General features: G+C 73.4%; 188 protein-coding genes, 3 tRNA genes, 1 pseudogene and 1 riboswitch (2 of these 193 cut by a window edge). Of the genes and pseudogenes, 124 read left to right on the top strand and 68 right to left on the bottom strand.

Annotated elements, in window-relative coordinates; all coding sequences use genetic code 11:
- From folE to mshA, 16 genes are all read left to right on the top strand, one after another.
- On the top strand, window positions 1-517 hold the 3' portion of the coding sequence (gene folE / locus ACIPWA_RS07500; RefSeq protein WP_056646542.1) for a GTP cyclohydrolase I FolE. 86 nt of this gene lie to the left of the window's left edge; 517 of the gene's 603 nt are visible here — the last part of the coding sequence; the start codon falls outside the window, past its left edge; its stop codon occupies window positions 515-517.
- Between the two features lie 82 nt (window positions 518-599).
- On the top strand, window positions 600-1,556 hold the full coding sequence (folP, locus tag ACIPWA_RS07495) for a dihydropteroate synthase (RefSeq protein WP_400289660.1): 957 nt from the start codon (window positions 600-602) through the stop codon (window positions 1,554-1,556).
- Window positions 1,553-4,375, top strand: a complete 2,823-nt coding sequence (gene folK / locus ACIPWA_RS07490; protein ID WP_400289218.1) for a 2-amino-4-hydroxy-6-hydroxymethyldihydropteridine diphosphokinase — start codon at window positions 1,553-1,555, stop codon at window positions 4,373-4,375. The genes folP and folK overlap by 4 nt, the downstream gene beginning before the upstream one ends.
- Window positions 4,375-4,884, top strand: a complete 510-nt coding sequence (locus ACIPWA_RS07485; protein ID WP_400289216.1) for a DUF3180 domain-containing protein — start codon at window positions 4,375-4,377, stop codon at window positions 4,882-4,884. Before folK ends, ACIPWA_RS07485 begins: the two co-directional genes overlap by 1 nt.
- Window positions 4,885-4,941: 57 nt before the next feature.
- On the top strand, window positions 4,942-5,478 hold the full coding sequence (locus tag ACIPWA_RS07480) for a PH domain-containing protein (protein ID WP_400289213.1): 537 nt from the start codon (window positions 4,942-4,944) through the stop codon (window positions 5,476-5,478).
- The gene (locus ACIPWA_RS07475) at window positions 5,475-7,100 is read left to right on the top strand and encodes a PH domain-containing protein (protein ID WP_400289211.1); all 1,626 of its coding nucleotides are present in this window, start codon (window positions 5,475-5,477) and stop codon (window positions 7,098-7,100) included. The genes ACIPWA_RS07480 and ACIPWA_RS07475 overlap by 4 nt, the downstream gene beginning before the upstream one ends.
- A 3-nt stretch (window positions 7,101-7,103) precedes the next feature.
- The gene (locus tag ACIPWA_RS07470; RefSeq protein ID WP_400289209.1) at window positions 7,104-8,075 is read left to right on the top strand and encodes a Rossmann-like and DUF2520 domain-containing protein; all 972 of its coding nucleotides are present in this window, start codon (window positions 7,104-7,106) and stop codon (window positions 8,073-8,075) included.
- Entirely contained in the window at window positions 8,075-9,100 is a 1,026-nt protein-coding gene (gene panC / locus ACIPWA_RS07465) for a pantoate--beta-alanine ligase (RefSeq protein WP_056645222.1), read from the top strand. Before ACIPWA_RS07470 ends, panC begins: the two co-directional genes overlap by 1 nt.
- A gap of 53 nt (window positions 9,101-9,153) precedes the next feature.
- Window positions 9,154-9,582, top strand: a complete 429-nt coding sequence (gene panD, locus ACIPWA_RS07460) for an aspartate 1-decarboxylase (RefSeq protein WP_354508332.1) — start codon at window positions 9,154-9,156, stop codon at window positions 9,580-9,582.
- 53 nt (window positions 9,583-9,635) lie between these two features.
- The gene (locus ACIPWA_RS07455) at window positions 9,636-11,318 is read left to right on the top strand and encodes an L-aspartate oxidase (RefSeq protein ID WP_056646547.1); all 1,683 of its coding nucleotides are present in this window, start codon (window positions 9,636-9,638) and stop codon (window positions 11,316-11,318) included.
- 49 nt (window positions 11,319-11,367) lie between these two features.
- On the top strand, window positions 11,368-12,279 hold the full coding sequence (gene nadC / locus ACIPWA_RS07450) for a carboxylating nicotinate-nucleotide diphosphorylase (RefSeq protein ID WP_400289207.1): 912 nt from the start codon (window positions 11,368-11,370) through the stop codon (window positions 12,277-12,279).
- Window positions 12,280-12,434: 155 nt separating this feature from the next.
- Complete coding sequence (gene lysS, locus ACIPWA_RS07445; RefSeq protein WP_056646549.1) at window positions 12,435-13,946, top strand: lysine--tRNA ligase; 1,512 nt, start codon at window positions 12,435-12,437, stop codon at window positions 13,944-13,946.
- An 80-nt stretch (window positions 13,947-14,026) separates the two neighbouring features.
- On the top strand, window positions 14,027-14,221 hold the full coding sequence (locus tag ACIPWA_RS07440) for a hypothetical protein (protein WP_068626860.1): 195 nt from the start codon (window positions 14,027-14,029) through the stop codon (window positions 14,219-14,221).
- A 91-nt stretch (window positions 14,222-14,312) separates the two neighbouring features.
- Window positions 14,313-14,648 (top strand): histone-like nucleoid-structuring protein Lsr2, encoded by a 336-nt coding sequence (locus tag ACIPWA_RS07435; protein ID WP_400289203.1) that lies wholly within the window; start codon window positions 14,313-14,315, stop codon window positions 14,646-14,648.
- 105 nt (window positions 14,649-14,753) lie between these two features.
- On the top strand, window positions 14,754-15,908 hold the full coding sequence (locus ACIPWA_RS07430; protein WP_400289201.1) for a lactonase family protein: 1,155 nt from the start codon (window positions 14,754-14,756) through the stop codon (window positions 15,906-15,908).
- Between the two features lie 29 nt (window positions 15,909-15,937).
- Window positions 15,938-17,173, top strand: coding sequence for a D-inositol-3-phosphate glycosyltransferase (mshA, locus tag ACIPWA_RS07425; protein ID WP_400289656.1), 1,236 nt, complete (start codon window positions 15,938-15,940; stop codon window positions 17,171-17,173).
- A gap of 109 nt (window positions 17,174-17,282) precedes the next feature.
- Here the strand turns inward: mshA and ACIPWA_RS07420 are convergent, their stop codons facing one another.
- On the bottom strand, window positions 17,283-17,720 hold the full coding sequence (locus tag ACIPWA_RS07420; protein ID WP_400289199.1) for a nitroreductase family deazaflavin-dependent oxidoreductase: 438 nt from the start codon (window positions 17,718-17,720) through the stop codon (window positions 17,283-17,285).
- 125 nt (window positions 17,721-17,845) lie between these two features.
- Between ACIPWA_RS07420 and ACIPWA_RS07415 the strand changes: the two genes are divergently transcribed.
- Window positions 17,846-18,583, top strand: coding sequence for a phosphoglyceromutase (locus tag ACIPWA_RS07415; protein ID WP_056646553.1), 738 nt, complete (start codon window positions 17,846-17,848; stop codon window positions 18,581-18,583).
- 176 nt (window positions 18,584-18,759) lie between these two features.
- Here the strand turns inward: ACIPWA_RS07415 and phoU are convergent, their stop codons facing one another.
- Window positions 18,760-19,428: a phosphate signaling complex protein PhoU gene (gene phoU, locus ACIPWA_RS07410; RefSeq protein ID WP_056645233.1), complete on the bottom strand. Its 669-nt coding sequence runs from the start codon at window positions 19,426-19,428 to the stop codon at window positions 18,760-18,762.
- Window positions 19,429-19,607: 179 nt separating this feature from the next.
- Between phoU and ACIPWA_RS07405 the strand changes: the two genes are divergently transcribed.
- The gene (locus tag ACIPWA_RS07405; RefSeq protein ID WP_400289196.1) at window positions 19,608-20,936 is read left to right on the top strand and encodes a sensor histidine kinase; all 1,329 of its coding nucleotides are present in this window, start codon (window positions 19,608-19,610) and stop codon (window positions 20,934-20,936) included.
- On the top strand, window positions 20,933-21,637 hold the full coding sequence (locus tag ACIPWA_RS07400; protein ID WP_056645236.1) for a response regulator transcription factor: 705 nt from the start codon (window positions 20,933-20,935) through the stop codon (window positions 21,635-21,637). The genes ACIPWA_RS07405 and ACIPWA_RS07400 overlap by 4 nt, the downstream gene beginning before the upstream one ends.
- Before the next feature lie 143 nt (window positions 21,638-21,780).
- Here ACIPWA_RS07400 and ACIPWA_RS07395 read toward each other — a convergent pair whose 3' ends face one another.
- A complete protein-coding gene (locus tag ACIPWA_RS07395; protein ID WP_400289192.1) occupies window positions 21,781-23,715 on the bottom strand; it encodes a BCCT family transporter in 1,935 nt (644 codons plus the stop codon).
- A 372-nt stretch (window positions 23,716-24,087) separates the two neighbouring features.
- Here ACIPWA_RS07395 and pstS point away from each other — a divergent pair, with 372 nt between their 5' ends.
- The 4 genes from pstS to pstB all read left to right on the top strand — a co-directional run bounded on the left by pstS (window position 24,088) and on the right by pstB (window position 28,226).
- Window positions 24,088-25,176 carry a phosphate ABC transporter substrate-binding protein PstS gene (pstS, locus tag ACIPWA_RS07390; RefSeq protein WP_056761374.1) on the top strand — a complete coding sequence of 363 codons (1,089 nt, stop codon included), beginning with the start codon at window positions 24,088-24,090 and terminating at the stop codon, window positions 25,174-25,176.
- Between the two features lie 133 nt (window positions 25,177-25,309).
- The gene (gene pstC, locus ACIPWA_RS07385) at window positions 25,310-26,293 is read left to right on the top strand and encodes a phosphate ABC transporter permease subunit PstC (protein WP_056645239.1); all 984 of its coding nucleotides are present in this window, start codon (window positions 25,310-25,312) and stop codon (window positions 26,291-26,293) included.
- The gene (pstA, locus tag ACIPWA_RS07380) at window positions 26,293-27,381 is read left to right on the top strand and encodes a phosphate ABC transporter permease PstA (RefSeq protein WP_056645240.1); all 1,089 of its coding nucleotides are present in this window, start codon (window positions 26,293-26,295) and stop codon (window positions 27,379-27,381) included. Before pstC ends, pstA begins: the two co-directional genes overlap by 1 nt.
- A 65-nt stretch (window positions 27,382-27,446) precedes the next feature.
- On the top strand, window positions 27,447-28,226 hold the full coding sequence (gene pstB / locus ACIPWA_RS07375; protein WP_056645242.1) for a phosphate ABC transporter ATP-binding protein PstB: 780 nt from the start codon (window positions 27,447-27,449) through the stop codon (window positions 28,224-28,226).
- A 131-nt stretch (window positions 28,227-28,357) separates the two neighbouring features.
- Here the strand turns inward: pstB and ACIPWA_RS07370 are convergent, their stop codons facing one another.
- Both ACIPWA_RS07370 and ACIPWA_RS07365 read right to left on the bottom strand, forming a co-directional pair.
- Window positions 28,358-28,879, bottom strand: coding sequence for a hypothetical protein (locus ACIPWA_RS07370; RefSeq protein ID WP_400289189.1), 522 nt, complete (start codon window positions 28,877-28,879; stop codon window positions 28,358-28,360).
- A 226-nt stretch (window positions 28,880-29,105) separates the two neighbouring features.
- Window positions 29,106-29,591 carry a hypothetical protein gene (locus tag ACIPWA_RS07365; RefSeq protein WP_400289187.1) on the bottom strand — a complete coding sequence of 162 codons (486 nt, stop codon included), beginning with the start codon at window positions 29,589-29,591 and terminating at the stop codon, window positions 29,106-29,108.
- A 380-nt stretch (window positions 29,592-29,971) separates the two neighbouring features.
- Here ACIPWA_RS07365 and ACIPWA_RS07360 point away from each other — a divergent pair, with 380 nt between their 5' ends.
- The 3 genes from ACIPWA_RS07360 to ispF all read left to right on the top strand — a co-directional run bounded on the left by ACIPWA_RS07360 (window position 29,972) and on the right by ispF (window position 31,888).
- Window positions 29,972-30,454 (top strand): CarD family transcriptional regulator, encoded by a 483-nt coding sequence (locus ACIPWA_RS07360; RefSeq protein WP_030144079.1) that lies wholly within the window; start codon window positions 29,972-29,974, stop codon window positions 30,452-30,454.
- A 187-nt stretch (window positions 30,455-30,641) separates the two neighbouring features.
- Window positions 30,642-31,379 (top strand): 2-C-methyl-D-erythritol 4-phosphate cytidylyltransferase, encoded by a 738-nt coding sequence (gene ispD, locus ACIPWA_RS07355; protein ID WP_056645248.1) that lies wholly within the window; start codon window positions 30,642-30,644, stop codon window positions 31,377-31,379.
- On the top strand, window positions 31,376-31,888 hold the full coding sequence (ispF, locus tag ACIPWA_RS07350) for a 2-C-methyl-D-erythritol 2,4-cyclodiphosphate synthase (protein ID WP_056760584.1): 513 nt from the start codon (window positions 31,376-31,378) through the stop codon (window positions 31,886-31,888). The genes ispD and ispF overlap by 4 nt, the downstream gene beginning before the upstream one ends.
- 96 nt (window positions 31,889-31,984) lie before the next feature.
- Here ispF and ACIPWA_RS07345 read toward each other — a convergent pair whose 3' ends face one another.
- From ACIPWA_RS07345 to ACIPWA_RS07330, 4 genes are all read right to left on the bottom strand, one after another.
- On the bottom strand, window positions 31,985-33,919 hold the full coding sequence (locus ACIPWA_RS07345; RefSeq protein WP_400289184.1) for a glycoside hydrolase family 127 protein: 1,935 nt from the start codon (window positions 33,917-33,919) through the stop codon (window positions 31,985-31,987).
- An 80-nt stretch (window positions 33,920-33,999) separates the two neighbouring features.
- Complete coding sequence (locus tag ACIPWA_RS07340; protein WP_082608407.1) at window positions 34,000-34,932, bottom strand: carbohydrate ABC transporter permease; 933 nt, start codon at window positions 34,930-34,932, stop codon at window positions 34,000-34,002.
- A gap of 11 nt (window positions 34,933-34,943) precedes the next feature.
- Entirely contained in the window at window positions 34,944-35,900 is a 957-nt protein-coding gene (locus ACIPWA_RS07335; RefSeq protein ID WP_235534067.1) for a carbohydrate ABC transporter permease, read from the bottom strand.
- 86 nt (window positions 35,901-35,986) lie between these two features.
- On the bottom strand, window positions 35,987-37,309 hold the full coding sequence (locus ACIPWA_RS07330) for an ABC transporter substrate-binding protein (protein WP_056645256.1): 1,323 nt from the start codon (window positions 37,307-37,309) through the stop codon (window positions 35,987-35,989).
- A 336-nt stretch (window positions 37,310-37,645) separates the two neighbouring features.
- Here ACIPWA_RS07330 and ACIPWA_RS07325 point away from each other — a divergent pair, with 336 nt between their 5' ends.
- Window positions 37,646-38,716 carry a LacI family DNA-binding transcriptional regulator gene (locus ACIPWA_RS07325; RefSeq protein ID WP_068626843.1) on the top strand — a complete coding sequence of 357 codons (1,071 nt, stop codon included), beginning with the start codon at window positions 37,646-37,648 and terminating at the stop codon, window positions 38,714-38,716.
- A gap of 13 nt (window positions 38,717-38,729) precedes the next feature.
- On the opposite strand, the gene ACIPWA_RS07320 is transcribed toward ACIPWA_RS07325, so the two are convergent.
- Complete coding sequence (locus ACIPWA_RS07320; protein ID WP_056645260.1) at window positions 38,730-39,308, bottom strand: hypothetical protein; 579 nt, start codon at window positions 39,306-39,308, stop codon at window positions 38,730-38,732.
- A gap of 185 nt (window positions 39,309-39,493) precedes the next feature.
- Between ACIPWA_RS07320 and ACIPWA_RS07315 the strand changes: the two genes are divergently transcribed.
- Window positions 39,494-40,132, top strand: coding sequence for a TetR/AcrR family transcriptional regulator (locus tag ACIPWA_RS07315; protein ID WP_056760579.1), 639 nt, complete (start codon window positions 39,494-39,496; stop codon window positions 40,130-40,132).
- Window positions 40,133-40,229: 97 nt separating this feature from the next.
- Here the strand turns inward: ACIPWA_RS07315 and ACIPWA_RS07310 are convergent, their stop codons facing one another.
- The gene (locus ACIPWA_RS07310) at window positions 40,230-41,633 is read right to left on the bottom strand and encodes a D-arabinono-1,4-lactone oxidase (protein ID WP_068626837.1); all 1,404 of its coding nucleotides are present in this window, start codon (window positions 41,631-41,633) and stop codon (window positions 40,230-40,232) included.
- A 36-nt stretch (window positions 41,634-41,669) separates the two neighbouring features.
- On the opposite strand from ACIPWA_RS07310, the gene ACIPWA_RS07305 reads away from it, so the two are divergent.
- The 5 genes from ACIPWA_RS07305 (at window position 41,670) to ACIPWA_RS07285 (ending at window position 47,107) form a co-directional block, all read left to right on the top strand.
- The gene (locus tag ACIPWA_RS07305) at window positions 41,670-43,010 is read left to right on the top strand and encodes a type III PLP-dependent enzyme domain-containing protein (RefSeq protein ID WP_400289179.1); all 1,341 of its coding nucleotides are present in this window, start codon (window positions 41,670-41,672) and stop codon (window positions 43,008-43,010) included.
- Window positions 43,011-43,099: 89 nt separating this feature from the next.
- Window positions 43,100-43,495, top strand: a complete 396-nt coding sequence (locus ACIPWA_RS07300; RefSeq protein ID WP_068708564.1) for a PPOX class F420-dependent oxidoreductase — start codon at window positions 43,100-43,102, stop codon at window positions 43,493-43,495.
- Between the two features lie 158 nt (window positions 43,496-43,653).
- Window positions 43,654-45,093: a cysteine--tRNA ligase gene (cysS, locus tag ACIPWA_RS07295; protein ID WP_068708562.1), complete on the top strand. Its 1,440-nt coding sequence runs from the start codon at window positions 43,654-43,656 to the stop codon at window positions 45,091-45,093.
- Window positions 45,094-45,191: 98 nt separating this feature from the next.
- On the top strand, window positions 45,192-46,214 hold the full coding sequence (rlmB, locus tag ACIPWA_RS07290) for a 23S rRNA (guanosine(2251)-2'-O)-methyltransferase RlmB (RefSeq protein WP_056645268.1): 1,023 nt from the start codon (window positions 45,192-45,194) through the stop codon (window positions 46,212-46,214).
- Between the two features lie 197 nt (window positions 46,215-46,411).
- On the top strand, window positions 46,412-47,107 hold the full coding sequence (locus tag ACIPWA_RS07285; RefSeq protein WP_056645270.1) for a YoaK family protein: 696 nt from the start codon (window positions 46,412-46,414) through the stop codon (window positions 47,105-47,107).
- Window positions 47,108-47,149: 42 nt separating this feature from the next.
- Here ACIPWA_RS07285 and ACIPWA_RS07280 read toward each other — a convergent pair whose 3' ends face one another.
- The 4 genes from ACIPWA_RS07280 to otsA all read right to left on the bottom strand — a co-directional run bounded on the left by ACIPWA_RS07280 (window position 47,150) and on the right by otsA (window position 52,363).
- On the bottom strand, window positions 47,150-48,391 hold the full coding sequence (locus ACIPWA_RS07280) for a DUF4032 domain-containing protein (RefSeq protein ID WP_056645273.1): 1,242 nt from the start codon (window positions 48,389-48,391) through the stop codon (window positions 47,150-47,152).
- A gap of 192 nt (window positions 48,392-48,583) precedes the next feature.
- Window positions 48,584-49,705 (bottom strand): ABC transporter ATP-binding protein, encoded by a 1,122-nt coding sequence (locus tag ACIPWA_RS07275; RefSeq protein WP_056645275.1) that lies wholly within the window; start codon window positions 49,703-49,705, stop codon window positions 48,584-48,586.
- 223 nt (window positions 49,706-49,928) lie between these two features.
- Complete coding sequence (locus ACIPWA_RS07270; RefSeq protein ID WP_400289174.1) at window positions 49,929-50,900, bottom strand: trehalose-phosphatase; 972 nt, start codon at window positions 50,898-50,900, stop codon at window positions 49,929-49,931.
- Window positions 50,897-52,363: an alpha,alpha-trehalose-phosphate synthase (UDP-forming) gene (otsA, locus tag ACIPWA_RS07265; RefSeq protein WP_068626829.1), complete on the bottom strand. Its 1,467-nt coding sequence runs from the start codon at window positions 52,361-52,363 to the stop codon at window positions 50,897-50,899. Before otsA ends, ACIPWA_RS07270 begins: the two co-directional genes overlap by 4 nt.
- A 120-nt stretch (window positions 52,364-52,483) precedes the next feature.
- Between otsA and ACIPWA_RS07260 the strand changes: the two genes are divergently transcribed.
- The 4 genes from ACIPWA_RS07260 to ACIPWA_RS07245 all read left to right on the top strand — a co-directional run bounded on the left by ACIPWA_RS07260 (window position 52,484) and on the right by ACIPWA_RS07245 (window position 56,499).
- Window positions 52,484-54,640: a protein kinase domain-containing protein gene (locus ACIPWA_RS07260; RefSeq protein ID WP_400289171.1), complete on the top strand. Its 2,157-nt coding sequence runs from the start codon at window positions 52,484-52,486 to the stop codon at window positions 54,638-54,640.
- A gap of 49 nt (window positions 54,641-54,689) precedes the next feature.
- Window positions 54,690-55,322, top strand: a complete 633-nt coding sequence (locus tag ACIPWA_RS07255) for a hypothetical protein (protein WP_400289169.1) — start codon at window positions 54,690-54,692, stop codon at window positions 55,320-55,322.
- 138 nt (window positions 55,323-55,460) lie between these two features.
- Window positions 55,461-56,306, top strand: coding sequence for a DsbA family protein (locus ACIPWA_RS07250; RefSeq protein ID WP_400289167.1), 846 nt, complete (start codon window positions 55,461-55,463; stop codon window positions 56,304-56,306).
- Between the two features lie 120 nt (window positions 56,307-56,426).
- Window positions 56,427-56,499: transfer RNA gene (locus tag ACIPWA_RS07245), tRNA-Thr, on the top strand.
- A 93-nt stretch (window positions 56,500-56,592) separates the two neighbouring features.
- Here ACIPWA_RS07245 and ACIPWA_RS07240 read toward each other — a convergent pair.
- Together ACIPWA_RS07240 and ACIPWA_RS07235 are read right to left on the bottom strand one after the other, a co-directional pair.
- A complete protein-coding gene (locus ACIPWA_RS07240) occupies window positions 56,593-57,414 on the bottom strand; it encodes an SGNH/GDSL hydrolase family protein (protein ID WP_056645288.1) in 822 nt (273 codons plus the stop codon).
- An 84-nt stretch (window positions 57,415-57,498) separates the two neighbouring features.
- Window positions 57,499-58,239: a uracil-DNA glycosylase gene (locus ACIPWA_RS07235; RefSeq protein WP_400289164.1), complete on the bottom strand. Its 741-nt coding sequence runs from the start codon at window positions 58,237-58,239 to the stop codon at window positions 57,499-57,501.
- 116 nt (window positions 58,240-58,355) lie between these two features.
- Between ACIPWA_RS07235 and ACIPWA_RS07230 the strand changes: the two genes are divergently transcribed.
- The 4 genes from ACIPWA_RS07230 to ACIPWA_RS07215 all read left to right on the top strand — a co-directional run bounded on the left by ACIPWA_RS07230 (window position 58,356) and on the right by ACIPWA_RS07215 (window position 61,244).
- A complete protein-coding gene (locus tag ACIPWA_RS07230) occupies window positions 58,356-58,676 on the top strand; it encodes a DUF3263 domain-containing protein (protein WP_400289161.1) in 321 nt (106 codons plus the stop codon).
- Between the two features lie 31 nt (window positions 58,677-58,707).
- Complete coding sequence (locus ACIPWA_RS07225) at window positions 58,708-59,361, top strand: LytR C-terminal domain-containing protein (protein ID WP_400289159.1); 654 nt, start codon at window positions 58,708-58,710, stop codon at window positions 59,359-59,361.
- A 183-nt stretch (window positions 59,362-59,544) separates the two neighbouring features.
- Entirely contained in the window at window positions 59,545-59,748 is a 204-nt protein-coding gene (locus ACIPWA_RS07220; RefSeq protein WP_056645298.1) for a cold-shock protein, read from the top strand.
- Window positions 59,749-59,753: 5 nt separating this feature from the next.
- A complete protein-coding gene (locus ACIPWA_RS07215) occupies window positions 59,754-61,244 on the top strand; it encodes a phytoene desaturase family protein (RefSeq protein WP_400289156.1) in 1,491 nt (496 codons plus the stop codon).
- A 58-nt stretch (window positions 61,245-61,302) separates the two neighbouring features.
- Here ACIPWA_RS07215 and ACIPWA_RS07210 read toward each other — a convergent pair whose 3' ends face one another.
- Entirely contained in the window at window positions 61,303-62,763 is a 1,461-nt protein-coding gene (locus ACIPWA_RS07210; RefSeq protein ID WP_400289154.1) for a glycoside hydrolase family 15 protein, read from the bottom strand.
- 236 nt (window positions 62,764-62,999) lie between these two features.
- Here ACIPWA_RS07210 and groL point away from each other — a divergent pair, with 236 nt between their 5' ends.
- From groL to ACIPWA_RS07080, 26 genes are all read left to right on the top strand, one after another.
- Window positions 63,000-64,634 (top strand): chaperonin GroEL, encoded by a 1,635-nt coding sequence (gene groL / locus ACIPWA_RS07205; protein ID WP_056645303.1) that lies wholly within the window; start codon window positions 63,000-63,002, stop codon window positions 64,632-64,634.
- Between the two features lie 394 nt (window positions 64,635-65,028).
- The gene (gene urtA / locus ACIPWA_RS07200; protein ID WP_400289151.1) at window positions 65,029-66,285 is read left to right on the top strand and encodes an urea ABC transporter substrate-binding protein; all 1,257 of its coding nucleotides are present in this window, start codon (window positions 65,029-65,031) and stop codon (window positions 66,283-66,285) included.
- A gap of 112 nt (window positions 66,286-66,397) precedes the next feature.
- Complete coding sequence (gene urtB / locus ACIPWA_RS07195; protein WP_400289149.1) at window positions 66,398-67,282, top strand: urea ABC transporter permease subunit UrtB; 885 nt, start codon at window positions 66,398-66,400, stop codon at window positions 67,280-67,282.
- Window positions 67,279-68,403: an urea ABC transporter permease subunit UrtC gene (gene urtC / locus ACIPWA_RS07190; RefSeq protein WP_400289147.1), complete on the top strand. Its 1,125-nt coding sequence runs from the start codon at window positions 67,279-67,281 to the stop codon at window positions 68,401-68,403. Before urtB ends, urtC begins: the two co-directional genes overlap by 4 nt.
- Complete coding sequence (gene urtD / locus ACIPWA_RS07185) at window positions 68,400-69,482, top strand: urea ABC transporter ATP-binding protein UrtD (protein WP_400289144.1); 1,083 nt, start codon at window positions 68,400-68,402, stop codon at window positions 69,480-69,482. The genes urtC and urtD overlap by 4 nt, the downstream gene beginning before the upstream one ends.
- Complete coding sequence (gene urtE, locus ACIPWA_RS07180) at window positions 69,482-70,174, top strand: urea ABC transporter ATP-binding subunit UrtE (RefSeq protein WP_400289142.1); 693 nt, start codon at window positions 69,482-69,484, stop codon at window positions 70,172-70,174. Before urtD ends, urtE begins: the two co-directional genes overlap by 1 nt.
- 52 nt (window positions 70,175-70,226) lie before the next feature.
- Window positions 70,227-70,928: a GntR family transcriptional regulator gene (locus tag ACIPWA_RS07175; protein ID WP_400289140.1), complete on the top strand. Its 702-nt coding sequence runs from the start codon at window positions 70,227-70,229 to the stop codon at window positions 70,926-70,928.
- Between the two features lie 186 nt (window positions 70,929-71,114).
- Entirely contained in the window at window positions 71,115-74,765 is a 3,651-nt protein-coding gene (gene uca, locus ACIPWA_RS07170) for an urea carboxylase (protein ID WP_400289138.1), read from the top strand.
- 81 nt (window positions 74,766-74,846) lie between these two features.
- Window positions 74,847-76,739 (top strand): allophanate hydrolase, encoded by a 1,893-nt coding sequence (gene atzF / locus ACIPWA_RS07165; protein ID WP_400289136.1) that lies wholly within the window; start codon window positions 74,847-74,849, stop codon window positions 76,737-76,739.
- 258 nt (window positions 76,740-76,997) lie between these two features.
- Window positions 76,998-77,657 (top strand): isochorismatase family protein, encoded by a 660-nt coding sequence (locus ACIPWA_RS07160; protein WP_068627583.1) that lies wholly within the window; start codon window positions 76,998-77,000, stop codon window positions 77,655-77,657.
- Window positions 77,654-78,487 carry an SDR family oxidoreductase gene (locus ACIPWA_RS07155; RefSeq protein WP_400289133.1) on the top strand — a complete coding sequence of 278 codons (834 nt, stop codon included), beginning with the start codon at window positions 77,654-77,656 and terminating at the stop codon, window positions 78,485-78,487. Before ACIPWA_RS07160 ends, ACIPWA_RS07155 begins: the two co-directional genes overlap by 4 nt.
- A 108-nt stretch (window positions 78,488-78,595) precedes the next feature.
- Window positions 78,596-79,912: an isochorismate synthase gene (locus ACIPWA_RS07150; RefSeq protein WP_400289131.1), complete on the top strand. Its 1,317-nt coding sequence runs from the start codon at window positions 78,596-78,598 to the stop codon at window positions 79,910-79,912.
- Window positions 79,909-81,672, top strand: a complete 1,764-nt coding sequence (locus ACIPWA_RS07145; protein ID WP_400289129.1) for a (2,3-dihydroxybenzoyl)adenylate synthase — start codon at window positions 79,909-79,911, stop codon at window positions 81,670-81,672. The genes ACIPWA_RS07150 and ACIPWA_RS07145 overlap by 4 nt, the downstream gene beginning before the upstream one ends.
- The gene (locus tag ACIPWA_RS07140) at window positions 81,669-83,174 is read left to right on the top strand and encodes a lysine N(6)-hydroxylase/L-ornithine N(5)-oxygenase family protein (RefSeq protein ID WP_400289127.1); all 1,506 of its coding nucleotides are present in this window, start codon (window positions 81,669-81,671) and stop codon (window positions 83,172-83,174) included. Before ACIPWA_RS07145 ends, ACIPWA_RS07140 begins: the two co-directional genes overlap by 4 nt.
- Complete coding sequence (locus ACIPWA_RS07135) at window positions 83,171-84,064, top strand: ABC transporter ATP-binding protein (RefSeq protein WP_400289124.1); 894 nt, start codon at window positions 83,171-83,173, stop codon at window positions 84,062-84,064. Before ACIPWA_RS07140 ends, ACIPWA_RS07135 begins: the two co-directional genes overlap by 4 nt.
- Window positions 84,061-84,321 (top strand): phosphopantetheine-binding protein, encoded by a 261-nt coding sequence (locus ACIPWA_RS07130; protein ID WP_400289121.1) that lies wholly within the window; start codon window positions 84,061-84,063, stop codon window positions 84,319-84,321. The genes ACIPWA_RS07135 and ACIPWA_RS07130 overlap by 4 nt, the downstream gene beginning before the upstream one ends.
- Before the next feature lie 71 nt (window positions 84,322-84,392).
- Window positions 84,393-85,421: an ABC transporter substrate-binding protein gene (locus ACIPWA_RS07125; protein ID WP_400289119.1), complete on the top strand. Its 1,029-nt coding sequence runs from the start codon at window positions 84,393-84,395 to the stop codon at window positions 85,419-85,421.
- Window positions 85,421-88,930, top strand: coding sequence for an amino acid adenylation domain-containing protein (locus tag ACIPWA_RS07120; protein ID WP_400289117.1), 3,510 nt, complete (start codon window positions 85,421-85,423; stop codon window positions 88,928-88,930). Before ACIPWA_RS07125 ends, ACIPWA_RS07120 begins: the two co-directional genes overlap by 1 nt.
- Window positions 88,927-97,890 carry a condensation domain-containing protein gene (locus tag ACIPWA_RS07115; protein ID WP_400289114.1) on the top strand — a complete coding sequence of 2,988 codons (8,964 nt, stop codon included), beginning with the start codon at window positions 88,927-88,929 and terminating at the stop codon, window positions 97,888-97,890. Before ACIPWA_RS07120 ends, ACIPWA_RS07115 begins: the two co-directional genes overlap by 4 nt.
- Entirely contained in the window at window positions 97,887-101,960 is a 4,074-nt protein-coding gene (locus ACIPWA_RS07110) for a non-ribosomal peptide synthetase (RefSeq protein ID WP_400289112.1), read from the top strand. The genes ACIPWA_RS07115 and ACIPWA_RS07110 overlap by 4 nt, the downstream gene beginning before the upstream one ends.
- Window positions 101,961-101,963: 3 nt before the next feature.
- Window positions 101,964-102,218: an MbtH family protein gene (locus ACIPWA_RS07105; RefSeq protein WP_400289110.1), complete on the top strand. Its 255-nt coding sequence runs from the start codon at window positions 101,964-101,966 to the stop codon at window positions 102,216-102,218.
- Entirely contained in the window at window positions 102,215-103,675 is a 1,461-nt protein-coding gene (locus ACIPWA_RS07100; protein WP_400289108.1) for an MFS transporter, read from the top strand. The genes ACIPWA_RS07105 and ACIPWA_RS07100 overlap by 4 nt, the downstream gene beginning before the upstream one ends.
- Window positions 103,672-104,628, top strand: a complete 957-nt coding sequence (locus tag ACIPWA_RS07095; RefSeq protein ID WP_400289107.1) for a siderophore-interacting protein — start codon at window positions 103,672-103,674, stop codon at window positions 104,626-104,628. The genes ACIPWA_RS07100 and ACIPWA_RS07095 overlap by 4 nt, the downstream gene beginning before the upstream one ends.
- Window positions 104,621-105,622 carry a thioesterase II family protein gene (locus ACIPWA_RS07090; RefSeq protein WP_400289105.1) on the top strand — a complete coding sequence of 334 codons (1,002 nt, stop codon included), beginning with the start codon at window positions 104,621-104,623 and terminating at the stop codon, window positions 105,620-105,622. The genes ACIPWA_RS07095 and ACIPWA_RS07090 overlap by 8 nt, the downstream gene beginning before the upstream one ends.
- Window positions 105,623-105,744: 122 nt before the next feature.
- Window positions 105,745-106,719: a FecCD family ABC transporter permease gene (locus ACIPWA_RS07085; RefSeq protein ID WP_400289103.1), complete on the top strand. Its 975-nt coding sequence runs from the start codon at window positions 105,745-105,747 to the stop codon at window positions 106,717-106,719.
- Between the two features lie 272 nt (window positions 106,720-106,991).
- Window positions 106,992-107,954 (top strand): FecCD family ABC transporter permease, encoded by a 963-nt coding sequence (locus ACIPWA_RS07080; RefSeq protein WP_400289102.1) that lies wholly within the window; start codon window positions 106,992-106,994, stop codon window positions 107,952-107,954.
- 2 nt (window positions 107,955-107,956) lie between these two features.
- On the opposite strand, the gene ACIPWA_RS07075 is transcribed toward ACIPWA_RS07080, so the two are convergent.
- The 6 genes from ACIPWA_RS07075 to ACIPWA_RS07050 all read right to left on the bottom strand — a co-directional run bounded on the left by ACIPWA_RS07075 (window position 107,957) and on the right by ACIPWA_RS07050 (window position 114,416).
- Window positions 107,957-108,793 carry a 4'-phosphopantetheinyl transferase family protein gene (locus tag ACIPWA_RS07075; protein WP_400289100.1) on the bottom strand — a complete coding sequence of 279 codons (837 nt, stop codon included), beginning with the start codon at window positions 108,791-108,793 and terminating at the stop codon, window positions 107,957-107,959.
- Between the two features lie 128 nt (window positions 108,794-108,921).
- Window positions 108,922-110,568 (bottom strand): outer membrane protein assembly factor BamB family protein, encoded by a 1,647-nt coding sequence (locus ACIPWA_RS07070; protein WP_400289098.1) that lies wholly within the window; start codon window positions 110,566-110,568, stop codon window positions 108,922-108,924.
- Between the two features lie 28 nt (window positions 110,569-110,596).
- Window positions 110,597-110,887 carry a WXG100 family type VII secretion target gene (locus ACIPWA_RS07065; RefSeq protein ID WP_056645360.1) on the bottom strand — a complete coding sequence of 97 codons (291 nt, stop codon included), beginning with the start codon at window positions 110,885-110,887 and terminating at the stop codon, window positions 110,597-110,599.
- A 219-nt stretch (window positions 110,888-111,106) separates the two neighbouring features.
- Window positions 111,107-111,844 carry an HD domain-containing protein gene (locus ACIPWA_RS07060; RefSeq protein WP_056645363.1) on the bottom strand — a complete coding sequence of 246 codons (738 nt, stop codon included), beginning with the start codon at window positions 111,842-111,844 and terminating at the stop codon, window positions 111,107-111,109.
- Window positions 111,845-111,906: 62 nt separating this feature from the next.
- Window positions 111,907-113,670, bottom strand: coding sequence for a sensor histidine kinase (locus ACIPWA_RS07055; RefSeq protein ID WP_400289095.1), 1,764 nt, complete (start codon window positions 113,668-113,670; stop codon window positions 111,907-111,909).
- Window positions 113,667-114,416: a response regulator transcription factor gene (locus tag ACIPWA_RS07050; protein WP_056645367.1), complete on the bottom strand. Its 750-nt coding sequence runs from the start codon at window positions 114,414-114,416 to the stop codon at window positions 113,667-113,669. Before ACIPWA_RS07050 ends, ACIPWA_RS07055 begins: the two co-directional genes overlap by 4 nt.
- A 140-nt stretch (window positions 114,417-114,556) precedes the next feature.
- On the opposite strand from ACIPWA_RS07050, the gene ACIPWA_RS07045 reads away from it, so the two are divergent.
- Window positions 114,557-115,762: a winged helix DNA-binding domain-containing protein gene (locus tag ACIPWA_RS07045; RefSeq protein WP_400289093.1), complete on the top strand. Its 1,206-nt coding sequence runs from the start codon at window positions 114,557-114,559 to the stop codon at window positions 115,760-115,762.
- Between the two features lie 117 nt (window positions 115,763-115,879).
- On the opposite strand, the gene ACIPWA_RS07040 is transcribed toward ACIPWA_RS07045, so the two are convergent.
- Complete coding sequence (locus tag ACIPWA_RS07040; protein ID WP_056645372.1) at window positions 115,880-116,488, bottom strand: NYN domain-containing protein; 609 nt, start codon at window positions 116,486-116,488, stop codon at window positions 115,880-115,882.
- A gap of 106 nt (window positions 116,489-116,594) precedes the next feature.
- Here ACIPWA_RS07040 and ACIPWA_RS07035 point away from each other — a divergent pair, with 106 nt between their 5' ends.
- Together ACIPWA_RS07035 and ACIPWA_RS07030 are read left to right on the top strand one after the other, a co-directional pair.
- The gene (locus ACIPWA_RS07035; protein ID WP_400289091.1) at window positions 116,595-117,353 is read left to right on the top strand and encodes a type 1 glutamine amidotransferase; all 759 of its coding nucleotides are present in this window, start codon (window positions 116,595-116,597) and stop codon (window positions 117,351-117,353) included.
- A gap of 78 nt (window positions 117,354-117,431) precedes the next feature.
- Window positions 117,432-117,731 (top strand): Dabb family protein, encoded by a 300-nt coding sequence (locus ACIPWA_RS07030; protein ID WP_056645375.1) that lies wholly within the window; start codon window positions 117,432-117,434, stop codon window positions 117,729-117,731.
- 178 nt (window positions 117,732-117,909) lie between these two features.
- Here the strand turns inward: ACIPWA_RS07030 and ACIPWA_RS07025 are convergent, their stop codons facing one another.
- Window positions 117,910-118,704: a PspA/IM30 family protein gene (locus tag ACIPWA_RS07025; protein ID WP_056645378.1), complete on the bottom strand. Its 795-nt coding sequence runs from the start codon at window positions 118,702-118,704 to the stop codon at window positions 117,910-117,912.
- A 99-nt stretch (window positions 118,705-118,803) separates the two neighbouring features.
- On the bottom strand, window positions 118,804-120,978 hold the full coding sequence (locus ACIPWA_RS07020; protein WP_400289088.1) for a TPM domain-containing protein: 2,175 nt from the start codon (window positions 120,976-120,978) through the stop codon (window positions 118,804-118,806).
- 231 nt (window positions 120,979-121,209) lie between these two features.
- Between ACIPWA_RS07020 and ACIPWA_RS07015 the strand changes: the two genes are divergently transcribed.
- A complete protein-coding gene (locus tag ACIPWA_RS07015; RefSeq protein ID WP_400289086.1) occupies window positions 121,210-121,938 on the top strand; it encodes a DUF5701 family protein in 729 nt (242 codons plus the stop codon).
- A gap of 31 nt (window positions 121,939-121,969) precedes the next feature.
- On the opposite strand, the gene ACIPWA_RS07010 is transcribed toward ACIPWA_RS07015, so the two are convergent.
- The 3 genes from ACIPWA_RS07010 to ACIPWA_RS07000 all read right to left on the bottom strand — a co-directional run bounded on the left by ACIPWA_RS07010 (window position 121,970) and on the right by ACIPWA_RS07000 (window position 127,308).
- The gene (locus ACIPWA_RS07010) at window positions 121,970-123,637 is read right to left on the bottom strand and encodes a DNA repair helicase XPB (RefSeq protein ID WP_056645383.1); all 1,668 of its coding nucleotides are present in this window, start codon (window positions 123,635-123,637) and stop codon (window positions 121,970-121,972) included.
- 47 nt (window positions 123,638-123,684) lie between these two features.
- The gene (locus ACIPWA_RS07005) at window positions 123,685-126,261 is read right to left on the bottom strand and encodes a helicase-associated domain-containing protein (RefSeq protein WP_400289084.1); all 2,577 of its coding nucleotides are present in this window, start codon (window positions 126,259-126,261) and stop codon (window positions 123,685-123,687) included.
- Between the two features lie 84 nt (window positions 126,262-126,345).
- On the bottom strand, window positions 126,346-127,308 hold the full coding sequence (locus ACIPWA_RS07000) for an alpha/beta fold hydrolase (protein WP_400289082.1): 963 nt from the start codon (window positions 127,306-127,308) through the stop codon (window positions 126,346-126,348).
- Between the two features lie 72 nt (window positions 127,309-127,380).
- Here ACIPWA_RS07000 and ACIPWA_RS06995 point away from each other — a divergent pair, with 72 nt between their 5' ends.
- Complete coding sequence (locus tag ACIPWA_RS06995; protein ID WP_056760518.1) at window positions 127,381-128,040, top strand: TetR/AcrR family transcriptional regulator; 660 nt, start codon at window positions 127,381-127,383, stop codon at window positions 128,038-128,040.
- A gap of 424 nt (window positions 128,041-128,464) precedes the next feature.
- Here ACIPWA_RS06995 and ACIPWA_RS06990 read toward each other — a convergent pair whose 3' ends face one another.
- On the bottom strand, window positions 128,465-130,456 hold the full coding sequence (locus ACIPWA_RS06990) for a DUF3352 domain-containing protein (RefSeq protein ID WP_400289080.1): 1,992 nt from the start codon (window positions 130,454-130,456) through the stop codon (window positions 128,465-128,467).
- 274 nt (window positions 130,457-130,730) lie between these two features.
- On the opposite strand from ACIPWA_RS06990, the gene ACIPWA_RS06985 reads away from it, so the two are divergent.
- The 4 genes from ACIPWA_RS06985 to ACIPWA_RS06970 are packed head-to-tail and all read left to right on the top strand — an operon-like array spanning window position 130,731 to window position 136,959.
- Window positions 130,731-131,114 (top strand): cold-shock protein, encoded by a 384-nt coding sequence (locus tag ACIPWA_RS06985; RefSeq protein WP_056645398.1) that lies wholly within the window; start codon window positions 130,731-130,733, stop codon window positions 131,112-131,114.
- A 1-nt stretch (window position 131,115) separates the two neighbouring features.
- The gene (locus ACIPWA_RS06980) at window positions 131,116-132,177 is read left to right on the top strand and encodes a DUF3027 domain-containing protein (protein ID WP_400289078.1); all 1,062 of its coding nucleotides are present in this window, start codon (window positions 131,116-131,118) and stop codon (window positions 132,175-132,177) included.
- Complete coding sequence (locus ACIPWA_RS06975; protein ID WP_400289077.1) at window positions 132,174-135,665, top strand: ATP-binding protein; 3,492 nt, start codon at window positions 132,174-132,176, stop codon at window positions 135,663-135,665. Before ACIPWA_RS06980 ends, ACIPWA_RS06975 begins: the two co-directional genes overlap by 4 nt.
- A gap of 19 nt (window positions 135,666-135,684) precedes the next feature.
- The gene (locus ACIPWA_RS06970; RefSeq protein ID WP_400289075.1) at window positions 135,685-136,959 is read left to right on the top strand and encodes an MFS transporter; all 1,275 of its coding nucleotides are present in this window, start codon (window positions 135,685-135,687) and stop codon (window positions 136,957-136,959) included.
- Window positions 136,960-136,984: 25 nt separating this feature from the next.
- On the opposite strand, the gene ACIPWA_RS06965 is transcribed toward ACIPWA_RS06970, so the two are convergent.
- Entirely contained in the window at window positions 136,985-138,094 is a 1,110-nt protein-coding gene (locus ACIPWA_RS06965; protein ID WP_400289073.1) for a fatty acid desaturase family protein, read from the bottom strand.
- A 151-nt stretch (window positions 138,095-138,245) separates the two neighbouring features.
- Window positions 138,246-138,494, bottom strand: a complete 249-nt coding sequence (locus ACIPWA_RS06960; RefSeq protein ID WP_068706768.1) for a DUF2530 domain-containing protein — start codon at window positions 138,492-138,494, stop codon at window positions 138,246-138,248.
- A 591-nt stretch (window positions 138,495-139,085) separates the two neighbouring features.
- Here ACIPWA_RS06960 and ACIPWA_RS06955 point away from each other — a divergent pair.
- Window positions 139,086-140,603 (top strand): sugar transferase, encoded by a 1,518-nt coding sequence (locus tag ACIPWA_RS06955; protein ID WP_400289071.1) that lies wholly within the window; start codon window positions 139,086-139,088, stop codon window positions 140,601-140,603.
- A gap of 84 nt (window positions 140,604-140,687) precedes the next feature.
- On the opposite strand, the gene rfbB is transcribed toward ACIPWA_RS06955, so the two are convergent.
- Window positions 140,688-141,683 carry a dTDP-glucose 4,6-dehydratase gene (rfbB, locus tag ACIPWA_RS06950; protein WP_400289069.1) on the bottom strand — a complete coding sequence of 332 codons (996 nt, stop codon included), beginning with the start codon at window positions 141,681-141,683 and terminating at the stop codon, window positions 140,688-140,690.
- Between the two features lie 28 nt (window positions 141,684-141,711).
- On the bottom strand, window positions 141,712-142,329 hold the full coding sequence (locus ACIPWA_RS06945) for a dTDP-4-dehydrorhamnose 3,5-epimerase family protein (RefSeq protein WP_400289067.1): 618 nt from the start codon (window positions 142,327-142,329) through the stop codon (window positions 141,712-141,714).
- A 138-nt stretch (window positions 142,330-142,467) separates the two neighbouring features.
- Between ACIPWA_RS06945 and rfbD the strand changes: the two genes are divergently transcribed.
- Entirely contained in the window at window positions 142,468-143,325 is an 858-nt protein-coding gene (gene rfbD / locus ACIPWA_RS06940; RefSeq protein ID WP_400289065.1) for a dTDP-4-dehydrorhamnose reductase, read from the top strand.
- A 23-nt stretch (window positions 143,326-143,348) separates the two neighbouring features.
- Here rfbD and rfbA read toward each other — a convergent pair whose 3' ends face one another.
- On the bottom strand, window positions 143,349-144,212 hold the full coding sequence (gene rfbA / locus ACIPWA_RS06935; RefSeq protein ID WP_400289064.1) for a glucose-1-phosphate thymidylyltransferase RfbA: 864 nt from the start codon (window positions 144,210-144,212) through the stop codon (window positions 143,349-143,351).
- A gap of 109 nt (window positions 144,213-144,321) precedes the next feature.
- On the opposite strand from rfbA, the gene ACIPWA_RS06930 reads away from it, so the two are divergent.
- The 4 genes from ACIPWA_RS06930 to ACIPWA_RS06915 all read left to right on the top strand — a co-directional run bounded on the left by ACIPWA_RS06930 (window position 144,322) and on the right by ACIPWA_RS06915 (window position 148,997).
- Window positions 144,322-145,791 (top strand): NCS2 family permease, encoded by a 1,470-nt coding sequence (locus ACIPWA_RS06930; RefSeq protein WP_400289063.1) that lies wholly within the window; start codon window positions 144,322-144,324, stop codon window positions 145,789-145,791.
- A gap of 16 nt (window positions 145,792-145,807) precedes the next feature.
- Window positions 145,808-147,091, top strand: a complete 1,284-nt coding sequence (gene manA, locus ACIPWA_RS06925) for a mannose-6-phosphate isomerase, class I (protein ID WP_400289062.1) — start codon at window positions 145,808-145,810, stop codon at window positions 147,089-147,091.
- Between the two features lie 98 nt (window positions 147,092-147,189).
- Window positions 147,190-147,657, top strand: a complete 468-nt coding sequence (locus ACIPWA_RS06920; protein WP_068626129.1) for a MarR family winged helix-turn-helix transcriptional regulator — start codon at window positions 147,190-147,192, stop codon at window positions 147,655-147,657.
- Window positions 147,654-148,997: an MFS transporter gene (locus ACIPWA_RS06915; protein ID WP_068626130.1), complete on the top strand. Its 1,344-nt coding sequence runs from the start codon at window positions 147,654-147,656 to the stop codon at window positions 148,995-148,997. The genes ACIPWA_RS06920 and ACIPWA_RS06915 overlap by 4 nt, the downstream gene beginning before the upstream one ends.
- A gap of 111 nt (window positions 148,998-149,108) precedes the next feature.
- Here ACIPWA_RS06915 and serC read toward each other — a convergent pair whose 3' ends face one another.
- Complete coding sequence (gene serC / locus ACIPWA_RS06910) at window positions 149,109-150,242, bottom strand: phosphoserine transaminase (RefSeq protein ID WP_400289060.1); 1,134 nt, start codon at window positions 150,240-150,242, stop codon at window positions 149,109-149,111.
- A gap of 132 nt (window positions 150,243-150,374) precedes the next feature.
- Between serC and ACIPWA_RS06905 the strand changes: the two genes are divergently transcribed.
- The 3 genes from ACIPWA_RS06905 to ACIPWA_RS06895 all read left to right on the top strand — a co-directional run bounded on the left by ACIPWA_RS06905 (window position 150,375) and on the right by ACIPWA_RS06895 (window position 153,503).
- On the top strand, window positions 150,375-151,091 hold the full coding sequence (locus ACIPWA_RS06905; protein ID WP_354510690.1) for an iron-dependent transcriptional repressor DtxR: 717 nt from the start codon (window positions 150,375-150,377) through the stop codon (window positions 151,089-151,091).
- A 220-nt stretch (window positions 151,092-151,311) separates the two neighbouring features.
- Window positions 151,312-151,501: riboswitch (cyclic di-AMP (ydaO/yuaA leader) on the top strand.
- Window positions 151,502-151,650: 149 nt separating this feature from the next.
- Window positions 151,651-152,289 carry a C40 family peptidase gene (locus ACIPWA_RS06900; protein WP_400289057.1) on the top strand — a complete coding sequence of 213 codons (639 nt, stop codon included), beginning with the start codon at window positions 151,651-151,653 and terminating at the stop codon, window positions 152,287-152,289.
- A 266-nt stretch (window positions 152,290-152,555) separates the two neighbouring features.
- Complete coding sequence (locus ACIPWA_RS06895) at window positions 152,556-153,503, top strand: universal stress protein (protein WP_056645459.1); 948 nt, start codon at window positions 152,556-152,558, stop codon at window positions 153,501-153,503.
- A gap of 83 nt (window positions 153,504-153,586) precedes the next feature.
- Here the strand turns inward: ACIPWA_RS06895 and ACIPWA_RS06890 are convergent, their stop codons facing one another.
- The 5 genes from ACIPWA_RS06890 to ACIPWA_RS06870 all read right to left on the bottom strand — a co-directional run bounded on the left by ACIPWA_RS06890 (window position 153,587) and on the right by ACIPWA_RS06870 (window position 159,211).
- On the bottom strand, window positions 153,587-154,429 hold the full coding sequence (locus ACIPWA_RS06890) for an ABC transporter permease (RefSeq protein ID WP_400289055.1): 843 nt from the start codon (window positions 154,427-154,429) through the stop codon (window positions 153,587-153,589).
- Complete coding sequence (locus ACIPWA_RS06885; protein ID WP_400289053.1) at window positions 154,429-155,436, bottom strand: ATP-binding cassette domain-containing protein; 1,008 nt, start codon at window positions 155,434-155,436, stop codon at window positions 154,429-154,431. The genes ACIPWA_RS06890 and ACIPWA_RS06885 overlap by 1 nt, the downstream gene beginning before the upstream one ends.
- A gap of 157 nt (window positions 155,437-155,593) precedes the next feature.
- Complete coding sequence (locus ACIPWA_RS06880; protein WP_400289051.1) at window positions 155,594-156,865, bottom strand: aspartate aminotransferase type Ic; 1,272 nt, start codon at window positions 156,863-156,865, stop codon at window positions 155,594-155,596.
- A 10-nt stretch (window positions 156,866-156,875) separates the two neighbouring features.
- Entirely contained in the window at window positions 156,876-158,108 is a 1,233-nt protein-coding gene (locus ACIPWA_RS06875; protein ID WP_400289654.1) for an aspartate aminotransferase family protein, read from the bottom strand.
- A 137-nt stretch (window positions 158,109-158,245) separates the two neighbouring features.
- Window positions 158,246-159,211 carry a dimethylarginine dimethylaminohydrolase family protein gene (locus ACIPWA_RS06870; RefSeq protein WP_400289048.1) on the bottom strand — a complete coding sequence of 322 codons (966 nt, stop codon included), beginning with the start codon at window positions 159,209-159,211 and terminating at the stop codon, window positions 158,246-158,248.
- 537 nt (window positions 159,212-159,748) lie between these two features.
- Between ACIPWA_RS06870 and ACIPWA_RS06865 the strand changes: the two genes are divergently transcribed.
- Both ACIPWA_RS06865 and ACIPWA_RS06860 read left to right on the top strand, forming a co-directional pair.
- Window positions 159,749-160,087 (top strand): hypothetical protein, encoded by a 339-nt coding sequence (locus ACIPWA_RS06865; protein WP_400289047.1) that lies wholly within the window; start codon window positions 159,749-159,751, stop codon window positions 160,085-160,087.
- Between the two features lie 11 nt (window positions 160,088-160,098).
- Window positions 160,099-160,542, top strand: a complete 444-nt coding sequence (locus ACIPWA_RS06860) for a PadR family transcriptional regulator (protein WP_068706591.1) — start codon at window positions 160,099-160,101, stop codon at window positions 160,540-160,542.
- A gap of 155 nt (window positions 160,543-160,697) precedes the next feature.
- Here the strand turns inward: ACIPWA_RS06860 and ACIPWA_RS06855 are convergent, their stop codons facing one another.
- The 5 genes from ACIPWA_RS06855 to ACIPWA_RS06835 all read right to left on the bottom strand — a co-directional run bounded on the left by ACIPWA_RS06855 (window position 160,698) and on the right by ACIPWA_RS06835 (window position 164,088).
- Entirely contained in the window at window positions 160,698-161,270 is a 573-nt protein-coding gene (locus ACIPWA_RS06855; RefSeq protein ID WP_400289043.1) for a hypothetical protein, read from the bottom strand.
- The gene (locus ACIPWA_RS06850) at window positions 161,267-162,286 is read right to left on the bottom strand and encodes a hypothetical protein (protein WP_068626139.1); all 1,020 of its coding nucleotides are present in this window, start codon (window positions 162,284-162,286) and stop codon (window positions 161,267-161,269) included. Before ACIPWA_RS06850 ends, ACIPWA_RS06855 begins: the two co-directional genes overlap by 4 nt.
- A gap of 64 nt (window positions 162,287-162,350) precedes the next feature.
- Window positions 162,351-162,830 (bottom strand): OsmC family protein, encoded by a 480-nt coding sequence (locus ACIPWA_RS06845; RefSeq protein ID WP_082608424.1) that lies wholly within the window; start codon window positions 162,828-162,830, stop codon window positions 162,351-162,353.
- A gap of 94 nt (window positions 162,831-162,924) precedes the next feature.
- Window positions 162,925-163,281, bottom strand: a complete 357-nt coding sequence (locus ACIPWA_RS06840) for a hypothetical protein (protein ID WP_400289041.1) — start codon at window positions 163,279-163,281, stop codon at window positions 162,925-162,927.
- A gap of 135 nt (window positions 163,282-163,416) precedes the next feature.
- Entirely contained in the window at window positions 163,417-164,088 is a 672-nt protein-coding gene (locus ACIPWA_RS06835) for an Abi family protein (RefSeq protein ID WP_400289039.1), read from the bottom strand.
- 214 nt (window positions 164,089-164,302) lie between these two features.
- Between ACIPWA_RS06835 and ACIPWA_RS06830 the strand changes: the two genes are divergently transcribed.
- The 3 genes from ACIPWA_RS06830 (at window position 164,303) to ACIPWA_RS06820 (ending at window position 167,326) form a co-directional block, all read left to right on the top strand.
- Window positions 164,303-165,142: a thymidylate synthase gene (locus ACIPWA_RS06830; RefSeq protein ID WP_400289037.1), complete on the top strand. Its 840-nt coding sequence runs from the start codon at window positions 164,303-164,305 to the stop codon at window positions 165,140-165,142.
- The gene (locus ACIPWA_RS06825; protein WP_400289035.1) at window positions 165,139-165,738 is read left to right on the top strand and encodes a dihydrofolate reductase; all 600 of its coding nucleotides are present in this window, start codon (window positions 165,139-165,141) and stop codon (window positions 165,736-165,738) included. Before ACIPWA_RS06830 ends, ACIPWA_RS06825 begins: the two co-directional genes overlap by 4 nt.
- Window positions 165,739-165,850: 112 nt before the next feature.
- Entirely contained in the window at window positions 165,851-167,326 is a 1,476-nt protein-coding gene (locus ACIPWA_RS06820; RefSeq protein WP_400289033.1) for an ATP-binding protein, read from the top strand.
- On the opposite strand, the gene ACIPWA_RS06815 is transcribed toward ACIPWA_RS06820, so the two are convergent.
- Window positions 167,323-168,744 (bottom strand): sensor histidine kinase, encoded by a 1,422-nt coding sequence (locus ACIPWA_RS06815; protein ID WP_400289031.1) that lies wholly within the window; start codon window positions 168,742-168,744, stop codon window positions 167,323-167,325. The genes ACIPWA_RS06820 and ACIPWA_RS06815 overlap by 4 nt on opposite strands.
- Window positions 168,741-169,397 (bottom strand): response regulator transcription factor, encoded by a 657-nt coding sequence (locus ACIPWA_RS06810; protein ID WP_056645481.1) that lies wholly within the window; start codon window positions 169,395-169,397, stop codon window positions 168,741-168,743. The genes ACIPWA_RS06815 and ACIPWA_RS06810 overlap by 4 nt, the downstream gene beginning before the upstream one ends.
- Before the next feature lie 144 nt (window positions 169,398-169,541).
- On the opposite strand from ACIPWA_RS06810, the gene ACIPWA_RS06805 reads away from it, so the two are divergent.
- The 6 genes from ACIPWA_RS06805 to ACIPWA_RS06780 all read left to right on the top strand — a co-directional run bounded on the left by ACIPWA_RS06805 (window position 169,542) and on the right by ACIPWA_RS06780 (window position 174,742).
- Window positions 169,542-170,156, top strand: a complete 615-nt coding sequence (locus ACIPWA_RS06805) for a hypothetical protein (RefSeq protein ID WP_400289029.1) — start codon at window positions 169,542-169,544, stop codon at window positions 170,154-170,156.
- Entirely contained in the window at window positions 170,153-171,325 is a 1,173-nt protein-coding gene (locus tag ACIPWA_RS06800; RefSeq protein ID WP_400289028.1) for a peptidoglycan-binding protein, read from the top strand. Before ACIPWA_RS06805 ends, ACIPWA_RS06800 begins: the two co-directional genes overlap by 4 nt.
- The gene (locus tag ACIPWA_RS06795) at window positions 171,322-172,182 is read left to right on the top strand and encodes an ABC transporter ATP-binding protein (RefSeq protein WP_400289026.1); all 861 of its coding nucleotides are present in this window, start codon (window positions 171,322-171,324) and stop codon (window positions 172,180-172,182) included. Before ACIPWA_RS06800 ends, ACIPWA_RS06795 begins: the two co-directional genes overlap by 4 nt.
- Window positions 172,176-173,375 (top strand): ABC transporter permease, encoded by a 1,200-nt coding sequence (locus tag ACIPWA_RS06790; RefSeq protein ID WP_248948564.1) that lies wholly within the window; start codon window positions 172,176-172,178, stop codon window positions 173,373-173,375. The genes ACIPWA_RS06795 and ACIPWA_RS06790 overlap by 7 nt, the downstream gene beginning before the upstream one ends.
- A gap of 103 nt (window positions 173,376-173,478) precedes the next feature.
- Window positions 173,479-174,522: a glycoside hydrolase family 6 protein gene (locus ACIPWA_RS06785; RefSeq protein WP_400289023.1), complete on the top strand. Its 1,044-nt coding sequence runs from the start codon at window positions 173,479-173,481 to the stop codon at window positions 174,520-174,522.
- 144 nt (window positions 174,523-174,666) lie between these two features.
- Window positions 174,667-174,742, top strand: a tRNA-Arg gene (locus ACIPWA_RS06780).
- A 34-nt stretch (window positions 174,743-174,776) separates the two neighbouring features.
- Here ACIPWA_RS06780 and ACIPWA_RS06775 read toward each other — a convergent pair.
- The 5 genes from ACIPWA_RS06775 to ACIPWA_RS06755 all read right to left on the bottom strand — a co-directional run bounded on the left by ACIPWA_RS06775 (window position 174,777) and on the right by ACIPWA_RS06755 (window position 179,581).
- Complete coding sequence (locus ACIPWA_RS06775; RefSeq protein ID WP_400289022.1) at window positions 174,777-175,961, bottom strand: alpha/beta hydrolase; 1,185 nt, start codon at window positions 175,959-175,961, stop codon at window positions 174,777-174,779.
- Window positions 175,962-176,125: 164 nt separating this feature from the next.
- Entirely contained in the window at window positions 176,126-177,316 is a 1,191-nt protein-coding gene (locus ACIPWA_RS06770; protein ID WP_068624234.1) for an ABC transporter permease, read from the bottom strand.
- Window positions 177,313-178,002 carry an ABC transporter ATP-binding protein gene (locus ACIPWA_RS06765; RefSeq protein WP_056760457.1) on the bottom strand — a complete coding sequence of 230 codons (690 nt, stop codon included), beginning with the start codon at window positions 178,000-178,002 and terminating at the stop codon, window positions 177,313-177,315. The genes ACIPWA_RS06770 and ACIPWA_RS06765 overlap by 4 nt, the downstream gene beginning before the upstream one ends.
- Window positions 177,999-179,102 (bottom strand): efflux RND transporter periplasmic adaptor subunit, encoded by a 1,104-nt coding sequence (locus ACIPWA_RS06760; RefSeq protein ID WP_056645499.1) that lies wholly within the window; start codon window positions 179,100-179,102, stop codon window positions 177,999-178,001. Before ACIPWA_RS06760 ends, ACIPWA_RS06765 begins: the two co-directional genes overlap by 4 nt.
- The gene (locus tag ACIPWA_RS06755) at window positions 179,099-179,581 is read right to left on the bottom strand and encodes a hypothetical protein (RefSeq protein ID WP_056760452.1); all 483 of its coding nucleotides are present in this window, start codon (window positions 179,579-179,581) and stop codon (window positions 179,099-179,101) included. The genes ACIPWA_RS06760 and ACIPWA_RS06755 overlap by 4 nt, the downstream gene beginning before the upstream one ends.
- 193 nt (window positions 179,582-179,774) lie before the next feature.
- Between ACIPWA_RS06755 and ACIPWA_RS06750 the strand changes: the two genes are divergently transcribed.
- The 4 genes from ACIPWA_RS06750 to ACIPWA_RS06735 all read left to right on the top strand — a co-directional run bounded on the left by ACIPWA_RS06750 (window position 179,775) and on the right by ACIPWA_RS06735 (window position 187,279).
- The gene (locus ACIPWA_RS06750; protein ID WP_068707239.1) at window positions 179,775-180,437 is read left to right on the top strand and encodes a response regulator transcription factor; all 663 of its coding nucleotides are present in this window, start codon (window positions 179,775-179,777) and stop codon (window positions 180,435-180,437) included.
- Window positions 180,430-181,701, top strand: a complete 1,272-nt coding sequence (locus ACIPWA_RS06745; protein WP_068624236.1) for a sensor histidine kinase — start codon at window positions 180,430-180,432, stop codon at window positions 181,699-181,701. The genes ACIPWA_RS06750 and ACIPWA_RS06745 overlap by 8 nt, the downstream gene beginning before the upstream one ends.
- A gap of 326 nt (window positions 181,702-182,027) precedes the next feature.
- Window positions 182,028-182,672 (top strand): vitamin K epoxide reductase family protein, encoded by a 645-nt coding sequence (locus tag ACIPWA_RS06740; protein ID WP_056645508.1) that lies wholly within the window; start codon window positions 182,028-182,030, stop codon window positions 182,670-182,672.
- A 461-nt stretch (window positions 182,673-183,133) separates the two neighbouring features.
- The gene (locus tag ACIPWA_RS06735; RefSeq protein WP_400289017.1) at window positions 183,134-187,279 is read left to right on the top strand and encodes a hypothetical protein; all 4,146 of its coding nucleotides are present in this window, start codon (window positions 183,134-183,136) and stop codon (window positions 187,277-187,279) included.
- Window positions 187,280-187,776: 497 nt separating this feature from the next.
- On the opposite strand, the gene mscL is transcribed toward ACIPWA_RS06735, so the two are convergent.
- A complete protein-coding gene (mscL, locus tag ACIPWA_RS06730) occupies window positions 187,777-188,223 on the bottom strand; it encodes a large conductance mechanosensitive channel protein MscL (RefSeq protein WP_400289015.1) in 447 nt (148 codons plus the stop codon).
- 210 nt (window positions 188,224-188,433) lie between these two features.
- Window positions 188,434-189,132: an SAF domain-containing protein gene (locus ACIPWA_RS06725; protein WP_400289013.1), complete on the bottom strand. Its 699-nt coding sequence runs from the start codon at window positions 189,130-189,132 to the stop codon at window positions 188,434-188,436.
- 79 nt (window positions 189,133-189,211) lie between these two features.
- Between ACIPWA_RS06725 and ACIPWA_RS06720 the strand changes: the two genes are divergently transcribed.
- On the top strand, window positions 189,212-189,421 hold the full coding sequence (locus tag ACIPWA_RS06720) for a hypothetical protein (RefSeq protein ID WP_400289683.1): 210 nt from the start codon (window positions 189,212-189,214) through the stop codon (window positions 189,419-189,421).
- Window positions 189,422-189,435: 14 nt separating this feature from the next.
- Here ACIPWA_RS06720 and ACIPWA_RS06715 read toward each other — a convergent pair.
- Window positions 189,436-189,576, bottom strand: a pseudogene (locus ACIPWA_RS06715) (FmdB family zinc ribbon protein); the annotation flags it as partial.
- Between the two features lie 159 nt (window positions 189,577-189,735).
- Here ACIPWA_RS06715 and ACIPWA_RS06710 point away from each other — a divergent pair.
- Window positions 189,736-192,438, top strand: coding sequence for a penicillin acylase family protein (locus tag ACIPWA_RS06710; RefSeq protein WP_400289011.1), 2,703 nt, complete (start codon window positions 189,736-189,738; stop codon window positions 192,436-192,438).
- A gap of 196 nt (window positions 192,439-192,634) precedes the next feature.
- Here ACIPWA_RS06710 and ACIPWA_RS06705 read toward each other — a convergent pair whose 3' ends face one another.
- Window positions 192,635-193,273: a 5-formyltetrahydrofolate cyclo-ligase gene (locus tag ACIPWA_RS06705; RefSeq protein WP_400289009.1), complete on the bottom strand. Its 639-nt coding sequence runs from the start codon at window positions 193,271-193,273 to the stop codon at window positions 192,635-192,637.
- Between the two features lie 275 nt (window positions 193,274-193,548).
- Here ACIPWA_RS06705 and ACIPWA_RS06700 point away from each other — a divergent pair, with 275 nt between their 5' ends.
- The 3 genes from ACIPWA_RS06700 to ACIPWA_RS06690 all read left to right on the top strand — a co-directional run bounded on the left by ACIPWA_RS06700 (window position 193,549) and on the right by ACIPWA_RS06690 (window position 195,894).
- On the top strand, window positions 193,549-194,172 hold the full coding sequence (locus ACIPWA_RS06700; RefSeq protein ID WP_056761332.1) for a GNAT family N-acetyltransferase: 624 nt from the start codon (window positions 193,549-193,551) through the stop codon (window positions 194,170-194,172).
- 108 nt (window positions 194,173-194,280) lie between these two features.
- Entirely contained in the window at window positions 194,281-195,741 is a 1,461-nt protein-coding gene (locus ACIPWA_RS06695; protein WP_400289006.1) for a hypothetical protein, read from the top strand.
- Between the two features lie 77 nt (window positions 195,742-195,818).
- Window positions 195,819-195,894 (top strand) — tRNA-Ala (locus ACIPWA_RS06690).
- Window positions 195,895-196,073: 179 nt separating this feature from the next.
- Here the strand turns inward: ACIPWA_RS06690 and ACIPWA_RS06685 are convergent.
- Both ACIPWA_RS06685 and ACIPWA_RS06680 read right to left on the bottom strand, forming a co-directional pair.
- Window positions 196,074-196,760, bottom strand: coding sequence for a PAS and ANTAR domain-containing protein (locus ACIPWA_RS06685; protein WP_400289003.1), 687 nt, complete (start codon window positions 196,758-196,760; stop codon window positions 196,074-196,076).
- Between the two features lie 116 nt (window positions 196,761-196,876).
- Window positions 196,877-197,032 carry a hypothetical protein gene (locus ACIPWA_RS06680; protein ID WP_400289001.1) on the bottom strand — a complete coding sequence of 52 codons (156 nt, stop codon included), beginning with the start codon at window positions 197,030-197,032 and terminating at the stop codon, window positions 196,877-196,879.
- Window positions 197,033-197,223: 191 nt separating this feature from the next.
- Here ACIPWA_RS06680 and ACIPWA_RS06675 point away from each other — a divergent pair, with 191 nt between their 5' ends.
- From ACIPWA_RS06675 to ACIPWA_RS06665, 3 genes are read left to right on the top strand one after another with little or no spacing between them, the layout of a single operon-like run.
- The gene (locus ACIPWA_RS06675) at window positions 197,224-197,844 is read left to right on the top strand and encodes a GNAT family N-acetyltransferase (RefSeq protein ID WP_400288999.1); all 621 of its coding nucleotides are present in this window, start codon (window positions 197,224-197,226) and stop codon (window positions 197,842-197,844) included.
- 45 nt (window positions 197,845-197,889) lie between these two features.
- Window positions 197,890-199,800 (top strand): ABC transporter ATP-binding protein, encoded by a 1,911-nt coding sequence (locus ACIPWA_RS06670; RefSeq protein WP_400288997.1) that lies wholly within the window; start codon window positions 197,890-197,892, stop codon window positions 199,798-199,800.
- An 11-nt stretch (window positions 199,801-199,811) separates the two neighbouring features.
- Window positions 199,812-200,675 carry a carbohydrate kinase family protein gene (locus tag ACIPWA_RS06665; RefSeq protein WP_400288995.1) on the top strand — a complete coding sequence of 288 codons (864 nt, stop codon included), beginning with the start codon at window positions 199,812-199,814 and terminating at the stop codon, window positions 200,673-200,675.
- Between the two features lie 47 nt (window positions 200,676-200,722).
- Here ACIPWA_RS06665 and ACIPWA_RS06660 read toward each other — a convergent pair whose 3' ends face one another.
- Window positions 200,723-201,031: a hypothetical protein gene (locus tag ACIPWA_RS06660; protein ID WP_400288993.1), complete on the bottom strand. Its 309-nt coding sequence runs from the start codon at window positions 201,029-201,031 to the stop codon at window positions 200,723-200,725.
- A 217-nt stretch (window positions 201,032-201,248) separates the two neighbouring features.
- Window positions 201,249-201,761, bottom strand: coding sequence for a DUF4190 domain-containing protein (locus tag ACIPWA_RS06655; protein WP_400288991.1), 513 nt, complete (start codon window positions 201,759-201,761; stop codon window positions 201,249-201,251).
- 186 nt (window positions 201,762-201,947) lie between these two features.
- Between ACIPWA_RS06655 and ACIPWA_RS06650 the strand changes: the two genes are divergently transcribed.
- Complete coding sequence (locus ACIPWA_RS06650) at window positions 201,948-203,627, top strand: hypothetical protein (protein WP_400288989.1); 1,680 nt, start codon at window positions 201,948-201,950, stop codon at window positions 203,625-203,627.
- A 125-nt stretch (window positions 203,628-203,752) separates the two neighbouring features.
- Window positions 203,753-205,216 carry a family 20 glycosylhydrolase gene (locus tag ACIPWA_RS06645; protein ID WP_400288987.1) on the top strand — a complete coding sequence of 488 codons (1,464 nt, stop codon included), beginning with the start codon at window positions 203,753-203,755 and terminating at the stop codon, window positions 205,214-205,216.
- A 157-nt stretch (window positions 205,217-205,373) separates the two neighbouring features.
- Here the strand turns inward: ACIPWA_RS06645 and ACIPWA_RS06640 are convergent, their stop codons facing one another.
- Complete coding sequence (locus tag ACIPWA_RS06640; protein WP_400288985.1) at window positions 205,374-207,062, bottom strand: dolichyl-phosphate-mannose--protein mannosyltransferase; 1,689 nt, start codon at window positions 207,060-207,062, stop codon at window positions 205,374-205,376.
- Window positions 207,063-207,087: 25 nt separating this feature from the next.
- Between ACIPWA_RS06640 and rsmI the strand changes: the two genes are divergently transcribed.
- Complete coding sequence (gene rsmI, locus ACIPWA_RS06635) at window positions 207,088-208,080, top strand: 16S rRNA (cytidine(1402)-2'-O)-methyltransferase (protein WP_400288983.1); 993 nt, start codon at window positions 207,088-207,090, stop codon at window positions 208,078-208,080.
- 52 nt (window positions 208,081-208,132) lie between these two features.
- On the opposite strand, the gene ACIPWA_RS06630 is transcribed toward rsmI, so the two are convergent.
- Window positions 208,133-208,738, bottom strand: a complete 606-nt coding sequence (locus tag ACIPWA_RS06630; RefSeq protein ID WP_400288981.1) for an isochorismatase family protein — start codon at window positions 208,736-208,738, stop codon at window positions 208,133-208,135.
- Window positions 208,739-208,868: 130 nt separating this feature from the next.
- On the opposite strand from ACIPWA_RS06630, the gene ACIPWA_RS06625 reads away from it, so the two are divergent.
- From ACIPWA_RS06625 to ACIPWA_RS06565, 13 genes are all read left to right on the top strand, one after another.
- The gene (locus tag ACIPWA_RS06625) at window positions 208,869-209,399 is read left to right on the top strand and encodes a hypothetical protein (protein ID WP_400288979.1); all 531 of its coding nucleotides are present in this window, start codon (window positions 208,869-208,871) and stop codon (window positions 209,397-209,399) included.
- Window positions 209,400-209,547: 148 nt separating this feature from the next.
- The gene (locus ACIPWA_RS06620; protein WP_400288976.1) at window positions 209,548-210,780 is read left to right on the top strand and encodes a DsbA family protein; all 1,233 of its coding nucleotides are present in this window, start codon (window positions 209,548-209,550) and stop codon (window positions 210,778-210,780) included.
- A gap of 120 nt (window positions 210,781-210,900) precedes the next feature.
- The gene (locus ACIPWA_RS06615; protein WP_056646620.1) at window positions 210,901-212,097 is read left to right on the top strand and encodes an aminotransferase class I/II-fold pyridoxal phosphate-dependent enzyme; all 1,197 of its coding nucleotides are present in this window, start codon (window positions 210,901-210,903) and stop codon (window positions 212,095-212,097) included.
- Between the two features lie 179 nt (window positions 212,098-212,276).
- Window positions 212,277-214,418, top strand: coding sequence for an alpha-galactosidase (locus ACIPWA_RS06610; RefSeq protein WP_400288974.1), 2,142 nt, complete (start codon window positions 212,277-212,279; stop codon window positions 214,416-214,418).
- A gap of 190 nt (window positions 214,419-214,608) precedes the next feature.
- On the top strand, window positions 214,609-215,841 hold the full coding sequence (locus ACIPWA_RS06605; RefSeq protein ID WP_400288971.1) for a PQQ-dependent sugar dehydrogenase: 1,233 nt from the start codon (window positions 214,609-214,611) through the stop codon (window positions 215,839-215,841).
- A gap of 126 nt (window positions 215,842-215,967) precedes the next feature.
- A complete protein-coding gene (gene metG / locus ACIPWA_RS06600) occupies window positions 215,968-217,614 on the top strand; it encodes a methionine--tRNA ligase (protein ID WP_400288968.1) in 1,647 nt (548 codons plus the stop codon).
- Window positions 217,615-217,616: 2 nt separating this feature from the next.
- A complete protein-coding gene (locus tag ACIPWA_RS06595; protein ID WP_400288965.1) occupies window positions 217,617-218,546 on the top strand; it encodes a TatD family hydrolase in 930 nt (309 codons plus the stop codon).
- A 200-nt stretch (window positions 218,547-218,746) separates the two neighbouring features.
- A complete protein-coding gene (locus ACIPWA_RS06590) occupies window positions 218,747-219,892 on the top strand; it encodes an aggregation-promoting factor C-terminal-like domain-containing protein (protein ID WP_400288962.1) in 1,146 nt (381 codons plus the stop codon).
- Window positions 219,893-220,282: 390 nt separating this feature from the next.
- Window positions 220,283-221,581, top strand: coding sequence for a transglycosylase family protein (locus ACIPWA_RS06585; RefSeq protein ID WP_400288960.1), 1,299 nt, complete (start codon window positions 220,283-220,285; stop codon window positions 221,579-221,581).
- 431 nt (window positions 221,582-222,012) lie between these two features.
- Window positions 222,013-223,326 carry an aggregation-promoting factor C-terminal-like domain-containing protein gene (locus tag ACIPWA_RS06580; protein WP_400288958.1) on the top strand — a complete coding sequence of 438 codons (1,314 nt, stop codon included), beginning with the start codon at window positions 222,013-222,015 and terminating at the stop codon, window positions 223,324-223,326.
- A 111-nt stretch (window positions 223,327-223,437) separates the two neighbouring features.
- On the top strand, window positions 223,438-224,358 hold the full coding sequence (gene rsmA / locus ACIPWA_RS06575; protein ID WP_068624277.1) for a 16S rRNA (adenine(1518)-N(6)/adenine(1519)-N(6))-dimethyltransferase RsmA: 921 nt from the start codon (window positions 223,438-223,440) through the stop codon (window positions 224,356-224,358).
- Window positions 224,355-225,293: a 4-(cytidine 5'-diphospho)-2-C-methyl-D-erythritol kinase gene (locus ACIPWA_RS06570; RefSeq protein WP_400288955.1), complete on the top strand. Its 939-nt coding sequence runs from the start codon at window positions 224,355-224,357 to the stop codon at window positions 225,291-225,293. The genes rsmA and ACIPWA_RS06570 overlap by 4 nt, the downstream gene beginning before the upstream one ends.
- A gap of 170 nt (window positions 225,294-225,463) precedes the next feature.
- Window positions 225,464-227,356, top strand: coding sequence for an ABC-F family ATP-binding cassette domain-containing protein (locus tag ACIPWA_RS06565; protein ID WP_400288952.1), 1,893 nt, complete (start codon window positions 225,464-225,466; stop codon window positions 227,354-227,356).
- 81 nt (window positions 227,357-227,437) lie between these two features.
- Here ACIPWA_RS06565 and ACIPWA_RS06560 read toward each other — a convergent pair whose 3' ends face one another.
- The 4 genes from ACIPWA_RS06560 to ACIPWA_RS06545 form a co-directional block, all read right to left on the bottom strand.
- A complete protein-coding gene (locus ACIPWA_RS06560; protein ID WP_056645596.1) occupies window positions 227,438-227,938 on the bottom strand; it encodes a MarR family winged helix-turn-helix transcriptional regulator in 501 nt (166 codons plus the stop codon).
- Between the two features lie 71 nt (window positions 227,939-228,009).
- Entirely contained in the window at window positions 228,010-229,239 is a 1,230-nt protein-coding gene (locus tag ACIPWA_RS06555; protein ID WP_400288949.1) for an ABC transporter permease, read from the bottom strand.
- A complete protein-coding gene (locus tag ACIPWA_RS06550) occupies window positions 229,236-230,207 on the bottom strand; it encodes an ABC transporter ATP-binding protein (protein ID WP_400288946.1) in 972 nt (323 codons plus the stop codon). Before ACIPWA_RS06550 ends, ACIPWA_RS06555 begins: the two co-directional genes overlap by 4 nt.
- 103 nt (window positions 230,208-230,310) lie before the next feature.
- On the bottom strand, window positions 230,311-230,686 hold the 3' portion of the coding sequence (locus ACIPWA_RS06545) for a TetR/AcrR family transcriptional regulator (protein WP_056645605.1). The gene runs 236 nt beyond the window's last position; only the last 376 of its 612 coding nucleotides appear in the window; its start codon lies off the right edge, out of view — the gene reads right to left on this strand; its stop codon occupies window positions 230,311-230,313.

Raw genomic sequence — 230,686 nt, 5'->3', positions numbered from 1 at the left:
CGCCGTGGGCGAGGACCCGGACCGCGAGGGACTCCAGGAGACCCCTTCCCGTGTCGCTCGCGCCTACCGCGAGATCTTCGCGGGCCTGCGCCAGGAGCCCTCCGATGTCCTGACCACCATGTTCGACCTCGGTCACGAGGAGATGGTGCTGGTCAAGGACATCGAGGTCTACTCGACGTGCGAGCACCACCTGGTGCCTTTCCACGGCGTGGCGCACGTCGGGTACATCCCCAACGTGGACGGTCGCATCACGGGGCTGTCCAAGCTGGCCCGCCTGGTCGACGTCTTCGCGCGCCGCCCCCAGGTCCAGGAGCGCCTGACGTCGCAGATCGCCGACGCGCTCGTCGAGAACCTCGCGCCGCGTGGTGTGATCGTCGTGGTCGAGTGCGAGCACCTGTGCATGTCCATGCGGGGCGTGCGCAAGCCCGGTTCGCGGACCGTGACCTCGGCCGTGCGCGGCCAGATGCGCGACGGCGCGACCCGCGCCGAGGCCATGAGCCTGATCCTGGGACGGTAGGCACGACGCAGTGCGGTACACGCAGCACGGCACGGCCCCCGCTCTCCTGCCCGAGCTGGGGGACCTCGACCGGACGCTCGTCATGGGCGTCGTCAACGTCACGCCCGACTCCTTCTCGGACGGTGGCGAGTGGTTCGAGCCGCGCGCGGCGATCGAGCACGGCCTCGAGCTCCTCGCGGAGGGAGCGGACGTCCTCGATGTCGGGGGCGAGTCCACGCGCCCCGGTGCGGGGCGCGTCCCGGTCGAGGACGAGCTGGCCCGGGTCCTGCCCGTGATCTCCGCGCTCTCGGCCCAGGGAGCGGTCGTCAGCGTCGACACGACGCGGGCGCTCGTCGCCGAGCAGGCCGTCGCGGCCGGCGCGCGCATCATCAACGACGTCTCGGGGGGCCTCGCGGACCCGGACATGGCCGGTGTGGTCGCGCGCACCGGGGCCGTGTTCGTCGTCATGCACTGGCGCGGGCACGCGGACGTCATGGACGACCTCGAGCAGTACGACGACGTCGTGACGGACGTGCGCGACGAGCTCGCCGCACGCGTCGAGGCGCTGCGGTCGGCGGGCGTGCGGGACGAGCAGATCGTCCTGGACCCGGGCCTGGGGTTCTCCAAGGCGGGCTCCACCAACTGGCCGCTCCTGACGCACCTGGACGTCCTGCGGGAGCTGGGCTTCCCGGTCCTCGTGGGCGCGTCGCGCAAACGGTTCCTGGGTCACCTGCTCGCGGGCCCGGACGGCGAGCCCGTCCCCCCGCTCGCACGTGACGGGGCGACCGCGGCCATCACGGCCCTCGCGGCGGCAGCGGGTGCCTGGTGCGTGCGCGTGCACGCGGTCCGGTCCTCGGCGGACGCGGTGCGGGTCGCCGCGGCGTGGACTCGGGCCGGGGCGACGGGGGAAGATGCCTCCGGGGGAACGGTCGCCGAGGCGGTCACCTCCGGCACACCGGCGGGACGAACGACCGCTGGCCCCGCGGACCTGCCCGACCGGGCGGCGCAGCGGGCGAAGGACAGCGGAACGAACGACAGCGACGACAGGAGTACGACGTGAGCACAGCGTTCCAGGGAGCGGTGCACGGGACCGACGGTCGCCCTCTCGACCAGATCCGGCTCACGGGGCTCAGCGCGACGGGGCACCACGGTGTCTTCGAGCACGAGCGGATCGACGGTCAGCTCTTCCGTGCCGACGTCGTGCTGCACCTGGACACGCGGCGCGCCGCGTCCGGGGACGACCTCGAGGACACCGTGAGCTACGCGGTCGTCGCGGAGGACGTCGTCGCGGTGCTGGCCGGTTCGCCCGCGGACCTCATCGAGACGGTCGCCGAGCGCGTCGCCGCGGTCGCGCTGCGCCACGCCTCGATCGAGGCGGTCGACGTCGCGATCCACAAGCCGCAGGCGCCCATCACGGTGCCGTTCGACGACGTCGAGGTCGTCATCCGCCGCGACCGGGTGAAGGTGCCCGTGGTCGCGGTCGAGCCCGCTCGCGTGGTCCCTCTCCCGGTCGGTTCGATCACCCCCGCGGTGCTCGGCAACGTCGCGGTCGGAGAGCCCGGCCCCACCGCCGGGACGCCGCTCGAGGCGCCCGCCGTGATGCCACCGTCGATCCCGCCCGCGGCGCCCGTCGCGGCCCCCGACCGTTCGACCGACCAGGGCTTCCTCGCGGTTCCCGAGGACCTCGGCGCTCCCGCGGGGGAGTCCCTGACGAGCAGCATCTCCGACGCGGAGTTCGTCGAGGCGCTCGACTCGTTCTACAGCGCACCCGAGGACGCGCTGAGCGCGCCGGCTCCCGTCGACGAGGTCGCGGCGCAGCCCGCGGTCGTCCTGGGGGCCTCGGCTCCGCAGGGCGCTCCCGTCGTGCCCGACGACGTCGCACCGGTCTCGTACGAGGCCGAGCCTCTGGCCGTGGTCGTGACCCCAGAGCCCGTCCCGGAGGCCGTCGAGGAGATCGCGCCCGTGCCCGAGCCGGTCGCTGCGGACGAGCCTGCCGACGAGGTGGCGCCCCTCGATGCCCCTGTGAGCGTCGAGCCGCTCGCGGGGTACGGAGCCGCAGCGTACGAGCCCGCACCCGCCGAGCCTGTCGTACCTGCCGAGCCGGTCGTGCCGGACGTGGCTGACGCGCCCGAGGTCGCCACCCTGGCGGAGACCGCGGTTCCGGCCGAGCCCGCCGTGCCTGTCGCTGCGGCAGAGCCGGCCGAGCCGTGGGCCCAGGACCCGGAGCCGGTGGCCCCGGTCGAGCCCGGCCACGCGCAGGCGCTTCCCGTCGAGATCGAGACCGCCGTCCGCGCCGAGCCGCTCGCGATCGAGGAGATCGCCGGGCCCGCCGAGACGGTCCCGTCGGCCGAGGCCGGCGACACAGTGGACGCCGGCGGAGCCTCGACCGTGGTCGCGGACGAGCCGTCGTCCGAGCCCGAGCCCGCGCTCGCCCCCGTTCCGGTTCCGGCTCCCGAGCAGGCAGCGCAGGCAGCACCTGAGCCCGCGTTCGCCCCCGTACCGGTCCCGGCTCCCGAGCAGGCGGCGCAGGCAGCGCCCGAGCCCGAGGTCGTACCCGCACCCGAGCCCGCGGTCGAGACCGATCGCCTCGACGAGGTGCCGTCGGGCTTCGTGCCGGTCGTCCTCGCTCTGGGCGCGAACCTGGGCGACGCCCAGCAGACGCTTCGCGACGCCGTCACGGACCTCGACCGGATCTCCGGCCTGGAGATCACCGAGGTCTCGCCGCTCGCGCGGACCGCGGCTGTCGGCGGACCTGACCAGCCCGACTACCTCAACGCGATCCTGCTCGCGCGCACCACCCTGTCCCCGCGGGCCCTGCTCAGGGCCTGCCAGGGAGTCGAGAACGCCCACGGGCGGGTGCGCGCGGAACGCAACGGGCCTCGCACCCTGGACGTCGACCTGATCGTCTACGGCACCGTCGCGGAGATCACCGAGGACCTCGAGCTGCCGCACCCTCGCGCTCACGAGCGCGCGTTCGTCCTGGAGCCCTGGGCGCAGGTCGCCCCGGAGGCCTTCCTGCCCGGTCTCGGCGGCGGCCCGGTCGCGACCCTGGCCGCGACGGCTCCGGACCGTGGCGGCATCCGCTGGCTCGCGCTCGACTGGCTGACGGACGCGGAGCCCGAGCCCGCTCCTGCGGCGACACCGCCGGCGGTTCCCGTCGTCGAGCCGGCTGCCGCCCCGGTGCAGAGCGCCCCGGCGCAGCCCGCTCCGGTCGAGACCCCAGCACCTGAGGCTCCGGCTGAGCCTGAGGCGCCTCGGGCCACGCACGACCAGCCCGCGGTGGCCGCACCTGCACCAGCACCCGCACCGGCACCCGCCCCGGCTCCCGACGTCCAGGAGCAGCCGACCGCGCCCGCACTCCCCGCCGCTCCCGCCGCTCCCGCCGAGCCGGCGTCCTTCGTCCCGGCCTTCCACCCCGTGCACCCGCAGGACGGCCAGGAGCCCCCGCACTCGCAGGTCCCGCCGTTGTGGGCGGACGTGTCCGCTCAGCAGACCCCGACCACCCCGGAACCGGGCTCGTCGGCACAGGGCGCCACGGACCGCCTCGGCGGCTCACCGGCAGGCTCCTCGGACGCCCCGGTCGCGCCGAGCTGGTCCGCGGTGACGGCTCCCGCGCAGCGGACTGTCCCCGAGCCGCAGCCGCAGCCGCAGCCGCCGGCTCCGACGCCGTTCTCCCCCGAGCCCGTCGGTCGTCAGGCCCAGGCCCCGGCCCCGGAGCCGGCCGCGCCGGCGTTCCGCCCGGTCCACGAGGCGCCGGCCAGCGCTTTCCAGCCCGTGCACCCGGCACAGCCCGTCCCCCCTGCCCAGCCGGTCAAGCAGGAACCGATCACGGGTGTGCCCATGTCCTTCCCGGCCGACCTGCGCGGTCCGTCGAGCTGATGCGACGCACCAAGGTCACGACGCTCCTGCTCGTCACGGTCGCCACGACGCTGCTCGGTTGGCTCGTCGTCGTCGGGCTCGAGCGCCGTGCGACCTATCTGCCCGCGGTGCCGTGGGTCGTGGACGTGGCCCTGGTCGGGCTGGCCGCGGCAGTGTTCTGGGCGGGGTGGGCGGTCCGCTCGTACCTCAAGGGACGTCGGCCGTCGCTCGACCCGCTGCGCGCCGCGCGCACCCTGGTGCTGGCGAAGGCGGCGGCCCTCACGGGCTCGCTCCTCGCCGGGTGGTACCTGGCGCAGGTCGTCGCGGTGCTCGGCGACCTCGCGATCGAGGCGCGGCGCGACCGGGCGGTCGCCGCAGGGATCGCGGCCGCGTGCGCGCTCGTGCTCGCTGTCGTCGGGCTCGTGGTGGAGAAGTTCTGCCAGCTCCCGCCCGAGGACACCGAGCCGGGCCCGGGTGGTCGGTCGCGGGCTCCCGGCGACCACGAGCCCGGGGCCGACGCCGCAGGCTGACGCGCGTCAGCACGTCGGACGACGCCGTGGGCACGCCCCGGATGGGAGGATGAGGCCATGACCGACCACGCCTCCGATCATCCCGTCGACCGGGTCCCGGCGACGGCACCCAGCGGACCCTTCGACCCGCCGGGGGTGACCTGGCAGGGCGTCTCGAGCCGGCTGGTCACCGCGCGACTCGTCACGGTAGCGATCTCGCTCCTCGTGCCGTTCGTCCTGGGGGCCGTCTTCGCCCTGGTCTTCAGCATCGTGTGGCTGTGGATCATCCCGGCCGTCGCTCTCGTGATCGGCGTCTGGTGCGCCCTGGTCGTGCCCCGGCAGGTCCGTGCGATCGGCTACGCGGAGCGCGACGAGGACCTCCTGATCCGCAAGGGCGTGATGTTCCGCTCGCTCGTGGTGGTGCCCTACGGGCGCATGCAGTACGTCGACGTGCAGGCCGGCCCGCTGGCCCGCAAGCTCCGGATCGCGCAGGTCCAGCTGCACACCGCGTCGCCCGCGACCGACGCGTCGATCGAGGGGCTCGAGCCCGCTGAGGCCGAGCGCCTGCGCGACCGTCTCGCGTCCCGTGGAGAGGCACGGTTGGCCGGGCTATGACCGAGCGAAGCACTCCGCCCGAGTCTCCGCCGACCGACCTGACCTGGCACCGCGTCCACCCCGTGACCCCGGTCGTCCGGGGCTGGTCCGTGATCGCGGTCCTGCTCGTCATCGTCGGCAACCGCACGCTCGAAGGACTCCCCGAGGGGCAGAACATGCTGGCCGGCAACGGCTGGTGGCAGGTCCTGGGCGCGATCCTCGTGATCGGCCTGATCGGCCTGGGCTACTCGGCCCTGGCGTGGCGCATGACGACCTACGCGATCGACGACGAGTCGGTCCGCCTGCACACGGGCGTCCTGTTCCGGCAGCAGCGCAAGGCGCGACTCGACCGCCTCCAGGCCGTCGACATCGTCCAGCCGCTCGTCGCGCGCCTGTTCGGTCTCGCCGAGCTCAAGCTCGAGGTCGCGGGGGGCTCGGACTCGGGCATCAAGCTCGGCTTCCTCAAGCTCGACGAGGCGAACCACCTGCGGGCCGAGCTGCTCGCCCGGGCGGCGGGCCTGCGTCTCGGGACGACGCCCGCGCGGCCCGCGGCCGTCCCGGGGACCCCGGCAGGGGACACCGCCGGCAGCCCTGCCGTCGGTGACGCTCCCCGCGGTGACTCCGTCCAGGGGGCCCCCGTCGACGCAGCCGGCGCCGGTGCTCCCGGGGTGGGCGACGTCGTCGGGCACGTGCTCCTCGAAGCACCCGAGGCCCCCGAGCAGCCCGTCATGGAGGTCCCTCCGGGCCGCCTGATCTGGTCGCTGATCCGTACCGTCGCCATGATCGTCCTGGTCCTGGCCGTGCTCGGCCTCATCGGCGTCGCTGTCGGTACGCGCGAGATCGGGACGCTGTTCACGGCGCTCCCGCTGGTCCTGGGCGTCGGCGGCTACCTGTTCGGCCGGTTCACGCGCGAGTTCAACTTCCGCAGCGCGATCTCGCCCGACGGCATCCGGCTGCGCCACGGCCTGCTCGAGACCCGTTCGCAGACCATCCCGCCCGGGCGCGTGCAGGCGATCCGCCTCACGCAGGGGCTCCTGTGGCGCAGCGCCGACTGGTGGCGCGTCGAGGTCAACGTGGCGGGCTACGGCCAGAGCGCGGACGGGACGACGAACAACAGCGTCCTGCTGCCCGTCGGCACGCGCGACGAGGCGCTGGGCGCGGTGTGGCTCGTCCTGCCGGACCTCGGCACGGTCGACCCGCGCGCGCTGCTCGACGAGGCGCTGTCAGGGATCGACGCCGGGGCCCACTTCACGACGGCCCCGCGGCGCGCGCGGATCCTCGACCCGCTCTCGTGGCGCCGCAACGGCTTCGCGGTCACGGGCCGAGCGCTGGTCCTGCGGCGCGGGCGCCTGGTGCGCCGGGTGGAGATCGTGCCGCACGAGCGCACGCAGTCGCTGGGGCTGCAGCAGGGTCCGTGGCAGCGGCGCCTGCGGGTCGCGACGTTCGCGGTGCACTCGGTGCCCGGGCCCGTCACGCCGTCGGTGCCGCACCTCGACGAGCACGTCGCGGGAGCCCTCATGGACGAGCAGGCCCGGCGCGCCCGCGAGGCGCGCGCGCACGCGGGGCCCGAGCTGTGGATGCGGCGCGACGAGGTCGCGGCGGCCGTCGAACGGATCGAGAACGGTGAAGGAACAGGTGACTGAGGGATGACCGACCAAGGCATGCCGGCACGCCGGCGCCCCGGACGGCTGGGCGTGGGGATAGTCGGAGCGGGCCGCGTCGGGGCCGTGCTCGGCAGCGCGCTGCGCGCGACGGGCCACGCGGTGGTCGGGGCGAGCGGCATCTCCGAGGCCTCGCGCGAGCGCATCGAGATGCTCCTGCCCGGGGTTCCCGTGCTCGAGGTCGAGGACGTCGTGCGGCGCGCGGAGCTGGTCCTGCTCGCGGTGCCCGACGACGCTCTCCCGGGCCTGGTCTCGGGTCTCGCCGAGGTCGGGGCGTGGCAGGGCGGGCAGATCGTCGTGCACACGTCCGGCCGGTACGGCGCAGGAGTGCTGGACCCGGCGCGCGCGCTGGGTGCGATCCCGCTCGCGATCCACCCCGCCATGACGTTCTCCGGCACCTCGCTCGACCTGTCGCGCCTCGAGGGCACGACGTTCGCGGTCACGGGACCGGCCCCGGTCCAGCCCATCGGGCAGGCCCTCGTGGTCGAGCTCGGCGGCGAGCCCGTCGTGGTCGAGGAGGAGGCCCGAGGGCTCTACCACGCAGCCCTCGCGCACGGCGCGAACCACCTCGTGGTCCTCGTCGCGCAGGCCGCGCAGGCCCTCGAGGCCGCGGGCGTCGAGCAGCCGGGGCGCGTGCTGGCCCCGTTGCTCTCGGCGGCGCTCGACGGCGCGACGCGTTCCGCCGACGCGGGCGGGGGAGCGGGCCCGGGGGCCATCTCGGCCCTGACGGGTCCGGTGTCGCGCGGGGACGTGGGCACGGTCGCCGAGCACCTCGAGGTGCTGCGCGCGCTGGCCGTGACCTCGGCCCAGGAGTCGGCGCCGCACGTCGCCGCGACCGACGTGCCCGCGTCCTACCGCGAGCTCAGCCGCGGAGCCACGAGCCGAGCACTGGCCGCAGGGCGCATCGACGCCCGCCAGGCCCAGGAGCTGCTCGACGTCCTCGAGGAAGGTCAGTGATGTCCGTCCCTCCGCCCGTCACCCGGGTGCAGCCGCTCGTCGTCCGCACCCGTGCCGCGCTGCGCACGGCCCTGGAGGCCCCTGCCGGGACCGCCGCCGGAGCGCCCGAGGGGGCTGCGCCGTCGGGCACGGCGGGTCCCCGCCCGGACGCACCGCCGCGGACCGCTGCGCGAGCCGTCGTCATGACCATGGGGGCGCTCCACGACGGGCACCTGCAGCTCGTGCGCGCGGCGCGCGAGCGCGTCGGCCCCGCGGGACAGGTCGTCGTCACGGTGTTCGTGAACCCCCTGCAGTTCGGGCCCGACGAGGACCTGGACCGCTACCCGCGCGACCTCGACGCCGACGTGGCGCTCCTCGCGGGGCTCGACGAGCCCGCGCCGGGCCGCCCGGCCGTGGACCTGGTGTTCGCACCCTCGGTCGAGGAGATGTACCCCGGTGGCGACCCGATCGTGCGCGTCACGTCGGGGCGCATCGGCACGGTCCTCGAGGGGGCCTTCCGCCCCGGCCACTTCGACGGGGTCCTGACCGTGGTGCTCAAGCTGCTGCACCTGACCCGCCCGGACGTCGCGTTCTACGGCGAGAAGGACGCGCAGCAGCTCCTCGCGATCCGCCGCATGGTCGCCGACCTGAACGTCGACGTCGAGGTCGTCGGGGTGCCGATCGTGCGCGACGACGACGGGCTCGCGCTGTCCTCGCGCAACGCGTACCTGTCGGCGCAGGAACGGGCCGACGCGCTGACCCTGAGCCGCGCGCTGCGTGCCGGGGCCGCGGCCGCGGCAGCCGGCCAGGGCGGGGCGGGGGCCATCGAGGTGGCCTCGGGAATGCTCAACGAGCACCCCGGCGTTGTGGTCGATTACCTCGCACTGGTCGACCCGACTACCGTGGACGACCTGGAACCGGAGTACGTGGGACCTGCGCTGCTGCTCGTGGCGGCGCGCGTGGGCTCCACCAGACTGATCGACAACCTGGCCGTGGACGTGGCGCCCCCCGTCACCCGCACGGCCCGCCCAGGAGGCACGCAGTGACCCAGACGGGACCGCAGGACGGCACGCGCCGCCCCGCTTCCTTGCAGCGACCCATGATGATCGGGAAGATCCACCGCGCCACCGTGACGCAGGCGGACCTCCACTACGTCGGGTCCGTGACCGTGGACGTGGACCTCCTCGAGGCCGCCGACATCATCTCCGGCCAGCAGGTCGACATCGTCGACGTCACCAACGGCTCACGCCTGACGACGTACGCGATCCCCGGCGAGCGCGGCTCGGGCAAGGTCTGCATCAACGGTGCGGCCGCGCACCTGGTGCACCCGGGGGACACGGTCATCCTCATCGCCTACGGCATGATCGCCGACCACGAGGCGCGGCACTTCCTGCCGAACGTCGTGTTCGTCGACGGTGACAACCGCATCGTCGAGGTCAGCGACGAGCCGGGCCTCGTGCCCGAGGGCTACGACCTCGAGCCGAGCGGGCTGCCCATCGCCCCCTTCCAGTCCGCGTCGGTCGAGTGACCCAGGCCGTGCAGGTGCCCGTCGGCGAGTCCGCGCAGGGCTACCTGCCGGGCGTGGACGGCCGGGTTCCCCGCCGTCTCGCCCGCCGCCTGGCGGCGCCCGCCCCGGGGTGGACGACGACGGCCGACGCGATCGTCGTCGGCTCCGGCATCGCGGGGCTCACCGCGGCGCTCGAGCTGCGCACGCACGTCCCGCGCGTCCTGCTCGTGACCAAGGGCGAGCTGTCGTCCGGCTCGACCGTCTGGGCGCAGGGCGGCATCGCCGCGGCGCTCGACCCGTCGGACTCCCCGGCCGCGCACCTCGAGGACACGCTCGCCGCGGGCGGGGGACTGTGCGACCCGGCCGCGGTCGAGGTCCTCGTGACCGAGGGACCCGAGCGCGTGCGCGAGCTCGTGGGGCGCGGCGCGAACTTCGACCTCGCGCCCGACGGCGACATCGCGCTCACGCGCGAGGGAGGCCACCACGCGGACCGCATCGCGCACGCAGGCGGCGACGCCACGGGCGCGGAGATCTCCCGGGCGCTCGTCGCCCAGCTCGAGGCCGTGCTCGCCGATCCCGGCATCGAGGTCATCGAGAACGCGCTCGTGCTCGACGTCCTGACCACCTCGCCCGACGCCCCGGGCGGTGAGCGCGCGTGCGGCGTCACGCTGCACGTGCGGGGCGAGGGCTCGCGCGACGGCGTGGGTGCGGCCCTCGCCCGGGCCGTCGTGCTCGCGACCGGCGGGATCGGTCAGGTCTTCCGCTCCTCGACCAACCCGCCGCAGGCCACGGGCGACGGCATGGCCGCCGCGCTGCGGGCCGGCGCCACGCTCGGTGACGTCGAGTTCGTCCAGTTCCACCCGACCGTGCTGTGGCTCGGCCTCGGCGCCAAGGGGCAGCTCCCGCTGATCTCGGAGGCCGTGCGCGGTGAGGGCGCGATCCTCCTCGACACCGACGGCCACCGGTTCATGCCCGCGGTCCACCCCATGGCCGAGCTCGCGCCGCGCGACGTCGTGGCGCACGCGATCGTGCGCCAGATGGCGGCCACGGGGTCGGACCACGTCCTGCTCGACGCCCGGCACCTCGGTGCCGAGTTCCTGCGCAAGCGGTTCCCGACGATCACCGAGCGCCTGCTCGAGCAGGGCATCGACCTGACCGAGGAACCGATCCCGGTCGCGCCCGCCCAGCACTACCATTCGGGCGGGATCGTCACGGACCTGCACGGGCGCTCGACGCTCGACGGCCTCTACGCCGTGGGCGAGGTCGCGTGCACCGGCGTGCACGGCGCGAACCGTCTCGCGTCGAACTCGCTCCTGGAGGGCCTGGTCTTCGCCTACCGCGCCGCGCAGGAGATCACCGCGCGCGTCGCGGCCGGCGAGCTGCCGCTCGGCGAGCCCGTCGAGCGGGCGGGCGAGGCCGCGCTCGTGCCCGCAGCGGCCCGTTCGCGAGTCCAGTCGATCTCGTCGGCAGGGCCCGGCGTGATCCGGGACGGCGAAGGGCTGCGTACCGCGGCGGACAGGCTCGCGGCGGTCCGCACGGACGCCCACCGGGCGACCGACGTGGTCGCCGTGCCGCAGACCGCCGAGTGGGAGACGACCAACGTCCACCAGGTGGCGACCGTCCTGACCGAGGCGGCGCTGCTGCGCGAGGAGAGCCGGGGCGGACACTTCCGCACCGACTTCCCCGAGGTCGAGCCCGCGTGGGCCCGACGGATCGAGGTCACGCTCGGCGCCGACGGTGAGCTGCGGCTCGTCTGAGGGGCGGAGCGGGCGGGGTCGCGCGGCCGAGCAGCGGTAGCGTGAGCGCGTGAACTCTCCCTCTCTCATCGAGCCCGGTCTCGACCCCCGGTGGGTCGCCGACATCGTCACGCGCGCCCTCGACGAGGACCTCGGCCCTACGCCCGGACGGGACGTGACCACCCAGGCGACCGTGCCGCCGTCGGGCACGGGGACCGCCCACCTCGTGGCACGCGCCGACGGCGTCGTGGCCGGCCTCGTGGTCGTGGAGGAGGTCACCCGGCAGGTCGCCGAGCGCTTCGGGCTCGCTCCCGTCGCGGTCACCTTCACCGCGCAGGACGGCGACGCCGTGACCCGCGGCCGTGTCCTCGCGGCCCTCACGGGCCCGGTCCAGGTCATCCTCACGGCCGAGCGCACGCTCCTCAACCTCGCGAGCCGTGCGAGCGGGGTCGCGACCGCGACCCGCGCGTGGGCCCGAGCGCTCGACGGCACGGGCGCCCAGGTGCTCGACACCCGCAAGACCACGCCGGGCCTGCGCGCCCTCGAGAAGTACGCGGTGCGCGCGGGCGGTGGCACGAACAAGCGCATGGGGCTCTACGACGTCGCGATGGTCAAGGACAACCACGTCGTCGCCGCGGGCTCGGTGGCGGGCGCGATCGAGGCCGTCCGCCGGATGTTCCCCGACGTCCTGATCCAGGTCGAGGCCGACACGACCGACCAGGCCATGGAGGCCCTCGACGCGGGCGCCGACTTCCTGCTCCTCGACAACATGCCCACGCCCGTGCTCGCGGACACCGTCCGCCGGGTGCGCGAGCGCGAGGGGGCCCCGGGCGGCCCCGCGAAGATCGAGCTCGAGGCCACCGGCAACCTGACGCTCGACCGGGCGCGCGAGGTCGCCGGGACCGGGGTCGACTACCTGTCGGTCGGGGCGCTCACGCACTCCGCGCCCATCCTCGACCTGGCCCTCGACCTGATCGGCTGAACCGCGGGGCCCCGGAGCCCGGTCGCGGCCCGCAGGCTGCACGAGCACCGCGGGGGAGCGCCGGAATCCCTTCCGGCGCTCCCCGGTAGAATCGACGCGTGACCTCCCCCGATCCCGCTGCCGCTGCCGTGCCCGCCTCCGACGAGACGCCCGTCGTGCCCACCGCCCCGGTGCCCGTCGACGAGTCCGACGACCTCCCCGAGCAGCTGCGGGTCCGGCGCGAGAAGCGTGAGCGCCTGCTGGCGCAGGGCGAGGAGGCCTACCCGGTCTCGGTCCCGCGCACGCACACGATCGCCCAGGTCCGCGCGGCGTACGAGCACCTGGAGAGCGGCCAGGAGACCGACGACGTCGTGGGCGTCGCCGGTCGTGTCGTGTTCCTGCGCAACACGGGCAAGCTCTGCTTCGTCACGCTCCAGGACGGTGAGGGCAACCGCCTCCAGGTCATGCTGAGCCAGGCCGTGGTGGGCGAGGAGTCGCTCGCCGCGTTCAAGGCCGACGTCGACCTGGGGGACCACCTGTTCGCCCACGGGCGCGTCATCAGCTCGCGCCGCGGTGAGCTGAGCATCTTCGCGGACGAGTGGAAGATCGCCGCGAAGTCGCTGCGCCCGCTGCCCGTGCTGCACAAGGAGCTCTCGGAGGAGAGCCGGGTCCGTCAGCGCTACGTCGACCTCATCGCCCGCCCTGCTGCGCGCGACATGGTCCGCCTGCGCGCGGGTGTGGTGCGGTCGTTGCGCGAGAACTTCCACGAGCGCGGCTATCTCGAGGTCGAGACGCCCATGCTGCAGACCATTCACGGCGGTGCGGCGGCCCGCCCGTTCACGACGCACATGAATGCGTTCGACATGGAGCTGTATCTGCGCATCGCCCCCGAGCTCTTCCTCAAGCGTGCGGTCGTGGGCGGTGTCGAGCGCGTGTTCGAGATCAACCGCAACTTCCGCAACGAGGGCGCCGACTCGACGCACTCCCCGGAATTCGCGATGCTCGAGGCGTACGAGGCGTACGGCGACTACAACACCATGGCCGAGCTGACCCAGAACCTGGTGCAGCGTGCCGCCCTGGACACCTTGGGAACCACGGTGGTCGAGCTTCCGGGCGGTGAGGAATACGACCTCGGCGGTGAATGGGCGCAGCTCAAGATGTACGACTCGCTGTCCGAGGCCCTGGGCGAGGAGATCACCCCGGAAACGCCGGTGGAACACCTGTCCAAGATCGCGGACCGCCTCGAGATCTCCTATGACACCAAGCGTGCCGGTCACGGCAAGCTCGTCGAGGCGATCTGGGAGCACCTCGTGGGCGACCACCTGTATGCACCGACATTCGTCCGTGACTTCCCGGTCGAGACGTCTCCCTTGACCCGCGACCACCGCACCGTCAAGGGGCAGGTCGAGAAGTGGGACCTCTACGTCCGCGGTTTCGAGCTGGCCACGGCTTATTCGGAGCTCGTCGACCCGGTCATCCAGCGTCAGCGTTTCGAGGCGCAGGCGCTCCTGGCGGCCGCGGGCGACGACGAGGCCATGCGTCTCGACGAGGACTTCCTCACAGCGATGGAGTACGCGATGCCTCCGTCGGGTGGCATGGGCATGGGGCTGGACCGCCTGCTGATGGCGCTGACCGGCCACGGCATCCGCGAGACGATCCTCTTCCCGCTGGTCAAGCCGGCTCAGTAGCCTCCCGCCGGCTCCGTGGGTGCCGGGTGCGTCGCGGGCGACGTACCCGGCACCCGCAGGTCGGTCGTAGACTGGCGGGCATGACTGATTTCTGGCCGGCCGTCTATGCGCTGATCCCGTCGGTCGGGGTCGGTATCCTCTTCTTTTTCGCGATGCGCGCCATCATCCGTTCGGACCGCACGGAACGCCTCGCCATGGCCGAGCTCGACGCCCAGGCGGATGCGGCAGAGCGCCAGGAGCGGGCCGCACAGGAATCGTCGACGACTTCTCGCTAGCCGGACACGCTGCTTTCGCTTTGACGTGATTCCATGAGAATGGCACACTTCGAGATACCAGCATCAATTCTCGAAGACGCGAGGTAGCACAGTGGCACAGAAGGTTCAGGTAATTCTCGTCGACGACGTCGACGGTGGGTCTGCCGACGAGTCCGTGACGTTCGCCCTCGACGGCGTCTCCTACGAGATCGACCTCAGCTCGGCGCACGCCGAGGAATTGCGTGAAGCATTCTCGAAGTGGGTCGGTCACGCTCGCAAGGTCACGCGTGGCGCTGCTCGTCCGGCCACCAAGAAGGCACGTTCCTCTGCTGCCGGCCCGTCGCGTGCGACGGAGATCCGTGAATGGGCCCGGAACAACGGCTACACGGTGAGCGAGCGCGGTCGTATCTCGGCCGACATCCAGCAGGCATTCGACGCGGCGAACTGAATTCGCCGACGTCTTCCCTCAGGGGCGTCCTGACCGGTTCTCCGCAGTGCGGAGGCCTGGTCAGGGCGCCCCTGACACATGTCCGGGTGCTACTAGGCTCTGTGCATGACTTCTACCTCGTCGGCGCCCGTGGCTGCCGCGACCTCTCGGACCCTGTGGCTCGGCACGTACCCGGACGGGGCGGACGCAGGGAGCGGCGAGGGGATCTGGCGTCTCGAGGTCGACGCCGCGACGGGTGAGCTGGGCGAGCCTGCACTGGTCGCGGTCACGCCGTCGCCGTCGTTCCTCGCGCTCGACCCGGCCGGTACCCGGCTGTACGCGGTCACGGAGACCGAGCACGGTGCCGTGAGCGGGTTCGCCCTCACGGCGGACGGCGGGCTCGACCCGTTGGGCAGCGTGCCCAGCGGCGGCTCCTACCCGTGCCACGTCGTGGCGGTCGACGGAGCCCTGTGGGTCACCAACTACGGTGACGGCACGTTCGCGGTGCTGCCGCTCGACGCCGACGGTGCTCCGACCGAGGCGCTGCGGCTCGGGCACCAGGGCACGGGACCCGACGCCGACCGCCAGGAGGGGCCGCACGCCCACTTCGTCGGGGCCGTCGCGGGGGACCCGGTCGTGGTGGATCTGGGGACGGACGAGCTGCGCGCCCACCCGCGCACGGTCGGCGACCTGCGCGCCCAGGTGGAGGGCGGCGTGCCCGCGCGCGTCGTCGCCACGTTCCCGGGCGGTGCGGGCCCGCGCCACTTCGCGGTCCTGCCCGGCGCCGCCGGTGTCGACGGTGCTCCTGCTGCCCTGTTCGTCGCGACCGAGCTCGACGCGCGGGTGTACGTCCTGGTCCCGGCCGTGGACGGCTCGTTCGAGCTCGCCGGCTCGGTCCCCGCGACCGCGGCCCCGCTGCCCGAGGGTGGCCGCAGCTACCCGTCGCACGTCGCGCTGAGCGCGGACGGCTCGCGCCTGTTCGTCGCGATCCGCGGGGCGGACGTGCTCTCGACGTTCGCGGTCACCCGCACGGTCACGGAGCCCGACGGCGCCGCTCCCGTCCTCGAGCACCTCGCCGACACCCCGCTCGGCGGGGCGTGGCCGCGGCACTTCGCGGTGCTGGCTCCTGCGGCCGACGGGACCCCCGAGGCCGACCTGGTGGTCGTGGCGAACCAGAACTCGTCCAACCTCACGGTCCTGCGGATCGACCGGGCGGACGGCGCGGGCACGCTCGTCGACGAGCTCGCGATCCCCGTCCCGGCCTGCGTCGTGGAGGCCTGAGCGCCGTGAAGGAGTCCCCGCGCATCGCGATGCTCTCGGTGCACACCTCCCCGCTCGATCAGCCCGGGACCGGTGACGCGGGTGGCATGAACGTGTACATCACCGAGCTGTCGCGGGCGCTCGCGCGGCGCGGGGCGAAGGTCGAGATCTTCACGCGCGCGACGTCGTCGGCCCAGCCTCCCGTGGTCGAGGCCGAGGACGGCGTCCTGGTGCGCCACGTCGTGGCCGGTCCGTTCGAGGGGCTCGACAAGAACGACCTGCCGGGGCAGCTCTGCGCCTTCACGGCCGGGGTCCTGCGGGCCGAGGCGCGGCGGGACGCCGGCTGGTACGACGTGGTGCACACGCACTACTGGCTCTCGGGGCAGGCGGGCTGGCTCGCCGCGGACCGCTGGGACGTACCGCTCGTGAACTCGATGCACACCATGGCGCGCGTGAAGAACGCCGCGCTCGCGCCGGGCGACGCCCCGGAGCCGCTCGGCCGGATCATCGGCGAGGAGCAGGTCGTCGCGGAGGCGGACGCGCTCGTGGCGAGCACGCCCGAGGAGTTCAAGGACCTCGTCGACCAGTACGGGGCGGACCCTGCGAAGGTCCATGTCGTGCCGCCGGGCGTGGACCTGGACCTGTTCTCGCCCCCCGCGCCGGGGGAGACCAAGGAGGCGCTGCGTGCGGCGCTCGGGCTCCCGACGACGGGCAGGCTCGTGCTCTTCGCCGGGCGCGTCCAGCCGCTCAAGGCGCCCGACGTCCTGGTCCGTGCGCTCGGCGTCCTCGCGGACCACGACGAACCGCTGCCGACCCTCGTGGTCCTGGGCGGCGCGAGCGGTCGCCTGACGGCCGTGCGCGAGCTCGAGGCGCTGGCCTTCCAGATGGGGGTCGCCGACCACGTGATCGTGCGCCCGCCCGTGCCGCGCGAGGAGCTCGTGCGCTACTACCGGGCCGCGGACGTGGTCGCGGTGCCCTCGCACAACGAGTCGTTCGGGCTGGTCGCGGCCGAGGCGCAGGCGTCGGGCACGCCCGTGGTCGCCGCGGCCGTGGGCGGGCTGCGGACGGTCGTCGAGGACGGAGTGTCGGGGATCCTGGTCCCCGACCACAACCCGTGGACGTGGTCGCGCACGCTGAGCGACCTGCTGGCCGACGACGCGCGACGCGCCGGGCTCGCGACCGGCGCCCGGCGCGTGAGCGAGCGCTACGGCTGGGACGCGACCGCCGAGGCCATGCTGTCGGTGTACGCGCAGGCAGCCGAGGTGCGGGCCGCGCGACCGCGCTGACGGGGGAGCCGGTCGGCGGGGGCGACGGCCCGGCCCTCTGACGCCGTCGCCGGGCCGCTCCCGTCCGGGGCACCCTGCTCGGCCGGGCGCCCCCCGACGTCCGCTCCGGTCAGCCCCGGCGCTCGAGCACGAACACCGGGATCTCGCGGTCCGTGCGCTCCTGGTAGTCCGCGTACGGCGGGTACGCCTCGACCGCGCGCTTCCACCACAGGGCCTTCTCCTCGCCCGTGACCTCGCGCGCCGTGTAGTCGTGGCGCTCGGGGCCGTCCTGGAGCTCGACGTGCGGGTCCGCCACGAGGTTGTGGTACCAGACGGGGTGCTGGGGCGCTCCGCCGAGCGAGGCCACGACGGCGTAGTCGCCGTCGTGCTCGACGCGCATGAGCGGGGTCTTGCGGATCTTCCCGCTCTTGGCGCCCAGGGTCCACAGGATGACGACGGGCATCCCGTTCATGGTCGTGCCCTGGGTCCCGCCCGAGCTCTCGTAGAGCTCGGTCTGCTTGCGCGCGCGGTCGTTGGGGCTCGGTGCGTACTCTCCGGTGATCGGCATACCGAGTGCAACGCGTGGCGCGCGTCACCATTCCCGAGCAGGTGATTTCCCGTTCCGTAGATGTTCGGTGACCATTTCCCGGGACAGCGCTGCCACGGCCGCTGCGGTACGGGATGATGGTCACCATGACCTACACCCTCGTGCTGCTCCGCCACGGCGAGAGCGAATGGAATGCCAAGAACCTGTTCACCGGCTGGGTGGACGTCGCACTCTCGGAGAAGGGCGTCGAGGAGGCGAAGCGCGGAGGCGAGCTCCTCAAGGAGGCCGGCATCCTGCCCGACGTCGTCCACACCTCCCTCCTGCGTCGCGCGATCACCACGGCGAACCTCGCCCTGGACGCCGCCGACCGTCACTGGATCCCCGTGAAGCGCTCGTGGCGCCTCAACGAGCGCCACTACGGTGCGCTCCAGGGCAAGGACAAGAAGCAGACGCTCGAGGAGTTCGGCGAGGAGCAGTTCATGCTGTGGCGTCGTTCCTACGACGTGCCGCCGCCCGCGATCGAGAAGGGCTCGGAGTTCTCGCAGGACGCCGACCCGCGCTACGCGGGCGAGCCCGAGGTCCTCACCGAGTGCCTCAAGGACGTCCTCGAGCGTGAGATGCCCTACTGGGAGTCGGACATCATCCCCGACCTCAAGGCCGGCAAGACCGTCCTGGTCGCCGCTCACGGCAACTCGATCCGCGCGATCGAGAAGTACCTCGACGACATCTCGGACGAGGACATCGCGGGCCTGAACATCCCCACGGGCATCCCGGTCGTGTACGAGCTCGACGAGAACTTCAAGCCGATCGTCAAGGGTGGCACGTACCTGGACCCGGACGCCGCGGCAGCCGCGGTGGCCGCGGTCGCGAACCAGGGTCGCTGACCTCGACGCACAGACGCGAACGCCCGACGGCGCCGCTCCCCTCGCGAGGGGAGCGGCGCCGTCGGGCGTTCATGGTGCGGGGGAGACGTGCGTCCTGGTGCTCGACGCCGGGAGAGACGTCGCCGGCCCCTCGCTGCCGAGCACGCGGTCGGCGGCGGGAGGGACCCGGGGGACGGCTAGGCGCGCGCGGCCTGCCCGCGGTCGTCCGCGAAGTCGCCCGTGACGAGGAACGTCACGCGCTTGGCGATCGAGACGCCGTGGTCGCCGAACCGCTCGTAGTAGCGGCCCACGAGAGTCACGTCGACCGTCTCCTGCGGGGTGCCCGTCCAGTCCGGGCCCAGGATCGCCGCGAACGTGTCCTGGTGCAGGTGGTCGAGCAGGTCGTCGTCGCGCTCGACGTTCGCCGCGACCGTCAGGTCGCGCGTCGTCAGGAGCGTCGTGGTGCGGCGCGCGACCCGGGTCGCGGCGTCGTGCATCTGGGCGAACGTCCCCTCCAGCAGGGGGTGGATCGCGTGCGCCGGGTAACGGCCCCGCGCGACCTGGGCGACGTGACGTGCGAGGTCGCCCATGCGCTCGAGCGTGGCGCTCATGCGCAGCGCGCTCACGACGACACGCAGGTCGGTCGCGACCGGCTGCTGCTGCGCGAGCAGCAGGACGCAGCGCTCGTCGAGCTCGCGCTCGAGCGCGTCGATCGCGTGGTCGGACGCGATCACCGACTGTGCGAGCTGGAGGTCTGCAGTGAGCAGCGCCGTCCCCGCCCGACTGATGGCAGACTCGACCAAGCGACTCATCTCGGCAAGGTCGTCACCGACCTGCTTGAGCTCGGCCTCGAAGATTTCCCGCATCGCATCCCTTTCATGGTGACCAGCAACCCCCACCATGTCAGGCCAGGTGAACGGGGAGGTGAACGGTCAGGTGAACGACAGGACGCCGCCAGGTGAACTCTTGGACGCGCGGTGACCGAACCGTCCCGGAACGGCCAGGAACGGTCGGGCGCGGCCGTCTCCGACCGTACGCTGGAGCCGTGGAAGGAATCCAGGAGGGCGTCGGGCTGCTCGTCGCCGGGGTCATCGGGCTGCTCGTCGGCGTGTTCGCGACGCTCGCGTTCCGGTTCAGCGAGCGCAGCACGCACCGCATGCCCGACGGCGAGGCCCCCGAGCTCGACGAAGGGCTCGTGCGCGTGCTCGCGGTGCTGCGCTCGGCCGCCGTGGTCCTCGACAGCGAGGGCGAGGTCGTGCGGGCGAGCCCGCCCGCCTACGCCCTGGGCGTGGTGCGGGGCGACGCGGTCGTGCACGCCGCGATCCTCGACATGATCGCCGAGGTCCAGCGCGACGGCGTGATCCGCGACGAGGAGCTCGAGCTCCCGCGCGGCCCCGTCGGTCGCGGCATGGTCATGCTCCAGGTCCGGGTCGCGCAGGTCGGACCGCACCACATCCTCGTGCTCGCGGAGGACCGGACCGAGGCACGGCGCATCGACGCGATCCGCCGCGACTTCGTCGTCAACGTCTCGCACGAGCTCAAGACGCCGGTGGGCGCGCTCGCGCTGCTCGCCGAGACCGTCCAGGACGCGGCGGACGACCCGGTCGCGGTCCGCCGCTTCACGGGGCGCATGCAGCAGGAGGCCACGCGCCTGTCCGCGCTGGTCCAGGAGATCATCGAGCTCTCGCGCCTCCAGGTCGCCGGCGCGCTCCAGGCCGTCACGACCGTGCCCGTGCGCGGCGTGGTCGAGGAGTCCGTCGACCGGGCGCGCACCAACGCCCAGGGCAAGGGCATCGTCCTGACGGTCGGTGGAGACCTCGACGCGGTCGTCTACGGCGACCACGCGCTGCTCGTGACCGCGGTCCGCAACCTGCTCGACAACGCGGTCGCCTACTCGGGCGAGAACACGCGGGTCGGGGTCGGCGTGAGCGTCGTGGGAGACCTCGTCGAGATCGCGGTCGTCGACCAGGGCATCGGGATCTCCGAGGGCGAGCAGCAGCGCGTGTTCGAGCGCTTCTACCGGGTCGACCCCGCGCGCTCGCGCGACACGGGCGGCACGGGTCTGGGCCTGAGCATCGTCAAGCACATCGCGGCGGACCACGGCGGCGAGGTGACCATGTGGTCCGAGCCCGGTCGCGGTTCGACGTTCACCCTGCGTATCCCCGCGGCGGACCCGACCGCGGTGGAGGCCGCGTCGTCGGGCGCCGACGGCACTGAAGGCACTGCCGGCGCTGCCGGCGCTGCCGGCACCGAGAGCACCCCCGGACCCGAGGGCCAGGCCCCGACCGACGTCGCCGCCCCCTCCGGGGCGGGCGACCCACAGACCGATCCCTACCCCGGCACGTCCCCCAGAACCAAGGAGGTGGGTGCGTGACGCGCATCCTGGTCGTCGAGGACGAGGAGTCGTACCGCGACCCTCTGACCTACCAGCTGGCCCGTGAGGGCTTCGACGTCGTCGAGGCGGCCACGGGGCCCGAGGCTCTCGCCGCCTACGACGCGGGCGGTGCGGACCTCGTGCTGCTCGACCTCATGCTCCCCGGCCTGAGCGGCACCGAGGTGTGTCGCGAGCTGCGGCAGCGCGGCAACGTACCTGTCATCATGCTCACGGCCAAGGACTCCGAGATCGACAAGGTCGTGGGGCTCGAGCTCGGGGCCGACGACTACGTGACCAAGCCCTACTCGTTCCGCGAGCTCCTCGCGCGCGTGCGCGCCGTGCTGCGGCGCCAGGGCGGCGCGGAGGCCGCCGCGGGCGAGCCCGAGGACGACGGCGCGCTCGAGGTCGGTCCGGTCAAGATGGACGTCGAGCGGCACACCGTCTCGGTGCACGGGGAGCTCGTCTCGTTCCCGCTCAAGGAGTTCGACCTGCTCGAGCTGCTGCTGCGCAACGCGGGGCGCGTCCTGACGCGCGGGCAGCTCATCGACCGTGTGTGGGGGGCCGACTACGTGGGGGACACCAAGACCCTCGACGTGCACGTCAAGCGCATCCGCTCGAAGATCGAGCCGGACCCCGCGACCCCGCGCTACCTGCTCACGGTCCGCGGGCTCGGCTACAAGGTGGCCGACGGCGAGTCGTAGGACCGGCCTGCTCCGGGTGGTCGCTGCGGGTCAGGCGGCTCGGAGGTGCTGGTCGGACTGCTGTGCCCGGAGGTGCTGGTCGGACTGCTGTGCCCGACTGGGCCCGGCAGTGCTGACAGTGCCGGGGACGGTGGCGCCCGACCTCAGGGACCGCTCGTCCCGCCCGGCTCGGTGCCTCTCGACCCGGTGCCGCTCGGACCGGCGGGCCCGCTCGGCCCCTCACGGTCCGCCCTGCGCCGCGGCCGCCCGCGCAGGGGGCCGCGGCGCTCGGGCGTCCGCTGCTCGTCGGCGGGCCTCGGCGGCCCAGGGACGTCGCTGCCGTAGAGCTCGTCCCACTGCTCGGAGATGGTCTCGGTCACGCGGCGCGTGACGTGCTGGGTGAGGACCAGGCGGGCCTGGGCCCGTTCGGCCCGCAGGATCGCGCTGTGCTCCTCGCGCAGAGCGATCACGGTCGACAGGGCCATGCCGATCATGACGACCGAGAACGGCAGCGCGATGAGGATCGCAGCCGTCTGCAGAGCGGTGAGCCCACCCGAGATCAGGAGGGCCATCGCGAGGAGGCCGGACAGCACGGCCCACAGGATGCGGTTCCAGACCGCGGGGTGCGGGTCGCCACCCGAGGTCAGCATCCCGACGACGAACGAGCCCGAGTCGGCCGACGTCACGAAGAACACCCCGATGAGCACGATCGCAAGCACGGTGAGGACCGGGCCGCCCGGCAGGTCGCCCAGGAGCTGGAACAGCACGGTGTCGGTGTCGACGCTCCCGTCGGCGCCTATGAGCCCGCCGTCGCCGAAGATCTGCCGGTAGAGCGCCGAGCCGCCGAAGATCGAGAACCACAGGAACGTCACGAGCGTGGGGACCAGGAGGGTACCCATGACGAACTCGCGGATGGTGCGCCCGCGCGAGATGCGCGCGATGAAGACGCCCACGAACGGGGCCCACGAGATCCACCAGCCCCAGTAGAAGATGGTCCACGACGACTGCCACTCGAGCCCGGCGTCGCCCTGGAAGGCCGTGGTGTCGAACGTCAGGCGGATGACGTTCTGGAGGTAGTACCCCATGGACTGCACGTAGTCGCGCAGGAGGAACAGCGTGGGGCCCACGACGAGCACCGTGAGGGCCAGGACGCCGGCCAGGACCATGTTGCCGTTGGACAGCCACTTCATGCCGCGCCCCAGGCCCGAGGCGACCGAGAGGGTCGCGACGGCTGTGATCCCGATGATGAGGCCGATCTGGAGCGCCAGGCCCGGCTCGGCGACGTTCAGGAAACCGAGCCCGGCCCCGATCTGCAGCACACCGAAGCCCAGCGAGGTCGCGACACCGAACACGGTGCCCAGCACCGCGACGACGTCGACCACGTCGCCCAGGCGGCCCTTGACCCGGTCGCCGAGCAGGGGTTCGAGGGCCCACCGGATCGAGACGGGGCGCCCCTTGCGGTGGATCGCGTAGGCGAGCGCGAGGCCCGCGACGACGTAGATCGCCCAGGCGTGCACGCCCCAGTGGAGGTAGCTCTGTCCCATCGCGGCCTGCGCGAGGGCCGCCGGGTCGCCCGTGACGCCGGGCTTGGGCGACGCGTAGTGCGTCAGCGGCTCGGCCGCTCCCCAGTACACGAGCCCGATCCCCATGCCGGTCGCGAACAGCATCGCGAACCACACGGGCAGCCGGAACAGCGGGGTCTCGTCGTCCTTGCCGAGCACGATGTCGCCGAAGCGGCTCAGGCCCATCCACAGCGCGAAGATGACGAACCCGGCCACGATCAGCACGTAGTACCAGCCGAACGCTCCGATGACGTCGGCCTGGAGCGTGCTCAGGACAGCGGTCGTCCCGTCGGTGAAGACCATCGCGAGCAGGACGAACAGCAGGATGAGCCCCGCGGCGGGGTAGAAGACGCGGGGGTACATGCGCCCGGGCGGCACGGGGACCTCGACGGCCACGGCCGCGGTGACGTTGTCTGCTCCAGCCTCCGTGCCCGACGCCGGGGCGGGAGCGGAGGAGGAGGCGCTGTCGCCCGCCGGCGCGGTCTCGTCCTCGCTCGCGCCGCTGCCGGGGTGATCGCTCGTGCCGTCGTCGCTCACGCGAGGTCTCCTGACGTTCGTCCGTGCGGGTCGTGCGATGCCCGTGAGCGAGGGGCCGACGACGTGCAGGTGCCGGCTCGGTCTGCTCGACGACCTGTTCCTGCCAGCGTTCCCGACCTGCCGGGATGAGGCAACCGCTGGCTCCCGGGAGGGGCCGCGGAAGCCCCTGCCGCGGGGGTTTATCCACAGGCCGCAAGAGTCTGTGCACTGTTCATCTGTCGTTCACCCGGACAACCGGAGCACGTCACCCGGCCTGCTTAGCGTCGTTGTTGTCACCGGCGCTCGCTGGTGCCGCCCCCGCGTTGAACAGGATGGAAGAAGAGAGTGAAGCTCAGCCGATTCACCCGCGCAGGTTCCGCAGCAGCCGTCGGCATGCTCGCGTTGACGTTGGCAGCGTGCGGCTCGAACAGCACCGACTCCGGTGGCGACGCCACCACTGATGGCGCAGCGAGCGGCTCGACCGAGGACCTCACGGGCACGCTCGCCGGTGCCGGCGCCTCGTCCCAGGAGAAGGCCGTGGCCGGCTGGATCGCCGGCTTCGGCGACATCGCCCCCGGTGTGACCGTCAGCTACGACGCGGTCGGCTCCGGCGGAGGCCGCGAGCAGTTCCTGTCCGGCGCGACGCAGTTCGCCGGTTCCGACGCCGCCCTCAAGGAGGACGAGCTCGCGACCGCGACCGACCGCTGCTTCGGCGGCGAGGCGATCGAGGTCCCGCTCTACATCAGCCCCATCGCCGTGATCTACAACCTGCCCGGTGTCGACACCGAGCACCTCCAGCTCTCGGCCGAGACGCTCGCGAAGATCTTCAACCGCGAGATCACCACCTGGAACGACCCGGCGATCGCCGCGGAGAACGAGGGCGTCGAGCTCCCCGCGACCGCGATCATCCCCGTGAACCGTTCCGACGAGTCCGGCACCACGGAGAACTTCACCGAGTACCTCGCGGCCGCCTCGAACGGTGCGTGGCCGCACGAGGCCAGCGGCGACTGGCCTCTGTCCGGCGGTCAGTCGGGCCAGGGCACGCAGGGTGTCGTCGACACCGTCACGGGTGCCGAGGGCGCCATCGGGTACGCCGACGCCTCGCGTGCCGGTGACCTGGGAACGGTCGCGATCAAGGTCGGCGAGGAGTACGTGCCGTTCTCGCCCGAGGCCGCGGCCAAGGTCGTCGACGCCTCGCCGCGTGCAGCGGACGCGACCGACAAGCGCCTCGTCGTCGAGATCGACCGCACCACGACCGAGGCCGGCGCCTACCCGCTGGTCCTCATCTCCTACTCGATCGCGTGCGACACCTACGACAAGGCCGAGGACGCCGCGAACGTCAAGGCGTACCTGACCTACGTCGCCAGCGAGGAGGGCCAGGCGCGCGCTGCCGAGGCCTCCGTCGCCGGCTCCGCCCCGATCTCGAGCGCGCTGCGCACCGAGGTCCAGGCAGCGCTCGACTCGATCACCGTCAAGAGCTGATCGAAGAGCTGCACACGGTCGTACACCCAGGGGCGGGTCGCGTCGAGGCTGTCAGCCCGGCGCGGCCCGCCACGGGCGCGTGACCCCCGGATCGTCGTCCTACCACCGCCGCACCTCAGTCATCGGAGCATCAGTGGCCGTCACCTCTCCTCCCTCCACCCGAGCCGGGCTCGGGTCCGAGCCCCAGGTCCCCGCGACCAAGGGCGGCCTGGCCGGCCGGGTCTTCGCCGGCCTGTCGACCGGCGCCGGGATCCTCATCCTCGTGGTCCTCGCCGCGGTGGCCGTGTTCCTCGTCATCGAGGCGTGGCCCGCGCTGACTGCCAGCCCCGAGGAGCTCCAGGAGATCTCCTGGTTCAAGGCGGACTCGCTGCTCGCGTACGTCGGTCCGCTCGTGTTCGGGACGCTGCTCGCCTCGATCCTCGCGCTCGCGATCGCGGTCCCGGTCTCGGTGGGCATCGCGCTCTTCATCTCGCACTACGCGCCCCGGCGCCTGGCGCAGGGGCTCGGCTACCTGATCGACCTCCTCGCGGCCATCCCGAGCGTCGTGTACGGCCTGTGGGGCGCCCTGTGGCTGCTCCCGATCCTCAACCCGTTCTTCACGTGGCTGAGCGGGACCCTGGGCTTCATCCCGCTGTTCGCGGGATACCAGGCCCCGGCCAAGAACATCATGTCGGCCTCGATCGTCCTCGCGGTCATGATCCTGCCGATCATCACGGCGGTCTCGCGCGAGGTGTTCCTCCAGACCCCGGTGCTCCACGAGGAGGCCTCCCTGGCCCTCGGGGCGACGCGCTGGGAGATGGTCCGCATGGCGGTCCTGCCGTTCGGTCGCTCGGGCGTGATCAGCGCCTCGATGCTGGGCCTCGGCCGCGCGCTCGGCGAGACCATGGCCGTGCTCATGGTCATCTCGCCCGGGTTCCTCTACTCGCTGTTCCTCCTCAAGCCGGGACAGCAGCAGACGATCGCCGCGAACATCGCCTCGAAGTTCCCTGAGGCGAGCGGCCTCGCGGTGAGCACCCTCATCGCGACGGGTCTCGCGCTGTTCGTCATCACGTTCGTCGTCAACATGATCGCGCGCTGGATCATCGCGCGCCGCAAGGAATTCTCGGGAGCGAACTGATGACGGTCACCGACCTCACCCCCGCCACGCCCGGCGTCCCCGACGGCTCGGGCACCCTCCAGCTCGTCGCGACGCAGAAGCGTCTGCCGCGCTGGGCGCCGTGGGCCTTCGCCGCGGGCGGCGTGCTCGTCGCTCTCGGCATCCTCGCGATCACGGGCACCCCCACGATCGCGGGCGTCCTGGGGCTGGGCGCCGTGCTCTACGCCCTGGGCCTCACAATCACCTCGCGCGTCGTCGAGGGCGCCCGCTGGGCCACCGACCGCCTCGCGACCACGCTCGTGACCTTCGCGTTCCTGCTCGCGCTGATCCCGCTCGTCTCGCTCCTGTGGATCGTGGTCACGCGCGGCGCGAAGCTCTTCGGGGCGACGTTCCTGTCGACCGACATGGTCGGCGTCTACGGCGACATGACGAGCGGCGGGATCTGGCACGCGATCGTCGGCACGCTCCTCATCACGGGCGCGGCGACGGTCATCTCCGTCCCGATCGGCCTGCTCACGGCGATCTACCTCGTCGAGTACGGGCGCGGCGCCCTGGCCCGCTGGATCACGTTCCTCGTGGACGTCATGACCGGCATCCCCTCGATCGTCGCGGGTCTGTTCGCGTTCTCGCTCTTCACGCTGATCTTCGGCCCCGCGTACCGCGCGGGGATCATGGGGGCGGTCGCGCTGTCGCTCCTCATGACCCCGGTCGTCATCCGGTCGGTCGAGGAGATGCTGCGCCTGGTCCCCAACGAGCTGCGCGAGGCCTCGCTCGCGCTGGGCGTGCCCAAGTGGCTCACGATCGTCAAGGTCGTCCTGCGGACCTCGATCGCGGGCATCGTCACGGGCGTCATGCTCTCGATCGCCCGGGTCATCGGGGAGACGGCCCCCCTGCTCCTCACGGTCGGTCTCATCACGCAGGTCAACTGGGACCTCTTCGACGGTCGCATGGCGACCCTCCCGGTCTTCGCCTACCGCCAGTACGAGCAGGGCGGCGTGGGGATCGACCGGGCCTGGGCCGCGGCCCTGACCCTGATCCTGATCGTCATGCTGCTCAACCTGATCGCGCGCCTCATCAGCCGCCTGTTCTCGCCCAAGACCGCTCGCTGAGCCGAGCCCAGCAGTCGAGCCGGACCGCGCACCTCGCGCGACCGGCCACCGGAAGGAAGCACATCATGTCCAAGCGAATCGACGTCTCGGACCTCAACGTCTACTACGGGGACTTCCTCGCCGTGGAGGGCGTGACCATGGCGATCGAGCCGCGCTCGGTCACGGCCCTGATCGGCCCCTCGGGCTGCGGGAAGTCGACGTTCCTGCGGACGCTGAACCGCATGCACGAGGTCATCCCGGGTGCGCACGTCGAGGGCAAGGCCGTCATGGACGGCCAGGACCTCTACGCGCCCGACGTCGACCCGGTCGCGGTGCGTCGCCAGGTCGGGATGGTCTTCCAGCGCCCCAACCCGTTCCCGACGATGTCGATCAAGGAGAACGTCCTGGCGGGGGTCAAGCTCAACAACAAGCGCATCTCCAAGTCGGACGCGAACGACCTGGTCGAGTCCTCGTTGCAGGGCGCGAACCTCTGGAACGAGGTCAAGGACCGTCTCGACCGCCCGGGCTCCGGGCTGTCCGGCGGCCAGCAGCAGCGCCTGTGCATCGCCCGTGCGATCGCGGTGCGCCCGCAGGTGCTCCTCATGGACGAGCCGTGCTCGGCGCTCGACCCGATCTCGACGCTCGCGATCGAGGACCTCATGTCCGAGCTCAAGGACGACTACACGATCGTGATCGTCACGCACAACATGCAGCAGGCGGCCCGCGTGAGCGACCGCACGGCGTTCTTCAACATCGCGGGCACGGGCAAGCCGGGCAAGCTCGTCGAGATGGGCGACACGGCGACGATGTTCTCCTCGCCGTCGGTGCAGGCGACCGAGGACTACATCTCGGGTCGCTTCGGGTGATCGGTGCGGCCCCGGCGCGAGGTGTCAGGGGCACGGCCTCCTGAGGTCCGCGGGGGGCACCCCGGGCGAGATGCACGACGGCGAGGCTCCCCTCCTGGGTGAGCCTCGCCGTCGTGCACGTGGGGCAGGGATCAGATCGCGGAGCCCTTGAGACTTCCGGTCGTCGGCTCGGTGCCTGCGGTGATGACGCACTGGATCACGCGGTCGTCCTGGGTCTCCCATCCGCCCTGGAGCGGGTACATGTGCCAGATGTCGAGCGAGGACTCCTCGTAGCTCAGTCCGACGAAGCCCTCGAACTCGGCGAGGCAGAACTCCTCGGTCTGCGCAAGTATCGCCTCCTCGCCGGGGTAGTCCCCGGCTGCGAGCTCCTTCTCGGCGTAGAGCTCGTCCGTGTGCGGGTCGGTGCACGGCACGACGGGCATGGACGTGACCTCGAACGACTCCTCGTCCGCGACCGGCTGGTTGCCGCAGTCGCCGAGCTGGAGCGAGAACACGTCCGCGTCGGAGGCCGCGGTGACCTCGCCTCCTGGCTCGTCGCGCTGGGCCTCTTGCGGGCCGAGGATCGCGCTGCAGCCGGAGACGAGGAGACTCGACGTGAGGAGGACTGCGCCGACCGCGAGGGAGCGGGCGGGGCGGAGGTGGGCAAGAGCCACGGGCGTGCCGTTTCTACGAAGGGGGAGGCCACGACGGCCGATCCCGATGGCGGGATGCTATCGGGAGCCGCCGACACGCGTCAGGGTGATTTCTCCGGTTCGTCCCAGGAGGGAAGCATGACGGCGAGGCACCCCTCCTGGGGGCGCCTCGCCGTCATGCACCGCTCGTCGCGCGGACGGGCACCGGACCCGCCCGTCGTGCGGAGGCCGGGCCGTCAGCCGCGGATCAGGGCAGGTAGTCCTCGTACTCCGGCAGGAGACCGTTCAGGACCGGGACCTCGGCGGTCTGGGTCTCGCCCGTGCTCGACGTCAGGGTCACCGAGATGGTGCCGCCAGGCGGCACGTCGATGTTGCCGAACTGCGCCTCGAAGCCGTTGTCGACGCCCAGGTAGACCGTCTCGCCGGCCTCGAGGGGCACGTCGATCGGGTCGGTCCCCTCAGGGGCGACCGTGATCTCGACGGGCTCGTCGGAGTCGTTGGCCATGCCGCCCAGCAGCGTGCCGGGCTCGCCCTCTGCGGCCGAGATGATGAGCAGGTTGAGCCCGCGCACCTCGTCGGTGAGGTTGATGCGGACGCCGTCGGACGGCGAGTAGGCGATGTCCGTCGTGATGGGCGAGCAGGCCGACACGGCGAGGACGCCCGCCACGATCGCGGGGATCGCGAGCACGAGCGATCGCCGAGGCGTGGTCAAGCGGGACGGGGTGCTGGTCACGTGCGCTCCAATGTGCTGCGGGCAGTCTCGGTGTGCGACGGGTGGGGCCGGTGCTCGGCGCCCGGGCGCACATGACCACAGCCTAGTCGCTCCGGCGGACGCACTGCTCGGGCAGCGCGGGGGACGGTACGAGGGGGCATGCCCGCGGGCGCCCGGTCGCTGCGCAGGGGGTGGCCTCGGGCGTCTCCCGCGCTGCGGAGACGTGCGCCCCAGGGGCTCACGGGACGCGTGAACCGCTCGTGAACGGCATCGATCGCCAGGGTGCGGCGGGCGTGAGCAGCGGAATCACGGGGCTCTCGCGGGCCGCGAGCGAGGCGAGGGCTCGGAATCGCAGGGGCCCCCGTGGTAAGATCGACCTCCGCGAAAGGGGACATCTGCAGATGACGTTCACAGTAGGCGAGACCGTTGTCTACCCACATCACGGTGCCGCAAAGATCGAAGAGATCAAGACCCGCACCATCCGCGGGGAGGACAAGATCTACCTGAAGCTGAAGGTGGCTCAGGGCGATCTGACGATCGAGGTCCCGGCGGACAACGTCGACCTGGTGGGCGTCCGCGACGTCGTCGGCCAGGAAGGTCTCGACAAGGTCTTCGAGGTTCTTCGCGCACCATACACGGAAGAGCCGACCAACTGGTCGCGCCGCTACAAGGCCAACCTCGAGAAGCTGGCCTCGGGCGACGTGATCAAGGTGGCAGAGGTCGTCCGCGACCTGTCGCGTCGTGACGCAGACCGCGGCCTCTCGGCCGGGGAGAAGCGCATGCTCGCGAAGGCTCGACAGATCCTGGTCTCGGAGCTTGCCCTGGCCGAGCACACCGAGGAGGACAAGGCCGAGGCCATCCTCGACGAGGTCCTGGCTTCCTGAGCCGCGAACTCACCACGTACCACCGACGACGCACGGGCTGCTGGCAGCCCGTGCGTCGTCGTCTGTGGGCCCCCGGCCTCGCTGGGCTCCCGACGACGGCGCACCCTGCAGGGCTTCCTGACCCGACCGATCGTCTCGGCCGCGGGCCGACGACGGTCCACGAGCCGAGATCGTCTACCGTGACATCGTGACGACCCTCGCCATCCTGACCGCCGCCGGCTCCGGCACGCGCCTCGGTTTCGATCTCCCCAAAGCCCTGGTCCCGCTCCGTGGACTGCCCCTCGTGCTGCACGCCGCGCGCCGCCTCACCGCGTCGGGTGTGGTCGACGCGCTGGTCGTCACGGCCCCGAACGGGCTCGTGTCCGCGATGTCGGACGTGCTCGAGCACGACCCGCACGTGAGCGTGCCCGTCGTCGTCGTCGCGGGTGGAGCCACGCGCCAGTCGTCCGTGGCCGCCGGGCTCTCCCGCGCGCGTGCGGACGTCGACGTGGTCGTCGTGCACGACGCGGCCCGCCCTCTCGCCCCGGCCGCCATGATCCGACGCATCGTCGAGACCGTGCGCGAAGGCCACCAGGCGGTCATCCCGGGGGTGCCGGTCGTCGACACGATCAAGGTCGTCGCACCGCGCGACCCGCAGCACGGTCTCCCGGACGGCGTCGACCGGGTGGCCTCGACCCCGGAACGCACCCTGCTGCGGGCCGTGCAGACGCCCCAGGCGTTCGACCGGGCGCTGCTCGTGCGCGCGCACGTGGCCGGGGCCGCCCGGGCCCGGACCGAGGCGACCGCGGCGACCGACGACGCGAGCCTGGTCGAGGCGCTGGGCGAGGAGGTCTTCGTGGTGCCCGGTCACGAGCTCGCGATGAAGGTGACGACCGCGCGGGACTTCTACTACATCGAGAAGCTGCTCACCGAGGACGCCCGATGAGTGCACACGGAGGACGTCCGACGAACCTGCCCCGCACCGGGATCGGGACCGACGTGCACGCGTTCGCGCCCGAGGGGCAGGAACGCGACCTGTGGCTCGCTGGGCTGCACTGGCCGGGCGAGCGGGGGCTGGCCGGGCACTCCGACGCCGACGTCGCGGCGCACGCTGCCGCTGACGCGCTCTTCTCCGCGTCCGGGCTGGGCGACCTCGGGTCGAACTTCGGGACGAGCGCGCCCGAGTGGGCCGGGGCGAGCGGGGCGTCGCTGCTCGCCGAGGCCGCGCGCCGGGTCCGCGCCGCGGGCTTCGAGATCGGGAACGTCGCGGTCCAGGTCATCGGGAACCGTCCCCGCCTCGGGCCCCGCAGAGCGGAGGGGGAGGCTGCGCTGAGCGCCGCCGCCGGGGCGTCCGTGACGCTCACCGCGACCACCACCGACGGGCTGGGGCTCACGGGCCGCGGCGAGGGCGTGGCCGCGCTCGCGACCGCGCTCGTGGTCCGCGTCGACGGCTAGCCGCACCGACCGGCTCGAGAGGGACGTCCTGGGGTGCTCGGGCGGTCCGGGGCCAGGACCCCCGGTCCCCGCCCGAGCACCCCAGGACGGGTCGGGTCAGGCCGTCGGCAGCCAGATGCGCATGGTCGACGGCCCGCGGTTCGCCCAGTCGTGGTACGGCGTCAGGACGACGTCGAGCGGCTCGCCGGCCGGACCCGTGCGGTCGCCCTGGTCCTCCGGCCCGACGCTCGCGTTCTCCGGGTAGGGCCACGCACGGTCCGTCGACGCAGCCCTCCGCCCGGTCGCGACGACGACGCCGTCCTCCTCGCGCAGCGGCACGGAGGCGTCGACCACGAGCTCGGCGACGTCGTCGACCGTCTGGTCGAGCGACTCGGCGCACAGCACCTCGGGCCCGCGCTCGACCGCGACGCAGCCCCGCACGGCGTCGATCCTGTCGTCGGCCGTCACGACGCGTGGCGACACGTCGAGCTCGAGGCGCACCTCGTCGCCCGCGCGGAAGGTCCGCCGGACCTCTGCGGTGCCCGGCTCGACGCTCCAGGTCTCACCGCCCGAGGACAGGCGGGCCGAGGCCGACCATGCGGGCACCCGCACCCGCAAGGACCAGTCGCGGCCCGTGTCCCGCAGCACGCGGAAGGTCACGACCCCCGAGTCGGGGAAGTCGGTGTGCACGTCGACCTCGACAGGCGTGCCGTCCGGCAGCGCCGTACGGATCTCCGCGTCGGCGTACTGGTGCACCTGGAGGCCGTCCTCGTCGACCGTCACGAAGTACGCGGCGAGGCTCGCGAACGTGCGCGCGACGTTGGGCGGGCAGCACGAGACCTCGAACCAGGGGGCCCGGAGGGAGGACGAGGCGCGTGCGCTCGCGACGTCCGCGGGTGCGACGGCTCCCGGGACCCGCTGGTGCAGGGTGTTCGTGTAGTAGAACGACGTGCCGTCGTGCGCCGGCGACGTCGCGACGACGTTGAAGAGCGTCCGCTCGACCAGGTCGGCGTAGCGGCTCTCGCCCGTGGCGAGCAGCAGGCGCCAGCTCGTCATGATCGAGCCGATCCCGGCGCAGGTCTCCGCGTACGCCCGGTCGGGGGGCAGGACGAAGTCCTCCCCGAAGGCCTCGTCCTGGTGGTGCGAGCCCTGCCCGCCCGTGAGGTAGGTGCGCCGGGCGACGGTGTTCTCCCACTGGGTCGCGACCGCGTGCAGGAGGTCGCGGTCGCCTGTGTCCGCGGCGACGTCGAGAGCACCCGCCGCGAGGTAGTTGGCACGCACCGCGTGCCCCCGGAAGACGGTCGCCTCGCGGACCGGCTGGTCGTCCTGGAAGTAGGACCGACCGAACTCGATGTCGCGCAGCGTGCCGTGCCCGTGCCGCTCGACGAACAGGGCCGCCTGGTCGAGGTAGCGACGCTCGCCCGTGACCCGGGACAGCTCGGCGAGCGCGACCTCGATCTCGGCGTGCCCGCAGATCCCCTGGCGGCCGTCGGGCCCGAAGGTCGCGCACACGTGGTCGGCGGCCCGCCGGGCCACGTCGACCAGGAGCTGGTCGCCGCCCGTGCGGGCACGGGCCACCGCGGCCTGGATCAGGTGGCCGTAGCAGTACAGCTCGTGCCCCCACTCGAGGTCCGAGTAGCGGTCCCCCTGGCCCGGCCGTCCGAACATCGTGGACAGGTAGCCGTCGGGCTCCTGCACGGCCGCCACGCGCTGGACGATCGCGTCGAAGCGGGCGTCGAGCTCGTCGTCGGGCCTCCTGCCCAGCTCCCAGGCCATGGCCTCGAGGAGCTTGTAGACCTCGGAGTCGGAGAACTCGCGCCCGCGGCGGGCCGCGGGGAGGCGACCCTCGACCGCGGCGTCGAAGTTGCCCAGCCACCCCTCCTTCTCGAGCCAGTGCTCGATGTGGGCCAGCGTGGCTGCGCGGTTCGTCTCCTGGCGGGCGGCCCAGAAGCCGCCCGTGATCCGGACTTCGTCGAGCCCGAGCGGACGCAGGACCGACGAGCTGGGGACGACCGGTCGGCCGCCGGTCGACCGGCTGGTGGTGGTGGTCACGGAATTCCTCCGGTGAGGTCGATGCCCACGAGGATGGGCGAGGTGATGGGTGGGGCGGGACTGTGCGGGCGACCCGGAGGTCAGCCCTTGAGCGCGCCCGACATGAAGCCCTGGACGTAGTGCCGCTGCAGCAGCAGGAAGAGGACGACGCACGGCAGGGCCAGGACGACCACGCCCGCCTCGGTGGCCCCGTAGTCGACGATGCCCATGATCTGCTGGCGCATGTTGGCCACGGCCAGCGGGAGCGGGAGCTTGGACGAGTCGGAGATGAGGATCAGCGGCGCGATGAAGTCGTTCCAGGCCGCGAGGAACGCGAAGAGGCCGACCGTGATGAGCCCGGGCTTGACCGCGGGCAGCAGCACCCGCCGCAGGGCTCCGAACGACGTGCACCCGTCGACGAGGGCCGCCTCCTCCATCTCGGTGGGGACGGACTCGAACGAGATCCGCATCATGAAGGTCGCGAACGGGAGCTGGAACATCGTCAGGACCAGCGCGAGCCCGAGGAGCGAGTTCTGCAGGTGCAGGGCGTTCAGGAGGACGTAGAGCGGGATCAGCAGGGTCGCGTAGGGCACCATCAGGATCCCGAGCGTCAGCATGAAGAGGATGTTCTTGCCGGGGAACGTGAAGCGGGCGAACGCGTAGCCGCCGAGGAGCGAGGTCACCAGGGTGAACAGCACGGTCAGCCCGGAGACCACGACCGAGTTCAGGAGGTACTGCCCGATCCCGGCCTGGTAGCCCGCGAGGGTCACGTAGTTCCCGAACCCCCAGCCGTCGGTCTGCGCGCTGCCTGCCTGCGGCGAGACCGAGGCGACGCCGGCCCAGATGAGCGGGAAGAGGAAGATCAGGGCGAGGCCGCCCGTGAAGACGTAGTACGGCGTACGCAGGGCGAGGCCCCCGAGCGTCGTGGTCGGGGCTGCGCGCCCGACCCGTCGTCGTCGCCGTGCCGCCGCAGGTGGCGTGGCGGTCGCGGACGGGGGGACGGGAGCGGACGGGGTCTCGGTCGTGGTGGGCATGTCCGGGGTCCTCACTTCTCGTCCGTCTGGCGCATGCCGCGGAACTGCAGGGCGTTGATGACGATCAGGGCCAGGAGCACGAGGATCGACAGGGCGGCAGCACGGCCCAGGTCGTTCTGGCCCTGGAACGCCATGTTGTAGATGAGCTGGACGACCGTGATGGTGCTGTTGTCCGGGCCGCCCTTGGTCAGGATGTAGAACTGGTCGAACGCGAGCAGCGAGCCCGTGACGCACATGATCGTGCAGAGCATGAGCGAGGGGCGCAGGAGCGGCAGGGTGATGCTCCGGAAGATCTGGAACGGCTTGGCGCCGTCGATGCGTGCCGCCTCGTACACCTCGCCGGGGATGTTCTGCAGGCCCACCAGGAGCAGGAGCATGTAGAAGCCCGCGAAGCGCCACACGATGAGGAAGACGGTCGACCACAGGGCCGCCGTGGGCGTGCCGAGGAAGGAGATGGGCTCGTCGACCAGTCCGAGCTTCTCGAGGAAGGGGCTGATCGGGCCGGACTGGGGGGAGTAGAGCGCGTAGAACAGGAGCGAGGCGGAGGCCAGGCCGAGCGCGCTGGGGACGAGGAACGCGGTGCGCAGGAACCCCTTCCACCGCGTGCTCTCCTGGACCAGCAGCGCCATCCCGAGCCCGAGGCCCAGGAGGAGGACCGTCGCGATCACCGTGTACTTCAGCGTGAAGACGATCGAGGGCCAGAAGTACTTGTTGGCGACGACGTCCTGGAAGTTCTCGGGGAAGTTGGGGCCGCGGTTGCCCGCGAGCAGGGGCCAGTCGGAGACCGACATCTGCACGACCAGGAGGATCGGGACGATGAAGAAGAGCCCGACGAAGACGGCGGTGGGCATCGCGTAGAGCCATCCCTGGGCTCCCCGGCCGCGCAGGGCGCTGCGCTTGCGGCGGCGCCCGGCAGGGCGGGCCGCGGGCCTCGGGGTGCTCACGGGGGCCGTGGTGTGCGTGGTCACGGGAGTCCTCTCTGACTCGGGTGGACCGTGGTGGGTGCGACGGTGCGCACCCACCACGGTGCTCGTCCTCGGCGGACGGAGCGTTGTTACTGGTCGAGGACGGCCGTGATCTCGTCGTTGTCGGCGTCGATGTTCTTCGCGTCGCCGAACACCGCTCCACGGACGAGCGTCAGCCACGGGCTGTCGGGAGCGTTGAACGCCTGCTGGAAGTTGATCGCGACGGGCGTGCTGCCCTTGGCCGCGACCTCGTTGATCGTCACGAGGCGCGGGTCGACGGCCGCGTACTTGTTGTCGGCCAGGTCTGCGCGGGACACGACGTCGTTGTTCTTGGCCAGGACCTCGACCTGCGCGTCCTCGCTCGTGAGCCACGAGAGGAAGTTCCAGGCGGCCGCCTCGTTCTTCGAGTCCTTGGAGATCCCGATGCCGTCACCGCCCACGAACGTGGACTCTCCGCCGTCGGGCCCGGGGATCGGGGCGACGCCGACGTCGACCGTCTCGGCCGCGGTCGACAGCAGGGTCGCGGGGTACGGCATCACGCCGACCTTGCCCTCCTGGAACGGGCCGGTCCACGTCGCGCCGGTCTCGTCCTTGGTGCCGGTGCCGATCGCACCCGAGTCGACCATGTCCTTGTAGACCGCGTAGACGTCCTTGGCCGTGTCGCTCGCGAGCAGGGACTCGGTGCCGTCGGCGCTCAGGACCTGGTCGCCGCCGGCCCAGACCGACGGGAACCAGGTGAAGAGCGTGCAACCGCCGCAGTTGCCGCCGAAGTACGTGCCGGACACGCCGTCCTTGCCCAGCGCGCTGATGGCCTTGGCGTGCTCGCCGTACTCCTTGAGCGTCGTCGGCGGCTTCTCGGGGTCGAGCCCGGCCTCGCGGTAGAGGTCCTTGTTGTAGAACATGACCGAGAGGTCGAGGACGAACGGCAGGACGTACTCCTGGTCCTCGTACGTCCCGGCGTCGATGTGGCCCTGCGCGAGCTCGTCGGCGTAGGGGAGCCCGTCGATCCGGTCGGTGATGTCGGTGAACAGGCCCTGGGAGGTCCAGTTCGGGACGTAGACGATGTCCGCGGCGAAGAGGTCCGGGAGGCTCCCGCTGCCGGCCGCCGCGCCGACCTTCGCGACGTAGTCGTCGTTGGGCGTGATGGTCAGGGAGACCTGGTTCTCGTGGCTCGCGTTGTACGCGTCGACCAGCAGGGTGGCCTGCTTCTCCATCGGGGCGCGCGTCCACAGCGTGAGCTGCGTGCCGTCGTCGACCCCCTCGGGCGAGTCGCTCGCGGCGGTGTCGCCGCCCGACCCGCTGTCGGTGTCGTCGGCGGGCGAGCACGCCGCCAGGCTCGTGGCCAGCATGCCGACCGTGAGGAGGGCCGCCAACGGGCGGACTGCGCGGATCGACTTCCGTGTGGTGCTCATTCGAGCCTCCAAGCTCTCTTCGTTGAGGGTGGTGCGGGGGGTGTTCGGGTGCTGCTCTGCACGTCCAGGGGTCCTGCGCACGGCGACGAAACCGTTTCGGAAGCACGTCACGGACATCTGGCGACCGTGACGGCCCTGCCTCCACGACGAGATCTATCCGCACGTTGAGGCCGATAGGAGCAGGTTAGCGCTCACATAGCCTCTTGCGAAAGTCGCCGAAAAGGTTTTCTGAGACTATTGCGGAGTGGGGGAGCCGTCAACCCGCTGAGGGGGTTACAGTTTCGTCACGACCTCCGGACCCACCAGGGGCCCGGAACATCTCGAGGGAGCAGGACGATGGTGCGCGAGGACGAAGGGGGATCCCCGCCGGTCGACCGGGCCAAGCGCTCTGTCACGCTGACCGACGTCGCCCGGCTCGCTGGCGTCTCGGTGGCCACGGCCTCCAAGGCGCTCAACGGGCGTGACCAGGTCAAGGCCGAGACCAGGACGCGGGTCATGGAGGCGGCCGAGCGCTTGTCGTTCCAGCCCAACGCGCTCGCCCGTGGGTTGCTCGCGGGGCGGACCGGCACGGTCGGCCTGCTCACGAGCGACCTCGAGGGACGCTTCGTCATCCCCATCCTCATGGGCGCCGAGGACGCGTTCGGGGCGGGCCGCGTCTCGGTCTTCCTGTGCGACGCACGAGGCGACTCGATCCGCGAGCAGTACCACCTCCAGGCGCTGCTCTCACGCCGCGTCGACGGTCTGATCGTCGTCGGGCGCCAGACGGACCCGCGTCAGTCGCTGGGCCAGCGGCTCCCCGTGCCCGTGGTCTACGCCTACGCGCCGTCCCAGGACGACGCGGACCTCTCGATCGTCCCCGACAACGTCGCGGGCGGGCGGGTCGCCGTCGAGCACCTCATCGCGTGCGGGCGCCGGCGCATCGCGCACGTCTCGGGAGACCCCACGTACGCGGCAGCCCAGGACCGCGCCGCCGGCACGGCCGCGGCACTCTCGGCAGCGGGGCTCGAGCTCGCGGGGGACGGCGTGCTGTTCGGGGAGTGGTCGGAGAGATGGGGACGGAGCGCCACCGCCATGCTCCTGGCCAAGGACCCGTCGATCGACGCGATCTTCGCCGCGAGCGACCAGATCGCCCGGGGCGTGCTGGAGACTCTCCGTGAGCTCGGCCGGGACGTTCCGGGCGACGTCTCGGTCATCGGGTTCGACAACTGGGAGCAGTTCGCGCTCGGCGCGCGACCCGAGCTCACGAGCGTCGACAACAACCTCGAGGTCCTGGGGCGCTACGCCGCGCAACGCCTGTTCGCCGCGATCGACGGCCAGCGGGCGTCAGGGGTCGAGAAGCTCCCGTGCCGCCTGGTCCCGCGAGAGTCGACCTCACCGCTCGGAGCCCTCGGAGCCCTCGGGGCGTAGGTGCGACCTGCCGTCACCCGACGGGCGTCACGACCAGGCTGTCGGTCACCGCGCGGGCCTGCGCGGCGCCGTCGGCGTCCTGCGTCGCGAACGACTCCGTGACGAACACGAACGCGGTCCCCGTCGAGGTCGCGACCTCGACGATCGTCTCGACCTGGGAGACCTCGACGCCGTCGACCGTGCGGGTGCCCCCGAACCGGTGGGCGGGGAGCCCGGCGAGCTCGATCGGGCCCGGCTGCGTCGGGTCGACGGTCCAGTCCGCGGTCTCTGCCAGGTAGTCGGCAGCCGCGGCGGTCTGCTCGGCGAGCGTCGACCCGCCGGGAGGCTCGGTCGTGACGACCACGTTGGCCGTGAAGCCCGGGTCGCCGAACGGCTTCTCCGTGCGGACGACGAGGGGCGCGTCCTGCCCCGCACGGTCCCAGCCCGCGGGGACGGTCAGCGTGACCGAGACGCCGTCGTCGGTGATCTCGGCGGACTGCGAGGTCGCCGCGGGCGGCGGCGCCTCCTGCGTGGCGCCGCCGCAGCCCGCGAGCAGGGGCACGAGCAGCGCGCAGGCGGCGACGAGGGAGAGCGGGCGGTGCGAGCGTGCCACAGGTGTCCTTTCGGGCCGGGACGGGCTCCGACGGGAGCCGACCCTCCCAGCCTGCCACGTCCAGGTCGTGGCTCGGCCTGCTCGCACGGCTCCCACATGCGAATATGCGACATTGAAGGCATGGTGGACAACAGCGGGCGACGTTCGTGCGCACCCACCGAGGACGGTCACGAAGGAGTTCGACGATGAGCCGCATGTCCATCGAGGAGCGCCGCGCACAGATCGTCGACGCAGCGATGTCGATCGCCATCCGCGAAGGGGTGGAGGCCGTCACGGTGCGCGGGGTCGCGGCCGAGGCCGGGATCTCGCTCGGGACGGTCCACTACTGCTTCGAGGACAAGGACGCGATGCTCCGGGCCATGGGCCACAGCGTCGCGCTCGTGGCCTCGGACCCGGTCCGCATGGCACTGGACCCCACGCAGGACCTCTACACGATCGCGCACGCGGCCGCCGACGGGTTGTGGCAGGGCCTCACCCCGCGCCGCCACATGCGGCTGCTGACGTTCGAGTTCGCGACCGCGGGCTCGCGCAACCGTGCGCTGCGCCCGGTCGCGCGGGCGCACCTCGAGCAGACGTGGGCCATGACGCAGGGCATCCTGGACCAGCTCTCGGAGATCGCGGGCATCACGTACTCGATGGACACGCCGTTCCTCGCGCGCATCGTCGCGGGGTACATCGACGGGATCGAGATCGCGTGGCTCGTCCAGCAGGACGACGAGGCCACGATCCGCAGCTTCCACGCGCTCGCGGACTACGTCCTGTCGCTCGTGGTGCACCCGGACGGTGCGGTGCCGAGCACGGAAGAGCCCGCCGAGGCCTCGTAGGCCGCGGCAGCCCTGGTGGCTGCGTGCGGCTCCTCAGAGCAGGCCCGACGGCGCCGCTCGCCCCGGGCGGCCCACGTCCCGTGCGCGACGCGCGCCGTCAGCGCGGCCCGAACACCTGGTCCGTGTACGGGTTCGCGAACACGCCGCCCGGGTCGGCCTGGGCGCGGACCCGGCGGAAGTCCTCGAAGCGTGGGTAGCGCTCCGCGAGGTCCTCGGCGCCCAGCGTGTGGAGCTTGCCCCAGTGCGGTCGCCCGCCCACGCCCGCGACGATCTTCTCGACGCCCTCGAAGTAGCGCTCGTGCGGGAGGCGGAGGTACTGGTGGACCGCGACGTAGGCGCTCTCGCGGCCGTGGGCCGTGGACAGCCACACGTCGTCCGCGGCGGCGAACCGGACCTCGACCGGGAACGGGACGTTCTCGCCCGAGGCCCTGACCCAGGCGTCGATCTCCTCGAGCACGTTCACGAGCTCGGCGCGCGGCACCGCGTACTCCATCTCGCGGAAGCGCACGCGACGCGGCGAGACGAACACCTCGTGCGAGGGCGCGACGTACGTGCGGGGGGCGAGAGCACGTGCCGAGAGCGCGTTGATGCGAGGCGTGGCGCGCGGGACGGCCGTCGCGAGCCGGTTGATGACCTCGAACGCCCCGTTGGACAGCAGCTCCTCGTCGACCCAGGCGCGCGCCCGGGTCACGGCGCCCGGCCGCTCCCCGCGAGCCGTGCGCAAGGAGGCCGAGGCCTCGTCGTCGGGCCCCAGGCGGTCGTTGCGCTTGGTGAGCGCGCGGCGCGTGTGCGGGAACCAGTAGAACTCGAAGTGGTCGTGCGCGTTCTCGAGCCCTTCGGCGTCCGAGCCGCCCCCGCGACCGCCCGAGGCGGTGCTCAGCTCCTCGAGGACCCGGTCGAGCGGCCAGGGCTCCTCCTGGGCCCGCAGGTGGAACGCCGGGACGACGTCGAGCGTCACGGCCGCGAGCACGCCCGTCGAGCCGAGGCCCAGGCGGCTCGCCTCGAACAGGTCGGGATCCTGCTCGGGCGTGGCCTCGGTGACCGAACCGTCGGCCCCGACCACGCGCACCCCGCGCACCTGGGTCGCGAGACCGCCGAGCGAGGCGCCCGTGCCGTGCGTGCCGGTCGAGATCGCGCCCGCGATCGACTGGCGGTCGATGTCGCCGAGGTTGCGCATCGCGAGCCCCGCCGACGCCAGGACCTCGTTGAGCCGGTGCAGGCGGATGCCCGCACCCACGGTCACGCGCGCGCCGGTCTCGGTGCGGGTCACGTCCTCGACCGTCTGCAGGTGGTCGAGGCTCAGCAGGAGCCCGTCGGTGACTGCGGCTCCCGTGAACGAGTGTCCGGCGCCGACGGCCCGGACGTGCAGGCCGTCGTCCGCGGCTCTGCGCACGGTCTGCGCGAGCTCGTCGGTGTCGCGCGGGGCAGCGCGGCGCAGGGGATCAGCGGTCTGGTTTCGCGCCCAGTTCGTCCATGAACCGGGAGCCTGCTGGCTCGTCACACCCGGCACTATCTCACGAGGGGTAGGTTTCCTACCATGACGTCGACGCCCGTGCAGAGCAGCACGCAGGACCCGCCCGCCCGGTCCCACGCCGAAGGTGCGACCGATAGGTCCCGATCCTCCGGTTCGTCGGAGGAGACGCGCACGCTGGGCGACCGGCTGTCCGCAGCGACCGAGCGCGTCCCGGGCCCGGTCGCGGTCGTCGACCTCGACGTGTTCGACGCCAACGCCCGCGAGCTCCTGGCACGTGCCGGGGGAGTGCCCGTGCGCCTCGCGTCCAAGTCCGTGCGCGTGCGCTCGCTCGTCGAGCGAGCAGGTCGGCTCGGCTTCGCGGGGATCATGGCGTACTCGCTGGCCGAGGCGCTGTGGCTCGTCGAGCAGGGCGCACGCGACGTGCTCGTCGCGTACCCGACGGTCGACCGCCGGGCGCTCGCGGAGCTCGCGGCGGACCCGGCCGCGCGCCGGGAGATCACGCTCATGGTCGACGACGTCGCGCAGGTCGCGCTCGTGGCGACCGCCCTCTCCGGGCACCGAGGAGCGGACGCTGCGGAGAGCAGGTCCGAGGGCGCAGCCGAGGCAGGCACCCCTCCCGTCCTGCTGTGCCTCGACATCGACGCCTCGCTGCGGCTGGGGGTCGGACCCTTCACGGTCCACCTCGGGACCCGCCGCTCACCCGTCCACACCCCCGCGGAGGCCGCTGCGCTCGCGCACGCGATCGGGACGGTGCCCGGGCTGCGCGTGCGCGGCCTGATGTTCTACGAGGCGCAGGTCGCGGGGCTGCCCGACACGAGCCCCGCGGTGCGGCTCGTCAAGAAGGCCTCGGTCGCCGACCTGTCCACGCGCCGGGGCGAGGTCATCGCGGCCGTGCGCGACGCCGTCGGGCACGAGCTCGAGCTCGTGAACTCCGGGGGGACCGGCTCGCTCGAGACGTCCGCCGCCGACCCCGTCGTGACCGAGGTGACGTCCGGCTCGGGCCTGTTCGTGCCCGGCCTGTTCGACGGGTACCGCTCGTTCGTGCCGCACCCCTCGGCGTACTTCGGGCTCGACGTCGTGCGCGTCCCCGCGCCCGGCTACGCGACCGCGTTCGCGGGCGGGTACGTGGCCTCGGGGCCCGCCGGGGCCGCGCGCGTGCCCCGGGTCGTCGAGCCCGGGTGGCGGCTCACGTCGTCCGAGGGCGTCGGCGAGGTCCAGACGCCCCTGCACGTCGCCCGGGGCCGCCGCGACGCGCGCGAGCTCGCGGTGGGCGACCGCGTCTGGTTCCGCCACGCCAAGGCGGGCGAGCTCATGGAGCGCTTCGACCGCGTGCAGCTCGTGCGCGGCGACCAGGTCGTCGAGGAGGTCCCCACCTACCGGGGCGAGGGCAAGAACTTCGGGTAGCGCCGCCGTCGGGCCTGGTGGACGTCCCACCTGCTGAGAAGGTGGGCGCTGACGGGAATACGCGCGGTCCCCGCGCGATTGAGCACGGCATGACGAGCCTCCCCGATGCCGCCAAGGCGCTCCTCGACGCCCCCGAGTTCGCCACCGTCGCCACGCTCGAGGCCGACGGCAGCCCGCAGACCTCGGTCGTGTGGGTCGCGCGCGACGGCGAGGACATCGTGTTCTCGACGATCCACGGCCGCCGCAAGACCGACAACCTGCGGCGTGACCCCCGCCTGAGCGTGCTCGTCTACCCGCGTGACGCCCCGTACCAGTACCTCGAGGTGCGCGGCGAGGCCGCGATCGAGGAGGACCCCTCGGCCTCGCTCATCCACGCGCTCGCGCAGAAGTACACGGGAGCCGAGCGCTACACGGGCGACGACGGCACCGACAACCGCCGCGTGGTCGTGCGCGTGACCCCGACCAAGGTCCACTGGCGCGACTGACCGAAGCCGCGCCGCCGTCGCGCGAGGGCCCGGCAGGGTCCTCGGCTCGCCGGACGGGCCTGCGCGACCCGCTCGCGCGGGTGAAGACGCGCACGGATGCGCCGCCCCCGCCGGGGCGGGTTCTGCCGGGAGGGGTGCACCCCGGTAACCTTGCGGGCGTGAGCCTTCGACTGTTCGACACCGCGACGCGGGACGTGCGCGACTTCATCCCCCAGAACCAGGGTGAGGTCGGCATCTACCTGTGTGGGGCGACGGTCCAGTCGGCGCCGCACATCGGCCACATGCGCTCGGCCGTCGCGTTCGACGTCCTGGTGCGCTGGCTGCGTCGCACGGGCTCGCGCGTGACCCTCATCCGCAACGTCACGGACATCGACGACAAGATCCTCGCCAAGTCCGTGGACGCGGGCGAGCCCTGGTGGGCGTGGGCCGCGATCAACGAGCGCGCCTTCACCGCGGCCTACGACGCGCTGGGTGTGACACCTCCGACCTACGAGCCCCGCGCCACGGGGCACGTGCCGGACATGGTCGAGCTCATGCAGCGCCTCGTCGACTCGGGGCACGCCTACACGACCGGACCCGGCGACGTGTGGTTCGACGTCCGCTCGTGGGCGGACTACGGCTCGCTCACGAACCAGCGCCTCGAGGACCTCGCCCCCGCCCCGGCGGACCCGGTCGAGGACTCCCTCAAGCGCGACCCGCGCGACTTCGCGCTCTGGAAGGCCCCCAAGCCCGGCGAACCCGCCACGGCCTCGTGGGACACCCCGTTCGGGCGCGGACGGCCCGGCTGGCACCTCGAGTGCTCGGCCATGGCCCACCGGTACCTGGGGAGCACGTTCGACATCCACGGCGGCGGCCTGGACCTGCGGTTCCCGCACCACGAGAACGAGCAGGCGCAGTCCCGCGCGGCCGGCGACGGTTTCGCCCAGTACTGGTTGCACTCGGCCTGGGTCACCCAGGGCGGCGCCAAGATGAGCAAGTCGCTCGGCAACGGGCTGCTCGTGCGCGAGGTGCTCTCCACGACCAGCCCGGCCGTGCTGCGCTACGCGCTCGCCGCGGTCCAGTACCGGTCGATGCTCGAGTGGACGCAGGACACCGTGACCGAGGCGGAGGCCACGTGGGAGCGGCTCAGCGGGTTCGTCCAGCGAGCGAGCGAGCGCGTGGGCGAGGTCGACGTCGCGGACGTGCGCGAGGCCGAGCTCCCGACCGCGTTCGTGACGGCCATGGACGACGACCTCAACGTGCCGGCCGCGCTCGCCGTGGTCCACGAGCACCTGCGGGCGGGCAACTCTGCGCTCGCCGACCGGTCGCCGGCCGCCGACACGGTCGCCCGTCACCACCTCGTCTCGCTCCGCGCGATGCTCGACGTGCTGGGGCTGGACCCCGCGGGCGAGCAGTGGGCCGACGCCGGGGACACCCGGTACCGCCACGCGCTCGACGCGGTCGTGACCGCCGAGCTCGACGCCCGCGCCCAGGCACGGGCGGCACGCGACTTCGCCACCTCCGACGCGATCCGGGACCGCCTCGCGGCCGCCGGGGTCGTCGTGGAGGACTCCAGCGACGGGGCCCGCTGGTCCCTCGCTGCACGCCAGGGCACCTGACCAGGAGCCCTGGCCCGACGGCCGGACGGCGCCCACCGGGGCGCGGGGTCCGCCACCGACAACTTCACTCAATTCACATCGACCGACGGGGCAGACCCATGGCTGGAAACTCACAACGACGCGGCGCGACCCGCAGCAGCAACAAGAAGGGCGCCGTCGCCGGCACGGGCGGCAAGAACCGTCGCTCGCTCGAGGGCCGTGGCCCGACGCCCAAGGCCGAGGACCGCACCTACCACAAGGCGCACAAGGCCAAGGTCGCGGCCGAGCGCCGCGAGGCCACCTCGACGGGTCCCCGCTCGCACGACGCCAAGAGCGCAGCCCGTGGTGGCCGCCCGAGCGGTCGCACGCCCTCGCGCACGACCCGCTCGAGCAGCGCCAACGAGGTCGTCAACGGCCGCAACGCGGTGCTCGAGGCCCTCCGTGCGTACATCCCGGTCTCCGCGGTCTACATCGCGACGCGCCTCGAGGCCGACGACCGCACCAAGGAGATCCTGAACATCGCCTCCGGGCGCGGGTACAACCTCCTCGAGGTCACCAAGGCCGAGCTCGACCGCATGACCGACGGCTCGGTCCACCAGGGCGTCGCGATCCAGGTCCCGCCCTACGACTATGCCGACCCCGAGGACCTCCTCGACCGCGCGCACGAGGCGGGCGAGCCCCCGCTCATCGTCGCGCTCGACGGCGTGACCGACCCGCGCAACCTCGGCGCCGTCCTGCGTTCTGCGGGCGCGTTCGGCGCGCACGGCGTCCTGGTGCCCGAGCGGCGCGCGGCCGGCGTCACGGCCTCGGCCTGGAAGGTGTCCGCCGGGGCGGCGGCGCGCGTGCCCGTGGCCCGTGCGACCAACCTCGTGCGCACGCTCACCGAGTACAAGGCCGCGGGCTGCTTCATCGTCGGGCTCGACGGCGGCGGCCCCGTCGCCGTGGGCGAGCTCGCGTTCGGCAAGGACCCGCTCGTGCTCGTCGTCGGCTCCGAGGGCAAGGGCCTCTCGCGCCTCGTGCGCGAGACGTGCGACGTCGTCGCCTCGATCCCGATCCTCTCGGACGTCGAGTCGCTCAACGCAGGCGTCGCAGCCGGCATCTCGCTGTACGAGGTCGCGCGCCTGCGCGCCGCCGAGGACTGAGCCTCCGCACCGTCACGTGCCCCAGGGCGCCCCGCAGACCGCCTCCAGGCGGCCCGCGGGGCGCCCTGTGCGCTTCCTGGGCTGGTCGGATCCTGCGGTCCAGGGGCGTGGGCGGGTACGCGAGGCCCGCGGCACTGCGGCCCGCGGCACTGCGGCCTGCGGGTGCGCCCCGTGGTCTCCCGGGGCATGCTCGCGGCATGGACCCTCACCCCGTGCACCGGCACTACCGGGTGCTGCTCCTCGTCCTGACGTTCTCGACGGGCATCATCGACGGCATCTGCTACCTGGCCCTCGACCAGGTCTTCACGGCCAACATGACCGGCAACGTGCTCATCCTCGGGATGGGACTGGCCGGTGGGCAGGACGTCCCCACGGCCGGCCCGCTCGTCGCCCTCGTGGCGTACGTCGGGGGAGCAGGGATCGCCGGGTACGCGTTCCGCAACCACCCGGCCGGTTGGCACCGGACGACCACCGGTCTGTTCGCGGGGGTCGGTGTGGGCGTGCTCGCCGCGTCCGTCGCGGCCGCCCTGGTCGGGGAACCCCGGGGATGGCACCTGCTCGTGATCGTGGCGGTGCTCGGGCTGTCGATGGGCACCCAGGCAGCGACCGCACGGCACCTGTCGGTCAAGGACCTCACGACGACCGTGGTCACCTCGACGCTCACGGGACTGGCCGCCGACTACTTCCAGGGCAGCCAGGGCCGGGAGGCCTGGGTCCGCCGGGTGTCCGCGGTCCTCGCGCTCGGTGCGGGCGCGGCGACAGGGGCTCTCGTGCTGCGCGCGGGGCTCGAGGTTGCCCTCGTGGTGCCCGGGGTCATCGCGCTCGGTACGGCCCTCGTGGGTGAGCGCTACCGACGCCAGGACGCCGTGCCGGCAGCCGCGACACGCCCCTGATCCCCGGAGCCCCGGCCGTCGAGACCTTCGCCCCGGTGAGCGTCACTCCTGCTGGTCGACCTCGCCCGGGGCCAGGCCCAGGATCGCCTTCTCGTCGGGCCGGTGCCGCAGCACGTTCTCCACGTAGGACGCCGTGGCCTCGGGCATGGGGATGTCGCGCCCGGCCTTCTCGGAGATGAACCAGCGGTGGTCGAGGATCTCGTGGAAGAGCTGAGCAGGCTGCAGCTTGCGCCGCAGGTCGCGCGGCACGGCCTGGATCGTGGGCTCGAACACGCCGCTGAGCCAGTCGTGGGCGACGAACTCCTCGTCGTCGTTCTGCCGCTCGGCCGCCGCGCGGTAGGAGTCGAGGTCGTTGAGGAGCCGGCGCGCCTGGTTCTCCTGCACGTCCAGCCCCGTGAGCCGGATGAGGCGGCGCGAGTGGTGCCCGGCGTCGACGACCTTGGGCTGGATCTGGACCGTGGTCCCGTCGATGTCGGTCGTGATGTCCAGCTCGCCGACGTCGAACCCCAGGTTGTTGAGGCGTTCGATGCGGGCCGCGACGCGCCACCGCTCGTCGGACGCGAACGACTCGGCGTTCGTGAGGGCGTCCCAGAGCTCGTTGTACCGTGCGACGAGCGCGTCGCCCACGAGGATCTCGTCGATGTCCTCGTCGAGGAGCTCGCCCGCCGAGAGGTCCATGAGCTCGCCGATGATGTTGGTCCGCGCGAGGTCCACGTCGTAGCTGCGCTGGCCCGGGCTCAGCTCGCGGTGCAGGTCGCCCGTCTCCGCGTCGACGAGGTAGGCCGCGAAGGTCTCGGCGTCGCGTCGGAAGAGCGTGTTGGACAGCGAAACGTCGCCCCAGTAGAAGCCGATGAGGTGCAGCCGCACGAGCAGTACGGCGAGGGCGTCGATGAGCCGGGTCGCGGTGTCGGGCTGGAGGGCCTGGCTGAAGAGCGCGCGGTAGGGCAGCGAGAACTGCAGGTGCTCGGTGATGAGCACGGCCTCGAGGCGCTCGCCGTTCGCGTCGGAGCGGCCCGTGATGACCCCGACGGGCACGACGCTCGGCACGTCCATGCGGCTGAGCTGGCGCAGGAGCTCGTACTCGCGGTACGCGACGGACTCGCCGATCTCCTTGATCGCGATGACGCGCCCGGACATGCGCACGAAGCGCACGATGTGGCGGGAGATACCGCGGGGGAGGGCTGCGAGCACCTCGTCGGGCCACTGCTCGAGCGGGATGTCCCAGGGGAGGTCGAGCAGGGCTGGGTCGGGGGCTGACGCGGTGATCTGCAGGTTCTGCACCATGACAGGTCCTTTCTCCGCGGTGGCCGGTCGCGCGGGGTGGCTCGGCGGACTGCGGTGCGCGCCGTGCGGCAGGTCGCCGCGGGTCCGCACCCGTCGTCGGTCACGGCTGCGGACGTTCCGCAGCCACGGGGAAGGATATGCGAAAGGGGCGGACCCGGCACACAGCCGAGCCCGCCCCCGTGTCGCTAGAGGTCAGCTGAGACGCAGGCCCGTCGCGGTCGAGAAGATGTGCGTGTTGCCCGGGCGGATCGCCACGTGGATGCGCTCGCCCTTGGCGGGCACGTTGCGCGGGTCGACGCGGACGATGATCTGGTTGTCACCAGCACCCGAGTGGACGTCGGCGCTGGCCAGGTCACCCTTGAGGGTGCCGTAGACGAACGCGTCGGAGCCGAGCTCCTCGACGATGTTGACCTCGACGGCGAACGCGTTCTCGTTCGCCTGCGTGGTGACCTCGAGGGACTCGGGGCGGAAGCCGACCGTGACCTTGCCCTTGTCGGCCTCGGTGATCTTGGCGACGACCTCGCGGTCGAGCGGGATGCGCGCCGCGCCGACCTCGGCTGCACCGTTGTTCACGGTGAAGGTCGCGAGGTTCATGGCGGGGGAGCCGATGAAGCCGGCGACGAACACGTTGGCCGGGGTGTCGTACATGTCGCGCGGCGTGCCGACCTGCTGCAGGAGGCCGTCCTTGAGGACCGCGATGCGGTCGCCCATGGTGAGGGCCTCGGTCTGGTCGTGCGTGACGTAGACGGTCGTGACACCGAGGCGGCGCTGGAGCGACGCGATCTGCGTACGGGTCTGGACACGGAGCTTGGCGTCGAGGTTCGACAGCGGCTCGTCCATGAGGAAGACCTGCGGCTGGCGGACGATCGCGCGGCCCATGGCGACACGCTGGCGCTGACCACCCGAGAGGGCCTTCGGCTTGCGGTCCAGGTACTCGGACAGGTCGAGGATCTTCGCAGCCTCCTCGACGCGCTGGCGGATGTCCGCCTTGGGCGTGCCGGCGATCTTCAGCGCGAAGCCCATGTTGTCCGCGACGGACATGTGCGGGTACAGCGCGTAGTTCTGGAACACCATCGCGATGTCGCGGTCCTTGGGCTGCACGTCGGTGACGTCGCGGTCACCGATGAAGATGTGCCCGCCGTTGACGTCCTCGAGGCCCGCGAGCATGCGGAGCGAGGTCGACTTGCCACAACCCGAGGGGCCGACGAGGACGAGGAACTCGCCGTCCTCGATGTGCAGGTTGAGCTGGTCCACCGCAGGGCGCTCGGTCCCCGGGTAGAGCCGCGTTGCGTGGTCGAAAGTGACCGTAGCCATGATGGGTACATCCCTCCACCGGCAGGTACGTGCCGGACGATCCGTTGTGTAGTGACGTGCCGCGCTTTCACGTGGTGCGTGTCTGCTGTGACACAGAAGAAGTCGAACCTCCAGGGATTCCGGTCACCCGGGGACCTGGGGGTCCGACGTCATCGTTGCTCGGCATCCTACCCCCGCCCGCTGAGTTCTCCGTCACACCCCGGTCACGTCCGGGTAACGGTCCTCAGGCTCCCAGCAGGTCGGCGAGCGCCGTGAGTGCGCGGGCCGCCTCGGCGGGATCGGCGACGCGCCGGCGTGCGAGCGTCTCACCGGGGCCGACCTTGATCCCGAGGTCGGACGCGCTGAGCACGGCGAACGCCCTCTCGTCGGTCACGTCGTCGCCCAGGTAGAGCACCGCCGGGGACCCCAGGCTCGTGCGCAGCGCGTCGAGCGCGATGCCCTTCGAGGTGCTCGTGACCGCGATCTCGACGACGTTCTTCCCCGTCATGGCGTGCGCGCCCAGCTCGTCGCCGAGCCGCGCGGCGGCTGCCGAGGCCTCGTCGGCCGCGGGCTGGGGGGACAGGCGGGTGTGCAGCACCGCGGCGGAGGGCTTGTGCTCGACCCAGGCGCCCTCGACGGGGGCCGCGATCTCCTCGAGCTCCTGCGTGACGCGGTCCAGCAGGGTGCTCTGGGCGTCGTCGAGCGCGACGGGCACGAGGCGGACGCGGGCCGTGGTCCCGTCCGCGCGGACCTGGCTCTGCGCACCGGGGGCGTCGCCGGCGCCGGCGCCGTCGGCCCCGCCGGCAACACCAGGACCGTCGGCAACACCAGGACCGTCGGCCGGACCGCCCTCGGGGGCAGGAGCCAGCACCTCGCCCGTCTCGGCGCCGTGGCTCCCGACGAGCAGCGCCCCCACGGGCGGCGAGGCCAGGCGCGCGAGGTCCTCGATCCGGCGGCCCGACACGAGCGCGACGCGCACGCGGTCCGGGCCGAGCGTCGCGAGCCGGGCGAGCGCGGCCGCCGACGCCGGGGTGGGGCGCGACGCGAGCGGGTCGTCGCCCAGGGGGGCGAGCACCCCGTCGAAGTCGCTCGCCACGAGCAGGGGCCCGCCCGCCGGCGCGCCGCCGTCGGGCGTGCGGGGGGCGAGCGCCGCGAACGCGGCGAGGTCGCGCTCGAGCCCGCCGTCGAGCGAGGTCCCGGGGCCCGACGCCGTCACGCGCCCTCTCCCTCGGCCGGTTCCTGGCGGCGGGGCGTGTCACGCGACGGCATGGCCTGCAGCACGCCGAGGAAGGACTCGGACCACTTCGAGACGTCGTCCGCGAGGACGCGTCGACGCAGCCGGCGCATCCGCTTGCGCTGCTCGCGGGGGTCCATGTGGGCCGCGGCGACGATGATGTCCTTCATGCCGTCGATGTCGTGCGGGTTGACGAGCAGCGCGCCGCTCGCGAGCTCGTCGGCCGCGCCCGTGAACTCCGACAGCACGAGCACGCCCTGGTCGTCCGAGCGGGCCGCGATGTACTCCTTGGCCACGAGGTTCATGCCGTCCCGCAGCGAGGTGACGAGCATGACGTCGGCCGCGAGGTAGAGCGCGGCCATCTCCTCGGGCGGGTACGAGTGGTGGAGGTAGTGGATCGCGGCGTGGCCGATCTCCGCGTACTCGCCGTTGATGCGCCCCACGAGGCCCTCGACCTGCTCGCGCAGCTCCTGGTAGGCGCCCACGTTCTCGCGGCTGGGGCTCGCGACCTGGACGAGCGTCACGTGCTCGACGTCGATGCGCCCGTCCTGGAGGATCTCGCCGTAGGCCTTGATCCGGTGCCGGATGCCCTTGGTGTAGTCGAGCCGGTCGACCCCGAGCATCATGACCTCGGGGTCGCCCAGGTCGGCGCGGATCTCGCGCGAGCGGGCCTGGACCTCGGGGGTCCGGGCGAGCTCGTCGAACGTGTGCGAGTCGATCGAGATGGGGAAGGCCGCGGCGCGCACGTGGCGGGCGGGGCTGTCCTCGGTCGCGGGGGTCGTGACGATGGGCCCCCGGGTCGTGTACCCGGTCAGCCGGCGCACGGCCCGGATGAAGTTCGACGCGTCGCCCGCGCGCTGGAAGCCGATGAGGTCCGCACCCAGGAGCCCGTCGATGACCTGGCGGCGCCACGGGAGCTGCTGGAACAGCTCGAGCGGGGGGAAGGGGATGTGGTTGAAGAAGCCGATCCGCAGGTCGGGTCGCTGCTCGCGCAGCATGCGGGGCACGAGCTGGAGCTGGTAGTCGTGCACCCAGACGGTCGCGCCATGGTCGGCCTGGGCCGCTGCGGCGTCGGCGAAGCGCTGGTTGACGCGCCGGTAGGCGTCCCACCACTGCCGGTGGAATGCCGGGGGAGCGATCACGTCGTGGTAGAGCGGCCACAGCGTGTCGTTCGAGAAGCCCTCGTAGTAGCGCTCGATCTCGGTCGCGGAGAGCGTCACGGGCACGAGCCGCATGTCGTCCGCGTCGAAGGGCTCGACCTCGAGGTCAGGCGCGCCGGACCAGCCCACCCAGGCACCGTCCGACTTCTGCATGACGGGCTCGAGAGCCGTGACGAGTCCTCCGGGGGAGCGCTTCCAGTCGACGCGTCCCTCGTGGTCGACCGTGAAGTCGACCGGGAGCCGGTTGGACACCACGACGAGGTCGTAGCCGTCTTTGCCAGTCAATGGAGATCTCCTTGATATTCGGTTGGACGTCCGTGAATCTCCACCCAGGTTATCTGTGCCGCGTCTCACCTGCTCACGGGAGAGCAGGGCACGGGCGCGTTTTGTCGATACCTTGACACCATGGAGGAGGCCAGCAGCAGATCTGTCGACCCGGCGCGGAGCAACGGCACCGCGCGCCGTGGCGGGCTGCCGGCGGGCAGCGAGGTCGGGGGGTACCGCATCCTCGCGCGGCTCGGCGCCGGCGCCATGGGCGCGGTCTACGAGGCCGAGGACGGCGGCGGGAACCTCGTCGCGATGAAGTTCCTGCACGCGCACCTCGACGTCGACGCCCAGGGCCGGGACCGCCTGCGCCGCGAGGCCGTCGCGCTCCAACGGCTGCGGCACCCGGCGGTCGCGCAGATCCTCGACGTCGAGCTCGACGGCTCGGACGCCTTCATCGTCACCGAGCTCGTCGACGGCCCCAACCTCGAGGAGGAGATCGCGACGGGGGGACCGCTCGACGCGCGCGACCTGTTCGAGCTCGCGGACCAGCTCGCCGAGGCGCTCGAGGCCGTCCACAGCGCGGGTGTGGTGCACCGCGACCTCAAGCCGAGCAACGTCCTGGTGACCCAGAACGGCCCGGTGCTCATCGACTTCGGCATCGCGCACGGCCTCGACGAGGCCCGTGCGACGTCGACCGGCCTGGTCATGGGTACGCCCGGCTACCTGGCCCCCGAGCTCCTCGAAGGGGCCGCACCGAGCGCCAACAGCGACTGGTGGGGATGGTCGGCCGTCCTGGCCTTCGCCGCCACGGGCCGCCCGCCGTTCGGCATGCGCCCGGTCGAGGCCGTCCTGGCGCGCGCCCGCACGGGCGAGGCCGACCTGGCGGGGCTCGGCCTGCGGACCGCTGGTGCGCTCGCGGCGGCCCTCCGGGCCGACCCTGCGCGGCGCCTGGGGCCGTCGGAGGTCGCGGAGGTCCTGCGGCGCGCCGCGGACGAGGGGGACGGCCCGACGGCGTCACCCGCCACGGGAGCGACCGCGATCGTCCCGCCGACCTTCAGCGGGCAGGGGGTCGGCGCAGTGGCGGCCGGGGCCCTCGCCGCGACGCTCGCGGCCGCCGGCAGCGCGGCGGCCGCCACCCCGACCCTCCCCGCTGCGACGAAGGTCGCGGGCGTAGGTGCGGGTGCGGGTGCTGCTGCCACCGTGGCGCTCCCCGCGTCGGTCGTCGACGTCATGCCGACGAGCGTGGTGTCCGTGACCCGTTCGGCGGTCCCGGTCCCCGGTGCTCCCTCGATCCCGCCGCTCGCGGCGACGCAGGTCCTCGCCAACGACGGGCGGACGGTCGCGATGCCCGCGGTCCCGTCGGGTGCACCCGTGCCGGCGCCGCAGCCGCCGCCCTCGGTGGTCCCGCGCGTCTCGCCGGTCCAGCTCCAGGGCCCGGTCCCCGCCGCAGCGCCGGGACGAGCCCCGGTCCCTCCGCCCGGGTACGCCGTGCCCCCGCCCGCGACGACTCCCTACCCGCCGCAGCCGGGCCGACCCGCCGGGGCTGCCGCTCGTGCAGATCGCGGCCAGCCGGCCCCGGGGCAGGTCGCCGCGCCGCCCGGGCGCGACCCGCTGTTCGACGCGTTCGGCCAGCCCGTCGTGGCAGCGCCCGCCGACGGGTACGCCCGCCCGTCCCACCGGCACCGGAGCGGGACTCTGCTCGCGCTCGGGCTCCCGCTCGTCCTGCTCGCGGGCAGTCACCCCGGGGTCGCGTTCGTGCTCCTGTGCCTGCTCGTGGTCGCCGCGCGCGTCGTGGGCGTGGCCGCCGACTCGTTCCACGCGCACCGCGAGCGCAAGGGCGTCCAGCGCAGCGACGGCGTCCGGGTCGCGGTCGCCGTGCCCTGGTACGCGCTGCGGGCTGCCGTCGGTGCGCTGCCGTCGCTGCTCGTCGCCGGGTGCGGAGGGTTGCTCGTCGCGGTCGGGTCGTGGTGGATCCTCGCGCCCGGGATGGTCGTCCTCGCCCCTCTGCAGACGGTCGAGGCGCGGTCAGCGGGCGGGGCGAACGAGGACTGGGTCTTCACCGTGGTCCTGTGCCTCGCGATGGCGGTCGCGGTGCTCCTCGCGTGGTTCGGCCCGCTCTCCGCGCTGACGCGCTTCGGGGCACGCACGACCCTCGTGCACGTCGCGCCGGGGAGGGTGGGGGCGATCGTCCTCGTCGTGGTGGGCCTCGCGCTCGCCGCGATCGTGCTCTTCTCGCTCGGCGACGGAGCGCCCATCGAGTGGGCGCCGTTCCCCGGACCACCCCCGAGCATCTGATCCTGCTGCTTCACCGGAAACTCCCAGACTGTCCGAGTACGCTGACCCCGTGACCAGGACGTCCGCACCGGGCGCACCACATGGTGCGTCGCCCGGAACGCCCCCGAACGAGACCGCGCCACGCGCTGCGGTCCGTGCGGTCGTGCGCGCGCGGTCCGTCCACGGGACCTCCGCGGAGGCCTCGGTCCGCCGGTTCTCCGCCGTGACCTCGCTCGTCGTCGCCGGGTTCCTGCTCGTCGTCGGGACCCTGTCGCTCCTCGCGGACCGCGGCTTCAGCGTCGTCCACCAGTGCCTGCCCGCGCCCGGGGGCTGGGGCGTCGCCGGCGTCCACCTGGCCCTCCTGCGAGAGACCGCCGAGTGCCCGGCCGGCACCGCCGCCCTGGGGGGAGACCCCACGCGGGTCGTGACGGTCGTCGGCGTGCTCGCCCTGCCCGTGCTGCTGGCGCACCTCGCGCTCCTGCTCGCTGGCTGCGGCCTCGCCGCCGTCGCCCTGCGCGTCCGTGACCGGTTCGTCGGCGTCCTGCGCCCCAGGAACCTCGCGGCGCTGCTGCACCGCCCGCTCGCCCCTGTCGCCCACGCGTGCCGTCAGGTCGTCCGCTCGGCCACCAAGGTCCTGCACCATCTCGCGCTCGCCGCGGTGCGGTCGCTGCGCGGGCCACCGACCGCGCTCGCGGCCGCCTGACGACTCGTCACCCGACTCGTCACCGCCGCGCGACCCGGTGCCACCCGCACCCCGGCGCGCGCGGCACGGACCGCATCCCCCGCGACCAGTGCGGCCCCGTCCCGGAGCGCCGCGCCACCACGACTTCCAAGGACTCTCATGTCGACGAACGAACCCCGTCAGACCAAGGCCGACCGCCGCGACGCGGCCCGTGCCGAGGCCCTCGCGCTGCGCGAGGCACAGGCCAAGCGCGACAAGCGCAACCGAGCGATCACGATCGGCGCCCTCGTCGGCGGCCTCGCGGTCCTCATCGGTGCCTTCCTCTGGGTGTTCATCCCCGCGATGAACCAGAAGGAGGCCCGCGTCACCGAGCCGCTCACGGGCGTCACCGCGCCCGGCACCGCGAACGACACGGCCGGTATCTCGATCGGTGCCGACGGCGTGGCCGGCACCAGCACCGACGGCGCGGTCGACGTCGGCGTGTACTTCGACTACATGTGCCCCATCTGCGGGCAGTTCGAGGAGATCAACGGCGCCTCGCTCGACCAGCTGCGCGAGGCCGGCGACGTGAACGTCGTGCTGCACCCCGTGGCGATCCTCGACCGCATGGCCAACGCCCAGCAGTTCTCGACGCGCTCGGCCGCTGCCGCCGCCTACGTCGCCGAGCACGCTCCCGAGCAGCTCAACGCGTTCAACTCGGCGATGTTCGTCAACCAGCCCGAGGAGAACAAGGAGACGCTGACCGACCAGCAGATCGCCGAGATCGCCAAGACCGCGGGCGTCCCGGCCGACGTGGCCGACAAGATCGCCGCGGGGGACGCGGTCGACGAGTTCGGCGACTGGGTCGAGGGCGCGACCAACCTCGCGACGCAGAACCCGGACCTCGCCAACCCGCAGAGCGGTGGCTTCGGCACGCCGACCATCACGATCGACGGTGAGCGCTGGGACGGCAACTGGAGCGACCCGACGGCGCTCCAGGCCGCGGTCGAGGCAGCCAAGGGCTGATCCCTCCCCGCCGAGCGCGCGGCCGTCGTCCTGAGTGCTGATGGGACGGACGACGGCCGCACGCCCGACACCCGGTAGGCTGTTCGCGCACCTCAGGGTGCGGCTGCCCTCGGGTGGCGTGCCGCCTTAGCTCAGCTGGTAGAGCACTCGCCTTGTAAGCGAAAGGTCGTCGGTTCGAACCCGACAGGCGGCTCCGTCAGGAGCGACGAAGGCCGGCGTCCCGCAGCACGTGCTGCGGGACGCCGGCCTTCGTCTTGTCCTAGCCAGGTGCTGTCCCGGGGCGCCTCTACTGCGACTGCACGGGCGTCAGCACCGGCACCTTGGGCTCGCGCAGGTCGCCCGAGGACTGGCCCCGGAGCCGCCGCGTCGCCCACGGGTATACGTGCACCCGCACCCACTCGGCGTTCTGCCGGGCCCGGTCGAGGAGCGGGACCGGCGGGAGGGGAGACAACGGGTCGTCCCACGCGGCGTCGTCGGGCGCCTGGCCCAGGCCCACGAGCGCGGCCTGCGCGACGCGACGGTGCCCGTCCGGGGTCAGGTGGATGCGGTCCTCGGACCACATGCGCCAGTCGTGGAGCGACGCCATGCCCCACAGGTCCAGGACGTGCGCGCCGTGGCGGCGCGCGATCGACCAGATGTGGGTGTTGTAGACGCCTACCCGACCGCGCGTGAGCCCCACGAGGGGCGACCCCGACGTGTCGAAGCCCGTGCCCAGGAGGACGTCGATGCCCTCGGCGCGCAGCCGGGCCACCGCGTGCTCGAGGTTGCGGGCCAGACGGTCGATGTCGGCCGCGGGGCGCAGGATGTCGTTGCCGCCACCGATGAGGCTCACCAGGTCGGGCTTGAGCGCGATCGCGGCCGGCACCTGCTCGGTCAGGATCGAGCGCAGGAGCCGACCGCGGATCGCGAGGTTGGCGTACTGGAGCGGGGCCTGGCCCGCGGCGCTGCGTCGCGTCGACAGGTGCCCTGCGAGGAGGTCGGCCCAGCCGCGCTGGCGGTCCGGGTCGTTCGGGTAGGGGTCCCAGAGTCCTTCCGTGAACGAGTCGCCGATCGCGACGTAGCTGGCCCATCGGGGCGTGTTCTCATCGTCCGGGTGCGAGGTGGTCACCGGTCCATTGTGTGACAACGGGCGCCGTGCGTCGCGTGACTTTCCTGCCCGACGGCGCCACCCGGCCCGGTCAGGTGCCGCACCTCAGGCCGCGGGCAGCGTCCAGTCGACGGGCGCCGCGCCCTGGGCGACGAGCAGCTCGTCGACGCGCGAGAACGGCCGGGACCCGAAGAAGCCGCGGCGGGCCGAGAGCGGGCTGGGGTGCGCGCTCTCGACCACGGGCGTGCTGCCCAGGAGTGGCTTGAGCGTCGCGGCGTCGCGTCCCCAGAGGATCGCGACGAGCGGGCGGTCGCGCGCCACGAGCGCGCGGATCGCGGCCTCGGTGACGGGCTCCCACCCCTTGCGACGGTGCGAGCCGGCGTCACCGTCGCCGACCGTCAGGACCCTGTTGAGCAGCATGACGCCCTGGTCGCTCCATGCGGACAGGTCGCCGTGCGCGGGCGTCGGGGAGCCCAGGTCGGTCGCCATCTCGGCGTAGATGTTCTGGAGCGAGCGCGGCACGGGACGCACGTGCGGCTGGACGGAGAACGACAGGCCCATGGCGTGGCCGGGCGTGGGGTAGGGGTCCTGGCCGACGATCAGGACCCGTACGTCGGCGAGCGGTCGCTGGAAGGCCCGCAGGATGTCCGCCGGCGCAGGCTGGTAGGGGCGCCCGGCCGCGGTCTCCGCGCGGAGGAAGTCGCCCACGGCGCGCAGCTGCGGCTCGACGGAGGCCAGGGCGGCCGCCCAGTCGGGGGCCATGATCTCGGCGAGCGGTCGTTGCGGGACGGCGGCCGTGGGGTGGTCGAGGGAGTCGGCAGGGACGGGCGTCGCGGAGCTGTTCACGCGGCGAGAGTACGCGAGCCGTTGAATGACACCCCTGTCGTTCGCGCGTAGGCTGGAGGTGCCCAGGTCCCCGCCGCTCGCCGGTGCCGGACGCCCCGACGAGTGAGGAACTGCCCATGAGCGAAGCGTTCGCCGACACGGAGCACCTCGTCGCTGCCTCCCTGGACGAGGCCGAGACGGGGACCGGCTCCGGCCTCTCCGAGCGCGACCAGCAGATCCTCGCGTTCGAGCGTCAGTGGTGGAAGTACGCGGGCGCCAAGGAGCAGGCGGTCCGCGAGCTCTTCGACATGACGGCGACGCGCTACTACCAGGCGCTCAACGCCCTGATCGACTCCCCAGAGGCTCTCGCTCACGACCCCATGCTCGTCAAGCGTCTGCGCCGGATGCGGTCCACGCGTCAGCGTGCTCGCTCCGCCCGCCGACTCGGCGACGTTTAACCTGCCGGGTGAGACGGGCTACCCTGTCGGCGTGAGCAAGAGCGATTACCCCTACGCGCCTGACGAGTTCGACGTCCCCGCGCCCGAGGGCGCGCCCGTCGGCGTGTTCCGTGCTCCGCGCAGCGGCTGGAGCAAGACGTGGCCGTTCCTGCTCGTCGCGGGGATCTTCGCCGTGGTCGGGATCGGCGGCGTCTACGCGGTCTCCGGCGGGTTCGGCGGAGGGGCGCCCGAGGCCGGCGCCAAGCCGCCGGCAGCATCGGTCCCCGCCGAGGACCCTGCTGCGGGGGACCCCGCGACCGAGGAGACCCCGGTCGAGGAAGAGCCCGTGACCGAGGAGACCCCGGTCGAGGAGCCCGCGGACCCCGCGACCGACGTCGACGCCCTGCTGGCAGCCGCCGACAAGGGAGCGTTCGTCCGCGTCCTCAACGACAAGGGACCCGAGGGCGAGTCCCGCGTCGGCAAGGCGGCCCTGGACGCCAAGGGGTTCACCAAGGTCGAGTTCGCGCCCTACCCCGGTGACTCGGGTGTCACCGTCAACTCGATCTGGTACGCCGCGGACCGCAAGGAGACGGCGCTCGCCGTCGCTGCGGTCCTGGGCATCCCGGCCGAGCAGGTCACGCAGGTGGACATCCGTGAGGGTGACGTCCTCGTGGTCGTGAAGTCGGCGCTGACCGTCGCTCCCTGATCCGTCGCGGATCGTCGCGCCCAGGTCCACGGTGCCGTCCCCTTCCTGCACGTCCTCACAGGGACCGCATCGCGCGTACCGGTGACGGGGTGCAGCCCGCGGGCTAGGCTCGGAGGCACCGAGGGCGGTGGTCGCTCGCGGGCGACCCGCGGCACGCACGCGCCGCACACGAGGAGACCTTCCATGGCTCAGGGCACCGTCAAGTGGTTCAACGCCGAGAAGGGGTTCGGGTTCATCACCCCCGACTCGGGCGGTCAGGACCTCTTCGTCCACTTCAGCGCGATCCAGAACGACGGCTACCGCACGCTCGACGAGGGACAGGCCGTCGAGTACGAGCCGGGGCAGGGCCAGAAGGGCCCGCAGGCCGAACAGGTGCGCCCGCTCTGAACACCGTGACCCCGGCGCGTCACCTGACCGAGGTGGACGTCGTCGTCGTCGGATCCGGGCCGAACGGCCTCGCCGCGGCGGTGACGTGCGCCAGGGCAGGGCTGTCCGTGCGGGTCCTGGAGGCGCAACCCACGGTCGGGGGCGGGTCCCGCACCCTGGACCTGGGTCTGGCCGAGGGCATGGTCCACGACATCTGTTCCGCCGTGCACCCCATGGCGTGGGCGTCGCCGTTCTTCCAGGCGTTCGACCTGCCCTCGCGTGGCGTCGAGCTGCTCGTCCCCGACGTCTCGTACGCCCAGCCGCTGCCGGGCGGTCGCGCGGGGATCGCCTACCGGGACCTCGACCGGACGGTCGACGGGCTGGGGGTCGACGGCGCCGCCTGGCGTTCGCTCGTCGGCTCGCTGTCCCGGAACACGGGCCACGCGGTCGCGACCGCTCTGGGCGACAAACGGAGCATCCCGGCGGGACTCCTCCCGCGCGGGGTGCCGACCGCGGCCCGGTTCGGCCTCGGTGTGCTCGAGCAAGGCACCCGGGCCTGGGACCGGCGCTTCGTGGGGGACGTCGCGCCCGCACTCTTCACAGGGGTCGCGGCGCACGGGATCGCGCCCATGCCGTCGCTGGCCTCGGCAGGGGTCGCGATGCTGCTCGCGTCGCTCGCGCACACCGAGGGCGGCTGGCCGGTCCCTCGCGGCGGCTCGGGGGCGATCGTGACCGCACTGGTCGCGGACCTGGAGGCGCACGGCGGCGAGGTGGTCACCGATCATCCCGTGCGCTCGGAGTCGGACCTCCCCCCGGCCCGGGCCGTCATCTTCGACACGACGCCCCGCACCGTGGTCGAGGTGTTCGGTTCCCGTCTCACCGGACGTGCCGCCAGGGCGCTCACGGCATTCCCCTACGGCAACGCGGCCGCCAAGGTCGACTTCGTGCTGCGTGGTCCTGTGCCGTGGCAGAACGCCGAGGTCGGGCTCGCCGGGACGGTTCACGTGGGCGGCACGCGCGCCGAGATGGCTGCCGCGGAGGCTGCGGTCGAGGCCGGTCGCCACGCCGAGCGGCCCATGGTCCTCGTGAGCGAACCGAGCGTCGTCGATCCGTCACGGAGGGTCGGCGACCTGCGACCGCTGTGGACGTACGCGCACGTCCCGGCCGGGTCCACGCTCGACGTCACCGAGGCGATCACCGCCCAGATCGAGCGCTTCGCTCCCGGCTTCCGCGACGTCGTCGTGACCTCGCGGTGCGTGCCCGCGGCGCGCATGAGCGAGCACAACGCCAACTACGTGGGTGGGGACATCGCGGCGGGGGCCGTCAGCATGTGGCGCGTCCTCGCGCGCCCGAGCGCGCGCCTCGACCCGTACGCGACGGGTCTCGACGGGGTCTACCTCTGCTCGGCCTCGACCCCGCCGGGCCCCGGGGTCCACGGGCTCGGGGGCTGGTACGCGGCCCAGCGCGTCCTGCGCCGGGAGTTCGACGTCCCGCACCTGCCGGCCCTGGCGCCCTGACGGCAGGGGCCACCGGGGCGGGTGAGCGCGCACGCCTCGGGGCCGGACATGGCCCGGTTCAGGGTGCCAGCGCCTCAGCCGCTTCGATGCGCCGGTCCTCGAGCTCGACCAGGGTCAGCACCACGAGCGACGAGCTCCACGTGAGCGGTGCGACCGCCGCGGGGGAGCCGTCGGCGAGGACCTTCTCGGGGATCGCGCCGGAGGCCGTCCGGTGCGCCGCGAGCCAGTCGAGCCAGCTCTCGGCGGCCTCCTCCTCGCCGATCGAGGCGCCCGCGAGGGCGAACAGCGCGGTCTGGGGCGTCCAGGAGACGCCGTCGGTGCGCCACCCTGCCCCCGGAGCCACGCCCCCGGCCGGCCGGAGCATCGACATGACCGAGGAGCGCCAGGCGTCCTCGGCCCCGCTGAGCGCCGTGGGCTGGAACGGGGGGAGCGTGAACGTGGTCGCGGCGTCCTGCGCCCCGCCCGACACGGCGCGCGGGTAGCCCTGGGAACCGAACCGGTCCTCGATCGCGGTCCGCAGGCGCATCGCGGCGCTCGCCGCGTCGGCCGCACGGTCCCACTGCTCGCCGTCGCGGTAGAACGCCATGGCCCCCTCGAGCCCGGCGAGCAGGGGCGCGGCGGTCCCGAGGGTCAGGTCGGTCGGGTGCACCTCCCAGTAGTCGCTCGACGGGGGAGGCAGGTCGGTGTCGTCGTCGAGCAGGGCGAGCACGTGAGCGGTCGAGGCGTCGACGAGCGGGGCGAGGCGCTCGCGCGCGTCCTCCCGGTCCTCGGGGCCCTCGATCTCGTCGAGCACTGTCCATGCCGACCACAGGGCCCACCCGTTCCCGTCCGACTGGATCCCGCGGTCGTCGGGGACCCCGGAGGCGTCGGGGAGGTAGCGGGCGTGGAACGAGCCGTCGGGCTCCTGGACCGAGCGCAGGAAGTCGAGCACGCGCAAGGCGTCGTCGACGTGACCGGTCCGCGCGTACGCGGCCGCGGTGAACGACGAGTCGCGCGGCCACACGAAGCGCCAGCGCGGGGACGCGGCGGCGAGCGAGGCACCGTTCTCGAGCGTCAGGGCGTGCAGGTCGAGCAGGGCGTCCTCGCCGAGCCCCGCGAAGCGGGTGCCGGCGCCCGGGACCCGGCCGTCGGCGAGCCACGCCCTGGAGGAGGCCGCGGCGCGCTCGGCGCCCGCGGCGTCGAGCAGCGAGCCGACGGTCACGGGGGAGCCCGCGACCTGGCTGAGCCGGTTCACCTCGCCGTCGGCGGGGTCGATGCCGGCGGTGAGCCAGGCGGGATCGAGGGCTGCGGGGTCGAGGACCCTGCTGCCCTCGAGGTAGGTGGCGTCCATGCCCGCGGGAAGCCGCAGGAGGGTGCCGGGCCCTGCGGTCGCGACGCCGTCCTGGTACAGGTCGATCCGGACGTCGGTCGGCTGCGGGGACGGGGTGGCTCCGGCCGTCACGAGCACCACGACGGGGGCGATCGCCGCTCCCAGCACCGCCAGTCGCCACCTCTTTGTCGCGAAACTCACACTGGGCATCCTAGGACGAGCCGGACGTGCGTCGTTCCGCTGGGGGCGATAGCGACCGAACGGCCTTGCACTCGCACCGGCAGAGTGCCAATAATGGCGTTAGCACTCTCGTCATGAGAGTGACAGTTTTCTCTGGTCGTCAGGTGAGGCCCGCGAGTCGGCGTGACAGGAACGTCGTCGTGCGCGAGCCGTCCGTCGCGGGCGCCGACCGACCGTCACACGCCACCAGCGGAGGATCAATCCCCATGGCAAAGATCATCGCCTTCAACGAGGAGGCACGTCGCGGGATGGAGCGCGGGCTCAACGTCCTCGCCGACACCGTGAAGGTCACGCTCGGCCCCAAGGGCCGCAACGTCGTCCTCGACAAGAAGTGGGGCGCGCCCACCATCACCAACGATGGTGTGAGCATCGCCAAGGAGATCGAGCTCGACGACCCGTACGAGAAGATCGGTGCGGAGCTCGTCAAGGAGGTCGCCAAGAAGACCGACGACGTCGCGGGTGACGGCACCACCACCGCGACCGTGCTCGCCCAGGCGCTCGTGCGCGAGGGCCTGCGCAACGTCGCGGCCGGGTCCAACCCGATCGCCCTCAAGCGCGGTATCGAGAAGGCTGTCGAGGCCGTGACGGCCCAGCTGCTCGTCGCCGCCAAGGACATCGAGACCAAGGAAGAGATCGCTGCTACGGCCGCGATCTCGGCCGGTGACCCCGCGATCGGCGAGCTCATCGCCGAGGCCCTCGACAAGGTGGGCAAGGAAGGCGTCATCACCGTCGAGGAGTCGAACACGTTCGGCCTCGAGCTCGAGCTCACCGAGGGCATGCGCTTCGACAAGGGCTTCCTGGCCCGCTACTTCGAGACCGACCCCGAGCGTCAGGAAGCGGTCCTCGAGGACCCGTACGTCCTGATCGTCGAGTCGAAGATCTCGAACGTCAAGGACCTGCTGCCGCTGCTCGACCAGGTCATGAAGGCCGGCCGCAGCCTCCTCATCATCGCCGAGGACGTCGAGGGCGAGGCCCTGGCCACCCTCGTGCTGAACAAGATCCGTGGCACCTTCAAGTCCGTCGCCGTCAAGGCTCCGGGCTTCGGCGACCGCCGCAAGGCCATGCTGCAGGACATCGCGATCCTCACGGGTGGCCAGGTCATCTCCGAGACGGTCGGCCTCAAGCTGGAGACCGCGACCCTCGACCTGCTCGGCCAGGCTCGCAAGGTCGTCGTCACCAAGGACGAGACCACGATCGTCGAGGGTGCCGGCGACGCCGACCTCATCGCGGGTCGCGTGAACCAGATCCGTTCCGAGATCGAGAAGTCGGACTCCGACTACGACCGCGAGAAGCTCCAGGAGCGCCTCGCCAAGCTCGCCGGTGGTGTCGCTGTCATCAAGGCCGGCGCCGCGACCGAGGTGGAGCTCAAGGAGCGCAAGCACCGCATCGAGGACGCTGTCCGCAACGCGAAGGCTGCCGTCGAGGAGGGCATCGTCGCCGGTGGTGGCGTGGCTCTCATCCAGGCCGGCGCCGTCGCGTTCGAGACCGCTGCGATCACCGACCTGGTCGGCGACGAGGCGACCGGTGCGCAGATCGTGCGCGCCGCGATCGACGCCCCGCTCAAGCAGATCGCGATCAACGCCGGTCTCGAGGGTGGCGTCGTGGCCGAGAAGGTCCGCAACCTCCCCTCGGGCCACGGCCTGAACGCCGCGACCGGCGTCTACGAGGACCTGCTCGCCGCAGGCGTCAACGACCCGGTCAAGGTCACGCGCTCCGCGCTGCAGAACGCTGCGTCCATCGCAGCGCTCTTCCTGACGACCGAGGCCGTCGTCGCGGACAAGCCGGAGAAGAACCAGCCGATGCCGGGTGGCGACGGCGGCATGGGCGGCATGGACTTCTGATCCGTCCGCTCACGCGGCCGGGCTCCTAGGAGCCTGCGCAGCTGACACGAAGGGCCGTCCGGCCAGGGAGACCTGGCCGGGCGGCCCTTCGGCGTTCCCGGTCCCGGTCCCGGCCGCGGTCGCGGCCACTGTCGTCGGGCGCCTGCGAGCCCGCGAGCGGCCGGCATGGCGCGTCAGCCCGTGACCCGATCGTGACCCGGGAAACGGAGCGTTAACACCGCGGGCAGCGCCGGCGAAACACCGTCTCCCTAGCGTCTACACCAGTGGGCACAGCGTTGTATACGCCCCTCGTGGACGGCCGGGAAAGGTCGCCAGAGGGCGCCCACCGACCGCACGACGGACCGCTCGGCACCGAGCGCTCCGGTCCTGTCGACCTTCGGTGAAAGGAACCTCGGTGGCCACCTCACGAGCAACCGCACGCGCACTGCCCGCTGCAACCCTCGTCCTCGCGCTCGTCCTCTCCGGGTGCGGCGCCCGGACCGACGCGAGCGGGGGGAGCGCCTCGTCCGCGGCGGCCAACTGCGTCGACGTCTCGGGCGACAGCGTCAAGATCGGACTCCTCAACTCGCTCTCCGGGACCATGGCGATCTCCGAGCAGACGGTCCACGACTCGCTCCGGCTCGCGGTCGCGGAGATCAACGCCGACGGCGGCGTGCTCGGCAAGCAACTCGAGGTCGTGGCCGAGGACGGCGCGTCCGAGCCCACGACCTTCGCGGAGAAGGCCGAGAAGCTCATCACGGACGACTGCACCGCGGCGGTCTTCGGCGGCTGGACCTCGGCCTCGCGCAAGGCCATGCTCCCGGTCTTCGAGAACAACGACGCGCTGCTCTTCTACCCCGTGCAGTACGAGGGCCTGGAGTCCTCCCCGAACATCTTCTACACGGGCGCCACGACCAACCAGCAGATCGTGCCGGCCCTCGACTACCTCAAGGAGCAGGGGGCGACGTCGATCTTCCTCGTGGGATCCGACTACGTCTTCCCGCGCACCGCGAACAAGATCATCAACGCCTACGCCGAGGCCAACGGCATCGAGGTCCTCGGCGAGGAGTACGCGCCGCTGGGTCACACCGACTTCTCCACGATCGTCAACAAGGTCAAGGCCGCCGGTGCGGACGCCGTGTTCAACACGCTCAACGGCGACTCCAACGTGGCGTTCTTCAAGGAGTACAAGAACGCGGGCCTGGGCCCGGACGTCATGCCGGTCGTGTCGGTCTCGATCGCCGAGGAGGAGGTCGGGGGCATCGGCATCGAGAACGTCGAGGGCCAGCTCACGGCCTGGAACTACTACCAGACCATCGACAGCCCCGAGAACACCACGTTCGTCGAGGCCTTCAAGGCCGAGTACGGCGACGACCGGGTCACGTCCGACCCCATGGAGGCCGCGTACACCTCGGTCTACCTCTGGAAGGGCATGGTCGAGAAGGCGAAGTCCTTCGCGGTCGGCGACATCCAGGAGGCCGCCGGCGGCGTGACCTTCGACGCCCCCGAGGGCACGGTCACGGTCGACGGCGAGAACCACCACATCGCCAAGACGGCGCTCATCGGCAAGATCGGCCCCGACGGGCTGATCCACACCGAGTGGAGCTCGGGCGAGCCCATCGAGCCCGACCCGTTCCTCACGGGCTACGACTGGGCCGAAGGCCTGTCCTGACCTGATCCCGCACCCCGGTGGGCCCGACGGCGGAACGCACGCTCCGCCGTCGGGCCCACCGGGGGCGCGGCGCCCCCGTCCCGCACGCACCCCACCGGAAGGCTGACCGCCCATGGACGTGCTGTTCTCACAGCTCTTCGCCGGGCTGAGCCTCGGCTCGGTCCTGCTCCTGGCCGCCCTCGGCCTCGCCCTGACGTTCGGCCAGATGGGCGTCATCAACATGGCCCACGGCGAGCTCATGATGGCCGGCGCCTACACCGCGTTCGTCGTCCAGGGCATCGTCTCGGACGCGGGACTGTCGCTCCTCGTGTCGCTGCCGGTCGGCTTCCTGGTCGGCGGGCTCCTGGGACTCCTCCTCGAGGTGACCCTGATCTCGCGCATGTACCGGCGCCCGCTCGACACCCTCCTCGTGACGTGGGGGGTCGCGCTCGTGCTGCAGCAGGTCGCGCGCGACGTGTTCGGCGCGCCCAACGTGGACGTCCGCGCCCCGTCCTGGCTGAGCGGCGCCGTCGAGATCTTCGGCGTCGGGGTGCCCAGGACGCGTGTGTTCATCCTCGTGCTCGCGCTCGTCTGCGTGGGCGTCCTGGCGCTGGTCCTGCGGACGACGCCCCTGGGGCGCCGTATCCGCGCCGTGGTGCAGAATCGCGACCTCGCCGAGGCGTCGGGCATCTCGACGCGCCGCACCGACCGCCTGACGTTCTTCATCGGCTCGGGCGTCGCGGGGGTCGCGGGCGTCGCGCTCACGCTGCTCGGCTCGATCGGCCCGACGCTCGGCACCAACTACATCGTCGACGCGTTCCTCGTGGTCGTCGCGGGCGGGATCGGCCAGATCAAGGGCACCGTGATCGCCGCGTTCGGCCTCGGGATCCTCCAGGCGACTTTCGAGTACTCGACCACGGCGAGCGTCGCCAAGGTCCTCGTGTTCGTCGTGATCGTCCTCTTCCTCCAGGTCCGCCCCCAAGGACTGGTCACCGTCCGGACGAGGAGCCTCGCATGACCTTCCTCCAGCGTCTCCTCACCAACCCCCGCAGCCGGGTCCTCCTGGGCTTCGCGCTCGCCGCGGTCCTGCTGTTCGCGGTCGCCCCGGCGACCATGTCCACGTTCCGGCTCAACCTGCTCGCCAAGTTCCTGTGTCTCGCGATGGTCGCGGTCGGGATCGGTCTCGCCTGGGGCCGGGGCGGGATGCTGACGCTCGGCCAGGGCGTCTTCTTCGGTCTCGGCGCGTACATCATGGCCATGCACCTCAAGCTGGCCGACGCGGGCCCGGGCGGGGTGCCCGACTTCATGATGCTCTACGGGTCGGGCGTCGTCCCGGCCTGGTGGGAGCCGCTGCGCAACCCCGTGCTCGCGGTGCTCCTGGTCGTGCTCGTCCCCACGGCTCTCGCGGTGGTGCTGGGGCTCGCGATGTTCCGTCGGCGCGTGCGGGGGGCGTACTTCGCGATCCTCAGCCAGGCGCTCGCAGCCGCGTTCGCGATCCTCCTGGTGGGGCAGCAGGCGACGACGGGCGGGACCAACGGTCTCAACGGCTTCCGGTCGTTCTTCGGGTTCGACCTGACGGACCCGGTCAACAAGCGCATGCTCTTCTTCATCGCCGCGGGCACGCTGCTCGTGATGGTGGCCGTGGTCCGTCAGCTCATGCTCTCGCGGTTCGGCGAGCTCCTCGTGGCGGTGCGCGACCAGGAGAACCGGGTGCGCTTCCTGGGGTACGACCCCGCGACGATCAAGGTCGTCGCGTACGCGGCCGCCGCGGCCATGGCCGGGATCGGCGGGGCGCTGTTCGTGCCGGTCGTCGGGATCGTCTCGCCCGCCGACGTGGGCGTCGTGCCCTCGATCGGGTTCCTCATCGGCGTCGCGATCGGCGGTCGGGCCACGCTCCTGGGCCCTGTCCTGGGCGCGGTGGCGGTGAGCTGGGCGCAGACCTCGCTCTCCGAGCAGTTCCCGTCGGGCTGGATCTACTTCCAGGGCGCGCTGTTCGTCCTGGTCGTCGCGTTCCTGCCGGGCGGTCTCGCGTCGCTCGTCTCGCGGTGGGCCCGACGCCGGAGCGCGCCGCCCGCGCCCGGCGCACCGCCCGCGGGGCTCGCCCCGGAAGAAGCACCCGTCGTCGGGAGGTCGGCATGACGCAGGAGGAGAACATGGAGACGACCGAGGGTCCGGCCCCGGTGGGCATCGACCTGGCTGCGGCCGACGCGGTCCTGGGGGCCGACGACGAGCGCTTCCGTCACGACTACCTCGAGGTCCGGGGCCTGCACGTCGAGTTCGACGGGTTCGTCGCGGTCCAGAGCGTCGACCTCACGGTCGTCCAGGGCGAGCTGCGCTTCCTCATCGGTCCCAACGGTGCGGGCAAGACGACGATCGTCGACGCGATCACGGGGCTCACACGGGCGAGCGGGTCGGTGCGCTTCGGCGGGACCGAGCTGCTCGGGCGCAAGACGCACAAGATCGCGCGCGCCGGCGTGGGGCGCACGTTCCAGACCGCGAGCGTGTTCGAGGAGCTCACGGTCCTGCAGAACCTCGACATCGCCGCGGGGGCCGGCCGGGGGCCGCTCACGCTGCTGCGGCAGCGCCGGGGCGTGCCCGAGCCGGTCGAGCAGGCCCTCGAGACGATCGGTCTCGCGCACCTGCGCGACACCCGCGCGGGCATCCTCGCGCACGGGCAGAAGCAGTGGCTCGAGATCGGGATGCTCCTGGTCCAGGACGCGCGCCTCCTGCTGCTCGACGAGCCGGTCGCGGGCATGAGCCAGGCCGAGCGCGAGCAGACGGGGCTGCTGCTCCAGCGTGTCGGCGAGCAGCGCACGGTCGTCGTCGTGGAGCACGACATGGAGTTCCTGCGGAGCTTCGCGTCGTCGGTCACTGTGCTGCACATGGGGTCGGTGCTCTCGGAGGGGACGTACGCGCAGGTCCAGGCGGACCCGCGCGTGCAGGAGGTCTACCTCGGTGCGGCAGGGGCCGCGCGCGGTGCCCGACGGCGCCGCTCGCCCGGGGCCGGGACCTCGCCCGGTGCGGAGGTCCCCTCGGGCGGGCCGGCTCTCTCGGGCGAGGCGGCCGCGCCTCTCCGGGCGCCTGCCGACCCGATGCCCGCCAACCCCGACGAGCCGTCGCCGAACGAGGCCCCCGTGGCTCCGGGCACGGCAGCCGTCCAGGCCCCCTCTGCTGGGGCCGACCGCACGGCCGTCGCACCGACGACGAAGGAGAACTGATGCTCGAGATCACCGACCTGCACGTCGGCTACGGACGCACCGAGGTGCTGCACGGGGTGGACATGAGCGTGCCCCCGGACGGGGTGGCCGCGGTCCTGGGGCACAACGGGGCGGGGAAGACCACGCTGCTGCGTGCCGTCGTCGGGCTGCTGAAGGTGCGCACGGGGACCGTGTCCTTCGACGGGACGGACATCACGCGCCTGCCCACGTTCGAGCGTGTCCGTCGCGGGCTCGCCTACGTGCCCCAGGGGCAGCAGGCGTTCGGCGACCTCACGGCCAAGGAGAACCTTCAGCTCGTCGCCGGCACGCGGCGCGACGGGGCCCGGCGCACCGACGAGGCGCTCGACCTCTTCCCCGCGCTGCGGGGGCTGCTCGACCGCCGGGCCGGGCTGCTGTCCGGCGGTCAGCGGCAGCAGCTCGCGATCGCGCGCGCCCTGGTGACCGCACCGCGGCTGCTGATCCTCGACGAGCCGACCGAGGGGATCCAGCCCTCGGTCGTGACCGAGATCGAGGATGCGATCCTCTCGCTCACCGAGGCCGGCGGGCTCTCGGTGCTGCTCGTCGAGCAGCACGTGGGCTTCGCCCTCGGGGCCGCGGAACGCTTCGTGGTCCTCGAGTCCGGCCGGGTGAGCGCCGAGGGCGAGGGCGGCGCGAGCGCCGAGGCCGACGTGCGCGCGATGATGGCAGTGTGATGACGGGTCGGGCGCTGCCTGCACGACCCGACGGCGGAGGGAAGTGGGCCAGATGAGTGGGACGACCGAGGCGGCGGAGGTCGCGCCGACCTCCCTGCGAGAAGCGGTCTACGCGGCCCTGCGGACCGAGATCCTCAACGGGCGCGTCGGGCCGCGCGAGCGGCTCACCGAGCCCAAGCTCAGCAAGCGGTTCGAGGTCTCGCGCACGCCGGTGCGCGAGGCGCTGAGCCGGCTGCTGTCCGACGGCCTGGTCGAGCGGACGGACTTCGGCTACGCCGTGGTGCTGCCGAGCCTCCAGGACCTGCGCGACCTCTACGAGCTGCGGGTCACGCTCGAGCTGCGCGGGGTGTCGAGGATCATCGAGAACGCCGACCTCGCGTACGATCTCCCGGCCGTGCGCGCCGAGCTCGACCGGTGGTACGAGATCCGCAAGGACGTCCCGCCACCGGACCCGGGCTTCGTGATGCTCGACGAGCGGTTCCACACCGCGCTGTCCCGTGCGGCGGGCAACCAGCGGCTGACCGACGCCCTCGTGGTGGTCAACGAGAAGGTGCGTGCCGTGCGCATGTACGACTTCATCGAGCACGAGCGCATCCAGGTCACGGTCGACGAGCACATCGAGATCATGGAGCTCGTCCTGGCCGACGACCTGCTCGCGGCCAGGACCGCGCTGCACAAGCACGTGGGCGAGTCGCTCGAGGTCGTCATGGAGCGGGCCAGCGGGGCCATGTCCCGCATGGCGCTCGCGGGCTGACCGGCCGCGGCCGGTCCGGACGGGTCCTGCCCGACCGGACCGGCCGTCTCGTAACACGCGCTTAACGGCGTGACCGACCCTGCGAAACAGCCGCTTCCTAGCGTGTGAGCACTGGATACCGAGGTGTATACACCCCGGTCCACCTGTGCTCCGGACCGACCGGAGACCGTCCTCACGGGGGTCCTCATGTTCGACACGCTGCTGGTCGCCAACCGGGGCGAGATCGCCGTCCGGATCATCCGGGGGGCGCAGGGCCTCGGTCTGAAGACCGTGGCCGTCTACTCCGACGCCGACCGCGACGCACCGCACGTCCGGCTCGCCGACGCCGCGGTCCACCTGGGGCCCGCTCCCGCCGCGCAGAGCTACCTCGACGTCGAGCGCGTGCTGGGCGCGGCCGCGGAGTCCGGTGCCGGTGCGGTGCACCCCGGCTACGGCTTCCTGTCCGAGAACGCGGCGTTCGCGGCCGCGGTCGAGGCGCGCGGGATGGCTTTCGTCGGGCCGACCCCCGAGCACCTGCGGGTGTTCGGTGACAAGGCCTCGGCCCGGGAGGCCGCCGCGCGCAGCGGGGTCCCGCTCGTCGCCGGCAGCGGAGTGCTCGACGGCGTCGAGGACGCCCTGGCGCAGGCCGGGCGCATCGGGTACCCCGTGATGCTCAAGGCCGTCGGCGGGGGCGGCGGGATCGGGATGCACGCGTGCCACGGGCCCGCCGACCTGACCGACGCCTACCTGCGCGTCGAGCGGCTCGCGGCGTCGAGCTTCGGGTCGGCGGGACTGTTCCTCGAACGGTTCGTCACGCGGGCCCGGCACCTCGAGGTCCAGCTCTTCGGCGACGGGAGGGGCAGGGTCGTGAGCCTCGGCGACCGCGACTGCTCGCTCCAGCGCCGCCACCAGAAGGTCGTCGAGGAGGCCCCGGCGCCAGGGCTCGACGACGCGTTGCGCGAGCGCCTGCACTCCTCGGCGCGCCGCCTCGCGGCCTCGGTGGGCTACCGCTCGGCGGGCACGGTCGAGTACGTGTACGACGTCGAGCGCGAGGAGCTCTCGTTCCTCGAGGTCAACACCCGTCTCCAGGTCGAGCACCCGGTGACGGAGGCCGTCACCGGGGTCGACCTCGTCGCCTGGATGCTCCGCCTCGCGGGCGGCGAGGACGACCTCCTCGACGGCGTGCCCGACGAGGGCCCGACCCGCACGGGGCACGCGGTCGAGGCGCGCGTCTACGCCGAGGACCCGCGCCGGGACTACCGGCCGAGCGCAGGTCTGCTCACGCACGTCACGCTCCCCGAGGACGAGCCGGGCATCCGGGTCGACACCTGGGTCGAGGCCGGCCAGGAGGTCACCTCGCACTACGACCCGCTGCTCGCCAAGGTGATCGGGCACGGGGCGGACCGCGAGGCGGCGCTCGACGCCCTGGCCGCGGCGCTCGCGGGCTCGCGGCTCGTGGGCCTGCAGACCAACCTGCCGCTCCTGCGCAGCGCGCTCGACGACGCCGTGGTGCGCGCGGGTGAGCACACGACCGGGACCCTCGCGTCGGTCGTCGACGACGAGCCGTGGATCGAGGTCCTGGCCCCCGGCGTCATGACGACCGTCCAGGACTGGCCCGGGCGCGTGGGGCACTGGGACGTCGGGATCTCGCCCTCGGGCCCCATGGACGACCTGTCGTTCCGGCTCGGCAACCTGGTGCTGGGGAACGGTGAGGGAGCGCCCGGGCTCGAGTGCACCCTCACGGGGCCGCGGCTGCGCTTCTCGCACGGCGTGACCGTGTGCGTGACGGGGGCCGACGCGCTCGTCACGGTCGACGGGGAGCCCGCGCCCCAGTGGGAGCCCGTGGTCCTCGCCGCAGGCTCCGTGCTCGAGGTCGGGGCCCCGCTCGACGCAGGGCTGCGCACCTACGTCTTGATTGCCGGAGGCCTCGACGTCCCCGACTACCTGGGCTCGGCCTCGACGTTCACGCTCGGCGGGTTCGGCGGGTACACCGGTCGGGCTCTCGTCCTCGGTGACGTGCTGGTCCCGGGGGAGGCCGAGGCGTCGACCGGGGCTGCGGCTCGCGTCGTGCCCGTGGCCGACCGCCCCGTCCTGGGGCACGCGTGGGAGGTCGCGGTCCAGGAGGGGCCCCAGCCGGCGCCCACCTACTTCACGCGGGGCGACATGGAGCTGATCTACGGCACCACCTGGGGCGTCCAGTCCCACGCGAACCGCACAGGGATCCGGCTCACCGGGCCCGCGCCGACCTGGGCGCGCCCCGACGGCGGGGACGCGGGCCTGCACCCGTCGAACCTGCACGACAACCCCTACTCGGTCGGCGCGCTCAACGTCAGCGGCGACACGCCCATCCTGCTCGGCCCCGACGGACCCAGCCTCGGCGGCTTCGCGTGCCCGGTCACGGTCGTGGCGGCTGCCCGCTGGAAGCTCGGTCAGATCCGGCCGGGGGACACCGTCCGGTTCGTGCCGGTGACCCCGGCCGCCGCGGACGAGCTCCGTGGCTCCGACCGGCTGCGTGCGCAGCCGGTCGTCCCGCCCGGGTCCGTCCGGACGACGGGCGACGACGGCGTCCTGGCCACGTCGGGCGTGCGGCGAGGGACGCCGTCGGGAGACCGGCCCGACGTCGTGTACCTGCGCGGAGGCGACGACAACGTGCTCGTGGAGTACGGCGAGCGGACGCTCGACCTGGGCCTGCGGATGCGCGTCCACGCGCTGTCCGAGGCGCTGCTCGCCCTGGGGCTCGCGGGGCTGGTCGACGTGACGCCGGGGGTCCGGAGCCTGCACCTGCACGTCGATCCGGACGTCCTGCCCGTCGGGCGGCTCGTCGGGATCCTGCAGGACCTCGAGGAGGACCTGCCCGCGACCGTGGACCTGCGCGTGCCCAGCCGCCGCATCCACCTGCCGCTGAGCTGGGACGACCCCTCGATCCAGGAGGCCGTCTCCCGGTACGCCGCGGGCGTCCGCCCCGAGGCGCCGTGGCTCCCGTCCAACATCGAGTTCATCCGGCGCATCAACGGCCTGGACACGGTCGAGGACGTGCGACAGGCGGTGTTCGACGCCGAGTACCTGGTGCTGGGCCTCGGCGACGTCTACCTGGGCGCGCCCCTCGCGGTGCCGCTCGACCCGCGCCACCGGCTCGTGACGACCAAGTACAACCCGGCCCGCACGTGGACCCCGTCGGACGCGGTCGGCCTCGGGGGCAAGTACCTGTGCGTGTACGGGATGGAGAGCCCCGGCGGGTACCAGCTCGTCGGGCGGACCGTGCCCATCTGGAGCGGGCGCCGTCAGCGTGGCGTGTTCGAGCAGGGCAAGCCCTGGCTCCTGCGCTTCTTCGACCGGGTCGTGTGGCACCCCGTGAGCCCCGAGGAGCTGCTCGAGCAGCGCGCCGACTTCGCGGCCGGGCGGCTCGACGTCGAGGTCGACGACGAGACGTTCGGCCTCAGCGAGCACCTCGACTTCCTCGCGGAGAACGCGGGGTCGATCGAGGCGTTCACCGCTCGCCAGGACGTCGCCTTCGCCGCCGAGCGCGCGGCCTGGGCGGCCTCGGGCGAGCTCGACCGGGGGAGCGAGGGCGAGGCTCCCGGACCGTCGACGGGGACCGGCGCGGCCGACGGCACGCTCGACGTCGACGTCCCCGACGGCCACCACGTGGTGCACGCCCCCATGGTCGCGAGCGTCTGGCGGCTCGAGGTCGAGGTCGACCAGGTGGTCGAGCAGGGGGACCCGCTGCTCGTGCTCGAGGCCATGAAGCTCGAGCTGCGGGTGACGGCGACGGGCGCCGGTCGCGTCGCCCGCCTCCTGGTCGAGCCCGGGCGGCTCGTCGGACCCGGGACGCCGCTGGTGCTCGTCGCCGACGCGTGAACGCGTCGCGCCCCCTACCTGCCGGCCAGCAGGTCCGGGGCGCCTCCCCAGCCCAGTCCCGCACGAACGACGGAGAGCCGAATGACGACCACGCACGACCACGCGACGACCGACGGGCGAGCGCTCACCCCTGACGGACCGGACGGCCCCGAGGGGCCCGAGGGTCCGGAGGGGCCGGTGACCGGCCGAGCAGCCGGTCACCGAGACGGCCGGGCGGACGGCCCCGCCGCGACGAGGGTCGCCGCGGCCTACGCACGCCTGCGCGAGGTCGACCGGCCCGAGGTGTGGATCACGGTCGTGGACGAGGCCGTGGCGCTCGCCGCCGCCCGCGAGGTCGACCGCCGGGCAGCAGCGGGCGAGGACCTGCCGCTCCACGGCGCGGCGCTCGCGGTCAAGGACAACATCGACGTCGAGGGGCTCCCGACGACCGCCGCGTGCCCGTCGTTCGCCTCGGTGCCGGGCGCGAGCGCGACCGCGGTGCAGCGGCTCGTGGACGCCGGGTGCGTCGTGATCGGCAAGACGAACCTCGACCAGTTCGCGACGGGGCTCGTCGGGACGAGGAGCCCGTACGGCGCGGTCCGGCACGCGTCGCTGCCCGATCGCGTCTCGGGCGGTTCGAGCTCGGGCTCGGCCGTCGCCGTCGCGCTGGGGATCGTCGACGTCGCGCTGGGCACCGACACGGCCGGCTCCGGGCGCGTCCCGGCTGCTCTCCACGGGATCGTGGGCATCAAGTCGACGATCGGGCTCGTGCCCGTCACAGGGGTCGTCCCCGCGTGCCGGAGCTACGACGTCGTCACCACGTTCACGCGCGACGTCCGGCTCGGCGTGACCGCGACCGCGGTCATGGCCGGGCCGGACGGGACGGACCCGACCGTCCGGACGTGGCCCGTGGACGCCCGGGCCGCGCTGCGCGAGCGACCGGTCGTGGGGTTGCCCACGAGCGAGGGCCTCGCGGCGCTCCAGCCCGCATGGCGGGGGGCGTTCGAGAGCGTGCGCGGGCGGCTCGCGGCGATCGGTGCCGAGGTCGTCGAGGTCGACATTCGTCCGATGCTCGACGCCGCGAGGCTCCTCTACGACGGCGCGATCGTCGCGGAGCGGTTCGCCGCGGTCGGTGCGCACATCGAGGCCGGGGGGCCGGGGCTCGACCCGACGGTCGCGGCGATCATCCTGGGCGGCAAGGACATCCCTGCCGCACGGTACGTCCAGGACCGCGAGACGCTCGAGCGCGCACGGGTCGCGACCCTCGCCGCGATGGCGGGGGTCGACCTCCTGGTCCTGCCCACCACGACCGAGCACCCCACGCTCGCGGCGGTCACGGCAGAGCCGGTCGAGATCAACCGCCGCATGGGGACGTTCACGAACTTCGTGAACCTCCTGGACCTTGCGGCGGTCGCGGTCCCCGCGGGCGAGGCCGACGGCGGGCCTTTCGGGATCAGCATCATCTCCCGGGCGTTCGACGACGCGTCGGCGCTCGACCTCGCCGAGCGGTTCGTCGGCGCGGGAGAGGTCGGACTCGCGGCCGGGAGGCGGGGGGACGGCGGGCCACGGTTCGGGCCGCCGGTCCGGCGCCTCGCGGTGTTCGGGGCCCACCTGCGGGGCCAGCCGCTCAACGGACAGCTCCAGGACCTCGGGGCACGCTACGTGGGCCCCACGCGGACGAGCGACGCGTACCGGCTCGTGGCCCTGCCGACGACGCCGCCGAAGCCCGGGCTCGTCCGCGTGGCGCCGGGCGAGGGGGCGCCCGTCGAGGGCGAGGTCTGGGAGGTCACCGACGGGGCCCTCGGACGGTTCTTGGCCGACCTGCCCGCACCCATGACCCTGGGGCAGGTCGACCTGGAGGACGGAGGGTCGGTCGTCGGGTTCGGGTGCTCGCACCGTGCCGCGGAGCAGGGGGTCGACATCACGCACCTGCGGTCGTGGCGGGCGTACCTGGAGCTGAGCGCCTCGGGGAAGGAGGTGCTCGCGCTCGACTGACCCTCGCGAGAAGGGGCGGGCCGTCCGGCGGGGAGACCCGGTCGGGCGGCCCGTCGGTGTTCCCAGCGACACCGGGGGTGGAGACGAAGGACCGGACAGGTCCCCAGAGCGAACGAGATGGCAGATCGTCACGATCTGTCCGTTCCGTGGACACCCCTTTTCGGGCGGGTCGACAGTGTGCTTAGGTCTACCTCAGTGAGGAAAGGTTTACCTAACTCACCCGACAAACCGCTCGATACACCTGGCTCTGGGGGGACCATGGGACTGCCGACGATCGCCGCCTACGACGGCCCGGCACCGCACGAGTACCCGAGCAACCGCGTGACCTGGCAGGTCGACCCTGCTCGCGCGGTGCTCCTCGTCCACGACATGCAGCAGTACTTCGTGGACGCGTTCGACCCGGCGTCGCCCGCCCTGCGGGACGCCGTCGGCAACATCTCCCGGCTCGCCGCGACGGCGCGCGAGCTCGGCATCCCGGTGGTCCTGACCGCTCAGCCGCCCGCGCAGCAGCCCGCCGACCGCGGCCTGCTCACGGACTTCTGGGGCCCGGGCATCCCGGACGACGGCACCGACGTCGTGATCGACGCGCTCGCACCGCAGCCGGGGGACACCCTGCTGACCAAGTGGCGCTACGACGCGTTCGTCCGCACGGGCCTGCGCGACCTCCTGCGCGAGCAGGGGCGAGACCAGCTCGTCGTGACGGGCGTCTACGCCCACATCGGCTGCCTCGTCACGGCGTGCGACGCGTTCATGCACGACGTCCAGCCGTTCCTCGTCGGAGACGCCGTCGCGGACTTCTCGCTCGCGCACCACCGCCAGGCCCTCGCCTGGGCCGCGGACCGGTGTGCGGTCGTGGCGACGACCGACGACGTGCTGACGCACCTCGGGGCACGCGTCCCCGCGGTGGCGGGGGCATGAGCACGCGCGTCGTCCTCGTGACCGGTGCCGCGGGCGGCATCGGGGCCGCGGTCGTGCACGCCTTCGCCGCCGAGGGCTACGTCGTCGTGGCGGCAGACCTCGACCGCCCGACCGTTCCTGCGCACACGACCGTGCCCCCGCACGGCGGCACCGCCCCCGTCACGGCCGCCGCGCCGAGCACCCCGGGCACCGTCGTCCCGGTGCGCCTCGACGTGACCGACGAGCAGGACGTGGCTCGTCTCGTCCACTGGGTCGAGGACGAGGTCGGCCCGCTCGAGGTCCTCGTCAACGCCGCGGGCGTCCTGCGCCCGGGGGTCGTGACCGAGTCCTCGCTCGCGGACTGGCAGCGCATGCTCGCGGTCAACGCGACGGGCGTCTACCTGGTCTCGCGCGAGGTCGCCCGACGCCTGTCCTCCCGTCGGCGCGGCGCGATCGTCACGGTCGCCTCGAACGCCGCGGGCGTCCCGCGCGTCGGCATGGCCGCGTACGCGGCCTCGAAGGCCGCGGCGTCGAGCCTGACCCGGTCGCTCGGTCTCGAGCTCGCACCGTTCGGGGTCCGCTGCAACGTGGTCTCGCCGGGCTCGACCCGCACGCCCATGCTCGCGGCGCTCGCCGGGTCCCCGGGGTCCGACGACGTCCCCGTCCTCGACGAGCCGGCCGAGGCCCGCGTCGTGGCCGGCGCGCCGCAGGACTTCCGGCTCGGCATCCCGCTGGGGCGTCTCGCCGAGGTGCAGGACGTGGCCGCCGCGGTCGTCTTCCTCGCCTCGGACGCGGCCCGGCACATCACGGTGCACGAGCTCGTCGTCGACGGCGGCGCCACGCTCCGCTGACCGCCGGCACCACCCACCCCCCCGCGTCACCGCACGACCTCTCGCACGTCACCCTGCGGACGACCGCGCAGGTCTTCATGCACCCATCGACACCGACGAGGACGCCTCATGACCGGCTTCACCGTGCTCGACGACCCGGCACCTCCCACGAAGATGCCCGCGGTCGCTCTCGACCCGGCGCACGCACGCCGCCCGCGCCGCACCGCAGAAACCCCAGGAACTCCGGGCGCCCCGGACTTCGCGGCCCCCACCGGGACGCCCGACGACGGAGCCTCGCCCGGCCACGCCGAGTTCCGTTTCGCGTCGCCCCGGACGGGCCTCGTCGCGCACGGCGTCCGTGCGCGGCTCGACGTGCCCTCGTGGGACGGTCCGGCCGTCGCGGGCGCGGCGCACGAGCTGCTGGCCCGCGCGGCCGGGGCCCGGTGGGCCGGCGAGCCCGCGCCGATCCTCGTGGGGGCCATCCCGTTCGACCCCTCGCGCCCCGCGCACCTCGTGGTGCCGGCGCACCAGTCGTGGCACCCCGTGGTCTCCAGCGGTGCACCGGCAGACACCACCGAAGAGGGCCCGCTACCCGTCGCCCGGCCCGAGCACGCGCTGCCCGGACGCGACGACGCGGTCTTCCGCGCCGCCGTCGGGCGGGCCGTGTCCCGGCTCGAGGACGGCGCGGCCGAGAAGGTCGTCCTGGCGCGCACGCTCGACGTGTCCGCCGCCGAGCCGCTCGACCGCGGCGCGGTGCGCGCGGCCGTGCGCCGGGCCAACCCGGACGCGTACGTGTTCGACGTCGAGCTGCCCGGCGACCAGGGGCACCTGGTCGGGGCGAGTCCCGAGCTCCTGGTCTCGGTGCGCGACGGCGTGCTCCACAGCCACCCGCTCGCGGGCTCGGCCCCGCGCTCGGCCGACCCCGACGAGGACCGTGCGACCGCCCAGCGGCTCCTGGCCTCGGAGAAGGACCTGCGCGAGCACGCGTTCGTGACCGACGCGATCCGCGAGGTGCTGCGCGCGTACGTCGACCGCGAGGAGGACCTGGACGTGCCCGCGACCCCGGAGCTCGTCGCGACCTCGCACCTGTGGCACCTGGGCACGCCCGTCACGGCCCGCCTGACGCCCGGGACCTCGGTGCTCGACGTCGTGTACGCGCTGCACCCCACGCCCGCGGTCTGCGGCCACCCGCAGGACGCCGCGCGCGAGCTCATCGGTTCCCTCGAACCGTTCGACCGCGGCTTCTACACGGGACTCGTGGGCTGGGCCGACCAGGCCGGGAACGGTGAGTGGGCGATCGTGCTGCGCTGCGGCGTGGTGCGCGGCGCCGAAGTGCGGCTGTTCGCGGGGGCGGGCGTCGTCGTCGGGTCCACGCCCGAGGGCGAGCACGCCGAGACCGCGGTGAAGTTCTCGACGCTGCTGTCCGCCCTCGGCGGTGTCTCGTGAGCGCAGTCCCCGCACGGCAGCCCACGCGTCCGGCGCCTTTGCTGCTCGACGGCGTGGTCCCGGTGCCGACCGAGACGGCCGACCGCTACCGCGCGGCCGGGTACTGGACCGACCAGACGCTCGGCTCGCTCGTGCGCGAGGCCGCGGCCACGTGGCCCGACGCGACGGCGCTCGTCGACGCCGCGGGCGTCGAGGGGACCCATTCCCTCACGTACGCCGACCTCGACCGCGCGGCCGACGAGCTCGCGCACGGGTTCGCCGCGCTGGGCCTGCGCCGGGGCGACCGCGTGGTGGTCCAGCTCCCGAGCGCGTGCGAGCTCGTCGAGGTGCTCGTCGCGCTGGGCCGGGCGGGGATCGTGCCCGTCCTCGCGCTGCCCGCCCACCGCCGTACCGAGGTCGAGTACTTCGCGGCCCACACGGGCGCCGTGGCGCTCGTGTCCGCGGGCGTCGAGCAGGGCTTCGACCACGCTGCCCTGGCCCGCGAGGTCGGCGCCGCCGTCGGGTCGGTGCGGCACGTCGTGGTGGCGGGCGGCTCTCCGGCCGCGCAGGACCTGTCGGGGCACGACGAGCGGGGTGACGTCGCGGTGCACTCCCTCGACGACGTGCGCCGCGCGGACCTCGCAGCGGCCCACGGCCCGTTCGAGGACGCCGCCCACCCGTCCGACGTCGTGCTCCTCCAGCTCTCGGGCGGGACCACGGGCACGCCCAAGCTCATCCCGCGCACGCACGCCGACTACCTTTACTCGGTGCGCGAGAGCGCGCGGATCTGCGGTCTCGGGCCGGACTCGGCCTATCTCGCGGCGCTCCCCGTCGCGCACAACTACGGCCTCACGTCACCCGGCGTCCTGGGCGTGCTGCACGCGGGCGGGACCGTCGTCCTGTCCCCGCACGGCGCGCCCGACGTCGCGTTCGCCCTGATCGAGCGGCACAGGGTCACGCACGTGGCGCTCGTGCCGCCGCTCGCGCACGTCTGGGCGGCCTCGCCGCTCGCCGCGGCGCACGACCTCTCCTCGCTCCAGGTCCTCCAGGTCGGCGGAGCCAAGCTCGGGACGAGCGCGGCCGAACGCCTGATCGAGGTGTTCGGGGACACGCTCCAGCAGGTCTTCGGCATGGCCGAGGGGCTCGTCTGCTACACCCGGGCGGGCGACCCGCGCGAGGTCGTCGTCGGGACGCAGGGGCGGCCCGTCTCCCCGGCCGACGAGGTCCTCGTCGTGGACGACGACGACCACCCGGTGCCGCCCGGTGAGCCCGGGCACCTGCTGACCCGCGGTCCGTACACGATCCGCGGCTACTACCGGGCCCCCGAGCACGACGCCCGCTCGTTCACGGCCGACGGCTTCTACCGCACGGGCGACCTCGTGACGCGCGACGCCGACGGCTACCTCACGGTCGTGGGTCGGGCCAAGGAGCAGATCAACCGTGGGGGAGAGAAGATCGCGCCCGCCGAGGTCGAGAACCACCTGCGCGCCCACCCCGGCGTGCTCGACGCGAGCGTCGTCGGCGAGCCCGACGAGTACCTGGGCGAGCGCGCGGTCGCGCGCGTCGTGGCGCGCCCCGGGGCGGTCGCGCCGACCGGTCCCGTGCTGCGCCGCTTCCTGCGCGAGCGGGGTATCGCCGCGTACAAGATCCCCGACCGCTTCGAGACCGTCGAGGCGCTCGCCACCACCGCGGTCGGCAAGGTCGACCGTGCCCACCCGGCCGCCGTGCCCGCGGCACCTGCCGACCCCGAACCCCGCACCCAGCCGTGGAGCCCGCGATGAGCAACCCTTCCCGCACGCAGGACCCCCGCCGCCCCGGCCACGAGGTCGACGTCGACCTCCTGGGCCTCGGCTTCGGCCCCTCCAACATGGCGCTCGCGATCGCGGTCGAGGAGCACAACGCCGTGGCCGACGAGCCGCTGCGCGCGGTCTTCCACGAGCGCCAGGCGACCTCGCGCTGGCACCACGGGATGCTCTTCGAGGGCGCCCACATGCAGGTGGCGTTCGCCAAGGACCTCGTGACCCTGCGCAACCCCACGAGCGACTACTCGTTCCTCGCGTTCCTGCACGAGCAGGAGCGGCTCGTCGACTTCCTCAACCGGGGCAGCCTCACGCCCCTGCGCGTCGAGTTCGCCGCGTACCTGCGGTGGGCCGCGGCCCGGCTCGCCGGGGTCACGCGCTACGGGTCCACGGTCGAGACGGTGGTCCCGGTGCGCGACGGCGGACGGGTCGTCGCGTTCGACGTCACGGTCGCGGACGCGCAGGGCCGCAGCACGACCAGGGCGCGCGACGTCGTGGTCGCCGCAGGGCTCCAGGCGCGCCTCCCCTCCGGGGTCGTCGAGTCGGACCGCGTGTGGCACAACCAGCGCTACCTCGACCGGGTCGCGCTCGTCGACCACGACGTGCGGCGTGCCGTGGTCGTGGGAGCGGGGCAGAGCGCGGCCGAGATCATGCTCGACCTCTACGACCGGTTCCCCGGGGCCGAGGTCCGCTCGGTGTCGCGGCGCTACGGCTTCTCGCCCTCGGACTCGACGCCCTACGCCAACTCGGTGTTCGACCCGGGGGCGGTCGACGTCTTCTACGACGCCCCGCCCGCGGGCCGCGCCCAGCTCATGGCGCACCACCGCAACACCAACTACTCGGTCGTGGCCGAGGAGACCATCCGCGCGCTGCACGAGCACGAGTACCGCGACCGGTGGCTCGGCCGTGACCGCCTGCACTGGCACCGCTGCACCGAGGTGCTCGACGTGCGCGACCCGTCGGACGGTCCGGTCGCCCTCACGCTCGCCGAGAACCTCACGGGGACCACGGCAGTCCTGGACGCCGACCTCGTGGTGCTCGCGACGGGCTACCGCCCGCTGGATCCCACGACGCTGCTCGGCGGCTCGCGGGACGACGACGGGTCCCGCGCCGAGCCGTCGCCGGGTGCCGCGGGCTCCGGCCGGGAGGCCGCAGGACTCCTGGGCCGCGACGCCGACGGCGCCCTGGACCTGCACCGCGACCACCGCGTGCGCCTGACCGAGCCCGCCGACGCGGGCCTCTACCTCGTGGGACAGTCCGAGCACTCGCACGGGCTCTCCTCGACGCTGCTCTCGACGCTCGGCGTCCGCGCCGGCGAGGTGCTCGCCTCGGTGCTCGCGCGCCGCGACGGCTCGGACGACGCGCCCACCCTGCCCGACGGCGCCGCCGCCCAGGCGCCCGTCACCTCGGGCGAGGCGGCCGACGCGGGCCGCGCGACGTCGTCGGACCCTGCGGGCACCGCGTTCCCCGTGGCCGCGCGATGAGCCTCACCACCGCCGGCCTGCGTGTCGGCTACGGCCGGCGCGACGTGCTCCAGGGCGTCGACCTCGAGATCCTCGAGGGCGAGCTGACCGTGATCGTCGGGCCCAACGGCTGTGGCAAGTCGACCCTCCTGCTCGCGCTCGCGCGCATCCTGCGGCCCAGCGCCGGGACGGTCGAGCTCGACGGGCGCGTGGTCACCTCGATGCCGCCGCGCGAGGTCGCGCGCCGGCTCGCGTTCCTGCCGCAGGCCCCGCTCGGGCCCGACGGCATCCGCGTGCGCGACCTGGTCGCGCGCGGCCGGCACCCGCACCAGGGCTTCCTGCGGGCGCTCTCGGCCGAGGACCACCGCGTGATCGACGAGGTGCTGCTCGCGACCGACACGCTCGACCTGTCGACCCGCCGCGTGAGCGAGCTGTCGGGCGGGCAGCGCCAGCGCGTGTGGATCGCCATGGCGCTCGCGCAGGAGACGTCGCTGCTGCTGCTCGACGAGCCCACGACGTTCCTGGACGTCGCGCACCAGATCGACGTGCTCGACACGTGCGCGCGCCTGCACCACGAGGGCCGCACCGTCGTGGCCGTGCTGCACGACCTCAACCTCGCGGTCCGGTACGCCACGCACCTCGTCCTCATGAAGGACGGCGCGGTCGTGGCCCAGGGGCGTCCCCAGGAGGTGCTGACCACCGACCTCGTCGAGCAGGTGTTCGGGATCCGCGCCCACCTCGTCGCGGACCCCGAGGGCTGGCCGCTCGTGGTCCCCGTCCGCTCGGACGTCCTGGCCCGGCGGGCCGGGGCGAGCCCGTCGGCCACGCGTGCCACGCCGGCCGTCCCGGCCAAACAGGCCACCCCGACCACCCCGACCACCCCGACCCCCTCGACCGAAGGACCCGTATGACCGCCACCACCCGCCCCTCGGTCCCCACGCGCGAGCAGGCGCTCGCGGACCTCGTCGACGTCCTGGGCGTGGGCGGCTCGGCCGCCCACGAGATCGGGCTCGACGACGACCTGACCGACCACGGCCTCGACTCGGTGCGGCTCATGGCGCTGCTCGAGCGCTGGCGCGCGGCGGGCTGGCCCGTCGAGTTCGCCCAGGTCGCGGTCGAGCCCACGCTGCGCGGCGCACTGCGCGCGCTGGGCGTGCCGACCCCCTGATCTGCGGGCCCGCGCCACGTGCGGGCCCGGCCCACCGCTTCACCAGCAACCCACCTCAAGGAGAACCCCGCATGTCCAGCTCCCGATCCCTCACCGCCGCACGAGGCACCCGGACCTCCCGCGCTACCGCCTGGCTGCTCGTCCCCGCCCTCGCCGCGGTCCTCGCCGTGGGCGGGTGCGCGGGCGGCACGTCGCAGGCCGGCGAGCCCGCGGGCTCCTCGGCCGAGGCCGGCACGCGCACGGTCGAGACCGCGTTCGGTCCCGTCACGATCCCGACGGACCCGCAGAGCGTCGTGGCGCTCGAGGGTGGCACGGGGCCGCTCCTGGAGGCCGGGATCGTGCCCGTCGCGACCGCGGACGGCGACTGGGCCGACTCGTTCCTGCCCGCCGAGCACGAGCAGGTCGCGGACCTGCCGATCGTCCTGGGCGCGGACGGCTGGGACTACGAGAAGATCGCGTCGCTGAAGCCCGACCTGATCGTCGGGTTCGTGCGCGGCGGCAAGGAGGAGGAGCTCAGCGCCGAGAAGAAGGCCGACTTCGACAAGCTCTCGCAGATCGCCCCGACCGTCCTGATCCGCGCCACGGGCTCCGCCACGGTCAAGGACGCATCGGTCGAGATCGCGACGGCCCTGGGCGCGGGCGAGGAGGCCGAGGCGACCAAGGCCGCGTACGAGGCGCGCGTCGCCGAGATCAAGGAGACGTACGGCGACGTCATCGCGGCCAACACGTTCGCGGGCCTCGACTCGTTCGAGGAGGTCACGGTCTACTCCCGGATCTCGTGGCTCGGAGGCATCCTCGCCGACATCGGCGCCCCGCTGCCCGCCGTCGTGGCCGAGGAGACCACCGAGAACGGCGCCTTCCTGTCCTACGAGCAGCTCGGCCAGGTCGCCGACGCGACGGTCGTGCTCCACGAGCAGACGGTCGACGGTGCTCCCGGTCCCGGCGCCGAGGAGCTCGCCGCGGCCGCGACCTACCAGTCGCTCCCGGCCGTGACCGCGGGGCACACGTACGGCATCCGCTACTTCTTCGCGGACCGCTACAGCCTGGCGCTCGACGTCCTCGACCAGCTCGAGGTCGTGCTCAAGGACCTCCAGGCCTGATGACGACGCCCTCCGCCCCCGACCTCCTGGCCGCGCCGGCTCTCGTCCCCGGACACCCGTCGGCGCGCTCGGGCGCGCCCGTGGTCCGTGCCCTCGACGTGTCCACCCGGACGCGTGAGCCCGCGGGCCTGCCGCTGACGACCGCGCAGCTCGGCGTCGTCGGCGCGCAGCTCGTGCGGCCCGGCACCACGGCGTACGCGGTGGGCGAGGTCGTCGAGATCTCGGGCGACCTCGACACCGCGCTGCTCGCGCTCGCCGTGGAGATCGTGGTCGGGGAGACGGAGGCGCTGCGCACCTCGTTCGAGGTGTCCGACGGCGTCACGCAGGTCGTGCACCCGGCCGGCGGTCCCGGTCCCGGTCGGGCGAGCGCCCCCGCGGGCGTGCCGTCCGGTGGGGTGCGGGTCCTCGACCTGTCGGGGGAGCCGGACTCCCGCGCACGGGCCGAGGCGCTCGTCGAGGCCGACCGGCTGCGCCCGTTCGCCCTCGACGCGCCCGGCCTGGCGCGTCAGGCGATCGTCCGGATCGACGCCCGCACGGTGTGGTGGTCGGTCGTGGTGCACCACGCGATCCTCGACGCGTACGGGATCACGCTCGTCCTGCGCCGCGTCGCCGAGGTCGTCAGCGCCCTGGCCGCGGGGCGCGCGGTGGGCCTGAGCCCGTTCGGCGCGGTCGCGGACGTCGTGGCCGAGGAGCAGCGCTACGCGACCTCGCCCGAGCGTGCGCGCGACCGGGAGCACTGGTCGTCCCGTCTCGACGTCCTGGGTGCCGCGGGGCCGGGCAGGTTCAGCGACGGACCTATGGCGGGCAGCCCCGACGTGAGCGACGCCGTGGTGCGCGTCGTGCACGAGGCGGGCTGCGCCGTCGGGCCGCTCGAGGAGGTCGCCGCGCGCTCCGGCGCCGGGTGGCCCGACGTCGTCGCGGCCACGTTCGCGGCGCACCTCGCCCTGGTCTCCGGGCGGCGCCACGTGGGCGTGGGCATGCCCGCGATGAACCGCATGGGGTCGGTCGCCGCGATCGTCCCGACCATGCGCGTCAACGTGCTCCCGGTCGTGGTGGACGTCGCCCCCGGGCAGCGGATCGACGCGCTCGTGGCGCAGGTGCGCGAACGCGTGGGCGAGCTGCGCCGGCACGGGCGCTACCCCGCCGAGCAGATCGCACGCGAGGCGGGCGCGGTCGTGACCGCGGCCGAGCTCAACGTCAAGCTCTTCGACCACGACCTGCGCTTCGGCGCCGCGACGGGCCGCCTGCGCACCGTGGCCGAGGGACCGGTCGACGACCTCGCGGTCTCGGTCGTGCGCGTCCCCGGACCGGACGGCGACGAGCTGCGCCTCACGGGCACCGCGCCCGCACAACTCTTCACGCGGCCCGACGTCGCCGCTCGCCTGGGCGAGCTGGCGCACCTCCTCGAGAGCGTGGGTCGGGCCGCGCCCGGTGCGCGCGTGGGCGGCCTGGGGCTCGCGTCACCCGCGACCGAGCGTCAGATCGTCGCGGGCTCGACCGGGCCCGCGCTGCCCGGAGGCGCACTGCCGTTGCTCGCGGGCGAGCTGTTCGACCGGGCCGTGGCCCGGCGCGGCGAGGCCGTGGCGCTCGTCGCGCGCGAGACCTCGACCTTCCGTGCGCTCGACGAGGCCGTCGCGCACCTGGCCGGGCGGCTCGTCGCGGCCGGGGCCGGGCCCGAGACCCTCGTCGCGATCGACCTGCCGCGGGGCACCGACTACGTCGTGACCCTGCTCGCGCTGCACCGCTGTGGGGCCGCCGCCCTCCTGCTCGACGACCGGACCCCGCCCGCGCGGCGCCTCGCGCTCGCCGACCGGCACGACGCGCGGATCGTGGTCGCTGCCGGGACCGCTGCGGCCGGGGCCCCTGCGGGCCAGGGCCACCGCGCGGGGCGCGACGACCTGTGGGCGGGGCGCGACGTCGTCGGGCCGCGCGGGGACGCCGCCTCCCACGGGGCCGCGCCGCTGCGGCAGGCGCTCGACGTGCCCCGCGACGCGCTCGCCTACGTCCTGCACACGTCCGGGTCCACGGGCGAGCCCAAGGCCGTCGGGATCAGCCACGGCGCGCTCGCGCAGTTCCTCGCGCACCACCAGGAGCACGTCGTGCCACGCGTCGAGGACGGGGTGCAGCGCGTCGCGCAGACCATGCCGCTGGTGTTCGACGGCTCGTGGGACACGCTGCTCGCGCTGCTGCTGGGACACGAGCTGCACCTGCTCGACGTCGAGCAGTACCGCGACCCCGACACCCTCGTGGACCTCGTCGTGTCGCGCGGCATCCACCGGATCGACCTGACCCCGACCGTCATGGCGGCCGTGGTCGAGGTCGGGCTGTTCGCGCGCGACCACTCCCTGCGGACCGTCTCCGTGGGCGGCGAGGCGTGCCCGCCCGCGCTGTGGACCACGCTGCGTGCGCAGCCCGGGCTGCGGGTCCTCAACCTCTACGGGCCCACCGAGCACACGGTCGACGCCGTGGGCGCGAGCGGCACCGACGCCGACCAGCCCGTGATCGGGCGGCCGCTCAGCGCGACCACGGCCCTGGTGCTCGACCAGCACCTGCGCCCCGTGCCCGACGGCGTCGTCGGCGAGCTCTACCTCGCCGGACCCCAGCTCGCGCGCGGCTACCTGCGTCGCCCCGACCTCACGGCCGAACGCTTCGTCGCGTCGCCGTTCGGAGAGCCGGGGGAGCGCATGTACCGCACGGGAGACCTCGCGCGCCGCGACGCAGAGGGGCTGCTGCACTACGTCGGGCGCCGCGACCACCAGGTCAAGATCCGCGGGTTCCGCGTCGAGCCCGGCGAGACCGAGGCCGCGCTGCTCGCGCTGCCCGGCGTCGTGCAGGCGACGGTCCAGGCACGGCGGTCGGCCCTGGGGGCGCGGCTCGTGGCGTACGTGGTGGCTCCCGGACCGACGGGGGACGCGCTGCGCGCGGCGCTCGCCGACGTCCTGCCCGAGCACCTGGTGCCCGCGGCGGTCGTGGTGCTCGACGCGCTGCCGCTCACGAGCAACGGGAAGCTCGACGTCGGTGCCCTCCCGGAACCCGCGGCGGGACCTGCACCGACGGTGACGGGCTCGCCCGCCGAGGGGGACCCGCTCGCCGGCTCAGGGCGACCGGACCTCCCGGCGACGGTGACCGACGTGACCCTCGCGTTCGCCTCGGCGCTCGACGGCGTCCCCGTCGCGCCCGACGCCGACTTCTTCGCCCTGGGCGGCGACAGCATCCGCGCGATCCACGTCGTGGCGCGGCTCCGCGAGAAGGGGTGGCGCTCGAGCGTGCAGGACGTGTTCGAGCAGCGCACCGTCGCGGGGGTCGCCGCGCGGCTGCGCCCGCTCGCGACCGATCCCGCCCGGCCCACCCGCTCCGCAGACCCGCAGGCCTCCGGACCGGCCGGGGCCGGGGCGCTCGGCACCACCCAGGACGCGGCGGCGCCGCTCCTCGACCTCGCGCCCGGCGACCTCGACCGCCTGGGCGCCCTCCTCGGCGACCGCCGACGCACACGGAAGGCACGACCATGAGCTCGACCGAGAGCATCGAGGCCGTCTGGCCGCTCACGCCCCTCCAGCGCGCGCTGACCGCGCACGCGGGGCTCGCGGCCGACGGGCAGGACCCGTACGTCGGCCAGACCCTGGTCGAGCTCCGTGGACCGCTCGACGGGCCCGCCCTGGAGCGGAGCTTCGACGCGCTGCTCGGGGCGCACCCGAACCTGCGCGCGGGGTTCGCGGTCGACGACGACCTGGACCCGATCCAGTTCGTCCCCAGCCAGGCCACGGCCGAGGTGGTCTGGTACGACGCAGCGGGTCCGGACGCGGCGGACAGAGGCGTGGCGGACGGAGGCGTGGCGCGCGCGGAGCAGGGCGGTGGGGGCGACGCCGAGGAGGGCGCTCCCGGGGCGGACCGTGATCGCGCCCTGCGCGACGCGACGCGTTCCGCCGCCGCGGCCGAGCTCTCGCTCCCGTTCGACCCGGCCGACCCCCCGCTCGTGCGGTTCGGGGTCGTGGTGCTCGGCGCGGAGCACCACGTGCTGGTCGTCACGAGCCACCACCTGGTGCTCGACGGCTGGTCCATGCCGCTGCTCGTGCGCGAGGTCGCGCGGCTCTACGGGGCCGAGCTGGCCGCCGAGGGCGACGAGATCCCACCCGCCCGGGGCCGGTTCGTCGACCACCTCGTGTGGCTCGGGAAGCAGGATCCCGACGCGGCGCGTGCCCACTGGCACGAGGCGCTCGCCGACGTCGACCTCTCGCGGTGGCCCGAGGCCGCGACGTGGTCGGCGGGCGACGTCCCCGAGGACGCCTTCACGATCCACCGGCCTCTCGACGGTGCGGCGGTCGAGGCGGTCCGCGCCGGGGCCCGGGCGCAGGGCGTCACGTCGGCCACGCTCGTCCGCGCGGCCTGGGGCCTGACGGTCGCCGCCCACGCCGGGACGACCCACGCGACCTTCGCGGTCCCGGTCGCGCTGCGCAGCCCCGAGGTCGAGCACGCCGACGAGATCGTCGGGATGCTCACCGAGTCCGTCGTCGCGCGCGTCGACGCCCACGCCGCGAGCTCCCTCGGCGCCGTCGTGGCCGAGCACGCCCGTCGATGGAACGCGTCCTGGGACCACCAGCACGTCGGGCTGCGCGGCATCCAGGCCGCGGCAGGCACCGAGACGCCCGTCGCGACGACCCTCGTGTCGTTCGAGCAGGCGGCGAGCGCGGGGGTGGTGGCCCCGACCGTCGTCGGCCTCGACCCGCTGCACCTGCGCGTGCTCGCGACGCACGACGCCACGCACTTCCCGCTCGCGCTCGCGGTCGACGCGGGCCCCGACACCTGGGGCCTCGCGCTCGACGCCCACGCGTCGGCCGTCACGCGGACCGGTGCCGCGGACCTCCTGGCGGCGTTCGAGCGCATCCTCCTGGCCGTCGCCACGACCCCCGCGGCACGGGTCGCGAGACTCGACCTCGTCGCAGGGAAAGGGCGTGCGGCGGAGGTGTCGCGGAGGGCGGCCGGGTCGCCCGCCGTCGCCGACGTCCCGGGAAGCGCCGCGAGCCCTGAGGCGTCCCGCGTCCCGAGCGCGGACCCCGCCACCCGCCCTGCGCTCGTGACCGAGGTCCTGGCCGACTCGATCGCACGCCACCCGCACGCGGGCGCTCTCGTCGTCGGCGACCAGCGCTGGACGTTCGCCGAGCTCGACCTCGCGATCACGCGGGCCGAGCGTCGCCTCACGGCGTGCGGGGCCCGCCCGGGCGACGCGCTCGCCATCGACCTGCCGCGCGACGAACGCATCGTCCACGTGATCCTCGCGGCACTGCGCCGCGGCCTGGCCGTCACGCCGCTCCCGCACGGCGCGCCCGAGCGGCGCGCGCACGTCCTGCGGCTCAGCGGGGCACGCCTCCTGTGGGACGAGACCGGGCCGCGCCCCCTCGCCACGGCGCCGTCCCCCGCGCCCGCCCGCGAGGCGACCGACGCGCCCGGGGCGCGTGCCGCCGTCGGGCCCGACGACGCGACGGCGGCGACCCACGCTGCCGGGGCGCGTGCCGCCGTCGGGCCTGAGCTGCCGCCCGCGCCCGAGGCCGCGACCCTGCGCGCGTGCGTCGGCAGCATCATCTTCACCTCGGGCTCGACGGGCGAGCCCAAGGGCGTGGCCGTGGGGCAGGACGCGCTCGCGCACCTGCTCGAACGGCACCGCACCGAGCTCTACCCGCCCGGCGAGCGCCTGCGCGTCGCGCACACCGCGGCCTTCTCGTTCGACGCGCACTACGACGCGTTCCTCGCGCTCGCCGCAGGGCACGAGCTGCACGTGCTCGACGAGGACGTGTTCCTCGACCCGGTCGCGCTGCGCGACTACGCGACCGAGCACGGGATCGACTACCTCGACTTCACGCCGACCGTCTGGGGCGCGCTGCTCGCGGGCGCCGAGTGGGCGCGCCTGCCGCGGATCTGCGTCGCGGGCGGCGAGGCGTTCGGGCCAGCGCTGTGGACGCAGATGCGCGCGCTCGCGGCGCCCACGGGCGCACGCGTCGTCAACCTGTACGGGCCGACCGAGGCGACCGTCGACGCCCTCGCCGCGGACGTCGCGGACACGGCCGAGCCGGTCGTCGGGCGACCCGTGGGACGCACGCAGGCCGTGGTGCTCGACGCCGCGCTGCGCGAGGTCCCGGCCGGCACCGTGGGCGAGCTGTACCTCGCGGGACCGCAGCTCGCCGAGGCGTACCTGGGGCGGTCGGGCCTGACCGCGAGCCGGTTCGTCGCCCGTCCTGGCGGGGTCCCGGGGGAGCGCATGTACCGCACGGGAGACCTCGCGCGCCGCGCCGAGGACGGCACCCTGAGCCTGCTGGGGCGCAACGACGACCAGATCTCGCTGCACGGGTTCCGCATCGAGCCGGGCGAGGTCGAGCAGGCGCTCGTCGCGCTCGACGGCGTGGCCGAGACCGCGGTCGTGCTCGCCGAGCATCCGCGGTGGGGTGCTCGGCTGGTCGCGTACGTGGCGGGTGGCGGGCCGCTGGACCCGGACGCCCTGCGCGCCGCGGCGGCCGAGCGCCTCGCGCGGCACCTCGTGCCGACCGCGTTCGTCGTGCTCGACGCCCTGCCGCTCACGCGACACGGCAAGCTCGACCGCCGCGCGCTGCCCGCGCCCGACTGGGACGGGGCACGGACGTCCGGGGGTGGTGCGGGCGGAGGCGGGGCGGCGTCCGTCGGCCGGTCCGCTGCCGAGCCGACCCCCGTCGAGGCGCAGGTCCACGCGGCCGCCGCCCGCGTCCTGGGCGGGGACGGCGTGGGGCTCGACGAGAGCTTCTTCGCTGCGGGGGGCGACAGCATCGACGCGCTCCAGCTCGTCGCGGCGCTGCGCCGCGAAGGGCTCGTCCTGACGCCCGCGGACCTGTTCGCGGCGCGCACGCCGCGCGAGATGGCGCGGCGTGTCCGGCCCGACGGCGTCGCGTCCCCGGGCGCGTCGGTCGCCTCGGGCTCGGGGCGCGCCGGGGCGGGCGGTGCTGCTGACGTGCTCGTGCCGCTGACCGCCGCGCAGGCCGTCGCGTTCGACGGGCACGTGCGTGCGGCCGTGCCGGGGGCGACGCGCGTCGACGACGTGCTGCCCCTGACCCCGACCCAGCTCGGCATGGTCGCCGAGGCCGCCCGCGACACGGCCGACGCCTACCGCACGACGACCCGCTTCACGGTGACCGGGCCGGGCGAGGACGGAGGCGCGCTGATCGCGGGCGCGGTGCAGACGCTCGTGCGCCGGCACGCGAACCTGCGCGGCGCCGTGCTCCAGCTCGACCTGCCCGCGCCGGTCTTCTTCGTGCCGGATGCCGCCCAGGTGCCCGTCACCGAGCACGACGGCCGGGGGCTCGACCCTGCCGGGCTCGCCGTGCTGCTCGACGACGTCGACCTCGCCGAGCGCTCGCGCCTGGGCGACCTGTCGCTCGCACCGCTCGTATCGGCCGCGATCGTGCGGACGGGCGAGGACGAGCACGTGCTGGTCCTCGCGATGCACCACCTGCTGACCGACGGCTGGTCCGTGCCGCTGCTCGCGGCGGAGCTGCGGGCGGTGCTCGCTGGTGAGGCCGATGAGGCCGGCGGGGACGCCGGCGGGGAGAGCCTTGCGGAGTCGGGCGAGCCGTCCTTCCGCGACTACCTGGTGTGGCTGCGCGACGCCGAGGCGGGGCGCGAGGGGTTCGAGGGCCTGTGGCGGGCCGAGCTCGACGGGGTCGACGAACCGTCGCTGCTCGGGGTGCACGGGGGGCTCGGGGCGCTCGGAGTGCCGGAGGTCCAGGACCCGCCGAGGGTGACGGACTCGCCCGCCGAGGGGGACGCGCGCATCGTCACGCCCGTCGCGATCGACGCGCAGGGCCTGCGCGCTGCGGCCCGCCGTGCCGAGGTCACGCCCGCGACGGTCGTCCAGACCGCGTGGGGTCTCGTCGTCGCCGCGCTGACCGGGCGCCCCGAGGCCGTGGTCGGCTCGACCGTCGCGGGCCGGCCGACCGACCTGGAGGGCGCCGACCGCATCATCGGGATGTTCGTGAGCTCGTCGCCCGTCCGGGTCCCGGCCGGTGCGCACCTGACCGCGGACCCGCTGCTCCAGGACGTCCAGGCGCACCAGGCCCGCCTGCTCGACGCTCACCACGTGGGGCTCCCGTCGATCGCACGGATCGCGGGCCACCCGCTGTTCGACACCCTCGTGGTCGTCGAGAGCTACCCGCGCGGGGACCGGACGGTCGCCATCGGCGAGGGCCCGGTCGCCGGCGGCGGTCGCCCTCGGGAGGTGGGCTCGTCGCCCTCGGCGGGCGAGTCCGTCGCCGTCGTCCCCACGGGCGGCCACGACGCGACGCACTACCCCGTGACCGTCACGGTCCTCCCCGCGCCCGACGGCGACGGGCTCACGCTCGAGATCGAGCAGCGCCCTGGCGCGCTGGCCCCCGCGGTCGCTGCCGTCCTCCCGGACGCGCTCGCGAGCGCCCTCGAGCACCTGGTCCGCGGCGGCAGCCTCCCGACGTCGCACGCTCTCGTCGGGACGGTGCGCGTGCCGCGCCCGACCCCGGCCGGAGCGACCGTCGACGCGTCGCCCCGCGCGACGACCCACCACGGCGCGCGTGCGGACGACCGCACCCCCGACGAGGGCGACGCGAGCGCCTGGGGGCGCGACGCCGTCGGGCCGGGGGCGCACCCCGCCGACGACCGCACCGAGCGCGTCCGCGCCGAGGTCTCCCGCGTGCTCGGGGCCGACGTCGACCCCACGACCGACTTCTTCGCCGCGGGCGGAGACAGCATCAGCGCGATGCAGCTCGTCGGGGCGCTGCGCGGGCGGGGCCTCGTCGTGACGGTCGGCGCGGTCTTCGCGGGCCGCACGCCCGCGGGGATCGCGGCGGCAGCGACCGAGACCGCGCCCGCACCGTCGCCGGCGACCTCCCGCGCGCGGGACGGGCTCACCGAGCACGGCGACCTGCCCCTCACGCCCGCGCTCGCCTGGCTCCTGGAGAGCAGCGGCGACCACCGCGGGTTCGTCCAGGTGCGCGTCCTGCGGACCCCCGCCGACCTCTCCGAGGCCGCGCTCCGGGCTGCGCTCGCGGGCCTCGTGGCGGCGCACGGCGCCCTGCGTCTCGCGGTGCACGACGGCGGCGCGCGCGTCCTCGACGTGGCCTCGCCCGAGGCGTCGGGCGACGTCCTGCGCCTCGTCGGCGGCTCCGGAGAGCCCGTGCTCGGCGAGGCGCTGCGCGGTGCCGCGGCCGAGATCGACCCGGTGACGGGCCGGGTGCTGCGCGCGGTGTGGGACCGGGACGCGCGCGAGCTCGCGCTCGTCGCCCATCACGTCGCGGTCGACGCGGTCTCGTGGCGCATCCTCGTCGACGACCTGCGGACGCTCGCGGCGGGCGGCGCCCTGCCTCCCGCGTCGGCGAGCCTGCGGGCCGCCGCGGCGGCCACGCACGACGAGGCGGCCCAGCGGGTGCCTGAGCTGCCCGCATGGCTCGACGTGCACGCCGGGCCGGCCGTCACGCTGACGGCCCGACCGCTCGACCCGGTGCTCGACACCGTGGCCACCGCGCGCGAGGTCGTCGTGCGCCTCGGGGCGGACGACACCCGGCTCCTGCTGGGGCTCGCACCCGAGCACCGCACCGACCACGTCCTGCTCGCGGCGCTGTCGCTCGCGGCGGGCGAGGTCGTCTCCGCGGGTGGGGGCGCCTCGGCGGGTGGGGGCGCCTCGGCGGGCGGGACACGCCGGGGCGGGCCGCGCACCGGTGGGACGACCGACGCCGAGCTCGTGGTCGAGACCGAGGGGCACGGGCGACGTCTCGACGGCGAGGGGCCCGACCTGTCGCGGACCGTCGGCTGGTTCACCACGACCTGGCCCGTCCGGCTGGCTGCGTCACCGGGGGCCGCGGCGTCGGCCCACCTGCGGGCCACGGCGCGTCAGGCCGCGGCGGTCCCGGGCGACGGGCGCGCGTACGGGCTGCTCCGGCACGTCGCCCCGGTGGCGTCCGCGGCTCTGCGCGAGGCCGCGGCGGCCTGCCCGCCGCAGGTCCTCGTCAACTACCTGGGACGCGAGACCGAGAGCGCCGAGGACTGGGGGAGCGCGGCCGACGCCGCGCACGTCGAGTCCGCGCTCGACCTGCACGCCGACCTGCCGTCGTCGCACCCGGTCGAGCTCAACGCGTACGTGGTCGACGGCCGGGACGGCCCCGAGCTCGTGGCGCGCTGGCTGCTGGCCCCGGCGGTCGACGGCGAGCCGTCACCCTCGGCAGACGCGTCGGTCGCCCTCGACGGACGGGGCGGTCACCTTCGGGTCGCGGGGGCGTCGCCCTCGGCTGGCGGGGTCGGCGACCGGCTCGTCGAGGCGTGGGGCAGGCACCTGCGCACCCTCGTCCGAGAGGCCTCGACCGAGGTGGCAGCGGCTCCGGCGCTCCCCACGGGCACCCCCTGGCCGCTCACGCCCGTGCAGCGCGGCATGATCCTGCACGCGCTCGAGGCACCCGTCGACCGGTACACGAGCGCGGTCGACGTGGGCCTCGACGGGCCCCTCGACGTCGCCGCGCTGCGCGCCGCCGCAGCCGACGTCCTCGCGGCCCACCCGCAGCTCCGCCTCGCGGTAGCGGCCAGCGGCCCCGAGGACCTGGGCCTCGTCGTCACGGACGTCACCGAGGTCCCGCTGCGCGAGATCACGCTGCCCGACAGCGTCGTTCGCCTCGTGCGTGGCGACTCGGGCCGTGAGGTCGAGGTGACGGACCCCGACGGCGTCGCATCGCTCGCGCCTGCCGCCCGAGATGCGGCTAACGGGGGTCCGAGCGGGATTCTGACCCCCGTTGGCCGCAACTCGCGGGACGGGGTCGGCCGTGGACTGGCGGCGGCGTACGCCGAGATCGCGCTGCCCGGCGCCGCGCACCACGACGCCGCACACCCAGATTCCTCGCACGCCGACGCCACGCCACCCGGCGCCGCGCACCCTGACACCATTCGCCGCGCGCTCGACGAGATCATGGCCGATGAGCTCGACCGCCCCTTCGACCTGGCACGACCACCGTTGCTGAGGCTCGTCGTCGTCCACCTCGGAACCCACGAGGGGGCCGGCCACCGGCTCGTCGTGACGAACCACCACGTGCTGCTCGACGGCTGGTCGGTGCCGTTCCTGGTCGACCTCCTGCTCGGCGCGTACGCGCGGCGCGTCGGCGCACCCGCGGGAGCGGCGCCGTCGGGCCTCGACGGCCTGGTGCCGCCGACCCCCGGCGCGGCCTGGCAGCTCTCGCGACGCCTCGCGCGGCGCGACGTCGGCGCGGTCGACGTGTGGCGCGACGCCCTGGCCGGAGCGCGCCCCGTGCGCGTGGCCGAGCCCGAGGACACGGGCGAGCGGCCGACCGTGCTGCACGCGGCCCCCGACGGCCTGGGCGACCGGCTCGCCCGGTCGGCGCGTGCCGCGCAGGTCACGCCGGCCGACGCCGTGACCACGGCCTGGGGGCTCGTGCTCGCGGCCCTCACCGGGGAGCGCGACGTGCTGACCGGGACGACCGTCGCGGGCCGGCCCGCCGAGATCGAGGGCGCGCACGGCGTGCCCGGGATGTTCGTCAACACCGTGCCCGTGCGGGTCCCGGTCGGAGGACCGGGCGCCACCCCGGGCGGGGGCTCGTCAGATGACGGACCCGACGACGGCGCACGCGCCTGGACCGTCGCCGACCTGGTCCGCGCGGTCCACGAGCGGCAGGCGCGCCTGCGCGACGTCGACCATGTCGCGCTCGCGGACGTGCAGCGGGCGCTCGGGGTCGGCGACCTGTTCGACACCCTGCTCGTGGTCGAGAACTACCCGCGCGACGCCGACGCCCAGCCGGGCGCCGCGGTCGGCCTGCGGATCACCGACGTCCAGGGCGACGACCGCACGCAGTACCCGCTCGCGCTCACGGTCGACGCGTCCGAGGGGCTGAGCGTGCAGCTCGACCACCTGACCTCGGTACCCGCCGACCGGGCGGCCGCGGCGCTCGCCGCCGTCGTCGAGGTGATCGGCCTGCTGGCCGATGCACCGGGGACTCCCGTCGAGGACGTCCTCGCGGGACTCGCGGAGCGGTATCCCGCTCTGCGCGAGGGCCTCGCTGCGGTGCCGTCCGGGGCGGGGACCTCACCGGAGGGGGCGCCCGGGGAACCGGACGGTGCCCCGCCCGCGAGACTGCCCGCGTCCCCGCCCGTCCTCGTCGTCCGCGAGGTCTTCGCCCAGGCCCTGGGCGTGCACGACGTGGCTGACGACGACAACTTCTTCGCCCTGGGCGGCGACTCGATCGTGGCCATGAAGGTCACGACGACGCTGCGTGCGCGGGGCTGGACGGTCGACCCGCGGTCGGTCTTCGCGGCGCCGACCCCGGCGTCGCTCGCGCTGCGCGCCCGCCCCCTGGACCAGTTGTCAGAAGCACCCCGGGCCATACCCCGGTCACCTTCTGACAGCTCCCCGCTCGTCTCCCCGCTCCTCGCGATGTCCGCGAGCGAGCTCGGCGACCTCGACGACCTGATGAGGAACCTGACATGACCACGACCGACGAGCGCACCGGCCCGGCCCCCACGGCCCCCGCCCCCACGATCGCCGAGGTCCTGCCCCTCGCCCCGCTCCAGGAGGGCTTGCTCTTCCACGCGGTCTCGGAGGACACGGGCCTGGACGTCTACACCATGCAGTCGACGTACCGGTTCCCGGGCGGCGTCGACGAGCAGGCCATGCAGCGGGCGTGCGAGTCGCTCCTGCGGCGGCACGCGGTCCTGCGAGCGGGGTTCGCGCACGAGCGCTTCGCCCGCCCGGTGCAGTTCGTGCCGACCGCGGTCACGCTCCCGTGGCGCGTCCAGGACCTGGACCGCCTGGCGCCCGACGAGCGCACCACCGCGCTCGACCAGCTCCAGTACGACGAGCGTCAGCGCCGCTTCACCATGGACCGCCCGCCGCTCATCCGCTTCGTGCTCGTGCGGCTGGGCGAGCAGGGGGCCGCGCTCGTCGTGACGAACCACCACATCCTGCTCGACGGTTGGTCCGACGCGCTGCTCGTGACCGAGCTCCTGCGGCACTACGCCGCGGGCGGCGAGGACCTGGGCCTCGCGCCGGCCCCGCAGTTCCGCGAGTACCTCGCGTGGGTCGCCGCGCAGGACGCGGACGCGGCGGCGAGCGCGTGGGACGTCTCGTTGTCGGGCCTCGCGGAGGGGACGCTCGTCGCGCCGCCCGACCCACGCCGTCGGGCCTCGATGCCCGACGTCGTCGAGCGGGACCTCGACCCGACCCTCTCGCTCGCGGTCCTGGCCCTGGCGCGCACGTGCGCGGTCTCGGTCAGCACGGTCTACTCGGCCGCGTGGGCGCTCGCGCTGCGCTCGGTCACGGGGAGCGACGACGTGGTGTTCGGCAGCACCGTCTCGGGTCGCCCGCCCGCGCTCGCGGGGGTCGAGGAGATGGTCGGGCTGTTCCTCAACACCGTGCCCGTGCGCGTGGCGACGCGGCCGGGCGAGCCGTTCCGCGACCTGCTGCGGCGCTTCCAGTCGGAGCAGGCCGAGCTCATGGACCACCACCACGTGAGCCTGGGCGAGCTCCAGCGCCGCGCGGGCGTCGGGACGCTGTTCGACACGCTCTACGTCATGCGCAACACGCCCGAGGACGACGCCGAGCTCGACCGCCTCAGCGCGTCCGTGGGCCTCGAGGACGTCGAGGGCGGCGACGCCACGCACTACCCGCTGACGTTCGTGGTCCACCCCGGCCAGCCGTACCGGCTGATCCTGTCGCACCGCGCCGACGTCGTCGACGCTGCCCGGGCAGGCGCCCTGCTCGACCAGGTCGAGGCGGTCCTGCGCCGCGCGGTGGGGGATCCGGGCGCGACGGTCGCCCGGGTCGCCGCGGTGCCCGACGACGTCGCTCCCCTCCTCGTCGCCCGCGGGGTCCGCGCAGCGCAGGACGTGGGCGAGGACTCGTTGCTCGACCTGCTGGACCGGGCCGTCGAGGCCCACCCGCAGCGGACCGCGCTGGTCCACGGCACCGACGCGGTGACGTTCGCGGGGCTGGGCTCGCGCATCGACGCGCTCGCGCGCGCCCTGTCCGCGGCGGGGGCCGGGCCCGAGGACGTCGTGGCGCTCGCGGTGCCGCGCGGGATCGACTTCGTCGCCGCGCTGTTCGCGACCCTGCGGGCCGGGGCGGCGTACGTGCCGCTCGACGCCGCGCACCCGGCCGGACGGCTGTGCGCGGTCGTCGAGGCGTCCGGGGCCGGTGTCGTGGTGCTCGACGAGTCGTTCCGGGGGCTCGTGGGGCCGGTGCTCGCGGGCCGGGAGGTGGTGCCGGTGGGCGCTGAGCCACCGTTCGCGGGCGACCACCCCTGCCCCACCTACCGCCACGAGAACCTCGCGTACGTCATGTACACGTCGGGCTCGACGGGCGCGCCCAAGGGGGTCGCGATCGAGCACCGCGGGCTCGTCAACATGCTGCGCAACCACCGCACGGAGATCTTCGACCCGCTCGTCGCGTCGCGGCCGGTCGGCCTCCGCGACCAGCCCGTGCGCGTCGCGCACACGGTCTCGTTCGCGTTCGACATGTCGTGGGAGGAGCTGCTGTGGCTCGTCGACGGCCACGAGGTGCACCTGCTCGACGAGGCCGTGCGCCGCGACCCGCACGCCATGGCGACGTACTGCGCGGCCGAGCGGATCGACGTCGTCAACGTGACGCCCTCGGTGTGCTCGGCGCTCCTCGCGGAAGGGCTGCTCGACGAGGGGCGACACCGCCCGGGGCTCGTGCTGCTGGGCGGCGAGGCCGTGGGTGCCGAGGTGTGGGACGCGATCGCCCGGACCCCCGGGACCCGCGGCTACAACCTGTACGGTCCCACCGAGTACACGATCAACACGCTCGGCGGGGGCACCGACGAGAGCAGGCGCCCCACGGTGGGCCGCCCCATCGCCAACACCTCGGTGTACGTCCTCGACTCGGGGCTCGCGCCCGTGCCCGACGGGACGCCGGGCGAGCTGTACGTGAGCGGGATCGGGCTGGCCCGCGGCTACCACGGGGCGCCCGGGCTGAGCGCCGAGCGGTTCGTCGCCGACCCGTTCGGGGCGCCGGGCGCGCGCATGTACCGCACGGGCGACGTGGTGCGGCGCCGGCCCGACGGGCAGCTCGACTTCCTGGGCCGCAGCGACGGCCAGGTCAAGATCCGCGGCTACCGCGTCGAGCCGGGGGAGTCGCAGGCTGTCCTCGCGCGCGACCCGAGGGTCGCGCAGTGCGCGGTGGTCGCGCGCCCGGGCGCCGGGGGAGGGCACGTCCTCGTGGGGTACGTGGTGCTGGCCGGACGGGGCTCGGAGGGTGACGCACCCCGCGCCGAGGGTGACGCCGACCTGCTCGCCGACGTCCTGCGGACCATGCGCCGCACGGTCCCCGACCACCTGGTGCCCTCGGCGCTCGTCGCGCTCGACGAGCTGCCCCTGACGCCGCACGCCAAGCTCGACGTCCGGCGCCTGCCCGCCCCCGACCTCGCGCGCGCGGGCGGACGTGAGCCACGGACCGATCTCGAGCGCGAGCTGTGCGCGATCTTCGCCGAGGTCCTGGGCGTGGCGAGCTTCGCGGCCGACGAGGACTTCTACGCCGCGGGCGGCCACTCGCTCCTCGCGATGCGCGCGGTCTCGATGGTCCGCACGCGCCTCGGGCGCCCGCTGAGCGTCGGCGCCCTCGTCACGGCCCCGACGGTCGAGGCGATCGTCGCGCACTGGGACGCCCCCGAGACCGACCCGTTCGCCGGCACGCTCACGCTGCGTGCGCCGACGCCCGGGAGCGACACCCCACCGCTGGTGTGCCTCGCTCCCGCGGGGGGCCTGGGATGGTCGTTCGCGTCGCTCGTCCCGCACGTCCCGGCCGGGACCGCGGTGCACGCGCTCCAGTCGCCGCGCCTCGCGGGGCCCGACGGCGCCCCCTCCTCGCTCGTCGACCTCGCCGAGCAGACGGTCCGGTCGGTGCGCGAGGTGGCGCCGCGCGGGCCGTACCACCTGCTCGGCTACTCGTTCGGAGCTCACCTGGCGCACCTGGTCGCGACCCGCCTGCAGGAGGCGGGCGACGTCGTCGCGAGCCTGACGATGCTCGATGCCGAGGCCGTCGCGCCCGGGGCGCGCTCCGCCGTCGGGCCGGAGGACCCGTCGCCGTCGGCGGACGCGCACGCCGAGGAGGTCGATGCCCTCCGGTCGCTCCTCGCCGCGGGCGGCGTCGACCCCGACCTCCTCGCCGAGCCCACGCGCGACGACGTCCTCGACGTCCTGGCCGACGCGCCCGGCGCCTGGGGCGACCTGGACGAGGACGGGCTCGCCGCGGTCGTCGACACCTACCTGTACTCGTGCGACCTCATGGGCCAGGCGCGCTACACGCCCTTCCGCGGCGACCTGCTGCTCTTCACGGCCCAGGACACGGACCGCCACGACCTCACGGCCCAGCGCGACGCCTGGGCCCCGCACGTGACGGGCACCGTGACCCAGCACGCGGTCCTCGCAGGGCATCACGACATGGTCTCCCCGGCGGCGATCGGGCAGCTCGGCCCGGTCCTCGCGCGGCACCTTCATCAGGCCCTCGCGGCCACCCGACCCAGCACCGACGAGAGGCACTGACCCATGAACCCCTTCGACGACTCCGAGGGCACCTTCCTAGTGCTCGTCAACGACGAGCAGCAGCACTCCCTGTGGCCCGAGTTCGCGGCCGTCCCGCCCGGGTGGGACGTGGTCCTGGACGCCTCGCCGCGCGCGGTCGCGCTCGCGTACGTCGACGCGCACTGGACGGACCTGCGACCGGCGAGCCTGCGCCGCGTGCTCGACGGCGCCCCGTCCGCGGGTCTCCCGGCCTCGCCCATCACGACGACGGCGACGTGAGCGCCCCGGGGCTGCTCTCGGGGCTCGCGCTGGACCTGACGCCGCTGCGCGCGAGCCGCAGCTTCCGACTCCTCTTCGCGGGGCGGGTCGTGTCGCTGCTCGGGCTCGGGATGCTCGTCGTGGCACTGCCCGTCCAGGTCTACGACCTGACGGGCTCGTCGCTGCACGTCGCGGGCGTCAACACGACGCTGGGAGTGACCGCGTTCGCGGGCACCCTCGTCGCGGGGGTCGTGGCCGACCGCACGGACCGGCGCCGCGTGATCCTGTGGTCGCGCTCGGCCGCGGTCCTGGGGTTCGTCGCGCTCCTCGTGAACTCGCTCGCCGAGTCGCCCTCGGTGCCCGCGATCTACGCGATCGCGGCGTGGGACGGCCTCGCGGGCGGGTTCAGCGTGGTCGCGCTCGCGGCGGCCGTGCCCTCGCTCGTGCCGCGCACCCAGCTCCCCGCGGTCGCGGCGCTCCAGGCGATCTCGCTCGACCTGGGCGCCGTGGTCGCCCCGCTCGTGGCGGGCGTCGCGATCGCGCACGGCGGGTCCAGCCTGGTCTTCGGCGCCGTCGTCGTGGCGAGCGTCGTGAGCCTGGGCTTCCTGGTCCGCCTGCCCGCGCTGCCGCCGGGCGGGGAGGGCGGGGCCGGGGATGCCGGGATCGAGGATCCCGTGCCCGACGGCGCCGCGTCCGCCGAGCACGCCGCCTCGCCCGGGGAGAGGCCCGGGGCGGGCGGGGCCGCGGCCGAGCCGCCACGCGGGGCCGAGGTGGGGCTCGGTCCCGCGCGCCGGCCCCACCCGTGGGACGACATGGTCGAGGGCCTGCGCTTCGTCGCGACCGACCGCGTGGTCGGCGGCATCATCCTGCTGGGCTTCGTCCAGATCCTGTTCGCCTCGCCCCACGTCCTGATCCCCGAGCTCGTCGACAAGCAGCTCCACGCGGGCCCCGAGGTCGTCGGGCTGCTGTTCAGCGCCCCGGCCGTCGGCGCGCTCGTCGCGACCCTCACGAGCGGGTGGACGGGCCGCGTCCGCCGCACGGGCCGCCTGCTCCTGATCGTGTTCGCGGCCTCGGGCGCGGGGGTCGCGATGCTGGGCCTGTCCCAGTCGGTCGTCCTCGCCGTCGTGGCCATGACCCTGGTCGGCGCAGGTGACGTCCTGGGCGAGATCCTGCGGTTCACGCTGCTCTACGAGCGCACGCCCGACCACCTGCGGGGCCGCGTGAGCGCGCTGTGGACCGCGCAGGGCACCGCGGGCGACGCGCTCGGCGGGCCGCTCCTGACCCTGATCGCCCGAGCCCTCGGGGCAGGCGGCGCCGTGGCGCTCGGCGGGGCGCTCGCGGCGGTCGCGACGGGCCTCGTCGCTCTGACGGTCCCGGGCCTGCGCCGCGCGGTCACCGAGCCCGAGCCGGCTGACCACGATCCTTCCCCCCAGCCCGTCGACGCGAGCGTCGGCACCACCCGAGGAGAGAACGCATGACCAGCACCACGAGCAACCTCGCCGTCACGGACGACCAGCCCGCCGAGCCCGACGTCGTCGAGCAGGTCACGCTGCTGACGCACCCGCTGCGCCCGCGCCTGCTCACGGTCGCGGCCGTCGAGCGGATCGCCGCGCGCATGGTCCGGGTCCGTCTCACGGGGGAGGACCTCGCGGACTTCGTGACCGTCGCCCCCGAGGACCACGTCAAGCTCTTCCTGCCGACCGAGCCCGGCGGCACCCCGGAGATGCCCGAGGTGGTCGACGACCGCTGGGTCGGAGGCCGCCACCTCACGAGCCGCGACTACACGGTGCGGTTCTTCGACCGCGAGGCCCGCACGCTCGACATCGACCTCGTGCTCCACGAGCACGGCATCGCGGGCCGGTGGGCGGGCCGGGCGCAGGTCGGGGACCTGGTCGGGGTGCTCGGGCCGCGCGGCTCGTTCCTCGTCAACGACGTGTTCGACTGGTACGTCTTCGCCGTCGACGAGACGGCCCTGCCCGCAGCGGCCCGCTGGCTCGAACGGCTGCGCGCGGACGTGCCCGTGACGGTCTTCGTCGAGGTCCAGGACGAGGGCGACGTGCTACCGCTCGCGTCGGCCGCGAGCGTCGACGTGACCTGGCTCTTCCGGGAGGACCGCGCGCCGGGGACCACGGCGCTGCTCGCGGACGCGGTGCGCGGGACCGACCTGCCCGCGGGCAACGGGTTCGTGTGGGTCGCGGGCGAGTCGCTGTCGATCAAGCCGCTGCGCCGCTATCTCAAGAACGAGGTGGGGCTGGGGCGCGACAACTTCGACGTCGACGGGTACTGGCGCAAGGGCGTCGCGGACCACGACCACCACGACGACGACACCGAGGCGCCGGAGGACCGCGCTGTGGAGGACGCCGCCGTGCCCACCGGGAGCACCGCGGACGCCGGGTCGTCCGCCCCCGCGTCGGGACCGTCGGGTGACTGACGGTCCTCGGCCGCGCCACCCCGCGCTGCGTGTCCTGGCCTCACCGGCCGGGGCGACGTGGCGCGTCGTGGTGTGCCCGCACGCGGGCGGCGCGGCGAGCTACTACCGGCGGCTCGTGGGTGCCCCTGGTGCCCCTGATGCCCCTGATTCCCTTGGCGCTTCGGGGGCGCCCGACGCACCAGGCTCTACGGCCGGTGCCGGTGCTGCCGTCCCACCCCCGACCGGTCCCTTCGCGACCTCGCCCGAGGTCGTGGCCGTGCAGTACCCGGGCCGCGAGACCCGCTTCGGCGAGCCGCTCGCCGGCACCATGACCGACCTGCTCGCGGACGTGTCCGGCCCGGTGCGCGGGCTCCTGGCCGACGGTGTGCCCACGGTCCTGCTCGGCCACAGCCTCGGCGCATCGGTCGCGGCCCGGATCGCCGCGGGCCTCGGCCCGGACGCGGCCCCGGACCTGCTCGTGGTCTCGGGTCGCGCGGCGCGTGCCGACCGTCCCGGGAGCGCAGGCGATGCGGGGGAGGGGAGCGACGTCGTCGGGCCCGGGCCGGCCGCGCGCGACGACGCCGCACTGCGCGCGTGGACCACCGCGCTGGGCGGGACCCCGCCCGAGCTCCTCGCCGACGACGAGTTCTTCGCGCTGCACGCGCGCGTCCTGCGCGCGGACCTCGCGGTCCACGACTCGCTCGCGGCCACGCCCGGGGAGCCGGCCGACGTCACGGTGCCGCTCCTCCTGCTCGCCGGGTCCGACGACGTCGCGTCGCCGCCCGCGTCCGTCGCGCCCTGGGCCGCACGCGCGCGGGCAGGAGTCCGACAGCGGGTCGTCGAGGGTGGTCACTTCTTCGTCGGGGAACGGCCCGACGAGGTGATCGAGGCCCTGCGCGTCGCGCTGACCGCGGTCGCCGCGGGTACCTGTGCCGCGGACGTCGCGCGTCCGAGCGCCGAGGACCGGTGGGTGTGGTTGCGCGAGGCCGGCGCGAGCACGGGAGCGGACTCGTGAGGGGCGGCACGGCACCGACGGGCGGTGGGGAGGCGGGCAGAGGTGCCGCTGCCGCACCTGCTGTGCCCGCTGGGCCCCCGGGTGCCCTCCGGGGCTCGCGGCCCTCGTCACGTGTCCTGCTCGTGGGGGCCCCGCTCGTGCTCGCGCTGCTGGCCGCGATCCTCGCGAGCGTGGCCCTCGGCTCGCAGCCCGTGCCGTGGCCCGACGTGCTCGCGGTGCTGCGCGAGCCCGGGACGACCGAGGCGTCCGCGATCGTGTGGGACATGCGCGTGCCGCGCACGGTCCTGGGGCTGCTCGTGGGGATCGCGCTCGGCGTGGCGGGCGCGCTCACGCAGGCGCACACCCGCAACCCGCTGGCCGACCCCGGGCTGCTGGGCGTGACGTCGGGGGCCGCGTGCGCCGTGGTGCTCGCGATACACGTCCTGGGGGTCACGAGCCCGTCGGGGGCCGTGGGCTTCGCGCTCGTGGGGGCGCTGTGCGCCGGGGGCATCGTGGTGGTCCTCTCGCAACGCATCCGCGTGCTCGCGCCGGGTGTCACGCTCGTCCTCACGGGTTCGATCGTCACGGCGCTGCTCGCGTCGATCACGTCCGGGGTGCTGCTGCTCGACCGCACGACCATGGACGTCTTCCGCTTCTGGAGCATCGGTTCGCTCGTGGGCCGGGGACCCGAGGTCATCTGGACCGTCGCCCCGTTCCTGCTGCTCGGGCTGCTCCTCGCGGTCGTCAACGCGCCGACGCTCGGGGCGCTCGAGCTCGGTGACGAGCTCGGGGTCTCGCTCGGGAGGCACGTCGTGCGCGACCGGCTGATCGGGCTGCTCGCGGTCACGCTGCTCGCCGGTGCGGCCACCGCGGCGTGCGGGTCGATCGCGTTCGTGGGCCTCGCCGCGACGCACGCCGCGACGCGGCTCGGCCTCGGCGGCCCGGCGTGGCGCATCCCGGTCGCGGGACTGTGCGGGGCGGTCCTGGTCCTGGGGGCCGACGTCGTCGGTCGCCTGGCCCCTGCCACCTCGGAGATCCAGGTCGGCATCGTCATCGCGCTGGTCGGGGCGCCGCTGTTCGTCGTCCTCGCTCGCGGCTACCTGGGAGATCGCTCATGATCACGAAGCGTCCACCGACCGCTGAGCTGTCAGAATTGCACCGGGGTACCCACCGGCCCAGCTCTGACGACTCAGCGGGGCGCTCAGGGTTCGCGGTGGGTTCCCGGTTCCCGGGGCGCGGTAGGGGCTCAGGGGGCTCCGGGCGTTCCGGGCGCTCACGGTTCACCGGACGCTTCTCACCGACCAGGAGGCTCGGCCGAGCCTTCGCGCCGCTCCGTCGCCACCCGGGCACCCGGCGCCAGGCCCTGGTCGCGGCGGGCCTCGTCGCCCTGGTGCTCGCGCTGCTCGTCGCCTCGATCATGGTGGGCGAGTACGTGCTGCCCGCGACCGACGTGGTCCGGACCCTGCTGGGGACGGGCGACCCCGCCGACAGGTTCGTCGTGCTGGGCCTGCGGGCGCCACGGGCCGTGACCGCGCTCGTGGTGGGCTTCGCGCTGGGGGCCGCTGGGGCCATCACGCAGTCGGTCGCCCGCAACCCGCTCGCCAGCCCCGACATCCTGGGGGTCACGGCCGGCGCGACGGCCGCCGCGGTCGCGGCGATCGTCGTGGCGGGCACGGGGGCCGGGGTCGTCGGCGGGTTCCTGGTCTCGGCCGGTCTGCCGATCGTCGCGGTCACGGGAGGGCTCCTCGCGACCGCGCTCGTGTGCGTGCTCGCGTGGCGGGGCGGGATCGAGGGATACCGCCTCGTGCTCGTCGGCCTGGGCGTCAACGCCGGCGCGTCCGCGATCACGTCGTGGCTGCTGGTCCGTGCTGAGCTGCCCGACCTCAACGCGGCCCTCATCTGGATGACGGGCAGCCTCAACCGGGCGAGCTTCGCGATCGTCGGCCCCGTCGCGGCCGTGGTGGTGGTGACGGTCGTGGTCAGCGCCCTGTCGTCCCGGTGGCTCGCGATCCTACGGTTCGACGCGCGCGTGATCGTGGGACTCGGAGTGCGTCGGTCGTCGGCGCAGCTGCTGCAGATCGGGCTCGCCGTGGTCCTCGCGGCCGCGGCGACCGCGGCCGCAGGGCCCGTCCCGTTCGTCGCGTTCGTCGCGCCGCAGATCGCGTGGCGGGCCCTCGCGGCCCAGGGGCCGCCGCCGCTCGGCGCGGGGCTCGTGGGGGCGTGCGTGGTCCTGGCCGCGGACCTGGGTGCGCGCTCGCTGCCCGTGGACCTGCCGGTCGGGGTCGTCACGTCGGCGGTCGGTGCGCCGTTCCTGCTGTGGCTGCTGCTGCGCGAGAGCCGGGAGGTGCGCTGACGTCAGGGGTTCCCGAGCCCGTGCCGGGACAGCAGGGTCGGGCCGTCGGCGAGCTCGACGGTCGAGAACGCGACGGGTGCCCCGGGGGAGCAGAGTGCGACCGCGGCGAGGTGGGTCTCGCTCGCCGACGGTGACGGCCGAGCCCCCGACTGCTCCGACGGGAGCTCCAGGTCGCGGAGCGCGAGCCGATCAGGAGCCGGGACCGCGCCCCCGCTGCGCACGACGGCGGCAGCATGGTCCGCCGGGGACAGGAGCAGGTCGTCGCGCGGGGCGAGGAGCCCCGTGCCGACCGCCTTGAGCACGGCCTCGCGTCGCGCCCACGACCGGGTGAACGACTCGGCGTCCCAGCCCCCGGCCGGACGCTCGCCCGGGTGCACGGCATCGAGGAGGTCGGTGAGGTGGTCCCGTGCCGGGGCCGTGGACTCGACGTCCACACCGACGTCCACACCCGCTGCGAGGTCCAGGTCGCCGTCGCTCGTGGCGTCGCCCGCGACGCCTCGGGAGCCAGTCACCGCCCCCACGACCGCCACCAGCACCCGGCCGCCCGCGTGGGCGATCGAGAACGACGGCGCCCCCTCGACGAACGGCCTGCCGGGGGCTGCGCCGTCCCGCGGGCCGAGCAGGACCGCGACGTCGGTCGGTGCGACGTTCAGCCGTTCGCCCAGGGCTGCCCGGACCAGGGCGCGGCCCGTGACGAACCGCTCACGGTCGTCCGCGCGCCGGAAGGCGGCTGCCCTCCGGGCCTCGTCGGGGGAGAGCCACGCCGACGCCCGGACTCCGGCTGCCCCGGGAGCGGCGCACCAGACGGCAACGCTCGCGGTCAGGAGAGGAGTCGGCACGTCGACACTCTAGGGCGCCGTGGTCGGTCCTCTCTCGCGTGCCCGACGGCGGAGCGCACCTCGCGCAGGTCGCCGCCTCTCGCGGTGCTCGCCGTCCGACGACGGGACCGAGCCCTCGGCAGGTGGGTTCACCCCACCCGGCTCACCCGGTTCTCGGACAGCTGGAGCTGGAGCAGCGCACCGTGGTAGCCCAGCATGCCCACGTTCGGGGCGCTCGCGCCGGTCCACAGCACCTCGCCCGTGGCGAGGTCGTACCCCACCGACCGGGCCGATCCGTCGTCGTCGTGCGCGAGGACGACCGCCTGGGAGCCGTCGGTCGCGGCCCCGAACGGGTAGACCGAGTCCTCTCCGGGCACGGTCCACAGCGTGCGGCCCGTGGTCGGGTCGAGAGCAGTCAGGCCGTTCGCGCCGTCGTCGACGACCATGACGGCGCTCGTGTGCACGAACAGCCTGCTCGCGTACGTCGAGGCGTCCCACAGCTCCGTGCCGTCGGGGCGGAACGCCGCCAGGCCGCTCAGGGTGTCGACGAGGACGGTGTCCTCGCCCGTCCCGTCGGTCGCGGACGGGCGGAGGAGAGGACCGGTGACCTCCCACAGCGAGGTGCCCGTGCGGTCGAGCACGGTCGTGTGCTGGGTCGTCTGGTCGAACCTGCTCACGGTCGTGGCGGTGAGCGGCTCGACCAGGTCGTCCTGCGAGGTCACGTCGTCAAGACGGGTCCCGTCGGCGTCGAACGCCGCACTGATCCCGCAACCGTCGACCGTGACGACGTAGCCCGTCGTCATCGAGCTCACCTTGTCGAGCTCGAGCTCGACCTCGGGCGTGTCGCTGAAGACCTGGCACTCCCAGGCCTCGTCCGGCGCGACGAACGGCACCTCGTTCTCCCAGAGCACGTCGCCCGAGACCGCGTCCTCCAGGGTCACGACGACCGCTCGGCCACCGGGAACGTCGACGAAGGTCGCGTCCCCGCTCTCGTCGTAGAGCTCGCGCGGGCCGACCGGGGGCCCGACGGGCCCGTCACGACGCACGTGGACGACCGTGCTTCCCGGCCCGACGGCGTAGCTCGACCCCTCGTCGACCGGCCCGAGGTCCCGGCTTCCCGTGACCTGTCCCTCCGCGTCCAGGACGGAGACGACCTGGGCGTCCGCGGTCCCCGCCAGGCACAGCAGAGGTCCGGTCTCCTCGGCGAGGGTCTGCCAGATGCTGGGCCGGCCGCAGTACGCGTCCGGCCCCACCGTCGCCTGCCACACCTCTTTCCCGGTCAGGACGTCGACGGCCGTGAGGCCCCCTTCGTCGACCTGGCTGAGGAGCAGACCCCCGAACGGCATCCAGAGGTGGTTGTTCAGGTCGAGCGACCACAGCTCGCGCGGTGGTCCGGTGAAGGGCAGCACGCCGCCCACGCTCGTGACGAGACGCGCGGCGGTCCGCCGCTCCTCGATCTCGCCGCCGATCGCGAGCCCGCCGACCACGAGGGCCAGGACGCCTGCCGCGGCGGCCCAGGGCTTCCAGCGGACCGTCCTGCTGCCCGACGACGTGTCCCCGGCCCCGGAGGGCGCCTCGCCGAGGCGTCCCTGGGCGCCGTCAGCGCCGTCACCAGCACCGCTGCCGACGGAACCTGCGGCTCGCGCACCGTCGCCGACGTGCCCGGCAGCAGCGGAGCCGCCCGCCGCCGCAGCAGCCCCCACCGAGGCTTCCGGGGACGCGAGCCCGTCGTCCAGGTCCTCGACGACCTCGAACGGCACGGCACGGGAGGCGGCGGACTGGCGGCGGCGCGGCATGGAGGGGAGCCTAGCGGCCGCCCGCCCGTCAGCGCAGGAACAGCCTCGACGCCTGGGCCTCCGCGTCGGCGTACGTCTGCGCGGCCGACCCCAGGGCCGCGGTGATCGAGTCCAGCGCTGCCTCGACGTGCACCTGCGCCCCCTGCCACTCGGTCATGACCCCGGCGAACGCGGTCGCCGCACCACCCTGCCAGCTCGCCTGGAGGTCCTGGAGGTGACGCATCATGGCCCCGACCTCGGCGCGGATGGCCGTGACCGAGCCTCCGACCGCGGCGCTCGCCTGCGCGACCCGTGCACTGTCGACCTCGTACCTGCTCATGGCGTCCTGCCTCTCCCGTGTCCGCGGGGCACCGGTCGGCGCCCCGACCCGGCGCGGCGTGCGCGACCGGGTGAGCAGGACGCTAGAGGGGAGCGGCGTCGTCGGGCAGGGAGAGGCCCGGCACCTGTGGACGGGACCCCGGGAGGCCGGGCTGTGCACGGCTCGTCCCACGCGGACCGCACCGCGGTCCGCGGTCCGCGGCCCGTGACGAGGGACGGATCAGGAGGGAGACGGCGCGACGAGCGCCGGGGGCGCCGACGCCTGGAGCTTGGCCTGCTCCTTGCGCAGGCGCTGGAGCTCGGCGTCGAGGTTCTGCCGTGCCGGCTCCTCCCACGCGGCCCCCATGGGGCTCGAGAAGAGGGTGCGCCGGTCGAGCAGCTTGGTGATGATCGCGATGCGCGCCCGCAGGTAGTCGGGGAGCGGGATGTGCGCGTACTCGTCGCGCACGTCCTTGAGGTACTCCTTGTACCGCTGGGGCTCGCCCGCGAGCATCGCGAGGTCCGCGTCGCACAGCACCGCGCAGTCGAAGTCCGCGGGGTCCGGGGCGTGACGCACGAGCGCGTTCACGAGGAACGCGACCCGCCGGCACGCCTTCTCCGGCACGCCCAACGACGAGAGCTGGTCGAACGCGAGCGCGGCGCTCGCGGTCTCGTCCTCTCCGCCCTTGTTCGCGTACGCGGCCTTGCGGGCCGCGTCGAAGATCGCGCCGTGGTACCAGGCCGCGAGGCGGACCACGTCGGCGTCGTGCGTCTCCTGGGCGAGCTCGTCGACCCGGCCGAGGACGTCGGCGAGGTGCCGCAGGTTGTGGAAGTGACGGTCCGGCTGGCTCCAGCGCTCGAGGAGCCCGTCGCCCACGGCGCGGATCTCGTCGTCGGACGCCGTCGCTCCGGCGCCTCGGCAGCTACGGGTCCAGGAGGTGAGCAACCACTGCGGTGCGTCAGAGGTGGTGACGCCCATGAGATCAGCCTTCTTCGATGCGGGAACGGGGTGCGCCGTCGGTCCACAGGTTCATCTCGAGCCTACGTCCGATCGGGCGACGACCCGTCATCGTAGCCCTGTGTCGGGAGTTCCACATGAACCGTGAGGCCACCGCCCTGCGTGGGGGCCACCGAGATGTGACCCTGGTGCGCCCCGACGATCGCCGCGACGATCGCCATGCCCAGCCCCGAGCCCCCCGAGGCGCGGTTGCGCGACGAGTCCGCGCGGTAGAACCGTTCGAACACGTGGGCCGCCTGCTCGGGTGTGATGCCCGGTCCGTGGTCACGGACCTCGAGCACCGCGAGGGGGTCGTCGCCCGCGTCCTGCGGCGCCTGCGTCCCGAGCGCGATCTCGACCCGGGTGCCCGCGGGGGTGTGCTGCGAGACGTTGCCGATGAGGTTGGCGAGCACCTGCCGCAGCCGGTCCTCGTCCCCGATCACGGTGAGCTCCTCGGGGGCGTCCCCCGAGCCGCCCAGGCTCACGACGCGCACCGGCCGGGTGGGGTCGAGCGCGTGCAGGTCTCCCGCGGAGTCGCGGGCCAGGGCCGCGAGGTTCACGGGCTCGTGGCGGATGGGACGCCCCTCGTCGAGGCGGGCGAGCGCGAGCAGGTCGTTGACGAGCGTGCCCATGCGCGTCGCGGAGTCCTCGATGCGGCGCATGGTGTCGTCCATCTGCTCGGGCGTGGTCAGCGCCCCCATGCGGTACAGCTCGCCGTAGCCCTTGACGGTCGCGAGCGGGGTCCGGAGCTCGTGGCTCGCGTCCGACACGAAGCGCCGCATGCGGGCCTCGGAGGCCTCGGACGCCGCGAACGCGCGCTCGATGTGGTTGAGCATGGTGTTGAGCGACACCGCGAGCGAGCCGACCTCGGTGCTCGGCGGGGCGGGCCGGATGCGCCGGGTCAGGTCGCCGCTCGCGATGTCGGCCGCGGTCTCCTCGATCTCGCGGAGCGGGCGCAGGGCGCGCTGCACCGCGAGGTACGCGACGGCGCCACCGATCAGGGCGATGCCCAGGGCGCTGACCGCGAGCGTCCGGCCGAGCACCTTGACGGTCTCGTGGATCCCGGTGAGGGGGAGCGCCACGTAGGCGGTCCCGACCGTCTCGCCCGTGAGCTTGCTGATGACCGGGTAGGGCACGACGCGCCACTCGGCCGGCGTGGTCCCGCCCGCCGACGTGACCGTGAACGGCTTGCCCGTGCGGGTCGCCATCTCCTGGGCCATGAACGTCGGGATCTGCGGTGCGCCCGAGCGCTCGACGGCCTTGTCCCAGTATTTGGGCGTCTCGGCGCCGTTGTCCCAGCGGATCAGGACGTAGTACTCGCTGGGCAGGGTGGACCTCGAGGCGTTGCCCCGGAACGTCTCGTCGGCGACCGCGGAGGCCGTGAGGTCGAGCTGTTGGTCCACCTGTCCCACGAGGTACCGCGCCACCACGGTCGTCGTCGCGAGCGCGGCGATGCCCAGGCCCGCGGCGAGCAGCAGCGCGATGATCGCGACGAGACGTGCCCGGAGCGGCACACGGGCGAACCAGCCCCAGTTCTCGGTGGGGACGGTCCGGCCGTAGGGGCGAGGCTCGTCGGGCGAGGGGACGGGGGGCGAGTCGGGTGCAGCAGGGCCGTGGCCGCCGGTCCCGCTGGAACCACCGGTAGCGCTGCCCGACGGCGGATCCTGCGTCCCAGGACGCGCCGCACCGGGGGTGCGGGGCGCCGAGGACGGGCGCGACGTCGTCGGGCCGGACGGCGGAGGCGGCGGGACCGGGGGCAGGGCGCCCCCGGAAGCCCCGACCGGGCGACCGGAAGAAGGCGTGCTCATGACCTGCGGGCGCTCCCCGACTCCGGGGGCGTGCGCAGCAGGTACCCGACCCCGCGCTTGGTGTGGATGAGCGGCTGGACCGGCTCCTCGGTGCCGTCAGGACCGGTCACCGTGAGGTTGTCGATCTTGCGGCGCAGGTAGGAGATGTAGGACTCGACGATGTTCGCGTCGCCGCCCCAGTCGTACTGCCAGACGTGGTCGAGGATCTGCGACTTCGAGAGCACGCGGCCCGCGTTGAGCATGAGGTAGCGCAGCAGCTTGAACTCGGTGGGGGACAGGTCCACGACCTGGCCCGCGCGGCGCACCTCGTGCGAGTCCTCGTCGAGCTCGAGGTCGGCGAAGCGCAGCACCGCGGTGTCCTCGGGCTCGGCGTGCGTGCGGCGCAGCACCGCACGGATGCGGGCCACGACCTCCTCGAGGCTGAACGGCTTGGTCACGTAGTCGTCGCCACCGACAGTGAGGCCCGTGACCTTGTCCTGCGTGTCGTCGCGGGCGGTGAGGAACAGCACGGGCGTGTGCTGGCCCGTCGCCCGCATGCGCCGCGTCACGGTGAAGCCGTCCATGTCGGGGAGCATGACGTCCAGGACCACGAGGTCCGGCTCGACGTCGCGCACGAGCTTGAGCGCGCTCGTGCCGTCCGCCGCGGCGAACACCTCGAACCCGGCGAAACGCAGGGACGTGGACAGCAGCTCGCGGATGTTGGGCTCGTCGTCGACGACGACCAGCCGCGCCTCGGGTTCGCTCATGGTTCCAGTGTGCGACCGAACCCTGGGAGTCGCCTGGGCGCGAGCGGTGGGTCGGGGAGCTGTGGGTGGCGTGCCGGACCATGGTGCGGCGGAGCCGTCCTGGCACTGACAGCAGCCGGTCGAGACGGAAGGATGCAGGCATGCGCATCAGCGACGACCAGAGGAGGGCGCGGCTCGTCGCGCACCAGCTCGACCTCGGGGCTGCCGGTCCCGCGCCGGAGAGCACGGTCGAGGGGGTCGCCGACCGGCTCGTCGCCCTCCACGCGACCGACGCGCCCAGCGTCTACCTCTCGGTCCTCGCGCGCGTGCCGGAGCTGCGCATCGAGGACGTGCAGGCCGCGATGTACGACCGGCGCACCCTCGTGCGGGTCCTGGCCATGCGCCGGACCCTGTTCGTCGTGGCGCGCGACATGGTGCCGGTCGTCCACGCGGGGGCGAGCGCCGCCGTCGGGCGCAGGCTCAGGGCCCGCCTCCTGAAGGAGCTCGCGACCCTCCCCATGGACCCGCCCGTCGAGGACGCCGAGGCCTTCCTGGCGGCCGCCGAGGAGCAGGTGCACGACGCCCTGGCCCAGCACGGACCCCTCACCGGGGCGCAGCTCTCGGCGCGGGCCCCCGTGCTGCGGACCGCGTTCCTGCCCACCACGACCAAGTCCTGGGACGTGCGGCGCTCGCTGACCTCGCCCCTGCTGTCGCTGCTGTCGGCCGAGGGGCGGATCGTGCGCGGCGAGCCGACCGGCGGCTGGTCGTCCAACCGCTTCCTGTGGCGGCCCGTCGAGGACTGGCTGCCCGGCGGCATCCCGGAGGTCGACGAGGCCGAGGCGCGCGTGCGGCTCGCGCAGGTCTGGCTCGAGGCGTTCGGACCCGCGACCCTGGCGGACCTCCAGTGGTGGACCGGGTGGAACCTGGGGCAGACGCGGGCAGCGGTCGCGACGCTCGACGTCCGAGAGGTCGAGCTCGCAGGGCTCGGTGCAGGGGTCGTGCTGCGCTCGACCGAGCTGCCGACCGGGCCGGGCCTCGGTGCTGCGGCCGGGCACGTCGCGCTGCTGCCCTCGCTCGACCCCACCGCGATGGGCTGGAAGCACCGCGACTGGTACCTCGGTCCGCACCGCGAGCAGCTCTTCGACTCGGCGGGCAACATCGGCGCGACGGTCTGGTGGGAAGGACGCATCGTGGGGGCGTGGGCCGTGCGGACCGACGGCGAGGTCGTGTCCCGCCTGCTCGAGGACGTCGGGACCGAGGGCGCCGCGGCCGTCGGGGCCGAGGCCCAGCGGATCGGGTCGCTCCTGGGCGGGGGAGGCGTGACGGCGTCGTTCCCCACGCCCCTGTACCGCGAGCTGCGGGGCTGAGCCCGGGCACGGCCTGACGCGTCGTGCGGACGGCGTGCGCCCTGCGTGCGTGCCGGCGCTGCTGATGACGCGAAGGGCGGGGCCGCGCGTGCTGCGCGACCCCGCCCCTCGGTGGACTCAGAGGTAGCGCAGCGGGTCGAACTCCTCGAGCGGGATGATCCGGACGCGCGGCAGGATCGTCGTGAACGCCCCCACGTTGTCCTCGAGGTCGTAGAAGCTCAGACCGCGCGAGGCCAGCTCGGAGAAGCGCGAGTTCACGAACTCGCGGAAGCACAGCAGCCCGACGCGGCGGTCGCTGTCCTCGAGAAGCTCCTCGACCTGCGGGATGAAGTCGCCGTCGTGGCTCGCCAGGAGCACGTCACCCGGGCGGTCCTTGAGCGCCTCGAGGGTGCGCTGGATACCGATGTCCACGACCTTCTCGGAGCTCGAGCCGGCCAGCGGGATGGGCCGGTAGCCCATCGCGAGCAGCGCCTGGACGAACGCCATGGGCATCTGCCCCGACGAGGCGTTCAGGAAGAACAGCGGCGTGACGTCCTGGGCCCACAGGTGGGCCGCGAAGTCGACGATGCGGTCCCAGCGCGGTCGCTCCTCGGGGTTGGGGCGGTGCCCCAGGACGCTCATGCCGAGCGTCGCGTCGATGTTCTCCCCGTCGACGATCAGGTAGGTGCGGCGCGGGGCCTCTCCCTGGATGTTGACGAGGCCGTTCGACGTGCTGGAGTCCGACATGGGGTCCAGCCTATCCGGCGGGGGGAGTCCCCGATCCCGACACGGAACGGGTCGAGGCGTGGGCACGGTTTGCACCGGACCCCCTGGGGGCGAGTACCTTTCAGCGGTGAACCAGCAGCTTCTCGACCCGGTCCGGATCACGGTCGTCCAGAACTCCCCGGACGTCACCCTGGACGCCTTCGCCGTCCGGCTCGGGCCCGACGTGCGCCTCGTCCGTCCCTTCGACGGGGACGCCCTGCCGGCGGCGACCGACCTGGGCGACGGGTTCGTCGTCCTGGGCGGGCAGATGTCCGCCTACGCCGACGACGTCGCCCCCTGGCTCCCCGCGCTGCGCGACCTGCTGGCCGCCGCGGTGTTCTCGGACGTCCCGACGCTCGGGATCTGCCTCGGCGCCCAGCTGCTCGCGGTCGCAGGCGGTGGCAAGGTGCAGGTCGCGGCTCCTCCCGGTCGCGAGGCGGGCCTGACCCGCGTGTTCTGGAAGGCGGGCGCCGAGGGGGACCCCGTCCTGGGGCCGATCGCCCGCGCCGCGGCAGGTACGGGCAAGCGGGCCCGCTCGTTCACGGTCAGCATGCACGCCGACGCGATCATCGACCTCCCCGAGGGCGCGTCGTGGCTCGGTATGTCGGACATGTACCCGTACCAGGCGTTCCGCCACGGCTCGGCCCTGGGGGTCCAGTTCCACCCCGAGGCGACGCTCGCCACGATCCGCGGCTGGGCCGACCAGCACGACGACGTCGACACGACCAACATCCTGGCCGACGCCGCGCCGTTCGAGGGCGAGGTCCTCGAGACGGGCCGCCTCCTCGCGGAGTCGTTCCTGGCGGTCGTGCACGACGACGTCGCTCGCCGGGGCGTGCGGGCGTAGGTCGCGCAGGGCGCGTCGCGCCGCGACACGACGCGTGTCCGCCCGGGCTGACCGGACGGTCGGTGGCAGGGTGTCGGGATGATCCGTCACACCGTCGCCTTCCGCCTGCGCCACCCCGAGGGGTCCGCCGCAGAGACCGCCTTCCTGACCGACGCCCGCGTCCTCGCGACGATCCCGGGGGTCGAGCGGTTCGAGCAGCTGCGCCAGACCAGCGCCAAGAACGACTTCACGTTCGGCTTCTCCATGGAGTTCGCGGACGCCGCGGCCTACGCGGCCTACGACCAGCACCCGGACCACCGGGCGTTCGTGGCCGATCGCTGGGTCCCCGAGGTCGAGGACTTCCTGGAGATCGACTACGAGCCGCTGCCTGCGGGCTGACGCGCGACCGCAGGTCCCCTCCGGCAGCCCCTGCTGAAGGCGCGTGGCGCCCGGGCCGGACCCTCCGACCACCCTTCCGACGACGACGCGACGGCCGGTGACCACGAGGTCACCGGCCGTCGCCGCATCCTTGCGTGGGGCGCTCGCACCCCGGCCGCAGAGCTGTCTTGTCAGGGGACTACCACTCGCTGGGGGCGTCCTGGGTGCCGGCCTCGATCGACGTGACGGTCGTGGGCGAGATCTGCGGGGCGGGGGACGAGCCGCCGCTCTTGAGCGCTGCGAGCCGGGCCTCGATCTCGATGTTGGCGCCCGAGGTCTCGAGCTCCTCGAACTGCGCGTCGAGCGAGGACGCGGCGACCTCGGCCTGGCCGAGCGCCTTGGCCTCCTCGCGGCGGACCTTCTCCTCGAAGCGTGAGACCTCGCTCGTGGGGTCGAGGACGTTGATCGAGCTGATCGCGCCCTGGACGGTCTGCTGCGCTTCCGCGGACTTCTGACGGGCGACGAGCGAGTCGCGCTTGGACCTGAGCTCGCCCAGCTTGTCCTTCATCTGCGCGAGCCCGGTCTTGAGCTTCTCGACCGTCTCGCGCTGCGAGGTGATCAGGGGCTCGGCCTGACGGACCTCGCCCTCTGCGGAGATCTGCTTCTGGAGGGCGACCTTGGCGAGGTTGTCGAACTTGTCGGCGTTGGCCGGGTCGCCTGCGGACCGGTACTGGTCGGCGCGTGCGGAGGCTGCGGCGGCCTTGTCGCCCCACTCGCGGACCGCGGCGACGTCCTCGTTGTAGTCCTGCTCGGCGAGCCGGAGGTTCCCGATGGTCTGCGCGACGGCCTGCTCGGCGTCGGCGATGCTGTTCGTGTAGTCGCGGACGAGCTGGTCCAGCATCTTCTGCGGGTCCTCGGCGCCGTCGAGGAGCGCGTTGATGTTCGCCTTGGCCAGCTGGGTGATGCGTCCGAAGATGCTCTGCTTCTCTGCCATCGGTCGTGCCTTCCTGCTCGTGGATGCGTGTACGCGGTGCCGTCGTGACGACGTGGCGCCCGGCCGTGCGACCTGCGGGGCCGGGCGAGGGTCCGACCCCTAGAACCGCCCTCCTCTGCTGGAGCGGCCGCCCGAGGAACGGCCACCGGACGAACCGCGGGAGGACCGGCCGGACGAACCGCCGCCGCCGAACCCCCCACCGCCGTAGCCGCCGCCGAACCCCCCGCTCGAGCGACGGCCTCCGCCGCCCCCTCCGCGCAGGATCTGGTCGAGCAGGATGCCGCCGAGGACCATGCCGCCGACGTTGTTCCCGCCTCCCGAGCTGCCGCCACCGAACATGCCGGGACCGTTCTGCTGCTGCTCCCACGCGGCCGCGTCGCGCTGGGCCAGCTGGGCTGCGGACTGTGCGAGGGAGTCGGCCTGCTGGGCTGTGGCGAGGGCGCGGACGGGGTCGGACGGCTGCAGGGCCTGCGCCTCGCCGAGGTAGCGGATGGCCTCGGAGAGCCGGGTCCGGGCCTCGGGGCCGACGGCGCCGCGCCGGGTCTCGATGAACGAGTTCGTCGCGCGGATCTGGGAGTCGACGCGGCCCAGGGTGTCGCGCAGGAGCGCGGCGGCGCGTGCGGCCTGCTCGGCGCTCTCGCGGAACGGTGCGAGGGCGGCGTCGATCGCGGCCTCGGCATCGGTGAGCCGGCGCAGGGCGGCGAGCGGGTCTCCGCCGGTGCGTGCGCCCTGGGCGTCGGCCACGGCGGCCTGGGCCTCGGTGGAGCGCGCGGTCACGGCGGGGTCGCCCGGGGCGAGGCGCGCGGCATCGGCGATGTCCGCGGTGATCGAGGCGACGGCCACGTCGAGGCGCTTGCCGGCCTGGGCCAGGTCCTCGCCCGCCGAGTCGACCGCGTCGAGGAGCACGACGGCCTGGCCGACCGCGTTCTCGGCGGCGCGGGCGTGCGCGACGGCGGACGCGCGGTCCTTGCCCTCGAGCGCGGCGCGTCCTGCGGCGACGGCCTCGCGGGCGCCCGCGACGAGCTGCGTGGCCTGGTCGGGGTTGGCCGCGACCGACGCGAGCGCTGCCTCGGGGTAGGTCGCGAAGAGGCCCGCGAGCGTGCTGCGGGCCGGGGCGATGCGGGCCTCGACCTCACCGGCGCGCCGCTCCACGGTGTCGAGGACCTCGGGGGCGCGGGACTGGAGGTCGCGCAGCTCGTCGAACTGGGCCGACTCGGCGTCGAGCGCGGCCGCGACCTCGGCGCACAGCGTGATGATCTGGGCCATGATCGAGCGCGAGACCGGCTCGGTCTCGGGGGTCTGGTCGTCGAGCTGCTGACGCAGCGCGAACGCCTGGGAGACCTTCTGCTTGCCCGTCTCGAGCGCGACCTGGAACTCCTTGGTGGCCTCGAGCCCGAACTGGGCCTGGGCGAAGCCGAGCTCCTGCTCGGAGGTCTTGATGGCGTCGTCGATCGCGACGAGGGCCGAGCTGGCCCGACGGTTGAGCTCGTCGGTGGGGAGCTGGGAGAGCTCGTCGGCCTCGTCCGTGCCACCCTGCTGCGCGGCCGTGCCGCGTCGCTTGCGCAGGATCGAGCGGACCACGAAGAAGCCCGCGATCGCGAGCAGGCCCACGACGAGCGCGATCAGCCAGCCGGATCCGCCCGACGACGACGAACCGGTCGCCTCGGTGCGCAACGTGTCCGCGGCGACGATCGCGGACTGTGCCCACTCCTCCTGGCTGAGCTCGTCCTCGACCGCGGCCTGGACCTTGTCGAGCGAGGCGTCCGAGAGCCCGATGTTGTTGTCGGCCGAGAGGTCGTAGCGACGATCCTCGGTCGCGACGGCGAGCAGGACGTCGTCGCGGCCCAGCCCCGACAGGTTGGCGGTCGCGGTGGCCCAGGTCTGCGCGTCCTGGCCGTCGAACGTGTCGACGTACACGACGTAGAGCTGGTACGGGGTGTCGGCCTCGAGGCGGTCCATCGCGGCCTCGACCTCGTCGGTCTGGTTCCCCAGGACACCGTCCGGGTCGGTGATGCGGCCCGGGAGGTCCAGGGGCTGTGCAGCAGGGAGCCGGGTGTCGGCGGTCGACGACGTGACCGTGCCCGGCGCCTCGGCCACGACAGCCGTGGTGGCCGCACCGTCGCTCGGCCACGCGGTGTCGACCGCGCCGGCGGGCGCAGCGAAGGTCGCCGCTCCCAGGGTGCCGAGGGCGGCGAGCGTGAGCCCGGTGCGCAGCGCGGACGGGAGCGTGCGGGCGGGGCGAGGGAGTGCGGCTGTATCGGACGACGAGGTCACCTCGTGATCCTTTCCCAGGGGGCGCCCCGCCGCAATCGCGATTCCGGACACCGATGGGCATTTCACCCGGACTGAGTCGTGCGCTGGATCAGGGCGATCTGGATCTTCCGGGCGTCGGGGGCGTGCCGTGTGAAGGGTGCCTGCCCGGGGGCGCTGCCCCTCCGAGGGAGGCGGAATATTCGTACGGCGTACAGTGTTCTTTGAGCGTCACGCTCCCGACGAGAGGCCTTCATGACTCCCCGCACGACGACGTCCTCGCCCGCAGCCCCAGCCACGGCGTTGCCCGACGGCACGACCCCGTCTCCCGACGCTGCCGCGCCTGCCGTCTCGCCCCTGCCGTCGCTCGCCGACCAGGCCGAGCGCCTGATCGCGCTCGGTGTCCATGAGCTCGCCGGGCTGTCCGCTCGCGAGGTGCGCGACGCCGTCGGGCGCCTGGCCCTGAACGCGCCCCTGGGCGGGCTGCTCGCCGTCCATCCCCGCCTCGCCCCGCCGTCCGTCCTCGCACCCCTGCTCCGTCTCGGGGACAAGGAGGGGTTCGTCGTGGTCGACATGGACGACGTGGACCGGTTCGAGCCTCTCGAAGGGCTCGCGCTGCCCGAGGGGGCGCTCTACGTCGTGACGGACGTCGACCGTGGCGACGACATGGCGAACTGGTCCCCTGACGAGGCGCTGCCGGAGATCGCTCGAAGGGGCCGCACGCCCCTCGTGCTCAGCGAAGGGATCCACTGGGCCGTGCAGGTACCCGACGTCGTGGCGCGCAACCACTGCTTCATGACGATCGGGTCGCGGCTGCGCAAGGACGAGGGACGCCTCGACTCGCGGACGCCCGCGGTGTGGATCTCGAACGGCACGGGGCGCGACGGCAAGGCGCGCCGCGGCGCGCCCAAGGTCGGCTGGTGCTGGGCGGGCAACCGGCACACGTGGCTGGGTTTCGCGTCGGGGGACCGGCGGGTGGTCTAGGGGCTCGCTGCCCGACGGCGGAGCGCGCCCTCTACTGCACGACGTCCAGGTCCTCCGCGTCGACGATGCGATACGCGTAGCCCTGCTCCGCCAGGAAGCGCTGCCGGTGCGCCGCGAAGTCCTGGTCCACGGTGTCGCGCGAGACCACGGCGTAGAAGTGTGCGGTGCGCCCGTCCTGCTTGGGCCGCATGATGCGTCCCAGGCGCTGCGCCTCTTCCTGGCGTGACCCGAACGACCCCGACACCTGGATCGCGACCGACGCCTCGGGCAGGTCGATCGAGAAGTTCGCGACCTTCGACACGACGAGCCGGTTGATCTCCCCGGAGCGGAACGCCTCGAACAGGCGCTGACGCTCGCGCACCGTCGTGGCACCCGTGATGACGGGCGCGTCGAGGTGCTCGCCGAGCTCCTCGAGCTGGTCGAGGTACTGGCCGATCACGAGGACCTGGTCGTCAGGGTGCGCGGCCGCGATCTGCTCGACGACCCGGTTCTTGCCCGGTGCCGTCGCGGCGAGCCGGTACTTGTCCTCGGGCTCGGCTGTCGCGTACGCCATGCGGTCGCGGTCGGGGAGCGTGAGCCGCACCTCGACGCAGTCCGCGGGCGCGATGTACCCCTGGGCCTCGATGTCCTTCCAGGGCGCGTCGTACCGCTTGGGCCCGATCAGGCTGAAGACCTCGTCCTCGCGGCCGTCCTCGCGCACGAGCGTCGCGGTCAGGCCCAGGCGGCGGCGCGCCTGGAGGTCCGCCGTCATGCGGAAGATCGGGGCCGGCAGCAGGTGGACCTCGTCGTAGACCACGAGGCCCCAGTCGCGCGCGTCGAGCAGCTCGAGGTGCGTGTAGACGCCCTTCCGCTTGGTCGTGAGCACCTGGTACGTCGCGATCGTGACGGGCTTGATCTCCTTGCGGGCGCCCGAGTACTCGCCGATCTCGTCCTCGGTCAGCGTGGTGCGCCGCACCAGCTCGTCGCGCCACTGGCGCGCGCTCACGGTGTTCGTGACGAGGATCAGCGTCGTCGTCCCGGACTTCGCCATGGCCCCGGCCCCGACGATCGTCTTGCCCGCACCGCAGGGGAGCACGACGACGCCGCTGCCGCCGTGCCAGAACCCGTCGACGGCCTGCTGCTGGTAGGGCCGCATGGCCCAGGGCTTGTCCTCGTGCGCCGGGTCGGTGGGCGACAGGTCGATCGGGTGCTTCTCGCCGTCGACGTAGCCCGCGAGGTCCTCGGCGGGCCAGCCGAGCTTGAGCAGCACCTGCTTGAGGTGCCCGCGCTCCGAGGGGTGCACGACCACGGAGTCGTCACCCAGGCGGTCACCCACGAGGCCCGCCGTCCGCTTGGACTTGAGGACCTCGGCGAGCACGGCCTTGTCGGTCGCCTGGAGCACCAGGCCGTGCGTGGGGTGCGCGACGAGCTGGAGCCGCCCGTAGCGCGACATGGTCTCCGCGACGTCGACGAGCAGCGCGTGCGGCACGGGGTAGCGGCTGTACTGGAGCAGGACGTTGACGACCTGCTCGGCGTCGTGGCCCGCGGCCCGCGCGTTCCACAGGCCTAGGGGCGTGAGCCGGTAGGTGTGGACGTGCTCGGGGGCGCGTTCGAGCTCGGCGAACGGGGCGATGGCCCGGCGGGCGTCGCCGGAGAGCGGGTGATCGACCTCGAGCAGCAGCGACTTGTCGCTCTGCACGATCAGGGGGCCGTCGGCCATGTGCGTCCTTCCGGGTGGTGCGTCGTGTCGTGGCGCGGTGGTGCGGGCTAGTCGTTCGGCGCCCCCGAGGAGGCGCCCGTGGGTGCGTCGTCCTGCGCGGGCGCAGGGGCGTCGGTGAAGACGCCGGCGATGCGGTGGACCGCGACGGTGAGCTCGGCGTCCCGGGCCGGGTCGAGGGCGCGCAACCGCCCTCCTTCGAGGACCAGGGGCTTCACGCGGCGGCGGGTCGGCTGGCCCGTGGGGTCGATCGTCTCGAGCACCACGTGGTCGCCCGCGTCGATCGCGTCGCGCAGGAGTCCCAACGCGGCAGGGGGTTCGGTTGTTCCGCGCGGCTCGGGCGGGGCGTCCGCGCGGCTCGCCGACGCCGGGGGCGCAGCGAGGGCTGCGTCGTCGGCGGCGCGCAGGCGCGGGACGAGGTCGGCATACCGATCACGCCGGGCTGCGGTGTCGAGCGCGGCGCCCTCCCGTGCCGGTACCCCGTGCCCGACGGCGGAGCGCCCCCGGGTGGCCGTGTCCAGCGGGCGCCGCCCGCCCACGCGAGAGCGGACCGTCGACCGGACGCGCTCGGTGCGCACGACCCGGCCGTCGGGCCCCTCGACCATGGACGCGAGGCCGCGGTCGCGCAGCGCCGCCTGGAGCGTCGCGGCCGGGACGAGTGCGGCCAGGACCGTGGGTGCGACGCGGAAGAGCGACAGGTGGCGCAGTGCCGGGTCCTCGACGAGACCCGTGAGGAGCGCGGGGTCCTCGGCGCGGACGTAGCTCGACGCGGTCCCGACGCGCAGCCGCCCGTGCCGCCGGGCCGTGTCGCGCACGAGGTAGTCGAGCGGCTGCGGGAGCGGCGTGCGCGAGTGTGAGGCGAGCTCGGTGAGCAGGTCCTCCGCGCTGCGGCCCGCGTCGAACGCACGGGTCAGCGACTCGGGCGTGAACCGGACCGTGATCGCGGCGCCGCGGGACTCGACGTCCGCGGCGTCCTCGAGGAGCCGTTCGAGAGCGGCGCTCGGGCGTCCCGGCACGATCCCCGTGAGGTCGCCCTGGACGAGCAGCTCGTCGACCTCGGGCGGCAGGACCGACTCGAGGGCGTGCGCGAGCGCGGTCTCGGGTGAGCCCGCGTCGGCACCCCCGCTCGTTGCCCTGGGTGACCCGCCCGTCGCCCCCGGTGAGCCGACGCGCGGGCCGTGCGCGGCGCCGTCGGGCACGGGGAGCAGGAGTGCCCGACCCGTCGGGGCGAGCGCGCCGACACCTGTGACGCCCAGGAGCGCGGCCTCGTGCACGAGGCCCTCGACGGCCTGGGCCGGGGGAGTGGCGCGCGGCGACCCCCAGCGCAGGACCTCGAGCAGGTCGGTCGGGGTCAGGGCCTGCCCGGGGCGGTCGGCGAGGGCCGAGAGGAGGTCGAACCGCAGGCGCGGGACCCACGGGCGGCTCAGGTCGGGTTCGAGGGCCGCGCGGAGCGTGCCGCGCTCGTCGCGGCTGCCGATGGTCCACGGAGTGCGTCCCGACGCGGCCCAGGCCGCGGCGAGCGCGGCCCAGCGGCTCGCGAGCGGCAGCTCGAGCCAGTCCTCGCCCGCGAGCGTCACCGTGAACGAGGGCGGGTCCTCGCCGTCGTCGACGACGAGGCCGGTCGCGAGCGCGAGCTCGGCCACGAACGCGGCGGTCGCCTCGTCGACCTCGAGGGTCGTCGCGAGGCGACGCAGGTCGCGCACGCCCAGCCCGCCCGCGCGCAGGACGTTCGGGGGCGAGGCCTGCCACAGGGCCAGGAGGTGCGCGACGAGCCTGACCACGTCCTGGGCTGCGCGGGCGGCCTCGGCCGTGATGGTGTCCTCGGCGAAGTGCGGGGCGTCGGGCTGGGGCGGGTGCGCGGCCGTGCTCGCGTGCGTGCGGCCGCCGCGCAGCGCGAGCGCGACCTCGCGCGGCAGGACGACGTGACGCTCGTCCGAGGCGAGGAGCAGGCGGTGGCGCAGGAGCCAGGTCGTGGCCTCGCGGCCCACGGGGTCGGCGCGGGGCGCGACCCCCACGGGCGGCCCCCAGGTCAGGGCGTCGAGGATGCTCCGGGCCCCCGGGGGAGCGTCGGCGAGGAGCGCGCCGAGGGCTACGGCCGCCTGGTCGGACGACGGGCCCGACGGCGCGTGGGCGAGCGGGGAGGACGGGTCCGCGGGGCCGAGCCCCGCCGGGTAGGGGCCGAGGACCTCGGACAGGCCCGGGGCGACGGCCAGGTCGGTCGCGGCCGACGGGTCCGTCGAGTCGGAGGTACCTCGGTCCCACAGCAGGGCCCCCTCGAGCAGGTGCGCGACCGCCGCGCGGACGAGCGGGGCGTCGGCGGGCTCGGTCGCCAGGGCGGCCAGGAGCCGGTCGATCGTGACGGGCGGGTGGGGAGCGGCTGGGGCCGAGGGCTGGTCCCCGAGGACCAGGACGGATTCGAGCACCTGCAGCTCGAGGGCGTCGAGGCGGGCGACGGCCCGGTCCAGGCTGGTACGGCTGGTGGCGCGGGCTGCGAGCGAACGCAGGGTCGACGGCGAAGGAGTGGCCAGGTCAGGGCGCTGCATCAGCAGCGCGACGAGGTGCTCGTCGCTGCGGGAGCGAAGAGCCTCGGGGAAGGTCCGGCGCGGAGCCGGAGGCGTTGAGGCCATTCGTCCGATGCTACGCGGGTCGAGGGTGCGCCTCACCCGGGTCCTCGAGGCGCGGATGGTCGTGGCTGTGCTGTGCCGCGGCGGTCACGCACCGACCTGGGGCCGTGCGGAGCGTCGCGTGTCGACCGGTGTCCGCGGGGCGTGCGGATCGAGCGCCCGCGCACCGACCCCCGCGACGTCGAGGGAGTCGACCGCGTCGAGCCCGCCCGTGACGAACGCGGTCAGGGCGTCGAGGGCGAGGTCGGACGAGAGGACCTTGGTGTGGCCGAACCCGGACGTGAGGACCAGGCGAGACCTGTCGCCGTGGGCAGCGTGCAGCCGTCGCGCGTCCAGGTCCGGCATCCGTCGGTCGCCGCGGTCGTGCACCACGAGGAGCTCGGTCGTCGCCGGCAACAGGTGGGTCACGGCGTCGTAGCGGGCTGAGGCGGAGGCCCGGTCCTCGCCGAGCCGGGCGAGGAAGCGGGCCCCGACGTGGGTCAGCGTGCGGGCGTCCAGGCCCAGGTCGCGCCCGAACTGCGTGAGATACGGATCGGGGCTGCCCACGCCCGAGACGACCGCGACGCGTCGCGTCGGGACGGTCGAACGGGCCGCGGTGAGTGCAGCCAGGGCGCCCAACGAGTGCCCGACGAGTGCGTGGAACGGGCCGTGGACGCGCTGCAGGGCCTCGGTCGCCGCGACCCAGTCGCGGATGTCGGCCGGGCCGCCCGGAGACGTGCCGTGCGCCGGGGCGTCGAACGACACGACGTGGAAGCCCTCGGCGACGAGCTCGCGAACCAGGGGCGAGAGCTGGGACGCGCGCCCGCGCCACCCGTGGACCAGCAGCACCGTGCGCTGGCCGGACCCCCACTCGTAGCTCGTGAGCGCCCGGCCGCGGACGATGAGCGTTGCTCGCCGCGCGGTGTGGTGCGTGGACGTGTCGGCATCGCGCACGGGGATGCGGGGAGCGGTGACGAAGAAGGCTCGCAGCGCGAAGCGGCCGGCGAGCCCCGGGGAGACGGTGGCGACGGCGCGCAGGCCGCGGCCGACCGCGCTGTTCAGGACGGGCATGTCTCCTCCAGATGAATGCGTACGATCGTTCGTTCTGTAGATTACGCGAACGATCGTTCGTACACTAGGGGGATGGCAGAACTCGCAGCCCTGGACGGTCGACGAGCCCGTGGTGACGCGTCACGGCGGGACGTGCTCGCACGCGCGACGGACCTCGCGTCGGTCGAGGGGCTCGACGGACTGACGATCGGTCGCCTGGCCGAGGCGTCGGGCCGCAGCAAGAGCAGCATCGCCACGCTCTTCCACGGCAAGGAGGGGTTGCAGCTCGCGACCGTCGTCGCGGCACGGGAGATCTTCGTCGCGACCATCGTCGAGCCTGCGCGCACCGAGCCGAGGGGCCTGCGCCGCCTGGTCGTGCTGCTGCGGAACGCTCTCGTGTACTCGAGGGACAGAGTCTTCACGGGCGGCTGCTTCTTCGCCGCGACCGCGGCCGACGTCGACTCCAAGCCGGGTCCCGTGAACGCCGCGGTGCGGTCGGCGCTCGCGGACTGGTACGGCTACGTCGAGGCGCAGACGAGGGCGGCGGTGGCAGCGGGCGAGCTCGCGATCGACCAGTCCGAGGCCGAGGTCCTCGCGTTCGAGCTGCTGGCCCTCGACGAGGCCGCCAACTCGCGGTCCTTGTTGCTGGGCGACGACCGCCCCTACGTGCTCGCGGCGGCCGCGATGCGCGCCCGGCTGCTCGCCGCCGGGGCGGACCCCGAGCTGCTCGGCGCGCTGGATCTCGCGGGCTGAGCCAGGCCGCGAGCCCAGCCGAACCTGGCGCGGGGGCCTTGTCGACGAGGGTTCGCTGAGCGAATCTCTGTCCCGGTCAGCGAACGCGAGTTCCGCTCACCGGAATGCGCTGCGCAGGCATCCCCTGTCCCGCGCTCGGCAACGGTGCCTGGTGCCCGGTGCCCGGTGCCCGGTGCCCGGTGCCCGGTGGTCGGCTGGTCCGGCGAACCGCTGCACCCGCTCCGGGGCCGTGGCTGCGGTGGCCTTGCAGCCGCTGTCGCCCGCGCTCCCAGGGATCGCCGTGACCCTCGATCCGGAAGAACCGACGGCCGGCCACGAGGATCCCGTGACCGGCCGTCGATCTGTGTGTCGCGCTGTCGCACTGTCGGGCGGCCGCACTGTCGGGCGGTGCGACCTCACGGCCCGCCGGCCCGGCGCACGCCGGTCAGTCGAAGCTGAGGCGCACGCTCGACACGGCGTGCCCGCCGTCGACCCGGGTCGACACGCCGAACGCCTGCAGGGGCGCGACGTAGGAGATCCAGGAGTCGTCGCCGCCCAGCGCGTCGATGTTCGCGCGGGCGACCTTCTCGATCGCGTCGATGTCGACGAACACCGCCGAGCTGGCCGACTTCGCGTCGGGCACGACCGTCGTGAACGCGGGCTTGGTGCCCAGCTTGCCCTCGGCTGCGAGCTGGGCCGCGTAGTCGTCGTTCGACGCGATCACGAGGCCGTCCTTGGTCGTGGCGCTCGAGAGCTTGTCTGCCCCGGCGTCCACGAGGATCGCGTCGATCCGACCCAGGAGGTCCTCGAGGGCCGCCTTGTCACCGATCGTGCGCGCCCCGAAGCTCACGTCTCCCGGGCCCGTCACCGACGAGACGTCGTCGAGACCCGCGGAGTCGAGCGCGACGACGATCTGCTCGCCCAGGAGCGTCTTGAGGTCCTCGGGCAGCTTGATGTCGAACGACTTCTCGAGCTCGTCGACCGTCTCCTGGAAGCCGAGGCCGCTGGGCAGCAGGTCGTCGCCGTACGGGTCGTCCGTCAGGTAGTCGTCGCCGTAGAGGTCGTCGGTGCCGAGATCGGTGTCGAGGTCCTCGGTGCCCAGGTCGTCGGTCCCCAGGCCCAGGTCGGTGCCGGCGCACGACGACATGAAGGCCTCGTCGTAGGTCCTCTTGTACTCGGCCTCCTCCTCGGCCGTGAGGCCGAGCCCGGAGAAGTCGGCGGCGTACTCGGGCTGCGCGAGCAGCGCGGCGCACTCGGCCTCGGTCACCGTGGGGAGCGTCGTCGTGCCGACCGGGTTCGAGGACAGCGACCAGTCGTCGTCGAGCAGGTCGCCGCTGCCGCCCAGCCCGCCGAGGTCCTCCAGGCCACCCAGCCCGCTGGACCCGAACGTGTCGGCGAGCGTGCTCAGCTGCTCCCACGCCTCGTCGATCGCCGCGGGGTCGACCGTGCCCGCCGACGCGAAAAGCGTCGTGTCGGGGAGCCCGGTCAGGAGCGAGGTCCCGGAGCCCTCGAGCGGCGTGAGGATCGCCTCGTCGGCGCCCACCGCGAACGCGAGCTCGAGGTGGTCGGAGCCGGCGCGCAGCGCCCCCGTGACCGAGGTGACGCCGTCGAGCTCGGCGAGCGCCGCCGTCGTCTCCTCGCTGTCGCCCTGACCTGCGAGGGAGTCCTCCAGCAGGCCCTTGGCGCCCTGGACGTCCACCCACACCGAGACCAGCCCGGCGTCGCCCAGGGCCTTCCTGTCCGCGCTGAACAGCGGGTCGTCGGCGAGCGAGGCCTTCTTCGCGGCGGTCGCGACGTCCGCGGCGGCGAGCGTCTCGGACGTGATGAGCGCGTACCCGTCGGTGAACGCGACCTGTGCGGGCTCGATGCCGTCCCCGCAGCCCAGCTCGGACTCGATGGCCGTGCGGGCCGCGCCCTCGTCGGTCACCTGGAGGACCACGACGGGCTCGGGCTCGGCGCCGTCCTCGGCGGCCGGGAGGGACGCGAACCCCGCACGCTGGCCCAGCCACGGCTCGACGTCGGCCGCGTAGTCGACCGTGCACTCGCCGCTGCCGGCGATCGCGTCGACCAGGAGCTCGCGCAGGTCTGCGGTCTCGCTCAGGTCGACGTCGAGGTCCTTCGCGAGGTCCGGGAAGCGGTTCGCGAGGCGCAGGAGGTTGACCTTCTGGGTGGCCGACGGGTCCAGGTCGACGCGTACGTAGGCGATCGTGGTGTCCGGGAGCGCGGCCTCGGGCTGCGCGCCGCCGCCGTCGAGCGTCGTGTACGCGAAGACCCCGCCACCCACCAGGACGAGTGCGGCGGTCGCCGCACCGCCCAGGACCAGGCCCGTGCGCAGGCGCGAAGGCTTGACGGGGCCCGGGGCGGGAGGCGGGTAGCCGGCAGGCTGCTGCCACGCCCCGGAAGGGTCGGCGGGCGGGAAGGTGGGCGGCGTGGTCATGAAGAACCTCTGTGTCGGGGGCGGCGCGTCCGGCGCTGCGGGGCCGGCGGTCGCCTGAAGGCTAGTGGAGCCGGACGGTCCGCCGCCGCCCCCTCTCATGGGGAGTTCTCCCCTCCGTGCCGGGCAGCCGCGGTGTCGCGCGGCTCGCGGGTCGTCGCGTCGCGCGTTTCTCACCCGGAGCCCGCTCCCGGACGCGGCCGGGCGGATGCGACGGTGGGGGCGCACGCCCGGTAACCTGAGAGTTCTGATTCCCACGAGCACAAACGAGGTTCACGTGCCCACCGGCAAGGTCAAGTGGTTCGACACCGAACGAGGGTTCGGCTTCATCGCCAGCGATGAGGGAGACGAGGTCTTCCTGCACGCTTCTGCGCTGCCCGACGGCGCTGCCGCGCCCAAGCCCGGTGCCCGGGTGGAGTTCGGTGTGGCCGACGGCCGCCGCGGCCCGCAGGCGCTCGCGATCAAGCTGCTCGACCCGGCGCCGTCGGTCGCCAAGGCGCAGCGGCGCCCTGCCGAGGAGCTCGGGGTCGCGATCGAGGACCTCATCAAGGTGATGGACCAGGTGGGCGGTTCGCTGCGCCGTGGCCGCTATCCCGACGCCGCCAAGGGAGCCCAGATCGCCCGGGTCCTGCGCGCTGTCGCCGACGACCTGGAGGCATGACATGGCTGCCGTGGCCGCCGCTGAAGGACCGACCGTTCGTCGCGTGAGCGCGCGCGCCGCCAAGGACGCCGTGCTCACGGGTGCGGTGGACCTGGCGCGTGCCGCGGCGGAGCAGGTCGCCGAGCACCCCGGGGACGTCGGGGAGCACCTGGGGACCCTCGCCGTCGAGGACCGCCTGATCTCCCACCTGTTCGCCTGCACCATGCTCGGGTACCGGGGGTGGCGCTGGACGGTGACGCTCGCCCGCGTGCCGCGCGGTCGTGTCGCGACGGTGTGCGAGGTCGAGCTCCTGCCGGGCGACGGCGCCATCCTGGCCCCCGAGTGGCTGCCGTGGTCGGAGCGCCTGCGCCCCGGCGACATCGGCACGGGTGACGTGCTGCCGTTCCAGGCGGACGACCCGCGCCTCGAGCCGGGCTACGTGCCGACGGGCGACGAGGAGCAGGACGAGGTCGCGATCGAGGAGCTCGCGCTCGCCCGCGTGCGCGTGCTCTCGCCGCAGGGCCGTGACGAGGCCGCCGAGCGCTGGTACCGCGGCACGCGGGGACCCACGGCGCCGGGCGCGGTCGCGTCGAGCGCCGAGTGCGGTTCGTGCGGCTTCCTGGTCCCGCTCCAGGGGGCGCTCGGCCAGCTCTTCGCGGTCTGCGCCAACCCGTGGTCCCCGGACGACGGCAAGGTCGTGAGCCTCGACCACGGGTGCGGGGCGCACTCGGAGACGGACGTCGAGCCGCACCCGACCGACTGGCCCGCGCCGGACCCGTTGATCGACGAGATGGACGTCGAGATCGTGCAGCTCCTCGATGCCGCGCAGGCGTCGAGCGAGACGGCCGGTCCGGCGACGGACGGCGGCAGGGCGCACGTCGACGTGCCCGTCGACGTCGAGGTTCCCTCCGAGGCTGCCCCCGTGGAGCGTTCGGCCGAGGTCGAGGCGAGCATCCAGCTCGCGCTGTCGCGCATCACGCTGCCCGAGCCGGGCGCCTCGTCGGCCGGCACCTCGGGCGACGGTCCGGACGACGTGCCGTCCGCCCCTGCCGAGGACGCCGCGCCGGACGAGCCCTCACGGTGACCGAGGACGCCTTCGGGACAGCGGCCCTGCGCCGGGCTGTCTCGGAGGCGTGGCTCGCGTCGCCGACTCGCTTCCGGGAGGACGCGAACACCGAGGAGGACCACGCGCGCGGCTACTACCGCGACCGTGTGGTCGTCGAGCTCGCGCAGAACGCGGCCGACGCCGCGGCGCACGCGGGCGTCCCGGGCCGCCTCGTCCTGCGCCTCGCGCCGGACGAGGCGGGTGCCTGCTGGCTCACGGCCGAGAACTCGGGCGCCCCGCTGGACGCGGCCGGTGTCGCGTCCTTGGCGTCCATGCGCGCCTCCGCGAAGCTCGCCCCGTCCGGGGCTCGCCCGGACGCCCCCGCTCCGGGGTCCGGCTCCGGCCCGACGGCGGAGCGCACCTCCGCGGTATCGGGACCCGGGCGCGTGGGCCGGTTCGGCGTGGGCTTCGCGGCCGTGCGGTCGGTGGCCGACGAGATCGTGGTCCGGTCGACGCTGGGCGGCGTCGAGTTCTCGCTCGAGCGCACGCGCGAGGCCCTGGACGGGCTGACGAGAGCTTCCGGGGCGGACCGGGCGGACGCTGACAGGCTCGCGGCCGCGGTCCGTGAGCGGGGAGCCGCGCTCCCGGTGCTGCGGCTGCCGTTCCCCGCTGACCCGTTGCCAACGGTCCCGTCGCCCGCCGCGCCCGCGGACCAGGTCTCCGCTGACCCGGTGCCCACCGACCGGTCCGCCACCGACCGGGCACCCGCCGCGCCCGCGGACACCGTCGTGTCGCTGCGCCTGCGGGACGACGAGGCCGTCCAGGCCGTGCGCCGCCAGCTCGACGAGCTCGACGACGCCCTGCTCCTGGCACTGCCTGCGCTCGACGAGGTCGTCGTGGACATCGCGGACGCCGGTGAGGTGCGCCGCCTCCACGACGCCGACGCCCGGTGGACCGTGCTGCGGGACGCGGGGGAGACCCCTGCCGACCTGCTCGCGTCGCTCCCGGTCGAGCAGCGGCACGCGGGGTGGTCGCTCCTGTGGGCTCTGCCGCACGAGCCGACCGCGGTCCCGGGCCTGCTGCACGCCCCCACGCCGACCGACGAGCGGCTGACATTCCCCGCGCTCCTGATCGCGTCCTTCCCGCTCGACCCGAGCAGGCGCCACGTCCTGCCCGGTCCCGTGGCCGATGCTCTCGCGGCGAGGTCGGGCGAGGCCTACGCGCGCCTCCTCGCGCGTCTCGCGGCGCAGGGGGCGAACGGCCCGGGCTCTTCTGCGACCGGGCCGGACGCCCGCCGCAGCTCGGTCCTCGGGCTCGTCCCCACCGGTCTGCCCGCGGGCGCGGTCGACGCGCGGATCCGAGACGTCGCCCTGGACGCCCTGAGGGGCGCGCCGCTGCTCGCCCGGGTCGGAGAGACCATGGCGGCGACGGCGCACCTGGACGACCAGGACGAGCCGGACCCTTCACGGCACCTCGTCGCTCCACGAGACGCTCAGGTCCTTGCGGGCGAGGTGGGTCGCGACCCCGACGTGCTCCGGGTCCTCGGACGCTGGGTGCCCGGGCTCGTGGACGTCCCGTCACCCTTCCTCGCGGTCGCGCGCTCGTTGGGCGTGCAGGCCCGTGACCTGGCCGACGTGCTCGACGAGCTCCCCGCGGGCATGGGCCCGCGCAGCTGGCGGGAGATCTACACGGTCCTTGCGCCGCACCGCGGCCAGCCGGGCGTGCTCGACGCTCTCGGTGCCGTTACCGTCCCGCTCGCGGACGGACGCACGGTGCGGGGGGCCCGCGGCACGCTCCTGCTCACGCCGGACGACCAGGATCCGGGCACGGCCGGCACAGCCGGCAAGGCTGGTTCCCCGCCGTTCCTCGCGCTCGCGCGCTCGCTCGGTCTGCGGCTCGTCCACCCGGAGGCGGCGCACCCGCTCCTCGAACGCCTCGGCGCCACGGTGTCCTCGGCGCGCACGCTCCTCGAGGAGCCCGCGGTCAAGGACCACGTCCTGCACCTCGCGGACGAGGCCGCGGACGGCGATCCGCTCCTGGGCGACCTCGAGGACCTCGGAGACCTCGAGCCCGAGCCGTGGACGGCCGTTCCCCTGCCAGCTAGCGAGCCCGACGCCCCGCTTCCCGGCACCGAGGGGGACGTGCCCGCCCAGGTGCCCTCCGCCGTCGGGCAGGTGCTCGCCCTGGTGCGGGCCGCGCTCGACGAGGGCGCGCTGCCCACCGAGCTGCCCTTCTGGCTCGGCGAGCTCCCCCTGCCCACGGCCGACGGCGACCTGTCCCCGGCGCGCGAGTGCGTGCTACCCGGGTCGTGGGCGTCCGAGCACCTCGACGGCCTGGTACCGCTCGTCGCGCAGGCCGAGCCGTCGGGAGCGTGGAGCGAGGACGTGCTGCGCGCGGTCGGTGTCCAGGCGGACGTGTCGGTCTACCGGGTCGCGGACGTCCTGACCCCGTGGGCCAGGGGGACCGACCTGGCTGACGACGCGGCCGACCCGGCCGACCCGCAGTCCTGGCTCGCGGGCTGGACCGACTACCTGGACGCCCTCGCCGGCCTGCACGGCGGTGGGGCGTACGTGGGCGACCTCGACGGGGTCGCGGACCTCGACGCGGTGGCCGACGACGCCTGGCCCGCTTTCCTCGCGCGCCTCGCGCACGACCCCGACGCCCGCGCCGCGCTCCTCGCCCCCGTCCGGGGCCAGGGAAGCGCGCGGGTGGGGGACGCGCCGTCGTACACCGCATGGTGGCTGCGCCGGCACCTCGGCGCGCCCTTCGCGGCCCAGCCCGGCACCGTCCCCTTCCTCGCCGACCCGCCCCCGGCCGTTCGCGGCTTGGACGCCGAGGTGGTGCGCGCGCTGGGCGGGGTCGTCCGGCTCGAGGACCTGGACCCGGCGGACTGGTCGGGGTACCTCGCCGCGCTGCCCGACGTCGGCACACCCCTCCCGCTGCCCGCCTCGCTCGCGGTGTGGCGCGGGCTGGGCGCGCTCGCGGGTCGTGCCCCTGCCGTGGAGGTGCTCGACGAGCTGCCCGAGCGCCTGCCCGGCCTGCGCGCGGGGCGCGCGACGTGCGTCGCGGCCGACGACCTGGCCGTCGCGACGAGCGCCATGTGGGCGCAGGTGCGGACCGTGCTGCCCGTCGCGCCCGGCAGCGCGGGGGACGCAGCGCGCGTGGGCGAGACCCTCGCGGACCTGCTCGACCTCCCGCTGCTCGCGCCCCCGGGGAGCGTGGACGTCCCCCTGCCCGACGGCGAGGGCTCGCCCCAGGCGGTCGACCCCCGTGTCGTGGGGCTCGTCCCGGACGTCCCCGCGCGCTGGTTCGAGCACGACACCCTGAGCGTGGACGGCGCCGAGGTCGACTGGTGGGTGTGCGCGGGACGCGACGGGGTGCAGGTGCACGCCGCGACGACGTCGGGCCTCGCGCGGGGGCTCGCCGCCGCGGCAGGTCGCCCGGACGCGCGGCACCTGCTCGAGGTCGCGCTCCTGGACCCCGACGCGGCCGACGAGCTGCTCGCCGAGTCGGCGTGGGACCGATGACCCGCACGTCACGCACCGCATGAGCCGCACGACCCGCCCCCGCCGCGCGACGCCGTCGGACGACGGGCCCTCGGGCATCTTCGACCGTCGGCTCGTGGGCGGCGTGTACGTCCCCACGTTCGTGTTCGAGGCCGGGGTCAGCGCGATCGTGCCCGTGATCGCGCTGACCGCACTCTCGATGGGCGCGGGGATCGCGCTCGCGGGGTTCGTCGTGGCGCTCCTGGGGATCGGGCAGATCGCCGGGGACGTGCCCGCGGGGGCGTTCGCCGCGAGGTTCGGCGACCGGCGGGCCATGATGACGGCCGCTGCGGCGTCGGTCGTGGGGCTCGTCGCGTGCGCGCTCGCGCCCAACCTGTGGGTCCTGGGCGCCGGGGTCTTCTGCGTCGGCATGACCAACGCGGTCTTCATGCTCGCGCGCCAGGCCTACCTGACCGAGGTCACCCCCGTGCTCAAGCGCGCCCGCGCGCTGTCGACGCTCGCGGGCACGCACCGGATCGGGGCGTTCGTCGGCCCGTTCGCCGCGGCGGCCGTGCTCGCGGTGTGGGACCTGCAGGCCGCGTACTGGCTGGCCGTGGGGACGAGCCTGCTCGCGGGGCTCGTGACCCTCGTGGTGCCCGACGTCGCGGCCCGGTCCACCGAGCACCGCCGGACCGCGACCCCCGTGAGCTTCCGGACCGTCCTGGTCGAGAACCGGCGGGTCTTCGCGACGCTCGGGCTCGCGGTCGTCATGGTCGGTGCGACGCGCGCGGCCCGCCAGGTCGTGCTGCCCCTGTGGTCGGAGCACCTGGGGTTCAGCCCCGCGACGACGAGCGTGATCTTCGGGCTGTCCGGCGCGGTCGACATGCTGCTCTTCTACCCGGCCGGCAAGGTCATGGACCGCATGGGCCGGCTGTGGGTCGCGATCCCCTGCATGGTCGTGCTGGGCGGGGCGATCGTCGTCCTGCCGCTCACGAGCACGGTCGCCGGGGTGGCGGTCGTCGCGATGGTCATGGGGTTCGGCAACGGGATCGGTTCGGGGATCCTCATGACCCTCGGGGCCGACGTCGCTCCACCGGACGTGCGCGCCCAGTTCCTCGGGATCTGGCGCCTGTTCCAGGACTCCGGGGCCGCGCTGGGCCCGCTCGTGGTCTCGGCGGGGGCCGCGCTCGGCAGCCTCGCGGGCGGGATCGTCGCGTCCGGGACGGTCGGGCTGCTCGGGGCGGTCGCGCTCGCGCGGTGGGTGCCCCGGTGGTCCGTGCACGCGAACCGGACCACACGCCGTCGGGCCGGGATCGAGACCTCGTCCCGATCCTGACCCGACGGTGCGTCCGGCAGCGTGCTCAGCGTGCCGAGCGGAACTGCGCCGTGAGGGGGCACTGGAACGGGTCGCGCGAGGCGATGCCCACCCGGTTGAGGTACGCGATGACGATCCGGTAGGAGTCGATCAGCGTCGTCTCGGTGTACTTGATGCCCTTGGCCTGGCAGAACTCGATGACCATGGGGCGGACCTTGCGGAGCGCGGGGCTCGGCATGCTGGGGAAGAGGTGGTGCTCGACCTGGAAGTTGAGGCCGCCCATGAAGACGTCGACCGCGCGGCCGCCACGGATGTTGCGGCTCATGAGGACCTGGCGGCGCAGGAAGTCGATCTTGACGTCGGGCGCGATGACCGGCATGCCCTTGTGGTTGGGGGCGAACGAGGCCCCCATGAGGAAGCCGAACACCGCGAGCTCGACACCGATGAAGGCGAAGCCGATGCCCACGGGCATGAGCAGGAAGACCGCCGCGGCGAACCCGACCAGGCGGATCGTGACGAACGTGATCTCGACCGCGCGGCGCTTGACCGGCTCCTTGCCGAAGATCGTCTTGAGACCGTTGACGTGCAGGTTGAGGCCCTCGAGGAGCAGGAGCGGGAAGAACCAGTAGCCCTGGTGCGACGCGAGCCACCCGCGGACACCGGTCTTGGGCTTCTCGAGCGTCTCGGTCTCCCACACGAGGACGCCGTTGATCATGTCCGGGTCCGTGCCCAGGACGTTGGGCTTCTGGTGGTGCTTGGAGTGCTTGTGCAGCCACCAGCCGTAGCTCAGCCCGCCGAACAGGTTCGCGATGACGAGGCTCGCCCAGTCGTTCCACTGACCCGAGCGGAAGATCTGGCGGTGCGCCGCGTCGTGCCCCAGGAACGCCATCTGCGTGAACAGCACGCCCAGCGCGCCCGCGATCGCGAGCTGCCACCACGAGTCGCCCAGCAGCACCATGCCCACGCCGCACGCGGCGAGCAGTGCCACGATGCCCGCGAACCGCGCCCAGTAGTAGACGTAGCGACGACGCATGAGCCCGGTCTCCTGGACCATGCGGGTCAGCTCCGAGAAGTCGCTGACCTGTCGCTGGCGAGCCGACGGCGCCTTCGCCTGAGGGGGGTCGAGCTCCAGTACCGCGCTGCTAGGCGTCATCATCGTCCACTCGTCGATCGGGGGGGCGGACGCAGAACAAGACGCCGCGAGATCGACTCTACGAACGGGGTGGGCGAAGAACTATGGGGTTGTCCCCCCTATCGGGAGGGCGGCGCGGGAAGCGGGTCGACGAAGGCCCCCGGGCGGGCGCGGCTCACTCGGGCGAGCGGTACTCCGCACGGTTCCTGCGCTCCCACGCGAGGCCGACGAGGCCGAGCAGGAGGCCCGCGCCGCACGTGGCGGGGGCCTGGTACGTCGCGTGCCCGAGCACGAGCAGGACCAGCGAGACGGCGAGGGCGATCGCCCAGAGGGACATCCCCGCGAGGGCCACGTGGCGCAGGTCGACACGGAGCGCCGGCGGGTTGGGGCGGCGCCGCTCCGGGTGGATCAGGAGGGAGATCATCGAGGGCACGGGACGAGTCTAGTGCGGGCGGCGTGAGCCGGGGGAGCGGGTGAAATCTGCGGTGAGACGGGCCGGGCGCGGCCTGCGCGCCGAGACGTGCGGGCACGTGTCGGTGCGTGCCGAAGCCTCCCGGGGTCGGCCGTTTGCCCTCTTCCGGCGCGATGCCCTTTTCACCCGGTGACCGGCGTCACAACCTGGACGGTCGACCATCTCTCCAGTGTGAGACGAACGGTGGACGACGGTTCCGCCATCGCCTCGACAGCCGCTAGTATCCGAAGGCTCGATGAACGCTCAGACCTGGACGTACGTCCAAGCTTCGGGGTGACGCACCGCAGCGTCCCCCGGGAGATCGTCTCCTCGGGACCTTTACTTGGACGGTCGTCCGACTCCCTTTCCTGTTCCGGCAAGCCACGGGCGATCCTTGCCCGGAGGCGCTGAATCACAGGCCTGAGAGTCGGGGCGCCCGTCACCTTCTCACCCGGGTGAAAAGGCGTTCACAGCATTCTTATTACCTGGGGACGGCTCCTAGTATGAGTCGTTCCGCGCAGTCAAGAAGTCGGCTGCAGGACTTTATCGAGAGGTTGCCGGGCCATGGCCGGAAGCGTCATCCACGACACGCGTCGTGGACTCCGCCACATCTTCACCGCTTCGCCTGCCGCTCCTCTCCGGGCGGCCCGTGCGTCGTTCGCCGAGGTCTCCTGGGACAGGTCCTACCGGATCCGCCTGGTGGCGACCGACACGCTCGCCATCATGGTCGGTGTCGTCGCCGCCTACTTCCTGCGCTGGGACAAGTTCATCAGCCAGCCGGTCCGTGAGGACGTCGGTGTCCCGTACCTGGTCCTGAGCGTGCTGATCGGCGTCGCCTGGGCCGGTTCGCTCGCGTTCTCCAAGACGCGCGACGTGCGGATCGTGGGCAGCGGGCCCACCGAGTACCAGCGGGTCTTCGACTCCTCGTGGCGACTGTTCGCCGTCCTGGCGATCCTCGCGTTCCTCTTCCGCTTCCCGGAGGGCCGCGGCTACCTCGTGGTCGCGTTCCCCCTGGGGCTGGGCGGTCTCCTCCTGGGGCGCTACCTCTGGCGCCAGTGGCTCCACCGCAAGCGTGCTGCCGGCTCGCACCGGACCGCGGTCCTGGCGATCGGTCACCGCGACCAGGCCGAGCGGCTGATCCGTGACCTCAACGAGCGAGACAGCTCGGGCTACCGCGTCGTGGCCGTGTGCATCCCCAGCGGCCAGGTGCGGGACGGCGACTCGATCCGCGGGGTCCCGATCCTCGGTGACCTGCGGTCCGCGGGGCAGGTCGCCGCGCGAGTCGAGGCCGGGTGCGTCGCGGTGAGCGGGTCGGACGCCGTGACCGCAGAGGTCGTGCGGCACCTGAGCTGGGAGCTCGAGCCCGTGGGCGTCGACCTCATGCTCACGACCGAGCTGGTCGACGTGGCGGGTCCGCGCATCACCATCACCCCCGCCGAGTCGGTGTCGCTCCTGCACGTCGACGCCCCGCGGTTCACGGGCCCCAAGTTCGTGTTCAAGTCGATCTCCGACTGGTTCGGCGCGGCGATCCTCACGGTCCTGCTCCTGCCGGTGCTGATCACGGTCGGCCTCGCGGTGTGGCTCACGAGCAAGGGCCCCGTCTTCTACTCGCAGCAGCGCGTGGGCCGCAACGGCGAGACGTTCTCCATGCTCAAGTTCCGCTCGATGCGCGTCGACGCGGAGCTGGACCTCACGGCGCTCGCCCAGGCGAACGAGGGGTCGGGGCTGCTGTTCAAGATCCGCGACGACCCGCGCGTGACCCCCGTGGGCCGCTTCATCCGTCGGTACTCGCTCGACGAGCTGCCCCAGATCTTCAACGTGCTGCGGGGTGACATGAGCCTCGTGGGCCCGCGCCCGCCCCTGCCGCGCGAGGTCAGCCAGTACGAGAAGAAGGTCCGTCGCCGCCTCCTGGTCAAGCCGGGCCTCACGGGCCTGTGGCAGGTCGGTGGTCGCTCGGACCTCTCCTGGGAGGAGAGCGTGCGCCTCGACGTGTACTACGTGGAGAACTGGACCATGTTCGGCGACTTCCTGATCCTGGCCCGGACGGCGCGTGCCGTGGTGTCGGGTCACGGGGCGTACTGATCCGACGGACCGGAGCGTCTGCGCGGTGTGACGTCGTAGGGCCTCGCCGGTGACACCGGCGAGGCCCTACGACGTCACACGGGCCTACTGCCCGGTGCGGGCGTACCTGGCTTCGACGGCTGCCTTGTCGGCCTGCCACCAGTCCTGGTGCGTGCGGTACCAGTCGACGGTGGCCGCCAGGCCGTCGTGGAAGCTGGGGTACCTCGGGGTCCAACCGAGCTCGGTGCGGAGCTTGGTGGAGTCGATCGCGTAGCGCAGGTCGTGGCCGGGGCGGTCCGCGACGAGGTCGTAGGCGTCTGCGGGCCGGCCGGTGAGCTCGAGGATCATCTCGACGACGGAGCGGTTGTCCATCTCGCCGTCGGCTCCGATGAGGTAGGTCTCGCCGGGGCGACCCTTGTCGATGATGGTCCAGACGGCAGTGTTGTGGTCCTCGACGTGGATCCAGTCGCGGACGTTGTGGCCCTGACCGTAGAGCTTGGGGCGGATCCCGGAGAGCACGTTGGTGATCTGGCGGGGGATGAACTTCTCGACGTGCTGGTAGGGGCCGTAGTTGTTGGAGCAGTTGGAGAGGGTGGCCTGGATCCCGAACGAACGGACCCAGGCGCGGACCAGGAGGTCCGAGCCGGCCTTGGTCGACGAGTAGGGGCTCGAGGGGTTGTAGGGGGTGTCCTCGGTGAAGCGTCCGGGGTCGTCGAGCTCGAGGTCGCCGTAGACCTCGTCGGTCGAGATGTGGTGGTAGCGCACGCCGTGGCGGCGGACGGCCTCCAGGAGGGTGAAGGTGCCCACGAGGTTGGTCCGCACGAACGGGAAAGGGTCCTCGAGGGAGTTGTCGTTGTGGGACTCGGCAGCGAAGTGGACCACGAGGTCGGTCTCGGTCACCAGGCGGTCGACGAGGCCGGTGTCGGCGACGTCTCCCTGCACGAGGGTCACGGCGTCGCCGAGAGGGGCCAAGGACGTGGGGTTGCCGGCGTAGGTCAGGGCGTCCAGGACGGTGACCTGGGTATCGGGACGCTCAGCGACGGTCTGGTGGACGAAGTTGGCGCCGATGAACCCGGCGCCGCCTGTGACGAGGACGCGCACGCGATGCTCCGTTGCTCGAAGGGAAGTGTCAGGCCTGTGATGGGGGCAGGAAGGCCAGAGAGGCCTCGTAGGAGGGCAGGATGCCGGCGGTGGCTGCGTCCTCGAGCGAGGGCGCGGCCAGGTCCTTCGCGGAGAGCTCGAACTCCAGTGGAGAACCGTCGCGAGCGGTGGTGGGCCACTGGATGGCGACGGTGGGGTCCAGAGGATGGATGCCGTGCTCGCGCTCGGGTGCGTAGCCGGTCGAGCAGAGGTAGGCGACCGTCGAGCCGTCCTCCAGCGAGCAGAACGCGTGCCCCAGGCCCTCGGACAGGTAGACCGCTCGGCGGTCGACGTCGTCGAGCAGGACCGAGTCCCACTGCCCGAACGTCGGCGAGCCCACACGCACGTCCACGACGACGTCCAGTACCGCGCCCCGGGGGCACGTGACGTACTTGGCCTGGCCGGGTGGGACGTCGGCGAAGTGGGTGCCGCGCAGGACTCCGGCAGCAGAGACCGACATGTTCGCCTGCCGCAGTTCCAGGGGACGCCCGGTCAGCGCGGTGAGGGTCTCGGCCTTGAACCACTCGAGGAACACCCCGCGATCGTCCCCGAACTGTTGCGGGGTGATCTCCCACGCTCCGGCGACCTTGAGCTCGCGTACCTGCACCCGTCCTCCAGGGATCGTCGGTGCCCGGTGTTCGGGCCCGTCCCACGATACCGGCCGTCGTGCGTCGGGAGAGGTCCGGCCGTGCGCCCGCTAGGGTGGGACGGACGCGGTGTCGAGGACGAGGCGCGGAGGAACGGCGTGCGGTGGTTGGTGACCGGCGGCGGAGGCATGCTCGCCCAGGACATGGAAGCGGTTGCTGGGCAGGCGGGCCATGACGTCGAGGCGTCGACCCGGCACGAGCTCGACATCACTGATCCACTGGAGTGCGAACGCGCCGTCCAGGGTGTCGACGTCGTGGTGAACTGCGCGGCCTGGACGGCCGTCGACGACGCCGAGTCCCGCGAGGCCGAGGCGTTCGCCGTCAATGCGGTCGGCCCGGCGAACCTGGCCCGCGCGGCGTCCCGGTCGGGGGCTCGGCTCGTCCACGTCTCCACGGACTACGTGTTCGCGGGCGACGCCTCGAGCCCGTATCCCGAGGACGGACCCGTGGCGCCCCGCTCGGCCTACGGGAGGACGAAGGCTGCAGGGGAGTGGGCAGTACGTGCCGAGGCACCCGACCACCTCGTGGTGCGCACGGCCTGGCTCTACGGGGCCGGCGGCCCCTGCTTTCCCCGGACCATGGCACGGCTGGCGGCCGATCGCGACGAGCTCTCGGTGGTCGACGACCAGGTGGGCCAACCGACCTGGACCGTCGACCTGGCGGACCTGGTCGTCCGGCTGGTCGCTGCTGGTGCGCCGAGCGGGACCTATCACGGGACGTCGTCGGGGTCCACGTCCTGGTTCGGCTTCACCCGCGCGGTGCTGGACTCGATCGGCTCTGCCGCAGCCCTGCACCCCACCACCAGTGAGAAGTTCGTCCGACCAGCGCCTCGTCCGGCGTACTCGGTGCTGGGCCACGACGCCCTGACCGCGATCGGGGTCGCGCCCATCGGCGACTGGGCCGAGCGGTGGGTGGTCGCGGGTTCGCGTGTGCTCGCTCGTCCGTCAGATGCCTGAGGGGAGCGCGCGGAACGGGTCGGCTAGCGGCCGAGCAGCCCGAGGAGGTAGGCGCCGTAGCCGGACTTCACGAGCCGCTCGGCCCGTTCGGCGAGCTCGCTGTCGCTGAGGAAGCCACGTCGCCAGGCCACTTCCTCCGGGGAGCCGATCTTGAGGCCCTGGCGGTTCTCGATCGCCCGCACGTAGTCCGACGCCTCGAGCAGCGCGTCGACCGTGCCCGTGTCGAGCCACGCCGTCCCGCGGGGGAGGACCTCGACGTGCAGTCGCCCCTGGCGCAGGTACTCACGGTTGACGTCGGTGATCTCGTACTCACCGCGCGCGGACGGTTCGAGGTCGCGCGCGATCGCGACGACGTCGTTGTCGTAGAAGTACAGTCCTGGCACGGCGAAGCTCGAGCGCGGCGAAGAGGGCTTCTCCTCGAGCGAGAGGGCCTTGCCGTGCTCGTCGAACTCGACGACGCCGTAGGCAGTGGGGTCCGAGACCCGGTAGGCGAAGATCGCGCCGCCGTCGATGCCCTCGAACCGGGTGAGCTGCGATCCCAGGCCGGGTCCGTAGAAGATGTTGTCGCCCAGCACCAGCGCGCACGACTCGTCGCCGATGAAGTCCGCCCCGAGGACGAACGCCTGCGCGAGCCCGTCCGGCTCGGCCTGGACCGTGTACGTGATCGAGACGCCGAACTGGGTCCCGTCCCCCAGGAGGCGGTGGAACTGCTCGGCGTCGTGCGGGGTGGTGATCACCAGGATGTCCCGGATCCCCGCCAGGATCAGGGTCGAGAGCGGGTAGTAGATCATCGGCTTGTCGTAGACCGGCACGAGCTGCTTGCTGACGCCGAGCGTGATCGGGTGGAGCCGGGTGCCAGAACCGCCGGCAAGGATGATTCCGCGCATGGTCCACATCATGCCGTAGCAGACGTTCCACGGCCCGGTGCGTCGCGCCCACTAGCACGCCACGTCATCGATTCGGGAGCGCAACACGGTATCTGGCACCATTCTCCCCATGACCACCACGACTGACGAGCGCGAAGCACCCCCGCGCTCCAGCGGCATCGACCGCTTCTTCAAGATCACCGAGCGCGGCTCGACCATCGGCGCGGAGATCCGTGGCGGTCTCGTCACGTTCTTCGCGATGTCCTACATCATCATCCTGAACCCGATCATCCTCTCGGGCGCGGACGGCACGGGCCGCTTCCTGGGCGGCGGCACCGACGGACCGAACATGGCCATGATCGCGGCCACCACGGCGCTCGTCGCCGGGATCATGACGATCGCGATGGGCGTCTTCGCGAACTACCCCATGGCTCTGGCCGCAGGCCTCGGCCTCAACGCGGTCGTCGCGTTCACGATCGCCACGATCCCCGACGTGACGTGGGCCGACGCGATGGGCATCGTGGTCATCGAGGGTCTCATCATCCTGGTGCTCGTCCTCACGGGCTTCCGCGAGGCTGTGTTCCGCGCTGTCCCGGTCGAGCTCAAGACGGCGATCAGCGTCGGTATCGGCCTGTTCATCGCGCTCGTCGGTCTGGTCAACGCGGGCTTCGTCGCCTCGGGCGGCGGGACGCCGCTCCAGCTCGGCGCGACCGGGTCCCTCGCAGGGTGGCCCATCCTCGTCTTCGTGGTGGGCCTGGTCCTCATGATCGTCCTGTGGGTCCGCAAGGTCCGGGGCGCGATCCTCATCTCGATCCTCGCCGCGACGGTCCTCGCGGTGGTCATCCAGGCGATCGCGGGCGTCGGCACCAAGGGCGCCGGCGCGGCGAACGGCTGGAGCCTGAACGCCCCGGCTCTCGACGGCAGCCCCGTCTCGGTCCCCGACTTCGGTCTGCTGGGTCAGTTCTCGCTGCTGGGCTCGATCGAGAAGGTCGGCGTCGTCACCGTCGTCCTGCTCGTGTTCTCGCTGCTCCTCGCGGACTTCTTCGACACCATGGGCACCATGGTCGCCGTGGGCTCGGAGGGCAAGCTGCTCGACGCGACGGGCAACCCGCCCAGGTCGCGCGCGATCCTGGTCGTCGACTCGATCGCCGCTGCTGCCGGCGGTGCGGCGAGCGTCTCGTCGAACACGAGCTACGTCGAGTCCACGACGGGCGTCGGCGAGGGCGCCCGCACGGGCCTCTCGGCCGTCGTGACCGGCATCGCCTTCCTCCTGGCGACCTTCCTGTCGCCGCTCGTCGCCCTGGTCCCGAGCGAGGCGGCCGCGCCGGCGCTCGTCCTCGTCGGCTTCCTCATGATGACCCAGATCACGGGCATCAAGTGGACCAACGTCGAGGTCGCGATCCCCGCGTTCCTCACGATCGCGCTCATGCCGTTCACGTACTCGATCACGGCCGGCATCGGGGCGGGCTTCCTGGCGTTCGTGGTCATCAAGCTGGCGCTGGGCAAGGTCAAGGCGATCCATCCGCTCATGTGGGTGGCCGCGGCCGCGTTCGTCATCTACTTCACCCTCGACCCGATCAGCGACGCACTGGGCGTCTGACGTACGCTCGCTGGCGATGACCTCGCCGATCCTGCGCCTGACGCCCACGCTCCAGTCCTACGACTGGGGTTCGAGGAGTGCCCTGCACTCCTTGCTGGGCATGGAGCAGGACGGAGGTCCTCTCGCCGAGATGTGGATGGGCGCGCACCCCAAGGGCCCGTCGTCGGCTTCGGTCGACGGCGGGCCTTCGGCGTCCCTGGCGGACCTGATCCGCGCAGACCCGGTCGCGATGCTCGGGCAGCGCGTGCTGGACGAGTACGGTCCTCGTCTGCCGTACCTGCTCAAGGTGCTCGCGGCGGACCGTGCGCTGTCGTTGCAGGTCCACCCGCAGCCGCACCGCGCGCGGGCGGGGTTCAACCGCGAGAACCGTGCGGGTATCCCGCGCGGGTCGGCCGAGCGCAGCTTCCACGACGACCAGCACAAGCCGGAGATGGTCGTCGCGATCAGCAGGTTCGAGGGACTCTCCGGGTTCCGTCGTCCGGCGCGGGTGCTGGAGCTGCTCGACGGGCTGCGGGGGGACCTGGTCTCCCGGATGCGGGCCGCGCTCGCGGCACGGCCGTCTGCAGCCGGGTTGCAGGAGGCGTTCACGCTCGCGCTGCACGCGAGGACCCTGCCCGACGTCGCAGGGGACCTGGCCGTGACGGTCGCCGACGTCGCCGCTCGTCTGGGCGCGGGCACCACGTCGCCGCGAGCGGACGCCACCGTGGTGTCTCTCGCGGAGCAGCACCCGGGGGATCCCGGGGCGATCGTGTCGATGATGCTCAACCGCGTCACGCTCGAACCGGGGGAGTCGATGTTCGTCCCGGCCGGGCACGTGCACGCCTACCTCTCGGGGTGCGCGGTCGAGGTCATGTCCAGCTCGGACAACGTGCTGCGTGCGGGGCTGACCACCAAGCGGGTGGACCTCGAGGCCTTGCTGGCGTGCGTCGCGTACGCTCCGGGGCCTGCGGCCCGCCCGCGGGTCCGGCGGCTCGGGACGGCCCCAGTACCTGGACGTCGGGGCGCGCTCGCGCCGGGCGGCGGGCTGCGGGAGTACCGGGCCGCGATCCCGGAGTTCGCGCTCGTCATGGGGGAGCTGTCGCTCGACGACGGGGCCGTGGCGCTGCCGGCAGAGGGGCCTCGGATCGTGCTGGTCCTCGACGGGCAGGTCGAGGTGGAATGCCCTGCTGCCGGGAGTGGCGATGTGGGCGAGCCTCTGCGGGCGAGGGTGCGCGCGGGAGAGTCGGTCTTCGTCCCGCACGTGGCCCGAGCGTTGGCGCTGAGCGGATCGGGCCGAGCGGTCGTCGCCTACGTGCCCTGAGGGCGTCGTCCGCCGGCGCCCTCCACGGATGCAGCGAAGGGTCGTGATCTCGCTCACGATCCATTTCATTACTTAAGGTAATGAGTTAGGGTAAAGAGATGCCTGCTGCGGAACCGATCACGTCCTCGTCCCCCACGAAGGCGCAGTGTCGGCCCGCGACCCTCGGTGGTGACCTGCGCGTCGCCCTGACCCGCGTCTCGCGCGCGCTGCGCTCGCAGCGCGGAGGTGCCGACCTTCCCGAGGGACAGTTCGGGGTCCTGACCGTGCTCCACAAGCACGGCGGCATGACCCCCGGCGCGCTCGCGACGCACGAGCGCATCCGGCCGCCCTCCATGACGCGCACGGTGAACGCGCTCGTCGAGCTCGGCCTGGTCCACAAGGTCGAGCACCCCACGGACGGGCGCCAGGTCCTCGTCGCGCTGACCGACGCCGGCGTGCTCGAGGTCAAGGAGACCCGGCGCCGCCGCGACGCGTGGCTCACCCAGCAGCTGACCAGCCTGACCCACGAAGAAAGAGAGACCTTGGCCCGCGCCAGTGACCTGTTGACCCGGATCGCCGCACGATGAGCGCGACGTTCTCCTCCCTCAAGTACTACAACTACCGCCTGTGGTTCGGCTCCGCGCTCGTCGCGAACGTCGGGACCTGGATGCAGCGCATCGCCCAGGACTGGCTCGTCCTGACGGTGCTCACGGCGAACTCCGGCGTCGCCGTCGGCGTCATCACGGCCCTGCAGTTCGCGCCCGTCCTCGCGCTGTCCGCGTGGGCGGGCGTCCTGGCGGACCGCCTGCCGCGCCGCAAGATGCTGATGGCCACGCAGGGCGCCTCCGGCCTGCTCGCGCTCGGGCTCGGCGCACTGGTGCTCTCGGGGCACGTCGAGCTGTGGCACGTCTACGGGTTCGCGCTCGCGCTCGGGTGCGTGTCCGCGCTCGACGGCCCCGTGCGTCAGACGTTCGTCGCCGAGATGGTGCCGAGCGACAAGCTCTCGAACGCGGTCGGCCTCAACAGCGCGTCGTTCAACGCGGCCCGGCTGATCGGCCCCGGCGTCGCCGGCCTGCTGATCGCCGCGGTGGGCACGGGCTGGGTGTTCATCATCAACGGCATCAGCTTCGGCGCGACCATCTTCGCGCTGTCCCGCATGCGCACGCGCGAGATGCACAGGCTTCCGAGCGCCTCGCGCGAGAAGGGGCAGATCCGCGAGGGCATCCGCTACGTGCGCGGCCGCTCCGACATCATCGTCATCATGGTGGTGCTGAGCGTCGTGTCGACGTTCGGGCTCAACTTCCAGCTCACGTCGGCCATGATGGCGCGCGTCGAGTTCGGCATGGGCGCGGGCGAGTACGGGATGCTCGGGTCGATCCTCGCGATCGGGTCGCTGACCGGCGCCCTCATGGCTGCGCGGCGCGAGCGGCCCCGCGTGCGGCTCGTGATCGGGTCGGCGTTCGGCTTCGCGGTCGCGACCGGGGTCATGGCGCTCATGCCGAGCTACACGACGTTCGCGCTCGCGTGCATCCCCGTCGGCTTCGCGTCGCTGACCATGATGACCGCGGCCAACACGACCATCCAGATGACGACGGACCCCGTCATGCGCGGGCGCGTCATGTCCCTGTACATGATCGTGTTCCTCGGGGCGACGCCCGTCGGTGCACCGATCGTCGGCTGGATCGCCGAGGCCTACGGTCCCCGCTGGGCGATCGGGATCGGCTCCATCACGGCGCTCCTGGTCTCGGTGGGCGCGGCGATCTGGGCCATGCGGAACTGGAAGTTCACGGTCAGCTACCGCGTGACGCAGCGCCCGCACCTCCTGGTGACCTACCCCGCGGGCGGCGCGGCGCGGCGCGCGAGCCGCAGCGACACGCGCGAACGGCTCGGCGTCGACGACGCGCAGGACGTGGCCGAGGCGGCCTGACCTCGCCCGGCCGGTGGCCGGGCGGACGCGTCGAGGTGACGCGCCGAGCAGGCGCACACGCAGAAGCGGCCCGCCCCGGGAACCCGGGGCGGGCCGCTTCGTGTCTCGGTCTCAGGCCAGCGCGTCGACCACGAAGTCGATGCTCTGGGTCAGCAGCTCGACGTCCGTGGGCTCGATCGCGGGGAACATCCCGATGCGCAGCTGGTTGCGGCCCAGCTTGCGGTAGGGGAACACGTCGAGGATCCCGTTGGCGCGCAGCGCCGCGATGACCTGGGTCGCGTCGATCGACTCGTCCAGGTCGATGGTCCCGACGACGGTGGACCGGTCCTCGGGGCGCGTCACGAACGGCGTGGCCCACTCGCGTGACTCGGCCCACGCGTAGAGCGTGCGTGCCGAGGTCGCCGAGCGGGCGCTCGACCATGCGAGGCCGCCCTGCTCGTTGAGCCAGTCGACCTGCTCGGTGAACGTCACGAGCGTCGCGACCGACGGCGTGTTGAGGGTCTGGTCCAGGCGCGAGTTCGTCAGCGCCGCCTGGAGCGAGAGGAACTCGGGGACCCAGCGGTCACCGGACTCGATCTCCTCGAGGCGCGCGACGGCGTCGGGCGACAGGATCGCGACCCACAGCCCGCCGTCGGACCCGAAGACCTTCTGGGGCGCGAAGTAGTAGACGTCGGTCTCGGCGAGGTCGACCGGGAGGGCGCCCGCGCCCGACGTCGCGTCGACGAGCGTCAGCGCGCCCTGCTCGCGCGATCCCGGCACGCGGCGCACGGGGGCCATGGCTCCGGTCGAGGTCTCGTTGTGGGGCCAGGCGTAGACGTCGACGCCGTCCGCGAGCTCGGGGAGCGCGACCGACCCCGGGGGAGCGGTGACGACCTGCGAGGGCTCGAGGAACGGTGCGCGGGTGGTCGCGGTCGCGAACTTGGCGCCGAACTCGCCGAACGCGGCGTGCTGGGCGCGCTCGCGCACCAGGCACAGCGTCGCGACGTCCCAGAACGCCGACGACCCGCCGTTGCCGAGCACGACCTCGTATCCCTCGGGGGCGTCGAACAGGTCCGTGAGCCCGGAGCGGATCCGGCGGACCAGGGACTTGACCGGTGCCTGGCGGTGCGAGGTGCCGAGCACGGACGTGCCGGCCTCGACGAGCGCGCGCACCTGCGCGTCGCGGACCTTGGAAGGCCCGCAGCCGAAGCGGCCGTCGCTGGGCAGCAGGTGCGGGGGGACGGTGATCTGGGTGGGCTCAGGCACAGGGCAACGATAGTCCGGCCTGGCGCGAACACCGTCGGGCGTCCACAATGTCGGTGGCTCGGACCTAAACTAAGGTCAGCGGCCCGCCGGTGCGGCAGGTGCCCCCAAGCCCCCAAGCGACAGGAGCGCGACGTGACCGACCTGATCGACACCACCGAGATGTATCTGAAGACCATCTACGAGCTCGACGAGGAGGGCATCGTCCCCCTGCGTGCGCGCATCGCGGAGCGACTCGGACACTCGGGACCCACCGTCTCCCAGACGGTGGCCCGCATGGAGCGGGACGGTCTCGTCGTCGTGACGGGGGACCGTCACCTCGAGCTCACCCCGGACGGCCACGCCAAGGCCCAGCGCGTCATGCGCAAGCACCGCCTCGCGGAGCGCCTGCTGACGGACGTCATCAAGCTCGACTGGGAGTTCGTGCACGTCGAGGCCTGCCGGTGGGAGCACGTCATGAGCGAGCTCGTCGAGAAGCGCCTCATCGGCCTGCTCGACCACCCGCACTACGACCCCTACGGCAACCCCATCCCCGGGCTCTCGGAGCTGGGTGAGGACATCCAGGAGATCGAGTACCTCGACGGCGTGGTGTCCCTGCCGGCGTACGTGGCCGCCGCGGACCGCGCGGGGCGCGAGCCGGGCGGGCTGCGCGTCGTCGTGCAGCGCATCGCCGAGCCCCTCCAGACGGACACGGACCTGTTGGCCCGCATCGCGGCCGCGGGCATCCTGCCCCGCCAGGAGGTCACGGTCACGCCGGAGGCGGGGTCGTTCACGGTGTCCGCGGAGGGCGCGGAGACCGTCCTCGACCTGCCCGACGACGTCGCTCGCCACATCTTCGTCACCGCGCCCTGAGCGCAGCGCACCACGGGTTCCGCCGCCGCCCCGCACCCCCTCGTGGGATGCGGGGCGGTGGTGTTCTCGATGCCTTCTCGGGGTGCCCGGGGCAACGATCTCGTGCCGGTTCGTCCTGCTATACCAGGCCTTTCCAGGGCGTCGTGACGGGAACGTGACATTCACCCGGAGGTCGTGTACGTTCGGTTCTGCTTCACGGATGAATCGTCCGTCGAGGCCCTTGCGCGGAACGCCGAACCCTGTCACCGCGCGAGGAGCACCACGACCCGATGACAGGGACGGGGGACCCAAATTCGGGTACCGGAAACGGTGCCCTTGGGGTGAAGCCAGACGGACCTCGGTCCTGACGGCCGGGTGATTCTCCCACCCGAACCCGACAGCTGACCTCGCAGGCGTCCAGGAGAGGTATCCAGTGAACGCAGTCACGACCGGCGCACGCCACCGTGCAGCGCGACGCCCGCTTTCCACCCTTGCTTCGGCGGCGACGGCTTCCTCCGTCGGCCGCCGCACCGCTGTCGTCGCTGCCTCGTCGGGACTGATCGTCTCGATGCTCGGCGCGATGCCCGCCAACGCTGCGCCCGTCGACCACGACACGGCCAAGCTCAACACCGTCGACCTGAACGCACTCACGACGCAGGCCCGTGCCGCGCTCGAGTCCGCTCCGTCCGTCACGGTCGCCGCTGAGGCCGGCTTCACGATCGAGAGCGCGGCCGTCGCCGTGACCCCCGCTCCTGAGCCTGAGCCGGAGCCCGTCGTCGAGCGCGCCACGCAGGCCTCCTCGCGCTCGGCCGCACGTACGGCCAACACCACGGCCACCACGTCGACGACCGAGAAGGCTGCTTCGGTCTCCGTCCCGGCCTCGGCCAACGGCAGCGCGATCATCTCGATCGCCAGCCGCTATGTGGGCGTCCCGTACGTCTACGGCGGCACCACCCCGGACGGCTTCGACTGCTCCGGCTTCACGAGCTACGTCTTCGCGCAGGTCGGCATCACCCTCCCGCGCCAGTCGAGCGCGCAGGGCAACGTCGGCACCAAGGTGTCGCGTGCCGACGCTCAGCCCGGCGACCTGATCTGGACCCCCGGCCACATCTCGATCTACGCCGGCGACAACATGCAGATCGACGCCCCGCGTCCCGGCAAGACGATCCAGTTCCGTCAGATCTGGCAGTCGAACCCCACGTTCATCCGCGTCGCCTGAGCGCCCTCGCGGGACTCTGAGCCTCGCGGGAGCGATCTTCCGCAGCTCGACCAGCACCCCGTCACCCTGCCTCGTGCAGGGTGACGGGGTGCTGTCGTTCGCGGGGAGCCAGTGCCGGGTCGGTGCCGGACGGGCCGCAGCGTCATGGGGTACGCCGACGACGGAGCGACCCGCCCCTCCGGGGCCCTGCGCCTCGGTGGACTTTGCCTGTTCTTTCGATAGGTTTGTCTCAGGATGGTGCTTCACCATCGGGAGGAGATGAAACCATGACTCGTGCAGAGATCGTGCTCGTCGGGGTCGACGGTTCGGAGCCCAGCCTGCACGCCCTGGACTGGGCGGCTGCGTACGCGCGCCAGGTCGGCTGGCCCCTGCACGTCGTGTGTTCGTACTCGCTCCCGTCCTTCACCGCGGCCTCGCTCGACGGCGGCTACGCGGCCCTGGACGACACCGCGATCCAGGAGGGCGCCAAGGCGGTCCTGGCCGAGGCCACCCAGCGGGCCGAGGCCGCGGGCGTCAGGACGACCGCCGCGATCGCGACCGGCGACGCCGCCGGTGTCCTGGTCGAGCTCTCCAAGGACTACAGCCTGGTCGTGGTGGGGACCCGCGGGCGGGGTGGGTTCACCGAACGTCTGCTCGGCACCGTCTCGTCGGCGCTGCCCGCGCACTCGCGGTGCCCCACGGTCGTCGTGCCCCTGAAGTCGGGCGGGGAAGGCGGCGAGCTGCCGGCGATCCAGCCGCTCAAGCGGATCGTGGTCGGCGTGGACGGCTCGCCGTCGGCCGACATCGCCCTGCGGCACGCCATCAAGCAGGCCAGGGCGTGGAGCGCCGAGCTCGTCGCCGTCGCCGGCGTGCCCGTCGGTGCGGGGGCGGGGCTGCTCGCGTGGCTGCCGGCCTCGATCGACCACCAGCAGGTCCTCGACGACATCACCGAGGGGCTCAACGTCATCGTGGACCGGCACGAGGCCGAGAACCCCGACGTCCCCATCAAGCGGATCGTGCTCGACGGGACGGGGGCCGAGCTCCTCACGGAGTTCTCGACGGCCTCGGACCTCGTGGTGGTCGGGTCGCGTGGGCGTGGTGGCTTCACGGGGCTGCTCCTGGGCTCGACGAGCCAGGCGGTCCTGCACCACTCGGCCTGCCCCGTCATGGTCGTGACCAAGCGCTGCGAGGACGAGAAGCCCCCGGTGGCGAAGGGCGCCTCGGCGGAGGGCTGACGACACCGCACCGCGTGGACGTGCCGGAGCGGGCGTGACCTCGAGGTCACACCGGCTCCGGCACGCCGACGGCCGGAACGCGTTCAGTTGCGCGTGCGGTACAGGTGCATGGTGATCGGCGCGAAGACGGCCGTGAGGAGCACCGAGGCCAGCAAGACCCACCCGATCTGGTCGAACGTGGCGGTACCGGCCATGAGGGCGCGGACCGCGGTCGCGAGGTGGCTCACGGGGTTGATCTCGGCCCAGGTGCGCAGCGCCGAGGGCATGGTGTCCGGGTCGACGAAGATGTTCGACGCGAACGTCAACGGCATGAGCACCAGCATCGAGACGCCCATGACCGCGTTGGGCGTACGCATCACGAGGCCCAGGATCGTGAAGATCCAGCTGATCGCGAACGCGAAGACCAGCAGCAGGGCGACGGCCAGCAGGACGCCGACCACCCCGCCAGCGGGCCGGAAGCCGATCGCGAGCCCCAAGCCAACCGTGATGACCGACGCGATCGTGTACCGGACCGTGTCTCCCATGAGCGCGCCCACGATCGGGGCGGGCCGCCAGATCGGGAGCGAGCGGAACCGGTCGAACACGCCCTTGGTGATGTCGGTGTTCAGGGTGAAGCCCGTGTAGACCGTGATGATCAGGACCGTCTGCACCAGGATGCCGGGCAGCAGGTACTGCAGGTAGGTCGTCGTGTCCCCGGCGATCGCCCCGCCGAACAGGTACGTGAACATGAGCGTGAAGATGATCGGCGTGAGCGTGACGTCGAACAGCTGCTCGGGGACGTGCTTGATCTTGAGCAGCGCCCGCCACGCGAACGTCAGGGTGTTCGCGAGCGGCGACGGCCGGGTCGGGTGCTGGTCGATCGCGATGGCCTCGCGCAGCGTCTGTGCCTCCGGGGTGGTGATCACCTCGGTCTGGGTCGCGGCCATCAGGCCACCTCCTCGGTGTGGCTCGTGGTGCCACTTCGGTTCTGGTCTTCCTCGTCGACCGGCTGGCCCGTGAGCGCCAGGAACACCTCGTCGAGGCTCGGCTGCCCGAGCGTGAACTCCGGTACCCCGATGCCCGCGTCCGCGAGAGCGGGCAGGAGCTGTGCTGCCAGGTCCGCGCCGTCGTCGGGCACGCGCGCCGAGAACGCGTACGGGTCCGGTGCGAGCACGACCTCCGCGCGCAGCACGCGCTCGACGATCTCCGCGGCCCGGGCGCGCTCGGACGAGTCGGCGAGACGCAGGTTCACCGACCCCTCGCCGACCGAGCGCTTGAGCTCGGTCGCGGTGCCCTCGGCGATGACCTTCCCGTGGTCGATCACGGCGATGCGGTCCGCGAGCTGGTCGGCCTCCTCGAGGTACTGGGTCGTGAGCAGCACGGTCGCGCCGTCGGCCACGAGCACGCGCACGATGTCCCACACCTGGTTGCGGCTGCGGGGGTCGAGCCCCGTGGTCGGCTCGTCGAGGAACAGCACCCGGGGGCTCATGACGAGGCTCGCGGCGAGGTCGATGCGGCGGCGCATGCCGCCCGAGTACGTCTTGACGGGCCGGTTCGCGGCCTCGGCGATGCCGAACGCCTCCATGAGGTCCATGCCCCGGCGCCTGGCTGCGGGCTTCGAGAACCCGTAGAGCCGCGCGATGACGATCAGGTTCTCCGCGCCGGTCAGGTCCTCGTCGACCGACGCGTACTGGCCCGTGAGACCCACGAGCGAGCGGACGGCGTCGGGCTGGGCCAGGACGTCGTGCCCCAGGACGTGGGCCGTGCCCGCGTCGGGGCGCAGGAGGGTCGTGAGCATGCGGACGGCCGTGGTCTTGCCCGCGCCGTTGGGACCGAGGACCCCGTAGACCGTGCCGGTCGGCACGGCGAGGTCGATCCCGTCGACGGCCCGGGTCTCCTTGAAGTGCTTGACGAGGCCGTGGGCCTCGATCGCGAGCTCTGGTGCGCTGGTCATACGTGCTCCCTGTGTCGTGGGTGGTGCACGGGTCTGTCCAGGTTCGACCGGCGGCGGCGTGAGAACTCATCGGTGCCGGGCGGCCGAGATCTCCATCATGCGACGACGGGCGGCCCTGGACCAGAGGTCCGGGGCCGCCCGTCGGGAGCGGTGCAGGTCAGGCGCCCGCAGCCGCCTTCTCCGCCGCGGCGAGCAGCACGCACGTCGCGACGCCGTCGATCGCGACCCGGACCTCGTCGAGCGGAGGCAGGGTCGGGGCCAGGCGGATGTTGGCGTCCTGCGGGTCCTTGCCGTACGGGAACGTGGCCCCCGCGGGCGTCAGGGCGATGCCCGCCTCCTTGGCGAGCCGGACCACGCGCGCCGCGGTGCCCGGCACGACGTCGAGCGACACGAAGTACCCGCCGAGCGGCGCGGTCCAGGACGCGACACCGTCCGCACCGAGGCGCTCGCGCAGGATCGTGTCGACGGCCTCGAACTTGGGTGCGATCACGTCCCGGTGCTTGCGCATGTGGGTGCGCACACCCTCGGCGTCGCCGAAGAACTCGGCGTGGCGGAGCTGGTTGATCTTGTCCGGGCCGATCGACTGGGCCGCGAGGTGCTTCTTGTACCAGGCGATGTTGGCCGGGGAGGCGCCCAGGAACGCGACCCCCGCACCGGGGAACGTGATCTTGGAGGTCGAGGCGTAGAGCAGCACGCGGTCCGGGTTGCCGGCCTCGGCGGCCAGGGCGAGCGCGGGCGCGGACTCGGTCTCGACGTCCGTGAGGTGGTGCACCGCGTACGCGTTGTCCCACATGATGCGGAAGTCGGGCGCAGCGGCGGGCATCGACACGAGGCGCTGGGCGACCTCGCGCGAGACCACCGAGCCGTCCGGGTTCGCGTAGGTCGGCACGACCCACATGCCCTTGATGCTCGGGTCGGCCGCGACGAGGGCCGCGACGGCCTCGGCGTCGGGACCGTCGGCCGTCATGGGGACGGTCACCATCTCGATGCCGAACGCCTCGCACAGCGCGAAGTGCCGGTCGTAGCCCGGGACCGGGCACACGAACCGGACCTTCTCCTCGCGGGACCAGGGGCGCTCGGAGCCGGGCAGACCGAACAGCATCGCGAACGCGAGCGTGTCGTGCATGAGCGTGAGGCTCGCGTTGCCGCCCGCGAGGAGCTGGGCGACGGGGACGTCGAGCAGCTCGGCGAAGATGCGGCGGATCTGCGGCAGGCCGTCGAGCCCGCCGTAGTTGCGCACGTCGGTGCCGTCGGCGTCGGTGACCGTTCCTGCGCCCGGCAGTGCCAGGAGGGCGTCGGAGAGGTCGAGCTGCTCGGCGGAGGGCTTGCCGCGCGTCAGGTCGAGCTTCAGGCCGAGGGACTGCAGGTCAGCGTAGGCCTGCTGCCACTCGGCGAGGCGGGTGGAGGTGTCAGAGGCAGGAGTGGTCACCCTCCGGACTCTACCGATCTGCGGCGAGCTGCGTCAGGGCGTCACGTAGAGCGGCCATCCCGAGGTCGAGGTCTGGACGCTCGATCACGAGCGGGGGCGCGAGCCGGATGGTCGAGCCGTGCGTGTCCTTGGCCAGGACACCCCGCGCGAGCAGGGCCTCGCACAGGTCGCGGCCCGTCCCGCGGGCGGGGTCGAGGTCGATCCCGGCCCACAGCCCCACGCCCCGCACGCCCGTCAGCAGCCCCTCGTCGACGAGGCTCCCGAGGCGTGCGTGCAGGTGCCCGCCCAGGTCGCGCGTGCGGGACTGGAGCTCGCCCGTCTCGAGGAGCCCGACGACCGCGAGGCCCACCGCGCACGCGAGCGGGTTGCCCCCGAACGTCGACCCGTGCGTCCCGGGGGTCAGCACGTCGAGGATCTCGCGACGCCCGACGACCGCCGAGACCGGCACGACGCCACCGCCCAGGGCCTTGCCGAGCGTCACGAGGTCCGGCCGCACGTCCCACAGCTCGCACGCGAGCGTGGTCCCGGTCCGGCCCAGGCCGGACTGGATCTCGTCCGCGATCAGCAGGACGTCGCGCTCGTCGCACACGCGGCGCAGCGCGGGCCAGTAGTCGTCGGGAGGCACGACGACGCCGGACTCTCCCTGGATCGGCTCCATGAGGACGGCGACCGTGGTCTCGTCGATCGCGTCCGCGACGGCACGGGCGTCGCCGTAGGGCACGAGGCGGAACCCGGGCGTGAACGGGTCGTACCCGTCGCGCGCGTCGGGGTCGTCGGAGAAGGACACGATGGTCGTGGTGCGCCCGTGGAAGTTCCCGTGCCCGACGACGATGCTCGCCCGCCCGGCCGGCACGCCCTTGACCTCGTAGCCCCACTTGCGGGCGACCTTGATCGCGGTCTCGACGGCCTCGGCGCCCGTGTTCATGGGCACCATCACGGCGCTGCCGGAGTCGCCCGGGGCGCCCTCCTCGCCCGCCCGTCCGGCCGGCGTGCCGGGGTCGGCGCCCTGGACGAGCGGCCCGATCAGCCGGGTGAGCCGGTCCGCGAACGGGTGCAGCAGGTCGTGGTCGAACGCGCGCGACGTGAGGGTGACGCGCCCGAGCTGCTCGGTCGCGGCCGCGATCAGCCCGGGGTGGCGGTGCCCGAAGTTCAGGGCCGAGTACCCCGCGAGCAGGTCGAGGTAGCGACGGCCCGCGACGTCGGTGACCCAGGCGCCCTCGCCCGTCGCGATCGTCACGGGCAGCGGGTGGTAGTTGTGCGCGAGCGAGTCGCGACGGTCCGTGCGGGTGCCCGACGGCGCCGCTCCCGACGCGTGGGCCCGTGCGGCGTCGGCGGTGTCCGGGCTGGTCGCGGGCGCGGGGGCCGCCTGGCTCTGGGCGTTCACGGCCGGATCTCCAGGGTGCAGCACTTGGAGCCGCCGCCCCCGCGCAGGAGCTCGGACGTGTCGATCCCGACGGTCTCGTAGCCTCGCTCGGCCAGGGCCGCCGCGAAGCCGGTCGCCGCGGGCGTGTGGATCACGTGCAGCCCGTCGCTCACGGCGTTGAGGCCCAGGACCAGGGCGTCGTCCTCGGTCGCGTGGTGGGCTTCGGGGTAGCGCGCGGCCAGGAGCTCCTGGGACGCGGGGGAGAACGCCGGCGGGTAGTAGGCGACGTCGACCGTCACCTCGGCGGGGCGAGCGTGCGTGAGGTGCGGGGCGACGCGCGGGGGAGCGGCGCCGTCGGGCAGGGGGGAGAGGAGCGGCGGCGGTGTGCCGCCCGGCGCGACGCGCGCCGTGCCGTCGCTGCCGTTGCCGCCCTCGCTGCCGCGCAGCACCACGAGCGCGGTGTCGAGGTGGTAGAAGCGGGGGTCGACGAGCTCGAGCGTGAGGACCTCGCGGCCCCACAGGTCGGCGGCCTCCTGGTGGGCGCTGACCTCGGTGCGGAAGCCCGTGCCCGCGAGGACGACGTCGCCCGCGACGAGCAGGTCGCCCTCGCCCTCGTTGACGTGGTCGGCCGAGTGGGTCACGTAGCCGCGGTCGGCGAACCACTTGAGGTAGGCGGGGCCCTCGGGGGCGCGCTCGGGGTGGCGGAACAGGGCCGAGTAGACCAGGCCGTCGACGACGGTCGCGCCGTTGGCCGCGTAGACCATGTCGGGCAGGCCGGGCTCTGGCTCGATGAGGTCGACCTGGTGCCCGAGGTCGAGGTACACGTCGCGCAGGCGCTCCCACTGGGAGACGGCGAGCGCGGTGTCGACGGGCCGGGCGCGGTCCATCCACGGGTTGATCTCGTAGCTGACGGTGAAGTACGTGGGGCGGCACATGAGGTAGTGCCGGGGGACCTGCGTGGGTCCCGGGATGCTGGTCGTCATCTGCGCCTCTGGGGTCTGGGTGGGCGTGGGACGTGCGACGGTGCGGGGTGTGCGTCGTTGCACGGTGTCTGCTGCGGGACCCCGGGTCGCGAGCCGGTCCGAGGCCTTCCCGTCACTGTACGACCTGGACGGTCACTTGGGTGGTCGGCGGACCGGCCCCGGAACACGATCGAGATCAGGGGTTGACTATCGATACGTCAACGATATATCTTTAACTCATCGACGCAGAGAGTGCGGAAGAACGCACCGCGTCGAGGACCCGGATGTCAGGCCGAGGGCCCGTCGGAGGACCGACGAGAACCCGCCGGCACCCGCCACCCGAGCCCAGCGCTCGGACGCCCCGCGAAGGGGCTCCCCAGACACAGCCGACTCATCACAGGAGACACCACATGCGTACCCCCCACCAGCACCCAGATGCTTCCCGTCCGCCCCGCGACCGTTCCGGTCGCGCAGGCGCCTTCGACTCCTTCGAGGGCCGACCCCGTCGCCGACGCGACGACTTCCCCGCCGCCGGAGAGGGCTTCGGCCCGGACTTCGGTGCCGACCTCGGCGGCCCGCGCGGTCGCCGCGGCGGCCGACCCGACGGCCCCGGCCGTGGCGAGCCCGGGCGTGGCGACGCGCCCCGTCGCGGGCCCGAGGGCTCGGGCCGTCCCGGGCGTGGCCCCGACGGCCACCACGGTCACCCGGGCCACCACGAGCACCACGACCACGACGGACCCGACGAGCGGTTTGACGACCGGTTCGAAGGACGCGGGCCCCGTGGGCACCGCGGCGGACCTGGCGGCGGCCCTCGCGGCCACCGCGGTCCCGGAGGACGCGGCCCGGGCGGCCGCGCCGGGCGCGGCGACATCCGCGCTGCCGTCCTGCTCCTCCTGACCGAGGCGCCCATGCACGGCTACCAGATCATCCAGGAGATCGGCGAGCGCACCTCGGGTGCGTGGCGTCCGAGCCCCGGTGCGATCTACCCCGCGCTGAGCCTGCTCGAGGACGAGGGCCTCGTGACCATCACGGCCGAGGGCGGGCGCAAGCTCGCGAGCCTCACCGACGACGGTCGCACCTACGTCACCGAGCACGCCGACGAGCTGGGCTCTCCCTGGCAGGACGCGGCCGACGGCGGCGTCCGCCCGGCGCGGCAGCTCCGTGGCTCGCTCCAGCAGGTCGCCGAGGCGCTGCGGCAGGTCGCCCGGTCGGGCTCGGACGAGCAGGTGGCCCAGGCCGTCGCGCTCCTCGAGCGCACGCGCCGCGAGCTCTACCTGATCCTCGCGGGACCGGCCGACGCGCCGGTCGCCGAGACGCCTGACGCGGCGGAGACGCCGGACCAGGAGGCCTGACCCCCAGCGGTGCCGAGCATGCGGTCGGCGTCGGGATCCGCCCGGATCCTGGCGCCGACCGCCTGCCTCTGTGAACGTCGACCGCATGCTCGCTGCCGAGGCTGCGGGCGCCCTCGGCACCGACCCTCGGGTCGTGCCCGGACGAGCCGTCGGCGTCAGAGCCCGCGCGCGACGATCCGGTCCAGACGGCGCAGCGACAGCCGGATCATGAGGTCCAGCACGCGCGCGGCGAGCGGGGCCGTCACGGCCCGGGGCAGCGGACCGGCGAGGTACACGTCCTCCCACCAGGTCACGGCGCAGCGCGCCACGGGCTCGCGCGGGGTCGCGTCGGGCAGGTGATGAGCCGCGAGGGGCACGACGACGATCCCCGCCTCCCCGAGCAGCGCGGGCCCGAGCTTCAGGTACGTCGCGCGGCCCGCCTGGCCGCCGGGTCCGGGCGGCTCCCAGGCTGTGATCCGCATGCGGTCGGGGAAGCCCGGCGCACCCTGGGGTGCGAACGGCCCGGAGACCATGGTGAACTCGGCGCCGACCCCGGGCTTCCAGGCCGTCGCGTGGAGCGGTGAACCGTCCGCGCCGTGGAACGTGCCACGACTCAGGGGGACCCAGCGCGGGTGCGTCCGCACGTCCGCGACCAGGGCGAAAGCCCGCTCGGCGTCGAGGGGCAGGACGTGCGTGAGCTCGACGCGTCCCGGTCGTGCTGGGGTGCTCGGCCCGTCCGCTGCCGTCATGAAGACTTCTTGGGTCGGCGCCAGCGCACCGACCGGATGCCGCGCGGCGCACCGTCGGCGCCGGACCCACCGCGTGCCCGGCGGGCCGCTGCCCGTTCGGCCGCCTCGTCGACCACTCCGGGCCCGGCCCCGGGCACGGGGGCGTCGACCAGGCTGAGCCGGTCCGCGGGTGCGGGGACGAGCAGAGGGGGAGCGGCGCCGTCGGGCACCTCGATGACCTCCAGGACGGGCCGGAACGCCTGGGGCGGCGGACCGAAAGCCCGCCGGGACTGGCTGATCACGGTCTTCCCGAGCGCCCGCGAGCCCGCGACCCCCACGACGGCGCCCACGCCGAACGGCACGAGCCGCCCGATCGCCAGGCCGCCGTGCTTGACCAACTGCGTGCGCATGAACTTGTTCGTCAGGGCCTTGTTGACCTGCTTGAGCGTACTCGACGGCATGCTCGTCATGAGCACCTTGCCCCACGCGAGCGCCGACCCGCCCGACGCCTTCTCGACCGCCTGGGACCCCTTGTCCCCGAGGACCGAGGCCATGAGGAGGGCACGACGACGTGCGGCGTCGTCGACCTCGAAGCCGTACACGTCCGCGACCGCGAGCGAGAACGCGGCCGACGACCCGAAGAACGTCGCGACGTCGCTCGCGGTCAGGGCGATGCCCACGCCCGTGCCGACGGCCGGGAACGCCGCGGCGGCCCCCACCGCGCCGCCCGCGGTCCCGATGACCATGAGGTACTCGCGCTCGAGGATCCCGATGATCTGCGCGGGCGACGAGTGCGGGTTGCGGCGGCGCAGGCCGTCCACGTGCGCGTGGATGACCGACGACGGGATGGTGACGGCCTTGTCCAGGGCTGCGTCGAGCAGCGGCGTGCTGCGCAGGTCGCCCCAGTCGTCGGCGGTCTGTCCCTCGGGTGCGTCCTGGACCGCGGTCAGGTGCCCGTACTGCGGCTCCGGCCGGACGCTGTCCGACGTTCCCCAGACGGCCATCTGGGACTCGGTGTCCTTCTTCTTGCGACCCATCGGACGACTCCCTCCAGTGACGGCTGCTCTCCCTCGTGCCCCGGACCGCGGTGCCACGTGTCGACTACTCGCCGACCGCACCCACGACCGGGCCGAAGGTGTGCTCCACTGTCGCACCGTTCTTGACGGTACGCCCCACGGTGCACGTGGTCTCGATCGCGCGGTCGGCGACCTTGAGGAGGCGCTCGCGCGCGTCGTCCTCGAGGCCCGACAGGTCGATCTCGAAGTGCTCGGTGATGGCCGTGTAGCGGTCCTCGGCCATGTCCTTGGCGCCGTCGACGCGGATGGTCACCTGGTAGTCGTCGCCCAGGCGGCGCGCGAACGGCGCGTCGCTGCTCATGCCCGCGCACGCGGCCAGCGCGATCTTGAGGAGCTCGCCCGGGGTGAAGACCGCACCCTCGCTCGCCGGGCCGATCGACACGCTCGCGCCGCGCGCCGAGAAGCCGGTGTACGTGCGGGTGCCGGTGCGCTCGACCCACAGGGCGTCCGTCGGGGACGGCGACGACGTGGGGATCTCTTCGGCTGCGGCTGCGGTGTTCGTCATGCTGCTGATCTTCCCATCCTCGGGGTCGGCCCGGTCGGGGCGACCGGTTCCCGGACCAACGCCGCCGGGGGACCGCGCATTCCCCGGAGAGTGCTCAGGACGGAGCGTCGCCCCAAGTCTCTGACCGGCCGCTGGCGTCGACGTGAGCGAGGTGCTCGACGAGCCGGGTCCGCAGGTGGGCGATCGCCCGGGCGTCCTCCTCGGGGTGGTGGAGAGTGGTCGCGTGCCGTCCCGGGAAGACTTCCGCGAGCAGGGCGGCGCTCCACGTCGGTGGGCTGCTGCCGTGGGCGGTCTTCTCCCCGAGCCGGGACCGGAAACCGTCGAGCACCCCGTCGTCGCGTGCCGTCCCGAATCCCTCGACGAAGCTGCAGACCCGTTCGTACGTCTCGCGACCGACGAACATGCCCGGGCAGGCCAGCACGGTGTCGGTCATGTACTCCCAGGGCTGCATCTGCCGAGGCTAGCGTCGCGCGGTCACGGGGCTCGTTGGGGATCGCCAGATCGGCAGCGTCAGGTGAGGACGGCAGCTGAGAACGCCCTGGGTACGACCGCTCGGCGTGACGGGCGAGAGTGCCTGGGCGGCCTCCTAGGTGTTCGCCGAGGTTGTCGATCGGAGCGATTCTGGTCGTCGAGCCAGGACGGTGGACAGAGAACTGGTGGCATCGATCCACCATGCCAGTCGCGGGGCGATCCGTTCGGCTGTGCCGAGGATGCGGGTGTATTCCGCATTCAGGTCGTAGTGGATCAGCGGCTCGTGGTGAGCGATGCGGTTCCGGAGCTTGCGAATCTCGTCGATCTCCGCATGCAGGGTTTCCCGTCGCGCATTGCTGAACGCCTGCTTCAGTGCTGGCGCCCAGAGGGTTCTGTTGTACCCGTCTGCGAGCAACGACCACCAGAACCCCAGGCTGAGTTCGGCAACGATTCGTCCAGGAACGATCTCGCGGCCAGCCTTGGTGACTGCGCGCTTCGCAGAAGCGATGTTGCGCCTGGTGCTGTCAGTGAGACCGATCGAGTCCTGGTCGAACCAGGGGGAGTCGGCGGTGCCGAACGTCTTGCCAAGCTGGGAATCGATCGAATTTCGCAAGGCAACCTCGAAGTAGTGGATCGACGTGAACAGCGTCCCGGAGACGTCAAGGTTCCACTGGTAGAGCTCAAGCGCACGCTTCATGTTTCCGTCGCACTCGTCGGTGTACGTCGACAGTCGGGGCACCGACAGCAGGCGCACCATCTCGTCGCGTACGGGAGGGTAGATCGACACGCGGGCTCCGTCGCTCGGTGGTGTGAAATACCGAGACTAGCGGCATCGCCCGTCTAGGCGATCGTCGGGCCGTGTAGTAGATTCGGTGCACACAGAGAGCCCCGGGATCAACGGCCTACCCACCACGGTGAGGGAAACCCCCCGGGGCCTTGTGCTGTCCAGGCACAGGACGCGTCGGCTATCCGTTCCGTCGACCTCTTCTAGACTGGCACCCGTGGTCACCGTCAGCGACAGCTCCAGCGCGCCCAGCAGCTCACCCGTCCCGACGCCCTACGAGGACCTTCTCCGGCTCGTCCTGGAGACCGGGACGCACAAGTCGGACCGCACGGGGACGGGCACGCGCAGCGTGTTCGGCCACCAGATGCGCTTCGACCTGTCGCAGGGCTTCCCGCTCGTGACGACCAAGCGCGTGCACCTGAAGTCGATCGTCTACGAGCTGCTGTGGTTCCTGCGCGGCGACTCGAACGTGCGCTGGCTCCAGGAGAACGGCGTGAAGATCTGGGACGAGTGGGCCGACGAGGACGGCGAGCTCGGTCCGGTCTACGGCGTCCAGTGGCGCTCGTGGCCCACGCCCGACGGCGAGCACGTCGACCAGATCAGCCAGGTCCTCGACACGCTGCGCACCAACCCGGACTCGCGCCGCATGATCGTCTCGGCGTGGAACGTGGGCGAGCTCGACAAGATGGCCCTGCCCGCCTGCCACGCTTTCTTCCAGTTCTACGTGGCCGACGGCAAGCTCTCGTGCCAGCTCTACCAGCGCAGCGCTGACCTGTTCCTGGGCGTCCCGTTCAACATCGCGTCCTATGCGCTGCTCACGCACATGGTCGCGGCGCAGTCGGGGCTCGAGGTCGGCGACTTCGTCTGGACGGGCGGCGACTGCCACATCTACGACAACCACGTCGAGCAGGTGCGCGAGCAGCTCAGCCGTGAGGCCTACCCGGCCCCCACGCTGCGCCTGGCCCCGCGCGACTCGTTGTTCGACTACACGTACGAGGACGTCGAGGTCGTGGGCTACCAGCACCACCCGACGATCAAGGCCCCGGTGGCGGTGTGAGCCGTCCGGCTGTCGGACTGGTCTGGGCCCAGGCGCACGACGCCGCGGGACGTCCGGTGATCGGCGCGGGCGGCGTCATGCCGTGGCACCTGCCCGAGGACCTCGCGCACTTCCGCCGCGTCACCACGGGCCACCCGGTCCTCATGGGTCGCGTCACGTGGGACTCGCTGCCGCCGCGCTTCCGCCCCCTGCCGGGGCGGCGCAACGTGGTCGTCACGCGCCAGGAGGGCTGGGTGCCCGACGGCGCCGCTCACCCGGGCGCCCTCGGCACCGGCGTCGTGGTCGCCTCGTCGGTCGAAGAGGGGCTGGCGCGCGCGTCGGCCGCCGCCGAGGAGTCGGGCTCGGGGCAGGTCTGGGTCATGGGCGGCGCGCAGGTGTACGCCGCGACCCTGCCGCTCGCGGACCGCTGCGTGGTGACCGAGATCGACCTCGAGGTCGACGGCGACGCGTTCGCGCCGGCGCTCGCGGCCGGGCCGGACGGTGACTGGGAGCTCGGAGGGGTCGGCCCGGACGCTCCGGGTGCCCCGGACGGCGGCTGGCAGACCTCTGCGGCGGGGGTCCGGTTCCGGATGCTCACGTACGAGCGGCGGCGCTAGCCCGGTCGCGGGAGCCTGCGCGTGCGCTCGCGCGCACCCTGGTCGATCCTTGTCCTGCACGGGTGGCGCGATGACGCCCGCCCGCCGCGACCTGCGACCACGGAGGCCCCGCATGACGACCGAGACCACGCTCGCCGAGTCCTTCGACGGCCGGCGCTTCACCTACCGCCTCCCGCGCGTGTCGAGCATCGGCCCGGGAGACTTCGTGACGATCGGCGTGACGTTCCCGGAGACGGCCGAGCACCCCGGTGCGGCCCTGGTCATGGGGCAGGTCCTGACGCGGGCGACCAAGGCGGGGGACGCCGTCGGGCACGGGCGGATCCTCGGGGAGCTGCGCCCGGACGGCACGGTGGCCACGTCGGGGGGCGACCCGTTCACGTCGGACGACCTCGCCCCGGCCGGGGCGGGCGTGCTCGAGGCGCTCCAGGCGCGCGAGCGTGCGACGCTGCGGATCGGCGACCTGCACCACAGCCGCGGCAACGTGGACGCGCTGCTCCAGCCGCACCGTTTCAACCGGCACACGTTCCTGTGCGGGCAGTCGGGCTCGGGCAAGACGTACGCGCTCGGGGTCCTTCTCGAGCAGCTCCTCATCGACACCGACCTGCCCATGGTCATCCTCGACCCGAACTCGGACTTCGTGCGGATCGGCGAGCTGCTCGAGTCCGCGTCGTCCGAGGACGCCCAGCGCCTGCGCGAGCTCGACGTGCGAGTCCTGCGCAACGACGGCGAGCACCACCCCGTCACCGCGCGGCTCACCGCGATGGAGGCCGCGAGCCAGGCCGCGGTGCTCCAGCTCGACCCGCTGACGGACCGGGGCGAGTACAACACCTTCCTGCGGATGCTCGAGAGCGCGACGGGTCCGGGCGGCGTCGCGGGAGCGCTCGGCACTGCAGCCGGGCCGTCGGCGATCGCGACCGAGGGCATGCTCAACCCGCACTCGATCCCGTCGGCCCTGCGCGCCACGGGCGAGCCCGACGCGCTCCGGCTCGCCCAGCGCGTCGAGAACCTCGGGATCCTCGACTGGGACGTGTGGGCGGGCGTCGGGCAGTCCGTGAGCGAGGTGCTCGACGAGGGCCCCCGCGCGGTCGTGGTCGACCTCGGGAGCCTGCACACGCACGAGGAGCAGCTCGCGGTCTCGCTCGCCCTGCTCGACGAGCTGTGGGCCGACCGCGCCACGCGCAAGCCCCGACTGATCGTGATCGACGAGGCGCACAACGTGGTCTCGGCCGAGCCCGCGACCCAGCTCCAGCGGCTCACGACCGAGCGCGTGATCCAGATCGCTGCCGAGGGACGCAAGTTCGGGCTGTGGCTGCTGCTCTCGACGCAGCGGCCCTCCAAGATCCACCCCAACGTGCTCTCGCAGTGCGACAACGTGATCGTCATGCGCATGAGCTCTCCCGCCGATCTGGTCGAGCTCGAGGCCGTCTTCGGGTTCGCGCCGCCCGAGCTGCTCGCCGCGACCCCGTTCTTCCACCAGGGTGAGGCACTCATCGCGGGCGGGTTCGTGCCGGCCCCCGCGATCATCCAGATGGGCGCCCGGCGCACGGTCGAGGGCGGCTCGGACGTGCCCGTGCCGATGCCGGGCTAGACGCCCGCGTCGGCCCTCACGCTCGCGGCCCCGGGCCGGGTCGTCTCGACGGCCCGGCCCGTCCGTGCGCCCGCAGTGCCCGCAGCGCCCGCAGCGCCCGTCGTGCCCGGCGGCCGCGCAGCACCCGGCAGCCGCGCGACGACCGTCAGCCCGCCGCCCTCGCGCGGCTCGGCCGTGACCTCGCCGTCGTGCGCGGCGGCGACCGAGCGCACGATCGACAGGCCCAGCCCCACGCCGCCGCGCACGTACCCGCCGCGCCGGTCGGCCACGGCCCCGTCGCGCCCGAGCCGCCGGAACGGCTCGAACAGCGCCTCGACCTCGTACGACGGGACGACGGGGCCCGTGTTGGACACCGCGACCTCGACCGTCCCGCCCGGCCCGGGGCGCGTCGCGACGGCGACCCGGCCACCGGGTTCGTTGTAGCGCACGGCGTTGTCGACGAGGTTCTGCACCAGCCGTTCGAGCAGCACCGCGTCACCGAGCAGGGGGGTCGGGGCCGTGTCGAGGCGCAGGTCGACACCGGCGTCGCGCGCGGAGACCCCCGCGGTCGCGACGGCCTGCGCGGCGACCTCGGCCAGGTCCACGGTCTCGGTGACGATCGGGGCCCGGTCTGCGGCGGCGAGCGTGAGGAGCCCCTCGATGAGGCGCTCCTGGCGCGCGTTGACCGCGAGCAGCGTCGCGCCGAGGTGGCGCGTGTCCTGGTGCGTCTCCGGGTCGTCGAGCGCGACCTCCAGGACCGTGCGGCTGATCGTGAGCGGGGTGCGCAGCTCGTGCGAGGCGTTGGCGACGAAACGGCGTTGCCCGTCGAACGACCGGTCGAGGCGCTCGAGCATCGCGTCGAACGTGTCGGCGAGGTCCTTGAGCTCGTCGTCGGGCCCAGAGTGCGCGATGCGCTCGTGGAGGTTGGTGTCCGCGACGCGCCGGGCCGTGGCCGTGATCCGGTGCAGGGGCGCGAGCACGCGCGTGGACATGACCCAGCCGAAGCCCACCGCGAGCACGCCGATCCCGAGCAGCGCGACGACCGACCACGTGAGGACCGTGCGCAGGGTCCGGTCGCGGGCCTCCTGGTTGTTGAGCTGGACGACGTCGCGCAGGTCGGTGAGTGTCCCCGCGGTGTCGGAGTACGTCGCGGTGGGTGTCAGGTCCTCGACCGGGCTGCTGAGCGGGATGGCCTCGCCCGAGACCAGGGCGGCCGACGTGGAGGCGTCCAAGGTCGCGTAGAGGCCGGGGTCGGTCGCCTGGACGGCGCCCACCGCGATGCCGACCGAGTCGAGCGGCTGGCGGTCGATCGCGGCCGCGAGCAGGACGTACAGGACGGCGATGAGCACGGCCCCGGCAACCACGAAGGCCGCGGCGTAGACGGCCGTGAGGCGAGCGCGCAGCGTGGGGCGCAGCACGGGGCGCGGGAGCGGCCTCATGCGACCCGGTACCCGACACCCGTGACGGTCTCGACGAGCGAGGCGTCCTCGAGCTTGCGGCGCAGCTGCTTGATGGTGAAGCGCACGACGCCCGTGAACGGGTCGATGTTCTCGTCCCAGACCTTCTCGAGCAGGTGCTCGGCCGACACGGGCCGCCCGTCGGCGCGCAGCAGCTCCTCGAGCACGCCGAACTCCTTGCGCGACAGGTGCACGAACCTCCCCTCGCGGTAGACCTCGTGCCGGCTCGTGTCGAGGCGCAGGCCCGAGCGTTCGAGCACGGGCGGGGCAGCGGGGCGCGCCCGCCGGCCGAGGGCCCGGACGCGGGCACTGAGCTCGGCGAACGCGAAGGGCTTGACGAGGTAGTCGTCGGCGCCCAGGTCGAGCCCGTTCACGCGGTCCAGCACGCCGCCCGACGCCGTGAGCATGAGGACCCGCGCGTCGCCGCCCGAGGCCACGAGCGCCCGGCACACGTCGTCGCCGTGGACGCCGGGCAGGTCCCGGTCGAGCACGACGACGTCGTACGCGTTCACGTCGATCCGCGCCAGGGCCTCGTGCCCGTCGAGCGCGACGTCGACCGCCATCGCGAGCCGTCGCAGCCCCGTCGCGACCGCCTCCGCGATCAGCTCCTCGTCCTCCACCACCAGTACTCGCACCTGAGGAGCATGCCGGTGAGCACTGTGAGATCTCTGTGAGGGCGTGACTCACGGGGGTCTCACGGGCCGCCCGCTGAACTGTTCGTGCACCCCGTCCCCGAGGCCGTGCGGCCCCGGGGACCGACCACGACGTGAGGACGCACCATGACCATCCACCAGCCCCCGGCCCCGACCACGGGGCGCAGCAGAGCCCGCTCGCGTCGCAGCGCGGCGTCGGTCGCGTTCGTCGTCGCGCTCCTGTCGGTCACGCTCTCGGCGTGCGCGCCCGACGGCGCCCCGGACGTCGCGAGCGCGGGCGGAGGCAAGGGCGAGAACAGCCAGGCGAAGGACGGGAAGTCGTACGAGGAGATGACCGACGCCGAGCGCGACGACCTGTCCCGCAAGTTCGCGAGCTGCATGCGGGACAACGGCGTGGACATGCCGGACCCGGACTCCTCGGGCGCCGTCGCCCTCACGACCGAGTCGGGCGCCGACATGGACGAGATGGACAAGGCCTTCGAGGCCTGCAAGGAGTTCCTGCCCAACGGCGGTGAGCCCATGAAGCCGAGCCCCGAGGACCTCGAGTCGCAGCGCGAGTTCGCGAAGTGCATGCGCGAGAACGGCATCGACATGCCGGACCCCGACCCGAACGGTGGCATGACGCAGGCGCTCGAGGTGCCCGACGACGTCGACGCGTTCGACGCGGCGATCGAGGCGTGCAACGGCGAGGGCGGCGCGAGCCTCTCGGTCGGCGGCGCGGTCCCGGCGGGTGGCGAGTGAGCCGCCGGCGGCACGTCGCCCCGGGTGACAGCCCTCGGAGCGTCGAGGTCACCGGACCGGCCGACGCCGCACCGGAGGGCGCCGCGCCCCGACGGAGGCGTCGCCGCGGGGCGATCGTCGGCGGGGTCGCCGGCGCTGTGGTGATCGGCGCCGGCGCCGTCCTGGTCCTGGGCGGGTTCGGTCGGGGCGCGGAACCCGACCCGGCCGCGTCCGGGCCCGGTGCGACCGCGACCGTGACGCGCCAGACGCTCGTCGAGCGGAGCACCGTCAAGGGAGTGCTCGGGTACGGCGAGGCCGTCGTCCAGGGACATCAGGGTGCGGGCGGCGACGGCGGGGGAGGAGGCGGGACCGTGACCTGGCTGCCCGGGGTGGGCGACGTCGTCGACCGCGGGGGCGTCCTGTTCAAGGTCGACGAGCACCCCACGGTCCTGCTGCTCGGCAGCCTGCCGATGTACCGCGACCTGGGCGTCGACGCCGAGGGGGACGACGTGCGCCAGCTCGAGGAGAACCTCGCGGCGCTCGGCTACACGGGCTTCACCGTGGACGCGAAGTTCACCGCAGCGACCGCCAAGGCCGTGGAGAAGTGGCAGAAGGACCGCGGGCTCGAGAAGACGGGGAGCGTCGGCCCGGCGGACGTGCTCGTGGTCCCCGGTCCGGTGCGGGTCGACGCGCTCAAGGTGCGCGTCGGGGCACCGGCCGCGGCCGAGATCCTCACGACGACGGGCGTCGACCGGGCGATCTCGGTCGACCTCGACCTCGCCGACCGCGACCTGGCCGTCGAGGGGGGCGCCGTGAGCGTCGCGCTCCCCGGCGGCGGGTCGGCCGACGGCGTGATCACTGCCGTCGGGAGCCCCAAGATCGTCAAGGACGAGAGCGGCATGCCCGGGGCCTCCGACACGACCGTGGTCCCCGTGACCGTGACCCTCGCCGACGGGACCGAGGCCGACGCGGGGTCGGTCAAGGTCACGTTCGTCGCCGACGAACGGCCCGACGTGCTCACCGTGCCCGTCGCAGCGCTCCTCGCGCTCGCCGAGGGCGGGTACGGCGTCGAGGTCGTCGAGGGCGGCTCGACCCGTATCGTCGCCGTGACCACCGGGCTCTTCGCCGACGGGAACGTCGAGGTCACGGGCGACCTGGCCGAGGGTGACGTCGTCGGGATGCCGTCGTGAGCGCCGCGACCGTCGCGCTCGCGCCCTCCGCGTCCGTGCCCGGGCCGGGGACCCCGGAAGGCGGTGGCGGGCCCGTGGTCACGCTGCACCAGGTCTCGCGCGTCTTCCCCGGGGGCGTCGCCGCGCTCCGCGACGTCCACCTCGACGTCGCGCGCGGCGAGCTCCTCGCGATCGTCGGGCCCTCGGGGTCGGGCAAGTCGACCATGCTCAACGTGATCGGCACGCTCGACCGGCCCACCTCGGGGCACGTCATGATCGACGACTTCCTCGTCGAGGACCTCGACGACCGCGAGGTGTCCGCGCTGCGCGCGAGCCGCATCGGGTTCGTGTTCCAGCACTTCCACCTGGCCGTCGGGGTCTCGGCGCTCGACAACGTGGCCGACGGCCTCCTGTACCGCGGGGTGGGGCGGCGCGAGCGGCGTCGTCGCGCGGCGGAAGCGCTCGAGCGGGTAGGACTGGGGCACCGGCTGACGCACCGGCCGCACGAGCTGTCGGGCGGGGAGAAGCAGCGGGTCGCGATCGCCCGCGCGGTCGTCGGCGACCCGCCTCTGCTGCTCGCCGACGAACCCACGGGCGCGCTCGACACGGTCGCCGGGGCCGGCGTCATGGACGTGCTGCGCGGGCTCAACGCGGCCGGCACGACCGTCGTCATCATCACGCACGACCGCGATCTCGCGGCCTCGCTGCCGCGTCAGGTCGTGATGCGCGACGGCGCGATCGTCGCGGACGTCTCGGGCCCGGCCCGCGAGGGCCGGGGGACCGTCTTCGACGCGTCGCCGGGAGTCCTCGGCGCGGTGCCGGACGGCGTGGCCGCAGGCCACCCGACCGACGCGTCGACCGAGGAGGCGTCGTGCTGACCGTGCTGCGCCCGGCCCGGCTCGCAGCCCCCGACGTGCTCCGCGTCGGTGCGACCGGTCTGCGCACCCGCCCGCTGCGGGCCGTCCTGTCGGCGCTGGGCATCGCGATCGGCATCGCGGCCATGGTCGCGGTCGTCGGGATCTCGAGCTCCTCGCGCGCCGAGCTCGACCGGACGCTCGCGACCCTCGGGACCAACCTGCTGCGGGTGGCTCCGGGCACCGACCTGTTCGGGGAGGCGGCCAGCCTCCCGCCCGAGTCCGTCGAGATGGTGCGCCGGATCGCGCCCGTCGAGACGGCGACGTCGGTCGCGCTGCTCAAGGCCAAGGCGTACCGCACGGACCTGGTCCCGGCCGGTGAGTCGGGCGGGATCGGGGTGTACGCGACCGACCTCGACCTGCTCGAGTCGATCGGGGGGAGCGTGGCCCAGGGCGCGTGGCTCACCGAGGCGACCTCGCAGTTCCCGGCCGTCGTCCTGGGGCACACGACCGCCGAGCGGCTCGGGATCTCGGCCCCGGACCCGGCCGTCAAGGTCTGGATCGGCGGCGAGTGGTTCACGGTCGTCGGGATCCTCGACCCCGTCCCCCTGGCTCCCGAGGTCGACCTCGGGGCCCTCGTCGGGCGCGAGGCCGCGGCGGAGTACCTCGGCTGGGACGAGCTGCCGACGACGATCTTCACGCGGACCCGGGAGGACGCCGTCGAGCAGGTGCGCAGCGTGCTCGGCCCCACGGCCAACCCGCAAGCGCCCAACGAGGTCGACGTCTCGCGCCCCTCGGACGCGCTCGCGGCCCAGCAGGCGACGGACGAGGCGTTCACGGGTCTGCTCGTCGGGCTCGGCGCGGTCGCGCTGCTCGTGGGCGGGATCGGGGTCGCCAACACCATGGTGATCTCGGTGCTCGAACGACGGGCGGAGATCGGGCTGCGCCGCTCGCTCGGGGCGACGCGGGGGCAGATCCGCGGGCAGTTCCTCGTCGAGTCCCTGGTGCTCTCCCTCATGGGAGGGGCCGCCGGGGTCCTGATCGGCGTCGGCATCACGGCCGGGTACGCCACCTCGCAGGGGTGGCCCGTCGCCGTGCCGCCCGTCGTCGCGGCCGGAGGGCTCGTCGCGACGCTCGCGATCGGGGCCGTCGCCGGCCTCTACCCCGCGGTGCGGGCGGCGCGCATGGCGCCGACCGAGGCGCTCGCGGCGGTCTGACCAGGTGGGGTGCCGGGCCTCGGGTCCGGCACCCCACCGTCGACAGCCCGGCGGGATGGGACGCCCGGGCCGGCGCACCGTAGAGGCCGTAGTGTCCCGACACATGCTCACGCGACCGGACCGACACCTCACCGTGACCTGGCTGGGTGCGGTGATCCTCGCCGTCGGGCTCGCTGCGTGCAGCGCGGGGACCGGCGACGAGGCCACGTCGCCGAGCGCCGAGCCCGCTCCGGCCGTGACCCCGCCAGGGCCCCCGGCCGGTGCGGACACCAACCCGTTCCTCGCGGGCGCCCCCGCGGCGGACCCGGACATGCAGTCGGTGCACGCCGCCGACGCGCTCCGGGCGAGCGACCCCGACGGGGCCGCCGCGCTCGACGTCATCAGCGAGGTGGGGGCGTCCCTGTGGGTCGGGGACTGGTTCGACCCCGCCGCGGCGCAGGCGCTCGTGCACGACTACGCGACCGCGGCCCACGCGGCCGGACGCACGGGCGTCGTCACGATCTACGCGATCCCGGCCCGGGACTGCGGCTCGTTCTCCGACGGCGGCCTCACGCCCGAGGAGTACCCGGACTTCGTCCAGGCCGTCGCCGACGGGCTGCGGGGCACCCGGACCGCCGTCGTCCTGGAGCCCGACGCGCTCGCCGACCTCGGCGCGTGCGACGCGCAGGGCGACCGGGCCGGGCTGCTGCGGCAGGCGACCGCGGCGCTCGCGGACGCCGGCGCGAGCGTCTACCTCGACGCCGGGAACTCGGCGTGGATCGACGCGCCGACCATGGCCGACCGCCTGCGGCAGGCCGGGATCGAGGACGCCCGCGGGTTCGCGACCAACGTCTCGAACTTCCGCACCACGTCCGACGAGCGTGCGTACGGCGACGAGCTCGCCGCGCTGCTCGGCACGCACTACGTGGTCGACACGTCGCGCAACGGGCTCGGGCCCCTGGGCGACGGGCCGCTCGACTGGTGCAACCCTGCGGGGCGCGCGCTCGGTGAGAAGCCCGCAGCGGTCGACGACGGCAGCGCCCTGGACGCGTACCTCTACGTCAAGGTCCCCGGGGAGTCCGACGGCGAGTGCGACCGCGGCGACCCGGCCGCCGGTCAGTTCTGGCCCGAGTACGCGATCGGGCTGGTCGAGCGCGCGGGCGGGTAGGGCGGCCGGGTCGGTGGCTGGTTGGGCGGCCGGTCGCGGCGTGCCCGGGGTGGACGCGGGGTGGGCGCGGTTGGGACAGTCCGGGGCCGGGACGCTAGGCTGTCGGGCGTCCCACCGGGCCCGATCCTCCGTGTTCGCGCCCACGCGCCTGTAGCTCAGGGGATAGAGCACCGCTCTCCTAAAGCGGGTGTCGCCAGTTCGAATCTGGCCAGGCGCACCACCGTTCCCGTGGCACCATGCCCGATCCGCGCGGTCTACCGCTCGTCGCGCCGCTCGACCGACGTCCTCGTCGCCTCCGGCGCCCGGTCCCGCGCCACCACCCGCTCGGCGAACTCCTCGACCGCTGCGACGACCGCGTCGAACCTCATCGAGTGGAACAGGTCGAACCCGTGCTGCGCACCGGGCAGCTCGGCGTACACGACCGGCGATGACGAGACCCCCCGCAGGTGCCGCACGAACCGTCGCGCCCCCTCGACCGGCACCAGGGTGTCCTGGTCGCCGTGCACCACGAGGAACGGGGGAGCGTCGGGCCGCACGTAGTCGGTCGGCGACGAGTCGACGGCCAGGTCGCGACCGCTGCCGTAGTACTCGCCGAAGTAGCCGTAGAGGCAGACCACCCCGACCACGGACGTGTCGGCGCCCTCGAACCCGGGCTGGAACCGGGCGTCTCCCGGGGTGAGCGCCGCGAGCGCCGCGAGGTGCGCGCCGGCCGAGCTGCCTGCGACGACGACACGAGCGGTGTCGGCCCCGTGCTCGGGGCCGTGCTCGCGGACCCAGGCCAGCACCTGCTTGGCGTCGACCAGGTGGCCGGGGAAGTTCGTCGTCGGGCGCAGTCCGTAGTTCGCGCTCACGCACACCCAGCCGTGGCTCGCGAGGCGCGAGAGCATCGCCCGGGCCTCGAGCTCCTTGCGCCCGCTCACGTACCCACCGCCGTGGAAGTACACGAGCGTCGGCCCGTCGGGCGGGCGCGACCGGGGGCGGTACACGTCGAGCCGGTGCTGCGCGCCGTCGCCGTACGGCAGGTCACGCACGCGCACGACGTCGCGTCGCCGTACCGCGAACGGGGCCAGCAGGATCCGGCGCCAGGGCAGCCCGCGCGCCGTGACGGCTCCCGGCGCGGTCGCGAGTCCCGCGACGAGCGTGCGGTCGAGCGCGGGCACCGCGCGCAGGCCACGTCGCGCGACCACGACGAGCCCGACCGCGGTCAGGACGGCCAGGGCGAGCCCGACACGGCCGGCGGGCGTCGCGCCGTCGCCGTCGACGACCGCGATCACCGACAGGGCGGTCAGCGCGGCCAGCATGACGAACGGCTGCTCGTTCACCAGGACGCTCAGGCGAAAGCTCAACCGTCCCAGCCCGGGCGGCCGGCGGGCGGGGACCAGGGACGTCGTGGTGCAGCACGCGAGCAGCAGCACCGGGACGAGGTACCCGATCGCCATGGCCCGCTCCTTCGCCGCCCGCGCGCGGACGCGTCGTCGTCCGCGTCTTCCGGTCTACACCGCCGGGCCCGACGGCGCGCGGGCAGGTCCGGACGACCGGACGCCGCGGCCGGCCAGCCGGGGTGGGCTGACGGCCACGGCGTCAGGTTCTGTCCTCCCGTCGGTCAGCTGCTCAGCGCCGCGGTCGGCGAGGTGCGGGACGCGCGCACGGCGGGCAGGACGCCCGCGACCGCCCCCACGAGGATCGTGACGACGACCCCCAGCACGGGGACCTCGGGGGGGATCGCGAGACTCCACCCGTTCGTCCTGGCGACGACGGCCGTGATGACCCACCCGAGGACGGCTCCGGCGACCCCGCCGAGGGCCGAGAGCAGCATCGCCTCGAAGAGGAACTGCACCCGGATGTGCTTGCGCGTGGCGCCCAGGGAGCGCCGCAGACCGATCTCCTGGCGCCGTTCCAGGACCGAGATGACCATGGTGTTGGCCACCCCGATCCCACCGACGAGCAGGGCGATCGAGCCCACCCCGACCAGGAGCCCGGTGAAGGCCTGGTCGACCGTGTTCTTCGCGGCGAGGGCGTCCGAGGGGCGGCTGACCTGCACCTGGCTCGGCGAGTCGGGGTGGATCGTCGGCGGCAGAAGCTTGCGCACCTGGGCGACGCTCTCCTCCGTGGACCGCTCGTAGATCGTCGTCGGCGCACCGTCGTGGTCGAAGAGGTCGGAGGCGATCGGTTCGCCGACGAGTGCCGTCGAGTCGAGCTCCGGGGCGAGGGGCGACGACTCGAGGATGCCCACGACGGTGAACGGGTGACCGCCCACCCACACGAGGCTGCCCACCGTGCCGATCCCCAGGCGTTCGGCCGTCCCGCGGCCCAGGACGACGGCCGGGTACTGCGCGGTCGACTCGTTGAGCCACGACCCGTGCATGAGCCGGGCACCGGTCGCCTCGAGCAGGTCGAGGTCGGCGGCCGCCACGGTCAACCCTCCGGTGCGGCCGGGATCGACCTCGGAGCTGCGGAAGATCGTGATCGTGTCGAGCGTGCCGATCGAGCTCACGTGCAGGACGTCCGGGATGCGCCGCACGAGCGCGACCGCGTCCGGTGGGAGGGGCGCGTCCTGGCCGAGGACGTCCGTGCCGGCCGTGACCGTGAGCAGGTTGGTACCCAGCGCGGACAGCTTGTCCTTGATGAGCGCCTGGCTCGAGGTCGAGATGCCGATCACGGAGATCATGGCGGCGATACCGATCGCGATGCCCAAGGACGAGAGGATCGCGCGCATGGGGCGGGCGCGCAGCCCGTGCAGGCCGAGGCTGAAGAGGTCGCCGGGCCGGAGCCTGGAACGGCGGTCGAGGCTCATCGGCTGTCCTCCCGGTCGTCGGAGAGGATCCTGCCGTCGCGGATGCGGACCTGCCGGGGCAGGCGGTCGGCGAGCTCCTGGTCGTGGGTGATGACCACGACCGTGGTCCCGGACCTGTTCAGGTCGTGGAGGATCTCGACGACGCCCTCGCCGGAGGCGGTGTCGAGGCTGCCGGTCGGCTCGTCCGCCAGGAGCAGGCGAGGTTCGCCGACGACGGCGCGCGCGATCGCGACGCGCTGGCGCTCTCCGCCCGACATCTGCCGCGGGTGGTGGTGCAACCGTGCGCCGAGGCCCACGCGTTCGAGAGCAGTGCGCGCCCGGCGACGGCGCTCGCGGGGCGCCAGGCCGGTGTACAGCAGACCGGTCGCGACGTTGTCGAGGGCCGTGACGCCGTCGGACAGGTGGAACTGCTGGAAGATGAACCCGATCGTGTAGGCCCGCAGGGCCGAGAGGCTCGCGTCGCTCATGGCGGTCACGTCGTTCCCGGCGATCCTGGTCGCGCCCGAGGACGCGCGGTCCAGGGACCCGATGATGTTGAGCATGGTCGACTTGCCGGACCCGCTCGGGCCGACGATCGCGACCATCTCACCCTCGTCGATCTTCAGGGTGACTCCACCGAGCGCGACCGTCGGTGGTGACCCGTAGGTGCGGGTCACGTCCTCCAGGTCGATGATCGCTGTGCTCACTTGGCCACCACGATCGTGTCGCCCACCTCGAGGTCGCCCCCGGTCACCTCGACCAGGCCGTTGGCGAACGTGCCGAGCTCGACCGGCACCAGGTGCGTGCTGTCGCCGTCCGAGGTCTCGACGGCGAAGCCGCCCCCCGGCTGCGCGAGCAGGGCCAGGACGGGCACGGTCAGCACGTCGGTCGCGCGGGTCCGGGTGAGCACGAGCGTGACGGCGACGTTGTCGAGAGACTCGGCCGCAGCCGGGTCGTCGAGCGTGAGGGTCACGGGCACCTTGAGCGTCTTGTCGTCGCCGCCCTCCTGCTCGACCGGCGCCCCCACCTCGGCGACCGTTCCCGTCGTGGAGACGCCTCCCGGGAGGGTGATCGCCACGTTGGTGCCGACGGGGGCGATGGGTGCCTGTGCCTGGTCGAGGAAGGCCTGGACCTGCTTGTCCGGTCCCGTGACGGAGAGGATCTCGGGACCGGCGGTGTCGCCGACCTGCGCCTTGTGCGACTGCACGCGGACGTCGACGAGCGAGAAGACGACCCGGCCCAGGTCGATCGTGCCGGTCTGCTCGACCTTCAGCGACTTCTGCCACTTCTTGATCGCGGCCGTCGTGCTCTCGCTGAACGTGGAGTCGGGCTTCGCGACGAAGAAGCCCAGCTGGGCGAGGTTCTGCTCGAGCTGGAGGACGTCGTTCCCCGGGGACATCCCGGCGGTGAACGCGCGCCAGGCGGGCAGGGGCCCTCGCAGCAGGGTCACGGGGAGGTCGTCGATCCGGAACAGCTCCTGGCCCACGGTGACCACCGTGCCCGGTGCGGGGAGCCCGGTGATCACCCCGGTGAGCTCCGTCCCCAGGTCGCGTTGCGCGTTGTGGGCCAAGGTGCCCTGGGTCCGGACCTGCTCCGTGAGGTCACCCCGGTTCACGGTGACGGTCTCGAGCTCGAGCCGGGTGCTCGTGGGGTCGGGGGCCGCGGGCGGACGCGTGAGAGCGACCACGCCGACGACGGCCGCGACGGCTGCGAGGGCGCCGAGGGTCGTCAGGATCCAGCGTCGTGCTCGGTGCGGGCGGGCGGTGGTGGTCGCCGAGGACTGGTCGGTGGTGGTGGGAGCGCTCACTGGACGGCTTCCTGGCTCTTGGCGTAGCAGGTGTCGACGACGTCGGGGTCGATCTCAGGACCGAGCGCCTCGCTCATGCCCGATCCCTTGACGGGGTCGGGGTAGTCGTAGCCGGCCTCGCGCATGCACGCGGCGAATGCCAGCTGGGCCTCGAACATCTCGTCCTCGGACGGCATGTTCTCGTCGACGGGGGCCTCGCCGATCTCGTCGATGCAGGCCGTGTACTCGGTGTCGAACGCCGCCGACTCCTCGCTCGTCATCGACGGCGTGCTGCCACCCCCCTCGCTCATGGCGACGAGGTCGTAGCCGGCGTCGAGCATGCAGTCGTCGACGTCCTGCCGCCATTCCTCGATGGTCATCTTGGCGGCTCCCGTGTCGAGCTCGGGGTCGGCGTCCGCAGCGGGGGAGCAGGCCGAGACCGCGAGGAGCAGGCCCGTCCCGAGGAGCGCGGTGAGGGAACGGATGGTCGTCGTGCGCACAGTGTTGTCCTTTCGTCGCGTCGAGGTCGGGCGACCTGACGTGCTGCGCCGATCTCATCAAGCCCTTGGTTGCGGAAACGTAAGGTCCGCGCCTTACCTCGACGCAACCTTCTCCGTGGTCTCCTGAGGGAGATGGATCGGCGAGGCGCCGCGAACGGGCTTCCTGAGCGAAGGAAGAAGGGTGGACACGCACGTGAGAGTGCTGATCGTGGAGGACGAGGAGTACCTGGCCGACGCCGTCCGGGCACGTCTGGCCATGGAGGCGATCGCGGCCGACGTGGCCCCGGACGGCGACGCGGCGCTCCTCGCCGTCGACCTGTACGACTACGACGTGGTGCTGCTCGACCGGGACATCCCCGGCGTGCACGGGGACGAGGTCTGCCGGCGCCTGGCGGCCGACCCTGCCGGGCCCGCGGTGCTGATGCTCACGGCAGCGGGGACCCTCGACGACCGTGTGGACGGGCTCGGCCTCGGGGCCGACGACTATCTGTCCAAGCCGTTCGAGTTCCCCGAGCTCATCGCCCGGCTCCGCGCCCTCAACCGGCGCAGCTTCACGTCCCGGCCTCCGGTGCTCGAGCGACGCGGAGTCCGCCTGGACCCGTTCCGCCGCGAGGTCACGGTCAGGGGTCGGCGCGTCACCCTGACCCGGAAGGAGTTCGCGGTGCTGGAGCTGCTCCTGGCGGCCGACGGAGCCGTGGTCAGCGCGGAGACGCTCCTGGAGAAGGCCTGGGACGAGAACGCCAACCCCTTCACGCACGCCGTCAAGGTGACCATCAGCACGCTGCGGCGCAAGCTCGGCGACCCGGGGGTCATCACGACGGTGCCCGGTGCGGGGTACGTGATCAGCGATGACTAGCCCGCGGCCCACCCCGCCGCCGTCGGACCTCGACGGCGGGGAGCCGGTGACGAAGCGCTACCGCCTGACGGTGCGCGCGCGGCTCGCACTGACCTACTCGGCGCTCCTGACGGGGGCGGGCATCGTCCTGCTCGCGATCGTCTACGTCTTCATGCGCTACGTCCCCACCTACGACTTCGCCGCGGCCACGACGGCGTCCACCGACGCGGCCTCGGTCGCCCCCGGGGGCTCGCTGGTCCCCACCGACGACCCGACGGCACCGGCAGCGGTGGTCGTCCCCGCGTCCGAGCTCCTGGTGACGTCGAGCGAGCAGCTCCTCAACCTCCTGCTCGTGACCTCGATCGTCGTGCTCGTCGTCCTGGCGGTGCTGGGCACCGCGGTCGGCTGGGCGGTGGCGGGCCGGATGCTCCGGCCGTTGCAGGACATCAACTCGGCCGTGCACCGGGCGAGCGAGGGCGACCTGGCGCAGCGGATCCGGTTGTCCGGACCCCGGGACGAGATCTCGGAGCTCGCCGAGAGCTTCGACGAGATGCTCGATCGCCTCGACCGGTCCTTCACGGCCACGCGCCGCTTCGCGGCCAACGCCTCGCACGAGCTGCGGACCCCGCTCGCGACGACCCGGGCCATGCTGGACGTCGCCCTGGCCCAGCACGACGACCCGGAGGAGAGGGTCGTGTTCGACCGCCTCCGGGTCATGAACGAACGGAACATCGAGACAGTGACGGCCCTGCTGGACCTGGCCAGGATCGACTCGTCGCCACCGCGCCTCGAGCAGTTCGACCCGTCCAGGGTCGTCGCCCAGGCGATCGAGTCGTGCGCCGAGGAGGCAGCGGCCCACGACGTGCGGATCGAGCACCGGCTGACCGAGACGACCATCGACGGCGAACCCGTCCTGCTCCGCCAGCTGGTCACCAATCTTGTGCAGAACGGGATTCGGCACAACGAGCCCGGCGGATTTCTCGCGGTCGAGGCCGCCCCGTCCGACGTTCCGGGGGGATGGGAGATCGAGGTCGTCAGCTCCGGCCAGGTCCTCGATCCCGAGGCCGTCGAGAGATTCACCGATCCGTTCATGAGAGGAACCGGGCGCACGAGGAATGCGAGCTCGGCCGGACAGGGACTGGGGTTGTCGATCGTCGCGGCGATCGTCGACCGGTTCCGGGGCGAGCTCCGGCTCGCGCCGCGCCAGGGCGGGGGCCTGCGGGTGAGCGTGGTCCTCCCGCCGGCCCGCAGCGTGAACGGCGAGCACCCGCGGTCCATGACGTGAAGAAGGTGATCCGGTGCCCGGGTCGCCTCGCCGGACCTGCCCCTCCCGACGAGGGGCAGGTCCGATATCGAATTCCAGAGCGGTCTCTTTCCGGGCAGCCTTGACAAAGGCGTCAGGAATGTTCGCCCCAGGATCCGTGGCGAATTCTCCAGGTGTTTCTTCCGGAGGTGCACGGCTTCTTCCGTGCACCGTGCCCGCGCGGTCGGTCCATCTGCTGATCGCGCATTGTCCGCGAGAAGCCGCACCCGCACGTGCAGCGGGCACCACGCCCCTAGGCTGGAGGCGCCCCGGGGATGGCCGGGGCCACTGCCTGAAGGGCCGCACGCATGAGCGACGTTCTGCACGACGACCAGACCCTCGACCCGCTGACCGTGAAGGGCTTCCGGCACAGCCGTCAGTGGGTGTTCGGCACCATGCTGTTCTCGGCGTTGGTCAGCCTGACCGCGTCGTTCGTCCTGTCCTACGACGCGGTGCTCCTTGCAGCGAACCCGACGGCCGAGCTCTCGTGCAACGTCAACGAGGTCCTGTCCTGCGGCGCCGTGGGGGTCGCGTGGCAGTCGTCGTTGTTCGGCTTCCCCAACGCGTTCCTCGGGCTGATCGCCGAACCCGTGGTCATCACGATCGCGGTCGCGAGCCTCGGCGGGGTGCGGTTCCCGCGCTGGTTCATGTTCTCGGCGCAGGTCGTCTACACGCTGGGACTGATCTTCGCGTACTGGCTCTTCTACCAGTCCATGTTCGTGATCGGCGCGCTGTGCCCCTGGTGCCTGCTCGTCACGCTCTCGACGACGCTCGTCTTCATGACGCTCCTGCACTGGAACATCCTCGAGAACAACCTCTACCTCCCGGCCAGGGCGCAGGAGCGCGCGCTGTCGTTCGTCCGCTCCGACGCGGACGTGTTCCTCACGGCGGCCTGGGTCGTCCTGATGATCGCGGGCGTCGTGCTCAAGCACGGTTCCAAGCTCTTCGGCTGAGCCCCGCGCAGGGCGGGGAAGAGCCTCCTGCCCGACGGCGCCACTCACCCTCGCGGCCACGCCCCACCCGGGGCGTGGCCGCTCGTGCGTCAGCACACGATGTGGCCGATGTGGCACTGAATGCCACGTTGACGGCCGTCCAGGAAGAATCTGCCGCGGCGAACTGGACGCTCGTCCACTTTCACCCGCTGCCGTCCGCTCACAAGTTTGACGAACCGTAGAAGACCTTGCAGAATCATCTCTGACGGTGCGTATCGCCTGCCCCCTGCGCGGTGCGCACCGTCCTCACACTTTCTCGGCCCGTTCTCGGTGCGCAATGACGCTCACAGCGAGTTCACAGGAGCCGGACCTTCCTCCCGCAGTCGCCCTGGTGGCCTTTCTCGTCGCCCCGAGCAACCCGAAACGGCTGCCCACGGCGTGCCGGTGCCGGTTCGGCCACCCGCGACGGTTAGCGTTCCAGAGTGAACGCAGCCGCCCGCACCTCATCTGCCCACGAGTCCGTGGCCGATCCCGCTCGGCCGCTCACCGACCAGACCGCGCCCGACGGCGCATCAGCCGGTGCCTCGCCGAACGGGTCCGACGGCGCGACCGTCGCAGGGCCGCCCGTGCTCGTCGAGCCCCCCACGACCGCCGAGCTCGTCGAGGACGCCGTCCGGTCCTGGCGTGCCTCGCTCGTCGAGCTCGCGGGCGGTTCCTCGCTCGCGGACATCGGGCTCCTGGGTGACGCCGTCATCGATCTCACCGCGGCCCACCCGTCGGGGGTCGCACAGCTCTTCGCCGGCCGACCGACGCGCCTGTCCAACCTCTTCCGCGAGGGGGCGTCGCTGCCCGCTGCTCGCCGCCGGGCCCGCGCCGTGGTCGTCCGGTCGCAGGAGCACGCCCAGCGCTACGGCGTCGCACCGACCTACCTCGCGATCGGTGTCACGACCTGGACCGAGGAAGAGCCCTCCCGTCTCCCCACCGACGACGTCGCAGCGCTCGCGCACGTCGCCGGCTCGTCGCACGGCCGGACCATCGACGGGGCGACCGGCCTGCCTGCCGATCCCGCGGACCCGGCCCACGACCCCTCGGCCGACCCGGCCCAGGCCGCGCAGGGCGACCACGAGGCCGCCGCCGGCGCGCCGCACGCGGTGAGCGGCGCCGTCGGGCCCGAGGGCGCCACGGTGAACCCGGCCGGCGGGGCCACCGCGCCCGACCCGGTCCTGCCGCGCACCGTGCGCGCCCCCGTCCTGCTACGACCTCTCACGCTCACCCCGCGCGGCGACAGCGAGACCGACTACGACCTCACGCTCGAACCGACCGTCGAGATCAACCCCCTGCTCGCCCGCACCCTGCGCGCCCACGGCGGGCTGATCGACCCCGTGACGCTCGCCCGCAGCGCCTTCACGCCCGCGGGCTTCGACCCCTCGGACGCGCTCACCAGGATCACGGCCGTGGGCCGGGCCGTGCTCGGCGACTTCGAGATGACCCAGCGCGTGCTCGTCGGGACGTTCGTCCACCCCGGCCAGGTGCTCGTCGACGACCTCGACGAGCTGGCCTCGGGCCTGGAGCGGCACGAGGTCGTCGCGGCGCTCGCCGGCTCCGACGAGGCCGCGACCGCGCTCGAGCGCGAGCTCCCGGCGCCGCGCGTCGGGGACGCGGACCCCACCCAGGAGCGCGGCGTGGGCGACCTCGACCCCGCCCAGCGCCACGTGATCGACACGCTCGCGACCGGCAGCCACCTGTTCGTCGACGCTCCCGCGGGGTCCGACGTCGCGGGCACGCTCGCGGCCGTCGTGGCCGAGGCGGCGGCCAGCGGGCGCAGCATCCTCTACGTCCCCGGGCACCGCCGGGCGGCCGACTCGCTGACCCACCGGCTCGAGACGCTCGGTCTGGACGGACTGATCCTCGACATCGAGCCCGAGCCCACGTGGCGGGCCACGGCCTCGCACCGCCTGCTCGCGGCCATGGCCGCCGAGGCCGAGGTCGTCGACACCGACGCCGTCGCCCGCGTGCGCGACGGGCTCCTCGGTGCGCGTGCCCAGCTCTCGGGATACGTCGAGTCGCTGCACCTGGTGCGCGAGCCCTGGGGGGTGTCCGCGTACGCGGCCCTGCAGGCGCTCGCCCGCCTCACCGCGCAGCGCCCCGCTCCCGCGACGACCGTCCGCCTCGGACCCGAGGTCACGCTCCGGATCGGTGCCGAGCGCCGCGCCGAGCTCGCGGCGCGCCTCGAGGGCGCGGCCGACGTCGGCGCGTTCACGCTCCGCTCGACGTCCACGCCCTGGTTCGGCGCGGACATCACGAGCAGCGAGGGCGCCCAGGACGCACTGGTCCGGGTCGAGCGGCTCGCGGGCCGGACCCTGCCCGAGCTCCGCGAGCAGGTCGAGTCGGTCGCCCGGACCACGGGCCTCACGCCTGCCACGTCGGTCCGCCAGTGGGGCGAGCAGCTCACGATGCTCGGCGGGATGCGCGGCACCCTCGACGCGTTCCAGCCCCTGATCTTCGAGCGCACCGCGACCGACCTCGTCGAGGCCACCGGGACGCGCCAGTGGCGCGCCGACAACGGGATCGACATGGGCTGGGCCCACCGGCGACGGCTGCGCAAGCAGGCCAAGGACATGCTCCGTCCCGGGGTCCGGGTCGCCGACCTCCACGCGGCCCTCGTCGAGGTCCAGGCGCAGCGCGCGGTCTGGCAGGCGCAGTGCCCCCGCGGCGGCTGGCCCACCCTTCCCGAGGGGCTCGCGGCGATCGAGGACACGTTCGAGGCCGTGCGCCTCGACCTCGAGTACCTCGAGCCGGTCCTGTCCACGACCCCCGTCGGCGCGGACCTGATGGATCTGCCGCTCCCCGAGCTCGCCGCACGCCTGGTGAGCCTGAGCGAGGAGAAGGACGCGCTCGAGCACCTGCCGGCACGCACCGCGGCCCTGCGGTCGCTGCGTGACGAGGGGCTCGGCGAGCTGCTCGACGACCTCTCGGCCCGACGCGTCGAGAAGGAGCTGGTGGGGCCCGAGCTCGACCTCGCGTGGTGGAGCTCGGTGTTCGAGCAGATCCTCGCGCAGGACCCAGCGCTCGCGGGTCAGGACGGTGCGGGCCTCGAAGCGCTCGCGGGCCGGTTCCGCGAGCTCGACCGGACCCACATCACCGCGCTCTCGGCCCCCGTGCGGGTCGCGGTGCGCGAGCACCTCGGCGGCGCGATGCGCGATCACCGGTCCGAGGCGGAGGCTCTGTTCACCGAGCTCCTCGAGGGGCGGCTCACGAGCCTGCGCGACGCGCACGAGCTCTATCCCGAGATCCTGCGCCGGCTGCGCCCGTGCGTCGTCGCGTCGCCCACGCTCGTGCCGCACCTGTTCACCCCGGCGCGCACGGTCGACCTCGTGATCCTCGACGCCGTCCAGCACCTGCCGGTCGAGCTCGTGCTGTCGGCCCTCGCCCGCGGTCGTCAGGTCGTGGTCGTCGGGGACCCGCGTGCAGCGTCCGGGTCGGCCGTCAAGGAGCTCGCCGCGGTCCTGCCCACGGTCGCCCTGTCCACGGGTGGTGCGCGACGCGACCCGTACCTGACGGCCTTCCTCGTCGCGCACGGGTACGAGGGCGTGCTCCGCCCGAGCCCGCTGCCGCGGGCCGAGCCCCTGGTGCACCTCGACCTGGTCGACGGCGCCGGGATGCCCGACCCGACGTCGGGAGCGGTCGAGAGCACGCAGGCCGAGGTCGACCGGGTCGTGGAGATCGCGATCGAGCACGCCATGACGCGCCCCGAGGAGTCGCTCGCGATCGTCACGGTGAGCGCGGTGCACGCCGACCGGATCCGGGACGCGCTGCTCGCCGAGGTCCGGCAGAACCCGGCCCTCGCCGCGTTCTTCTCCGGTGCGCGGGCCGAACCCGTCGTCGTGGCCGAGGTCTCGGCGGTCGCGGGGCTCACGCGCGACGCGATCGTCCTGTCGGTCGGTTACGGCCGCACCCCGCACGGGCGGGTCCTGCACCGGTTCGGCGTGCTCAACGCCGCGGGCGGGGACGCGATGCTCCTCGACACGCTGGGCTCGACGCGCCGCCGGCTGCACGTCGTCACGTGCTTCACCGCGGCCGACCTCGACCCCGAGAGGCTGCGCGGGCACGGCGCCAAGCTGCTCGCCGAGGTCCTGGACCTGGCCGAGCAGCGCAACGGCCGCGCGGACCAGGTCACGCTCGGCAACGGCGTGGACGTCGGGGGGAACCCGGACCGCCTCGTGATCGACCTGGCCGAGCGTCTGTGGCGCGCGGGTCTCGTGGTCGAGACCGACTACGGGGTGGCCGGGGGCGACCGGATCCCGCTCGTCGTGGGGCACCCCGACATCCCGGGCGAGCTCCTCGTGGCGGTCCTGACCGACGACGACGCGTACGTCGCCGAGCGCAGCGTCCGCGTCCGCGACCGGCAGATCGCCGAGCGGCTCGAGTCCGCGGGATGGGTCGTGGCGCAGGTGTGGTCGGCGGCGGCGTTCCTCGACCCGGCCAGGGAGGCCGAGCGCATCCGCCGCGTGGTCCAGGCGGTGCGCGACGCTCGGCTGCCCGAGCGGGGCGGGATCGCGCAGACGGGCGGCGGCGACCGCATCGTCGTGGTGCCCGTGGTCGCGGACGACGAGTTCGGCACCGACTGACGGCTGAGAGAATGGACGGGTGCTCCCCGACGACCCAGCCTCCCGCCCCGATGCCCCGGCCCCTGCGGGGGACGCTGCGGGCGACGTTCCGGCGGTGGGCGCGGCGAGCGGGCATCCGCCGCGGCGCAGGTCCCGCCGGGTCGTGCGGCGGGGCACCGAGCAGGCAGGAGTCGCTGGACTGGGGTCCGACGACGACGCCGTGACCTGGGGCGACGCGCGCCCGGGGCCTGCGGAGAGCAGTCACGACGCCGAGCTTCTACGAGACGTCCCGCCGCACTGGTCCTGAGTCGTCCGCTGCTCGGCGGGCTGCCCGGTCAGGCCGACGCTCTTGCGGGCCGCGCCGGTGGGTCGGTGCCGGAGGTCCGTGTTGCCAGGGGGTGGTGTTGTCTCTGCGTAGCCACCACCATTGTGGTGGCTACGCAGAAACAACACCTTCCTCTACCCGCAGGTGAGGCGGGCGGCACGCTGCCGTCGCCTTGAGGGTGCGAGCACGAACCTCAGCGGGTGCTGGGTCCGTCGACCGGACCGGAGCCCGGTCCCGCAGCGCGCGCGTTCTGCGCCGCGAGCAGGTCGCGGATCTCCTGGAGGACCAGGACGTCCTCGGCCGGCGCCTCGGGCTCGGCCTGCTCACCCGTCTTGCGCATCGATGCCAGGTGGTTCATGGGCATGACGATGACGAAGTAGAGCGCAGCGGCGACGCACAGGAACTTGAAGAGGGCGTCGAGGACGAGACCGAAGCTGAACACCGCGTCGTTGATCTCGAAGGTCCAGACCTTGCTCAGGTCGGTCTTGCCGAAGATGGCGGCGACCAGCGGGTTGATGAGGCCGTCGACGATCGACGTCACGACGAGCGTGAACGCCCCGCCGATCACGACACCGACCGCCAGGTCGATCGCGTTGCCGCGGAGCACGAACTCCTTGAAGCCGTTGAACACGTTCTTCATGCCAGGGTCCTTTCGAGAGGGGCGCAGACCCGGTCTGCGCGCCGAGGTCTCGGCGGCGTCCGGCCGGCAGGTTTGTCCTGACGTGATCTTTCCATGCTCGGGTGGTCGCGCATCTGGACGTCTCGGCGCGCCGCGTGTCCAGGCCCCGCCGCCGGCGGCGGCCTCGAGTGCGGTCGCCGCCGGGGCCACGGCTGCGGCCGCCACCCGCCACTACGGCACCAGCACGGCCGACAGCCCACCCCACTGACCGAGCCCCGCGAGCGACGCAGCCTCCTCGGGCAGCACAGCCACGGACGTCACGCCGCCTTCCGCGGTGTCGCCGCCGAGCAGCCCGCCCGCCGACTCCTCGGCGGGTGCCCCGGCCAGCACGAGCGCACGCCGCGCGACGTACGTGCCGGGCGCCCCGTCAGAGGACCCGTCGGCGCCGGACGCGGCGACGAGGAGGTCCACCCGGTCCCCGGGGCTCAGCATGGTCGCCACGGCCGGGTCGGCCAGCCGCACCGGTGCGACGACCGTCCCGGCGGGGGCGGCCGCCGCGAGTTCGCCCGCGGTCACGAGCGAGGGGGAGATGGTCTGCCCGCGCGGGAGTGCGACGGACGTCGTGCGCCCGACGGCGTCGCTCACCCTGGTCAGGGAGACCTGCGGTGCGAGCGACGACGCGACGTCCTCGACCCGGAGGTCGCGTCCGGTCAGCACGACCCCGGCACCGACGTCCCGGGCGGCGACCACCACGGGGCTGGTCTCGGGGGGTGGCGGGCTCACCCTGCCCACGACGACCGCGGCCACGAGGCCGCACCCCACGGCGACCACGACGGGACGTGACCGCCACGCGAGGGCGTGCAGGCGCCGTCGGGCAGCTGAGGACCGCGGCCGGACCGTGCGCCGGGAGCGCTCTGAGGTAGGAGGCATGGCGCGACCGTAGAGCGCCCGCGGGGCGTCGTGCGTCGCCTCGGGTCTACCTGTGGACGGACCGCGCCGCCCACGGCCTGTGGACGGCCAGGAGGTGTGTCAGCTCGCGGAGGAGCCCGACGAGCTCGACGAACCCGACGTCCCGCTCGACGAGGACGTGCCTGTCGAGCCGCTCGACGACGAGCCGCTGCTCGACGAGTCCGACGACTTGGACCCTGCGGAGGGCGCGGTCGACGCGCTGCCGGCTCCCATGCTGGACGACTTCGAGGACCGCGAGTCCGTCCGGTAGAAGCCCGAGCCCTTGAAGGTCACGCCGACCGACGAGAAGACCTTGCGCAGGCGTCCGCCGCACTCCGGGCACACCGTCAGAGCATCGTCGGTGAACGCCTGGTGGATGTCGAAGGCGTGGCCGCAGGCAGTGCACGTGTACGCGTAGGTGGGCACGGTCTCTCCTCAAGAGGTCGCGGGGGGAGTGCGGTCGTCGCGGGCCGGGCGCGAGCCTGGACCGGGTGCCCGGCGCCCGCTCGGAGGCAGGGCCGGACTGGCACTCGGGGCTTCTGAGTGCTAATCATACGCCTGGCCCGCCCGGGGTAGTCTCGCACCGTGTCTGCTGAAGTCCCTGCCGGAGTCCACGGCGACCCGTCGCCGCCCGCCCACACGTCCCGACGGGGAGGTTCCCGAGCCCGCCGGGCCACGATCGCGATCGCCGCGCTGCTGGTCGTGCTGCTCGTCGGAGTGTCGATCTTCGCGTTCGTCACGGTCCGCCGCCCCCTCCCGCAGACCGACGGCACCCTCACGGTCCCCGGCCTGGACGGCGAGGTCAGCGTGCTCCGCGACGCCCAGGGCGTGCCGCAGATCTACGCCGACACCCCCGAGGACCTGTTCCGCGCGCAGGGCTACGTCCAGGCGCAGGACCGGTTCTTCGAGATGGACTACCGCCGCCACGTCACGTCCGGCCGTCTGGCAGAGCTGGTCGGGGACAGCAAGGAGGCGATCGACGCGGACAAGGTCACCCGCACCTTCGGCTGGCGCCTCGTCGCCGAGGAGGAGTGGAAGATCGTCGCTCCCGAGACCAAGGCCTACCTCCAGGCGTACGCGGACGGCGTGAACGCGTACCTCGAGGACCGGGACCCGAGCGAGATCGCGCTCGAGTACACCGTGCTCGGGACGAGCGTGAGCGTGGCCGACCCCGAGCCGTGGGACCCGATCGACTCTCTCGCCTGGCTCAAGGCCATGGCCTGGGACCTGCGCGGCAACTACGACGACGAGCTCGAGCGCGCCATCGCCTACGGCAGCTTCGCCGGCGGCGGGACGGGCGCCGAGGACCCGGCCCGCGTCGCGCAGGACGTCGCCCGCGTGGGGACGCTCTTCCCGGCCTACCCGTCGGACGTGAACCTCCCCATCCTCGACCCTGCCGAGGTCCCGACGGCGACCGCCCCGGCCGAGGTCGACGTCGAGGACGTCGAGCAGACGAGCTACATGCCGACCCTCGGGGGCGGAGAGCTCCAGTCCGCGGTCGGCGCTGCGGACCGTGCGCTCGCAGCCGTCCCGGTCCTCGTCGGGCGTGGCGAGGGGACGGGCTCCAACTCCTGGGCCGTCTCGGGCGAGCACACCGAGAGCGGCAAGCCGCTCCTGGCGAACGACCCGCACCTCGCGCTCCAGGCCCCCGGGGTCTGGGCCCAGGTCGGGCTCCACTGCAACACCGTGAGCCCCTCGTGCGGGTTCGACGTCGCAGGCTTCTCGTTCGCCGGGTTCCCGGGCGTCATCATCGGTCACAACGCCGACGTCGCCTGGGGTCTGACCAACATGGGCGCGGACGTCACCGACTTCTTCATCGAGCGCGTCCGCGACGAGACGTACCTGCGGGGCGACGACTGGGTGCCGCTCGAGACCCGCACCGAGACCATCAAGGTCAACGGGGGGCAGGACGTCGAGCTCGAGGTCTCGTCGACGCGCCACGGCCCGATCGTCTCGACCGTGCTGCCCCTGGACAAGGTCGCGGAGGCCCCCACCGAGGGCACCCCGCTCGGGGACTACGAGGTCGCGCTCCAGTGGACCGCGCTCGAGCCCGGCCGCACGGCCGACGCGGTCTTCGCGTTCGACCTCGCGGCGAGCGCCGACGACATGCGCGAGGCCGCCGCACTCTTCGAGGTGCCCGCGCAGAACGTCGTGTTCGCGACGACCGACGGCCACATCGGCTACCAGGCCCCGGGCAGGATCCCGGTGCGCGAGGTCGTCGAGGGACCGGTGCCCTCGGACGGCACCTGGCCCCGCCCGGGCTGGGACGAGCGCTTCGACTGGACGGGCTACGTGCTCGCCGCGCAGATGCCGGGGGTCGTCGACCCCGAGGAGGGCTTCATCGTCGCGGCGAACCAGGCCGTGCTGCCCGCCGGGACCACCCCGTTCCTCACGACGGACTGGGACTACGGCTACCGTTCGCAGCGCATCCGGACGCTCCTGCAGACGGAGATCGACTCGGGCCGCAAGGTCGACGCCGCGATGATGAACACCATCCAGAACGACGACTGGAGCCCGTTCGCCGACGCCCTGCTCCCGTCGCTGCTCGACCAGGACATCGAGAACAGCAAGGGCGTCCGCAACGACTTCGCGGCCGAGGGCCAGGACCTGCTGGCCGACTGGGACGGCTCGATGGACAAGGACTCCGCGGCTGCGGCGTACTTCGCGGCCGTCTGGCGCAACCTGCTCGAGATCACCTTCTGGGACGACCTGCCCGAGGAGATCCGTCCCGCGGGCGGCAGCCGCTGGCTCGCCGTGGTCCAGAACATGCTCCTGGACGAGACCAACGCGTTCTGGGACGACCGGCAGACCGTGAGCGTCGTCGAGACCCGTGACGAGGTCCTCAACCAGGCGCTCGTCTCGGCCCGCCTCGACCTCACGACCGAGCTCTCCAAGAAGACGACCGACTGGGAGTGGGGCAAGCTGCACACGCTGTCCCTGGGGCACCTCGTCCTGGACAACGACGCGGTCCCGGGCTTCGTCCGCGCGTACATGAACCCGCGCACGGTGAGCATGCCGGGCGGGTCCTCGATCGTCAACGCCACGTCGTGGGACGCCGCGTCGGGGAACTTCGAGGTCACCTCGGGCCCGTCGATGCGCATGGTCGTCGACCTCGACGACCTGGACTCCTCGACCTGGGTCACCGTGACGGGCGTCTCGGGCCACCCGGCCTCGAAGCACTACGAGGACCAGCTGGGCACGTGGGCCGCGGGCGAGACGTACGCGTGGCCGTTCTCGGTCTCGGCCGTCGCCGACCAGACGAAGGACGAGCTCCGCCTCGTCCCGTGACGGGCGCGCCGCCGTCGGGCACCTGCTGCCCGACGGCGCCACGCACCCGCCCGCCCGGCCCACCCCGGCGGGCGGTCGGCTGAGCACGACGAAGGGGCCGGGGCCGGGGGGGGGGGGGGGGGCCCCCGGCCGGGGGGGGGGGGGGGGGGGGGGGCGCCCCCCCCCCCGGCCCCTTCGTCGTCGGGGAGGTGCGGGGTCAGTCCTGGACGAGCCAGCGCCAACCCTGCGGGGTCGCGACGCCGTCGATCGTCCGGTCGTGCTTCTCGAGGGGGAGCGGACGCTCGTCGGCGTCGTAGACCTCGTCGGGGAAGACCACGGCGATCACCTTGGTGCCAGGCCGCATGTGCTCCAGCGCCCGGTCGTACCAGCCGCCGCCCTGGCCCAGCCGGACGCCGCGCGTGTCGACGGCGAGAGCCGGGGCGATGACGACGTCGGCGTCGACGAGCGCGGCCGCGCCCAGCGCGGGCCCGCTCGGCTCGGGCGGGCGGCCGGGAGCGCGCTCGCGCAGGTCGTGCGAGCCCGCGTACTCGGCCCAGTCGCGCTGCAGTCCCGCGCCGAGCACGGGGAGCAGGACGCGGACGCCGCGCGCGGCGAGGCGGTCGAGCATCGCGGTCGTGCCGGGCTCCGTGGGGCGTGCGGCGTAGGTCGCGACACAGCGGGCCGACAGGACCTCGGGGATGGTCTCGATCACGTCCGCGATCAAGAGGGCCGCTTCGTCGCGGCGCCTCTCGCTGCGCGTGGATCGGGCGGTGCGGATGGCTTTTCGGAGGATCTCCTTCGCGTCCTCGGGTTCGATGCTTCCGTGCAAGGGGTAGGGCTGAACCGGGCCACTCATGCGCCTATTGTCGCAAAGGTTCGGGCAAGAAGTGTCCGGGGTCCCGTCGTCGGACGGAAAGAGTCCGGGACGTGGGGCTCGCATGGGGGCCGGCGTGGTGCGTGACCCGGTGCGCGGCGCTATTGTCGGTGCGCCAGATCGTGATACACCCTGTCCACCGGGCCTCACGTCAGTGATCCTGGTGCTCGGAGGCAGGACGTCTCGGGCTCTGCTGCCGGGAACGGATGATCGATGGGCGCACGAGGATGACCAACAAGATCGCACGAGCATGGAGCATGTCGAAGCCCTGGCCGGTCACGCTGCGCGAAGATGCGGTCGACGGCAGCGTGGTGCTGCGCCCGCTGCACCGTCGTGACGGCCACGACTGGATGACGCTGCGGGCCCGCAACGCGTCCTGGCTCGAACGCTGGGAGGCGACCTCGCCGCGACCCGGCACGGGGGCCGGCGGCCCGCCGACGTTCGGCGAGTACGCACGCATCCTCGCCGCCCAGGCGCGCGCCGGGACGTCGTTGCCGTTCGCGGTCGAGCTCGACGGCGAGCTGGTCGGTCAGCTCACGGTCTCGAGCATCACCTACGGGTCCCTCTGCTCGGCGAGCATCGGCTACTGGGTCGGTGAGCACGTCGCGGGGCGCGGGGTGATCCCGACCGCGGTCGCCATGAGCACGGACTACTGCTTCCAGGTGCTGGGCCTGCACCGCATCGAGATCAACATCCGCCCGGAGAACGGCCCCAGCATCCGGGTCGTCGAGAAGCTCGGGCTGCGTGACGAGGGGCTGCGCGAGAGATACCTGCACATCCAGGGGCAGTGGTGCGACCACCGGACCTTCGCGATCACGGCCGAGGAGGTCCCCGACGGCCTGCTCGCGCGGTGGCAGGAGACACGGCGCTCGGCCTCCTAGCGCACGGACGCGACCGCGAAAAGGACCGACACGCCGTCCGGCGTCCGGTCGACCGCGAGAGGCCTCGCCTACGGTCGGGATGTGGATTCGACGACGGGCTCAGGAGGCGTGGCGGTCCTTGCGCTGTTCGTCCTGTGGTTCGCCTACTACGTCCCCCACCGGGTCAAGCAGCGCCAGCAGCTGCAGGACGCCCGGGTCGAGGACAGGTTCTCGGGGTCCTTGCGGGTCCTCGCGGTCGTCTCGGGACGTCGTCGCGGGGCGCCGGGGGAGGGCGCGGAGCACGCGTCGTCGGGCGAGGGGCGCTCGTTGCTCCTGGGCCCGGTCCCGGTCAGCGAGCCGGACGTCGCCCTGATGTCGAGGGCGTCCGACGCGTCCGGGTCGACGTCACGCGTCCTGCAGGTCACGACCGGGGTCACCACCGACCGCCGGCCATCGTCGGAGGAGGAGCCGCAGACCATGGAGACAGACGTCCGCGCGAGCGATCCTCGCCCGAGCATCCCACCGCGCCGTCAGCCGGCCGGTGGAGGGTTCGACGACCCCTTCCCGCCGCGCAAGGCCGCGTCCCCGTCGCGCATCGCGATGCTGGAACGCCGCGCCAAGGCCGCCCGCCGTCGTCTGGCGCTGACGGTCGTGCTGCTCCTCGCGAGCGTGGGGGCGTGGGTGGCCTTCGGGTACGGGCTGGTGCCGTGGTTCGCCGCAGCAGGCCCGACGGCGGTCCTCGCCCTGGTCCTCGTCCTGGGCCGCCAGGCGGCGCTCGCCGGGAAGCGGGCCGACGCCACCTGGCATGCCGACCGCCGCACGGCTGCGCGCGACGCAGCCCGCGCCGCCCGGGGGCCCGTCGCGGGCAGCCCGGTCGCGCCGCGCAACGTCCACCCCTCGCGCGTCACGGGGCACGCCGTGCGCTCCTCGCAGACGAGCACCCAGATGATCCCGCGCGTGACCGCCGAGGACCTGGCCCGCGGCGCCGCGCGCGGCAGGGACCAGCGCCCGGCGACCGGCTCGACCGCGCGCGTCGAGTCCTCGACGGAGCCCGACCAAGCACGGCCCCGGACGGGGGCGAGCGGCGGCGACCTGTTCGACGACCGCGATCGCTCGACGGGCTCGACGGGCTCGGCGGGCGCTGCGGCGGAGCAGACCGGTACCGCTCCCCGTGGGGGGACGGCAGCCGGCACCCCTGCTGATGTCGGCTCGGCCGCGACGGCGACCTCCCCGGCGTCGGCACCGACCCCGGTCGTGCCCGTTGGCAGTCCGGAGACTCCCGAGGCGGAGATCGGCGCAGCGTGGGACCCGGTGCCCGTGCCGCGTCCGACGTACACCATGAAGCCCACGGCGCAGGAGACGGGCGTGCCGCCCGTCCAGGTCGCCGTCCCGACCGCCTCGACCGCCCAGCCGACCCCGGACCTGGCGCGGTCCGCGGTGTCGGAGGGTGCGCCGTCGGGCACGGGGGCTCCTCAGGGAGACCAGCCCGTGCCGGCGCCCGCACCCGGGGACGAGAAGAAGCCCCGGACCGAGACGCTGGGCCTGGACCTCAACGAGATCCTGGCTCGCCGACGCGTCTCGGGTCAGTAGCCCGCGGGCCGCTCACCTCGTCCGGGGAGCGGATTTGTCGAAGTGCGCTGGTCAGGTGTTAATGTTGACCTCGTTCTGGGGCTATGGCGCAGTTGGTAGCGCGTCTCGTTCGCAATGAGAAGGTCGGGGGTTCGAATCCCCCTAGCTCCACCAGGCACAAGGCCCGGAACCTCACGGTTCCGGGCCTTCGTCGTTCGTCTGGTCGGCCATGGCGGAGACGGCCACCACGCGCGTGGTGGCGCGATGGTCGCCATCGATGTCGGCGCCGTCGTCGTCTTGGTGATCGAGCTGCGCAGGTAGCGACGGGCGCCGCTGCCGTGGCCTCTTCGGTCCTAGGCGGGACCGGTCAGCGCAGGCGGGGCCTCGAAGAACAGGTCCAGGTCGCCCGTCGTCGGAGAGCCCACGTCGCTCCCTTCGGCGATGCTCTCCATGAGGCGGCGCGCGAGGCTGCGCAGCGATTCGTTGGTGACGTTCGAGTGATGGCGCAGGAGGTCGAAGGCTTCGTTCTCGGTCATCCCGTAGATCGTCATGACCGCTCCCTTGGCCTGCTCGATCACGGCCCGACTCTCGGCAGACGCTCTGATCGACTCCGTCGCCTCGCGCTGGGCGAGCGTGCGCTGGGTGATGGTCAGGTCCACGAAGTAGCCGGACACCTGGACCACCTCCCCGGTCTCGTTGTCCTTGCGGCCACGGCCGACGACACCGAGCGTGCGGGTGTGCCCGTGCGCGTCGAGGATGCGGTGCACGCACGCGAACGGCTCTCCGGACGAGCATGCTTGCGCAAGGACCGACTCCACGCGCGATCGGTCGTCGGGGTGCTTGTGCGAGAGCATGAGCTCTGTGGTGGGGACGATGCTGCCGGGCTCGAAGCCATGCATCGCATAGAGCCCGTCCGACCACCGCCACTCGCCGGTGCGCACGGTCAGGACGAACTGGCCGACCGGCTGGGGAGTCCCAGCGAGCAGAACCTCCATGAGGTCCGCATCAAGAGGGCGAGCCAGGTTGTACGAGGTCGTCATCTCAACTCCACGGTGAAGGGAAGCGAAGGGCCTACTTCCAGACTCCTGGCGGGATCCTATCGCCGCGCCTGTGAACCTGTCCTGACCGGTGCGCTGCCGACGAATCGGCCCACCGGTCAGATGAACTCGTGGCCCGCGGCGTCGAACCCCACGGCCGCACCGTCCACCGACTCCCCAGGGGCTTCCGGCACCTGCATGCTCCACTCGACCAGCACCACGCCGCCGCACTGAGCGCACAGCTGATCCTGCTTCCAGCCTCGAGTCCTGGACACGCTCGCTGACCCCCTTCATGCATCGGACGACAAGGAACATCTGCACCACGGCACCGAGTGCCAGTCGGGAATGGTAGCGGATCGTGACACCCGGTCAGGACCGCTCGAGGACCTCCCGCCGAGCGCTGTGGGGACGCCCCCGCCCAGGACCCGACCGCAGCCCGCGGCCCCCGCTCGGGTACTGTCGCGGGATGACCGAGCCGTTCCTTCCTGACTCCCTCGCGCTCGCCATCGGGTGCCACCACGACGGCCCCGGGCTGGCGGACCTCTCGCGTGCGCGCCTGCCCTCCGTGCCCCACCTGCACGACGAGGACCTCTGGACCACCACCTACCGGTTCGGTCCGGGCTTCCACCCGCGGGACCGGTACTTCCCGGTGCTGCGCGAGCAGGGCTCGGACTCCCGCGACGAGCACGTCGTCGCGTTCGCCTGGGTCGACGCCGCGCTCGACGAGCAGGCCGGCGTCGCGGAGCCGTGGTGGTGCCTCAACGCGATCGCGGTCGCGGACGAGCGCTCGGGCGCCGGGCTGGGCTCCTACCTGGTCCGCAAGGTCGTCGAGCAGGCGCGTGCCGCGGGGGTCTCGACGCTCTACGGCCAGACGCCGCCCGAGGCCGCGGGCTTCTGGGACCGGCTCGGGTTCCGCGTCGGGGGCGTCGACGAGATGCTCGCGTCGGACCGGCTCGTGACCCTCGCCGACGGGCGGACGCTCCGCCCGGTCGTGACGCCCGAGCCGGGCCACCGGTTCTTCGTGCTCAACGGCCTGCAGGGCCAGACCGACGCCCCGAGGCTGCTGCCCGCCCAGTACGAGGCCTGAGCCGCAGCCCAGGCCGATCCGCTCGCCGGTTCCTACGATGGTCGGATGACGACCGAGGGCGCTGTCCGGCCCAAGAAGCTTGAGCCCGCCCAGTACGTCCGCGCACTGTCGGAGATCGTCCGGCTCTCGGCGCGCACGTCGCCGCTCGCGGTGACCATGAAGGTGGTCGGGTCGATCGTGGCGGCCGCGCTCCCGCTCGTGACGACGTTCTTCGCGGCGCTGACCACGACGGCGCTCGCGGACGCGTACGCGGGCACCGACGGCGCGGGCAACCGGGCGATCGTGTACGTGATCGTCACGGCGGCCCTGGGGCTGTTCATGGTCGCGTTCAACAGCGTGGACCGCTACATCCAGCGCTCGATGCAGTACAAGGTGGGCGCCAAGGTCTCCGACATGATGTTCGAGCGCTTCATGTCGCTCGAGTTCTGGCGCTACGACGACAAGGAGACGGTCGACCTGTTCGACCGCGCCAAGCGGTTCTCCGAGGCGTACCCCCGCGTGCTGGACCGGCTCGCCACGATCTTCACGCAGGTCGTCTCGGTCGTCCTGTCGGTCGTGACGCTGTTCTTCGTGAGCTGGTGGATCGCGCTGATCGTGCTCGTCGCGATCCTGCCGAGCGTGTACCTGCAGTTCAAGCTGTCCCGGGCCCAGATCGCGCACTGGAACTCCCACATCGAGGTGCGGCGTCGGCGCGGCATGATCGAGCGCGGCCTGCTCCAGCCCCAGTACATCTCCGAGCTGCGCGTCTACGGCATGGTCCGCCACCTGCTGGGGCTGCGCCGCGAGCTGCGCGACGAGGACGAGAAACGTCGCATGGAGTTCGAGAAGACGTACATCCCCAAGCAGCTCCTGGGCGACGGCCTCCAGGCGGCGGCCGAGGTCACGGCCCTGGTCTGGGTCGTGCGCCAGATCGTGCTCCAGGCCCAGCCCGTGGGGCAGTTCGTGCTGGTCCAGCAGGTCGTCTCGCGCGCGCTGGACAGTGCGAACGGCCTGGTGGACTCGCTCAGCAGCATCGACGAGGACCTCGCGAACCTGTTCGACTACGAGGCGTTCATGGCGCTGCCCGTGCGGGGTGAGCGTGAACGTCAGCTTGCTGCGGCGCCGGAGACCATCGCGGTCGAGGACGTCACGTTCCGCTACACGGGCTCCGACGTCGACGTCCTCAAGGGTGTCTCGCTGACCATCCACCGCGGGCGGCACGTCGCGATCGTCGGCGAGAACGGCGCGGGCAAGTCGACGCTCGTCAAGATCCTCGTGGGCCTCTACGCGCCCACGACGGGAGCGGTCCGGCTCGACGGCGTGGACCTCCAGGAGCTCGACGTGAACTCCTGGCACGAGCAGCTCGCGGTGCTCCAGCAGGACTACCTCAAGTACGACTTCGCGACGGCCCTCGAGAACATCCAGTACGGCGACATCGAGGACCCGCCCAGCCGTGAGCGCGCGCTGGCCGCCGCGCACGACGCCGAGGCCAAGGAGTTCCTCGAGAAGCTCCCGCGCGGGATCGACTCGTACCTGAGCAACTGGATGGAGGAGAAGGGCAGCCGCAAGCGCGGCACACAGCTCTCGGGCGGTCAGTGGCAGCGCCTCGCGCTCGCGCGCAACTTCTACCGGGCCGCGCCCGTGGTCATCATGGACGAGCCGACGTCGGCGATCGACGCCCTGGCCGAGGCGCACATCTTCCGTCGCCTGTTCGCGGACAGGTCGCGCACCATCATCGCGATCAGCCACCGGCTCGCGACCATCGAGAAGGCCGACGTGATCTACATGCTCGCCGACGGCGTGGTCGCCGAGCAGGGGACGCACGCCGAGCTCGTGGCCCTGCGAGGCAGGTACTACACGATGTTCGAGGCCCAGCTCTCGGACCGGGACCGCGAGCAGGGTGCTCCAGGGACCGGTGTCGACGCGCCGGAGCGCCCCGCGCCCGAGCCGACCGTCGCGGCGGGCGACGCCGAGTAGCGTCGGGCGGCATGGAACATCAGCCCGCCCCGGTCTTCGTCGCCGGCCCCGTGTCCTGGAACGAGCTCGTCTACCTCGACGCCCTGCCCGAGCCCCGCTCGCAGACGCTCTTCGCGCAGCGCCACCTCGCCACGGTGGGCGGCACGTCGGCGGGCAAGGCGCTCAACCTGCGCGCGCTGGGGCGCGCGGTCACGCTGCGCACGGTCCTGGGGTCCGACGACGTCGCTCCCCGTGTCGAGGACGTCCTGCGAGGGGCGGGGGTCATGCTCCTCGTGGAGCCGGACCCGGACGGCCGGACCGAGCGGCACCTCAACCTCATGGGTGGCGCGGGCGAGCGGCTGTCGATCTACCTCCAGGCCCCGGGCGACGTGCCTCGTGGCGAGACCTGGGCGGCCGCGGTCGCGGCGCTGAGCGCCGCCCCGGCGGTCGTGATCGACCTCGCGGTGCCCGCACTGCCGCTGCTGCGTGAGGCGCGGCGCCTGGGCAAGGACGTGTGGTGCGACGTGCACGACTACGACGGCGAGGCCACGTTCCACCGCGAGTTCCTCGACGCCGCGACGTTCCTCTTCCTCAGCTCGGACCGGCTGCCGGGATACCGCGCGTTCATGGAGCAGCGGGTGGCGGCCGGCGCGCGGCTCGTGGTCTGCACGCACGGAGCCCGGGGAGCGAGCGCCCTGACGGCGGACGGCGAGTGGTTCGACGTGCCTGCCGTGGCGGTCGAGCGCGTCGTGGACACCAACGGGGCGGGGGACGCCTTCTTCGCGGGGTTCCTCGACGCGTACCTGTCGGAGGCGACGATCGTCGAGGCGCTGCGCGCGGGTGCGGCACGTGGGGCGCTGTGCGTCCAGAGCCCGGACCTCGCGCCGTCGGTCTGAGGGCGGCGGGAGCGGGGCCGGGCGGGCCGAGGGGTGGGACGTGCCGGTCAGGACCCGGCGGGAGCGACGCACTCGATCGGACGCCCGTCGACCTCGTGGATCCCCGGGCCGAGCTCGGCGCACTCGCCCATGAGCCAGACCAGCGTCGCGGCCCAGATCACGATGGCCACGATCACGAGGAACGAGACGGTGATCGCGGCCACGGCCCACCAGTTGTGCCGGTTAGCCCGGCGCGCCTTGACGAGTCCCACGATCCCCAGGACCAGCCCGACCAGCGACAGGGGGATCGACAGCACGAGCGCCACGATGCCCAGGGTCTTGCCGGGGGTGGGGGTGATCGGCTCGGTCTGGGTCACGGGGGTCCTCACGGTCGGTGCGGGCGCTCGTCGGGGCGACGTGCCCGGGTATGCGGTCTGGTGCTGCGGGTGCGGTGGACGTTCGGCGGGCCGCCACGGTCCGCCGACCGACCGTCTCCAGTATGGCCGAGCGGCGGTCCCGCCCGGTGCCCGTCCAGGAACGCCCGTGGGCCCCGACCGGCGAACGGCTGGGGCCCACGGGCGTCGTGCGGAGAGGTCAGGAGCAGGTGTAGGTGACCCCGTCGACGTAGTGCGTGCCGGCTCCGAGCTCGGCGCACTTCTCGATGAGCTCCGCCGCACCGAGCCCGAGGACGATCCCGACGACGATGCTCACGACGAGCAGGACAGCACCGACGATGACGCCCGCGAGCGCGATGCCGTTCTTGTAGCCGGCCTTCTTGGACTTGTTGAGGGCGACGATGCTCAGGATCAGGCCGATGAGCGACGTGCAGCCGATGATCGAGAGCACGAGCCCGACGATGCCGAGCGTCTTGCCCGGGTCCTGGGCCGGTGCGCCGGGGACGCCACCGGGGGTGTACGGCGCCTGCGGGGCGCCCGCGCCGTAGGGGGCCTGGGGGGCGCCGGGCGCCGGCGCGCCGTACTGCGGGGCCTGCGGGGCACCGTACTGGGGAGCCTGGGGTGCCTGACCGGCAGCAGGGTCCTGGGGGCCGCCGGCGTACGGGTTCGGCTGACCGGACGGGTTCTGCTCGGGCTGCTCGGGGTAGGACATGTCACTCCTCGTGGTGCGGTCGATGATCGCCGACAGTATGTCGTGCCCGAGGACCCACGACAACGGTGAGGACACCCCGTGTCGGGTGCGGCGCCGTCGGGCCTCCTGGGGCGCCGCGGGTCGCCCCGGATGTCCACGACTCGCCCACGACTCGGCGCGACAGACCAGGTAGGCGATGATAGAGACGTGAATTCACGGAAGGTCCGAATCGTCGCTCTTGCCGCCTCTGCCCTGGTGGCGACCCCGCTGCTGGCCGGATGTGGGGAGGAGAGCGGTCCAGCGAGCACGGCCGAGGTCCCCGACGGTGGGCTGCGCGTGGTCGCGGCCGAGGAGGTCGCGCCCGTCGTCGTCCTCGGCTCGAGCGACCCTGCCGAGCTCACGCTCACGGCGAGCCAGGCGTTCTTCGCCTCCGCACCGGTCGTGATCCTGGCCGACGCGGAGGACGAGACCGCGCAGGCGGCCGCGGCCGCGGCCGCGCTCCCGCTCCACGCTCCCGTCCTGCTCACCGGCGGGGCCATCGCGGACAGCGGTCTCGCCAAGGAGATCGCCCGGCTCGGCGCGGTCACGGCCGTCGTCGTGACGCCCGACCCGGCCCCGCGGGTCGACGCGGCGGGCACGTCCGGTACCTCCGGCGCGGCGGGGGTCGCCGCGATCTCGTCCCTGTCGTCGTCCGAGGACCTCGAGAAGGAAGCGCGCGCGACCGCCCGGGCGATCGACCCGGAGCTGCAGACGGTGCTCCTCGGGGCCGGGGCGCTCGTCGAGACCCAGGACGGCGGGATCGAGATCGACGACAGGGACCTCGCGGAGGTCCAGGAACAGCTTCCCGAGACCGAGTCCCCGCGTCTCCTGACCGAGGTGCTCGCGCTGGTCGACCAGACCCCGGGGCAGGCGGCGGCGCTCGCCACGGCACAGGCCGCGGGCGTGGTCCCGCTCGCGGTCCCCGGCGGCGACCCCCGGGCCTCGAGCGTCTCGGTCCAGGCCATGGCGCAGGCCAAGGCGCTCGCGGTCGTCGGGATCGGTGAGTCGTTCGGGACGGTCGAACAGCTGACCGCCCGCGTCCGGTCGGCCGAGACGGGCGTCGAGCTCACGGGCGGCGGGCAGCTCGTCACGGCGGGCAAGCGCTACGTCGTCCTGCCGGGGACGACCGTCCCGGCGACCCCCGCCAAGATCACCGACGTCGTCGAGCGGGCCGCGGCTCGCGCCGAACCGTACGTCGCGGTCGCGGGCGAGTCGGGCGAGACCGACAGGACCGTGACGGTCCCGACGCTCGAGCTGGTCGTCACGGAGGCGTCCGGGGCTGCGGGCAAGGACGGGAACTACTCGACCGAGCTCACGGTCGATGCCGTGCGTCCCGCGGTCGAGGCGGCCCTCGGCGCGGGCCAGCACGTGCTCCTCGAGTTCCAGCCGGGGAAGGCGACGTTCGACGAGCAGGTCCGGCAGTACGCGGACCTGCTGTCCCTGCCCGGAGTGGGTGTCTCGCTCGACCTCGACGCGCGACGGGCGAGCGGTGCGGTCAAGAAGGACGGCGTGGTCCCCGCGCAGGAGGTCGACGCGGTCGTCGACTACCTCGCAGGACTCGTGGAGGGCAAGGCCCTGCCGCAGAAGATGCTCGTGGTGCACGTCTCGCGGCCCGGCGCGCTGACCGAGGCGCAGTCGTTGTCGACGACCGACGACGCCGTGGCCGTGGTGCTCCACTCCGACGTCAAGGGTTCGTCCGCCGCGCGGGAGAGGGCCTGGAACGAGCTCACCGCCGCCGTCCCCGGGGTGACGTGGTGGGGCTGGACGGACATGGTGGGTGACGCGACCGCAGGCCCCGCCGCTGCCGGTGCCGGTGCCGGAGCACCGCTCGTCGTCGTCGTGGAGTAGGGCACGGGCCCTTGCAGGAGGTCGCTTGTCCGCACCTGCCGGGGCGGCTACGGTATGTCGACCAGAACAGACGAATCGATTCGACACGGTCGGGTCGAGAGACGAACGACGACGAGGTCCCCCCGATGGTCGCCATCATCCCCCAGCCCCTGCACGTCGAGTCCCCGGTGAACGGTGCCGCGTTCCCGCTCGAGGGTGCCGTCCTCGTGGCCGGGCCCACCGAGGCCGAGCAGCGGGTCGCGGCCTACGCCGCGGACCTCCTGACGCGTGCCGCGGGCACGCAGGTCGCCGTCGTGGGCTCCGTGCCCGACGGCGCCCCCTCCGTCGCGCTGCGGCTCGCCGCTGTCGCGGGCCCCTCCGGCTCGGACAGCCCCGAGCGCTACACGCTCGAGACCGACGGTTCGGGTGCCGTCCTGACGGCCACCGCACCGGTCGGCCTGTTCCACGCGGTCCAGACGCTCCGCCGGCTCGTGACCGAGGGCGAGCACGGCCCCGAGGTGAGCGCCGTCGTCGTGCACGACGCCCCGCGCTTCGCGTGGCGAGGTCTCTCGTTCGACGTGGCCCGCAACTTCTTCCCCGTGCGGCAGATCGAGCTCGTGATCGACGTCCTCGCTTCGTACAAGCTCAACGTCCTGCACCTGCACCTCACCGACGACCAGGGCTGGCGCATCGAGACGCCGTCGCGCCCCGAGCTCGCGAAGCTCGCGTCCGAGACCTCCACGAGCGGCACGGCCGGCGGGCACCTGAGCCTCGCCGACTTCCGGCACCTGCAGGACTACGCCGCAGACCGCTTCGTGACGATCGTCCCGGAGATCGACCTCCCCGGGCACACCAACGCCGCGACCTCGGTCTACGGCGAGCTGCGGGTCGACGGTCAGCGCACCGCACCCTACGAGGGCATCGAGGTCGGGTTCTCGCAGCTCACGTACGACCTGCCCGCGACCGAGCCGTTCCTGCGCGAGGTCCTCGCGGACGTCGCCGCGATCACCGACGGCGAGTACCTCCACGTGGGCGGTGACGAGGCGCTCACGCTGGGCGCCGAGGAGTACGCGCAGTTCATCGCGCTGCTCGAGGAGATCGTGGCCGAGACGGGCAAGAAGACCATCACGTGGCAGGAGGCGGCCCAGGCCGGGACCCGCCCGGACACGCTCCTGCAGTACTGGGACAACCGGGTCGACAGCGCCCCGTTCCTCGCCGCGGCGGCCCGCGGCTCGCGCTTCATCATGTCCCCCGGCAACCGTGCCTACCTCGACATGAAGTACACCGCCGAGTACCCCCTGGGTCAGGACTGGGCAGGCCTCATCGAGCTGCGCACCGCGTACGACTGGGACCCGGCCGAGGTCATCGAAGGCCTGCCCGTCGACCAGATCGAGGGGGTCGAGGCCGCGGTGTGGACCGAGACCCTCTCGACCCAGGAGGAGCTCTTCCTCATGCTCCTGCCCCGCCTGTCCGCGGTCGCCGAGGTCGCGTGGACCGCGCCCGAGCGCAAGGACTGGGACGACTACCGCGCCCGCGTCGTGGCGGAGGCCGCGACGTGGCGTCGCGAGGGCCTGTCGTTCCACGAGACGCCGCAGGTCGACTGGTCGTAGTCCGCGCCCCTGCGGCGCTGACCGCCCCGCGGTGCCGAGCATGCGGTCGTCGTCCACGATCCTGGGATCGACGACCGCATGCTCGGCCCCCCACCCCGTGCTCGGTTCACGACGTCGGCTCGTCGGGCACGGGCAGGCCGCGCCCGACGAGCGACAGCTAGATCCAGCTGGGAAGCCACATGTGCAGGCGCCAGAACCACTCGGGGACGTTCATGGCCGTCCAGATCGGGTAGAAGAAGATGCTCATCACGACGATCACGGTGAGCAGTGCGGTCACGCCCCAGACGACCCAGCCACGGGCCGTCCGGTCCCGGTCGGTGGCCTCGAGCAGGACCGTCACGACGTAGACGAGCGCGAGGACCACCCACGGGGTGAACACGATCGCGTAGAACGTGAAGATCGTGCGGTCCGGGTACGCGAACCAGGGGAGCCAGCCCGCGACCAGGCCGCTCAGCACGGCCGTCGCGCGCCAGTCCTTGCGCCACACGAGGAGCACGACCGTGGCCACGATCGCGAGTGCGGCCGACCACCACAGGACCGGGTTGCCCAGCGAGGTGATGACCCGTGCGCACTCGTCGTAGCCGCAGCCCGTCACGCCGTCGGACCCGTCGCGGTAGTAGAAGGACGTGGGTCGCCACTGCACGATCCAGCCGATGGGCTTCGACGCGTACGAGTGCTCGGCGCTGAGCCCCGTGTGGAAGTCCCACATCTTCTGGTGGTAGGCCCACAGCGAGCGCAGCGCCTCGGGGAGCCACTGCACGCCCTCGCCCGGATGCTCCGCGGCCCAGTCGCGCATGTACGAGCTCGGTGAGCGGAACCACGAGAACCAGGTCGCGAGATAGGTGAGCGCCGCTGTGGGCAGCATGACGAGCGCGGCCGGGACCGCGTCGGCGAGCAGCGCGTCCTCCCACCACCTCTTGATACCGACGGTGCGGCGCGCCGTGGCGTCCCACAGCACCGACAGCAGGGCGAAGACCGCGAGGAAGTACAGGCCCGACCACTTGACCCCGCACGCGAGACCGAGCGAGACGGCCGCTGCGAAGCGCCACCAGCGCCACCCCAGCCGCGGACCGTAGCGGCCGATCTCCCGACCCGAGTCGACGAGGGCAGCGACCCGGTCCGCGAGCCGACGTCGCGCCTGCTCGCGGTCGAGCAGGAGGAAGCCGAACGCGACGAGCACCCAGAACATGAGGAAGTTGTCGAGCAGCCCCGTGCGCGAGTGCACGATCGCCAACCCGTCGATCGCGAGCAGCCCGCCCGCCAGGACGCCCATCGCGGTCGAGGCGAACAGGCGGCGCGCGATCCGGGCCAGCAGGAACACCGCGAGGATCCCGACGAGCGCGGTCGAGATGCGCCACGACCACGGGTTCTCGGCCCCGCCGAAGAGCTGCATGCCGCCCGCGATCATCCACTTGCCGAGGGGCGGGTGGACCACGTAGTCGGGCAGGTTCAGGAACGTGTCGACGTTCCCGGCCTCGAACGCGGGGTTGGGGTCCTCGGGCCACTTGGCCTCGAATCCCACCCGCAGGAGCGTGTAGGCCTGCTTGACGTAGTACGTCTCGTCGAACACGAGGTTGCCGGGGCGCCCCAGGTCCCACAGGCGCAGGCCACCGGCCAGCAGCGCGACCAGCGCGGGTCCGAGCCACCCCCACAGGCGGTCCTGGGGCGTCGACCCCAGCGCGAGGCGGCGCGCTCCCAGGAGCTTGAGCAGGAGGCGGTCGCGCACCGACAGCCCGACCTCCTCCTCGGCCTCGACCCTGGCCACCGGGAACGGGGAGTCGCTCCCCGGACCTGGACCGGGGGCTGCGGGCGTGGGGTCGGCGGAGGGCTGGGGCACGTCGGCCATCGTAGGACGTGGAACGCTAGGGGGTATGAGCCACGCGCACCCCACCCCCGTTCCCGACCCGTTCGAGGCCCCTGCGGAAGGCGAGGACGTGGCGCGCGAGGTGAGCGACGCCGTCGGGCAGGAGAGCGAGGACACCCCCGACGAGCTCGACGACGCGCCCGCAGGTCGTCGGCCGCGCGACGACGGGCACCTCGTCCTCGCCGCGACCCCCATCGGCAACGTCGAGGACGCGAGCCCGCGGCTGCGACGCCTCCTGGCGGAGTCCGCGGTCGTCGCGGCCGAGGACACGCGCCGCCTGCACGCCCTCGCCGCGCGCATGGGCGTGCCGATCGGGGGGCGCGTCGTGAGCTACCACGAGCACAACGAGGTCGAGCGCGCCGACGAGCTGCTCGACGTCGTCGAGGGCGGCGGGACCGTCGTGATCGTGACCGACGCCGGCATGCCGTCCGTCTCGGACCCCGGCTACCGCGTCGTGACCCGGGCCGTCGAGCGCGACCTGCCCATCACCTCGGCCCCCGGCCCCAGCGCGGTCCTCACCGCGCTCGCGCTGTCCGGGCTGCCGACCGACCGCTTCTGCTTCGAGGGCTTCCCGCCCCGCAAGCCCGGTGAGCGTGCGCGCACGTTCGAGGCGCTCGCGCGCGAGGCCCGCACCATGGTCTTCTTCGAGGCCCCGCACCGCATCGACGACACGCTCGCCGCGATGGCCCAGGGGTTCGGTGCCGACCGGCCCGCGGCCGTGTGCCGCGAGCTCACCAAGACCTACGAGGAGGTGCTGCGCGGCACGCTCGGCGAGCTCGCGGCCGAGGCCGCCGAGCGGCAGCTGCGCGGCGAGATCTGCATCGTCGTGGCCGGGGCGCCCGCGCGCGAGGCCGTGTCCGTCGAGGAGCTCGTGAGCGAGGTCCTCGCCCGGGTCGATGCCGGAGAACGCCTCAAGGACGCCGTCGCCGAGGTCGCGACCGCCACCGGGGTGCCCAAGCGCGAGCTGTACGCCGCGGCACTGGCTGCGCGCAAGGGCTGATCCGGGCGCGGCCGGGTCAGAGCGGACGGGCCGTGCGCGCTCCGACGCGTCGCTAGACCTCGGTCGACCGTGCCAGCTCGATGCCGGCCGCCGCGAGCTCGACCCGTGCCGCCGCACCGAGGTCCTCGGAGACCGGCACGGTCAGGTCGGTCAGGACGCGTGTCGCGAGCCCCAGCGCGTGCGCGTCGAGTGCAGTCGCCCGCACGCAGTGCGACTCCGCGATCCCGACCACGTCGGTCGACGACACCCCGGCGTCCCGGAGCAGCTCCGCGAGGGTGCGCCCCTCGCCGTCGACCCCCTCGAAGCCCGAGTAGGCGGCCTGGTACTCGCCCTTCTTGACGCTCGCGTCGGGCGCGAGGTCCGCGAGCGCCGGGTGCAGCTCGGCGTTGGGCGTGCCGGCCAGGCCGTGCGGGGGCCACGTGTCGACGAAGTCGGGGACTGCCGGGGCCGTCGCGAAGTGGTGCCCCGGGTCGACGTGCCAGTCCTGCGTGGTCACCACGAGGTCGTAGTCCGCGCGCCGCTCGGCGGCGAAGACCGCGATGGCCTGCGCGACGGCGTTGCCGCCCTCGACCGCGAGCTCACCGCCCTCGCAGAACGTGGGCTGGACGTCGACGACGATCAGGGCGCGACCGGTGGCGGTCGTGTCGGTGCTGGTCATGACCCCACTCTGCCACCGAGGCGTTCGTTCGTGGAGCGCCCGGGCCCGGTCGTTCGTACGCTGGGGGACCAGACGAAGCAACCGCCGGCGGGCAGCCCGCACGCCGGGAGGCCGAGCAAAGGAGCCGTCCATGAGCGCGTCCGAGGGGATCGACAGCCCGGCAGGCACCGAGGGGGCTGTGGGCGGCGTGAGTGCGGCGGGCACGACGACCGACCGCGACCCGGGCGAGCGGCCCATCGGCTACTGGCTCAAGCTCGTCGACCGGCTGATCGACCAGGACGTCGACGAGGTGTTCCTGCGGACGGGCCTGACACGGCGTCACTGGCAGGTCCTCAACATGGTCCGGGACGGCGTCTCGGACGTCACGACGGTCGACAGCGTCCTGTCGCCGTTCACGACCGGGGGCGCGGCCCGGCCCGGCGGGCACGCGCCCGCGGTCAGCGCGGAGATCTCGGACCTCCAGGCCCGGGGGTGGGTGACCCAGGGAGGGGCCGGGTGGGAGGTGACCGTCGCAGGGCAGCACGCGTACCACGACCTCCTCGACGCGGTCTCGCTCTCGCGCGAGCGCCTGGCCGAGGGGATCACGCGCGAGCAGTACGACCGGACGATCGCGACGCTCGAGCAGATGGCGCGCAACCTCGGGTGGTCGTCGGGGACCTGAGCCCGTCCGAGGAGCGAGGCGGGGCGGCACCGGCTGCCCAGGAGCCGCGTACCCTGGCGTGCGCGAGCCCTCGCGGTGCCGGTCGTCAGCCCGGCGGCGGGTCGCCCGCGCCACCAGACCCTGCCGCGCGACCCGAGGACCGACGACCATGCTCCGTGACGAGGCCCTCCGCGCCGTGCAGGACCCGGCCGCCCCGCCGACCGTGCTCGCCCAGGTCGCGGGCGAGTTCCCCGACCTGCGCCCCCAGGTCGCCGCGCACCCCGGTGCCTATCCGGGGCTGCTCTCGTGGCTCGCCGCCGGGGGCGACCCCGCGGTCGACGCGGCGCTCGCGGCCCGCCGGGCCGCCCCTGCGGGGTACGGCGCCCCGACCCCGCCGTACGCGCCGCAGCCGCAGCCGTACACGCCGGCACCTCCTGCGGCGGCCCACCCCACCCCTCCGTACGCAGCCCCGCCGTACGCCCAGCAGCCCACCGGCCGGCAGTCCTACGCCCCCGGCGGACACGCGGTGCACCAGCCCCAGCCGGCCCCGCCGTACCCGCACCCCGCCGCGCCGTACGCGCCGTACGCTCCCGGGGCGGGCTACGCCGTCGGGCCACAGGTGGCCGTGGGCACGCGCTCCTCCGCACAGCGGCGCGCACGCGTGACCCTGATCTCGGTGCTCGCGGGACTCGTCCTGGTGCTCCTCGTGGGTGTCGCCGCGTTCCTCGCGGCCGGCGGCGGGTCCCCGTCCGCAGAGCCCGCCGGACCGGGGGTCGCAGACCCGTCCGCGGGCCCGGCGCCGGACGCCGGCGCCCCCGGGAGCGCGACGCCGAACCACGGGCTGCTCGCGGGCGCGGGCGACGAGTCCGCCCCCGTGACCGTCGAGGTCTACGTCGACTACATGTGCCCGATCTGCGGGCAGTTCGAGGCCGTCAACGGCGAGAGCCTCGCAGCGCTGCGCGAGGCGGGGAGCGTGCGCGTCGTCTTCCACCCCATCGCGATCCTCGACCGGTACTCGCAGGGCTCGCAGTACTCGACGCGCGCCGCGTCGTCGGCCGCGCTCGTGGCCGACCGCGCCCCCGACGCGTTCCAGGACTTCCACGCAGGGCTGCTCGCGCACCAGCCCCAGGAGGGGACGGAGGGCCTGAGCGACGCGCAGATCGCGGACGTCGCGCGCGCGGCCGGCGTCCCGGCGGACGTCGTCGCCGAGCTGGCCGACGGCGGGGCGGCCGAGTTCGCGCCCTGGGTCGCCACGGCCACGCAGGCCGCGACGAGCGACCCGGCGCTCGCGGGCCCGCGAGGCTTCGGCACGCCGACGATCGTGATCGACGGCGAGCGGTGGGCCGGGGACTGGAGCGACGCGCAGTCGCTCGTGCAGGCGATCGAGGGCACGGCCGTCTGACGGCGCCGCCCGCGCCCTGGCCCGGTCCCGCCCGAGCCCCGCCCGAGCGCCCGGACCGGGCGACGGACCATGCCCCTGGACCGGGCGACGGCCCGCGCACGGCAGGCGTACCCTGCCTCCATGCCACGCGAGATGGAGTTCCGCCGGATCCCCGGCCTGCCCCCGTACGTCTTCACGATCATCGACTCGCTCAAGCTCGAGGCGCGTCGCGCCGGGCGTGACGTGATCGACCTGGGCTTCGGCAACCCCGACCTGCCGAGCCCGCAGGTCGCGGTCGACAAGCTCGCGGAGGCGGTCCACAACACGCGCAACCACCGGTACTCGGCGTCTCGCGGCATCCCCAAGCTCCGGCAGGCGGCCGCGGACATGTACCAGCGCCGGTTCGGGGTGACGCTCGACCCGGACACCGAGATCATCTCGACGATCGGGGCCAAGGAGGGCTTCAGCCACCTCATGTGGGTGCTGCTGCAGCCGGGCGACGCGGCGATCGTCCCCACGCCGAGCTACCCCATCCACATCTGGGGTCCCTACTTCGCGGGGGCCGACGCCCGCCAGGTCGCGATCGGTGACGGCACGGACGCCTCGGGGTACATCGACCGCGTCATGGAGGCGTGGGAGTACGGGTGGCCCAAGCCGCGCGTCGTGGTGCTCTCGTTCCCGCACAACCCGACCACGACCATCGCGACCAAGGAGGACCTCCAGCGCCTGGTCGACTGGGCGCGCGAGCGCGACGTGGTCCTGGTGCACGACCTCGCGTACGCCGACATGACGTTCGACGGCTGGCGCCCGCCCTCGATCATGGAGTGCGACGGAGCCAAGGAGGTCGCGGTCGAGCTCTACTCGATGACCAAGTCGTACTCCATGGCTGGGTGGCGCGTCGCGTTCCTCGTGGGGCGCCCGGACGTCGTGGGGGCGCTCGCCAAGCTCAAGTCGTACCTCGACTACGGCACGTTCCAGCCCATCCAGATCGCGGCGACCGTGACGCTCAACGAGGCCCTCGACTTCCCCACGGAGGTCTCGGCGGTCTACGAGTCGCGGCGCAACACGCTGTGCGACGGCCTGGACCGCATCGGCTGGGACATCCACCGGCCGAAGGGCACCATGTTCGCGTGGGCGCGCATCCCCGAGCCGTACCGCGAGATGGGGTCGATCGAGTTCGCGACGCACGTGATCGAGAGCTGCGACGTCGCGGTCTCGCCGGGCGTGGGGTTCGGGCCGGGCGGCGACGGGTTCGTGCGGTTCGCGCTCATCGAGAACGAGCAGCGCACGGGGCAGGCGATCCGGAACCTCAAGAAGGGGCTGACACGGTTGCAGTAGCGGGGCCCCGAGCACCCACGGCGTAGTTGTCAGAAGTGAGCCGGGCGCAAGCCCGGGCCACGTCTGACAACGTGGCCCAGCGGGCCCGACGGAGCTCTCCGGTGGACGCTTCCCGGTCCCGGACCCGTGTCCGCGTGGGGAAGGATGACATAGACCAGCGGCGCGAAGGGAAAGTGCAGATGACCGTCGAGACCTCAGTCGTCCACCTCCGAGGAGGCGGGACGAGCCTCGTCGTGACGACGAGCGGCGCGCGGCTGCCGCGCATCCTCCACTGGGGGCCCGACCTCGGCGACCTGACCGACGCCGACCTCGCGACCCTGGAGACCACGGCGTCGCCCGCGATCGGCGACTCGGCCGTGACGTACCCCCAGCCGGTGCCGGTCGTCGCGCAGCTCGCCGAGGGGTGGCTCGGGAGGCCGGGCGTCGTGGGCGACCGTGCGGGCGCCCACTGGGCGCCGGTGTTCGTGGTCGACGACGTCGTGGTCGAGCGGGCGGACGACGCCGAGCGTCTGCGGGTCGCCTCGTCCGACGTCGCCTACGCCCTCACGCTGGGCGTCGAGCTCGAGGTCCTCGCGTCGGGGCTGGTCCGCGTCCGGGCCGAGGTGGGGAACGTGGGCGACGAGCCCTACGAGGTCCGCGCGCTCGAGCTGGGCCTGCCGGTCCCGTCGACCGCGACCGAGCTGTGCGACCTGGCCGGACGCTGGGCGCTCGAGCGGGTCCCGCAGCGACGTCCCTTCGACGTCGGTTCCTGGGTGCGCGAGGCCCGGGGCGGCAAGCCGGGGCTCGAGCACGCCTTCATGATGCTGGCGGGCGAGCAGGGCTTCGCCAACCGGGCAGGGCGGGTGTGGGGCGTCCACCTGGGCTGGAGCGGCAACCACGCGCTCGCCGCGGAGCGCACCCCGGCCGGGAGCCGCCGGCTCTCGGGCGGTGAGCTCCCGTGGCCGGGCGAGCTGGTCGTCGAACCGGGAGCGACGAGCACGACCCCGTGGCTCTACGGCTCGTGGGGCGAGGGCCTCGACGACCTCTCGCACCGGGTGCACCGCTGGATGCGGTCGCGTCCGACGCACCCCCGCACCCCGCGGCCCGTGGTGCTCAACACCTGGGAGGCCGTCTACTTCCAGCACGACCTCGCGACGCTCGAACGCCTGGCCGAGGCCGGTGCGGCGGTCGGCGTGGAACGGTTCGTCCTCGACGACGGCTGGTTCACCGGTCGCCGCGACGACACCACGTCGCTCGGCGACTGGACGGTGGACCCGACGGTCTGGCCCGACGGGATCGACGCGCTCGCCGACCGGGTGCGCGAGCTGGGCATGGACTTCGGGATCTGGTTCGAGCCCGAGATGGTCAACCTCGACTCCGACCTCGCGCGGAACCACCCCGAGTGGGTCTTCGACGCCGGGCACGGCCCGGGCATGGCCTCGCGCTACCAGCACGTCCTCGACCTGACCCACCCCGGGGCCTACCGCCACGTCCGGGACGCGATGTCCGAGGTCGTGGACCGCCTGGGCGTCGCGTACGTGAAGTGGGACCACAACCGGTACCTGCTCGACGCCGGGCACACGCCCACGGGCGTGGCGGCGGTCCGGGGACAGACCTTGGCCGCCTACGCGCTGATGGCCGAGCTCAAGGAGCGGCACCCAGGCCTGGAGATCGAGTCCTGCGCGAGCGGAGGCGGCCGCGTGGACCTGGGCGTGCTCCAGCTCACCGACCGGGTCTGGGCCTCGGACTGCAACGACCCGCACGACCGGCTCGAGATCCAGCGCTGGACCCGCCTGCTCGTGCCCCCGGAGCTCCAGGGGACGCACATCGGCGCGCGCGAGTCGCACACCACGCATCGTGTCCACCCGCTCGACTTCCGGGCGCAGGTCGCGCTGTGGGGGCACCTGGGGCTCGAGGTGAACCTTCTCGAGGCCTCCCCGGACGAGCTCGACGAGGTCCGGGCCTGGGTGGCGTTCCACACGGCGCACCGGTCCCTGCTGCACTCGGGCGACGTGGTCCACGCGGACCTCGGCGACCCCGCGCTGCGCCTCGAGGGCGTCGTGGCGACCGACCGTCGCGAGGCGATCTTCCAGCTCGCCGTGGTCGACCGGCCGATCACCTGGCCCCCTGGACGCGTCACCGTGCCGGGGCTCGACCCGGGGCGCCGGTACCGGGTCCGCCAGGTCAGCCCTGTCGATCGGTCCGTCGCGGGGGTGCTGCCGCCGTGGACCGCGGCCGAGGAGGGTGTCGTGCTCCCGGGCGTCGTGCTGGCCCAGGCCGGGCTCGAGGCCCCGTCGCTCGACCCGGACCGCGGGGTCCTGTGGCACGTGGTGGCGGAGTGATCGCCGCGTGCTGGCAACGACCGGCGTGACGCCGTAGGCGATCGCTGCGACGATGAGGCTGAGCACCTTCGAGCTCATGTGCGGTACCGCCGCTCGGATCCCCTGGAACAGGGGAGCTCTGTCGAGAGTGACAGCGCGCGGGGTCCCGCGCACTCGTCGCGGGGCGCCGCCGCCACGCAAGGAGGGTCCGATGAGCACAGCGCGCGTGCTGCCAGGGACGCTCGTCGTCCTCGCCGTGCTGCTCGCGGGAGCGTGCTCGGACGGGCCTGCCCCCGCCCCGAGCCCGGCCGCCGACGGCCAGGTCGTCGAGCCCGCCCCGTCCGTCGCGACGGTCCGCGCGACCGCGACGTCGTTGATCGACGACCTGCCCTCGCCGTGGGGGCTCGCGGCGCTGCCCGACGGCCGCCTGCTGAGCACGTCGCGCGACGAGGGCACGGTCAGCGTCCTCGACCCGGGAACCGGGGACGTCACGGCGGTCACGGGCGAGGGGGCCGACGACCTCGGGTCCGGGACCGACCACGGCGGTGAGGGGGGTCTGCTGGGCGTCGCGGTCGCGCCGACGTTCGCCGAGGACGGGACCGTCGTGGTCTACCGGACAGGCGAGGTCGGCAACGAGGTGCTGCGGGGACGCCTCGACCTGGACGAGGCCAGCCTGGGTGCGCTCACGACCGTGCTCGACGGCATCCCGAAGGCGAGCAACCACAACGGCGGTCAGGTCGCGTTCGGCCCCGACGGCTTCCTCTACGTCGCGACGGGCGACGCGACCGAGTCGGGCGCGGCGCAGGACCCGGCCTCGCTCGCGGGCAAGATCCTCCGGGTCGGGCTCGACGGCGAGGCCGCGCCCGGCAACCCCGACGGCTCGCGCGTGTGGAGCCTGGGGCACCGCAACGTCCAGGGTCTGGGATGGGACGCCTCGGGCCGGATGTTCGCGAGCGAGTTCGGCCAGAGCACGCTCGACGAGCTCAACGTGATCGTCCCGGGCGGCAACTACGGCTGGCCGGACCGTGAGGGGACGCTCGGCGAGGCGGCAGCCGCGGACGGCACGGCGTTCGTCGACCCGGTCGCGACGTGGCCCACCTCGGACGCGAGCCCCAGCGGCCTCGCGGTCGCCGCGGACGCCGTGTACGTCGCGGGGCTGCGCGGGGAGCGCCTGTGGCGCGTCCCGTTCGCGGGCGGCGTGGCGGGGGAGGACGAGGCGAGCCCGGTGCCCGACGGCGGAGCCTCGCCGGCAGCGTTCGGCGCGCCGCAGGCGTTGCTCACGGGGGAGTGGGGGCGGCTGCGCGCGGTCGTCGTGGCTCCCGAGAGCGCCGGCGACGCCGAGGGCGGGACGGCGTTGCTCGTCCTGACGAACGAGACCGACGGGCGGGGGAGTCCCGTGCAGGGCGACGACCATCTGCTGCGGGTCGACCTGGCGACGGGCTGAGGGCGGCCCTGGTCGGTCGCCGTCAGCCACGAGGCCGGTCACCCTCGGCGGCCCGGTCCGGTCGCCTCGGTCAGGCTCCTCGGACCGCGGCGCACCGGCGGGGTCCGGCCAACTACCATGAGGACCATGCCTGACGCAGCCCCGGAGACCTTCTATCTCACCACCCCGATCTACTACGTGAACGACGCCCCGCACATCGGGCACGCGTACACGACGGTCGCGGCCGACGTCGTCACCCGCTGGCACCGCCAGCGCCAGGAGCCGGTCTGGTTCCTGACGGGGACGGACGAGCACGGGCAGAAGGTCATGCGCACGGCCGAGGCCAACGGCGTGACCCCCCAGGAGTGGGCGGACCGCCTGGTCGAGAGCTCGTGGAAGCCCGTGCTGCACACGCTCGACGCGCTCAACGACGACTTCATCCGCACCACGCAGCCGCGCCACACCGAGCGTGTACAGGCCTTCATCCAGGACCTGTACACCAAGGGCGAGATCTACGCGGGCTCGTACGAGGGCCCGTACTGCGTGGGCTGCGAGGAGTACAAGCTCCCGGGTGACCTGATCGACGGCACGGGCGAGTACGAGGGCCAGAAGCTCTGCCCCATCCACAGCAAGCCCGTGGAGATGCTCTCCGAGCAGAACTACTTCTTCAAGATGAGCGCGTACCAGGACCGCCTGCTCGCGCTCTACGAGGCGCACCCCGAGTTCGTCCAGCCGGCCAGCGCCCGCAACGAGGTGCTCGCGTTCGTCAAGGGCGGTCTGCAGGACCTCTCGATCTCGCGCAACACGTTCGACTGGGGCATCCCCATCCCGTGGGACACCACGCACGTGCTCTACGTGTGGTTCGACGCGCTGCTCAACTACGCGACCGCCGTCGGGCTGGACAGCGACGACCCGGAGCAGCAGGCCAAGTTCGCGGCCACGTGGCCCGCGAGCGTGCACCTGGTCGGCAAGGACATCCTGCGCTTCCACGCGGTGATCTGGCCCGCGATGCTCATGGCCGCGGGCCTGCCTCTGCCCAAGACCGTGTTCGCGCACGGCTGGCTCCTGGTCGGCGGCGAGAAGATGAGCAAGTCGAAGCTCACGGGCATCGCGCCGAGCCAGATCATCGACCACTTCGGTTCCGACGCGTTCCGCTACTACTTCATGCGCGCCATCGCGTTCGGCCAGGACGGGTCGTTCTCGTGGGAGGACCTCTCGGCGCGCTACAACGCCGAGCTCGCGAACGGGTTCGGCAACCTGGCCTCGCGCGTCGCGGCCATGGTCGGCAAGTACTACGGGGGCGTGCTCCCGCAGGCGGGCCCCGCCGGGCCGGCGGAGCAGGCGCTCGAGCAGGTCGCCGCGCAGGCGGTCGAGGCCGCCGAGAAGGCGATCGACGCGCTCGCGATCCACGAGGCCATCAACGCGGTGTGGACGCTCGTGGACGCCACGAACCTGTACCTCACCGAGCAGGAGCCCTGGAAGGTCGCCAAGCTCGACGAGGAACGTGACGGCACGGCGCCCGATGCCACCTGGATCCAGGAGGGGCGCCTCGCCACGGTGCTCGTCACGGCCGCCGAGGCCCTGCGCTCGCTCGCGGTGCTGCTGCACCCGATCACCCCGAAGGCCGCCCAGGCGCTGTGGGAGTCGCTCGGTGCCGAGGCACCGCTCGGTGCGCTCGCGGTCCAGCCGGTCGACGGCGCCGCCCGCTTCGGCGTGCTGCCCGCGGGGACCACGGTCACCAAGGGGGCGTCGCTGTTCCCGCGCCTCGAGGACCCGGTCGTCGAGGGCGTCTGACCATGGCGCGCAAGCGCGAGCGCGGGTGGCCGCCTGCCCCCGAGGCGTTGCCGCTGCCCGTGGTCGACGACCACACGCACCTCGAGTCGATCGCCGGCGTCCTGCCCGACGTCGACGAGGAGGGGCGACCCGTCCCGGTCCCGACGATCGCGCAGCACGTCGAGGACGCGGCCCGGGTCGGCGTGGACCGCATGGTCCAGGTCGGCTGCGACCTGCCCTCGGCCCGGCTGACGGGCGCCCTGGTGCGTGAGCACCGGGCGCTCCTCGGGGCGATCGCGATCCACCCCAACGAGGCGACCCTGCACGCGGGCGTGACCGAGGTAGGCCCCGACGGGCTGGTCCCGACCCCCGAAGCGCGCCACGCCGTCGGGCTCGACGACGCGATCGCGGAGATCGCCGCGATCGCTCGCGACAACGACCGCATCCGGGCGATCGGCGAGACGGGCATGGACCTCTTCCGCACGGGCCCCCAGGGCGCGGCCGTCCAGCGGGAGTCGTTCCGGGCGCACGTCGCGCTCGCCAAGGAGCTCGGGCTCCCGCTCCAGATCCACGACCGCGACGCGCACGCCGAGGTCATCGAGGTCCTCCTCGCCGACGGCGCCCCCGAGCGGACGGTCTTCCACTGCTTCTCGGGCGACGCCGAGATGGCGAGGCTTTGTGCCGCGCAGGGCTGGTACCTGTCGTTCGCGGGACCCGTGACGTTCGGCGCCAACGACGAGCTGCGCGCGGCTCTCGCGGCCGTGCCCCTGGGCCAGGTGCTGGTCGAGACCGACGCGCCCTACCTGACGCCGCACCCCTACCGCGGACGGCCCAACGCGCCCTACCTCCTGCCCCACACCGTGCGGAAGGTGGCCGAGGTGACCGGGTCCGGGCTCGAGCAGGTCTGCACGCGGCTGAGCGAGACCGCCGAGCAGGTCTACGGCCCCTGGTGACAGCTCGGGCGACGGCCTGACGAGTCCCCGTTCCCCCCGCCGTGCGGTGCGTCGTGGCCGACGCGCCGGACGGGCTTCCCCCGAAGGTCACGTCTCCACTACGGTCTGCTTGTCCGTGATGCCGGGAGCGTCACCGGACGCAGGTCGACACAGGAACGGAAGGTCGCGTGGTCGGTGGCGACGGGGTGCGCAGGCGCCCTTTGACGGGTAGGTGGCGCCTGGCCGCGCAGGCGGCGATCCTGGCGACCGTGGTCGGGGCGAGCGGAGTCTTCGCGCTCGCCCACAAGTCCGTGGTCCTCGACGTCGACGGCGAGGTCCGCACGGTCAGCGCGTACGGCTCGACCGTCGGCGACCTGCTCGACTTCCAGGACGTCGCGATCAAGGACTCCGACCTCGTGGAACCGGCGGCGGACGAGCGGGCGACCGACGGCGGCACCATCGTCGTCCGGACGAGCCGCGAGATCTCGCTCGAGCTCGACGGGAAGCCGCAGACGTTCGTCACGACGGCCCGCACGGTCGGTGAGCTGCTCACGGCCCTCGGCCCGCGCGCCGAGGGGGCCATGACCTCGGCGTCGCGCTCGCAGTCGCTCGGTCGCGAACAGATCCGGGTCTCGACCCTCAAGACCGTCCACGTCGCCGTGGACGGCGCGATCGTGACCGCCACGACCTCCGAGGCGTCGGTCGAGGGCGTCCTGGAGCATGCGGGGATCGCCCTGTCGGTGGGCGACGCGGCGTCCGTCCCGCTCGGTGCCGCCGCGGTCGACGGCATGCTCGTGCTCGTCACGCGGGCCGCGAGCGGTGCTGCGACGGTCACGGAGACCCTCCCGTTCGAGACCGAGGAGGTCAAGGACCCCTACCTGCCGCAGGGGCAGCGCAACGTCCGCACGTCGGGCAAGGTCGGCGAGGCCGTGACGACCTACGCCGTCCAGACCGTCGGCGGCACCGAGGTCTCGCGGACCGTGGTCGACCGCACGGTGACGCGCGAGCCGCGCACCGAGGTCGTCGTGGTCGGTTCGCTCGACCCGTCGACCATCAAGGTCGACCCGGGGTCCTCCAAGGCGATCGCCAAGTCTCTCGCGGCCCAGCGTGGCTGGGGCGACGACCAGTTCGCGTGCCTCGACCTGCTCTGGATGAAGGAGAGCAGGTGGAACGCGACCGCGGAGAACAGGTCGAGCGGTGCCTACGGGATCCCGCAGGCGCTCCCGGGCTCCAAGATGGCCAGCGCCGGAGCCGACTGGCGGACCAACCCGGCGACCCAGATCACCTGGGGGCTGGGGTACATCGAGGGTCGCTACGGCACCCCGTGCGGCGCCTGGAGCCACTCGCAGGCCAAGGGCTGGTACTGAGCACGGGCCGTGCGAAGACCCTGTGAGGGTTCTCTCCGCAGCAGCCCTCCGGGCCCTGACATAGGTGGAGAAAACCGGACAGGACGGCGGTATGGCGCCCGGGCGGGGTTGGCACTCGATAACGGATCGGTTACGGTCAACTGTCGCGCACTGCAGCCCGCCCTGTCGTCACCCGCTCATCACCGGGGACGAGACGGACGGAGGGTGCGCGTCCTGCTGTCGGCCCGAGAAGTGGTCCGTCGGTGGTAGACGACAGCCGGATCGGTCGTTCGGAACCAGCGGTAGGACGTCCTCGGACGCCCGCCCCGACGCTCCTTTGAGCCCAGGGCCGTCGGTGGCGCGCTGCGCCGTCCGAAGTCCGTGCCCGGGAGGCTCGACGACTGGACTCGAGTGAACAACCCCATTGACCGGACCGCTCACGCGGCCAGCGCCGACAGCGCAGCCAACACCCCCCAGACCCCTTCTCCTCTCGACGGCGTCGAGGCACAGGCCTCCGCCCCCACAGCCACCAAGCGCCGCCGCTGGCCCCTGATCGCCGGTGCGACGGCCATCGCACTCGTCGCGACCGGAGCAGTCGCCTACGGCAGCGCCAAGAAGACCGTCCAGCTCGACGTCGACGGCCAGGTCACCACGGTCTCGACGTTCGCGGGCTCGGTCGAGGGCCTCCTCGACGAGCAGGACGTGCGCGTGACCGACCGCGACCTGATCGCCCCCGGGGCCGACGCGCCCCTCAAGAACGGTGCCGACGTCGTCGTGCGCTACGGGCGACAGGTGACCGTCCAGACCGACGGTCAGCAGAGCGACGTGTGGCTCACGGCACTCGACGCCGACGAGGCGCTCGAGACCCTCGCGGACCGCGGCAGCGACGTGCGCCTCGTGGCCTCGCGCTCGGGCGCCGACGGCCGTGCCGCTCTCTCGCTGCGTCTCGACGCCGACGGGCCCGTCGCCGTCGTCGCGGACGGCGAGACCAAGACGGCCCCCGACGGCAGCATCGGCGTGAACGCGATCCTCGACCAGCAGGGCGTGGCACTGGGCGAGCTCGACCGCGTCTCCGTGGCCCGCACGGCCGAGGAGACGTCGGACGTGCCCGCGGTCTCGCTGGTCGTCCAGCGTGTCGCCGTGACTGAGACGCCGACCGTCACGCCCATCCCGTTCGAGACGGTCACCGAGCAGGACGCGAACCGTTTCGCGGACCTCGCCCCGGTCGTCAAGCAGGAGGGCGTCGAGGGCGCCTCGACCAAGGTCGAGAACGTCACCACGGTCGATGGCGTCGAGGAGTCCCGCGAGCTCGTGTCGGACGGCGTCACGTCCGAGCCGGTCGCGAAGATCATGGTGCAGGGCACCAAGGAGCGGCCCAAGGCTGCCCCGCAGGCTGCTGCGGCGGCCCCGAAGGCAGCTGCCGCTGCCCCCAAGGCGAGCGCACCTGCCGCAGCGGCACCGAGCACGGTCGGCGGCGACGTCTGGTCCGCGCTGGCCAGGTGCGAGTCGGGTGGCAACCCCGCGACGAACACGGGCAACGGCTACTACGGCCTCTACCAGTTCTCGGCCAGCACCTGGCGCGCGATGGGCGGCTCCGGCCTCCCGTCCGACGCGTCGGCCGCGGAGCAGACGCAGCGTGCGCAGGCCCTCCAGGCCCGCTCGGGCTGGGGTCAGTGGCCCGCGTGCGCCCGGAAGCTCGGCCTGCTCTGAGCGGTCCTGGCATCCTGACCGCGGCCACGGGCTGAGGTCGGACGAACGAGGGGTGTGGCCCACGGCGCGAGCCGTGGGCCACACCCCTCTCCCATGCCGCCAACTGCCCGCCGGCTGCCTGCTCGGTGTCGGCGCGGACGAGAGACGTGCGACGTCCGGGTCTGTCCGGGTGTGCTCGGATCGTCCTGTGACGTGGGTCGCGAGCGGGCGGCACCGACTTGGTGATCGATAACGAGTCGGTTACGGTCGAGTGTCCCGCGTGCAGAAGTCGCCTCGGTGTGATCGGAGCGCGGGCGCCGTGTCGGCAGGGTGCAAGCCCAGGGCCCGACACCCTGGACCGCCGGATCGGCTGGTCGACCCCCTGGAGCGACCCCGTCGCCTCGCGCCGTGCGCGGACCAGGGTGGCGCCGCAGCGCGCGCCTCGACCTCCCGTGCCCGGACAGCACGACGACTGGACCCTCGTGAAGAACCCTTTTCGCAGCATCGCCGGCGCGCACCGCGCGCGCCCCGCAGCCACCTTCGACGTGACGTCCACCGACGCCATCTCCTCCCAGGGCGTCGAGGCACAGGCCTCCGCCCCCACAGCCACCAGGCGCCGCCGCTGGCCCCTCGTCGCGAGCGCGACGGCCGTCGCGCTCGTCGCGACCGGAGCGGTCGCCTACGGCAGCGCCAAGAAGACCGTCGAGCTCGACGTCGACGGCCAGGTCGCCACGGTCAGCACGTACGCAGGCTCGGTCGAGGGTCTCCTCGCCGAGGAGGGCGTGCGCGTGACCGACCGCGACCTGATCGCGCCGGCCGCCGACGCGCCCCTCAAGAACGGTGCCGACGTCGTCGTGCGCTACGGGCGTCAGGTGACCGTCCAGACCGACGGGCAGCAGAGCGACGTGTGGCTCACGGCGCTCGACGCCGACGAGGCGCTCGAGACGCTCGCGGCGCGCGGCGGCGACGTGCGCCTGGTCGCGTCGCGTTCCGCGGCTGACGGCCGCGCCGAGCTCGGCGTCCGCCTCGACGCGGACGGGCCCGTCGCCGTCGTGGCCGACGGTGTGACCAGGACGGCCCCTGACGGGTCGATCGGTGTGGACGCGATCCTCGAGCAGCAGGGCATCGTCCTGGGCGAGCACGACCGCGTCTCGGTCGCCCGCGACGCCACGGCGGATCCTGCGGTGTCCCTCGTCGTCCACCGCGTGGTCGTCACGGACCTGCCGACCGCGACCCCGATCGCGTTCGAGACCACGGTCCAGGAGGACGGCAACGTCTACAAGGACGAAGCCCCGACGGTCGCCCAGGAGGGCGTCGAGGGCGTGCACACGCTCGTCGAGCGCGTGACCACGGTCGACGGCGTCGAGGAGTCCCGCGAGGTCGTCTCGGACGGCGTCACGTCCGAGCCGGTCGCCAAGATCGTGGTGCAGGGCACCAAGGAACGCCCGAGCGGCCCGGCAGCGGCCGGTTCCGCGCGCGAGATCGGGCGACAGCTCGTCGCAGCCCGTGGCTGGGGCAGCGACCAGTTCGCGTGCCTCGACAAGCTCTGGACCAAGGAGAGCAACTGGAACTCCTCGGCCACGAACCCGTCGTCGGGCGCCTTCGGGATCCCGCAGTCCCTGCCCGCCTCCAAGATGGCGAGCGCCGGGGCCGACTGGCGGACCAACCCCGCGACCCAGATCACCTGGGGCCTCAACTACATCGCAGGCAGCTACGGCACGCCGTGCGCGGCGTGGGGCCACTCGCAGGCGAGGAACTGGTACTGAGCCTGCCCTGGCGACCGTCGGGCGCTGAGCCTGCGCAGACGGACGTCAGGTACCGGGCCGCGAGCACCGCTCGCGGCGGCCGGCACCGGTCCAACCGGTAGGCTTCCCCGCATGAACGACACCCCCAACGCCCTGCTCGGTCCGGCACAGATCCGCGACCTGGCGGGGCGTCTGGGCGTGCGGCCCACCAAGACCCTCGGGCAGAACTTCGTGCACGACGGCGGGACCGTCCGCAAGATCGTCCGGACCGCCGGCATCGGCGCGGGGGACCGGGTGGTCGAGGTCGGACCGGGCCTGGGCTCCCTCACGCTGGGCCTGCTCGAGGTGGGGGCGAGCGTCGTCGCGGTCGAGATCGACCCGCCCCTGGCGCAGCAGCTCGCTGCGACCGTGGCCGTGCACCAGCCCGACGCCGCCGACCGCCTGACGGTCGTGGCCGCGGACGCGCTCGAGGTCACGGAGCTCCCGGGCGAGGCGCCCACGGCGCTCGTCGCGAACCTGCCCTACAACGTGGCCGTCCCTGTCCTGCTGACCTTCCTCGAGCGCTTCGACTCGCTCGAGCGCGTCCTGGTCATGGTCCAGGCCGAGGTCGCGGACCGGCTCGCCGCCCCGCCGGGGAGCCGCACGTACGGCGTGCCGTCGGTCAAGGCCGCCTGGTACGCCTCGGCCCACCGTGCCGGGACCGTGGGGCGCAGCGTGTTCTGGCCCGTACCGAACGTCGACTCCGCGCTCGTGGCGCTCGACCGCCGTGAGCCTCCGACCACGACGGCGACGCGCGAGGAGGTCTTCGCGGTCGTCGACGCGGCCTTCGCGCAGCGTCGCAAGATGCTCCGCTCGGCCCTCGCGGGGATCGCGGGCTCGTCGGCCGCGGCGGTCGAGGCTCTCGAGCGCGCGGGCGTCGACCCCACGGCGCGCGGCGAGCGGCTCACGGTCGAGGAGTTCGCGCGCATCGCGGAGCAGCTCCCGCTCGTGCAGGCCGAGGCCGCCGCTTCCGCAGGCGAGCACCCGGAACGACCTGGCACAGTGGACGCGTGAGCCCCCACCTGTCCGCCGCGCCTCCGGTGTCCGTCCGGGTCCGGGCGCCCGGGAAGGTCAACCTGTCGCTGCGCGTCGGGGCACGTCAGGAGGACGGCTACCACCCGCTCGTGACGATCTTCCAGGCGGTCTCTCTCGTCGAGGAGGTCACGGCGACGCTCGAGACCCCCGGTGCGGGACTGTCCCTGACGGTCTCGGGGGCGCAGGCCGAGCGGGTCCCGGTCGACGAGTCCAACCTGGCCTGGCGGGCCGCCGAGTCCCTGGCCCGGTACACGGGCGTGGACGCGGACGTCCGGCTGCACATCCACAAGGGCGTCCCCGTCGCGGGCGGCATGGCGGGCGGTTCGGCCGACGCCGCAGCGGCGCTCGTGGCGTGCGACCTGCTCTGGGAGACGGGGCTGTCGCGGGCCGAGCTGTCGGACCTCGCGGCCGGGCTCGGCTCGGACGTGCCGTTCGGGCTCGTGGGGCACACGGCCGTCGGGAGCGGGAGGGGGCACCTGCTGACCCCCGCGATGGCCCGGGGCGAGTTCCACTGGGCGTTCGCGGTCCGGGACGAGGGCCTGTCGACCGCCAAGGTGTTCCAGACGTTCGACGAGGTCGTGGGTGGGACCCCCGACGTCGAGCTGTCGGACGACACCGAGCTCATGCAGGCCCTGCGCGCGGGCGACCCCGTGGGCCTGGGCCGCGCGCTGCACAACGACCTGGAGCCGGCGGCGCTCGCCATGGCCCCCGAGCTCGGCCGGACGCTCGAGGTCGCTCACGAGGTGGGCGCGCTCGGCGTGATCGTCTCGGGTTCTGGCCCCACGGTCGCGGCGCTCGCCCGCAGCAGGCAGCACGCGCTCGCGATCGCGGCCTCCTGGACGGCCGCAGGCGTCGCCGACTCGGTGCACTGCGCCACGGGCCCGACGTCGGGCGCGCGCGTCCTGGCCTCCTGACCGTCCGCGCTCGGCGCAGCCGGCCGCTCGGTGCGACCGGAGGCAGTCGTCGGCCGGGGGCCCGTCCCGGGGCGCGGTGGTCGGTACGCGTCGGCGCCTCCCCGACGTCCCGGCCCCCGATGCCCGGCGCGTATCCTCGCTAAGGCACTTCCACCCTCTCGAAGGAACTCATGGCACACCTCCTCGGCGCCGACGACATCCGTCTCGTCGTCGGCACCCGCACCCTGCTCGACGGCGTGAGCCTGGGCCTCGACGACGGCGACCGCGTGGGCGTCGTCGGCCCCAACGGGGCCGGGAAGTCGACGCTGCTGCGTCTCCTCGCGGGGACCGCCGTGCCCGACGCCGGACGCGTCACCCGGGTGGGCGGGCTGCGGATCGGCATGCTCGACCAGCGCGACGAGTCGCCCGCGGGCACGAGCATCCGCGACCTCGTCCACGGCGAGTCGGCCGAGCACACCTGGGCGGGGGACGCGGGCATCCGCGCGGTCCACGCGGGCCTGCTCGGCGACCTGGACCTCGACGCCCCGGCGAACACGCTCTCGGGCGGGCAGCGTCGCCGCGTGGCCCTCGCGGCCCTGCTGGTCGCCGACCACGACGTGCTGTTCCTCGACGAGCCCACCAACCACCTCGACGTCGAGGGCGTCGCGTGGCTCGCCGAGCACCTGCAGGCGCGGTACGCGCGCCCCGGTGCCCGGGGGGCGCTCGTGGTCGTGACGCACGACCGCTGGTTCCTCGACGCGGTGTGCACGCGCATGTGGGAGGTCACGGGCGACGGCTCGGGCGCGGTCGAGGGGTACGAGGGCGGGTACGCGGCCTACGTCCTGGCTCGTGCCGAGCGGGCCCGCACCGTCGCGGTGACGGCCGAGAAGCGCAACAACCTGCTCCGCAAGGAGCTGGCCTGGCTGCGCCGCGGCGCCCCCGCGCGCACGTCCAAGCCCAAGTTCCGGCTCGACGCGGCCGCCGCGCTCATCGCCGACGAGCCGAACCCGCGCGACACGCTCGAGCTCACGCGCATGGCCACGCGCCGCCTGGGCAAGGACGTGCTGGACCTCGAGGACGTCACGGTCCGCATGCCGGCTCGCGACGGGGATCCCGATGCTGCGGAGAAGGTCCTGTTCGACGACGTGACCTGGCGCCTGGGCCCCGGCGACCGCTACGGCGTGGTCGGGGTCAACGGTGCGGGCAAGACGACGCTCCTGCGCCTGCTGGCCGGACGCCTCGCGCCGAACGAGGGCACGGTCAAGCGCGGCAAGACGATCCACGTCGCCGAGCTCACGCAGGACATCGACGAGCTCGACGCGATCGGCGGCCTGCGGGTCGTGGAGGTCATCGAGCAGGAGAAGCGCACGGTCGCGGTCGACGGCAAGGAGCTCACGGCCGCGCAGCTCGTCGAGCGGCTCGGGTTCACGCGCGAGCGCTCGCAGACCCTGGTCCGCGACCTGTCGGGTGGTGAGCGTCGGCGCCTGCAGCTCCTGCGGCTGCTCGTCGGCGAGCCCAACGTGCTGCTGCTCGACGAGCCCACCAACGACCTCGACACCGACACCCTGGCTGCCATCGAGGATCTTCTCGACGGCTGGCCCGGGACGCTCGTCGTGGTCTCGCACGACCGCTACCTGCTCGAGCGGGTCTGCGACCGCGAGGTCGCGCTGCTGGGCGACGGGACCATCCGCGACCTGCCGGGCGGCGTCGAGGAGTACCTCGCGCTGCGCAAGGCCTCGATCGCCGCGGCAGCGGGATCGTCTCGGGTGGGCGGGACCCGCGCGGGCGCGACGGTCTCCGAGGCCGGTGCGTCGTCGTCGGGCACGGGGAGCACCGGTGACGCGACGGACGCCCAGCCCGCCCCCTCGGGTGCGGACGTGCGCGCCGCGAAGAAGGAGATCGGTCGCATCGAGCGACGCCTGTCCAAGATCGCCGAGCTGGAGGCACGCCTGCACGACAAGATGGCGGCCCAGGCGACCGACCACGCGGCGATCCTCGACCTCGACAAGCAGCTCCGGGAGCTCGCGGACGAGAAGGAGACGCTCGAGACCGAGTGGATGGAAGCGGCCGAGCTGCTCGACTGACCTCGCGCACCGCCGAGCGCGGAGCCCGTGCGAGGCGCGCCCGGCGTCCCTCGCACGGGCTCCGCGCTCAGCGGGAGGCGGTCACGCCTCGAACTGGCCCACGACCGTGCGCAGCAGGTTCGCCAGGCCGAGCCGGTCCGCGGGCTCGAGCGCCGCGAGGACCTCGCGCTCGACCGCCAGCAGGTCGGACATGGCGGCGTCGACACGCTCGAGGCCCTCGGGCGTGAGCTCGACGAGCACGCCGCGCCGGTCGTCGGGGGAGCGGTGACGCTGCACCAGGCCGCGGGCCTCGAGGCGGTCGATCCGGTTGGTCATGGTGCCGCTCGTGACGAGCGTCTGCGTGATGAGCGCGCCGGGGGACAGACGGTACGGCTCGCCCGCCCGGCGCAGCGCGGACAGCACGTCGAACTCCCAGGTCTCCAGGTGTCCGCGCGCGAACGCGCTGCGGCGCGCGAGGTCCAGGTGCCGGGCAAGCCGGCTGACGCGGGAGAACACGGTGAGCGGCTCGACGTCCAGGTCCGGACGCTCGCGCTGCCAGGCGTCGACGATGCGGTCGACCTCGTCCGGGTGCGGGTGCTGCATGACGTGAGGCTACTCGACATTCCTCGACATCAAGAGTCTTGACGGGAGCTCCCGTCCCGGACGGGGACCCGTCAGCTCGCGCGCAGGGCGTCCTTGAGCTTGATCCGGCCCCCGGTACGGAGCACCGCGTTCGAGTAGATCTTGCCCGCGAGCCACACCAGGACCGGCACGAGGGCCAGCGACAGGCCGACCGCGAGCAGGATCTCCCACGTCTCGACAGTGCCCAGCGCGATGCGGATGGGCATGAGCAGCGGCGAGCAGAACGGGATGTACGAGAGCCACACGACCAGCGGGTTCTCGGGGTCCCACGGGCCGATCGAGATCCCGATGATGTACGGGATCATCATGAGCATCAGGACCGGGGTGATGACCGAGCCCACGTCCTCCTGGCGCGAGACCAGCGCCGCGAGCGCCGCCAGCGCGAGCGAGTACATGACGAACCCGATCACGAACCACACGAGCACCCAGGCCGCGGTCGCGCCCAGGTTCACGCTGCTCGCGTCGACGAGCCCGAGCGCGAACGCCGTCCCGACGCCGCCCCCGACGACCACGACGAGCTGGAGGAGCCCGATCGCTCCGATGCCCAGGACCTTGCCCGCCATGAGCTGCCACGGACGGATCGTCGCGAGCAGCAGCTCGACCACGCGGCTGGTCTTCTCCTCCACGACGCCCTGCGCCACGAGCTGGCCGCACGTCATGAGCGCGATGAAGATGAGGATGCCGCCGACCATGCCCGTGACGATCTGGGCGGGGTCGCGCTCCTCGGCAGGTTCGAGCGACTCGACCGTGGGGGCCGCGGACGCGATCTCCTGCGCGACCGCGGACGGGTCGCCGCCCAGGTCGGTGATGGCACCGGACAGCGCGGCCTGCTGGGCCAGCCCCGTGAAGACGGGGGCCAGGGTCGTGCCCAGCTCCTCCTTGACCACGACCGTGAAGGAACCGGGCGTGCCGGTCACGAGCGCGTCGAGGCTGCCGTCGGCGACCTGCTCCCGGCCGTCGGTCTCCGAGACCTCGCTGACCTGGATCTCGGTGCCGACCGCGCCTCCCGCTGCCTCGAGCTGGGGGCCCAGGGCCTCGGCGCCCGACGTGACGCCGACCTTCTGGGCCGCGGGCTCCTGGCCGCCCACGACGCTCAGCAGGAACCCGCCGAGCACGACGCCCACCAGGAGGGCGACCGTGGTCCAGACGAACGCCTTGGACCGGATGCGCGTCGAGATCTCCCGGCCGGCCACGAGCGAGACCGCGCCCCAGGTGCTCACGGGCGAGTGGCGGGTCGTCGTCGGCTGTCGCACGGCGCTCATGCCGAGGCCTCCTGTCGGGTCGAGGGGGTCGAGGTAGAGCCGGTCGTGCTGTCGGGCGCGGGGGCCTCGTCGCTGCTCACGACGTGGCGGAACAGCTCGGTCAGCGACGGGCGCTGCGGCGTGAACTCGCGCACGGGCCCCGTGGCCAGGGCCGCGCGCAGCACCGCCTGCTCGGCCCCGTCCTGCGGCGAGTCGACCTCGAGGAAGGTCCTGGCGCCGTCGTACCGCAGGACACGGACGCCCGGGAGCTCGGACGCCCAGCCGGGCGGCGCGGCCGGGGCGTCGACGACCCACTGCGGGCGCTGCGTCGCGCGGAGCTCCTCGATCCCGCCGACCTCGACCATCTCGCCCGCCTTGACGATCCCCACGCGGTCGCACAGCCGCTCGACCAGGTCGAGCTGGTGCGACGAGAAGACGACGGGCACGCCCGCGGCGGCGCGGTCGCGCAGGACGCCGCTCATGACGTCGACCGCGACGGGGTCCAGACCGGAGAAGGGCTCGTCGAGCACCAGGATGTCGGGGTCGTGGACGAGGGCGGCCGCGAGCTGGACGCGCTGCTGGTTGCCGAGCGAGAGCTTCTGGACCTCGTCACCGCGCCGGGCGTCGATCCCGAGCACCTGCGTCCAGTGCTCCATCGCGGTGCGGGCCGCGACGGTGCCCAGCCCGTGCAGCCGGGCCAGGTAGACGAGCTGGTCGCCGACCTTCATCTTGGGGTAGAGCCCGCGTTCCTCGGGCATGTAGCCGATCCGACGGCGCATGGCCAGGTCGAGCGGTCGGCCGTCCCACCGGACCTCGCCCGAGTCGGGCGCGAGCACCCCGAGCGCGATGCGCATGGTCGTCGTCTTGCCCGCCCCGTTCGACCCGACGAAACCGAAGATCTCCCCGGCCCCCACCGTGAAGGACATGTCGCGCAGCGCACGCACCGTCCCGTACGTCTTGTTCAACCTGTCGATCTCGAGAGTCGCCATGGACCTACGAAACCACGGACGGCGCGAGCCGTCACGGGCGGAATGTCATGAGTTCGTGGCGGTGCCCCGGCCGGGGCGCGAGGTCCGGGGCGTGCGCCGGCGCTCAGGCCTCGGGGCGCGGCTTGCTCGTGAGCGCGGGGTTCTTCTCCATGCCGGACAGGCCGTTCCACGCGAGGTTCACGAGGTGCGCCGCGACGTCGGTCTTCTTGGGGCTGCGGACGTCGAGCCAGTACTGGCCCGTCAGGGCGACCATGCCCACGAGCATCTGCGCGTAGATGGGGGAGACCCGGGGGTCCAGGCCGCGCCGCTTGAACTGGTCCGCGAGCAGGTGCTCGACCTGCGTCGCGACGTCGCCGATGAGGCTCGAGAACGTCCCCGTCGCCTGGGCGACGGGCGAGTCGCGCACGAGGATGCGGAACCCGTCCTCCGACGTCTCGATGTACGTCAGCAGGGCCAGGGCCGTGCGCTCGAGCAGGACC

Source organism: Oerskovia enterophila (genome assembly GCF_044748475.1).
Lineage (GTDB): Bacteria > Actinomycetota > Actinomycetes > Actinomycetales > Cellulomonadaceae > Oerskovia > Oerskovia enterophila.
Note: the sequence above shows the minus strand (reverse complement) of the source record. Positions and strands in the feature narration are given on the sequence as shown.

Excerpts from the sequence above, each read along its gene's own strand:
- ACIPWA_RS07005 (WP_400289084.1), bottom strand. The coding sequence starts at position 126,261 with ATGGCCTCAACGCCTCCGGCTCCGCGCCGGACCTTCCCCGAGGCTCTT.
- ACIPWA_RS06845 (WP_082608424.1), bottom strand. The coding sequence starts at position 162,830 with ATGACGAACACCGCAGCCGCAGCCGAAGAGATCCCCACGTCGTCGCCG.
- ACIPWA_RS07325 (WP_068626843.1), top strand. The coding sequence starts at position 37,646 with ATGGTGCGCGAGGACGAAGGGGGATCCCCGCCGGTCGACCGGGCCAAG.
- ACIPWA_RS07125 (WP_400289119.1), top strand. The coding sequence starts at position 84,393 with ATGTCCAGCTCCCGATCCCTCACCGCCGCACGAGGCACCCGGACCTCC.
- ACIPWA_RS06895 (WP_056645459.1), top strand. The coding sequence starts at position 152,556 with ATGACTCGTGCAGAGATCGTGCTCGTCGGGGTCGACGGTTCGGAGCCC.
- pstB (WP_056645242.1), top strand. The coding sequence starts at position 27,447 with ATGTCCAAGCGAATCGACGTCTCGGACCTCAACGTCTACTACGGGGAC.
- ACIPWA_RS06550 (WP_400288946.1), bottom strand. The coding sequence starts at position 230,207 with ATGGCGACTCTCGAGATCGACAGGTTGAACAAGACGTACGGGACGGTG.
- ACIPWA_RS07115 (WP_400289114.1), top strand. The coding sequence starts at position 88,927 with ATGAGCTCGACCGAGAGCATCGAGGCCGTCTGGCCGCTCACGCCCCTC.
- ACIPWA_RS06555 (WP_400288949.1), bottom strand. The coding sequence starts at position 229,239 with ATGAGCGCCGTGCGACAGCCGACGACGACCCGCCACTCGCCCGTGAGC.
- rlmB (WP_056645268.1), top strand. The coding sequence starts at position 45,192 with ATGGCTGGAAACTCACAACGACGCGGCGCGACCCGCAGCAGCAACAAG.
- manA (WP_400289062.1), top strand. The coding sequence starts at position 145,808 with ATGACCTCGCCGATCCTGCGCCTGACGCCCACGCTCCAGTCCTACGAC.
- phoU (WP_056645233.1), bottom strand. The coding sequence starts at position 19,428 with ATGCGGGAAATCTTCGAGGCCGAGCTCAAGCAGGTCGGTGACGACCTT.
- ACIPWA_RS06665 (WP_400288995.1), top strand. The coding sequence starts at position 199,812 with ATGGAACATCAGCCCGCCCCGGTCTTCGTCGCCGGCCCCGTGTCCTGG.
- ACIPWA_RS07285 (WP_056645270.1), top strand. The coding sequence starts at position 46,412 with ATGGACCCTCACCCCGTGCACCGGCACTACCGGGTGCTGCTCCTCGTC.
- mscL (WP_400289015.1), bottom strand. The coding sequence starts at position 188,223 with ATGAAGAACGTGTTCAACGGCTTCAAGGAGTTCGTGCTCCGCGGCAAC.
- ACIPWA_RS07160 (WP_068627583.1), top strand. The coding sequence starts at position 76,998 with ATGGGACTGCCGACGATCGCCGCCTACGACGGCCCGGCACCGCACGAG.
- ACIPWA_RS06805 (WP_400289029.1), top strand. The coding sequence starts at position 169,542 with ATGACCATCCACCAGCCCCCGGCCCCGACCACGGGGCGCAGCAGAGCC.
- ACIPWA_RS06965 (WP_400289073.1), bottom strand. The coding sequence starts at position 138,094 with ATGATGACGCCTAGCAGCGCGGTACTGGAGCTCGACCCCCCTCAGGCG.
- ACIPWA_RS07275 (WP_056645275.1), bottom strand. The coding sequence starts at position 49,705 with ATGGCTACGGTCACTTTCGACCACGCAACGCGGCTCTACCCGGGGACC.
- ACIPWA_RS06770 (WP_068624234.1), bottom strand. The coding sequence starts at position 177,316 with ATGAGCCTCGACCGCCGTTCCAGGCTCCGGCCCGGCGACCTCTTCAGC.
- ACIPWA_RS07095 (WP_400289107.1), top strand. The coding sequence starts at position 103,672 with ATGACCAGCACCACGAGCAACCTCGCCGTCACGGACGACCAGCCCGCC.
- ACIPWA_RS07210 (WP_400289154.1), bottom strand. The coding sequence starts at position 62,763 with ATGCCCAGTGTGAGTTTCGCGACAAAGAGGTGGCGACTGGCGGTGCTG.
- urtE (WP_400289142.1), top strand. The coding sequence starts at position 69,482 with ATGCTCGAGATCACCGACCTGCACGTCGGCTACGGACGCACCGAGGTG.
- ACIPWA_RS06960 (WP_068706768.1), bottom strand. The coding sequence starts at position 138,494 with ATGATCTCCCTCCTGATCCACCCGGAGCGGCGCCGCCCCAACCCGCCG.
- ACIPWA_RS07025 (WP_056645378.1), bottom strand. The coding sequence starts at position 118,704 with ATGGCAGAGAAGCAGAGCATCTTCGGACGCATCACCCAGCTGGCCAAG.
- ACIPWA_RS06670 (WP_400288997.1), top strand. The coding sequence starts at position 197,890 with ATGACGACCGAGGGCGCTGTCCGGCCCAAGAAGCTTGAGCCCGCCCAG.
- ACIPWA_RS07130 (WP_400289121.1), top strand. The coding sequence starts at position 84,061 with ATGACCGCCACCACCCGCCCCTCGGTCCCCACGCGCGAGCAGGCGCTC.
- ACIPWA_RS07120 (WP_400289117.1), top strand. The coding sequence starts at position 85,421 with ATGACGACGCCCTCCGCCCCCGACCTCCTGGCCGCGCCGGCTCTCGTC.
- ACIPWA_RS06885 (WP_400289053.1), bottom strand. The coding sequence starts at position 155,436 with ATGACCAGCGCACCAGAGCTCGCGATCGAGGCCCACGGCCTCGTCAAG.
- groL (WP_056645303.1), top strand. The coding sequence starts at position 63,000 with ATGGCAAAGATCATCGCCTTCAACGAGGAGGCACGTCGCGGGATGGAG.
- ACIPWA_RS06890 (WP_400289055.1), bottom strand. The coding sequence starts at position 154,429 with ATGGCCGCGACCCAGACCGAGGTGATCACCACCCCGGAGGCACAGACG.
- ACIPWA_RS06705 (WP_400289009.1), bottom strand. The coding sequence starts at position 193,273 with ATGAGTGGCCCGGTTCAGCCCTACCCCTTGCACGGAAGCATCGAACCC.
- ACIPWA_RS07045 (WP_400289093.1), top strand. The coding sequence starts at position 114,557 with ATGCGCATCAGCGACGACCAGAGGAGGGCGCGGCTCGTCGCGCACCAG.
- atzF (WP_400289136.1), top strand. The coding sequence starts at position 74,847 with ATGACGACCACGCACGACCACGCGACGACCGACGGGCGAGCGCTCACC.
- ACIPWA_RS07060 (WP_056645363.1), bottom strand. The coding sequence starts at position 111,844 with ATGGGCGTCACCACCTCTGACGCACCGCAGTGGTTGCTCACCTCCTGG.
- ACIPWA_RS06700 (WP_056761332.1), top strand. The coding sequence starts at position 193,549 with ATGTCGAAGCCCTGGCCGGTCACGCTGCGCGAAGATGCGGTCGACGGC.
- ACIPWA_RS06655 (WP_400288991.1), bottom strand. The coding sequence starts at position 201,761 with ATGTCCTACCCCGAGCAGCCCGAGCAGAACCCGTCCGGTCAGCCGAAC.
- ACIPWA_RS06630 (WP_400288981.1), bottom strand. The coding sequence starts at position 208,738 with ATGACCAGCACCGACACGACCGCCACCGGTCGCGCCCTGATCGTCGTC.
- ACIPWA_RS06930 (WP_400289063.1), top strand. The coding sequence starts at position 144,322 with ATGACCACCACGACTGACGAGCGCGAAGCACCCCCGCGCTCCAGCGGC.
- ACIPWA_RS06615 (WP_056646620.1), top strand. The coding sequence starts at position 210,901 with ATGCCACGCGAGATGGAGTTCCGCCGGATCCCCGGCCTGCCCCCGTAC.
- ACIPWA_RS07360 (WP_030144079.1), top strand. The coding sequence starts at position 29,972 with ATGACGTTCACAGTAGGCGAGACCGTTGTCTACCCACATCACGGTGCC.
- metG (WP_400288968.1), top strand. The coding sequence starts at position 215,968 with ATGCCTGACGCAGCCCCGGAGACCTTCTATCTCACCACCCCGATCTAC.
- ACIPWA_RS06605 (WP_400288971.1), top strand. The coding sequence starts at position 214,609 with ATGAGCACAGCGCGCGTGCTGCCAGGGACGCTCGTCGTCCTCGCCGTG.
- folP (WP_400289660.1), top strand. The coding sequence starts at position 600 with ATGGGCGTCGTCAACGTCACGCCCGACTCCTTCTCGGACGGTGGCGAG.
- ACIPWA_RS07110 (WP_400289112.1), top strand. The coding sequence starts at position 97,887 with ATGACCACGACCGACGAGCGCACCGGCCCGGCCCCCACGGCCCCCGCC.
- ACIPWA_RS06565 (WP_400288952.1), top strand. The coding sequence starts at position 225,464 with ATGGCACACCTCCTCGGCGCCGACGACATCCGTCTCGTCGTCGGCACC.
- ACIPWA_RS06840 (WP_400289041.1), bottom strand. The coding sequence starts at position 163,281 with ATGCAGCCCTGGGAGTACATGACCGACACCGTGCTGGCCTGCCCGGGC.
- pstS (WP_056761374.1), top strand. The coding sequence starts at position 24,088 with ATGCTCGCGTTGACGTTGGCAGCGTGCGGCTCGAACAGCACCGACTCC.
- ACIPWA_RS06955 (WP_400289071.1), top strand. The coding sequence starts at position 139,086 with ATGGCCGGAAGCGTCATCCACGACACGCGTCGTGGACTCCGCCACATC.
- ACIPWA_RS07140 (WP_400289127.1), top strand. The coding sequence starts at position 81,669 with ATGAGCAACCCTTCCCGCACGCAGGACCCCCGCCGCCCCGGCCACGAG.
- mshA (WP_400289656.1), top strand. The coding sequence starts at position 15,938 with ATGCTCTCGGTGCACACCTCCCCGCTCGATCAGCCCGGGACCGGTGAC.
- ACIPWA_RS06640 (WP_400288985.1), bottom strand. The coding sequence starts at position 207,062 with ATGGCCGACGTGCCCCAGCCCTCCGCCGACCCCACGCCCGCAGCCCCC.
- ACIPWA_RS06560 (WP_056645596.1), bottom strand. The coding sequence starts at position 227,938 with ATGCAGCACCCGCACCCGGACGAGGTCGACCGCATCGTCGACGCCTGG.
- ispF (WP_056760584.1), top strand. The coding sequence starts at position 31,376 with ATGAGTGCACACGGAGGACGTCCGACGAACCTGCCCCGCACCGGGATC.
- ACIPWA_RS06920 (WP_068626129.1), top strand. The coding sequence starts at position 147,190 with ATGCCTGCTGCGGAACCGATCACGTCCTCGTCCCCCACGAAGGCGCAG.
- ACIPWA_RS06870 (WP_400289048.1), bottom strand. The coding sequence starts at position 159,211 with ATGACGACCAGCATCCCGGGACCCACGCAGGTCCCCCGGCACTACCTC.
- ACIPWA_RS07000 (WP_400289082.1), bottom strand. The coding sequence starts at position 127,308 with ATGCCCGTCCTGAACAGCGCGGTCGGCCGCGGCCTGCGCGCCGTCGCC.
- ACIPWA_RS07070 (WP_400289098.1), bottom strand. The coding sequence starts at position 110,568 with ATGCCGCGCCGCCGCCAGTCCGCCGCCTCCCGTGCCGTGCCGTTCGAG.
- ACIPWA_RS06610 (WP_400288974.1), top strand. The coding sequence starts at position 212,277 with ATGACCGTCGAGACCTCAGTCGTCCACCTCCGAGGAGGCGGGACGAGC.
- pstA (WP_056645240.1), top strand. The coding sequence starts at position 26,293 with ATGACGGTCACCGACCTCACCCCCGCCACGCCCGGCGTCCCCGACGGC.
- ACIPWA_RS07315 (WP_056760579.1), top strand. The coding sequence starts at position 39,494 with ATGAGCCGCATGTCCATCGAGGAGCGCCGCGCACAGATCGTCGACGCA.
- ACIPWA_RS06970 (WP_400289075.1), top strand. The coding sequence starts at position 135,685 with ATGAGCCGCACGACCCGCCCCCGCCGCGCGACGCCGTCGGACGACGGG.
- ACIPWA_RS07420 (WP_400289199.1), bottom strand. The coding sequence starts at position 17,720 with ATGCCGATCACCGGAGAGTACGCACCGAGCCCCAACGACCGCGCGCGC.
- ACIPWA_RS06855 (WP_400289043.1), bottom strand. The coding sequence starts at position 161,270 with ATGACGGCAGCGGACGGGCCGAGCACCCCAGCACGACCGGGACGCGTC.
- ACIPWA_RS07220 (WP_056645298.1), top strand. The coding sequence starts at position 59,545 with ATGGCTCAGGGCACCGTCAAGTGGTTCAACGCCGAGAAGGGGTTCGGG.
- ACIPWA_RS06990 (WP_400289080.1), bottom strand. The coding sequence starts at position 130,456 with ATGACCACGCCGCCCACCTTCCCGCCCGCCGACCCTTCCGGGGCGTGG.
- ACIPWA_RS07015 (WP_400289086.1), top strand. The coding sequence starts at position 121,210 with ATGACTCCCCGCACGACGACGTCCTCGCCCGCAGCCCCAGCCACGGCG.
- ACIPWA_RS07475 (WP_400289211.1), top strand. The coding sequence starts at position 5,475 with ATGACCGAGCGAAGCACTCCGCCCGAGTCTCCGCCGACCGACCTGACC.
- ACIPWA_RS07340 (WP_082608407.1), bottom strand. The coding sequence starts at position 34,932 with ATGCCCACCACGACCGAGACCCCGTCCGCTCCCGTCCCCCCGTCCGCG.
- ACIPWA_RS06915 (WP_068626130.1), top strand. The coding sequence starts at position 147,654 with ATGAGCGCGACGTTCTCCTCCCTCAAGTACTACAACTACCGCCTGTGG.
- urtC (WP_400289147.1), top strand. The coding sequence starts at position 67,279 with ATGACCTTCCTCCAGCGTCTCCTCACCAACCCCCGCAGCCGGGTCCTC.
- ACIPWA_RS07135 (WP_400289124.1), top strand. The coding sequence starts at position 83,171 with ATGAGCCTCACCACCGCCGGCCTGCGTGTCGGCTACGGCCGGCGCGAC.
- urtB (WP_400289149.1), top strand. The coding sequence starts at position 66,398 with ATGGACGTGCTGTTCTCACAGCTCTTCGCCGGGCTGAGCCTCGGCTCG.
- ACIPWA_RS06620 (WP_400288976.1), top strand. The coding sequence starts at position 209,548 with ATGCTCCGTGACGAGGCCCTCCGCGCCGTGCAGGACCCGGCCGCCCCG.
- ACIPWA_RS06775 (WP_400289022.1), bottom strand. The coding sequence starts at position 175,961 with ATGGCGATCGGGTACCTCGTCCCGGTGCTGCTGCTCGCGTGCTGCACC.
- urtD (WP_400289144.1), top strand. The coding sequence starts at position 68,400 with ATGACGCAGGAGGAGAACATGGAGACGACCGAGGGTCCGGCCCCGGTG.
- ACIPWA_RS06625 (WP_400288979.1), top strand. The coding sequence starts at position 208,869 with ATGAGCGCGTCCGAGGGGATCGACAGCCCGGCAGGCACCGAGGGGGCT.
- ACIPWA_RS06900 (WP_400289057.1), top strand. The coding sequence starts at position 151,651 with ATGCCCGCCAACGCTGCGCCCGTCGACCACGACACGGCCAAGCTCAAC.
- ACIPWA_RS07055 (WP_400289095.1), bottom strand. The coding sequence starts at position 113,670 with ATGAGCACGCCTTCTTCCGGTCGCCCGGTCGGGGCTTCCGGGGGCGCC.
- panD (WP_354508332.1), top strand. The coding sequence starts at position 9,154 with ATGATGATCGGGAAGATCCACCGCGCCACCGTGACGCAGGCGGACCTC.
- ACIPWA_RS07305 (WP_400289179.1), top strand. The coding sequence starts at position 41,670 with ATGACGTCGACGCCCGTGCAGAGCAGCACGCAGGACCCGCCCGCCCGG.
- ACIPWA_RS07010 (WP_056645383.1), bottom strand. The coding sequence starts at position 123,637 with ATGGCCGACGGCCCCCTGATCGTGCAGAGCGACAAGTCGCTGCTGCTC.
- ACIPWA_RS07150 (WP_400289131.1), top strand. The coding sequence starts at position 78,596 with ATGACCGGCTTCACCGTGCTCGACGACCCGGCACCTCCCACGAAGATG.
- ACIPWA_RS06995 (WP_056760518.1), top strand. The coding sequence starts at position 127,381 with ATGGCAGAACTCGCAGCCCTGGACGGTCGACGAGCCCGTGGTGACGCG.
- ACIPWA_RS07470 (WP_400289209.1), top strand. The coding sequence starts at position 7,104 with ATGACCGACCAAGGCATGCCGGCACGCCGGCGCCCCGGACGGCTGGGC.
- ACIPWA_RS06725 (WP_400289013.1), bottom strand. The coding sequence starts at position 189,132 with ATGCCTCCTACCTCAGAGCGCTCCCGGCGCACGGTCCGGCCGCGGTCC.
- ACIPWA_RS07175 (WP_400289140.1), top strand. The coding sequence starts at position 70,227 with ATGAGTGGGACGACCGAGGCGGCGGAGGTCGCGCCGACCTCCCTGCGA.
- ACIPWA_RS07415 (WP_056646553.1), top strand. The coding sequence starts at position 17,846 with ATGACCTACACCCTCGTGCTGCTCCGCCACGGCGAGAGCGAATGGAAT.
- ACIPWA_RS07330 (WP_056645256.1), bottom strand. The coding sequence starts at position 37,309 with ATGAGCACCACACGGAAGTCGATCCGCGCAGTCCGCCCGTTGGCGGCC.
- ACIPWA_RS06645 (WP_400288987.1), top strand. The coding sequence starts at position 203,753 with ATGGTCGCCATCATCCCCCAGCCCCTGCACGTCGAGTCCCCGGTGAAC.
- ACIPWA_RS06815 (WP_400289031.1), bottom strand. The coding sequence starts at position 168,744 with ATGAGGCCGCTCCCGCGCCCCGTGCTGCGCCCCACGCTGCGCGCTCGC.
- rsmA (WP_068624277.1), top strand. The coding sequence starts at position 223,438 with ATGAACGACACCCCCAACGCCCTGCTCGGTCCGGCACAGATCCGCGAC.
- uca (WP_400289138.1), top strand. The coding sequence starts at position 71,115 with ATGTTCGACACGCTGCTGGTCGCCAACCGGGGCGAGATCGCCGTCCGG.
- ACIPWA_RS06595 (WP_400288965.1), top strand. The coding sequence starts at position 217,617 with ATGGCGCGCAAGCGCGAGCGCGGGTGGCCGCCTGCCCCCGAGGCGTTG.
- ACIPWA_RS07430 (WP_400289201.1), top strand. The coding sequence starts at position 14,754 with ATGACTTCTACCTCGTCGGCGCCCGTGGCTGCCGCGACCTCTCGGACC.
- ACIPWA_RS07155 (WP_400289133.1), top strand. The coding sequence starts at position 77,654 with ATGAGCACGCGCGTCGTCCTCGTGACCGGTGCCGCGGGCGGCATCGGG.
- rsmI (WP_400288983.1), top strand. The coding sequence starts at position 207,088 with ATGAGCCACGCGCACCCCACCCCCGTTCCCGACCCGTTCGAGGCCCCT.
- ACIPWA_RS07280 (WP_056645273.1), bottom strand. The coding sequence starts at position 48,391 with ATGGTGCAGAACCTGCAGATCACCGCGTCAGCCCCCGACCCAGCCCTG.
- ACIPWA_RS07480 (WP_400289213.1), top strand. The coding sequence starts at position 4,942 with ATGACCGACCACGCCTCCGATCATCCCGTCGACCGGGTCCCGGCGACG.
- ACIPWA_RS07250 (WP_400289167.1), top strand. The coding sequence starts at position 55,461 with ATGTCGACGAACGAACCCCGTCAGACCAAGGCCGACCGCCGCGACGCG.
- ACIPWA_RS06820 (WP_400289033.1), top strand. The coding sequence starts at position 165,851 with ATGACGACCGAGACCACGCTCGCCGAGTCCTTCGACGGCCGGCGCTTC.
- rfbA (WP_400289064.1), bottom strand. The coding sequence starts at position 144,212 with ATGCGCGGAATCATCCTTGCCGGCGGTTCTGGCACCCGGCTCCACCCG.
- ACIPWA_RS06850 (WP_068626139.1), bottom strand. The coding sequence starts at position 162,286 with ATGGGTCGCAAGAAGAAGGACACCGAGTCCCAGATGGCCGTCTGGGGA.
- ACIPWA_RS06740 (WP_056645508.1), top strand. The coding sequence starts at position 182,028 with ATGAGCGACGTTCTGCACGACGACCAGACCCTCGACCCGCTGACCGTG.
- ACIPWA_RS07105 (WP_400289110.1), top strand. The coding sequence starts at position 101,964 with ATGAACCCCTTCGACGACTCCGAGGGCACCTTCCTAGTGCTCGTCAAC.
- ACIPWA_RS06860 (WP_068706591.1), top strand. The coding sequence starts at position 160,099 with ATGCACGGCTACCAGATCATCCAGGAGATCGGCGAGCGCACCTCGGGT.
- ACIPWA_RS06785 (WP_400289023.1), top strand. The coding sequence starts at position 173,479 with ATGCTCACGCGACCGGACCGACACCTCACCGTGACCTGGCTGGGTGCG.
- ACIPWA_RS06745 (WP_068624236.1), top strand. The coding sequence starts at position 180,430 with ATGACTAGCCCGCGGCCCACCCCGCCGCCGTCGGACCTCGACGGCGGG.
- ACIPWA_RS07300 (WP_068708564.1), top strand. The coding sequence starts at position 43,100 with ATGACGAGCCTCCCCGATGCCGCCAAGGCGCTCCTCGACGCCCCCGAG.
- ACIPWA_RS07065 (WP_056645360.1), bottom strand. The coding sequence starts at position 110,887 with ATGAGCAGGTACGAGGTCGACAGTGCACGGGTCGCGCAGGCGAGCGCC.
- ACIPWA_RS06685 (WP_400289003.1), bottom strand. The coding sequence starts at position 196,760 with ATGACGACCTCGTACAACCTGGCTCGCCCTCTTGATGCGGACCTCATG.
- ACIPWA_RS06675 (WP_400288999.1), top strand. The coding sequence starts at position 197,224 with ATGACCGAGCCGTTCCTTCCTGACTCCCTCGCGCTCGCCATCGGGTGC.
- ACIPWA_RS07050 (WP_056645367.1), bottom strand. The coding sequence starts at position 114,416 with ATGAGCGAACCCGAGGCGCGGCTGGTCGTCGTCGACGACGAGCCCAAC.
- ACIPWA_RS07040 (WP_056645372.1), bottom strand. The coding sequence starts at position 116,488 with ATGTCGGACTCCAGCACGTCGAACGGCCTCGTCAACATCCAGGGAGAG.
- panC (WP_056645222.1), top strand. The coding sequence starts at position 8,075 with ATGTCCGTCCCTCCGCCCGTCACCCGGGTGCAGCCGCTCGTCGTCCGC.
- ACIPWA_RS06980 (WP_400289078.1), top strand. The coding sequence starts at position 131,116 with ATGGCTGCCGTGGCCGCCGCTGAAGGACCGACCGTTCGTCGCGTGAGC.
- ACIPWA_RS07485 (WP_400289216.1), top strand. The coding sequence starts at position 4,375 with ATGCGACGCACCAAGGTCACGACGCTCCTGCTCGTCACGGTCGCCACG.
- ACIPWA_RS07030 (WP_056645375.1), top strand. The coding sequence starts at position 117,432 with ATGATCCGTCACACCGTCGCCTTCCGCCTGCGCCACCCCGAGGGGTCC.
- ACIPWA_RS07260 (WP_400289171.1), top strand. The coding sequence starts at position 52,484 with ATGGAGGAGGCCAGCAGCAGATCTGTCGACCCGGCGCGGAGCAACGGC.
- ACIPWA_RS07230 (WP_400289161.1), top strand. The coding sequence starts at position 58,356 with ATGAGCGAAGCGTTCGCCGACACGGAGCACCTCGTCGCTGCCTCCCTG.
- ACIPWA_RS07440 (WP_068626860.1), top strand. The coding sequence starts at position 14,027 with ATGACTGATTTCTGGCCGGCCGTCTATGCGCTGATCCCGTCGGTCGGG.